The sequence below is a fragment of the Francisella salimarina genome, from assembly GCF_007923265.1.
In the GTDB taxonomy this organism is placed as follows: domain Bacteria; phylum Pseudomonadota; class Gammaproteobacteria; order Francisellales; family Francisellaceae; genus Francisella; species Francisella salimarina.
The window spans coordinates 115,344-346,029 of sequence record NZ_VOJA01000003.1; the positions used below are offsets into that span (position 1 = coordinate 115,344).

Here is a 230,686-nt window from a genome sequence, read left to right on the forward strand (position 1 = left end):
AATGATCATTCCAATATATGGAATAATAACAGATAGGCCAACACCTACTGCTAATAGTAATGCATAGTTCAAGTTAAAATACGCAAAACCAATATATGTTACAATCGAAACAATAATTAACTCAATAGCTTTGCCCCTAACATAGTCAGCAAGCTTAGGTTTTAAATCATTCCATACAAAATATAGGGCTCCATCTTGCTCCGGTAAGAATGATTTGAACCAGTTAATCATTTTTTCTTTGTCTTTTAGGAAGTAAAAAACCATAAGTGGTACTAAGAAAAGATATATTAATATAGAGAAAATAACAGGTAGTGTTGTAGCTGTATTCTCTAATATAAATGAGCCAATGCTGGAGCTGATTTTCTTCCAATCAATGCTGTCAAACCAACTTACAATAGAGTTAATTCTTTCATCTGTAAGAATTGTAGGGTATTTGAGAGAGAGCTGCTCTAGACTTTCTTTCAAACTTGATAGGGTGTGAGACGCTTGTTTAATAAAGTCAATCAACTGATTAACGATAATCGGTAGCAATACAAATATCAATGACAAAAGTAAAATTAGGAATAGTACATATACAAAATATACTAGAATGATTCTCTTAATTTTTGTAATTTTATGTAGAATATTTACAAGAGTGTCAAGTAAGTAAGCAATAACTAGAGCAGCCAATATTGGTGCTATATAGTCACCCAAGAAAGTTAAAACTAGATAGAAAAATAACATTAAACCAAAAAACACTATTGGTTCATTGTTTTGATATCTGTTACCATACCAGTTTTTTATAGTTCGTAAGAGCATTGTTAATTAAGCTATTATTAAATTGATAATATTGTATCAGTTTTGAAAAAAATTGAATATATAAAGGTATTAATGGAAAGAATTTAAAATATTATTTCTTAATAGTTATAACAGCTGGGATAATTAATGTTATTACAATTCCACTAATAAGCATCATATCAAAACTAAAAACGGACATTGCCATGCTATCTATAGGTATGAATCCAACTATAATTGCAACAACACATCCAATACACCCTAAAAGAGCCATTAGTATAGTACCTAGAGAGCCTTTACATATTTCATACTGACCTTCTTGAAGAGGAGAGCTGAGTTTAAGCTTCACAGCTGTAATAAACATGAGTATATATGCAATAACAGCTAGCTGAGCAGTTAAGTCACTTAGGTACCAATATGCTTCATTTACTGATGGCATAAATATATACGAGAAGCAAAATACTGTGAAAATGAGTGCTTGAGTAATTAGCATAGTATCAGGAGCATCATTTTTGTTAGTTCTACCAAACATCTGAGGTAGGATATTGTCATTACTGACAACCATAAATGCTCTAGATAATCCCATAATCCAAGCTGAGGTTGTAGTAAATGCACCAAATATTAATGTAATAGCAATAATATATGTCATCCAAGGCATATTGATTTGGTTGAAGAAGTAGTGAAATGAAACCATCAATCCTGTAACAATATCAACATCACCAATCTGTAGCTGACTACTAACTAAAATCACTGCAATATTTGACAAAATCAAAGAACCTAATATTACAGAACCTGAAATTAGTAGGGCTCTAGGGAAGTTCTTTTTGGCATTTTTGACATTAGCAGCGTGGATTGCGCTCATTTCTAGACCGAATAAACTAAACATCACTGTGATAAATAAAGCCCAGCTACTTATGTTATTACCTGAAGGGATAAAATCAGTAACACTAGGTAATACTATTTCAGAGCTGTGAGAAAATGACCAAATAATAGCTATTAGTATAATAATAAACATAGGTAGGAGTGTACCTATAATAGCACCAAGAGTACTAACTGTGCTTGAAGTTTTGATACCAAATAAGTTGATAGCTGTAGCACTCCAAAACATCACCAAACTCATAGAGATCATATACCAAGGGTTAGCTACTAGTTCGTTGGCATTTTGACCTATAGTTGGAGCTATTACATAAGCGATAATACCAGCGAAAAAGCCACAAATAGATGGAAACCAAACTAAGTTATAAACCCACTGTATCCATATCACTAGGAAGCCCAATCTTTTACCAAAAGCTTTTTTGACCCAGATATAAATACCACCAGTTTCTTGAGAGGATCCTGTAGACATTTCAGCAGTAAGTAGGGCGCATGGAACTAAAAAGAAAATACCTGCTAGTATATAAAAAGTAATAACTATCCAGCCAGCTTGAGCGGTAATTGATATGTTTCTTAAGCTATCAACAGCAATAATATTTATCATTATTAGTCTGATTAGACCAAACTTTTTACTACTAACAATTTGTTCCATTATTCTACTTTTCTATTTCTCCGATACCACGGTTTAGTATATACTTAAAGGAATTTTATAACAACTAGAGCGTGTGTTAGTTTTATGAAACAAAAAGTTTTTGTTTTAGGCCTGCTAGTTAGCCTACTTAATGTGGCTTATTCTGAAGAAAATTCGTATGTTTGTGATAATAAAATTCTTAAAAATCCAATTATATCAACAGAGTCAAGAACTCAGTTGAATTTTACAAACTGGGCTGATTATATATCTCCTGATATAGTACCTTGCTTTTCTGATTTATCTAATACCAGAGTTAAGTACATATATACATCTGATGATAATATGACTAGGGCAAAGATAATGACAGGCTCTTCAGGTTTTGATTTGATTGAGCAAGGTGCACTTTATCTAAATAGTGAAATAGCATCTAAAGCACTTATTAAACTTGATAAGTCAAAATTACCAAACTTAGATTATCGTAATAAAGTAATTTATAATAAGGTTTCTCAAATTAATGATCCAGGGAATAATTATGCTGTAGTTTATAGCTATGGAACTACTGGGTTAGCTTATAACAAACAAGAAATAGAACAAAGATTAGGTAAGGGTATTGTTCCTAATAGTTGGAAATATGTATTTGATAAAAAGTATCTCAAACAAATAGCACCATGTGGAGTCTCATTGCTTGATGAGCCTGAGCAGATTTTTGGTAATTATTTCTACTATCATGGTATTGATCCTAATACTAATAGTAAAGCTGAATATGAGAAGGCAGCTTTGGATATTATCAAGAACATACGTCCATATATTAAGTATTTTGATAGTAACAAATATCAAAATGATTTTACAGCAGGTAACTTATGTTTAGTGATGGGGTACTCTGGCGATGTAGTTAGATCTGTCGAAAGAGCGAAAACTATTAATCCTGATGTGACTTTAGCTTATGTGATACCTAAAGAAGGTACTAATATTTGGTTTGATATGCTTATGATTCCAAAAGGAGCCAAGGATCTTGATAAAGCTTATGCTCTTATGAATTATATTATAGATCCGTATGTAGCAGCTCAAAACAGTAATTATTTATATCAGCCTAATGCAGTTACGCAAAATGAAAAATATTTAGATGATATATTTAGTGACACTAATATCAGGCCTACTGATGAGATGATCAAAAAGATGTATGTTCTTAACATTCATGATGCAGAAATGCAGAGCTTTATTAGTAGAATGTGGATGAATGTTAAATATGGTATAGAATTTACACCTAAGTACTATAAGCCCACTCAAAATAATTAATATACATACCTACGCTAAACTACTAGCAAGTATAGGGTAGGTAACAAGTATTATCTGAGTTATATTGACTAAATAGTGAGTTGTAATACTTGATAGTAGATTATTTGTAGAATTATATGATAATCCATAGATAAAACTTGCAAAAAAAGCAAGAATTGCAAATTTATAGTTTGCAAAAAACAAGTGTGCTGTTGCGAATAAAATAGCTATTATGAGTATAGATAAATATTTATTTAAATAATTGTTAAATATGTTCTTTTGTAATAATCCTCGCCAGAAAACTTCTTCATAAAAACAAGTAAAAAATAAATTTTGAATTATAAATATGATAATCAAATTATTAAATTTAATATCCCATTTAACAAAATTGAAGTTAAATGCTATACCTCCAATTATAAGAATAGCTAATAAACCATAAAAAATACCGAATAATATAGATTTCATAATCTTGTATTTTAACTCTTGTACTAGAGTTGGTATCGCCACAGTAATTATTGATAATCCTACAAATAGAGAGTCAAACTTTAAAGTCATTGAGTATGGTATAGCATCGGACGAGACTAGTATATTTTTATATAAATTCAGATTGTTAAATCCTGGAAGTATATGTAGCATCAACAGATATGCAAATAAAGCTAATATGATTTTAAATAGAATGTGATTATATTTATTCACAACTATAGAAAATGCTAAAAATAATAATAGAATTAAAGCACCAATTAAATTTACAATATTAGTCAATAAACCTATTAATAATGACAATATTAGAAATATTATATATTTATAGTCATCTTTTTTTGAATTCATTAAAATACCTGTAGATACATGATTTTAAATATATTTTAAGATCTTGATTATTATAGTTATGATTTGATCTCTGCTAATATTCGATGATAATTCTTAAACCTAACGGGGTTGATATGACCTTGTTTAACTTGCTCGACTATTTCACAACCTTTAGATCCCTCTTCATGTGAGCAATTTCTGAATTGGCACATCCCTTTATATTTTTTGAAATCTAAGAAACCATCAAAAAGTTCTTCTTTTGTAATATGCCAAAGTCCAAATTCTCTAATGCCAGGAGAGTCAATTATGCTAGTAGTATCATCTATCTCGTACAAAGTAGAGCATGTAGTTGTATGACGCCCTTTTTTGGTGGAATCCGATACAGCAGTTGTTGCAGTGATTTTAGCACCTAATATTGTATTTAATGTTTCAGATTTGCCAACACCTGATTGACCTAAGAATATTGATGTTTTGTCTTTAAGTTCTTCAAGCAATTTGTCAATCCCTATATTGTTTTGTGCAGAGGTATAGAATACTTTATAGCCGATTTCTTGGTAAACATTTGCTAAGTCTTGAATATATTTCTTATCTTTCTCTTTTTGATCATCGATTTTATTGATAACAATTATAGGTTCAATATTACTATTATGTAATGCTGCTAGATATCTATCAATATAATGCTCAACTGGTGCCGGAGAATGTGCAATAATTATTACAGCACTATCAATATTTGCAGCGATATTCTTATTTTTGCGCTGATATTGGTTGGGACGAGCGATTAAATTCTTTCTGTCTAATAATTTAGCAATTACATAAGTGGAATTTGTATATTCAAGTTCTACATTATCGCCAACAGTAAGTTCGCCCTTTAAGTGGCTTCGTAATAGTGCTGAAACTTTCTCGCCACTTGTAAGTTTGACAGAAATATTGCCACCAAAGTTCGTTATGATTTTTCCTTGCAAAGATATATTATGAATTATCTTTTTATTAAAGTTAATTATAAGCATTATTTATGAAAATGCGAATAATGTCTTGTATATATTTGAATAAAAATATTATCTTTGCTAGTATCGAGAGATTAAGAAAGAAAATTCATATTTAATCTTAAAGAAGAATTAAAGGAGAAGTAATGAAGAAAACTAAATTTTTGGCATTGATGGCTTTGGCAACATTTGGTGCGACGAGTTTTTCTTATGCAGATGATGCAGGTGGAGTTAATCTATCACCAGAAGGATACTGGGTGCAATTTGATGAAGATCCAGATGCTGGTCGTGGTATGCCTCAGGGTATAGTACATACATACTTTGCAAAGAATAATGATTATGGAAAGAAAGGAACTCTTCAAATGGAGATAGTAGTTCCTCTAATGTATGTCGATGCATCTGGTAAACCAACTAAGCCAAGAGCAACATGTAATAATTGCTCAAATGGCTCATATAATGGTTTTAATTACAAAGGTAAAAATACTCCGCTTCAAGGAATTGTATTTGCAGGTAATATGCAGCCACAACCGGGTACAGGTGTTGCTGGTCAAAGTAGTGATGTATATAAAGATGGTGGTGTAATAAATCCAAATGATGGTAAAGTTTACGCATCTGAAGCACAAGTTCAAGATGCTGGTAGAACGATGTATGCAAAAGCTGCTTATGTTGTTTGGGGCAAAGAATTGGGTAGTAAAGCTGCTCATTGGCAGAGAATCACAAAAGCCGATTACGAAAAGGTTAAAGCAGATTGTGGTGTAACCGCTGATGGACAATATGTAAATAAAGATGAGAAAGTTACTGCTACTTGTACTAACTATCCTGTTGAGCAATTTGGTGTTAAAAGTCCTGTCTAATTAGTTTGTATAATTACAAATCTTCTTTATACTCTCTTCTAAAATAATTTTTCAAATTTAAATATATAGTGTTACGAAAAATTATATTTATAGTTTTAGTGATTTTTTTCACAAGTTGTTATGCTAATAATAAAAAGCTTTCACCAGAAGGATACTGGGTGCAATTTGATGAAAATCCAGATGCTGGTCGTGGTATGCCTGAAGGGATTATTCATACTTACTTTGCTAAGAATGATGATTACGGTAAAAAAGGAACTCTACAAGCAGAGATTGTTGTTCCTTTAATGTCTATTAACTTTGTAGGTAAACCCGCTCAACCGAAAGCTACTTGTAATAACTGTTCAAATGGTTCTTATAATGGTTTTCACTACAAAGGGCAAAATGCACCTTTACAGGGTTTTGTATTTGCAGCTAATATGAAAGAGCAAAAAGGTACAAGCCAGCTACCTGTTAAAGGTTCTATGTATAGCAGAGGAGGTGTTATAAATCCTAGTGATGGAAATGTATATGTTTCAGAAGTTCAAGTTCAAGATGCTGGCAGAACAATGTATGCAAAAGCTGCTTATGTTGTCTGGGGCAAAGAATTGGGTAGTAAAGCTGCTCATTGGCAGAGAATCACAAAAGCCGATTACGAAAAGGTTAAAGCAGATTGTGGTGTAACCGCTGATGGACAATATGTAAATAAAGATGAGAAAGTTACTGCTACTTGTACTAACTACCCTGTTGAGCAATTTGGTGTTAAAAGTCCTGTCTAATTAGTTTGTATAATTGCAAATTTTCTTTATACTTTATCTTAAAAGTCATAATAAATTTCTAGAATGATTAAAAAAATTACGTTTCTAATTTTTGGTCTTTCCATTGTTATGTCAGGCTATGCTAGATTTGATAAAACAAATGCAAATGGCTACTGGTTACAAAAGGATGAAGCAACTAACACAAATGTGGGAGTGATTCATGCTTATACTAATGACCATGGTAGTTTAAATGCTAAAATGTTTGTGCCGTTAGCAAATGTAGATGGTGGTAAGGTTCATCCACCTATGATTTATTGTAAAAATTGTGGCAAGGGAGATGCTTATGGGCATAAATATGATTACTCTAGTGGGAGTGATACATATCAAGGGCTAGAGTTTGTATGGGATATTAAAAAATCAGGTTCTGCCGATAAACCGCATGGTAAAGGACCAGTTTATACGGAGGGTTCGGTACTAAATCCACATGATGGTAAGTATTATCACGTCAAAGCTCAAACCATAGAAGATGGAGACAAAGTATATGTTAGAGCTTTTTGGGGCTATTTGGGTAAAGATGAGTATTGGCAAAGGATACCTAAGTCACAAGCAAACAAGATAAAATGGGAATGTGGTTTGACCAAAGAAAATATCTACCCATATCAAGATAAGTCTGGAAATATAGTTGATCAGAAACTATGGAAGGAGTGTTCAACAAGAGATTTCGTAAAAGATCCTTTGTAATAGTTATTATTTATGCATTTTCAGCAGAATTATCGTCAAATAAAGGTTTTATCTGAAAGCTTAGCTAATCAAATAGCGGCTGGAGAAGTTATAGAAAGACCCTCGTCTGTAGTCAAAGAACTTATTGAGAACTCTATAGATGCTGGAGCAACCGCTATCACCATAGAAGTTCAAGAGGGTGGTAAGTCATTAATCAGAATTAGAGACAATGGTAAAGGGATTACTCGTGATGATTTGCGACTAGCACTAGTACCTCATGCAACAAGTAAAGTCTATACTCTCGAAGAGTTAGAATCTGTGGCTAGTATGGGTTTTCGTGGTGAGGCTTTAGCGAGTATTGCATCTGTATCTAAGCTAAAGATTATATCTAAACATTATAATCAAGATGATGCTTGGCAAATTAATAATCAAACTAAAGAAATCATACCAGCTGCTCATGTAACAGGAACAACTATTGAGGTTAGTGAACTCTTTTATAATACTCCAGCACGACGCAAATTTTTGAAAAAAGATAATACTGAGTTTTTACATATTTCTGATTTACTTAAGAAATATATGCTTTGCTATTTTGGTATAGCCTTTAGACTTATTCATAATGGTAAAGAGGTCAAAGATCTACTTTTAGCAGAAGATGCGCAACTTAAATACAATCGTGTCTTAGATTTGTATAGTCGTGATTTTATTGAAAATGCTATTTATATAGATAAAGAGGTTGGAGATGCTCATCTATGGGGCTGGGTGGCTAGTCCTAGATTCAATAGAGCTAGAGCAGATATGCAGAGCTTCTATATAAATGGACGTATTATCAAAGACAAGATTGTAACTCATGCGATCAAAAATGCTTATAAAGATGTAATGTATGGTAATAGATATCCAGCATTTTTACTTTATCTTGATATGGATTATAAAGAGGTGGATGTAAATGTTCACCCAGCTAAAAGTGAAGTGCGTTTTAGAAATCAAAAGTTCATCTATGACTTTCTATTTGGTACAGTCAATAAAGCTATAACTACAAGTGCAGATATCGAAATTGAGACTTCCAGCTCTAGTGAAAGCAATATATATCAAGAATCTAAAGGTACTAATAATCCTCTTAATATTGGTAATATGAGTTTGGATATTAGTGTGGAAGATGAGCAAGAGGAATCCGAATCAAATACTAGCTTACTTGAAAAATATTTAAATAATCAAACTACTCAAGAAAATGACATTCATATATCACAAAAGTCAAAAGCTAGTGGTTTAGGACAAGCTATCTGTCAGATTCATGGTATATACATACTCTCTCAAGTAGATGATGGTGTAGTACTTGTGGATATGCATGCTGCTCATGAGAGAATACTCTATGAAGAGATGAAAAAAACTTGGCATGCAGATACTGCTAAGTTTAAGCAAAATCTATTAATGCCTTTAACATGTAGATTATCAAGTAATATAGTCGCAACGATTGATGAGAATCTAGAAGTTTTTGAGAAGCTAGGCTTTGAAATATCAGTAGTAGCAGATGATGCAGTATTAGTACGTTCAACGCCAATATATGTTAAAGATAAAGATGTACAAAATCTAATATCAAATGTAGCTACAGAGCTTACATCCTCTGGCAAGACAAAGAGTGTTGAGTTTTATCTAAACCATATTTTGGCTACAGTATCTTGTCATGCTGCGGTTCGTGCTAATGATAAGCTTAGTATTCAGGAGATGAATCATCTACTAAGACAGATGGAGAATGTTGAAAATTCCGGTCAATGTAATCATGGCAGACCAACTTGGGTAAAGCTTAATTTTGCGGAGTTAGATAAATTCTTTTTGAGGGGACGATAATTCTAAACTTTTGTAGAAATCAGTCGCGACTTGTCTAATCATTATAGTAGAAAATTATAGTTCAAACTTTTTTGTTTTGAAACTACTTGTCGCTGATGTACTTTTTTGTCATTTTTTTATGAATCCAATCCATCCAAATACTTCTCAGCATCTAGCGCAGCCATACAACCAGTACCTGCAGAAGTTACTGCTTGTTTGTAAACATGATCAGCTACATCACCAGCTGCGTATACACCTTGTATATTGGTTTGAGTAGCATCACCAGCTAAACCTGATTTTACCTTGATATAACCATTTTCCATTTCAAGCTGATCTTTGAAGATACCTGTGTTTGGAGTATGACCGATAGCAATAAATACCCCCATAACATCAATTTTAGATTCTTCGTTAGTTTTGACATTTTTAAGGCGTAGAGCATTCACACCCATATCATCACCAAGAACTTCTTCTAGTGTCGTATCCCAGATAATATTTACATTACCATTTTCTGCTTTTTCCATTAGTTTATCGATAAGGATTTTCTCAGATCTAAGAGAATCTCTACGATGAATTAGTGTTACAGATTTTGCAATATTTGATAAGAATAATGCTTCTTCAACAGCAGTGTTACCACCACCAACTACAGCGACATCTTTGTTTTTGTAAAAAAAGCCATCACAAGTAGCACAAGCAGATACACCTTTACCCATGAACTTTTCTTCTGATTCTAAACCTAAGTATCTAGCAGTAGCACCAGTAGCTATAATTAGAGCATCACAAGTATACTCTTCAATCTCTCCAACTAATTTTAAAGGTCTAGTTTGTAGATCTACAGAGTTAATTGTGTCATATGTGATTTGTGTATCGAATCTCTCAGCTTGTTTCTGTAGTTTTTCCATAAGCTCAGGGCCCATGATACCATCAGCTTCACCTGGCCAGTTATCTACATCTGTAGTAGTTGTAAGTTGTCCACCGGGTTGCATACCTGTGATTATTACAGGGTTTAAGTTTGCACGAGCCGCATAGATCGCTGCAGTATATCCAGCAGGACCAGATCCTAGGATTATTAATTTATGATGATTTGCCATTTTTAAAAAGTTCTTCAAAATACGATTATGGCGAAATTATAGCATAGTGCTTGTTCAAGTGAAATTTTGAAATAACCTTCTTAAGAGGTTTATTTTGAAACTACTAATTGCTGATGTGGATTTATTTCTTTGACAATGTTTTTAATCTCAGCGAAATTATCAATATATGCAAAGCTATCTAGAGCTTCTAGATCTACACCATTATGATAACCGTAACTTACCATTATAGTTTTTACATTTGCCTCTCTAGCACACAAAAAATCATTCATAGAGTCGCCAACCATCAAACTCTCTTCGGCTTTAGCATTTAGCTTATCCATAGCAAACAGTAAGGGTTCAGCGTATGGTTTGTAGCTCGTTGTAGTATCTCCACCAATAATTACTTCAAAATAGTCAATTAAATCTAAATGGGTTAGAGATTGTATAGCATCCTCTTCATGTTTGTTTGTTACAACAGCCATTTTTATACCTTGTTGCTTTAAGAAATCTAAAGTTTCAATGACATTGGGATATACTTTACTATTAGCACTATTTAGAGTTTTGTATGTTTGACTGACAATTTTAATACCTGTATCAGCGATAGATTCAATATGATCATTATCATTGAAATCTAATGCTAGAATTTTTCTAACAGTAGTAGGGTAACCTTTACCAATTATATTTGCTAAGACATCTTCAGATACCGGCTCAAGTCCAAAATGTTTACGCATGGCATTTGTTGCAACTGTTAGATCACCAACTGTATTTACAAGAGTGCCATCTAAGTCAAAGAATATATTTTTTATCATACTTCTAGTTAACCAATTTAATTAGGGAGAATTATATCTAAGTTTAAGTAATGTTTCTAACTTTTGAGTTTTGAAAAACTATTTACTATAAATTCGTTCAGCATTCTTATTCTATATGGCTGAAACTGCTTCGAAGGATGTACTATACTTATCATGTTTTCAGGTTTATCATTTTTGTTGAGTGTTACTCTATATTTTGGTAGAACCTGTACCAATGTTCCTGATTCTAAATCTTGCTTAACATCCCAATATGATTTTTCACTTATCCCATTTCCATTAATACACATTTGTCTGCTTATATAACCATTATTAACTATGTAAGATGGTTTTATGTTAACTTCATATTTATTATTCTCTTGATCAATTAGGTACAGTTTTTTGATTGTGTTAGAGTTTATTTTTAGTGTTATGAAATCATAGTTATCTAACATATTTATATCATTGATGTTAGATATATTCATCTTTTGTAGATACTCGGGGCTGGCACATAACATTCTATAGTTATCGACGAGCTTTTTTGCAATAAAGTTACTATCTGGTAGATTGCCATATCTAATTGCTATATCAAAAGGAAATTGATTGTAGGAAATTACATCATCAGTTAGATTTATATCGTATTGGATGTTGGGATTTTTTTCTTTGAACTCATCTAAAATTGGTAGGATTATCTGTTTACCTAAGTCAAAAGGAATCGTTATCTTAATAATGCCTTCCGCAGTATTCTCATTATTTTGAATATCTTCTTGTAAGTTTTCTAATTGTTCTAGCAACTTAATAGCAGTAATGTATAGCTTTTCTCCTGCTTTAGTAGGTTCTATTTTCCTTGTGGTTCTTATTAGAAGTTTAGTTTGGTAATACTCTTCAAGGGCATTGATTTTATTGCTAATACTAGCGGGAGATAAATAAAACTCTCGTCCAGCAGCAGATAAGTTACCGTAGTTAATAGCAGCTACGAATAATTTGAGCTCATATAACATTTTCATCTTTTAGATTTTCTAAAAAGTTATTTGATATTTTTGTATATTATCATTTAAAAAGTTAAAAGTATAATTAGTGGCAAGTAATAAAGATTTAAATTTATAAGGATAAGATTATGAAAAAAGGTTTAATTCCACTAATGTTAGGTGGTCTTGCGATAGGGATGACAGAATTTATCATGATGGGAATACTTCCTCAGGTAGCAGGGTATTTTAATGTGAGTATTCCAGAGGCAGGACACTTGATAAGTATATATGCATTAGGAGTTGTAGTTGGAGCACCATTATTAATATTTTTCTCATCAAGATATAGCCCTAAAAAGTTACTTATAGTGATAAGTATTATGCTGGCATTATTTAATGGTTTATCAATATTTGCGACAAATTATGAGTTCCTAATGGTTTCAAGATTTTTATCGGGTTTACCTCATGGTGCCTTTTTTGGCGTTGGTTCTGTAGCTGCTATGCGTATAGCTGACCCAGGTAAAGAATCACAAGCTATAGCTTTGATGTTTGCTGGATTAACTGTAGCTAATCTTCTGGGTATTCCTTTGACAACATCTTTAGCACTGATGGTAGGATGGCAAATAGCATTTGTGATAGTTGCTTTGATAGGTATTATGACAGTTGTTACAGTGTTGTTGTTTATTCCAAATCTAGAGCTAGAAAAATCTAAGGACTCTACCAGTACATCAGATAAGCATATATTATTAAAATCTAATAGCTGGCTAGCTTTAGGAGTAGTTTCTTTAGGTTTTGCTGGATTGTTTGCATGGTATAGTTATATATCTCCATTAATGATAAATGTAACAGAGCTTTCAAATACAACTATTCCGTATATATTATTCTTAGCTGGTTTAGGAATGTTTTTTGGGAACCTATATGGTGGTAAATTAACTGATAAAGCTGGAGCAATAAATGCTACAGTTGTTACTTTAGTTGGTCTTGTATTAGCGTTATTATTGATGTATCTAACAGCTAATTTTAAAATTTTTGCAATAGTTATAAGTTTTGGATTAGGATTCTTTGCATTTGCTCTAGTTCCGGCTGTTCAAACCTTAGTGATAGAAGTTTTTAAAGGGTCTGAAATGTTAGGCTCTACGCTAAGTATCGCAGGATTTAACATTGCTAATGCAATAGGTGCTTTTGCTGGAGGTCTACCAATCGCTTATGGTTTTTCATACTCAAGTAGTGTAATTGCAGGTATGATAGTTTCTATATTAGGAGTGTTAATGATATTTATGCTTAAATATAGATTATCAATGGCTACTCAAAGTGCTTAGAATATAGTTTAAATTTAATTGTTAAGTTTTGATTTTATTGCAGTCATCTCATCAACTTGACTAACTTTAATTTCTAAAGCAGACGATGGAAAAGCAGTACATTTAGTATCTCGTAAAATTTTTTTAGAAGCAGAGCAGTGGATATTTGTTACTTTTGTAGTTTCGAGTATTTCTTTTAAATTATTTGAGTTAATTCCACCACCAGGCATTATTTGAATTTGGCTGCCAAACTTTTCTTGTAGAGTTCTTATAATTTCTAAACCTTCTATTACATTTGGTTTAGCTCCAGATGTTAAAATTCTATCAAAACCTAGTTCAATAATTTCTTGAGTAGCTGTGTATATATCTGTTGTTAAATCAATTGCTCTATGAAAGGTTAGTTCTTTGCCAGCTTTTTTTGTAAGTTCAATAAATGGTTTCAGAAATTCTTTATCAACTTTATTTTCTTTGGTTAAAGCACCAATTACAATTCCATCTATATTTAGTTCAAGCATTGTTTTTAGATCATCGAGCATAATTTGCTGGTCTATCTTATCGTAATAAAAATCACCAGCACGATGGCGAACCATAGCCTGTAATGAACCTATGAAATTCTCTTTGGCAAATTTGACTAAACTAGGCGAGGGTGTAAGTCCTTCTACTCCAAGAGCGGAGCATAGTTCTAATCTATCAACGCCAGCTTTTTGGGCATTGAGTATTGATTGATAGTTATCTATACAGATTTCTAGGGTTGTCATAAGAATTGTAGGAGGTGTCTTGTTTAGTGTAATTATAGCTTAAAAATTTTAAAAATATTTTATGAAAGTTTATATTGGTTTCGTTGCTTACTGTGTAAGCCATAACGACATACTTTTTGCATGGCAGAAAAAGTATGCAAAACTGCCTAGCACTACGCTATCGTAGCTTAAAATAAATAGAAAATAAAAAACTCGCCAATTTGAAAATTGACTCAAACAGTTTTATTTTCTAAACATTTATTTTTTGAAACTGCTATTCGCTAATGTGCTACTCTCGATTAATCACAGTTTATTGTCTTTAATTTATTTTAAAATTGGTATAATCGTCTGTAGCAAAACTAATTTTATGAGACTTTTATGAGCCAATTATTTATAGTTTACCTCGGTGGCAGCGCACCCAAAGCAAATATAGAGTTACATGATGTACAGTTTGTGATTGGTGATAATATTGAAGCTACTTACGAACAGCTTAGACAAAACTGGTTTGGCACGGTCAAAGGATTGCATTTGGATAGTTATAAAGCTCTCAAAGGCGCAGATGGTTATCAAATATCTATCCAAGATAGACCTCAAAACTTTAATAAAAAGTTATATTTTGTCAATCTTGGTGGCTATGATGAATCTAAGCTAAATGAGCTACATGAGTTTGCTTTATTTGTTGCTGCAGATAAAACAGAAGCAAAAGAAAAAGCAAAGCAAAGTCTACTAAAAAACTCTCTACATCAGCACAAAGATAATCTTATGGAAATTGATGATTGTTTAGAGCTTAGCTCTATAGATGATAAGTATATTCATTTAACTATAAGTGATGATAAGTATGATCTAAAACCAGATTGGTTTGGGTATAGAGTTATAGGTTCTTAAAGTTAATATGGTTTTGAAATAGCTTGAGTAACACTAACATTTTTATGAATTTCTTTGAACGCAGTTGAAAATGCCTCTTTACTATTGACGTATTTATAGGTATTTTCTAAAAAATCTGCTTGATTAATACTAGCAGCATCAAATGATTTGGTTTTCCATTCTTGTCCAATTTGTATTATAGTGCTTTTGAATTTAATAAATTTAAAAATAGCTATCTCACCAGGATTGTTATTATAGGCTTTTATATTTTTATTTGATAAGGATCCACATAGCAAAATTGACATACTTGAAGATTCTGTCTTTGCAGTATTTAGCATTTTAACATTTTTACCACATGACTTTACAAACCCAGATAGAACATAGTTAGCATATTGAGATACACTAAGCTTATTTTCTTTGTCATATAATCCTGATATGGTATATATTTCTTTCCAATCATCAAAACTCTGTCCCGTAGGTATTTGCTCATATAAAAAGCTAATCCCTTTCTGACTTCTATATACATCGCCGACTAGACCCGTGCTAAACCATGTTGGATATGGGTATATCAATGAAGCATCATAAATTTGCATTGTTTGAATAGAGTTTTTAACTTGATCCTTCGATACCCCCATATAATCTCTTTCTGCTGAGAATGAAATACTAAGCGATATTAATATAGTAAAAACTGATAAAAGTAATTTTGTCATTTACTAGAGCATTTTATTTGAATATATCTATTTAAGTAGATGTATTAAGAAAAGTAAATAACTACGATATTAATTCAGCCTGTTTTTTAACAGGTTCATTCATACCATCAGTCCAAATCCAGTAGAAGACAGGTTCACTACCTTTAAAGCTTGCCACATAGTGATTGTCTTGACTATCAATAGCATGAATTGTTAGCTCATCTAAATATCCAGTTTTAAGATGGCGTAAATCTTTAGCTGTCTCAAGCACAGCATCTTTTACAGACATCCCCATTTTTATATATAAAACTACAGATCTTGCAGTACCACAACGAATAGCCATCTCACCAGTATGTGTACATGCACAAGCACCATATCTAGAGTCAGCATACGATCCGGCTCCAATAATCGGGCTATCACCTAACCTACCAGGGTAACGCCAACCCCAACCAGAAGTGCTTGTGGCAGATGAGATAGTGTTATTATAGTCTTTTGATAGATAGACTGTAGTATCAAATATTTTTTCAGGATCAACTGCAAACTTACTCAATTCAATAAGAGGGATATCTGGGAAGTTGGCTTTCTGCTCAGTAGTTAAGTGTTTATCTAAATGTTCTAACCAAACTTTTTTAATTTCTGGTAATAAGTTATCGATTTTAGTAGCATTAATTTCATTAGCAAATCGATTTGCTCCTTCAGCAACTAATATCTCATGATGTAATCTTTGCATAACTTCATAAGCAACCTCGACAGCATTAGCATAACCTTTTAGAGCACCGATAGAGCCTGTACGCAGATCATCACCATCCATTACAGAAGCATCTAGAGTTACATTGCCCAAAATATCAGGCCAAGAGCCTCTACCTACAGTTTTGATAGTAGTATCATTCTCTACAAGTTTAATACCTTCAATTATAGATCTGAGACCATTTTCTTTATTTTTAAGTCGTTTGAAAGCTTCAGGTACGCCACCACGACCTTCATCATTTGCAATTAGAATCATCTTTATATCCTAAGTTTAGTAAGTTTTTTTAATACTGGAGTTAATGCAAATAATATAACAGCCATAATAATTGCTGCAATAAAAAGTTTAAAATATCCTGATGCAAAACTATTTGCAGGAGTGTTTTTATCTACAGCAATATGTGAACTAATTACACCACCAAAGAATCCAGCATAAGCACTAATTGTCCACCATACACCCATCATTGTTGATTTTAGATGCTCAGGAGCAAGGCGAGTGACTAAGGCTAATCCAACAGGTGAAATGCACAGCTCACCAAATACAAGCATTAGATAGCATAGTAATAACCATATTACATTAGCATGACCTGACTGAGCTGCTATTGATCCAGCTATGCTTAAGAATAAGAAACATAACGCAAGAAATACTAAGCTAAATACAAATTTTAACTCATCAGAAGGTTCTTTGTTACGTTGACTTAGTTTCTGCCATAAGACACCAAAAAAAGGGGTAATTATAACTAATAAAGTCAGTTGTGTTGCCATAACAGTAGTAACAGGCATATTAAAACCTAAGATATTAAGCTCAATATTATGCTTGATAAATAGAGGGATGCTAATAGAGGTTTGATTACTCAGTGACCAGTAGAAAAGCATAAATATTGATAGTATTAAAAGAATAGCAATATTAGTCTTTTGATTACTTCCAAGAGATTTCCAAAGAGATATTAGATAAACCAACAGAACAATTCCAGATAATGAAATAATTATCATTGATTGAGTAGGGTGGGCTATTAAATAAGCAAAAACACATGCTGAGAAAATCATAAATAATATAATTGCTTGCCAAACATTTAATCCCAAGAAAAGTTTTCTTTGCATAACTTCATAGTTTGGCTCATCACAGCTTTTAGGGAAATGCTTTTTACCTGATTCAAAAAATATTAACCCGAGAGCCATTCCAAAAGCGGCTAAACTAAAACCATAATGCCAACCAATTTTTTCACCAACAAAACCAACTATAAAAGTTGCTAATACAGAACCAAAGTTTATACCTGTGTAAAAGTAGGCAAAGCCACTATTCCGTAGAGAGTCTCTATCATCATAGAGCCTACCAACCATTGTAGAGACATTTGACTTGAAAAAACCTGTACCGGCAGAAATACAACCTAACCCTAAAAATAATGCAGTATCACTAGATCCAGATAGTGCCATAATTATATGACCAGTCATAATTGAGACACCACCAATTAGCACACAACGCCTGTAGCCAATAATTCTATCTGCTAAAATCCCACCAACAGCAGTAGTGATATATAGATATGTTACATAACTACCAAAAACTAGAGCAGCATTAGCATCTGTGAAATCTAATCGCTGAGTCATGTATAAAATTAAAATAGCTGATAATCCGTAAAAGCTGAAGCGTTCCCACATTTCTGCGAAAAATAAGAATTTGAGTCCTTGAGGATGCCTAAGATGTTCCATTTTTGATTTTATTAAAATATAGGGTAAATTCATTTTAACTAAACACTAAATATAAATCATTAATAAGCTATTGCTAAATGTACTTTTAATAGCTAAAAAGTCTTAGTAGCTATTGATATCTAATGTATATTGAATATAATTTCCGCTCTTATATAAATTAATAACCCAAGGTAAATAAGTATGTCATTCAAAGGTTCATGTCTTTGTAATTCTGTTAAATTTGAAATTGATGGTAGTTTTGAAAATTTCTTTCTGTGTCATTGTGAGCATTGTCGTAAAGATACAGGTTCAGCTCATGCAGCTAATTTGTTTTCATCAAATGCAAAATTAAATTGGCAATCTGGTCAAGAATTAGTCAAAAAATATAAACTACCTGCATCACATCATACAAAAAGTTTTTGTAGTGAATGTGGTTCAGCATTACCTTTTGAGCAATCAGAATTTAATTTAGTAGTAGTGCCTGCTGGTAGTCTAGATGATAAAGTGGATATTAAGCCGACAGCTAATATATTTATGGCTAGTAAAGCTAATTGGGATGAAAATTTAGCATCAGCTCATAGTTTTGATGCTTTTCCAATGCCTTAAAGAATAATATTACTTACTATTTTTCATAAGTTTTTCTATACCAACGAATGTAACATTAAATATTACAGGTCCAAGAAATATTCCTATAAAACCAAAAGCTTGGATTCCTCCTAGTATACCTATCAATGAGGCAGCAAAACTAAGTTGTACTTGTTTATTGATAATTTTGGGTTGCATAATATTGTCTGTGAAAATATTTAGAGCAAAACCAACTACTAGTATGATAATAGCTTTGGTAGCACCATATACTACAAATACACTAGCTCCGATGAGTATATAAACAATGCCAACCATAAATGGGATCATAGATGCTATAGCTACAGTAAATGCAAGTAAAATTGGTGTTGGCATGCCTGTTAGTAAAAATACTATAGCCATAACAGTACCAACAAGTGATGCGGTTAGAAAAATTGCTAAACTTACTCTACGAGTTGTAATAATCGCTGTAGATATGAAACTATCGCTATCATCAAAGTCCTTAAGTACTACTTTTTTTGCAAATTTTTCTAAAGTAGAGCTACTAACTAGGAATTGATATACCAGTAAAAGTGTAATTAAAAAATCTGTTATAAAGCTTATAGATGTTGAGCCTACGTATCTAACTTTAGGTAATATTTGACCTAAATTGGAGATTATGGTGTCACTATCATCATTAATGGCTTTTATTAGTTTATCAAAATGTTCTTGAAGGATACTTCCTATGTAAGGAATTTTGCCTATAGAATCACCAAGCGTAGCAAAAGTTTGTGAAAGTGTTTCTGGATGCTGTAAGTATGAAACAATCTCTGAGATAGCATAATACAGAACAATTAATATAGGAATAAATACACACAGAAGAATTCCCATAACTAATAGGAAACTACTTCTATGTTTACCAATATGTTGCTCTAAGTACTCTTGAAGGGGAGCAAGTATTATTGCCAAAAGTCCTGCAAAAAGAATAGAGTAAACAAAAGGGTATAAAACCCACATTACTAAAGCACCAATAATGCAAATAATAGATAGTTTTTTAATAGTTTGTAGTGACATTTTGTTTATAGTTGTAGTAATAATTAGAATAAAGAATAGCAATATGTTTAAGTTTTATAAACTGCTCTATAACCTTAATTCATAAAATTTATAACTATTTAAGTTGATTCTAAAGTGTAACAAGCTTGATTTATGAACGTTTAGAAGCATTTCAAGAGGTTTTACCATTGCTCAATATTTCCTTGAGCATCTAAAAATTTTCCAGAATCTTTATGATGGAGATTTTCAATAAGATTAGTCATCGCTTGGATGCTATCACTAATTTCCACAGTAGCATTATCTCCACCCATCTTAGTCTTAACCCAACCAGGTCGAAGACTTATAGTAATTATCTCTGGGCACTCAGCAGCAAATGTTTTTGTTAACATATTTAGAGCTGCTTTTGATATGCGGTATGAATAACCAAAACCAGCTTTTGTTTGCTCTATAGAGCCAGCTTGACTAGCCATATTGATAACTATTGGATTAGCAGATTTTAGCAGATTCTCTTTGAAATTATGAATAAGATAAAAAGCTCCTAAACAGTTCGTTTGAAAAGCATTATTTATCCAGTTTGGATTAGTTTCAGAAATACTAAATTTTTGATGGTTCTCAGGGTAAATACCGGCATTGTTTATTAATATATCAATAACAATACTTTTATACTTTTGAAATAATTGCTCTTGGTCTCTAGGACTACTAACATCAAGTTTTTCTATAATAAGTTTTTGATATTTCTTAGAAAGTTCTTTTAGGTCATTTGCTTTAGCTGGATCACGGCAAGTTGCGATTACATTACAGTTTTTTGTTAAATAGTGTTCAACGAAACCTAGCCCAATTCCTCTATTTGCGCCCGTAATTAAAATATTTTTTTGCATTATTTTAGTACTTATATATTTGGTTTTATATTATATGACAATTAGTTTTGGCATCACTAATTAAACTCTTTGCGGTACTTTTAGGTAGTTCAACAGCTCCTACTCCTGCGCCTAAAATAGCTCCTAAAATAACAGCCCCACCTATTTGGAATGGTTGTATAAATGAGTTTTTGCTCAAACCACCACTATCAAACATCATTGGAGACATCATGGCTCCGCCAACCATTCCTCCTAATAAACCTACAGGTACCATTAGAATAGTTCCTACTCCTATACCTATTGCTGAGATAGGTGTCATAAGGATAGTAGATAGTGTGCCACATTCTTTGTTTTGTTTATAACTTTCGCTTTTTAATGTTCCTGGTGCTACAGAATTTATATTTTTATTTTCTGATAAACAATATCCCATGCTGGTAGTTAGGAGTAATGTTGTAAGACTAAAAAATAAGATTACTTTTTTAAACATAATTTCATTAGTAAGTTAATAACTTATATTAAGTTATATTATCACTTTAAATTAGATTTTTGAAAATTATGAAATTGAAATATAAATAAAGAAAAAATATTTAGAAAATAAAAATTACCAACCAGTAACTTCTTTAAGTTTAGAACCTAACTCTGCAGGTGATCTAGTATAAGCAATACCAGCAGCTTCAAACGCAGCGAATTTTTCATCAGCAGTACCTTTACCACCAGAGATGATAGCACCAGCATGACCCATACGCTTACCTGGAGGAGCTGTAACACCAGCAATATATCCAATAACTGGCTTAGTAACATTGTGTTTAATGTATTCAGCAGCTTCTTCTTCAGCTGTACCACCAATTTCACCGATTAAGATGATAGCTTCAGTTTGAGGATCATTCTCTAAAAGTTTAAGAGCTTCGATTTGGTTCATACCTGGGATTGGATCTCCACCTATACCGATACAAGTAGATTGACCAAAGCCTAACTTAGTAGTTTGAGCAACTGCTTCATAAGTTAGAGTACCAGAACGAGAAATGATACCAACTTTACCAGGTTGGTGGATATGACCAGGCATAATACCAATTTTACATTCACCTGGAGTGATAACACCAGGACAGTTAGGGCCAACAACTTGTACATCTTTACCTTTTAAGTATTCTTTAACTACTAGCATATCTAGAGTTGGAACACCTTCAGTAATGATTACAACTAGTTTAACACCAGAATCAATAGCTTCTATTGCAGAATCTTTTACAAATGGAGCTGGTACATAGATTACAGATGCATCAGCACCAGTAGCTTTTACGGCCTCTTCCATAGTATTGAAAACTGGTCTGTCTAGGTGAGTTTGACCGCCTTTACCAGGAGTCACACCGCCCACGATGTTTGTACCATAAGCAATAGCTTGCTCTGAGTGAAAAGTACCGTTTTTACCAGTAAAACCTTGTACTAAAACTTTTGTATTTTTATCAACTAATACGCTCATTATTTAATATCCTTTTAACTGTTTTAATTTATTAACCTAGTGATTTTACAACTTTATCAGCAGCATCAGCTAAACCATCAGCAGGTATTAGTTTTAAACCTGAATCAGATAGGATCTTAGCACCTTTTTCTGCATTGTTACCTTCTAGACGAACAACTACTGGTACAGTTACATTTACTTCTTTAACAGCTTCGATAATTGCCTCAGCGATCATATCACAACGTACGATACCACCGAAGATGTTAATTAAAACAGCTTTTACATTTTCATCATCTAGGATTAGTTTGAAAGCTTCGATTACTCTTTCTTTAGTAGCTCCACCACCAACATCTAGGAAGTTAGCAGGCTTACCACCGTATAATTGGATGATATCCATAGTAGCCATTGCTAGACCAGCACCGTTTACCATACAGCCGATGTTACCTTCAAGAGCTACATAGTTTAGCTCATGCTCAGAAGCTTTAAGTTCTTTAGCATTTTCTTGAGATTTGTCTCTAAGAGCTAATAATTTAGGGTGTCTGTAAAGAGCGTTTGAATCAAGGTTGATTTTACCATCAACACAAACGATTTCGCCGTTTTCTCTAACTGCAAGAGGGTTGATTTCAAATAATGCAAAATCACACTCAACAAATGCTTTGTAAGCACCTAGCATAGTTTTAACGAAATCATTGATTTGTTTACCTTCAAGACCAAGTTTGAAAGCTACTTCACGAGCTTGAAATGGTTGAAGACCAACTAAAGGATCTACTTCTACTTTAAGGATTTTCTCTGGAGTATTGTGAGCTACTTCTTCAATATCTACACCACCTTCAGTTGAAGCCATGAATGTTACTTTACGGCTAGATCTATCAACTACAGCGCCAAGGTATAATTCACGAGTAACAGGGTATACATCTTCAAATACACCTACAGAATTAACTGGCTGACCTTCAGCATCAGTTTGGAAAGTAACAAGATTTGTACCGATTAGGCTCTCTGCTACTTCACGAGCTTCTTGAGATGATTTAACAACTTTTACACCACCAGCTTTACCACGACCACCAGCATGTACCTGAGCTTTAACCACAGCAAATTTACCACCGATTTGGTCAAATGCTTGAGCAGCTTCATTTGGGTTATGAGCTACGATACCTTTTTGAACTTTTAGACCATAGCTTTCTAAAAGATCTTTAGCTTGATATTCATGTAAGTTCATTGATTTTCTTCCTTATTTGATCGTTTGACGAAAATTTTTGTTAAATAACATCTCAAATAATAACTCATTTACGCTATTTTTTCTAATAAAAAACATAATTTAGATTTAAAGATTTAGATATATGAAAACTCTTTAGGTAGTGTATGTTATGGAGTGCTGAATATCATTGATTTTATTAGTGATAAGTATTTCGTTCATGGTGTTGTTACATTTTACTTAAAGTAAATAATAATTTACTAAAACTCTCGAATGCTGAAAGATTAGTCCTAAAAAAGTCGTTAATAAAATGCAATTATAGTAATATTATTTGGTAAATTTAAAAATAAAATAAGGTGATTGGGAATGTTTGATTACATATTTAATAAAATTAAATCGACTATTTTTTCTAAACTCACGCCTGCACAATTGTTAATTACATCAGTATTAGCGTTTGTGTTTGGTTTTATTCCAGGAGTCTCATACTCACCATTACTCTTTGTAGCAGTAATAATATTGGTGATAATTCTTAGAATAAATATTGGTGTGTTTGTATTTATTGCGATTATCGCAAAAGCACTTTCATTTTTGCTTGAGGTTGTTAGCTTCTCATTCGGACAATTTTTGCTAGATGGTTTTACACAACCTATTTTCAAGGCTATGGTTAATACGCCAGTCTTAGCTTATGCTGGATTTGATTATTATCTCGTCGCAGGAGGGTTTGTTCTAGCAATAATCTTAGGTGTTATATTTGGTCTTATTATCGCAAAGATATACAAAAAGATAATTGCAAAAATGTCATCTATTCAGTCAGGTACAGAACTATATAACAAAATCACCAAGAATTTTTTTGTTAAGATAGCTAGTTGGATCTTCTTGGGCAAGAATATTGCAAAAGTTGACTGGGTTGAAATGCAAAATCGTAAGTTTAGACAGCCATTTAGATTAACAGGAATTGTTCTTGTAGCTTTAATTATTGCGGCTTTGATATATTCTCCTAAGCTCTTAGAAACATCAATGGTATCAAATATCATTAAGCAACAGTTGACTAAAGCAAATGGAGCAACAGTAGACTATCAATCTTTAAGCTTAGATTTCACAAATGCAAGTCTTGATATTAAAGGTTTAGGTGTGGCAGATCCAAAAAATCTTGATAAGGATAGATTCTATGCTGAAAATGTGAGTGCAAGTCTAAATATTTCAAATTTACTTACTAGACAATTAACATTAAGAAATGTTTTGGTTACTGGTGTATCTTTAGATAAACAAAGAGCTAAGAAAGCTAGTTTATATATCAATACTAAAGCAACATCTAAAGATGATGCTAGCATGAATTCAGAAGAGTTTAAGAAGAAAGCTATAGAAAGTATAGGTAAGGCAAGTCAAAACTTACAACAAGTAGATCTGCAAAAGTTAGAAGCTAATACAAAGCAAGCTAAAGAAGTTGCTAATGGTATTAAGCAAGCAGCAGAGTTCTTATCAAACTTTAGCTCTAGTAGTGAGGATGATACAACTGGTGCTAAACAGGCAGGATCAGTTACACCGAAGCAACAAGCTAAAGTATATGGTTACGCGAATGTAAAAAATGAAATGCTTCGTGATAAGTATCCTAGTTTTGTAATTCAAAATATTGATATAAAAGGTTATCAAAATGCCGGTACTACATACGATGCTAATATAACTAATATATCAACAAACCCTGTGCTATTAGGTCAGCCAACAGCAATTAATGTTAAATCTGTAAATAATAGTGACGTTGATGTTAGCGTAGTTGTTTCAAATAAGCTAAATGTTGATAATACTATCAAGTTTAATTTGCAAAATGTAGCTGGGAATGCAATTAAAGGTTTGAATATTCAAGGGGTTAATATAGATGCTAATAGCTTAACAATATCTGGTCAAGGAACTTGGCAGTTTAGTGGAGTAAGAAATATAATGTTCAATATTCCTTTGCAGCTAAAATTTGATATTGTGAGTGTTAGCCTTAACCAGTTTACTCAGAAAATACCTAGCTTAACATTAAATGGTGTTATCACTGGTGATTTGAATAAACTCAACTTTAGTGTTGATGCATCTTCTTTGAAGAGTCTATTGAATGTCGATACAGTCAAAAATGTTGCTAGCCAAGTTGCTAAGCAAGCAGGTTTAGATAAGAAAGCACAACAAGTTATTAATAATACTAAAATTAATGGTAAGTCTATCCAAGATTTAAATGCAAATGACATCAAAAAGATCAATAAAAAAGATGTTCAAAATATAGCTTCTCAGTTTGGAATCAAAATTAATTAAATCAAAGGATTTCTCTAAGTATAGTTTATATGTTTAAAGAAATGTTCAATTTACAAATAATTGTTCGCTAGGTTTTTGGATAAATCGTGTGAGACGACAAGTTATTTTTATTTGGTTATAGCTGTAGTATTTTTTATCAAAGACCTTTGACACTTAAAATATTGCTCTTAGGCTTCTCTTTATGGTACAAAATTTTTACTTTAGTGATTTTATTGCATTTTAAATATATAGACTTTCTTAGCTCATCTGCATAATAGATATACTTTCCATGCTCAAAGTATGAGCTTATAAGTGTGTATGGAGTTCCTTCAATACTGGCAGGCAATTTTATTATTTGAGCATTTGTTTTAGAGCTTGAATTAGTAACATCTATGTTTTTTTCTATAACAGGAGAATGATTATTTTCTGATATTATATCGACTGATGATGGGTGATTGTTGATTTGCATATCGATAGCATATGCATCTATATTGAGATAGCCAACACATGTTGAGCCCTTTGGAGCACTATAATAAGATAGCTCAAAATCAGCTAATTTATCAGAATTAGAAACTTCAGATATATCTTTATTCGTCGTTTTTACACTAATGTAACTATCCGACTTAATACCAAAAGAGTAGTTGCCTGGTGGGATAATTATATCTTTATTTGATGTTTGATATGACTTACCTAATACAGATAACCCTCTGTCAATACTTCTGCGAGGAAAGGATATTGTTACATTATAGTAACGTTGAGTGACTTTAGCATTCCAAAAATACGGTAGATTAGTACTACTTATAGTATCTTTAATTTTTACATTTGGGTTTGTTAGAATGAGCTCTATTTTACTTTTGCTTAGATTTATCTGTTTTGGAGAGTTAAAGGATACTTCATAAGAGTTATTGGCTTGTGTTTTAAGGTTTGGGTAACTAGATGAAAAACATACTAGGATTATAAATAAAGTCTTAAGAATGTAATTCATGGTTATTGATTGTTAATCTCTACATTTGTCGAATAATATCATAAAAGCTAGAGTAATTAATACGATGATATGGATTATAAGAGTGAAGGTGTTGCCAAACTTTTACAACCCGGAGATCTTTTGTATGTTGAGGGAAATGCCGAATATCCAGATAATGTGAAATCTGAAAACTATGGAACTAAAGTAAAACCGATAAGAATAATAGGTGTAAATGTAGTTGGTCAAAAACCTGTTATAAAGCCTGAAACAAAAGATGTTGTTACATTTTTTGGAGATAACTATATTTTTGATAACTTTGAAATAGTAGGTAATATGCAAGAAGCATCGGATCCTAAACTTATTACAAGAAGAGTTTTATATCAGGTTGCTGATGGTATTACAATTAGGCATTGTAGCGTCCATGATTACTGCAAATGGTATTATGGGTAGCGATCTTTTCAGTAGAAGCTTAACTATAGAATATTGTGATATATATCACAACGATGCATTTGTAGGAGATCATAATATCTATATTGCTTCTGACAGAGTTAGACACCCAGAAGCAATTACAAAAGTCAGGTTTAATTATATTCATGACTCTTATCAAGGAGCTGGCTTAAAGAGTCGTGCATTAAGAAATGAAGTATATTACAACTGGTTTGAAAATAATTATAGTTCAGAAGCAGACTTTTTTGGAGCAGACTTGGGACCTGGCACACCCCCTATTTATAATGATAAAGGTGAAATTATTGGCTACATCGATGATAACCATACTACACAAGATGAATTAAGAAAGATTGATAAATCTTATGGTGAGAACTATGTTCGAGAGGATACGGATTTTGTTGGCAATGTTGTAGTTAATGAGAATAAGGTAAAGTCTTTGACTATTGGTGGAGATGGTGGTTCTGGTGGTCCAACTAGAAATGGTACAAGTTTTGGGCGTTATCGTTTCGTAAACAATACTTTTATAAATACTGTGCCAGCAGATGGTGCGGGTCGTTCTTATGTGGGTCAGCTAAAGTTTGGTATAGGTAGCTTAGAATTTGATAATAATATTGTTTATAATAAAAATGGCATAAACATAGTCTTTTACTTTAATCCTTATGATTCAAATAATGATATACATCAAATAAACTCTGATTTAAGATGGAGTGCAGATAGACAATTTATTGGTCATAATAACTGGTTTAAAATCGGCACGAAAATACCTGAAGGTATCACTGACAGTATATTAGGAGAGGTTCCTGATTTTGTTAGCTTAGTAGATAAGGATTTTCATCTAAGACCTGAAAGCCATTTAAAAATATCGGGCTCGCAGTATAATTCAAATATTTTTTCAACGGCAGTATATTATACTAATATCGGTGGAGTATTAAAAATGGATGTCGAATTTATTGAGCCTTTAATGTATCCATATTATCAAGCCCCTGATCCTAGACATTATGACGAGTCAACATTTGATCAAGTGAATATAGCTATAGGGGCATATTCTTAGATTTGTTTACTCAAATACTTCTAGAGCTTTCAGGAAAGTATCAACATTGGCATCTTTTTTGGTTGCATTTTCACTTAAATAGCGACGGAAGACTTTGGCATTAGGTAAACCATTGAATAAGTTCAATGTATGCTTTGTTATATTATTAAGTTTCATATTAGGATCATTGTCTAGCTTGATTTTTATGTACTCAGCCATCTTGTAGGCTACCTCAAGTGGGGAAATATCATTAATGTGCTGGTTGTAGAACAGATGGTCAAAATTTTTAAATAACATTGGGTTATGATAGGCTTCGCGTCCAATCATTACGCTATCTACATGTTTTAAGTGTTCTTGGGTGTCTTCTGTGGTTGTGATACCACCGTTGATGCCTAACTCAAGATTTGGGAAATCTTTTTTGATATTATAAACAGTACTATATTTTAGTTCAGGAATAGTTCTATTTTCTTTTGGAGATAAGCCACTAAGCCATCCTTTGCGAGCATGAATACAAAGATAGTCTGCTCCAGCTTGTACTTGTTTATCAACAAAATTATATAGCTCTTCATAACTGTCATTATGATCGTAGCCAATACGACATTTTACAGAGATAGGTATATCTAGATTATCTTTCATAGCCTTGACACAATCTGCTACAAGCTCAGGTTCTGCCATTAGAGATAAGCCAAAATTACCTTTTTTTACTCTTTCACTAGGACAGCCTACATTTATATTTATTTCATTGTAGCCAAGATTTTGTGCAAGTTTACCACATGTTATGAAATCTTCTGGTACACACCCTCCAAGCTGTAATGTAACAGGATTTTCTTCAGGATTATATTTTAATAAGAAATCCTTATTACCATGTATTATAGCGTTCAAAGTAATCATCTCTGTATACAGCATAGTGTACTTTGTTATTAGACGCATCATGTAGCGGTAGTGTTTATCAGTCCAATCCAGCATTGGAGCAATACATATTTTTCTATTGGAAGCTTTCATTTTTATTATTCTGATCAAAAGATTAATTACTGATAATTATAATGGATCATCGTCAAAAGTTAAGCGATGAATGATGCTATCTATTTGTGTACGGTATTTTACTGTATCTTTTGAGTATCTACTATACTGTGGGTTTGATCTATCATATAACCAGTTAGCCAAGTCCCATCCGTAAGTAGTCTGGAAACAGAGTTTACCAAATTCTGTTAGATTAAACTCTGCTTGAGTTTGTAAACATCCTGTCATGAAAACATCAGCATAAGTTTGTAGAATTGGATAGCTCTTATTTGGGAAGTCGGCATCTTTAAAGTCCTTCACGTACATCCAGTAATCACCCTTAGGTAAGCTTTTGACACCTAGTGGTACTATATCTTTACGAGGTATTTTTACACGACAGTATGATGCTTCTCTCAAATCAGTCGCAGAAATATCAGAAGCACTAGCTTTGTAGTATATTGCATTCATAGCATAGCCTTTGTTAGGGACGGCTAGTAAAAATGTAGCGTGAGATTTTTCTCCTCTTGATGCCCATAGTCTTTCAAAGCCACTAACCAGTACTGGCGCAGCATAAGTCGCTTCAGGAACAGTTATTTGTCTAGAATCCTTGTTCATCAAGCTTCCATAACCAATAACGTAGTTGTTTCTTTTTGAGCTCACTTTTGGGCGACAATTTATGCTATTCTCTGGTGTTTGTGATAACTTACTCTGTTCAAGTATTTTAAGTTCACTTTGGTGTATTGATTCTGCTTTTTTAATACCTGATTTTTTCCCAATTAGAAAACTAGAGGCAATTACAGCAACTAACAATATTACTACTAAAAAATTTTTCTTTTTCAAGGTTTTCAAACTTGCCTTATATCTAAAGTATAAGATTATATTAGCATTTCTATATTAAATGAAAACCCCTGAAGGATTATTACAAGGTTACTGATCTAAATTAATATAAATCTTTATTTGTGTTATAATATGATGTGATTGTGGATTTTAAATATAAATATATATTGGAGCTTGTTAATGTCTGAAAATAAAGCTTATGACTCATCGAGTATTAAAGTACTCAAGGGTTTAGATGCAGTTAGAAAAAGACCAGGGATGTATATCGGTGATACAGATGATGGTAGTGGCTTGCATCATATGGTGTTTGAGGTTGTTGATAATGCTATCGATGAGGCTTTAGCGGGCCATTGTGATGATATTAAAGTTATCATCAATAAGGATGGTTCAGTGTCTGTATCTGATAATGGGCGTGGTATACCTACAGATATTCATAAGGAAGAAGGTCGCTCAGCTGCTGAAGTTATTATGACAGTTCTTCATGCTGGTGGTAAATTTGATGATAATTCATACAAAGTATCTGGCGGTCTACATGGTGTGGGTGTGTCAGTTGTAAACGCACTGTCAGAAAAGCTCACTTTGGATATATCTCGTAATGGTTATAGGTATTACCAAGAGTACACGCATGGTGTGCCAGATTATCCGCTAAAACAGTTAGAGCCAACAGATAAATCAGGTTCAATAATTACATTCAAACCAAGTAAAGATACATTCTCTTTTGTTGATTTTGATTATGACATTTTGATGAAAAGAATTCGTGAATTATCTTTCTTAAATTCGGGTGTTAAAATTGAGCTTATCGATAAGATTAATAATAGGTCTGAGGTATTTAAGTATGATGGTGGTATCGCAGCGTTCGTTAGATATTTGAACAATAGTAAAAAGCCTATTCATGAAAATGTTATTGCTGTAAGTGGTATCAAAGATGATATTCAGGTTGAGCTTGCATTACAGTGGAATGACTCTTACAAAGAATCAATTTTTTGTTTTACAAACAATATTCCTCAACGCGATGGTGGTACTCACTTATCAGGTTTAAAGGCGGCTGTTACTCGTACAATGAATACATATATTGAGTCAGAAGGTTTAAATAAGAAGCTAAAAGTGTCTCTAACAGGTGAGGATACTCGAGAAGGTCTAGCTGCAGTATTATCTGTAAAAGTTCCAGATCCAAAATTTTCATCTCAAACAAAAGATAAATTAGTATCATCAGATGTTAAATCAGCTGTTGAGTCACTAGTAAATGAAAAGCTTCAAGAATTCTTATTAGAAAACCCTAAAGAGGCTAAAATCGTTTGTGAAAAAATTCTAGACTCAGCAAAGGCTCGTGAAGCAGCTCGTAAAGCTCGTGATATGACTCGTCGTAAAGGAGCTTTAGATATAGCCGGTCTTCCAGGTAAGCTTGCAGACTGTCAAGAAAAAGATCCTTCATTATCTGAAATATATCTTGTGGAGGGGGATTCTGCAGGAGGTTCAGCTAAACAGGCTCGTGATCGTAAAACGCAAGCGATTCTACCCTTAAAAGGTAAGATTCTGAATGTAGAAAAAGCTCGCTTTGATAAAATGCTTGGCTCTCAAGAAGTTGCTACTCTCATAAAAGCACTAGGGTGTGGTATAGGCGCAGAAGATTATAATCCTGATAAAACTAGGTATCATAAGATTATTTTGATGACGGATGCTGATGTTGATGGATCTCATATTAGAACTCTTCTTTTAACATTCTTTTATAGACAAATGCCGGAGCTTGTTGAAAGAGGGTATTTATATATTGCACAACCGCCTTTATATAAGGTCAAGAAAGGTAAGCAGGAAACATACCTGAAAGATGAAGATGCTTTAGCAGTATATCTAGGTAATATTGGTCTTGAAGGGGCTAATATCTTACTTGAGGATGGTAATGCTATTTCTGGTCAAATTTTAAATAACTATTATGAACTTTATCAAAAATCTGAGAAGGTAATTAAAAAGTACGCAAAGACATATCCTGAAAAACTGCTCAGAGTAATGGCTTATAGCTCTAAGTATGTAGATGAGAATGCAGATATCAAGAAATGGTGGGAGACTATTGCTGAAGCATGTAATCAAAAAGCATTATCTTATGAAAGATTTAAGCTTATAGAAACTAAAGATGTTGATGAAGATGGTCAGGAAACTATCTCTTACGGTGTGAATCACTATATAAATGGTTATGACACGGATTATATTGTTAGAAATAGTTTCTTTACTACTAAAGATTATGAAGATCTTGTTACTTATGGTGATGTATTATCAGATATTTCTTTTAAAGGTGCTTATGTAGAAAGGGGTGCTAAAAAAGAATATGTTGATGACTTTGAGTCAGCAATTGACTGGTTACTTAAAGAAGCAAGACGCGGTAATGATGTACAGCGTTACAAAGGTCTAGGTGAGATGAACCCGGGCCAGCTTTGGGAGACAACTATGGATCCTGATAATAGAGTCTTGCTTCAAGTATCAATCAAAGACGCTGTTGAGGCAGATGCTTTATTTACTACTCTTATGGGTGATGAAGTTGAACCTCGTAGGAATTTTATTGAGTCTAATGCGCTTAACGTTGTTAATTTGGATGTTTAATCTAATTTTTTCTTTATCTCTATTTTTTTTCAAATCTTAACAAAAATTAATTTATCTACAGCAATTTAAAAAATTATAATCTTTCATGAATTTTGAAGAATGACAAACTTAATGGAGTCTATAAATGTCAGATATTAATTTGAAGATTGGTTTAGCTGAAATGTTAAAAGGCGGTGTTATCATGGATGTTGTCAATGCCGAGCAGGCAGAGATAGCTCAACAGGCAGGTGCAGTGGCTGTAATGGCTTTAGAAAGAGTGCCGGCAGATATCCGTAAAGATGGTGGTATCGCAAGAATGTCAGATCCAAAGTTGATTAAAGAAATTATGTCAGTAACTTCTATACCTGTGATGGCAAAAGCTCGTATAGGACATTTTGTTGAGGCGCAGATTCTTGAATCTTTGGGTGTTGATTTTATTGATGAAAGTGAGGTTTTAAGTCCTGCAGATGATCTTAATCATATAGACAAAGATAGTTTTAAAGTTCCTTTTGTATGTGGCTGTACAAATTTAGGTGAAGCTCTAAGAAGGATTGGTGAGGGGGCTGCTTTAATTAGAACAAAAGGTGAAGCAGGGACTGGTAATATTGTTGAAGCTGTTAGGCAGTTAAGACAAGTTAATAAAGATATCAGTTACATTAAAGGTGCTGATCAATCAGAACTTATGGCTATAGCAAAAAACATGCAGGCTCCGTATGATTTGGTTAAGTATGTACATAAAAATGGTAAGTTACCAGTGCCAAACTTTTCTGCAGGAGGTGTGGCAACTCCAGCTGATGCGGCTCTTATGATGCAATTAGGAGCAGAGTCAGTATTTGTAGGCTCTGGGATATTTAAATCAGCAGATCCTTTAAAGAGAGCTAAGGCTATAGTTAGTGCTGTTACATATTTTAATGATCCAAAAATATTAGCTGAAGTTTCAGAAGATCTTGGTGAGCCTATGACGGGTATTAATTGTGATTTTGAGAAGTTTTCACAAAGAGGATGGTAAAAAATGTCTGTGAATGTGGGCGTACTAGCTATTCAAGGTGGGTTCCAAAAGCATGCTGAGATGCTTGAATCTTTGGGGGCAGATGTTAAGTTAGTCAAATTTGCAAATGATTTTGATAAAATTGATAGGCTTATTATTCCCGGAGGAGAAAGTACAGCATTACTAAATCTTTTGAATAAGCATCAAATTTTTGATGAATTACAAGATTTTTGCTCACGAAAACCAGTTTTTGGAACTTGTGCAGGTAGTATAATTCTATCAAAAGGCTCTGAGTACTTAAGCCTTATAGATTTGGAGGTAGAGAGAAATGGCTATGGTCGTCAAGTTGATAGTTTTGTCACCGACTTGGGCTTTATGAGTAATTCTATCAAAGCTGTATTTATTAGAGCACCAAAATTTACTAGAGTAGGCAATAATGTTGAGGTATTGGCTAAATTTGATGATTCACCTGTATTAGTTAGGCAAGATAATATTTTAGTGAGTAGTTTTCATCCTGAGTTGACTGAGGACTCTTCTGTGCATAAGTATTTTCTAAACATATAAATCTATTTTTGACATTTTTTGCAAAAGAATGTATTTCTTTGAGCTATCACTAAACTTTCAATTTTAGTGTTACAGATATGACAGTTTTGATTGGCTCTACCATAAACATTGAGTTGTTGCGTGAAGTAGCCAGGTTTACCTTCTGTATTTTTATAATCCTTGAGTGTTGTACCACCTTCTGCAATTGCTTTATCAAGTATTTTCTTAATTGAAGTTAAAAGCTTTTCAGCCTCTTTTTTTGTGATAGTGTTAGAAGCTCTTGTAGGTAGAATATTACTATCAAATAATGCTTCACTAGCGTATATATTTCCTACACCAACAACTATGCTATTATCCATGATAGTTTGTTTGATCTTTCTAGTAGTTTTTTTTAGTTTAGATATCAAGTATTTGACATTGAAATCATCTGTTAAGGGTTCAACGCCATGAGTTGCTAAAACTTTATGTTGTAGTGGTGTTTCGTTTGTGTTGACTAGCCAGTATCCAAATTTACGTGGGTCATTGTAGACTAGACTTAGGTTATCAGATAATTCTAAGATAATGTGGTCATGTTTGATCTTATCATATTCAGAGGTATTTATAATTTTGACAACACCTGACATACCAAGATGAATAATTAACTGCAAGTTATCTTCCATAAAAATAATTAGGTGTTTGCCTCTTCTTTGGACATCTTTCACTACTTTACTTTTTAGTGATAGAAGTTGAACTTTATCTATGGGGTAGCGAAGCTTATCTGTATTTACCTGTATGCTTTTAATCTTTTTGTTAATAATATTTTTGGTTAAACCTCTTTTGACAGTCTCTACTTCAGGAAGTTCAGGCATAAATTTAATATTACTATAAAAATTAAGATTACTATATGATAACATAATAGGTTATCTATGAGCTTATTATTACAACTAATACTGGTATAAAAATGCGCCTAAAACAGCTTAAATCTTCTATACATAAAAAATTAAATCAATCTTACATATATGACTGCAATAAACAGATAGACTTTAGCAAAATCATAAATGGTTCTATAATTATTGCGAATGATACTTCAATAATCACGATACTAGCTTTAAAGAGTTTTCTGAAAGAAAAAACGATAACGGTTTTGGGCCACTTTGATACTAGAGTTAAATGTTTTGAAAAAGCTATAGCAAATGCTGAAATAAAATATATTGATGATATTAGTTTTTGGGATCATCAAGGTGTACTTATTGTGGACAAGAGTTTTATTTCTCAGGTTGAGCAAAATGATAATAGATTCTTGTTGTTTATATGTGGGCCTGAGATGCCATATTTTTCAGACCGTAAAAATTTAGATAGACAGGTATTTTTTGATATTGCTAAACTTAAAAGTTTGAGAAGTCTAAATGAGGAGATGGATGATCTTTCTGTGAAAGCTTGGGAGGAGTATTTAGCTCTTTTGAAGGCTCCTGCTGAGATTTGGTTTAGGCAAATGTTAAACGCTAAAAGTAACTTGGTATTAACTGATACGACAGGTGTCGCTTTAGATGGCTACAAGTTTGCGACAGGGGCAGCATTGATGTCCAAAAAACTTCAAGAAATTACTAAGCAAGAAGATAATATTGGTGTTTGTTTACCTACAAGCGCAGGCGGTTATTTGGCGATATTAGCATTAATGATGAGTGCAAAGGCAATAGTTAATCTAAATTATACAGCTTCAGAGGAAGCATTAAGACATGCTATTAATAATGCAGGAATTAAAACAATAATTACTTCTAGAGCATTTGTTGAGAAATTAACTCACAAAGGTTTCTTTGTTGAAGAGATTTTTTCGATGTGCAAGATTGTATATTTAGAGGATATCAAAGCAAAAATAACCAAAGCTGAGTCAATAAAGACATTCTTGCAAATCAAAATGCTACCCGCGTCATGGTTAGTTAAAAAATACCTTAAGCCAACTAAACTAGATGACTTAGCCTTTATAATATTTAGTAGTGGTAGTGAAGGGGTGCCTAAAGGTATTGCAATCAAGCATAAAAACCTTCTTGCAAATGTTTATCAAAGCACAAATGTTATCGAGTGCCAAGAGAATGATTCTGTGGCAGGGATTTTGCCTATATTTCATGCTTTTGGTCTTACTATCTCACTAGTTTCTCTGTTTCAAGGGGGGTATATAGCATGCCATCCAGATCCAACAGATGCTAAGGGTGTTGCTAGTTTAATCAAAAAAAATAAAACTACAGTGTTGTGTGCGACACCAACATTTTTAAGAATTTATACCAAAAATAAAGCAGTCAAAAAAGAAGATCTTGCAACACTTAGGCTTATTATTACAGGTGCTGAAAAACTCTCTAAAGAAGTACGCACTATGTTCGAAGACAAGTTTGATAAGGTTATTAATGAAGGATATGGGACTACCGAACTTTCACCAGTAGCTGCTGTTAATAGACCAACTAAGTCGCCAAATAAAATAGGTACTGTAGGTTTGACAGTTCCTGGTGGTCAATTCAAAATTATACATCCTGAGTCTCATGAAGAGCTACCTATTGGTGTAGAGGGCATGATTATATACCGCGGTGTTAATAAGATGGATTACTATCTTAATGATCCTAAAAAAACTAATGAGGTTATGATCGAGAAATATGGATATAAATGGTACATAACAGGAGATAAGGGTAAGATTGATGGCGAAGGTTATTTAACGGTAGTTGATAGGTACTCCAGGTTTGCAAAAGTTGCTGGTGAAATGGTGAGTTTGGGGCTTTTGGAGCAAAAAGTCTATGATACTTTGAGAGAAAAGGGGTATGATTCTCATAAAATTGATTTTGAGGTTTTAGCTGTGGCTACATCAGATACTAAAAGAGGCGAGATTATTAACTTACTATATAATCTAGAAGACTTAGAACCAACTGAGTTGAAAGAAATCGTAAGACACTCTGGTATTGAAAATCTTTATAAGCCAACCAACTATTTCAAGGTTATATCAATACCTAAATTAGGCTCTGGGAAGACAGACTTTTCTAAGGCTAAAAAACTCACTAATGAACTAGTTAAGGCATAAGTTAGATGCATTTCTCAGTTTTACTTCGAGAGTCTGTAGATGGTTTGGATATAAAGCCAAATGGTATTTATATCGATGCAACATTTGGCAGGGGCGGGCATTCAAAAGCTATATTGGATCGACTAACGTCTGGAAAGCTTATTGCTTTTGATAAGGATTTGGATGCTATAGATTATGCAAAAGAAAATTTCCAATTTGAAAATTTCCAGATAGTTCATGCAAGTTTTGCTAGTATTTATGATTATTGTTTTCAGAATAATCTTCTAGGTGAGATCGATGGTGTCATTATGGATTTAGGAGTTTCTTCTCCTCAATTAGATAATGCTAATAGAGGGTTTAGCTTTACGCATGATGGTCCACTAGATATGCGAATGGACACATCAAAAGGCCTTACTGCTAGCCAAGCTTTAGAAGAGTTATCAGTAGATGAGTTGACTTACATTTTTAAGATTTATGGTGAAGAACGTTTTGCAAAAAAAATTGCTCTAAGAGTTAAAGACTATATAGCTGAGAATGGAAGCATAAATAGAACACACCAGTTAGCTGACCTTATTCGAGCAACCATTGGTAAAAGAGAGAAAAAAAATCCTGCTACAAGGTGTTTTCAAGCATTACGTATATATGTTAATAATGAGCTTAAGGATTTAGAGTTCCTTTTAGGGAATATTCTAGATGTTATTAAAAAAGGTGGAAGAATTGCTACTATTTCTTTCCACTCATTAGAGGATCGTATAGTTAAACAAAATTTCACTTCTCTTATTAATCCAAAACAAGAGTTAAATAGGATTTCTAAGTTGCTTCCACAAGATACTAGTGGAGTAAAAATGAAATGGATTACAAAAAAAGCTAAAGCAAATCAAGATGAGCTTAGTCAAAATGTTCGCTCTAGAAGTGCTATTTTAAGGATTGTTGAAAAGATATGATGCTAACAAACCGTCAAATACGGATAAGATTATTTGAGTCGTTAAAAAATAGTTTTTTTAAGAAAACGGTGGCTATTGCATTTGTACTTTTATTTGTGTTATTGCTTACAGCATTTGCTTTAATTGTGACACGTTTTGAGTTTAAACTTCTGTTAAATGAGCGTAAAGATCTAATTGTTGAGCAGACCCAATTAGATGAGCAGTGGAGTCAAATTGTATTGGAGTACAGTTCGTTAGCAACACCTACGGCTGTAGAAAAATTTGCTGAAAAAGAAAAGATGTCTTTACCAACTAGAAAGAGTATAGGTACATTGAGTAATCAAGAGGAGAGCTCTGCAAATGAATAGCTATAGACCAAAATTAAGACACTTAGTGGTCATTCTATTGCTATTGTTAAGTTTTATAGTCCTATTTGCCAAATTGATTTATATGGAAACAATTCAGTATCCTAAACTTAAGCAAGAAGGTGATAATCGTAGTGATAGAAGTATAGATATAAAATCATATAGAGGCATAATTCTTGATAGAAATGGTAATCCTTTGGCTATAAGTACTCCGGTTGATACCATTTGGGTTGACCCTTACTATGTCAGTGCAGATAGCTCTGAATTGAAAGAAGTTATGAGTATTTTAAAACTATCTAAAGAAAAAAGAGAAAAGATAGAAAGACAAGTTAAAGTTAGAGAAGGAAGGAGTGGCTTCGTCTATATTGAGAGAAAAGTTCAGCCATATTTATCACAAAAAGTTAAGGATTTGGATATTACAGGTATTCATGTGATACGTGAATTTAAGAGATATTATCCAATGGCTGAGGTTGCGTCCCATATTGTTGGTTTTACTAATGTTGATGGTAAAGGTCAAGAAGGTCTAGAGCTGGAATTTAATAAGTTTTTGACAGGACAAGATGGATATTTTGAGTATAAGAAAGATTTACATGGTGGTGTTGCAAAAGTTGAAGATAACTTTATAATGCCTAAAAATGGTCATAATCTTCAAATAAGTATTGACTCTAGACTACAGTACATTGCATATAAGTATCTGAAAAAAGGCGTGATCAAGACGAATTCTGAAGCAGGTTCAGTTATTATTGAAAATATTCATACAGGTGAGATATTAGCTATGGCTAATTATCCTTCGTATAATCCTAATAGTATGGCAGATGCTTATCCTGATAGACGTAGAAATCGAGCTATTACAGATGTGTATGAGTTGGGTTCGGTAATGAAAGTCTTTGCGGCGGCTACTGCGCTTATTTATGGTGATAATGTGACACCAGAGCAACCTATTATCAATTCGCACCCAGGCTATTATCGTATTGGTAAAAATACTGTGAGAGATGAAAGGGATTATGGTGAAGAAGATCTAAGATATATTCTTATGAAATCTAGTAACGTTGGTATATCAAAGATGATATTGAGCCTAACTGATCCTACAATACTTGAACCATCACTTAGAAACTTCGGATTTGGTGATAAAACAGGTATACAACTACCTGGTGAGCGTGATGGATTTGTCCCAGCTAAAGATAAATGGGGAGATTTTCAGCTAGCAACTTTATCTTTTGGGTATGGTATGAATGCAACAGATCTTCAGCTAGTTGCTGGAGTCTCAGCAATTGCCAATGATGGTAAGTATATTAAGCCAACAATTCTTAAAAGAAGAGCTGGAGAAGAAATTGACTCTAGGCTGGTAGCATCTAAAAAGGTTTCTGAAGAAATGGTTAGTATGATGCAATCTGTTGTTGAAGGGGTTGGTGGGACAGGAGCAAAAGCGCAAATTCCTTTATACCATGTTGCAGGTAAAACAGGTACGGCTAGGATGCTGTCAGGAGGGACGTATGGTGCGAAATATTTGGCAAGCTTCGTTGGTGTCGTGCCAGCTAGTGATCCACAGTTGGCTATTGTTGTTACAATAAAAGATCCTAAAGGTGATAAGTACGGAGGAGGTTCTGTAGCCGCTCCAGTTTTTGCTGATGTAGCACTTAATAGTTTGCAAATATTGGGTATTAGGCCTGATAAGATTGGTAACTAAATCTTTTGTCTTTTTTGCTTTAATGGTATATAATCTTTAACCGGTAAACTGTTCCTTTGTGCGGTTTGTCGTACACATTAATTAATAGAAACAAATGGAGAAATGTTATGTTAACAACTCAAGATAAGCAAAATATTATTAAAGAAAATCAGCAGTCTGAAGGCGATACTGGTTCACCTGAGGTGCAAGTTGCTCTTTTAACTGCTAGAATTAACGACTTGCAAGGACACTTTGCAACTCACAAAAAAGATAATCACTCAAGAAGAGGTCTTTTAAGGTTAGTAAGTCAACGTCGTAAATTATTAGACTATTTACATGGTAAAGATGTAGAAAGATACCGTGCTCTAATCAAGAAATTAAACTTACGTAGATAATAATTTCATTCTAATCGTTCTTACGTCATTAAATCAAATAATTATATAAGGTTAAACTGTGAAAATATTTAGAGAAGTCTTTGAACTAGGTAACAAAGAAATAGTTCTAGAAACAGGTGGTATGGCTCGTCAAGCAGATGGGTCTGTGACTGTAAGTTGTGGTAATAATGTTGTATTGGTAACTACAGTAGTTAAAAAATCAGTATCAGCAGGTGCTGATTTCTTTCCATTGTCGGTACACTATTTAGAGAAAACATACGCAGCAGGTAAGATACCTGGAGGCTTCTTAAGAAGAGAGGGAAGACCTTCTGAAGAACAGATTCTTATTTCTAGATTAATAGACAGATCTATAAGACCATCATTTCCTGATGGATTTTTTAATGAGATTCAAATTGTAGCTACAGTTTTATCTTATGATGGGACATTTTCACCAGATATGTTGGCACTAATAGGAGCATCTGCTTCTTTAGCAATATCAGGAGCGCCTTATGATGATATTATTGCTGGTGTAAGAGTTGGTTATACTAATGGTAAGTATATTCTTAATCCTAATAAAGCAGATTTAAAAGAGTCTGATCTTGATTTAGTAGTTTCTGGTACTGATGATGCAATACTAATGGTGGAGTCAGAAGCTAATAGTTTGCCAGAATCTGTGATGCTCGGTGGTATCCTATATGCACACAAGCATCTTAGAACTATTATTAGCTCTATTAATAAACTTGCTAAAGTAGCTTCAAAGCCACGTATAGAATATACGATTTATGAGATAAATAAGTTGTTAAAATCTCAGATTAAGTCACATTTCTTTGGTGAAATCAAAAACGCATATACAATAGCATCTAAGCAAGAGAGAAATGTTAAGCTTAATGAAGTAAGAAAAAATGTTTTAGAACATATATTCTCGAGTGACGTTGATGGTAATGAATATACTGAAAAAGAAATTTTAGAAGCTTTCCATGATATTGAAAAGGATCTTGTTAGATCAAATATTTTAGATGGTAAGCCAAGAATTGATGGAAGATGTACGGAAACAATACGACCTATCAATGTGAAAGTTGGTGTATTGCCAGGCGTGCATGGTTCAGCTCTATTTACTAGAGGTGAGACACAGGCTTTAGTGGTTACAACTCTCGGTAGCGATAGAGATGCCCAGCTTGTAGAATCTTTAGATGGTATGGAAAAATCACGATACATGCTTCATTATAACTTTCCTCCATACTCTGTAGGGGAGTGTGGTATGGTGGGTATGGCTCCGAAGCGTCGTGAAGTTGGTCATGCAAACCTAGCTAAACGTGCAACACAAGCGGTTTTTCCTAATGAAACTGCTTATCCATACGTCGTAAGAATAGTATCGGAAATATTGGAGTCAAATGGCTCTAGTTCCATGGCAACTGTTTGTGGCTCATCTTTATCTATGATGGACGCAGGTGTACCAATAGCTGAGCCAGTTGCAGGTATTGCTATGGGTCTTATCAAAGATGGCGCAAAATATGCAGTTTTATCAGACATATTAGGTGATGAAGATCATTTGGGAGATATGGATTTCAAAGTTGCTGGTACTAGATATGGTGTTACAGCACTTCAGATGGATATCAAAATCAAAGGCATCTCTAGAGAGATTCTTGAGCAAGCACTTGAGCAAGCTAGAACAGGTAGGTTGCATATCTTAGGGATTATGAATGAAGTAATAAGAGAGCATAAAGAATCTGTTTCTGATGTTGCTCCACAAATTCATGTCATGAATATAAACCCAGCTAAGATAAAAGATGTTGTTGGTCGAGGTGGATCTGTTGTAAAAGGTATCGTAGAAAAAACTGGAGCTCAAATTGATACTAGTGACTCTGGTGAGGTTAAAATATTTGCTAAAGATAAAAAATCATTAGATTTGGCTAAATCTATAGTTGAAGAAATTGTTGCTGAAGTTGAAGAAGGGCAAATTTACAAGGGTAAGATTGTTAAGCTTTTAGACTCTGGCGCATTTGTTAATCTTCTTGGTAGTCAAGATGGATATTTACCATTCTCAGAAATTGAACAAGCTGGTATGAAAACTAATTCATTAGTCGAGGGTCAGGGCTTAGAAGTCTTGGTTCAAAATATAGACAGAGGTGGTAGAGTTAAACTTTCTCTTGTAGCGAGGTAATTTTATGAGTGAAGTAGTTCAAAGTGTTGATCCAATCAACTTTACAGAATCGGCATCTTTAAAGGTTAAAGAGCTAATTGAAGAAGAGGGAGATAACTCTCTTAGTCTTAGAGTTTATATAACTGGTGGTGGATGTTCAGGATTTCAATATGCTTTCGCATTTGATAATGAGATAAAAGAAGATGATATGGTTGTTACGAAAAATGGTGTTCGCCTTCTTGTTGATTCTATGAGCTTTCAGTATTTAGTTGGGGCTGATGTTGACTATAAAGATGATGTTGAAGGAGCTTATTTTGTGATAAGAAATCCAAATGCGAAAACAACATGTGGTTGTGGTTCATCTTTTTCTGTATAATATTTAATCGTAATCAAACTTATTTAAAGTAGAAATGTTTTATGAAAATTGCTAATTTTGAAGTAGGAAATGGTAAGCCATTTTTCTTGATGTCTGGGCCGTGTGTGATTGAATCAGAACAAATGGCTATGGATACAGCTGGGTACCTAGCTGAGATCACTAATGATTTAGGCATTAATTTTGTATATAAGTCATCTTTTGATAAGGCGAATCGTTCTTCTATTAACAGTTTTAGAGGTCTTGGTGTTGATAAGGGTCTTGAGATTTTATCTAAAGTTAAAAAAACCTATAATGTACCAGTTGTTACAGATGTCCACGAAGATACTCCTTTTGCTGAAGTAGCAGAAGTTGTTGATGTGATGCAGACGCCAGCCTTTTTGTGTCGTCAGACAAATTTTATACTAGATGTATGTAAGCAAGGCAAACCTGTGAATATCAAAAAAGGTCAATTTCTAGCTCCTTGGGACATGCAACATGTTGTTACTAAGGCAAAATCCACAGGTAATGAGCAGATCATGGTTTGTGAAAGAGGTGTAAGCTTTGGCTACAATAATTTGGTTTCAGACATGCGCTCTCTTGAGATAATGAAAGATACAGGTTGCCCCGTAGTGTTTGATGCTACTCATTCAGTGCAATTACCAGGTGGACAAGGTAGCTCATCAGGTGGTCAACGAGAATTTGTACCTGTTCTATCAAAGGCTGCTATGGCAGTCGGTATTGATGGTCTTTTTATGGAGACTCATCCAAAGCCAGAAGAAGCATTAAGTGATGGTCCAAATTCATTCCCGATGTATAAAATAAAAGAGTTTTTAAGCTTATTAAAAGAACTGGATCATTTAGTTAAAAGTCAACCAAAAATAGAATTATAAGGTAAAAAATAATGGCTGGTAAAGGCGATGTTTTTATAATCGGTATTGTTGGTGGATCTGGCTCCGGTAAAACTTTATTTTCAAATGAAATTATAAAAAAATTAAAATCAAAACATCTAAACCAAATAGCTGTAATTTCTGAAGACAGATATTATAAAAATTGGGGAGAGATGGTTGGCTTTGAAGAAGCTAATAAAATTAATTATGATCATCCAGATGCTTTTGATCACAAACTCTTAAGGAAAGATTTAGCTGATTTGGTTGAGGGTAAAGATATCCATATTCCTTACTATGACTATACAACTCACTCAAGAGTCAAAGAAAAGTCAGAAGAGATCGCTGGTGGTGTAAGTGTCATTATACTTGAAGGCATTATGTTATTTAATGATCGTAAGCTACTAAAAATGATGGATTTCAAAGTATATATGGATACACCATCTGATCTGTGTTTCATTAGAAGGCTTATGCGTGACCAAAATGAAAGAGGCCGAAGTGTTGAAAGTGTTATAAGTCAGTATTTAGAAACAGTTAGACCTATGCATATAAAATTTATTGAGCCATCAAAGAGAAAAGCTGATATTATAGTTCCTGATGGAGCTCAAAATAAAACTGTGATTGATATAATATATAACAAAGTAAAACAATTATTGAAGAAAAATGGAGTAAAAAATGGCTAGAGTAACGGTTGAGGATTGCTTAGATAAGGTAGAAACAAGGTTTGATTTAGTAGTTTTAGCTTCGATGAGAGCGAATAATATACTTAAAAAAGGTTATTCAGAGTCTGTAGATAATGAAAAAAGAGAAAAGGCTACTGTGGTAGCATTGAGAGAAATAGCAGAATCTGAAATATCTCCAGAACAAATCTTAAGAAATGAAATAGAAGGCTAATAAAATCTATATAAAAAGCTTGACTTGTTTTTATAAGGCTGTATAATTCTCAGTTATCGGGTGCTTAGCTCAGCTGGGAGAGCATCGCCCTTACAAGGCGAGGGTCGGGGGTTCGAACCCCTCAGCACCCACCACGATTCCAAAAAGCGACATTAGTCGCTTTTTTTATGTCTAATATTTTTTCATATACATTATCTTTAAGATTATTATGTTTTTGTGTGCTAGAATTTATATAGATAATGTAGTTAGGAGTTAGTGTGAAAAAAATATTATTGAGTTCGTTGTTTTTATCTTTGAGTATTTGTTCATTGTCTTATGCAGATGATTCGGGTACTACAGTGTGCCCAGCTGATTTGAAATATCAAACTATTAATATGAGAGACATGACCTTTGAATATTCACAATATGAAGATCATATATGTGCTGTTTTGAGTGTTGATATGAGTAAAAATAGTGACTGGCAAGAAGGCGGTGGTGGATGGTTTGCTGCTGGGTTTGGTGCAGAGACCATGAAGGGTTCTAATATGTTTATATTCGTACCAGAAAAACTGCAACAGGGTGTTAAATATGATGTCTATGCAAATATTGGTGGAGTATATGGTCCAACTAAACCGTTGGATACAAAACCAGAGGCCGGCCAGATTAAATTATTATCATCATCATTAGGAAAGGTTAACTTTGCTATTTATCCTCAGAAAATATCTGGATTATCAAATAGTGGTAAGGTTGATATGATTTTCTCTCACTCGGCAGCAGGTGTATATAAGTTTGCTCCAGGTCATGTCGCTGCATATGATGGAAAAGCTATGGATTTGAAGTAATTCCTTGAGTTGTATTTGTGAGTTTAATTAAATACAATTGTCGTAATATGATTTGATAAAATTTTTTATGGGAAGATCTAGAAGATATAAGAAACCTCAAGAGGGTATCTTTGAAGGTGAAATTATAGCTCTCAGCCATGATGGTAGAGGAATAGCAAAGATTAATGGTAAAACAACTTTTATTCCATTTACACTGCCTGGTGAAGTAGTTAAGTTTGAGTATACATTCACAAAAGCAAAATTCGATGAAGCAAAGGTAGTTGAGTATATTAAAAAATCATCTAATAGAGTTAACCCTCCATGTGAACATTTTGAAATGTGCGGTGGGTGTAGTTTGCAACATATGTCTACAGATGCTCAGATTGAGCACAAGCAGCAAACTTTGCTAAATCAGCTAAAATATATTGGTCAGGGTGTAGAGCCTCAGAATGTTTTAGAACCATTATGTACAGCTAAAACCGAAGGGTATCGTAATAAAGCACGTTTAGGTGTTAGATATGTCAATAAAAAGGGCAAAATTTTAGTAGGCTTTAGAGAACGTAATGGCAGATTTTTGGCTGATATAGATAAATGTATAGTCTTAAATCCTCTTGTGGGAGAGAAATTAACGAAAATTGCCTCTTTTATAGAGACACTTTCTATATATCAGCATATAGCTCAATTAGAGATTGCAATTGATGATGCTAGACCAGCGCTTATCGTGCGTCATCTTGAACCATTCGTGAATGAAGATCTCGAAAAGCTAAAAGCTTTTGGTTTGGAAAATGGCTACTGGATATATCTGCAATCAAAAGGTCCTGATACTATCTATAGGCTATATCCACAAGAAGATGTTGAGCCCAAGAAGTTAAGCTATCAACCAGTTACAGGGATAAATATCGGTTTTGAGCCTAATGATTTTACTCAAGTTAATAATGATATTAATAGAAAGATGATTAAAAGAGCTATTGATCTTTTAGAAATATCAGAAAATGATTCTATTATTGATTTGTTTTGTGGTTTAGGAAACTTTACGTTGCCAATTTCTCAGTATGCAAAAACAGTAATTGGCGTAGAAGGTGAGCAGACAATGGTTAGTAGAGCTAAAGAAACAGCTATTAGTAATAGTATTAATAATGTTAAATTTTATGCAGCTAATCTTTTTGAAAGTTTCGAAGATAAAGAGTGGTTTAATAATTTTGAATATAACAAAATGCTTTTAGATCCACCGAGAGCTGGGGCTCAAGAAGTTTGTAGCAATATTGAAAAATTTGATGTTGAGCGTATTGTTTATGTGTCATGTGATACGGCTACTTTAGCCAGAGATGCTGGAATTTTAGTAAATGACAAAGGCTATAAGCTAGTTAGTGCCGGAGTCATGGATATGTTTCCTCATACTATGCATGTTGAGTCAATAGCTGTTTTTGAGAAGGTATAATTATGTACATAGGTTTAGATATTGGTGGTAGTAATATTTCTGCAGGAATTTTTGATGAACATAAAAATCTACTTAAGACAGCCAAGGTAAAATCAAAAGGCAAAAGTGATTCTGATACGATTTTGGGTCAAATTTTTAAAGTTATTAACAAATTAATTGATGATTCAACAAGAGATAAAATAAAAGCTATAGGTATTGGTATAGCAGGTTTTGTTGATTCGAAAAATGGTATTTTAAACTTTAGTGCAAATATCAACCTCAACGGTATAAATATAGCTAAAAGAGTTAGTCAAAAATTTGATAATGTACCTGTTTTTGTCGAAAATGATGTAAATGTAGGTGTCATCGGCGAGTGGAAATATGGAGTTGGTAAGGGACATGAAAATATCGTTGGTATATTTGCAGGCACAGGGATTGGTGGTGGCCTAGTTATAAATAATCAGTTTCTATATGGTGTTACCGGCGGTGCTGGAGCTGTTGGCCATGTTACTATTAATACTGAAGGCACTTATTGTCAAAGTTGTGGTTCACAGGGTTGCGTAGAGACATATGCAGGTAAGGTAGGTATGGAAAATAGGATTCTAAACCTACATAAAAAGGGTATTAAAAGCTTGCTTATAGACTTGGTTCTAGAAAATAATGGTAAACTGAAAGGATCTCACCTAAAAAAAGCATTAGCTGCCAAAGATCCTGTAGCAGAAGACATAGTTAACTTAGCAATGACGAATTTAGGTATTGCAGTAGCTAATTATATAAATCTTTTGAATCCATCACTTGTATTGTTTGGTGGTGGCGTTATGGAAGCAATTGGGAGTGAGTATTTAGATGCTATCTATTACTCATGCTCAAAATATGCTTTTAAGACAATGTTGGATGCTTGTGAATTAAAAATCGCAACTTTGGGTGATAACTCAGGTGTTTATGGAGCTATGGATATAGCAGTTAATAGATTGGAAGGAAATTGGTAATGTTAATAGGTGTAGATATTGGCGGTTCAAATATGGCTGCTGGACTGTTTGATGAAAGTAAAAAAGTAGTAGCTACGGCAAAAGTTAAATCAAAAGCAAAAGAAGAAACAAGTATTGTCATAGGCCAATTATTTAAAGTTATCGATAAGTTAATCGCAGAAATTCCTTCAGACAAGAAGCTTGATGGTATAGGTATTGGTGTAGCAGGGCTTATAGATAAAAGAACATCTGTTGTTCGTAGAAGTGTTAACATAAATCTTAATGGTGTTAATCTGAAAGAAGTTGTTGAAGATAGGTACAAGATTAAGTCTGAAGTAGATAACGATGTTAATGTTGGTATTTTAGGTGAAGCAAAATATGGAGCAGGTGTTGGTTGTGATGATATAGTTGGGGCTTTTGTTGGTACTGGTATCGGTGGTGGACTAGTTCTAAATGGTAAACTCTATGGTGGTAATAGCGGTTTAGCTGCTGAGTTAGGTCACACAATCATAAAACAAGGTGGAGCATACTGTCCAGGATGTGGATCTCAAGGTTGCTTAGAGGCATATGCTGGTAAAGTAGGTATAGAGAAAAAGATTGAAAACTTAGCAAAAAAGAAGATCAAAAGTACTCTTATTGAATTAGTAACTGAAAATGGTGGAAAGCTTAAGAGTAGTCATATCAAAAAGGCAATCGAAGCAAATGATGAAATTGCAAATGATATTCTTAGCGAAGCAATGGAATATTTGGGTGCTGGTTTGGGTAGTGCTATTAATATGATAAATCCTTCGATGGTAGTATTAGGTGGAGGAGTTATGGAAGCTATTGGTGAGCAATATTTGCCACAAATTAAACGAGCTGCTATGAGAAATTCATTTGCTGACATTTATGCAGAATGTGAATTTAAATTAGCTAAACTTGGTGACCAAGCTGGAATTTATGGAGCTATGGAGTTAGTTGCTAACTAGTCTAATTAGGTTTATTTATTATGACTCGTATAATTAATGAGTTTTTTTCTCAGTTATCTATTTATTTTAGTGGTTTTAGACGTGTTAATCTGTCACAAATTTTTCATGATTGGAATGTTTTTGAGATAGCTTGGCTTGTGGCTTCTGTAAGTATTCTAGCTGTCATAAGTATTTTGACTACAGATGATTATTTAGTGCTTACTGTTATAGCTACAGTCACTGGTATGTTAAATTTATTGTTAGTTGCTAAAGGTAAGATACTTAATTATTTTTTTGCGTTTGTAAATAATCTTACTTATGCTTACATTTGTTATACTCAGGGTATTTATGGACAGTTTTTACTTTTTGCATTTTTCTTTTTTCCAATGCAATTTTATGGTTTATATACTTGGACTAAGCCGCAGAATATAACAGAAAATAGTGATATTATCACAAAAACGCTATCTAACAAATATAGGATTTATCTTATTAGTGGAATTGTGCTAGCTGCATTTTTGTATGGTTTTTTCATTCTAAAAGGATACTTTCATCAACAGATAGGCTTAGTTGCTGACTCTCTAACTGGTGTGGTATCAGTTGTAGCAATTATTTTGATGGTTAAAGCATATATTGAGCAGTGGGTATTATGGATAGTTATTAATACTCTCTCAACAGTTATATGGGCGCAACAGTATTTTTCTGGTTCAGGGGATGGTGTCGCATTTTTGGCGATGTGGTTGATATATCTATTTAATGCAATATATGGCTATATAAACTGGCTAAAGCTTAAAAAAGACATATAGAATTTCTTATAAAAACTTTCCTATAATTAGCTTAACTTACTTAGTCCATTTCTATATAATCTGCTGTATTGATTATATATCTTACGGAGGGTAGGGCAATGACTGTTAGACAAACTCTATTTCTTATTCTTACTCCTATAGTTGCAATGTGTGTACTATCATTTGGCAATGGTTTCTTCACAACTTACTCATCAATAGAGCTAAATAGCCTTGGTCGTTCTAACTTAATGATAGGTATAATATCAGCAGCCTATTTTTTTGGAATGACAGCAGGATCATATTTCTCTCAATTTACGATAGTTAGAGTCGGATATATTCGTGCTTTTGTTTTATTTGCGTCTCTTATGGCAATTAGTACATTGATTGTAGGTGTTAATAAAAGCGTACCTGTTTGGGTGTTTTTTAGATTTGTATGTGGGTATTCTCTTGCAGCATTATTTATCGTTATAGAGAGTTGGTGTATTTTATCTGCAGAGAAAAAAAATCGAGGTTTAGTATTTTCGATATATCTATTTGTATATTATGGGACTCAAGCATTATCACAGTTAATGATAAATGTTCATTTTAGCAGTGGACTATTGGCTTATTGCTTTATATCGTCGCTTTGTAGTATTGCAATTGTTTTGATGGCATTCACAAAAACAGTTGCTCCGGTACCACATTCTGAGGAGGTTTGTTCACCAATAAAAATTATCAAGAAAGTACCTCTTGCTATGGCTGCCAGTGTTATAGGTGGATCCCTTTTAGGTTCTATCTATACTTTGTTACCAATATTTATGGTTAGAGTAAATATTGATCATGATATGGTTTCCGTGTTAATGATGACAACTATTCTTGGAGGAATGTTACTACAAGTTCCTATGGGTAAAATCTCAGATCTTATCGATAGACGAAAAGTAATATTATTAGCAGGTGCCGGTATATTTATAGCATCTTCACTTATAGCTCTATTCCACACATCTTATTTAATATTTGCAATAGTGATATTTGTATTTGGTGGTTGCGCTTTTGTGATATATCCATTGTCAATATCACATGCTAGTGATTTTTTAGAGGAAAATGAGGTGCTAGGAGCAATAGGGGTTTTAACAATTGCTTATGGTATAGGATCCGTTGCTAGTCCTATTATAATATCTAGTGTTATGTCTGTATTTGGGCCATTTGGATTTTTTATCATAACAGCAATACTTAGTGCTATTCTATGTGTGTATTCAATATATAGAATTTTTGTAAGAAAGTCAGCGGTAGATACTTCTTCATTCACCATAGTTACGCCAGAGAGTCTTAACTTTAGTGAGGCTCAGGAGATAGTTTCAGAAAAATAATCTAAGTATATTAAATTGCAAAGCATACATTGCTAGCTTATAATTGATAGGATTTTTTTAAATTCATAATAAGACTTAATTTATCTAAAGGAGATTATAGTTATGTCATCACAAATCAAGCAAGTTTTTGCTAGACAAATATTAGATTCGCGTGGTAATCCTACTGTTGAGGTGGATGTGATTTTAGAAAGTGGTGCTTTTGGTCGTGCTGCTGTTCCTTCAGGAGCTTCTACAGGTATTAGAGAAGCATTGGAATTAAGAGATGGTAATAAATCTCTTTTCTTGGGTAAAAGTGTCTACAAGGCAGTTGAGAATGTTAATACAAAAATTGCTCAAGCTGTTAAAGGTTTGGATGCGTTAGATCAAAGGTTAATAGACAAGACTATGATAGAGCTTGATGGTTCAGAGAATAAGGGTAATCTTGGAGCTAATGCTATTCTAGGTGTTTCATTGGCAACAGCTAGAGCTGCAGCATCTCAGTTGAGAAAACCTTTCTACCGTTACTTAATGGATGTTAAAGAGTATTTGATGCCAGTTCCGATGATGAATGTTATTAATGGCGGGTCACATGCGGATAATAATGTTGATATGCAAGAATTTATGATTGTTCCTGCTGGTTTTGAGACATTCTCTGAAGCGTTAAGATGTGGAACAGAGGTTTTTCATACACTTAAGAAAGTGCTAATAGCAGACGGCTACAGTGTCGCTGGTGTTGGTGATGAGGGTGGTTATGCTCCAGATTTGCCATCTAATGAAGCAGCTATCGAAGCGATTTTAAAAGCTATTAAGGAAGCTGGATATGAGCCAGGCAAACATGTATTTATAGCTTTAGATCCAGCAAGTAGTGAGTATTACAAAGATGGTAAATATGAGCTAGCATCTGAAGGGAAGTCTCTAAACTCTGAAGAAATGGTTGAATACTATGCTAAATGGGTAGAAAAATATCCTATCGTATCTATCGAAGATGGTATGGCTGAAGAAGATTGGGCTGGTTGGAAACTAATGACTGAGAAACTTGGTAATAAAGTACAGTTAGTTGGAGATGATTTATTTGTTACTAACCCAAGTATCCTAGCTAAAGGTATCGACCAAGGTGTCGCTAACTCAATTTTGATTAAGCTAAATCAAATAGGTACTTTAACAGAGACTTTCGAAGCAATGGCAATGGCTGGTCAAGCGGGTTATACATGTGTAGTATCTCATCGCTCAGGTGAGACATCTGATACTATCATTGCGGACTTGGCAGTAGCAACATGTTCAGGACAAATTAAAACAGGTTCTCTATCTAGGTCTGATCGTATAGCTAAATACAATCAACTAATCAGAATTGAAGAAGAGCTAGGTGAAAATGCTATCTATCCAGGTGTTAAGGCATTTGTCTTTAGTTCAGAAGAAGCTGATCATGAAGTTCAAGAAATTGTTGTAGAAGAAAGTGAAACTGAAAAAGTTGTGGTTCAAGTAGAAGAATAATAGTTTCATGAGTATAAAATCTAATTCTTTTTTTTATATTTTTATTTCAATAGTTTTATTATTAATTGCCTTATTACAATATCAACTTTGGTTTAGTAATACAGGCTTATTAAAGTATGAGATTTTAAAAAAATCAATTGCTACACAGACAAAAGAAATCAAGCATAAATCTCAGACCAATGCTCAACTGTATTCAGAAGTAGTTTCGCTGCGTAAAAATAGTGAAGTGCTTGAGAGTTTGGCTCGTGAAAATATGGGGTTGATAAAGCAGGGAGAGATTTTTTATAGTGTCAAATAAGTATGTAATAATTCCAGCTGCTGGTATAGGCTCAAGGATGGAGTTGGATATTCCTAAGCAATATTACAAACTCATTAATGGTAAAACTATACTTGATAATACTTTAGAAAAATTTGTGGAAGATTCTTTCTTTGACAAAGTTATTGTGGCGATTAGTGATAGCGATAATCTTTGGAATACTTCTGAGTATTTTGATCATCCAAAAGTTCAATACTGTGTAGGTGGTGCTACAAGGTTCCATAGTGTTTATAGTGCGCTTAAATTTATCGGTGATCGTAAAAGTGATGATTGGATATTTGTACATGATGCGGCTAGACCTTGTGTGAATATAGAAGATGTCATAGCGCTTTATAATCAAACTCAAGACTCTCATACTCAAGCTGGTATCTTGGCTATTAGAGCATTTGAGACGGTTAAAAAGGTAGCTATAAAGATGATTATAGCTAAGACTATTGATCGACAAGATATTTGGCTTGCACAGACTCCACAACTATCAAGACTTGGTCAGTTAGAAAAAGCATTTGATTTTTGTTATACAAATAATCTCATAGATAAAATAACAGACGAAGCATCGGCTTTGGAGCTATATGGTATAAACCCAATAGTCGTTGAAGGCTCTAGAAAGAATATTAAAATCACAACCCAAGATGATTTAGAGTTTGCTAACTGGCAGATTAGCTAGTTATCTATTTTAGTAGTAAACCTATTACATATCCAAATATTATTACTAATCCCATTATAAATAAAATAGAATCAAGTACTACACGTCTGTAGTTTTTGTATTGTATGTTTTTGTAGATTATTATCACGGGCAATACGTACAATAAGAAAGCTACGGTAGGAGCGACTAATATTCCTATAATGTTAAGTATCTTGAAATTACAGATTGTACATACCCATAAAATCATAAATATTAAACCGACACAAATTCTATTTATGACTGCTTCTGTGATATTGATCTTATAGATATTTCTAAAAAAGTATTTGAATAAATATTTTAATGCTTCTTTAGAGCCAATATAGCAACCGATAAATGAGCTTATAATAGCTGTAAAAACTATCATAGGAGCTAGAATGTTTAGTAATGTCCCTGGATGTTGTTCTTGTATTAGAGTTACTATTGAGAGGTTATTTATATTCGCTCTATCAAGGTCATGTATTGTGGTGCTGAGTAAGCAAGATGTTACGAATAATAGTACAAATATAAAAAGAATCAATGCATTAATCTGAAGGATTTTATATACTTTGTACTTCTCTTGCGAACGCTCTACTTTTACATAATCACGATAGAATATTACTAGACTAGAAATAACCGGTGAATGATTCATTGATAATATCAAAATTGGCAAGACCATTAATACACCTGTGATATAACTAATAGTATCAAAATGACTATCAGTTATAAACTCAAAGTTCCAATATGGAATTATATATAGTGACAGTGTAATTACTAATATTATTAGAAATATTACTATTAGTTGCATAAATTTAAGGATTAAATTGATCCCTAAAGAAACAATAACTAATAGTCCAGCAAGAATACTAAAGCTAAACCATATATTAGTCGAAAGATTGGTGTTAACAATATGATAGTTTAATAAGAAGTTACTTAGTTCATTATTTAAACCAATTGAGTACATCGGCATATTTAAAAATATAGCAAAAAAATATAGGACTACACAAATTAGCCCAAATAGCTTACCAAGATTATGTGTGAAAACATCTGTGATGCCACCATTATCTGTATATAAAACTATATTCGCCATATTCTTATGTGAATAATATGTTAATGGTAGTGCAAAAATAAGGACTGTTACTAAAGCCCATAACCCACTATGCCCAGCTTGAACAGGAAGATATAATAATCCAGCTCCGATAGCAGTACCAAATAGTGTAAAAATCCACTGTATATCAACTTTAGTTGTATCTGTGTGATTCGAATTCTCCATTTAGTTACTCCAATCCAATATCACTTTGCCACATTGACCACTTTTCATTATTTCAAATCCTTTTTGATAATCATCGATATGAAGTCTGTGTGTGATGATTGGTTCCATATCCATACCTGCTTGAAGCATACTAGTCATTAGATACCATGTTTCAAACATCTCTCTGCCATAAATACCTTTAAGAGTAAGACCTTTGAACAAAATGGTTCCCCAGTCAACAGAGATATCTCCAGCTGATATGCCTAAAAGTGACAGCTTGCCACCATGATTCATAACATCAAGCATCATAGATATTGCTGAGTTAATCCCAGACATTTCTAAACCTACATCAAACCCTTCTGTCATGCCAATTTCTGACATGACTTTACGCATTTGTGCTGTCAATTGTTGTTGATTTTGAAACTCTGATACATTTACTGCAACAGTAGCTCCGAAGTCTCTAGCCATCTGAAGACGATATTCATTAATATCCGTGATAACTATTCTACGAGCACCACAGAATCTTGCTATTTTGACTGCCATAAGTCCAATAGGCCCAGCTCCAGTTATAAGCACATCCTCACCAGTTAGGTTAAATGAAAGTGCTGTATGAATAGCATTACCCATAGGATCGAATGTACTAGCTATATCATCACTGATAGAATCAGGAATCTTAAAAACATTGACAGCAGGCATTACTAAGTATTCAGCAAAAGCTCCTTGTACATTTACACCTATGCCTATGGTTTTTCTACAAAGATGGCGCTTACCTGCCCTACAATTACGACATTGTCCACATACAAGATGACCTTCACCAGATACTCTATCGCCAACATCTACACTTGTAACACCATTTCCTTTGGCTACAACTTCACCAGCAAACTCATGTCCAGTAATCATTGGTACAGGTATGGTAGCTTGAGACCATTTATCCCAATTATAAATATGTAAATCAGTGCCACAAATTGCTGTTTTTTTAATTTTAATTAAAACATCATTGTAGCCATATTCTGGTATAGGAGCATCATCAAACATCCAAATACCAGGTTCTTTTTTTAATTTAGCAAGTGCTTTCATAGTTTGATTCCTATTAACTATATAATACCTAATTCTTTGGCAGCTTTTGTAAAGCCATCAACAGCTTTATCGATTTGTTCAAAAGTATGGGCAGCAGACATTTGTGTTCTAATTCTAGCTTTACCCTTAGGTACCACTGGATATGAGAAAGCAATTACATATATACCATAATCTAGTAGCTTATCAGCAAATTCAGCTGCTTTTTTCTCATCATATATCATTACAGGAATAATAGGGTGTTCTCCTGGTATTAAATCAAAGCCTGCAGCAGTCATTTTTGATCTAAATCTCTGTTGATTTGCTTGTAATTGCTCTCTTAATTCATTTGAATTTTTAGTTATTTCTAAAGCTTTAATAGATGTTTTAGCTATTATAGGTGCTAAAGCATTTGAGAAAAGATATGGTCTAGAAAGATTTTTAAGTAAATCTACTACTTCTTTTTTAGCACAAATGTAGCCACCTGAAGCGCCACCTAATCCTTTGCCTAGAGTACCAGTTAGGATATCAACTCTACCCATAACATCACAATGTTCAATTGAACCTTTACCATTTTTACCTACAAACCCTGAAGCGTGAGAATCATCAACCATAACAATGGCATTATATTTATCGGCTAAGTCACAAATAGACTTTAGATCAGCAATAATACCATCCATTGAGAAGACACCATCTGTAGCAATCATTTTAAACCTTGCTCCAGCTTGATCAGCTTCTATAAGTTTTGATTCAAGGTCTTGCATATCATTATTGTTATATCTAAAACGCATCGCTTTGCATAATCTAACACCATCAATAATACTAGCATGATTAAGTGAATCACTTATAATAGCATCTTCTTTTGTAAGAAGTGTCTCAAAAAGCCCTGCATTGGCATCAAAACATGATGGATATAGGATTGTATCTTCAAACTCAAAGAACTCACTTAGTTCTTTTTCTAGTTGCTTATGCACAGAGTTTGTACCACAGATAAACCTAACTGATGCCATACCATAACCACATTCTTCAATATGGTTTTTTGCATAAGAAACTATTTCTGGATTATTTGCAAAGCCAAGATAGTTGTTTGCACAGAAGTTAATTAGTGTTTCACCATTTTCTAGATTAATTACAGGTTCTTGTGGAGTAGCTATTATTCTTTCGCTTTTATATGTGCCTGCTTCTTTTATTTCTAGTATTTTATTATTTACATTAGTATAGAAATTATTATTCATGATTAGTTTCCTCTCAAAAAATTAGAATTTAAAATATATTCGACTTTAGAATATTAGCTAATAAACATAAGTTTTAAAACAATTTAATGTCAAATTATATTGTCAATAAATGTTATTTTCTTTTTGCTAGATCGTAATCTGTAAATTTGCGCAAAGAAAACTATTTGAATTATTAATAATTTATTTGTTTTTTATTTCATTATGTAACTATAAATTAATCTTCGTATTCGAGTTTCAGCTATTATTTTTTATCTGGAGCTATTAGTTTTTGATAATTATTTATTTTTGGCTATATGTTATATTGTGTCTCAATAATAATCTAGCAGGACCTTTAAAGAAAAATTAATATTTATTTATGCAAATCATAATAAATAGGTTTTGAAAAAAAATTTGCTTGATTTGCTTGATTTGATAAGCATAAAATGAATCTGTAAGCAATAAACTTACAGTTATTAATGTTTGTATAAGGAGAAATTCATGAACAAAACAAAATTAGTTTCAATGGTATGCGCTTTGATGGGCGTTGGTTCTTTTGCAGTAGCTGAAGCGGCTCCAGTAAATGATGTTAAAACTTATGATTTTAAAGCACCATTTAAGGACTATAATAATAAAATTGTTTTAAGTATTAATAATGTGGCATCTGGTAAAACAGTTGAATTTACAAGTAACTTTAAACCTAAAGCAGGTTGGGGTAATTGTTTTGGTACAACTGTTGATAATGTTAATTTTGATACTACTCAGAATACCAGTGGTGATTTTGTAACAAAAATGACATTAAAAGATGATACTGCATCATTTAACTTTAGCCAGTCATGTGACATCATGGGTACAGACTCTGGTAATGCAGTTGTGCTGCCAGGGGTAGTAGTTCCCATCGTAAGCAGTCTAAAAGTAGATGGTAAAGATCTAGATATTCAAAGACCGTGTGAAAACAATGTCTGTGAGGATCCAACTCCAGGATATACAAATGCTGCATACTACGCACAGTGGGCTGTCTGGGGTCGTAAATATAATCCGTATGATTTCAAATACGATAAGTTAAACACTATAATTTATGCGTTTATAGGGTTTGATAAAAATACTGGTAATATCAAAACATTAGATGCTTCAGCAGACTCATGGGGTCTGTCTGCAGCAGCTAGAGCAGCTAAAAAGTATCCATACTTAAAGTCATTCTTGTCGTTTGGTGGTTGGACTAATAATGGAATTACAACGGCTCCAATGTTTGAAAAGCTAGCTTCTAGTCAGCAAAGTATGCAAAACTTTGCAGATCAGTCGATTGAATTAATGCGTAAGCTTGGTTTTAATGGTATTGATATCGACTGGGAGTGGTGGTCAGATTATGGTAATGATGTGGCGCCAGCTAAGAAGATGTTGGCTTTCTTCAAAGTTCTTCGTACTGAATTGGACAAGGCAGGTAAAGCAGATGGTAAAAAATACTATCTTGCTATAGCTGTGAACGGTGCTAGAAGTCGTATCGAGGCAATGGAAAATCCGAGTAATCCAAATAGCGTATCAGATTTCTGGAAGCAAACTGGTGAGCTGATGGATGAAATCAATATTATGACTTATGACTATCAAGGTGGTTGGGGTACTGGTTTCCCTGCATACTTCCAAGCGTCAACTGATTTCCCTAGTAATACTCCGTATAGTAATAGAGTGTACTCAGCTGGAAAAGGTCCTACTGATGCTGTTGATAATGTTACTGATGTTGCAGCTGATGGAGTAACTCTAGATCAAGCTATTGGTAAAGAAGGTGGTTGGTCAATCAAAGGATCTGTAGATGCGTATATTGCAGCAGGTGTGCCAGCTAAGAAGTTAATTGTTGGTTTACCGTTATATGCTAGATCAATGACGGTTGATAGTGATGTTGATGGTGGTCTATTCCAGACTATTACAGCACCAGGTATTGGTGACTACGAAGCTGGTGTATTTGACTATAAATGTCTAGTGAATCCAGTAAATGATCCTGTAACAGGATGTGGTACAGCTAAGCCTGTTAGTGGTCTATCTAATCTTAAGTATTATGATATTAGTCATAATGTTGATGTATTTAACAAATATGGTAAAGTTGCTATGCAACCTTGGGCATATAGTCCATCAACTAAATCATTTATAACTTATGATGACGTATGGTCTGTAGGTGAAAAGACTAAATATACTAAGAGTAGAAATCTTGGTGGTACTATGTTCTGGCAAGCAGACAATGATTCTACAGATCCAAATAAATCATTAATAAATGCGGTTGCTAAGGTCTATGCATCAGACACAATTAATGTTTCGGTAACAGATATTACAGAAAACTCAGCGACAGTATCATGGAATAAACCAGAATTAGATGGTTCTATTAGATACAAGATAGTAGTTAATGGTGATGTGGTTGCTGAGAATATTACAGCCCTTAATTATGTACTGACTAATTTAGAAAAAGGAACAAGATATAATGTAGAGGTTATCGCAAATACATCTGCTACATCTAGAGAAGATAGTCTAACTTTTGAGACTGTAGGTGCAGAACCAGCTGATGATCAAAACCAAGATCAGAATGATGATCAAAACAATAACGATGATCAAAATCAAGATCAAGGTGATGATCAAAATACTGATAATGGAGCAGCAAATACTTGGACAGCTGATGGAGTATACAACAAAGGCGACAAAGTAGTTATGAATGGTGTAACATATGAAGCGCAATGGTGGACTCAAGGCGAGAATCCTACTCAAACAGGTCAGTGGGGTGTATGGCGTACAGTTTCTGGTCAGACTGATAACCAAGATAATAACCAAAGTGATGACGCGGACCAGGGTAATGATCAAGGAAACACAGATCAAGGTAATACTGATACAAACCAAGGTAATGATAATGATAACTCATCAGCTTCAGGTACTTGGGATGCTACAAAAGTCTATAATAAAGGCGATAAAGTAACTTATAATGGTGTAAGTTATGAAGCACAGTGGTGGACTCAAGGTAACAAGCCTTCTGATGGTGGCGCTTGGAAGAAACCTATTGTAGCTGGTGGTGCTTGGGAGAGTGGCGTTGCTTACTCTGGAGGTCAAACAGTGACTTATCAAGGATCTACATACAAAGCTAAATGGTGGACTCAAGGAGATACTCCGTCAAACAGCAATGTTTGGGAAAAACAGTAATAATCTTTTGTCTAAAAATTCTAAATAATATTATTTCCTATTTCAATATACCTCCTGAATATTCAGTAAGGAGGTTATTTATTTTAAAGATCGTAATAAACTAATTCAAAACACTTAATTTAATAAACTTTTGTTATAATTAAATAAATTAGTCTATCTCGAGAAAATTATGAAAGTAGTTGAAATCAATCATCCTATGGTTAAACATAAATTAGGTCTTATGCGCGCATCGGTGATTAGCACACAAGAGTTTAGAAGATTAACTCAGGAAATAACTAGCTTATTAACTTATGAAGTCACAGCAGGGTTTGAACTTGAAAAAACAGAAATTTTAGGCTGGCAAGGTGAAAATATTGAAGTTGATCAAATTAAAGGTAAGAAATTGACTGTTGTACCTATACTTCGTGCTGGACTTGGTATGATGGATGGAGTGTTTGAGCATGTACCCGCTGCAAAAGTTAGTATGGTTGGTATGTATCGAGATGAAGAAACTGCTAAACCAGTGGCTTATTTTGCTAAACTTTGTGATAAGCTTGATGAGAGAGTGGCACTAATAGTGGATCCAATGTTGGCGACAGGTGGGTCTATGATTGAGACTGTTACATTATTAAAAAAAGCAGGATCAAAAGATATCAAAATTATTACTCTGGTATCTGCGCCAGAAGGTATAGAAGCATTAGCGAATGCTCATCCAGATGTTGAGTTATACACAGCATCTATAGATAGTCATCTAAATGAGAAAAAATATATAATTCCAGGTCTTGGTGATGCTGGGGATAAGATATTTGGAACTAAATAAGTCAAAAAAATAACTAAAAATCTAACTAAAATAATAATTATGTATTATAGTTTATGGTTACTATTAATTTCTTTTAAAAATATATAATGCAAAAGTATCGCTTATTGATTGAGACAGATGACCAAAAAGGCTTGGTTTATAAAGTTTCAAAAATTATCTATGAAAATAATCTCAATGTTGAGAGAAACTCTGAATTCGTTGATAAACAGCATAATAAATTTTTTATGCGTACTGAGTTTTCTGGAGAAGTAAATATTGAGCAAATGCTGGTTGATTTAGAGAGTACTTTACCTACTGATTCAGAGATTAAACTAGTAGATTCTTCTAAGAAAAATATAGTTATCTTGGCTACAAAAGAAATGCATTGCTTAGGGGATTTGCTCATAAAACATGCGGAAGGAAAACTAGATGCGAATATTACCGCAGTAATATCAAACTACGATAATCTTAAGAATCTGGTAGAGAAGTTTGATATCCCATTTGAGTATGTTTCTCATGAGAGGATTTCTCGAGAAGAACATGAGGAAAGAGTCCAAAACATCATAAGAACTTATGATTATGATGTAATTGTACTTGCAAAGTATATGAGAATATTGTCTCCAAATTTTGTTGAGCAATTTCAAGGTAAGTTACTTAATATTCATCATTCATTTTTACCAGCATTTATCGGGGCTAATCCTTATAAGCAGGCTTATGAAAGAGGGGTGAAAATAATTGGTGCAACTAGTCATTTTGTCACAGATGACTTGGATGAAGGACCAATTATAGCTCAGGATATAATTAGGGTAGATCATAATTACTCATGGCAAGACATGCGAGATGCTGGACATGATGTTGAAAAAAATGTCTTATCAACAGCTTTGAGCCTAGTTCTTAATGATAGAATTTTTATTTACAATAATAAAACAGTAATTCTTTAAGAGACTTTGCCCTACAGGTTGTTAATGTAAAGCAAAGTACTAATCTAAAAAGCTAAAATTTATATCAGGAAATTTAATTATAGAAGATAATTGAGAATTTTAGACTGAATTAGTTATAGGCTACTCCTTTGATGCCATCAACCCAAGTCCAGCCTTGATAGTCATCTGAATTTAGAATCCAAGTCATTACACCGCCGTATTGACTATAGTTACCAAGACCACCGTTAGTAATGTCTTTAGTTATATCAGCAGGTTTGTATAATCCTGAACCTGAGCATTCAGCTGTCGCTAAACAAGTTCCTGTTCTGTACTCAGACTCAGATACTGATGGATCTTTAAAGTTTGGTACTCCTAAGACTATCTTTGTTTCTTCTGGTACATAAAATGCGTCAGCAGGTACGCCAGGCATTTTATCGCGTGTTTGAGGGCTTAGTAGCTCAAATGTTTTGGTCAAGAAGCCAACATCTTGTCCTTTAAGTCCAGAGAAGTTAGCACCACCATACTGGTTGTATGTTTGTATAAAGAAAGCGTCAAAGTGAGCATTATTTACAAAGTTTTGAGTATACATAGGTTCAGCAAACTTAGCACTACCACTTGCCCATTGACCGCTTCCATACCAACCTTGTATTTGAGGAGCTGCCGTTAGATACATGTCTTTACCAGTGATGTTTTTGTACTCGGCTCTAGTTGCTTCGATATAGCGTAAGAAGTTTGCATCTATTTTAGCTGATCCAACAGGGTGCTCAACATCTATATCTAAACCATCAAAGTTGTGTTCTGCAATGAATTTACCCATAGCTTTACCAGCAGATACTGCTTTTTCTCCACTCATATCAGGTCTGAAGAAGTTGACTCCTCCACCAATAGCTATTAAAGCAATACCACCTTTTTGATGAATTGTTTCCATTTGAGTAGGCAGCTGGGCAATTAGGCTATCTTCCCATTTAAGTTGCATGTTATCTACCTCAAAAGGACTGTCAAAGAAAACTGTACCGTCAGTATCTTGACCAATAAAAGCATATACTAGTACATTGTAGCCTCTGTCAAGAGCTGTTGAAATCATTTGATTTGTGGTATCTGGTTGACTATACCATGTAGAGTTGTAGCCTTTAACATAACCTACAACAACTCTATCAGGCCAGCCATCTTTTGACGAGCTATTTTCAGTAATTTTTAGTGAGATTTGTTGAGTATCTTGGTTAGCTGTGAAAGATGTTGGAGTCACAGCAAGTTTAAATCCAGCAATTGCGGCTACTGCAATATTCCAAGTATTTCCGTCTTTTGGTACTTCTACAGTAATTGAAGAGTTACTCTTAATATCAACTTCTTTAGTATCACCATTTTCGTTAGTTAGTGTAAGAGTTGTTGCTTTATCTTTTGGCAGGCCTTCTACTGCTATCGAAATACTCTCGGTAGGAACCTGTTTCTTAGCAAATGTAACATCAACTGCTGTTGTATTAAAATTAGTAACAGTTATAGCGTAAGTCTTGCTAGGAGTATAGTTATAACCATTAGTTGTAAAACTACCTATAGTAAGAGTATAGCCTGTACCACTTTCAGATGAAGGGATATGATCTAAAGTTGTAGAGTCATTGATTTTAAGATTGCCATTACTAACAACGTTTCCATTGGTATCTTTAAGAGTATACGTAGCTGTAGGGTTGCCTGTTACTTCCGCTGAGGCATTTATTTTGATAGATCCTTCTTCGGCAGGCTTAGGAGCTGTGTATTCTATATTGACTGTTTTAGAGGCATTTTTAGCAAGAGTGAATGAGGCTGGTGTAGCAGAACCTGTAGCACCATCAATAGCTGGTACACTTACTGTTAAATCTGAGCTATTTCCAACTACAACTTCTAGATTAGTAGTAGAACCCCATTTAGCATTAGTTGATTCTGCTATTTTTTGACCATCTTTTAGGATCTGAACATCTGCTAATTTGTCTTTTGCGATGAAGTCAGGTTTTGCAGGTAGTACTATTGAGACAGTTGCTTTACCTTGTTCAGTTACAGGTCCTTCATTTTTCCATACCCCCCATTGTCCAGATTGGCCAGGATTTTCTCCGCGTGTCCACCATTTAGCAGTATATAAGTTACCATTATATATAGCTTGAGAAGGTTTGGATTTGTCGCTTGGATTGTATACAGTATTCGCATCCCATTGTTGTACTGAATCACCAGGATTTACTGGGTCTGGTGTAGGAGTCGGTTCCGGAGTTGGCTCTGGTGTAGGCTCCGGAGTCGGAGATGGATCATTACCAATAACATCCCAAGCATCAGAACCATATGTTCCACTAGGCTTATATGCAGCAATTTGACACCAACCAGAAGCTGGCCAGCCTTTACACTTATATGTTTTGCCACCATCAGTTACTTGAGAGCCTGCAACATATGACTTTAGGTTTGCAGTAGACCAAGCATCAGTAGCATTAGCTATTGAAAATGATCCTATACCTATCAAAGCACAAACCATAGTAGGTGTTAGTTTAAGTTTATTTTTCATAATGGAATTCTCCTAATACAAGTATTAATAACCGTAAGCGTATTGCTTACAAATTAATTTTATGCTTACGAAATAAAGCTAATCAAGAAAAAAATATTTTTCCTGATGTTTATTATGATTTGCATAAATAAATATTAATTTTTCTTTAAAGCTGGTTATGTATTATTGATTGCGACACAATATAACATATTGTCATAAATTGTTAATTATCAAAAACTAATAGCTGGCTGTAAAAACTAATAGCTAAAATATATATAACTAATGGAATTGTTATATATTTTTAAATGTTATAATTTTGTTCATAAGTAGATTTTTGATTCTTTAGATGCACAAAAAAATATTTTTATTATCTTTACCACTTATACTATCAAATCTAGTTTTACCAATGGTTGGTATTGTCAATACTGCATTAATTGGTCATCTCAGTGACAGCAATTATCTTGCTGCAATAGGCTTAGGAGTTTCAATAATAAATGTTATTTGTTTCATGTTTTCATTTTTTAGAATGAGTTTGACAGGGTTGATAGCTCAGTCATTAAATAATCTTGAAAAGATGCTAGAAATAGTTATAAAGGCCGTGTTAATAGCATTACTAATATCAATAATTGTTTTTAGTCTTAAAAGTGTGATTTTGATTGCTGTATTAAAAATAGTAAATACTTCATTTGATATAAAAATGTTATTAGAAAACTTTTATAATGTTGCTATTTATATTTTGCTTTTTTCATTACTAAATTATATTTTTATTGGTTTCTTTATCGGTGTTGGAAATCCTAGAGTAGTACTTTATAGTTCTATTATCTATATGAGTGTAGCAATAGGGCTGAGCACACTCTTGGTGGTTATTTTAAATTACAATGTTGTTGGTGTAGCAGTTTCTTTAGTTATAGCCTCTGCTAGTTGTAGTATTTATCTGAGTACAAAAATATTTAGATATTTCTATAAATCAGGTAGTTTTAGTATCAAAAAGTTGGTAGATTTTAAGCTCTTAAATTTTGGTAGTTATATGCCTTTTCTTCAACTTAATATAAATATTTTTGTGCGTTCTTTATGTTTATTATTAGCATTTAATTCTTTTTATATATTTTCTTCGAATTACGGGAAAACTATTTTAGCTGCGAATACTATACTTGTAGAAATAGGTATGTTTTTTGCGATGTTTCTAGATGCTCTTGCTAATACAACTGAGTCGTTAGTTGCTCAAGCGTACGTTGATAAAAATACTAGCCTATTGAGAGAAACTATTTACAAAACATTTGTGCAAAGTATGATACTAACTCTGGTTTTATCTATAGTTTATTTTACTTTTAGTGGTTATATAATATCAATCTTTACCGATATTGTAGATGTTAGGATTCAGATAAATAAATATATCATTTTTTCATTTCTTATGCCGTTATTTGCAAGTTTTAGCTTTTGGATAGATGGTGTGTTTGTAGGACTCCTAAAAACTGTAGCAATGAGAAATGCGATGATTTTATCAGCAGGAGTGTATATTGCTTTTGTTTTTTTATTACAACCCTATGAAAATTATGGCTTATGGATTGCGCTAATATTATTCTATATAGCTAGAACAGTATTTTTGATGCCTCCACTAGGTCAGTATATTAAAAAAGGAGTTTAAATGCCGCATATAATCTTAGAAGTACCTCAACAGTTTGATACGGAATTAGCAAAGAAGGTAATAAATTTAGCGCAGCAATTTTTGGTAGAGAAGTTACCAACTAGATTAGAAACCTTTAAAAGTAGAGTTTATAGGTACAGTTTTAGTAGTGTAGCAGGAGATGATAGCTTAGATGTAATCCATGTGCAGATTAAAGTTCTAAAAGGAAGAAAGCCTGAGCATCTAGAAGAAATCTCACAACAATTGAAAGCTAAAATTTGCCAATTATTAAATTCTGAAGTTAATCTAGACAATTATAGTGTAACTTTAGAGTTGATGGAGCTATCTACTGCTTATGCTAATTAATATTTGATTATCGTTATTATTTCACTAATATATACTAAAATCTTTAAACTTAGATATTAGAAAATTAATGAAAAACTATAATAGATTACTATTTTCATCATTAGGTGCTGCTTTTGAGTTCTATGATTTTGCAATATATTCTGTATTTGCTGTAGCTATTGGTAGTAAGTTTTTTGATAAAAGTAGTTCTGTAAGCAATACTTTACTGGTTTTTTTAGTTTATATCGTTGGATATCTTGTGCGTCCTATTGGTGCTTGGGGATTTGGATATATCGCTGATAAGAAGGGTAGAGCATTTGTCTTGAGGCTTAATATGTTCTTACTATTTTTTGCGACTCTAGCATTAGCTTTTTTACCCACGATAGAAAGTATTGGTGTTTTAGCTACTATTTTGTTTGTTGGATTGCGCTGTATACAATCATTGGCAGTAGGTGCTGAGATACCAGTATCAGTAGTATATATTGTCGAGAACTACCCTCAAAGACAAGGCTTTATGACAAGTATAGTGTTTTGTTGTTTGAGTATTGGGATTATGATGACATCACTTGTACTGTTTATATTAAATCATTTTACTAGCCAAAGCTTTATCGAAAATTACGGTTGGCGGATTGGATTTTTAATAGGTGCTTGTTTTACATTTATATTATTTTTCTTGAGAAAAAATATTGTAGATATTCCTAAAGTTACTGAAATGTTAGATAAACCTCGCTCTGAAAACTCTATGTTTATTGTGAAAGTAATTGTTGGTATAGCCTTAGTTGCTTGTATTGCTATGTTAACTACTCAGCTATATATGTTTTTACCTGCGTATAAACAAATGTATGTAGAGTCAAATTATGATATTTCTAGTTTACTTCTAACTGGTTCTATAATTATGGCGGTTAGTTGTTTGTTAGGTGGTTTTATTAGTGATTATGTATCTAAGTCTAAGATGATGGCGCTATTGATTTTGATAAGTATAGCAGTAACCCCAATCTTCTATAAAAATATGATTGCCGGAACTGATGTTTTTGCATGTTTTATTATTTTGTCAATTATAATGGGATTTTTTGCTTCAACATACAATGTGATTATTACAAATTTTTTTAGATTAGAGTATAGATGTCGTGGTTATGGTATTGCCTATAATTTGGGATATCTGATATTTTCTGCAGGTATACCCGCTTTGACAATATCACTTATAGCTACAACTAATAGCCTTTTAGTACCGGTGTATTTAGTTGTATTTGCTGGAGCTGTATCATTTTTTGGGATTGCTACGGCTAGTTGGTTTATGAAAAAGGCTTAAATATCATCGCCGAAGGATCTGATTTGAATTGATTATATAGTTCTATTATATATCTATCGGTCATAGATGATATGTAATCGCTTATTATTCTAGCTTTACCATGAGAGCTATGAGTGTTATAGAATATAGCACCAATATCATCTGGTAGTAGGCTTTCATCCGGAGTTGAGCTAATCAAAATATCAAAAATCTCTGAAATTATCTCTCGACCACGATACCTTAAGACATTAAGTTTAGGTGATTTTATTATTTTAAATAAAATATATTTTTTAAGTACTTCGACTTGTTTTCTAATTTCATTATTTAAATATACCTTTGAAATAATAGGAACTTCTAGGTTTAGGTCTAGCTCAATATTTTGAATGCAACTATTGACTAGTTTTGAGGTTAGTTTTGTACGTAACAAGCTATTATTAGCAATATTTTTTGATATCTTGTATATCTCCGTGCTATCTACATTGAAATCAATATAATCTGAAAATATATCTTTGAGGATATTTTGGATTTCATCCTTGGTTATCTCTAAATCGTTAGGCATTGCATTATAGATTTTGTCTAGAAGCTTGTTATCAATACTTGCCATAGATAGTGGATCTATAAATCCGCCTTTAAGAGCATCTTCGACATCATAAGTTGAATAAGCAATATCATCTGCTACATCCATAATATAACATTCTATAGTTTTGAAGTTTTCTGTAGTTGTTATGCCATAGGGCTCGAGGAGCTTATGTTTGATATCTTCAACTAGTCTTGATTCTTCATTATAGTAGCCCTTCGTAAGCTTACCTAGATCACTAATTGGTGGAATAAGCTGATCATATTTTATAGTTGCTGCGAGAGTTCTATATGTTAGGTTTAAACCAAAAGTTTGCTTCTGATCAATATCTTTTTTCGCAGTATGTGATATTAGTCGTAGCGTCTGAGCATTACTTTCAAAACCACCAAAATTACGCATTTTTTTATTTAAGGCAACTTCACCATTATGACCAAAAGGAGGGTGACCAATATCATGACAGAGTGCTGCTGTTTCAATTAGATCATAATCTAAATTTAGACCATGTTCTGTGTTGAGTTTAACAGCTATAGATTTAGCTATTTGCGCTACTTCTAGAGAGTGAGTAAGCCTATTTCTAAAAAAGTCATTTTCAAAACTAGGGAAAATTTGTGTTTTTGCTTGAAGTCTTCTAAATGATGAAGAGTGGACAACACGAGCATAATCCCTTCTAAAAGGAGAAAAGTTATCTTTTTTTGATATATCATTATTTTGTCTTAGATAATCATTTTCATGATAAAGATTTAATGCCATATATACTCGAATATAATTTGTGATTATATTTAAATATTAGAGTAAATGATTAGATATGCAATATTTTAGTAGTAAGAAAGATAAAGAGATTAAGAATAATTATTCTTGAACATCAAATCTGCCAAGCATCATGACTTTATGCCAAGCTTTTGCAAAGTCGTTTACAAACTTTTGCTCATTACCATTTTCAGCATAAACTTGAGCCACAGCTTTAAGTTCAGAATTTGAACCAAAGATTAGATCTACAGAAGAAGCAGTCCACTTTTGTGCACCAGTTTTTCTATCTATACCGATATACTCACCATTGTTTGTGTCAGATTTTTCCCATTTTGTAGACATATCAAGTAAGTTTACAAAGAAGTTATTATTTAACTGACCTGGAGTTTTGGTAAATACACCTTCTTGAGAGTCATCGTAGTTTACATTTAGTGCACGCATACCACCAACTAATACCGTCATTTCAGGGATATTTAAATTAAGCATACTTGCTTTTTCAACTAATGCCTGAGGTAGTTTATTAGATGCTAGACTACCGTCACTATAGTTTACAAAGCCATCAGCTTTTGTTTTTAGATAGTTGAAAGAAGCAATGTCAGTTTGAGCTTGGGTAGCATCTGTTCTACCTGGTACAAATGGTATCTCTATACTATAGCCAGCCTTTTTAGCTGCTTGTTCAACACCTACATTACCACCTAGTACTATTAAGTCAGCTAATGATACTTTAGTGCCATCAGTTTTGCTATTGTTAAAGTTAGTTTGAATCTCTTTAAGCTTGGCAAGAACAACTTCAAGTTTAGCAGGTTCATTCATTTGCCAATCTTTTTCAGGAGCTAAAGCAATTCTTGCACCATTTGATCCACCTCTATAGTCGGTTTTACGATAAGTAGAAGCTGAATCCCAAGCAGTTCTTATAAGTTGTTGATTTGTTAATCCAGAGTTTATGATATCTTGCTTAAGTTGAGCGATATCTTGAGCTGATACTTGCTTGTAGTCAGCAACTGGTACAGGATCTTGCCATATAAAGTTTTGTTCAGGAATCCAAGGACCTATATATCTAGATTTTGGACCCATATCTCTATGAGTCAGTTTAAACCACGCCTTAGCAAACTCCTCTTTGAATTCTTCAGGATTCTTATAGAATTCTTCAGCATATTTATTAAATATTGGATCTTCTTTTAGTGCTAAGTCTGTTGTAAACATAATAGGCTTATGTTTTACTCCTGGCTTATGAGCATCAGGAACCATATTTTCTGGCTTAGCATCTGTAGGAGTCCATTGGTGAGCTCCAGCAGGACTATGAGTTTTTTCCCAATTTAGATTATACAAGTTATGTAGGAAGTCATGGTTCCAGAAAGTCGGTGTAGAAGTCCAAGAACCTTCAAGACCACTACCCATGGTGTCATCACCATTACCTGTACCATAACTGTTATGCCAGCCTAGACCTTGCTGTTCAATAGGAGATTTATCTGGAGCAGGACCAATATCTTTTTTGATATCTTTTTCAGGAACTGCACCATGAGTTTTACCAAATGAATGTCCACCAGCAATAAGAGCTACAGTTTCTTTATCTGTCATGCCCATACCGCCAAATGCTTGACGAATATCGCTAGCAGCACCTTTGATATCCGGTTTACCATCTGGCCCCTCTGGGTTTACATATATTAGTCCCATTTGTGTTGCTGCATAAGCTGGAGCAAGTTTGCCATTTTTGACATTGCTAGACATTAGCTCTTCAGGAGATACCCCCCAGTTTGTATCATCACCTTGCCAATCATCTTCTCTACCAAAGGCAAAACCAATCGGCTGCATACCCATAGATTCTAGAGAAACTGTACCAGCTAGAACAATTAGATCTGACCAAGATACAGCATCACCATATTTCTGTTTGATTGGCCATAAAAGCTGTCTTGCTTTATCAAGGTTAACATTATCAGGCCAGCTATTTAGAGGAGAAAATCTTTGCTGACCACGATTAGCACCACCACGACCATCTACTACTCTGTAAGTACCCGCATCATGCCAAGATAGTCTAATAAAAAATGGCCCATAATTACCAAAGTCAGCTGGCCACCAGTCTTGAGATTGGGTTAAAAGATTTTGCATATCTTTCTTAAGCTGTTCTGTATCTAGCTTTTTAAAAGACTGATGATAGTTGTAATTTTTTCCCATTGGACTATCGAGTTTATTCAAATTGCGAAGTGGAGATAAATCTACACTTTGAGGCGTAGCTGTTTCGGTATTTTTGTCATCAGCAATAGCACTACTGGTTGCTAATAGCATACCTGACATTCCTAATGCCGTTACAATTTTTTTTAGCATGGTGATTTCCTTACTATAAAGTTAACTATTAATACAAGATTTTTCTTATATTCTCTAAATTAAACCAAATCCTATGTTTAAAATAAAATTAAGGTCTACAAGTGATTGTATGTAAATGAAAAAGTCTAGTCAAATAGTATATGGTTATAAGCTCTATAACAAATTCTTATAGATAGAAAATAAATAGTAATTTAGATGTTTTTGGAAAATTATATTTATTTGATACATGCATGCGTATAAGATCCTACCCATTTTCTAGTATATCCTGATTTACATGAACAGACCAAGTGCGCATGATTATTATGTAATCCTTTTGTTGGATCACATCCTTCTAAGTACATATAGGTTGTATCATGAACACCATTAGGATGAGGACATCTTGCACTTACAAATCCACCGTAACGATCTCCAGGATTACCTGTTAGGCTTATATATGCCCAATCGCATCTTCCTGGGGATGATCCTGATACTCCTCCCCAAGAGCCACTAGGACTATTGACTAATTCTACAGCATCAATATATCTTTGATTATTGATAGTTGCTTGATCTAAATCACTTTGAGTACCACATTTTAAATTACCATACTCTTGATATGGTATTCCACCAGCTGCTTTGCATTCAGATAAGTTTATGCTCGATGTAGTATAAAAAGTTGGTAGCTCACGAAGTCGTATATGCGTAGTTGGAAAGGTGCATGATATATTATATTTAATATTTTCTGTTCCATAAGAGTATTCTAATAGTTCACATCTTCCCGTATTTGTTAAAACTCCATTTTTTAGAGCAAAGCAAGTAGAGCAAGTTATAATAAATAAAACAATAGATATACCATAATTTTTCATATTTTATCTTCCTACAAATTTTTATTTAGGCCAAGTATCACAATAACTCAGAATTTCCTGTGCTGTCTGTCCATTATAAGTATTGCCTAGACTACTCCATGCTCCCCATTTTCCAGAATATAAAGGATCTTCAAACTTATTTTCCCATTTAGCTGAATAAAAAGTTCCATTTCTAATTACAATATCATTTGCCATATATGTAATAGAATCATGCCACTTATATATGTCGTCTACTTTCCATACATTGCTATTATATGGATCAAAACCTTTACTAGCCCACCATTTATTAACAAATCGTTTACCATCAAATATGACTTTTATAGAGGTATCTCCATATGTAATATTGCCACTATATGGTACAACCCAATCTGAATTAGGTGGGGTATATATTCTCCAACTACTATCATTAAAAGGAGATCTCGTTGTCCAATATTGAGCTATAAACAATTGATTGTTTTCATAACATATGTCCCCTGTATTATATTGGTTGCCATTAATACATTGTTTATATATCGATGTATCAATGCTTGGATATGCACCATTACAGTTTAGATATTCTTGAGCTAATATATTGTTTGAATATGGAGAGGTAATTTCATCTCTATACGGAAAAATTATATTATATGGCTTAATATCTGTAGCGCTCATTCCGGCAATAACTTGCCCTTGCAATTCTGTAGGCAATTGATCGATTTCATCTTGTGTTAGTGTTGAGCCAAGATTTTCCCAGTGTCGTGTATTATTCGGAGATTTATTTTTGCTATTACTTGTTTTTTGAAAAAACTCTCCATTATATATGACAACTTCTCCTTTAGCATATTTATCAATATTTTTACTAAAACCATATATACCATTAACTTGCCAACCACTGTTACTATTACTTGGATCTTGATTTTCACCATCTTGAGTATTTTCAAACAAAATACTATCATATACGACTAGATCTCCCACGCTATAGTAGGCACCTTGTGTATATGGAGCCACCCAATCAGGATCAGGATAATAAACTCTCCAATTAGCAGCATTTTCAAATGGTAGTCCTTGAGCATTATTTGTATGAGCTATAAATAGTATTCCATCCTCATGGCATATATTTCCTTTATTATATATTTCTCTAGCAATACACATTGGGAAATTTAAAGGATTTGGATATCTAGCATCTTCATAATTTATGTCAGTATCTTCCTCAATAGGTACACACTCTAAAGCAGATATATCAGCAATAAAATCGTCTAAAGAAGATTTTATAATACAACCTTGGGAAGAGTTTATATTATATACTCCAATTGATACTTCCCAAACTCCGTTATTTAACAACCATCCTTGTGATAAATTAAATATGCCAGTGAAATTTGATGGTAAATTAAGGTAATGTTTTGATCCATCAGTATTTGTAAAAGTAAGTTCATTATCATTGTTAATAGATAAATCTCCTATGTACCCAACATCTGCATTAGTAAGAGTATCATTTGAATTAAGCTGTATTTGTGATAGAGCATGATAATCTACAGCTGGAATATTTAGTGAAATTGAAGATCGGTCTATAACATTATCTTGGCTTATATATTTGTTACTAATTACTCTAATATTTACGTTTTTCTCGTAATTATTTATAGTTAGTTTTATATAGTAGTCTAACGCTCTTGTCGTATATCCATCACCTGCTAAAATAAAAGGTTTTACTTGTAAGCTGGCTTCATTTAAGTCACTATTTGTAGTTTCATAAAAATATTTACCACTTTCTATATCTCTATATTCTGCAATCTTAGGAAGTATTAGATTTTCTGAATAATCAAAAGAACTATTTGCTATACTGTTGGTAAATGCTTCTTGCATAGAAGACATTTTATGGATTTTTTCTGTTTGATTCTTGCTTAATACTGAGTTTGAATATGAAATATTAAATAGTGTATAGCTTACAAGTAACATAATAGTCGCTATGCTTATAGCTGCTATTAAAGCTACCCCTTGTTGTGATTTCGCTAGTTTAATATTACGTCTCATTTTAAAATGGTCCACCAACTTCGTTAAAAGAGATTATGGCTTCTTGTTCTTTGCCATCTAATAAATAGTTTATTTTTATTCCTTTTACTTCTCTATTCCACAATCTTTTATATTGATCATTTGCATTTTGTTCTGGAGCAACTCTTTGCCACGTGTTATTCAAGTTATAACTTATCTGTAGATCAGAAACACCTTTAAGTAGTATTTGTTCGCTAACTTTATTGCTTCCTGTATAAAATATCTCATATAATGCATATTCTTTTTGACCAGTATCTCGAATGTATATGATTTTGAAACTATAATCTGTATATAATACCGAGCCAGATGGAAAACTATGATCTATCTTTTTAGATAAGTGAATGAGGTTATCATTATCAGTAGCAGTTTCACTAGCACTTAATAGTGTTTCTTCTTGTCCATCTGTTAACATCATAAATGTACCACTTTCAACACTAGAGGTATTATCATCAACTAATCTTAAGATACTTTGATCGCCACTAGATATAGGAGATGTTAGAGTTTGTGGTGAATCAATCGTTTGAAGGACTAAGATGTCTGTTCCAATTTGTACATTAGTAGGATAATCTTTATCACTAATTAATGGAGCTTGTTGTGCATAAATTAGGGGATAATCAAAGGGGTTAATTTCTAGGGTTTGATCTACGGAGACATTTTTTTTTATTAAAAATGAACAAATCATATTACCACTAATATAAGAATTATTTATTAAGTTTTGAAAAATAGCTCTTGCTTCAATATTTCTATTAAATGTATTAAATTTTTCTATAGAGGATTTATAGCCTGTATGCATTTGATAGAGACTTTGTATAATTAATGTTGATACAAATATCATAATTGTAATAGTAAGAAGAACTTCTATTAGTGATATTCCTTTATGTTTTTTTGAATAAATCATTTAAATATTTAAACTCATTTTTAAATTAGGATCATTTTTACTTTGAAATATCCAGGTACTTCCTGATATTTGAATATCAATATTATTTGTAGGAGTAGTATCTAAACTTCCAGTTATAATAAATTCATTAAATCTATTGTTAATAAGATTTGTTAAATTTTTATTTTTATTTATAGAGTTTACGGTATTAAAAGTTTTATATAATGCAAATTCAAAAGCTAGTATACTTGAGCATATAATAGTCATGGCAACAATTAATTCAACAAAGGAAAGTCCTTTTATATCTTTATGTCTTAAAGAATTATTAAGCATTTTACACTATCTCAGTAATTTAAATAAACTATGTATTAATTTAATATTCAATATTATATTTTAAATTTTAAATTTTGCAAATTTATTATTAATATTGTACTTTTATAAGTTGACAAATTTGAAATTTTATTATGTTATAATTTTAATGTTAATACGTATTTTTTATAAAAATAATTAATTTTTAATTAATAAGTGCTGTTCTGAAAAAATTAAATTAGCAGATAAATAATTAAAATATAAAAAGCATATTTAGGAGTTTAATCAAAAAATGAGAATAATATATAGAATTTTTATTATAAACATATTATTGATAATAATTCCTAATATGGTGCTTGCATTTGTAAAGATTAATTTTGTTCCTACTGATAGTGGAATGTATAATCTAATAACAAAAAAGGAATCTTCTTCAGTCATAAACTTACAGTTAACATCTTTACAAAATGATCAATATAGTAATATGGGATCATCTGTTTCAATAGATACGGGCATTACTTTAAACAATATTGTGACTATTCCAATATCAATTAATAATAATCAGTTTATAGATAAAGTGATAGTAATTCCAATGGAGTCTGGTACTTCAGGTGATAAGTTTTCATCTATTGATATATTAGATGCTGATTTACAAAATCTTAATACTTCTATAGTAGCAACTTCAGAAATTAACTCTATTCCTATTATTATAAAAAATAATAAGGGTATCTTTCTTATATATGCATCTCATGAAAATTCTAATAATGATACTTTAAAAATTTATGAAATAAATATAGATAATAATTCACTCTCTGAGATACTATCAGTAGATAGTTATGAGAACATAAGTAAAATAATACCTTTGGATGAAAATACTCTAGTAATTATTGAGAAAAAATTTGATTTTTCTGTAGTTGCATACGTATATAGTATTTCTAAGCAAGAAGCTGTATATAGTCATGCATTAACAACAGATTCGAATGTAAGGGTTGAGTATGACCCTAATATGTATAAAACTAGTATAGTATCTGATTTAGATGATATAAATATAACTAATGCTCCATCACCATTTGGGATTACAAAAATATATTAAATATTACAAGCATCATTATTTAGAGGATCTTCGATGCTAATATTTCCTGTAGAATTAATTAATATTCTCTTATAGGCATCATTTTTTTGACATAATGTTAGAGTTCCATCTAAACTATGGCCTTTTCCTTTTATTTTTATAAATGATGTAGTTGGAAAGCGACTCCATTGATAATAAAAATTTGGGTTAGGTGTCTCAACATGTCCAAGTAAATAGTCATCTTTAGAATTATACTCACTTGTTCCATCGTTACTGATAAAAGAAATGATAAATTTGCCTGTCCATAAATTATTTGTATCGCAAGTTATGCCATTATTTGAGGAGCAAATAACCGCATCTTTATTATTTTGTAGTCCAGATATCCTTGCTTTTTTCATTAGAGTATAAATTTCATTAATCTGATTGTTTTGATAGTATTTATCCATTTTAAAATAACTAATAGTAGCTATAGCAAGTATTATTGTGATTACGAGTACTACTAATAATTCAACTAATGAGTAAGCATTAATATATTTTTTTATCATATTCTTATTTAAATGAGATAAAAGAAATGCTTTAAATCATAGCATACATTAAGTAAATATTTTATTAATTTAATATGTGTTTAAGATAAATTATGATTAATATAATTTATATTGTAATGGGTTCTGCAATTGATAATCTTATATTCTACAGTCCACCAGTGATATCAATAATAGTACCGGTGCAGTAGTTTGCACCATCTGATAATAACCAAATAACTCCACTAGCAATCTCTTCAGGATAACCACCTCTTTTAAGCGGGATTTTGTGTTTGATTTTATCAACTCTAGCAGCATCACCAGATAGTTTATGGATATCTGTATATGTAGAGCCAGGTCTTATACAGTTTACAAGGATTCCTTCATCAGCTAGTTCTTTTGATAAACCTTTTGTAAAAGTATCAATTGCACCTTTGGTACAAGCGTAATCTATATACTCATTAGGCGAGCCTGAGCGAGATGCACCAGATGATATATTAATAATCTTACCACCGCTATAACCATATTTTTGCGACATATTTTTTATAGCATGTTTTGCACATAGAATATTCCCAATAGCATTTACTTGGAATACTTTTTGTAAACGATCAATACTCATATCCTCTAGACGGGAAGTATGAAAAATCGTACTAGCGTTATTTATAAGCGCATACATGGAGCCGTGGTCAGATATAAACTCATCAAACATTTTTTTGATATCTTCTTCATTTGCTATATCAGCACAATATGTTGATATATTGATATTGTAGCTAGATAGCTGAGTTTTTAGCTTATCAATATTCTCATGATTTTTATTATAATGTAAACCAACATTATAACCAGCTTTTGCTGCAGCTAATGCGATGGCAGATCCAATTCCACCATTAGCACCTGTTATTAAAATATTTTTAGTCATTATTAAAGCTCAATAAATTATTTTATCGTAATTCTAGCAGATGCCCTCAAGCAAGTCTCTTTCTACAGTAATAGCAGCTTGTTTTTGTGAGTCCTTGAGGTTATTAATCAATATTGAGAATATATATTGCTTATCATTAGTGTAAAGATATCCAGATAGAGAAACTGAAGTTGTTCCGGTGCCGGTTTTTGCATAAACTTTGCCTTTTAATATGATGCTTGAGCGATTTTTAAGTGTACCGGTTTCTCCATATATTGGTAGTAGACTCCTAAAAAGCTCAAAACTCTTATGCTGAGATATCTGTTGTAATAGATTACTAATAAAATCAGCTGATAATAAATCATTATCTGACATTCCAGCACCATCTTCAATTTGAATTTGACTAGTGTCAATTTTAAGCTTACTTTTTAGTATTTCACCAATAGCATTTTTGCCGGATACGATACTTCCGACTTGATTATACTTATAGCCTATAGTTCTTGTGATTGTCTGAGCATAAAGATTATCGGATACTAAAAGCATATGTTTTAGCAACTTTGTTAGATTAGCTGATTTATGATCTGCTAAAAATATTAGATTTTTTGGAAGTTTATTTGTGACTTTTATTTGTTTGGATGATGAAATTTTAAGCTGTGCAAGTTGAGCTAAGACAGCTTGTTGCATATGTCGTTGAGGATTTTCTATGGCAAAGCTAAAGGTATAGTTGTTTAATGGTAGGCAACCACTAAGAACAAGTTTATGATCCACATAATTAGAGCTAAATTGGCAAGTCTTTAGTTGCTCTGGTTTAGCTACAACTAACTTATTCATAAAATTAATTGTCTCACCATCAGTTTGCTTTATTTTGAAGGAGTTAGAGCTTGGTGTAAGTTGAAGGGTTATTGCATTTTCATTCAAGTTATATATTGAGCTTGGGGCTCCGTAACCAAATATAGAACTAGTATTGCTTTGATTGATGGGTGTATCACGCCCTTTAAAGTAGCGGTTTACAAAGTAGATATTCTTTATGCTGAGGATATGTTTTTTTTGTAAGCTCATTAAAAGTTTATTCAAGTCCCTGGTAGTAAAACTTGGGTCACCTGAAAACTCAATATAGAGATTGTTAATGGTATGATTATTAATATAATCATAATATATAGCAGTTGAGTATTTAAAGTGTTTACCAAGAAATAGTAATCCTGAGATGCCCGTTAATAATTTAGTGTTACTAGCGGGCATGAAGTTTTTGTTAGAGTCTTTTGAAAAAATAACGGCTTTATTCTGAGAGTCAATAATTTTGATCCCAATTAGTGCTGATTCAAGATTATGATATTTTATTGAGTTATTTAGTTTTTCATTTAACTCTTCAGAGTTAAATGAGAATGCTAAGTGAATTGTTAGTATGAAAAATAAGAATGATTTAAATATTTTTGTAGACATTAAAGTCTTTGTATTTAACTTTCAGAAGCTTGATTATAACTAAGATTCCAGCAGATAGCTAATAATGCAGTAGCAATTACACAAGAGCCTAATAAGAATATAAATACAGCATCCCAACCTAGCATAGTTGCGATAATACCAATCACTGCTTGAGCTCCAACTGTACCTAAGAAATAGCCAAACAATCCTGTGAATCCAGCTGCAGTACCACCAGCTTTTTTAGGCACTAAGTCCAAGGCTAATATTCCTATCAAAGCAACAGGTCCGTAGATAAGTACACCCATAGCAGATAATGAAAGTAGTAATACCCAAGCAGTATCACTGTACCAGTATACAAACAAAGCACCCATAAATAAAAGCATACATATCACACCCATAGGAGCTCTACGACTACCAAAATATTTATCTGTTATCCAGCCAATTATTATAGTTCCTGGAATCGCAGGTAACTCAAATAATGCAAATCCCAAAAGTCCCGTTGTTGTTGACATGTGTTTAACATGAACAAGGTAATATGTTGACCAGCTTAAAAGACCATATCTAGCACAATAAACAAAAGCATTTGCAAATGCAATTAGCCAAACCCATTTATTATTTAGGACATATTTAAAGAAGATTTCTTTAGCTGAAAACTCTTGTTCATGATGAGCTTCTGAAGTTGTATAGCCTTTGTATACTTCTATAGCTGGTAAACCCACTGATTGAGGAGTATCTGCACCAAAAATTAGAACTAATATTGATACAAATATACACATTGCACCAGCAACATAAAAAAGACCGTGCCAGTTATCATTGAATATTAGTAGACCAATAGGTACAACCGCAATAGCTAAAAATCCTGCTCCGACATTATGAGCAGTATTCCAGATTCCCATTTTTGTGCCGCGCTCATTAGCACAGAACCAGTGTGTCATAATACGTGCACATGCTGGCCATCCCATACCTTGCACCCAACCATTGATAAGCATAGCAATGAATAACACAAGTACGCCTAATGATAATAAGCTAGGTAATATTAGGTTTATAAGCCCTGTGATAAATAATCCAATAGCCAAAAATATCTTTGCATTACTTCTATCTGAGATATTTCCCATCAAAAATTTACTTATACCATAAGCTATACCTAAACCCGCTCCAATTAGTCCAAGCTCATCTGGAGTTAAGGTTGTAATATATTGTTTTGATACATCGAAACTACTACGACCAAAATAGTATGTGAAATAACCTATATAGGCTACCAAAAACATTCTTAGGCGCCAATGAGGGTATGCTTTTTGAATTTGCTCTTTAGCTAATAAAGGCAGAGCTTTCGCAGGTTTAAGAAAATTCATCGTTAATTAGTAAATATTAAACAATAATAGCTTGCTAGTTTAGTTTAAATTTTGGTATTCGGCAATATAAATTAACTGTTTAATTTTGATGTTTTAAATAATGATTAGAATTTTTTTGGAAAAGGAATATTAGGATAGGCAGGTGGTAAATCTAAACCTTTAGCTGCTTCTACACCTCTTAGTATATCTGGTCTATCAGTGATGATACCATCAACTTTCCAGTCGATTAAGTTGTTAATAACTTTATAATTAAAGTCACTACCTTCATCTTCTGTCCAGCCCCAAGTCACAACTTTGACACCTAGTTTGTGAGCTTCTTCAACATCTTTTTTAGTTAGATCTTTTTCATAAGGTTCCCAGAATGTACCACCTAATTTTTTGACCATCAATGGATAATTGTAATTATAGTCTTTAGGATCAAGTGGAGCTGTCCATTTTTGATAATCCGTAAGTTGTTTTGCTTGTTCAGCATTCATCGGTTCTGTTGTATGATCTGTCAAATATGCAGTTTTGACTTTTGGATTTAATTTCTGTAAATCTACTAGAGCTTGCCATTCAAAAGATTGTACTTCAACATTATCAGTCATATCTGTCTCAACTAAAACCTTATTTAAAGCTTCAGCCATTTCTTGTGCTGACCAGCTTGCATTTGGATCATAAGGGTTGGTTTTTATCTCGATTTGCAGACGAACTCTACTGCCAACATTAGATTTGACATAGTTGATAACTTCTTCTAAGGTTGGCATATGAACATTGTCCATGCCAATATGGTCTGGATACATCTTAGCTGTAGCAGAATTAGGCTTTATATATCCAACTGTGTATTTTTTGACTTGATCTAAAGTGAGATCTTTTATTGGAGTTTTTTCTGTTACCCAATTACCATTTTCATCTTTTGTAAGATCTGGGTTTAGTGTTAAATCGTGTGTTACAACTAAAACTTTGTCTTTAGTCATATTTATATCCATATCAATAACATCGACACCAACACGCATAGCCTCTGTATATGCGGGCAAAGTGTTTTCTGGAGCAATAGGTCTAAGACCTCTATGAGCATAAATATTTATAACATCAGCAGTAGCAATACTAACACTACATAAAGTAAAAGCAGTTGCGGTAATTTTTTTGAACATTTTGACTTACATGATTTGGTTGAAAGCAGAAGTATAATTACTTTTTTATTATCAAATAGCAATATTTTTATATCAGAAAAATGGTTTTTTATGATAGTTGTTTACTTTATAATCACCGTAGTGATTTTTATCTTTGATTAGTGATGTCGATTAGAAAAAAAATTATAATTGTATCGATTATATTTGTTATTTTTGTCTTAGGATTTATTTATTATATTAGTAGATCGAGTATTAAAGTAATTCCTGGTTACGTTGGTACAGATGTTAGATATATATCTTCACAGGAAAGTGGTAGGCTTCTTAGATTAGATGTAACTCAAGGAGAGTATATTAGAGAGGGGCAATTATTATTTCTGATTGATTCATCAAAAAATCAGACTTTATTAGATTCAAATAAATTTTTGTACAGTGCATCTCAGGCAGTCTCAGAAAATATGTCTAAAGGTAAAAGACAACCATATATAGAAAAGACAGCCATCGATATATCTAATGCTAAAGCAAATTTAGCCGTTGCATCTAAAGAGTATCAGCGCCAACAAATGTTATTAAAAGATGATAGTACTTCTCAAAAAGAATTTGAACAGGCGCAAAGTAAATATATCCAAGCAAATAATCAAGTTGAAGCATTAGAGGTAATGCAAATTATTAATAATTTACCTGCTCGAGAGGATTTGCGAAATGCGGTTGACTTTATGTCAAAATTTATCAATAGTAACTCTAAATATTTACAACAAAAAATCAGTTCAGCAGATATTAAATCACTAGAAAATGGTTATGTTTATCAGATTTTTTATCACAAAGGTGAAGAAGTACGGGCGTATAGTCCAGTAATGACTATTATTAATCCTAAAGATGTATATGTTGTATTTTACTTATCAAAGGAAAATTTAGCTAACCTACATATTGGCCAAACTATTAAATTTATTACACCTAATAATAAGAGTTTAGAAGCTAAGGTTAGTTATATCTCACAAAAGGCTGAATATACACCACCATTATTATATGGCATAAATTCTGATTCAGAGATTTCTTTTGAAGTGCATGCTAAGGTTGATTACTCCGCAAATAGCTCTGAGATTCATATCGGAGAGCCTGTAAAGGTAGAGCTGGGATGATAAGTGACAAAGAGGATCAACTAATAATAGATGTCAAAAACCTTACCAAAGTCTATGGTGATAAAACGGTAGTTGATAATATTTCTCTGCAAGTTAAGCAAGGGGATATTTATGGTTTTTTGGGACCTAATGGTTCAGGTAAGACAACCTCTATAAGAATGGTATGTGGCTTGCTGCCAATAACAAAAGGTGAGGGTACTTGTCTTGGTTATGATATAGGTACTCACGCGAGTATTATCAAACAGCAAGTTGGTTACATGACTCAGAAATTTACACTCTATCCCGATCTTACAGTTAGAGAGAATCTTAAGATTTTTGCGAGACTTCATAGTTTAAAAAATATTAAAGAAGCTGTTGAGAAAACAATAGATAATCTGCAAATAGGTAAAGCTAGAGCGAATCAAAAAGCTTATGAATTATCAGGTGGTTGGAAACAACGATTAGCTTTGGGTGTGGCAACAATTCATGATCCTAAATTATTGCTATTAGATGAACCTACAGCCGGAGTAGATCCAAAAGCACGTAGAGAATTTTGGGACTATATATCAACACTATCAAGTAAAGGCATCACAACATTGGTATCAACTCACTATATGGATGAAGCAGAAAGATGCAATAAGTTGTCATACATAGCTTATGGAAAGCTGTTATCTAGTGGTACTCAAAAAGATATTATTAATAGCTGTGGTATCAAAACATACAATATTTCAGGCAAAAATGTTTATAGCCTTGTGTTAGAGCTTCAAGATAATACTGAAATTGAGCAAGTATCAATGTTTGGTGGTAGTGTACATCTTAGTGTTAAAAATAATGTTGATATTACACACATTCAAACAAAGTATAATCAATTTGAATGGCAATCAATAGAAACATCACTTGAGGATGCTTTTATATATTTGATGAGTAGCCAAAAGGATAACTTTGCATGAAGTATTTTGATATTAATAGATACTATGCGATTTTTCTCAAAGAAGTTATTCATATGCTTAGAGATAAAGTCACAATTGGACTAGTGATTGGTATACCACTTATTCAGCTAATACTATTTGGCTTTGCTATAAATATGAATCCAAAGCATTTAAGTACAGCAATAGTTAATGCTGATAAGACACTACAAACAAACTATCTAATCGAGAAAATTAATAATACGGGTTATTTTGATATCAAATATCAAGACATCTCAAGAGATGATGCGACAACACTAATGCGTAAAGGTAAGGTACAGTTTATCATAGATATACCGCCTAACTTCACTAAGCAAGTTTATCGTGGTGAATCTCCGAATATTCTAATAATAGCAGATGGAGCAAATGCAACTTCAAACTCAGGTGCTTTACAAGCTGTTGATAAGGTCAAAGAGATATACAGTCAATACTTTTCTAATAAACAAATATCTCAGCCACAGCCTTTTAATTTTGTAATCCATAATAAATATAATCCAGAGAGTAAAACACAAAATAATATCGTACTAGCATTGGCAGGAGTGATTTTGACTATGACTATGGTTATGGTTACATCTTTGACAATCACACGCGAGAAAGAGTATGGAACTATGGAATCTCTGCTTGCAACACCTGTTACCTCTCTAGAGATTATTTTCGGTAAGATTACTCCATATATTGTGGTTGGCTATATTCAGTTATTGCTTATTATAATCTTTGCCAAAGTAATATTTGGAATAACTATAGTTGGTAGTATTTTACTATTACTTATCGCAACTTTTCCTTTCATTATTGCAAATCTCTTGGTGGGTATTACATTTTCAACTATTGCTGACACACAATTACAAGCAATGCAAATGACATTTTTCTTTTTCTTACCATCGATATTGCTGTCAGGGTTTATGTTTCCATTTGATGGTATGCCAGAGTGGGCACAAGTCATAGGTAATATTTTACCATTAACTCATTATCTAAATATTGTCCGAGAAATTCTTCTCAAAGGAGGAGGATTCTTTGATATCCTCAATAGTATTTACCCACTATTGATTTTTATGATAGTGGTTTCGATAATATGTATTAAAAAATACAAAAATACTATTTAGATTATTTAGATGAACTTTAATTCTACTTAAATACAAATTTCTTTTATGGTATCTTTAAGGCTTAAAAATTAGAATCTAAAAAATTAGGAAATAAGTTTGTTAAATTATAAAGAGAATTTTGTTGGCAGGAACATCAAATCAGACGTATTATCTGGTTTTGTAGTTGCAGTTGCTCTAATCCCTGAAGCTATAGGCTTTTCATTTATTGCTGGAGTATCTCCTACAGTTGGTTTATATACTGCTTTTATATTAGGTTTGATAACAGCTCTTATAGGTGGTAAGCCTGGGATGGTCTCTGGAGCAACTGGAGCGGTAGCAGTTGTGTTAGTAAGCTTAGGTATTCAAGTTAAAGCATCACTATCTCCTGAGATGCTTCATAGCTTAACAGCTTCAGGAGAGTTGAGTAGTTATATCTTACAGTACATATTGTTATGTGCGATTATGGCTGGTGTTATACAAGTTATAATTGGGATACTTCGCTTAGGTAAGTTGATTAGACTAGTACCACAACCGGCGATGTATGGTTTTGTTAATGGTTTAGCGATAGTTATCGCTTTAGCACAAATACCATTATTCCGAGACGAAGGAATTGCAATGTATGTTCTAGTTGGCGTAACTATGTTGATTGTTTACTTCTTACCTAAATTTACTGACAAAGTGCCTTCAGGTCTAGTAGCAATTATTGTTATAACAGCTGTAGTTGTATTCTTCAAATTACAAACAAAAAATGTCGGAGATTTGGCAGATATCTCTGGAGCATTTCCAAGTTTTGCATTGCCTAATATTCATTTGACTATGCAGTCATTTCTTATAGTATTACCTTATGCTGTGATTGTTGCACTTGTTGGCTTGATTGAATCACTGCTAACATTATCAGTGCTTGATGAAATGGATAATAAGCGTGGTAATGGTAATCAAGAATGTATCGCTCAAGGTACTGGTAATATTGTTTGTGGTTTCTTTGGTGGGATGGCTGGTTGTACCATGATAGGTCAGTCGATAATTAACTTTACAAATGGCGGGCGTGGGCGTTTATCATCATTAACAGCAGCATTGCTACTGATATCTTTTGTAGTTGCTCTATCTGGGTATATATCTTATATTCCTGTCGCGGTTTTAGCTGGTATTATGTTTATGGTGTGTATCAATACTTTTGAGTGGGAGAGTGTTAATCGTATCCGTTATATGCCAAATTCAGATAAGGTGGTTTTAGTAGCAGTTACTGTTATTACTGTATTTTCAGATTTGGCGATTGCTGTTATTTCTGGTGTGATTATTTCAGCTTTAGTTTTTGCTTGGAAAAGTTCACAAGTACATAGCCGTACTCATAGAGAAGATGACAATACAAAAGTATATGAGTTTTTTGGACCACTATTTTTTGGTTCAACATCTTCGTTTAAGAGCTTATTTGATGTACATTATGATCCAGATAATATTATATTAGATTTTGCTAACTCTAGAGTTATGGATATTTCCGGAGCTGAGGCAATAGATGATATTACTAAGAAATACTTGGATTTAGGTAAAAAAGTTACGCTTAAACATCTAAGTGAAGATTGTCGTAAAATACTCAAAAGTGCAGGTCCATACTGTGTTTTTGAAGAAATAGATCCAACTTATAAAGTCGCGAGGGATGTCTAATGGAAAAGATTAAAATAAATACTACTAATGCACCACAAGCTATAGGTTCGTACGAGCAAGCTATAAAAGTAGGAAACTTTGTATATACTTCTGGGCAAATACCACTAAAAGCAGATGGCACTATGTCTGGAGAGTGTGTTAAAGAACAAACTACTCAAGTCATGCAGAATCTAAAAGCAGTATTAGAAGCAGCTGGCTCAGGTCTAGATAAAGTAATCAAGGCAACTATCTTTATCAAAGATATGACAGAGTTTAAGCTTATTGATGAAGTTTATGGCTCTTTCTTTAATGGTAATTTCCCAGCTCGTTCATGTGTAGAGGTAGCTAGATTACCAAGAGATGTGAGAGTTGAAATAGAAGCAGTGGCTTTAGCAGAGTAATAATTTTCTAATATACTATCTCTTAGTGTAAGAGATTATAAAGTTTAAAGCCTAAGACAGTAATTATCATCACTACAGAAGGGTAGAATGTTAAAGTGAATCCTAAAGCTCTGGCACCTGCACCTTTTCTATAATTGACAAAGAATAATACTCTTCCTAGAGCAAAAGTGATAGCTGCGAAAATGATAGTTGACATACTTTGAGCTGGCATGGCTGCAGACCAAGCAGTGTATGCTACAAAAGCTATGCATAATTGTTCTAAAGTATTTTGTATTAAAGATTGTAGGATCTTAGCTTGCTGTGATCCTTGTGTTAACCCACTACCATTTATATCAGTATCACTAAAGAAGCGATATTTTGCTAATCTTGCTACGGCAATTACAAGAAATACCCCGGGAATTATTAAACTATTAAAAGCTATAGTAATTTTATTATCTATTTTTTCCAAATTAAAAACATCACATATTGATCCTATAGCAACTATCAAAACAGATAGAACTATTCCAATTAATAATCCCTGTAAAACGCCTTTTTGTGTATTGGTCATCATATCTAATCCTATATTTTTATCTCTTAGAAGTATTATGATTTCTTAAATGATAACTTGCAAACTTTAGTAAAAACAATTTACTTAGGATATCTTTATAAGATATATTGAAATTATGACTTCTTAATTTTGAAATCAATATGAAAATATTTCGTCATTTATATGCACAGGTTTTACTTGGTATATTTATAGGAGTTTTACTTGGAATTATGACTCCTGAATTTGCAGTAGCTTTGAAGCCTTTTGCAGATGTTTTTGTTAAATTAATCAAGCTGATGATAGCTCCAATTATTTTCCTCACTTTGGTATCTGGTATTGCTGCAATGAAAGATTTAAAAGCAGTGGGTAAGATAGGTGGAGTGGCATTATTGTATTTTTTCTCAATGACTATAGTTGCTCTAATCATTGGGATGTTTACAGCAAATTTATTAAAGCCTGGATTAGGTCTTAATATTGACCCATCTACTCTAGATGCGAGTGCTGCAAAAGCTTATATGGGTAATGTTGAGCATGTAGAGAGTATTCAAGGTTTCTTTATGAATATTATCCCTCATACATTTGTAGGAGCTTTTACAGATGGTGATATTTTGCAGGTACTATTTGTATCAATATTATTTGCTGTTGGGCTAGTGATGTATGGAGAATCAGGCAAGCCAATACTAGATGGTATCCAGAGCTTATCCAAAGTATTTTTTAAGATAATTCATGTAATAATGCATTATTCACCGATAGCTGCTTGTGCTGCGATTGGTTATACAATAGGTATGTATGGAGCAGGTACACTTCTTGGTTTATTAGGGTTGTTGCTATGCTTTTATATTACATGTTTGATATTTATCTTAGTATTTTTAGGATTAATACTAAAGCTATATTGTGGCATAAATATATTTAAACTACTTGGATATATCAAGACAGAAATACTTATCGTATTAGGTACTTCATCATCAGAAACTGTCTTGCCGAATTTGATGGAGAAACTTGAGAATTTAGGTTGTGATAAATCGGTTGTAGGTCTGGTGATACCAACTGGATATTCTTTTAATTTAGATGGTACAGCGATATATTTGTCATTAGCTGCGATATTTATAGCACAAGCATTAGGTATAGAGCTTACTTTGAGTCAGCAGGTTTTTATGCTACTAATTATGGTGATTAGCTCAAAAGGAGCAGCTGGTGTTACAGGTAGTGGATTTATTATATTGGCGAGTACTCTTAGTGCATTAGGTGTAGTACCAGTTGCAGGTATTGTGATTATCTTGGGTATAGATAGATTTATGTCAGAAGGGCGTGCTATTACAAATATGATTGGTAATACTATTGGGACAATTATTATATCCAAATGGCAGAAGAAATTAGATATTGATAAATTAAATAGTGAGTTGAGGGGGTAGTAATATAGATTAATATTACAAATGTTTAAATTTAAAGTTCATTAAATATAGTGTATTAAGACTTAGTGTAGATTTATTTTTTTATAAATTATAAAGAGGTTTAAAATATTATGCGTTTTTTTAAAAAAAATCTAAGTGAAAAAATAATATTGCTTATAACTATTTTACCAGCTTTAATTTTTATTGTAGTAATGATAGCTCTGTTTTTTATACCTATAAAATCTAGCAAAATAATTATTTTTGATAAAAATACAATAAGTATACTAAGTACTACTCTATCCATAATAGTTTCTATTTTGTTAATAGTTTTAATGTACATTAAGAGCAAAAAGACCAAAAAGCTAAAAAAATATAATTTAAACAAATATGGTAGTTTACTTGTGCTTGGTATTTCAATAATCTTAGGAGTGTTTAGTATATTAAATCTTGCTTATTTTAGTTTACTAAGTCCTGATGCTTTAAACTGTTTGTCATATTCTTCTATTTTTATATTTTATATTTCGTGCCTTATTACTCTTTCTTTAACTCTTCCATTTGTATCTATAATCACTATTTTTTATAGGCTTTTCTTTATATGAATCTTAGATTTACTAAACAATCACTGGAAAAGAGATTCTTTAATATATATTTATCAAACTAATCAATTTATAATAAAGTTTTTAGCTAATTATTCTGTTGATAAAAAAACTATAAAGAAATTGTAAGAAACTCTTCATATATACTTCAGATAGTACATTAACCAGATAGCTTATAATATCTTAGGGACTATTTATGAATCAAAATTTAACAAATAGAAAAATTATAAAATTAATACACTTAGCTTTCTATTTTATTTTTTTAATATTTGCTTTTCTTATTTATATCACATTAACATATAAGTCAGGACTATTTTCAAAGCAAATACTTCATGGTTATGGGGTATTATCTTTTTTAATTGTAATAATTGCAGCGAGCCTCATTAATAAACACATGACTCTAGCATCGCCTACATATCAAATTGCAATAATAAGTTACTTAGTGATACTTGTCATTGAGTTTATCCTTTTTATATTATTACCAATAAATTTAGGATATACAGGATATATAGTTACATATTTTATTTTCACAGCAACTATAATGGGGCTAATTCTTATGTTTACCAAATATTTAATAACAAGTATTCTTACTGAAAATAGATCATTGAGAGTTATAAATAACAATATAAAGGGATTTAACTTAATTTTCATAATAATGAATAAAGTTGACTTTGCAACAGGATTGTTAACAAAATTAAAAAGTTATTTTTTCAGGAAAAATAATACTTAATATTACAATGATGATTAAGATTAGTTACTATTAATAACCCTCTCTTATCAAATTCTTTTTTATCTAAAAATTTACACATATTTGGATAATTATTATCACATTCTGCTTTAGCTAACTCATGCAATATGCTTGAATTAGTATGTGTCTTATAACATATATAAGATGATTGAATAATTATTATTACTAGCAATATTGGGATTAGTTTTTTCATTTTATATTAATCAGTCCATGCTGTTCCAGTATTGAAAGAATTTTATTCTTTATTAATATAAACTCTAAGTTTTATAAGTATCATAACTACTGATAATAATAATAATGCGAGCAATTGAGATATTGATATTTGATAATATCCATCTACTATTAAATCAAATAAATATTTTGGTATTTCATAGAATTTCAAACCTACAAAATCACTAAATGAATAAATGGAATATATTGAATATACCAAACTTATAATCACAGAAATAAAATATTGTTTAATAGATAAAAATATATTAATAACTAAAACTAAAATAATAAATATTTGCATAATATCGAAGTGTATAAGATCTATTAAGAATATAAGTTTATATATAAATACATACATGAAACTTAACAGAAGAAAACTAAGGCTTACACACTGTAAATAAAATATTTTTTTCATTAAGTACCCTCTATCATTCTGGAATTAATCTTGACCCTACTTTTAAACCTAACCCAACTCCTCTAGCTATGGGATGAGGTATAAAACTAATAACAGTTCCTGTGATTGAAAGGGTATATTTAATCTTCATTTAGCATTATTATTAGAACTAAATTTTAATAACCATAATATAAATATAACAATACTCAATACTAAAGTTATGCATAAAAATAGTAATACAGCAGCAAGTTGGAAATTAGCATTAGAAATAGAATTAAATATTGTAACAGGGATATCTGAAATATTTCCTATTTTAATTAAAGTAAATAATGAATATATACATATAATTATTGATGAATATACTTTTCTTTTAAAAGAAAAGTATAAAGATATAAGAATGAATAAATAAATAAATAAATCTAATAAAGAAAAAGGAATAATTTCTGAGAAATACATTATTTGCGAATATGTTCCTTTAAGTAAAGCAAACAAAAGAAATAGAATAGTAAAAGATTGAGCTAAATATAACTTTTTCATAGTTACACTCCCGCCTTACTCATAGTCCATGCAGTACCCTTCATTCCTAACCCAATACCTTTAGCTATTGGGTGTGGAATAAAGCTGATTACTGTTCCTGTTATTGAAAGTGTATATTTTAGTCCAACCGCCAATTCATGTAAAAAACTCTCTTGTTTGGCTTCAGCCTCATTTCCATCTTTCATGAAGGTTAAAAGAATATCTATAGTTAATGAACTTGATGATATGTATCTTTTATCTATAGCAACATCATCATTATTCTTAGTAAGAGATCCTCTAACTATATATTTTCCTATAGCAATTAACTCAAAACTTATCTCGGATAGAGTATACTCTCCAAATTTCCAAGATAAAGAAATTTTGTTATTCTTAAGATCAAAATTAGTAACCACATCAACAATAGCAGCATTATCTTCTTTCTGATCTTTAGGGGCTTTACCATAGTCATTATGTATCCATTTTTTAATCTCTTCTGATACTGAGTTTTCTATAGATACTTTCTTTTGCTCTAAAGTTACATTTGATATTGGACTTTGTGTATCTGTAACTGTCATATCTCCTGATAATGACATAGTACCATAATATCTATAACCATTTGATACACCTGCTACTGTGGTTTTTGGTGTATTTATCTCTGCTTTAGTACTTGGATAGCCAAATTTAACATCTTTGTCGTCTAATGGCTTTATCTGTGCTTGAGAAGTCTTTTTAAGTTGGTTCTCATCAAAGTCCTTTGGTAACATAGCATAAGCATAGATTAATTTTTCTAAAATACAATTTTGGATAGAACTATTAACTATAAAGTCAGTAGCTGTAAAATTAGCCTGTGCAAAATCACAATCCATAAACTTACAGTTCGCAAGTACTCCAGTAGCAAAATTATCTCCAGCTCCTTCAAGACCCACAAAATCACTATCATGCATCTCAACAGCAGAGAAATCATTTCTTAATATCTGAGAGTTTTGTACTTCATTAGCCATCCACTCACTATCACTAAAGTTACATTGTTGGATATTTTCATTATAAAGAGTAGATTTATAGATGCTATTACCACTAGCAAAGCCAACCTTTAACCAAGCATTATTACTAAAATCACTATTCTGTATCTGACTAGCAAAGAATGTTGCTTTAAGAAGTGAACTATCAACTAATGTAACAGAATCAATTAAAATTCCACTAAACTGGCTTTTATTAAATTCACTCTTTGAAATCTTTGTATTGGATATATTACCTTTGTACCACATTTCAGAATTAAAGATACATTCAAGAATATTACAGTCGTAGAAATCACTTGTATGGAGTTGTGTACCAAGAAAGCTACACTTACTAAAAGTACAGTTCTTGAACTCTACCTCTTTTATATCTGTCCCACCAAATTCTACATTTGTAAAAGTACAGTTATCAAACTTTGCCTGTCCTATTTCAGCATTAGTAAAAGAGTTATTTTCAAATTGACAATTCTTAAACTTACCACCATGTATTTTTGTCTTAGTAAATTTAGCGTTTGCAAAATTAGCACCTGTATATTTATTAGATACTATTGCACAGTCTTGAGCATTTAAATTAGTAAAGTCAGTATCTTGATGATCTATAGTATCTATAGTTTTTTCTTGCCAATCTTTATTTAGTTTCTGAACCTTATCTAGTAACAGATCATACGCTGGCTTTGTCCATAATTTATCGTATACAAAGTTATTTATACTACATAACTCGACAGGATATTCTAATAGCTCATCGACCATATCAGTACCTAATGGTACATTATATAAAGGAGGCTCTGCACCATACTCACCCTTATGATCTATTTCTTGTATAGATGGTATACTTGCACAATAATCATCCAATGGGCGTTTCTTTTCACCTGACATGAAAATACCTGTTTGAAATAAAGTAAGAATATAGAATAAAATTTATCTAACTATGCTTAAAATTGCAAAGGTTTAGTGTTTTTTATTAGATTTATAAAATTTCTTACGATCTCAGTTTTGTTCAAAAGGGTAAGTATTATAAATATGATTAGTAATGTTTATAATATCCAAATGGCAGAAGAAATTAGATATTGGTAAATTAAATAGAGAGTTGAGAGGGTAAATGAATTTATTAAACTTAAAATATCCTATAATACAAGCTCCAATGGCTGGAAATATTTTACCAGTAGATATTATTGCTAAAGTATCTAATGAGGGTATGTTAGGAATGATTCCAGCAGGTTATTTAAGTTTGAATGATTTAGAAAGAATGATAGTAGACGTTCAATCTAAATTGCTTGATAAAACTAATCTAGTTGGAGTTAATCTATTTATAGAAAATCATAAAAATCAAGTGCTAATAAAGAATGCTAGAGTTACCGACTTAGAGTTTGAAATGATTAAAGTTGAGGACAGATATAAAGAATTTTTAGTTCCGCAAAGTATTTCTCATTCTGACTATATTGACTTGATTTTGAGGCATAATATAAAAGTAGTAAGCATGACTTTTGGTTTGTTGGATAGTTACTTAATTCAGGAGTTAAAAAATAAAAATGTTACTGTTATTGCAAATATAACAAGTATGGAAGAGGCTATTGAAGCAGATAGCAGGGGAGTTGATGTACTTGTTGTTCAAGGTTGTGAGGCAGGAGGGCATCAAGCCACTTTTTTATCTGAAAAGGCTAATGATATTTCAACATTAAACTTATTACTTCAGATTAGAGATGCTTTTCCTAAGAAATATATTATTGCTGCTGGTGGAATTAGTCTTAATAATATGAGCGATTTTTTAAATCATGGAGCTAATTATGTTCAGATAGGTAGTGCTTTCATGATGACAAAAGAAAGTAATCTATCTGAAGTATGTAAAAAGTTTATACAAGATAATTTTGATACAACTATTACTAAAAATATCACAGGTAAATACGCACGAGGTGTCAAGAATATGTTAATAAGTGATAGCAGTATACTAAAGTATAACTTTCCGCTGCAACATTACCATACTTCTAATTTACGGAAATTAGCAAAGGCAAAAGATATTTATGATTTACAATCCTTGTGGATTGGATCGAATCAAGATAATACAGAGATATTAGGTATAGATGACTTAATAGAAAAGCTAAAATCAAAATATTTAAAGTTTAAAACCTAACAACTCTATCAAAACTTTCCAAAAGCTTAGCATTATGAGTAATAAATATAACAGTTTTATTTTGCATAAGCTTAACTAAGTTTTCAAAAACTAGCCTTTCAGTCTCTTTATCAAGTCCTTCAGTAGGCTCATCTAGGATAAGTATAGGCTTATCTTGTAAGAATGCACGCGCTAAAGCTAGGCGTTTTTGTTGACCGCCTGATAATTGCCTACCAAGCTCACCAGTCCAAGTATCAAGACCTTTTGGTAGTGATTCAACGTGTTTTTTTAATTCAACTTTTTCTAAAGCCTCTAATAACTCTTCTTCAGTAGCATTATCCTTAGCAATCTTTAGATTCTCTCTAATAGTTGTGTTAAAGATATGTGGAGATTGATTAATCACAGTCATTAGGTTTCTAAGTTGGTCTTCGTTAAATTCTTTGATATTTCTATCGCCGATAGTGACTTCGCCACTACTAACATCCCAGAATCTAGCAAGTAGGTTGATAATGGTAGATTTGCCTTTTCCTGTTGGTGCGAATAGAGCAACTTTTTCATTTTGTTTGATTTTTAAACAAAAATCTTTAAGTACTGATTGCTCTGCATTATATCCAAAATCAACATTATTGAAGCTGATACTATAGTTATCTAAACTAATGTCAGAGTTTGTTGGATACTCAACATCTGCTTTAGCATCTGTAATATTTAATATCCTTTTTGAAGCAGAAATTGTCTTACCTAAATACTGATATGCTAGTGGTAATGGCATAATTGACTCAAACATCGCCATTATCGCCAAGAATATCAAAGCAATAAATGCACCACTTATATAGCCATCTTGAGTTAGTTTGACTGCAAAGACTGTTACCATAACTACAGTTAAGCCTAATGCCAAAGTCATTAAAGCACTACCAAAACCACTTATAAAACTGATTTTTTCTTCTTGCTTTAGTAGTTCAGAATTTTGCTTTTTAATATTTTCAAGATGCTTACCTTCTAGGTCAAAGATTTTAAGCTCTGCTAGAGAATTAACATGTTCTGTGATATTTGTTTTTAATTCAGCACTAGTGTGATTAAGATCTTGAGTTTTTTTCATGGCTAATAGACTACTAACTAATGGTATTACAAACCCTATTAGCAACAGTGCTATAAATGTAAGTAGTGCAAGACTTAAGCTAAAGAAGCTAAATAATATAGCTATAGTTATACTTGCTAAGACAAATACAACGGTTGGGGAAATTATACGAATATATAGATTATCTAATGCACCAATATCATTGACTAGACGTGTAAGTAAGTCGCCACTTTTATATTTGAACAAATGAGAAGGCGCAAGTGGTTCAAGCTTTTGATAGAACCATACACGAATATCTGTAATTATTCTAAAAGTTGCTTCATGTGTTAGTATTCTTTCACCATATCTACTTAGTATTCTACCAAGTGAGAAAGAGCGTACACCAGCAGAAGGGTAAAAATAGTTAAATGAAGTTGCAATAGCATAGGTAGTAGTAGCCAAGTAACCAGTATATGAGATAAACCAGCCAGATAGTGACATTAGTCCTATACCCATAAGTATTGCTGACCATGCAAGTAGGGTACCCAAGAGCATCCATTGAGTTTGATTTTTAAACAGCTTTATAAATGGTATTAAATTTCTCATGCTGTTACCTCATTTCTATAGAAGTTATAGAATTCACTATTTTGATCACCAACTAGCTCTTCAAATGTTCCTGTTTCAACTATTTTTCCATCTGCTAAAACTACAATTTTGTCAACACACTCTAGGAAGCTTAATTTGTGAGTTAGCATAATCACAGTTTTATCATTCCAGTTTGATTTAAGTGAGTTGATAATTTTTTCTTCACTATTTTTATCTAAGCTCGCTGTAGGTTCATCGAGAATTAGAATATCATGAGGTTTTAGATATGCGCGAGCTAAAGCTAATCTTTGTGCTTGACCTCCAGATATTCCTATATTCTGCTCACCAACCTCCGTATCTAAACCATTTGCAAGAGAGCTTACAAAGTCATTTAAATCAGTGTTTTGTAAAGCTTGATTTATTTGCTTATCTGTAGCACTAGCATTTGCCAGTAGTAGATTATCTTTGATAGAACCTTTGAATAATGATGAGTTTTGTCCTAGCCACGAGATATTTCTAAGCCAAGATTTTTCTTCAAGATTTTTTAGCTCAATATTGTTATTAACTAAGATATTGCCTTGATATTTTATAAAACCAAGTAGTGTATTTATTAGTGTAGTTTTACCTGCACCACTAGCTCCAACTATAGCTATTTTTTGTTTGTGATTAATCTCTAAAGAAACATTATCAAGAGCTATTTTATCATCATACTTAACTATCAAATCTTTAATGTTTATAGAGTTTACTTTATCGCTAAATATTTCATTTCTTTCTTGATGAGACGGTTGCATCTCAAATATTTTAGAAATTTCTAGAGCTGCACCAACTGCTTCCGCTTTGGCATGATAATGAGTGCTAAGCTCTCTAAGGGGCATAAAAAATTCAGGGGCTAAAAGTAGAATAAATAATCCACCCTGTAAAGTTATATTTTCTAGCGACCACCAAATATCATTACCTGCGCCGGCATTGATAAAGCCCATACCAAGATATATCGCAACTAGAGCGATAGAAGCAGCAGCAAAAAGCTCAAGTACAGCCGAAGATAAAAAGGCAATTTTAAGAACTTTCATTGTACGGATTCTATAGTTATCAGATGCTTCGTAAATAGTCTCGCTGTGAGATTTACTTTTATTAAAAAGTTTTAGAGTTGTAAGTCCTTTTAGAGTATCTAAGAAAGTCATACTCATTCTTGCAAGTGTTTTAAAATGTTTTTGGCTCTCAGATTCTGCACCTAAACCTACTAAGATCATAAATAATGGTATAAGAGGAGCACATATTAGTAGTAGAATCCCACAGACTATACTTTGTGGAAATATGAATACTAGAATAGCCAGTGGTAATAGTCCAGATAATGTTATTTGAGGTAAAAATTTAGTCAAGAAACCTGTTAACCCTTCAACTTGCTCCATAGCACTAGTTATTATGTTGGCATTAGAAGTTTTATTAAGCTCAATAGGACCAAGGTTATTGACATGAGCTAGGATATCTTCACGAATTTGCTTTTTGACCATTGTTGCGGCTTTGTAGCTTACTATTTCTCGGATCCAGCTTAGAGCAGCTCTAACTAGTATAATCACAATAATCAAAACAAAATAAGTACTTAGTTGACCTAAGGTTGAATTTTGTAGATATGTTTCATAAGAAATATGAGCAAGTAAATACAGCTGACCTATTAGTAGTAGGCCACTAAGAAAAGCGATTAATACAGTTAATTTAATCCATTTTTTAGCAGGAGATGCGATATCTTTAAGCCAATTCCTTGCTAGTTTTTTATCTTCTTTAGATGCATCTGATAGCATTAGAGATTCATTAGTTTTTATTTTGTTTTAAATTATAACACAATAGAATTACAAACTTGTTTATCATGTCAAACTAGTGCTGAAATATAGTAAAAAAAAGAGTTTTGTGGTAATTTTTATAATAGTTAATTCATTACCCTGAGGTTTATGGGATGAAAAAAAGATATATACACTTATTTATATTGGGCCTAGTAATAGTACCATTATTTTGTGGGGCTGTTCCTGAAGCTACCTCTATGGATACTCCAGCTCAAAATATAAGTGATGATGGTAGTACAAATCAACAGCAATCAGAAACTGTCAAAACTTTGTCGGATGTCGAGTCTGAAAATAATCAAGCAACTATTAATAACTCCAGTAAGACTCAAACTATGAAAGAGGAAATTAGTAATATTGATGATGCAGCTAATGGTTTGACCAGCTAGCTAAATTTAATAAATTTGATATATAGCTATTAGGAGATTATTTTATGAAAAAAATTAAGATAGTAATTGCCATGGCAACCTTGGGGTTATCTACTTTGTCATTAGGATATGCCGATGACTTTGACTATTCACAAGGAGATTCTTATCAGGTGGGCAAGGAGCTTGGTCAATCAGTTACTCAAGCAAAACAGGATATTATTGAGAAGACTAACAATGCTTCACAATCTATGAATCAAACATATAATGATGTTAAGAATAAATTTTCAGAAACAGCTAATCAGATAGTAGATCAGGCAAATAAAAGTCAAGAAGTTATAAAAGCAAAGGCAAGTGATGCATCAGATACTTTGAATGATATGACTAATAGCGCCCAAACAAAAGTTCAAAACTTTAAAAAAGGATTTGATGAAGGTACAAGTGATGATCAAGCCAGTAGCGGCGCTACGATGGTTTTTTAAATAGTTAGAGTAGAATTTTTATGAAAATGTTTAAGAAAATTTTTGGGAAAATTAATGTTCCATTAATTATTTTCCTAGTATTAGTGGGTGGATTGTTATTTGTTGCAAATATGAAGAATCAACCTGTAAAAGAAGCTAAAGAAAAAGTAAATAATGCTGTGGATAATGTCTCTAAGTCACTTAATAGTGCAGCAAAAAGCAATAGTAGCCCAATAGAATCATAGCTGTAGATTTATCTAAAAGTAAAAATAGTAGGGTTGATTTTTATTTTTGTAACTACTTTATATAGTAGATGAATATTCCAATATATCATTGATATGCTTGAGGCAATTGCTAATCCATATACACCCCAGTATATTGTAAAAATACTTCCTAATACGATATTTAGAATTAGTGCAATATAAAATGCAAAGCAAGTACTTCTTTCAAACCCTGCCATGTTAAGAATAGTTGCTACACAGCCAGAAAGGACATTAATAATTTGCCCAATCATTAGAATACAGAAAATAAAGTATGATGTTGTATATTGCTCTCCATACATCAAAGTTATTGGATAACCACAAATAATAAGCCCTAGAATAGCGAGAATAGAAAGAATAAATATTATTCTAGTATATGATGATATCTTTTGTTGAAATATCTCTCTAGAATTATTTTTGTAGTCATCTGCTATCTGTGATAAAACATTTGAGTTGACAGCATTTAATACAAAGCTTACTAAAGCACTGAGCTGTAGCGCAACACCGAATAGTGCTACATCACTAGGACCTGATAATCCTTTTAAAATGATAATATCAATCTGTGATAGAAGTAATAATCCCCATTGCATTAAGGCAAAAGATAAATTGCTACCAACAGGTTTGGCACTTTCAAAACTATATTTAGATGTTTGGATAAGCCATATAGATGTAACATATATGGTCATAAAAATCATCATTGTGCCAATAAGCATTGCAGTATCATTAATGTATAAAACTATAAAAGCTATAGTTAAAAATAGCATAATAAGTCTTAATCCAAGTTGCATTAAATTGGCAAAAACAACCACTCTTCTTGCGACAAAGAATGATTGGAATATATTTGCCATAAAAAATGGTACGGCAAATAAGAGTGCAAAATTTTCTATAGAATTATCATGGTGTTCAGAGTGGTTATAAAAAGTTATTAGAGCAATCAATATGATTACTATTGCAAAGCCTCGTTTAAAGTACCAGTTGTGGACTCGATACGTTTCTTTATGGCGCTCAAAGTTGCTTTTTAGGTCAGATTTACCCCAAGTTCTAGCTAATATGCCTCCGGCTCCCATAGTTGCTATTACTGCTATGATAGTAGCAACTGTAACTCCAAAGATATAAAAGCCATAGTCTTTTATATTCAGGTGGCGAGCCAATAGTATAGCCGTAATAAATGCACATGCCTGACCCAAAGCTTGAACTACCATCGTTTGCAAAGATTTAGATAGTATATGATTAGAACGTATTTTATTTATCAAGATTAGCTAAGTAGTTTATTTTTCAATTAATTTAACAAGATTTTAACAGTAAAGAGCAGATAATATAAGGATAATTTTGACTAGATTACTTTGTTTGTGTATTGAATGTCTCTAGTGCAAGAGCAAGAGAACCTTTGACGCCTGTATTATCGCCAAAAGAAGCAGGTACTATAAAGCTATCCATATCTTTTAATGCAGGATAATCAAAGTAGTTATTTAAGTATTGTTTCACATTTTTACGAATCATATCAAACAAGATTGTTTTATGCATTACACCACCTCCAAGAATAATCTTTTCTGGAGAAAATGCACATATATAGTTTACCAATGCTTTTGCTAGATATTCTGCTTCAAATACCCATGCAATATGATCATCGTTAAGAGCTCCTGCATGAGCAACTTGCCATCGTTTATTTATAGCTGTACCAGAAGCTAGGCCTTCTATACATGTGCCATGAAAAGGGCAACAGCCCTCGAATTTATCTTTAGGATTTTGTGGGATGAAAAGATGACCAATCTCAGGATGCATAGCTCCTTGGACTAATCTATTATTACATATAACACCGCCACCAACACCAGTACCAACTGTTAGATATAAAAGATTTTCTAAATCTTGAGCACAACCCCAAAGTTGTTCGCAAACTGCCGCAGCATTTACATCAGTATTAAAACCAATCGGTCCTTTATATACTGACTTTATAGCTCCAACGATATCAAAGTTTTGCCATGCTATCTTAGGGGTGTTTGTAATGTATCCATAAGTTTTAGATTTGATGTTGATATCAATAGGTCCAAAACATGCCAAACCTAGAGCTTTGATCTCATAGTTGTTTTGATAACCTACTATTATCCTAAGAACTTCAGACATTGTTTCTTCAGGAGTAGTAGTATCTGTACGATGACGTTCAATTACATTTCCATCAAAATCACCAATAGTTGTAAAAAACTTGGTTCCTCCAGCTTCTATACCTAGTAAATGCATATCAATTGATTTAAATAGTGTATTTAATATTCTAAATAGTATCACTGATAAGCTTACTTTAGAATTATTTGATTGAATGTTTATTAAGTTTTTGAGAAGTTTATTTTTGATTTTTTAATTTATCAGTAAATATTTTCAGGTCTTTTTTTTCAAAGTCATATTTTAATTCATTATTAGCTTGAGCTAGACAGTTTGATAGATATCCTTTTATAAAATTAATGCTATTATCATTCTCCAGTTGTTTAGAAATATGAAGAAGACTTTTTTGGATGCGTTTTGCTACCTGAAGATTATTGCTTCCATAAGTTCTTATATATTCAAATCCACTTTTTATAAAACGATCTATCTCAATACCCTCAACATAAATATTTTTATAAATAATTTTGGTAGTAGAGTCTGTATGATCAATTAGATACTTCAAACAACGATTAAGCGAATCAATAACACTAATAGCAGTTCCAGGATCATTTGTTCCAGGACTTAAAGCTTTAGCTGCGATTTCACTGAGAGTTTCTACTCCAAATATTGGATCTTCAATAAAGTTTTTTTCATTAGAGATAATAAAATTATCAGTAATTTTGCTAAGTATCTCTTTAGATAAATATTTGGGAGATTTGATATAAGCTATAATTTCAGAGCTAGCTAAGTGTTCTCCTTTGTATTTTACAATGTATAGTTTTGCATTTAGTTTTTCACAATGGTTGTTTAGAAGTTCTAGATGAATTTCATTAAGAAATCCATAATGGTCAGAGTAAATTGGTAGTGCCTCTTCTGGTATTCTTTCTTTATCCAGCTTATTACAGTACATGTACGGATTTTTTGTATATTGTTTAACTGTAGAAAAAGCTTGTTTCTCTGTTTTTTGCAAGATAGTTTTTATTTGTCCAAGTTTTGCAATATTGTCAATCCATACAATAAACGTAAGAATAATCCATATAAATACGAGTATGGTAATAATAAATATTAAAAAGATTCCTGTTTGATTAAAAATTCCAGATTTAAGACCAATAGTAGCAACAACCCCATATATAAAAGCGCCGATAAAGGTTGATGTGGCTTTATGAGAGGTGCTGTCTCTTAGAAGTATAGATAGTACTCTAGGTGTTCCGGATTGACTAGCTGATGTATAAGCTGTAACTATAGCACCTACAGCAAAAACCATTGCTGCAATCATACTATTTGTAATTATAGAGAGTAGGGTAGTAACAGTATCTTTATTAATAGTTGTAGAATAGAAATTTATACCTATTTTCTGAAATAGATAACAAAAATATATTGCTAAAGTTGCAACAACACAATAAGCTGCAGGTTTAAACCACAATTTACTTCTAAGTATATATATCTGATGTTTTACAAAGTTTATAAATTTTGACATTATTTAATCTTCCATAATATTTCCCTGATGAAATTTCATTTTCCAGTCATTATCTACTTTAATCCAAATAGAACATCTATGGTGTTTTTGAGGGCTATCTAAATTTATAGTTTTATATGTTACCAATACTATATGCTCATTAAGCTTATCAATCTCAAAGCTATCATTAACTATTTTCATGTTAATTTTAGCTGGTGAGAATGTGGATTCTAAAATGTCTTTTTTTGTATAGAAATATCCAGATTTTCCAAACTCTTTAAAGTCATCCATTAAAACTCTAGATATATATTTATAATCAAAGCGAGTTTCATAGGATAGTAAAGATTGTTCTAGATTAAGAAGAAGTTGACAAAGAGAAGTCATAGGATTATTTAATAACAGAAATTCCACCCATATAGTTAATAAGTGCTTCAGGAATCATGATAGATCCATTTTCTTGTTGGTAATTTTCAATAATAGCTAGTAATGTTCTACCAACTGCTAAACCAGAACCATTTAAAGTATGTACTAATTCAGGTTTTTTCATACTTGGATTTTTGTGTCTAGCTTTCATACGACGTGCTTGGAAGTCTCCGCACCAACTACATGATGATATTTCTCTATAGGTATTTTGAGAAGGTATCCATACTTCTAGATCATAAGTCTTTTTCGCACTAAAGCCCATATCTCCTGTACAAAGTTTGACTACTCTGTATGGTAGGTTTAGTTTTTGTAGTACTTTTTCTGCATGAGATGTTAATAGCTCCAAAGATTCTTCACCTTTATCAGCTGTAGTGATATGGACCATCTCAACTTTCTCAAATTGATGTTGACGAATTAAACCTTTAGTATCACGCCCATAAGAACCAGCCTCACTTCTAAAACATGGTGTGTGTGCTGTGTAGTATCTAGGTAGAGATTCTGTATCTAAGATTTCATCTCTTACTAGATTTGTGATAGGTACTTCTGCCGTTGGTATTAGGCTATATTCAAAGTCACCTTCTAATTTAAACAAATCTTCAGAGAACTTAGGCAACTGGCCTGTTCCATATAAACTATCATTATTTACCATATATGGCACATATAATTCTTCATAGCCATGCTTTTCTGTATGCATATCTAACATAAATTGTGTCAATGCACGATGAAGCTTTGCAATTTTACTTTTTAGAACTACAAAGCGACTACCTGTGATTTTTGCTGCAGCTTTGAAGTCAATCATATTGAGTATTTCACCTATATCTGCATGATCTTTAGCTTGAGCTTCAGGATGAAATTCACGAGGAGTCCCCCATTTTTTTATCTCGACATTTTCACTCTCATCCTTACCAACTGGTACATCATCAGCTGGAAGATTTGGCATTGAAAGAAGAGTGTTGTTTATACAATCTTGAAGGTCTTTTAGCTCTTTTTCGATTACTTTTAGTTCATCGTTAATATCATTAACTTTGGCAAAAATATCACTAGCATCTTCACCTTTAGACTTTCTTTTACCTATTTCTTTAGAGATAGTATTACGTTGAGATTGAAGCTCTTGAGTTCTCTCTTGAAGGTCTTTTCTTTTTACTTCTTGAGCTTTGAATTCTGCTATATTAAACTGATAACCTCTGGTTGCGAGTTTCTCAGCTACTTCTTCTAAATTATCTTTAATATATTTAGCATCAAGCATTTTGTCTGAAATCCTTATTTTTCAAAATTAAAAATAGTTTTGCCTGTCATTTCTTGAGGCTGAGTAATATCCATCACATTAAGTATAGTTGGAGCAATATCAGATAACTTACCATGCTCTAAAGCTACTTGAGCTTTTTTATGCCCAACATATACAAATGGTACCAGATTGGTAGTATGAGCAGTATGAGGTTTTTGTGTTTTAGGATTGACCATCATATCAGCATTACCATGATCTGCAGTAATGAACATGTTACCGTCATGTTCTAGTATTGCGTCTTTTAACCTCGCTAAACATTTATCAAGATATTCAATTGCTTGCATTGCTGCCTCATAGTTACCAGTATGACCAACCATGTCTGAGTTTGCATAGTTACAAACTATACAATCATATTTACCATTATTGATAGCGTCAACTAATTTGTCAGTAACTTCCGGAGCAGACATCTCTGGTTGTAGATCATAAGTGGCAACTTTTGGAGAAGGAATTAAGATCCTATCTTCACCTTCGAATTGATCTTCCTTACCACCATTAAAAAAGAATGTTACGTGAGGATATTTTTCAGTTTCAGCTATTCTTAGTTGAGTCTTATGATTCTTCATTAGCACTTCGCCAAGAGTATTTATTGGCTGATCCGGTGGGAATGCTACATTGCATTTAAGTTTTGAATCGTACTCTGTAAGAGTTGTGAAGTTTATGTTTAAATATCTGTCTTTCGGGAAATGATCAAAGTTTTCATCTGTGAAAGCATGAGATATTTCTCTAGCTCTATCAGCTCTGAAATTCATAAAAATAACACTATCATTATCTTCAACTTTTATCAGTTTTCCATCTTTTTGGATACAAGTTGGAATGACAAATTCATCAGATTGATCTCTAGCATAAGACTCCTCTAGAGCTTCAAGCGCAGAATTACAAACAAACTCGGCATCTGCATTGACTATTGCTTTGTAAGCTTTTTCAACTCTATCCCAACGATTGTCTCTGTCCATTGCATAATATCTACCACTGACGCTGGCGATATACCCGATTTCTAAGTCTTGTAGTAACTTGTCTGTTTTTTTGATAGAGTCTTCAGCGGAGCGCGGAGGAGTATCTCTACCGTCTAAGAAGGCATGTAAGTATACTTTTTTCACACCTTTTTGCTTGGCAATTTTTATCATTTCAAAAATATGTTCTTCGTGAGAATGAACTCCGCCAGGAGAGAGTAGACCCATTAAGTGGAGGTTTGAATCTTTTTGGATAACATTGTCAATAGCATCACAGATGGCTTTATTGTCACCAAAAGTTTTTTCTTCGATTGCTTTGTCAATTTTTGTAAGCTCTTGATAGACCACTCTACCACAGCCAATATTTACATGTCCAACTTCAGAGTTTCCCATTTGGCCTCTAGGTAACCCAACTTCTAAGCTAGATGCGCTAATTAATGTTTTAGGGAAATCTTGCCAGATGCTATCCCAGGTAGGTGTATTTGCATTTCTGATGGCATTGAAGTAATCACTTTCGCTGTAGCCCCAACCATCCAAGATCACTAAAAGAGTAGTTTTTTTCATATTTATCCTCAAAAACTTTTAACTTTTGAAATTATTTTTAAATACGATTGTCATTATAACTTTATATTTGGAGTTTGTCTGCTTTGATACAAAAAAATGAAATGTTTTTATCTTTTATGTATTTTCCTAATATTATTTATGTGAAGTTAATTTTCTTATATAATTCTAGGTGGGTATTATCTACTTTTTATTAACCAGGATAATTTTTTATATATGAAAACAAGTAAACTGCCAGTCTTAAATAATACAAATGCTTTAAATGCTTTGATTAGTGCTTTTGCTGAAGAGTTGATGAGTAAAGGGTTTGAAGGTGATATACATTCTGATTATGCTTCAAGAATATCATCATCAATGGATAACAGTGTATATCATGTTGTTCCTGAGCTTATTGTTTTTCCATATGGTAAGAATGATGTTAATAGAGTTTTTGCATTAGCGAGTAAGAAGGAGTATCAAGAAATTAAATTTGCTCCTCGTGGAGGGGGTACTGGTACTTCAGGGCACTCATTATGTGCTGGGGTCATTATAGATACTAGTCGATACATGAATAATATTCTAGAAGTAGATTTTGATAATGGATATGTTAAAGTTGAGCCAGGTGTTGTGCTTGACCAGCTGAATGATACATTAGCTGATTCAGAATATTTCTTTGCACCAAATTTATCACCTAGTAATAGAGCAACTTTAGGAGGTATGGTAAACACTGATGCGTGTGGTAAAGGTTCTAGAATTTATGGACGGACAAGTGCGCATGTCTTAGAGTTGGAGTGTACTTTAATAAATGGGCAGAAGTTATCTACTAAAAAAATTAAATTAAGTGATCTTAATGAAGATAAATTAAATGACATTGAGAAAAATATATACTCAATAGTTGTTGAACATATTATAGATAAGTACGAATTAATTGAGGAGAAATTTCCCAAGTTAAGTCGTTATTTAACAGGCTACAATCTTGCCAAAACCTATAACAAAGATGACAATACTGTCAATCTAAGCTATTTAATATCTGGTTCGGAAGGAACATTAGCTTTTGTTACGGAACTCAAACTTAAACTAACTAAAAAACCTAAATTTAAAGCACTGTTTGCGATTTCATACAATAGTTTTGATGATGCGTTGAGAGCTGCTAGAGATTTATTGTCATCTAAGCCATCTGCTATAGAGACCATAGACAATAATATAATTGAAATTGCAAAGGGCGATGAGATTTATCACAAGATAAAATATATGCTTGAAAAGAATAACTCTATTAATGTGGCAGCAGTAAATTTAGTTGAATTTATTGCTGATAGTCAACATGAGTTAGATAATATGACCTCGCGTCTAGAAAGGCAATTACTAGAAAAACAATCAGTGTTTCATTTCACAGAAAGCCAAACTGATATGGATAGTCTTTGGGAGTTGAGAAAAAAAGGTGTAGGCTTACTTGGTGCAATGAAAGGAGATCGTAAACCAATACCTTTCATTGAAGATACAACAGTAGCTCCTGAGAAATTAGCAGACTATATCAAAGAGTTAACAGTGTTGCTAGACTCTTATGGTGTAAGATATGGGATGTTTGGTCATGTTGATGTAGGGTGTTTGCATGTAAGACCAGCACTAGATATGTCCTCAGCTGAAGATTCTCAGAAGGTTAAACAAATTACTCAAAGGGTTAGTGAACTTGTTAGAAAGTATGGTGGGGTTTTATGTGGTGAGCATGGTCACGGCTATCGAAGTGAATATATAAAAGAGTACTTTGGTCAAGAGCTTTATGACTCATTAGGACATATCAAAAAAGTATTTGACCCGCATAATCAACTTAATCCGGGTAAAATTACTGTTCCAACAGGTAGTAAGGATAAGCTTGTAAAAGTAGATGGGCCATTCAGGGGTTATTCAGATGAGCAAGTGCCTAAAGATATGCGCGAACAATTTTCTGGAGCATATAACTGTAATGGTAATTCGCAGTGTTTAAACTATAATTTAGACACTGTAATATGTCCATCAGCCAAAGCTAGTAGAAACTGGTTATATTCACCAAAAGGAAGGTCAGCGGTATTACGTGAGTGGCTTAATCAGCTTTCAGCAGCAGGATACTCAACAAAGGATAAAGTCTATAATACGGGTTTCGATAAAATAGAAGATTATCCTGATGATTTCTCTCATCAAGTTTATGACTCTTTGGATAAATGCTTAGGGTGTAAAGCTTGTGTGTCAGGTTGTCCTATAAAAGTTGATATCCCTACAATGAAATCGAAATTCTTATACCATTATCATTCTAAGTATAAGAGACCTGGTCTAGATTATTTCGTTAAATATAGTGAGTCACTGTTGAGAATCAACTTATACATGCCAAAAATATATAATGATATTTTTAATACTCAGTTTGTTAGAGCTGGATTGACTAATTTAGTTGGTTTTGCAGATACTCCAATCATCAGTTCGTTAAATTTAAGGTCAGAGCTCAAAAAAAGAGGCGCTCCAGAGTTTAATCTTGAAGAAATGAGAAGTTTGTCTACTGAACAGAAGAAAAGAGCTGTTTGTATCGTCCAAGATATATTTACATCACTGTATGATACTCATATAGTTCTGTCATTGTATGATTTCTTGACAGCACTAGGCTTTAGAGTATATTTTGCTCCGTTTAGAGTTAATGGTAAGCCTTCTCATGTGAAGGGTTTTCTGAAGTATTTTAAAAAGCATGCTCTAAAAGCTACTAAACTATACAATCAAATAGCTGAAACTAAAGTCGAAATGATTGGGGTTGATCCTGCTATGACGCTGGTTTATAGAGATGAGTATAAACAAGCTTGTCGAGATAAAATAAGATTTAAAGTCAAACTGGTACAAGAATGGTTGATAACAAAACTTGATACCTTACCTACTATGCAAAAAATGTTAGATAAAGAGTTTAATCTTTTTAATCATTGTACAGAAAAGTCTTTATCTGTCGTGTCAGTAGAGCAGTGGCAAAAAATATTTAAGCATTTCGGTGTTGAGACAAAAGCAGTTAAAGTTGGATGTTGTGGCATGTCTGGTAGTTTTGGACATGAGACTAAACATATTGATGCCTCTAAACATATTTATAATTTGAGCTGGAAAGCTAAAATTAAAGAAAGTGGTATAAGATCTGTGATTGCCACAGGATTCTCCTGTAGGTGCCAAGTGAAACGTATGGAAGGACATACAATAAAACATCCTGTTGAGATATTGGAATTAAATAGAAAAAAACAGCATAAAGTGTTGACACATAAAATCTAGTCAGTATAATAAACATCAAATCTTTAGGGTTGTTAGCTCAGTCGGTAGAGCAGTTGGCTTTTAACCAATTGGTCACAGGTTCGAATCCTGTACAACCCACCATTTATTTTACCTCTTACTTCAATTTTTTTTGTAGTTATGGGTTGTTAGCTCAGTCGGTAGAGCAGTTGGCTTTTAACCAATTGGTCACAGGTTCGAATCCTGTACAACCCACCATTTACCTAAAGTATTTCATATAAAAAACTTAATAGGTAAATAATTATTTATTAATATTATTATTTTGGAAGTTCCAATATAATATTAATACTTTAAAAGTTAGAAAATTACTATGTCTAGTGTAAATTTAAAACACCCAAGAGCTTTACCTATTTGCTTTCTTACTGAAATGTGGGAAAGATTTGGTTATGCAATAATTGCAACAACAATGATTTTTATTTTGATCCAAAGGTTTGACTTAAATGATAGTAAAGCAAATATTATAGTTGGCTCATTTAGTGCAATGCTTTATATAACATCAGTATTAGCGGGGCAAGTCGCTGATAAGCTTATAGGGTATTATCGTAGTGTGCTTTTGGGAGGCGTCTTCTTAATAGCAGGCTATACATATCTTGTGTTTGCAAGTGACTTATTTACCTTTTGCATCGCCTTAGGGGCTGTCTGTAGTGGCACAGGTTTATTGAAAACGAATGTTGGTAGCTATTTAGGTCATAGTTATAAGCCTGAAGATACTCACCGTCAGAGCGGATTCACAATATTTTATGTCGGGATAAATATAGGAGGATTGCTTGGTTTCTCAACCGCAGGTTATATATATAATTCTATGGGAGATATAGCAATATTTGTTTTAGCTGCGATAATGATTCTGATAGGAACTTTAACTTTTTATATAGGATTCAAAAAATTAAGTTTGGAATTGTACAGAGAAAGTGTCAGCGTTTTTCAATGGATTCTTGCTATAGCTATATCGATTGGTGGAGGGTTAGCAAGTGTAATTGTTATATATAACCCTAGTATTTCTAATTTGTTCTTAATTTTAATTATCATATTTAGTTTATTTGTTATATTTAAGGGTGCTAAAGATCCAAAAGATTTGAAGAAGGCAGTATCCTACCTAATATTTTTGATAGTTGCTGTAGCATTCTGGGCGTTATATAACCAAATATTTATGTCGTTAAATCTGTTTATAGATAGAGTTGTTGATCATAGAATTTTTGGAGTTAATATTCCAACTCAGTCATTTCTGATATTTAATACTTCGACAGTATTAGGAGGAGGTGTTTTATTAGGACTTTTATGGAAAAAATACAATTTATTAGACACCTATAAGTATTTAATAGGGATGTTTATATTAATCTTTATGTATGTGACTGTCGCAGTAGGAATTCATCTATCTGGAGTAGATACACAAAGTCTAGTAAGTGGTTATTGGGTTGCTTTATGCTATATCTGTCTTGGTTTTGCAGAGCTCTTTGTATCAGCAATAGGATTGTCTTTAGCAACTAGACTGGCTCCACGTGGACAGATAGGTGCTTATATGGGATTGTGGCTAGTAAATATTGGTATTGGTGGATTTGTAGCAGGTATTATTGCAAATTTTGCAGCCATATCTGATAACAATATAAATAATATTATTGAACTTAAACATGTATATTTACATGGTTTTAATATCTATATCAGTATTGCTGTGATTGCATTTGTTATAACCATGGTAGCAACCTTTTTTATCAAAAAACTACTTGGTGATGATGCTTAAACTATAAGGAAAACATATATGGAAGTAATTCTTTAATATTTGTTTGTTTTATATCCGTTTTTTTGATGTTAGATAATATAATTGGACACTCAAGATCTAGAAGCTCAGACATAACTTGTCGGCAAGCTCCACATGGGGAAACTCCTTCCGGAGTGTCAGCAACTACTGCGAGTTTTTTGATATCTTCTTTACGATAGCCTTGTGCATAAGCATAAAATAATACGGTTCTTTCAGCACAGTTGCATAGGCCATAAGAAGCATTTTCTACATTAGCACCTTTTAAAATAGAGCCATCTTTCATTAATAGTGCAGCACCAACATTAAACTTAGAATATGGAGTATAAGCATTCTCAGCTGCTTGTATAGCTGCATCAATTAGTTTGTTGTTAATATCATTGCTCATTAGTGTTTATTTTTCCTTAGTTTTCAAAATTATTCTCAATTGAGTGTTTTATGATTGATATTATGTTTTGCATACCTTCATCATATCTGCTTTTATTGACTGATTCTGAAGTTGTTCTCTTTGCTAGAACTGTACATATACAGCTGGCTTGCAAGCCAAAAGTGGCACATACTGTAAGCAAAGCAGAAGACTCCATTTCTAGATTAAGAACGTTTAATTTTCTCCATTCATCTAGAGATTCTCTAAAATGTTTTCTTACATAACCGCTATAGCTATCTCTTCTTTCTTGGCCTGGGTAAAAGGTGTCAGAAGATCCTGTAATTCCACAGTGAATATTTATATCTAATGATTTTGCTGAGTTGTATAAAGAACTATTTAACTTAAAGTCAGCAACCGCAGGATACTCTATTGGTGCATAATGATATGAAGTTCCATCTAGACGAACAGAAGCAGTGGTTAATATTAAATCACCAAAATCAATATTTTCTTGAATAGCACCACATGTTCCCACACGTATCAGTTTTTTGATTCCTATCATAGCTAGTTCTTCGATACATATTGCTGTTGAAGGACCACCCATACCTGTTGATATGATGACAGTATTTCTGCCAGCTACTTTAGCCAAATACGATGTATATTCTCTATTAGTAGCAAGAAACTTAGCATTTTTATCTAGCATTTTTGCTAAAGGCCCTGACCTTTTAGGATCTCCAGGAAGAACTGCGATTTCTGCACTATTTATCATCTCTTCACTTAATCCTATGTGATAAAGCACTTCGTCTCTTGCTACGCGTTTATTAGCTATATTTATATTACTCATAACTTTAAATATTCAGATTTACTCATATAAACATTCTACTCTTAATAATTTTAAATAGAATATGTTAAGCAATTTTTTTATAATACTGCAAAAAGTAAATTTATAAATTATTATGAAGCAACAGTACGCGAATTTTGCAACCATTGAGAATTTTTTGTTATGTGAAACGCCTGATCAATGGATACAGAAAGCATTAGTAAATATAGAGCTTATGCTTGTCGACCATGCTCACTGTGAGATGAAAGCAGCATCTTCAGCTATGACATATATTTATAGACACCCTGACAAATATGAACTGGTAACTAGAATGTCTAAGATCGCTAGAGAAGAATTGGTTCACTTTGAACAAGTGATGCGTATTATGAAAAAGCGACATATTCAATACAAAGCCATATCAGCATCTAGATATGCTAGTCAATTAATCAAGGCCGCTAGGACAGATAAAGAAGGACGCTTTATTGATGCTTTGATAATTGGGGCATATATAGAAGCTCGTTCTTGCGAAAGGTTTGCAAAAGTTGCTCCATACTTGGACTCTGAATTACAGAAGTTCTACAATGGGCTATTAGAGTCAGAAAAAAGACATTTTACGATATATCTGTATTTTGCAGAAAAATATTCTTCTACAGATATTGGCGAAGATATCAAAAGAATAGGTGAAATAGAAAAGGATCTTATATTATCTTCAGATTCGGAGTTTAGATTTCATAGCGGTATCTAGGTATAGATTATTAACTTTACTAGATTATCGGTAATTTCCATTTATATATTATTGACATAATTCTTATTGTCAGACCAAAACCTATAATTATTGCAGCACTTATATATAGGTTTACATTTAGGTATATGAAAATAATGTTCATTCCTCCTACAACAGCTGCTACTGAAGCGTATAGTTCTGCTGTAAAAGCAACTGGGATATCATTACAGATCATATCACGCATAATACCTCCAGCAACACCGTTAAGTATAGCTATAACAACACCAACTATAAAAACACTAAAGAACTGCATATTAAATACTTCAGTACAAATCTGGTGTGCAATGCTACTACCTATGTAAGCAAAAGCAATAAGACCAATTGAATCTAATATCAAAAATATTTTATAAAACTTATTAATGTATTTTTGTGTAAAGATAGCAATAATTGAGAAAAATAAACATATAACAATGTAATAAGGATGGAGGATAATCGTTACGGGAAGATTACCTAAGATTAGGTCTCTAACTACACCGCCACCTAAAGCAGTTGTTAAAGCGATTGCTACAACTCCAAAAGCATCCATATTTCTTCGAGACGAAGATATAACACCTGTCATACTTTCAGCAATTATTCCTATAAGAAACATCACTGTAAAAATATAAGGTCCTGATATTCCAACGTGATACATGATTCATTTCCTGAAGCTAGAGTTGGCATATATTTTAGAGATTATTTTTAGAATTTAAATGGTTTTTTGTTATTAGGTTGTATAACTTCTTTTTATTTCTTCTATGGACAGGTTTGAGCTAAGAGCATAAATATAAGTTACAAGAGAAAATATAAAAATTAGTAATAAAGTTAAGATTAAGGAAAAGTATTCTGGGTAGGTGTTATAGCAAAAAGATATAATAGTTATGCATATAATATGTAGAAAGAACCATAAACTCTTTAGAAAATGAAGCTTATGACTTTTTACTCGGGTTTTTTCTATTATGATAAATATAGTGCTACAAATAATCGCAAAGATAACAATATTAACAATGGTATTCCAGCCACTAAAGAAGATAATAATACTAGAGAAATAGAATGATAAGAAGCAAGTGACATCTGCAGCTTTTAGTTTGTATGCTCTATTTACATCTGGTATTGATTTTCTAAAGTTCATAGTGGCTAGTGGGCCAATTAGGTATGTAATAGCCATAAGTGCTGCGATAAATGTAGATACTTCTGCCCAGTTGTCAAATATAAAGAAAATAAATAAAGAAATGATAAAGCTAATTAACATATAGGTTTTCATGCCTTTTCTATTTTTTGTGGCATCTTGCAGTAAGATATTTTCTGTTATTAGGACATTCAATGACTCGACAGAAACTCGTAGATACATAACACCACATATAAATGGAAATGTTAGAGCTGAAAAATATAAGATAGTATTTAGGAGTCTTGAACCTATATTTGAAGCAACTACACCAAATGCTCCAAGCTCATTTGTTCCAACGTAGACATTATCAAAATTCTTAGCAGAGTAGAAGTAAGCAATTTGCACTAGAAGGAAAATTATTAAAGATATTAAAATCACTAGAATTATTGATAATGGAATGGTGCTTTTGGGGTTATGGGCTTCGCCAGCTATTTCTATAATCGTTTTAAAACCAATAAATGAGAATGCAATACCACCCATTGTGATAGCTGTGAAAATCTCTGACCATTTCCAAGTTAGTATATGTGGTGAGCTATCGCCGACATAGTGTGTAGCTTGCTCTGGAGTACTAAGGCAAAAAATCACTATAAATAAAGCCACAAATATTGGGATGATAATTTTTAGTATAGTGAAATAGCTATTTATACGAGATATCAAGCTTATTGATAAGAAGTTTAGTAAACAGGAAAGTGCCACAATAGTTATACCTGCTATCATGTGATGAATTTGATTTTTTAGCAGTGTTGGGAAATATACCGCTAAATATTGAATAATAGCATGGCTTTCTATGGGAACAAACATCATATAAGAAAGCCAAGTAAATACTGCAAATATAAACCCAGTCATAGGACCGTATATAATAGTTGGAACTTTTGATGAAGCACCATTTGTTGAGAAAAGTGTACTAAACTCCATAAAGGATAGAGCAATTACAAAAGTGATTATTGCTGCAATAATCCAAGAAACTATAGATGCATAACCTGCTATTTTTGTACTATATTCGGCAGTAAATAGCCAGCTTGAACCTATTAAAGAAGTAATCCCTATACCGATTAAACTAATCAAACTAATACTTTTTTGCATATAAATATAAAACCTCAAATTTGTTATGCAGTTATCAAAATATCTAACATAATAAGTATTTATTTAAAGATTATGGTTTATTCGTAAGTTTAAAGATAATTAATTTTTTAAATACGGGCTATTAGAAAAATCAATTTGCTTTATGCCTACTCCTAAGTGATTATGAAATAAAACTGATTTATTATTTGCTTTCTTTTAAGTATCTAATGCAGATAAGTTTCAGTAACAAAACATTTTATTTAAACATTATAAGAAAAATTAAAACTAAGAGGAAAGTATGATGAAATATCAAGCAAATAATTTTATAAATGGTCAACAAGTTAAGCCAACAGGAACTACAGTTATTGATATAGATAATCCTCAAACTGGTGAAGTAATTGCCAAGATGACTTGTTCATCTGTTGAAGATTTAAACAATGCTGTGAATATAGCTAAAGAGGCTCAAGAAGCTTGGGGAAACACTACGTTTAAGACAAGAGCTCAGGTATTTTTTAAATACAGACAGCTTTTGGAAGAAAATTTTGAAGCACTAGCAAAGCTTTGTGCTGAAGAGAATGGTAAAACACTTGCAGAAGGTGCTGCAGAAATAGCAAAAGCTATGGAGCTTTGTGAGCTTGCAGTATCTATCCCTCAAACGCTAGGTGATAGAAGACAAATTATTAGTACAGGTATTGAGTGTAAAGAGCAAAGAACTCCTTTAGGTGTTGTTGCAAGTATTGTACCATTAAACTTTCCGGTTATGGTTCCTCATTGGACTATTCCAATGGCTCTAGTTTTAGGTAATGCAATGATTGTTAAACCTTCTGAAAGAGTACCATTATCTTGTATAAGAACTGCTGAACTATTAAAGCAAGCTGGTTTACCTGATGGTGTATTTAATATTGTTCAAGGCGATAGAGATATTGTAGAGGGTATTTGTGATCACGCAGATATTAAAGCAGTATCATTTGTTGGATCTAGTCCTGTAGCGAAGATCGTATATGAGAGATCGGCTAAGTCAGGCAAAAGATGTATTGCTTTGGGAGGTGCTAAAAACAATTTATTGTTATTACCAGATGCTGATCCTGATATGGCATCAAGCGATATTGTGGCATCTTTCACGGGATGTGCAGGTCAAAGATGTATGGCAGCATCATTACTAATAGCAGTTGGTGATGTTGATCATATTATTGAAAAAGTTGTGGAGAAAGCTAAGGATGTACAAGTTGGTGTAAATCTTGGTGCAATCATAACAAAAGAATCTAAAGATAGAATAGAAAACTACATTACTAAAGCAAAAGATGCTGGATGTAAGATTTTACTAGATGGTAGAAATGCTGTAGTTGAAGGTAAAGAGGGTGGTTACTATGTGAACCCGACTATTATCGATGGTGCAGAGTTTGGTCAGCCATGGTCTTGTGATGAGATTTTTGGTCCAGTTGTAACTATTATTAGAGTTAAAAATATTGAAGAGGCTATCAAGATTCAAAACTCATCTATATATGGAAATGGTGCATCTGTCTATACTCAAGATGGTGAAGCTGCGACTTATGTTATTGATAGGTTAACAGCTGGTATGTGTGGTGTGAATATTGGTGTACCAGTTCCGAGAGAACCATTTGGATTTGGTGGCTGGAAAGACTCTAAATTTGGTGTTTCTGATATTACAGGATCTCAACCAGTAGATTTCTGGACTCAGACTAAGAAAATTACAACAAAATGGAATGCTAAGCATAAGAAAGATTGGATGAGCTAATATTTACTTAGGCTGATGTATTTAAACAAAAACTATATTGTATTTTTTTAGGAGAGAGATATGAGTATTAGAGAACAAATCAAACAAAATAATATTGACTATAACGTTTTTACTTGGGTGAAACAAGGTGGTTTAAATCCTGCATGTATCGAAAGAGGAGAAGGTTCTTTCATATATGATTATGATGGTAAGAAAATTTTAGATTTTACTGCGGGTTTGATCAGTGTAAATCTAGGGCATGGTAATCAGTCTGTAATTAATGCTGTAACAGAGCAAATGAAAGCAATTGCTTTTCCTGCACCTGTTCACGCTACTAAAGTTAAAGGTGAGTTAGCAAAGAAATTAGCAGAGCTTTTACCAGGTGACTTGAATAAAGCTTATTTTACATTGTGTGGAGCAAGTGCAAATGAAGCTGCAATCAAGGCCGCTAGAGCATATTCAGGTAAACAGAAAATACTAACAAGGTATAGATCTTTCCATGGTGGTAGTTATGCTACTATGACGCTAGGTGGTGATCCTAGAAAACTTCCTCACGATGCTGATGGTATTCCTGGTGTTGTTCATTTTGAAATACCATCTACTTATGATGGTATCTATAATGAAAACCCTAAGAAACAAACAGAAGAAGCTTTAAAGCATTTAGAAAGAGTAATTAACTACGAGGCTGCTGAAAATATTGCTGCAATTATGCTTGAGGGAGTAAGTGGTACATCTGGTTGCTACCTATATCCAGAAGGCTACATGGAAGGTGTAAGAGAGTTATGTAATAAGTACGGTATTTTACTAATCGTTGATGAAGTAATGAGTGGTTTCTGCCGTACTGGCAAATGGTTTGGTTTTATGAACTATGATATCGTGCCAGATATCGTAACCATGGCAAAAGGTATTACATCATCATATTTACCATTAGGCTGTTGTATGCTTTCTGAAAAGATTATGGCTAAATTTCAAGAAACAGCTTTTGTACTAGGTGCTACATATAGTGGTCATCCAGTATCTTGTGCAGCAGGTCTTGCGACTATCAATGAATATGAAAGACTAAATATACTTGATAATGTAAATAAAATGTCTGCATACTTTGGTGAAAAAGTAGAGGAGCTAAAAGCTAAGCATAAATGTATTGGTGATTATAGGTCAAAAGGTCTATTAGGTTGTTTTGAGCTTGTCAAAAATAGAGAAACAAAAGAGCCATTAGTTCCTTATAATGCTAAAGATGTTAGTATTACAACTAAGATTGCAGGTAAATTCAAAGAGCTAGGTTTACACTCTTTTGTAAGATGGAATCATATATTTGTTGGGCCGCCACTAACAATTAGTAAGGAAGAACTGGATATAGCTGTGACTGTTCTTGATGAAGTATTTACTTTAGCTGATACTTTCTGTGACTAGACTAGTATTCTTGTTTCTGCAACCAGTCACAAAATAGTTTAACAATTTTCGTGTGGTGCTTATTTTTCTTCAATATAATTCTATGATTTCTTGTCATTACAATATTTTTTACATTAATAACCTTTAGTGAGTTATTGTCTATCTCACTAAGGCTTACATTAGGTACAGTTGCAAGAAAATCGCTGTTTGCGACATATACTTTGACAGCTTCAATATTCGGTAGATAGAAATCATCATCAATGAAAGAGTTTGTACTTTCTTTTATCATGTCACCATTTTTTGTAAAAACTATATCTCCTAGAACAATGTTCTCTTTAACATCGTAGTCACCAGCCCATTTCCTCATGATATTTGAGTTTTTATCTATCTTGGTTATAAGAATATCTCGCGTTGTAAAAGTGTCATGATAATATGCCCATTTATATCCAAAAACATCATCAATGTTAACAGAGTCATACTTTGCAAGTGGGTGGTTTTTATTGCAGATTATTTTTAGTTCAGACTTTTTTATAATGATTTCTTCTGATTTCATTTCATGTAAAAGAACACGTCCCTCGACAAAGCCTATTTCACATATTTCATTTTCAATATTAGCGAAAGTTTTATCAAGGTTATCACTGATAATATTAATCTTTATGTTTGGGTATTCTGTCTGGAATTTATAAAGTAGTTTTGGCAGCACATAAGTTGCTATCACAGAGTTTGCAGCTACAGAAATGTCACCTTGTAGGTTTTCATTGGATTTATTAAATAATTCAAACTCATTTGATTTTTCTATGATTTCAATAGCTTTCTTAAATAGGGCTTTACCGTCACTATTTAGGCTTAGACCATTTTTATTACGGTCAAAAAGTTTTATTTCAAGGATTTTTTCTAACTGACCTAAACTAATACTAGCTGCAGATTGTGATATAAAGCATGACTTGGCACCTTCGCTGATAGATTCAGCTTTTGCGACTTCAATAAAAACTTTCAGATGTTTGAGAGTTATACGCATAATGGAGGATAAGTACTACTAAAAATATATTCACAAATTGTAGCATAATTAAGCTATTTAAAAGTCTAAATATATAAAGACTTATTTTTTACATAGAAGTTTGGCGGATAGAGTACTTGTGGTTTTTTCTTTTAATATATCAAAGCCATCAAGTTTATATGTAGCTGTTTTTTCAGTTTCTACATAAATCAATGTTTCATTAGGAATATTTTGGTTTTTTAATATTGACTCTAGAGCTTTTGGAGTAATGTTTTTATTGAATGGAGGGTCTAAAAATATAATTAGCCTAGAATTGCAAGGATCAAAATTTGCAAGGGCCTTTATGCTATCAGTTTTATATATTTCACAATTCTTTATTTCCAAGGTATTAATATTTTCTTTGATTTGCTGCAAAGCTTTAAAATTAAGTTCATAGAATATGGCTTTTGAAGCACCTCTTGATATGCTTTCTATACCTAGGCTGCCACTACCAGCAAAAGCATCAATGCAAATGCTATCATGTATATATGGAGCTAACCAATTAAAGATAGTTTCTTTAAGTTGATCAGCGGTTGGGCGTAAGCCATTTACATTAGGGAACTTAAGCCTTCGATTCTTATATTTTCCAGATATTATACGAATAGTATTTGTCTTCACTTATTCGATATCTCCAACCATTACTGTGATTATGCTATTTTCTTGTATCACTTGGTAAGCATTATGAATTTCTTTAGCAGTAACATTATTAATATGCTCAACATAAGTATCAAAGAAATCTAAAGGTAGATTTTTATTTGCGATTGAAGATAGCATATTTAATTTAGAGCTATTTTTTACACTACTGAGTAAATGCGTGCCTTCAATATGCTTTTTAGAGTTTGTTAGGGTTTGTTCATCTATAGTTGAATTGATGAAATTACTATAGACAGTGTTTATAGTGTCTATAGCAAGGTTTGGATTACTTGTTTGAGCCGATATTAAAAAACTACCGTAATCGGGATTAATATTTGCTGTGCTTGATATGTTGTAAACCAATCCAAGCTCTTCACGAACTTTATTGAAAAGCAAAGAGTTTAAACCACCGCCACCAAGTATCTCATTTCCTAGTTTTAGAGGGAAGTATAATGGATCGTTAATTTCGAGTAATAATTGATGACCAACTAGTATTGCAGTTTGTTTACTTGGAAATTTGTTTTTAACTATTTCGATATTATTTTTTTGTTGAGCAAATTTTTGCGTATTTTTTTTACCTTTTGGTAGGAGGCTAATTATTTTTTGAGAAATACTTTCAGCCTGAGATTTATCTATAGCGCCAACTACACATATATTAGCATTATTCGCACAAATATTTTCACCAAAGAAATCCTGAATGTCTTTTTGAGATATTTTTTTGATAGTTTCTTTGTAGCCAATTGTTGGCTTACTGTAAGGGTTATTTGCAAAAATATGCTTTGAAAATTCAAGTGATGCTAGGTAATTGGGCTGCTGATATAAATAGTCAATATGAGTAAGAGTCTGAATTTTTTCTCTTTCTAATATATCAGGATCAAAGTCTGGAATAGTAAAAACTTCTTCTAATATATTAATAGTATTGTTAATAATATTATTATCATTTAACAAGCGAATTTTTATGTTAAAAAATTCTTTAGTAGTTTCTGAATGTATAGATATTCCATTATCAGTTATTTTATTTATAAGTTCTTGCTCATTAGATTTCTTAGTCTTTGTAGCAAACATTCCTACTGCCAAATCAGCTAAACCATTCAATTCTCCATCAAATGCAGAGCCAGCTCTAAAGTTAAGCTGTATATCAATCATTGGTAAACTTGGAGATTCTTGGAAATATACTGTTGTATTATTTATATCAAATTTATGGATCATGATTTTTAATCCTTTAATAAGTGAAGAGATGTAAGGTTTGATTTGTCAAAATATCTGTCTAGTACACGGTTAACATCACTAGTTGAAACATCATAAAGTTTTTCAAGATATTTATAGTAGTCAACATCTAGATTTATACTGGCAAGAGAACCTATTAAATTTGCTTGAGTTTCAAGAGAATCCATAGCAAACACTTTATCAGCTTTTATAGTTACTTTTGCTCTATCAAGCTGCTCTTGGGTTATACCATTGTTTTTTAGCTTTATAATTGAATTCTCTATTTCATTTTGAATTTTATCTAAGCTTTGGTTGTGGTTTGCTATAGCTGTAATCATAAAAAGATCCTCCCCCTTTATGAAGGGAGAGTATTCACTATCAATATGACAACATAGATTTTTATCTCTAACAAGCTCTTGTTGTAATACTGATGCATCAGCACTGCCAATAATATTATTTAGGATCATTAAGGCAAAAGGATCATTATCATGATAATCAGTTGTTAGCGAGGGTGTTATGTATCCTAATATCGCAGCATCTGTATCATTTGGTGATTTTTGTACTTTTGAGTGTCTATAGCCAATATTTATTAAGCTTGGCTCTTTTTCTATATTAATTAATTTAGATTTAGGAATACCACCGAAGTAATCCTTTATCATAGGTATAGCTGATGATTCATCAATATCACCTACAAGAACAATACTAGCGTTATTTGGGGCGTAATTTTGTTGATACCACTTTTTTAGATCATTAAGAGTGTAATTTTCAATATCTTCACGCCAACCAATTATTGGAGTGTGTCGTGAATTATTTTGATATGCAAGTCTCATAAATTGTTCAAAGGCGTAGCTAAATGCTTTGTCATCTACACGTAGATTTCTTTCTTCGAGTACAACTTTTCTTTCAGGGATAAATTCATTTTCATCAAAGAGTAGGTTAGACATTCTCGATGACTCAATAGATAGGCTTAGTTCTAGATTTTTTTTATGCCAAAATTGGTAGTAAGCAGTATAATCAAAACCTGTGAATGCATTTTGTACACCCCCATTATTCTCTACTATACTATTAAGCTCATCTTTGGAGTATTTGTTAGTACCTTTAAACATCATATGTTCAAGCATGTGAGATATGCCAGTTAGTTTAGTGGGTTCGTATGTAGAACCTACTTTATACCAAATCTGTGCAAGAGTGACGGGAGCTCTCAAATCTTTTTTAATGTATATACTTAAATCATTGTTTAAGGAATATTTGTTAATGCTCATATATTATTTTATGTTTCTTTAGATTTTATAAATAGATAAATTAGTAATATTAATGCAACAACCGTAGGTCCTGCAGCACCAATTATTGTTGGTAAGTGCAGAATCAGCGCAATTGGGCCAAATATTTGGTTAATAATAAAAAATGCGAATCCAAAAAATGCTCCTAAAAGTAGCTTGAGTATTAGGGTTGATGATCTTGTGGATCCTATACTTAAAGGCACAGAAAGTAGTATTAGTACCATTAAAGCTATAGGCTGAAAAATTTCTTGCCAAAATTTTAGTGATATAGAGTCCTTTGCCTGACTATTGGAAAGCATATATTTAGTTAACTGAGTAAAGTTTAGATAATCATTATCGTTGATAGTAATAACTTTAGCTACAGATATTGGTATTGGATTAGACCAGATAGCTTTATAAACATTTTCTTTGACACTTATATGTTTGGCATTGCTGTTGGGGAATGTTACAACACTTACATCAAACACATTTGCTGTCGCATCATTTACGTATTCAGCTTTTTTTGCATATCTAACCTGTTGCACTTGGTTATCACTGGTTATAAACTTTCTTATTCCGAATGCTTTTCCTCCATTAGGATCTATATTTGAGATATTCATAAACCCGTCAGAAGTTTTGAGCCACAAGTCGTGAGTGTTATATGCAACGGTGTTTGAGTCAGCAAGCTTTTGTAATACTGGAGCTATATAGCCACCAAAAACCATTGTGATGATAGAGCCAATTATACCGACTAATACTACCCCTTTTGCAATTTGAGCAGTAGAGCGACCAAAAGATCTTAATACTATTATTTCGGAGTTGTTTGCAAGTAAGCTAAGCCCCATTAGTGCTCCCACCATAGCACAAGCAGGAAGTAATGTGTATAAGATTCCTGGTAACTGATATATAGTTACTATAATAAGCTCTATGTTACTTGCGCCTGTATCATTATTACTTACCTGTGCTAGATATGTGAAAATAAAAAATAAAATACAAAAGATCAAACTTACAACAAGAAAACTGCTAAATACTGTTTTAAAAATGTAACGATCAATACGGTTTAAAAACATTTACTTTTCCTTTTTAGATGATCCATTATCTTTTCTTATTGTTCTAATAGCATAAATTATAAAAAAGATATGTGGAAGCCAGCAGCCTATCCAGATTGGTAATTTACCACCAACCATAAGAGTGTTAACAAACATATTACTACATAAGTATACGGCCAGAACAACAACAGAGGGCAGCAGTTTAGCATATTTATTTTGTCTTGGTCTTAATCGACAAAGAGCAAGAGCCAACAATGATGCTACAATTACAGAAATAGAGTTGTTGATACGACCAAAAAGTTCCCCACGTGAAACTGTTCCGTTGTCACTATCAGAAAAATTTTCTATTAATGTGTGCATGTATAGCCTATCAACTTTATCGTGATTGTAATCACGGTCAGAAGTGTCAAAAATAGTGTATATAGCATTCTTAGCAGTGTCATAAGAGTGTTCGTATGTTTTAGGTTCTTTTGTATAAATATGAGCATCGTGGAAGTCTACGTATGCGGCACCTTTATCTGTTATAACCTTTGCTATAGGGGCAGTTACAACTTTGTATTCATCACTATTATCTGTACCCATATATAAGAAAACGTCTTTAAGTGTGTTCCCTGATTTACTTTTTATATATATGACTTTTCCATCAGTAGTTTTAATTATCTTGTCATCTGTTATTGATGATAGTAGTGCTTTTGCAGTCAGTGATGCTTGATAGATGTCCTGCGTCTGTTTAGATAACGGATTAATATACATTACTGTCAAAAATGTTATAAAGGTTAAAGCATATACAGGCTTCATAGTGTTTTTGACAATTTGCATCCATGTGACACCGCCGGCAAGCGTTACAAACATTTCATTGTTTGCAAAGTACTTACCAAAACAAATCACAATAGCTAAAAATATTGCGATAGGAGCGACAAGACTTACATTTCCAGGTATTGTTAATATTACAAATTTTATTATAGAGTCAATTCCAAGACCCTGTGAATAGGCCTGCTGAAAAAGTCGAATAAGTAAATTGGCAGACACAATAGATATTATAAAAAGAGTAATAGATGTGAATGTATTAACTATGTCTTTGTTGTAATATTTTTCTAGAATCAAAGTATGCCACTATATTTATATAATAATTATGCTAGTAGCAATTCTATATTTTTTATAAGCAAAAGTCAGTAAATAAGAATAACTAGCTTTTAAATTTAATGCGATAAATGTCGTTTTTTGATATTATGTTTGAAAATATGTTACAAAAAATACAGGATCTCTAATGAAAATTGTTGTAAATAATCAGTCGACTTTGTCCGCTGAAGTGTTGATTGTTGCTCAAGAAAACCTTAAGAAACTTGTTGAAGAAACAAAATGTCCAAATTCAAAGTCTTTACTAGATAAAAAAGTTTTTAAAGCTGAGTCTGGTGAGGTTCTTCCTTTACTACATGGTGATAAAGTTGTAGTTCTGCTAGGTCTTGGGCTTAGACAAGATTTTATAGCTTCAGAATACGATAAAATTATTGCAAAGGTAGCCGAACAGCTTAAAAAATTAAACATAAAAGAGGTTTCTGTAAATATAGATTATATCTTTGCAAATTATAATGAGAAGCAGTTTACTTTAGACACCATTAGAGCATTGATTTCTGAAACCTATGTTTTTGATCAATTAAAATCTAAAAAAGAGAATTTTTCATTAGAACAAATCGAATTAGTATATTCAGGAAATCAAGATTTGGAAGAGTCTGCTAAGGTTGGTTCAGCAATTGCGTGTGGTCAAAATTATGCCAAGGATTTGCAGAATCTTCCAGCAAATATTTGTAATACAGATTATATGCTAAATGAAGCTAGAGATTTAACATCTAAATATGAAACATTTAATCTTAACTATTTAGATCAGGATGCTATGGCAGAGCTTGGAATGGGCTGCGCATTAGCTGTGGGTCGTGGCTCAGATATGTCCAATTATACTGTATGTATGGAGTATAATGGTGGTGATGAAGATCAGGCTCCGATAGTACTTGTTGGTAAAGGTTTAGTGTTTGATAATGGAGGTATCTGTATTAAGCCCGCTGCTGGAATGGACTCTATGAAAATGGATATGGGTGGAGCTGCGGCTGTTATGGGTACAATGAAAGCTCTAGCAATGCTGAACCTTCCTATTAACGTTGTTGGTGTTATGGGGCTTGCAGAAAATGCTGTAGATGCTAGATCATATAGACCAGGTGATGTACTTAAAAGTATGAAAGGTATAACGGTAGAAGTAAGTAATACAGATGCAGAAGGTCGTCTAGTTCTTTGTGATACTTTAACTTATATTGGTAAATATAATCCAAAAGCAGTTATTAATATGGCAACCCTGACAGGTGCTATGATTATCTCCTTAGGAGATGCATTTTCTGGAATGTTTGCTAATAGCGATAAACTTGCCAGCAGTCTTCAGCAAGCAGCCGATGTCTCTAATGATTTGGTATGGAGACTGCCTTTGCATAAGCCATACTTTAAAAAGTTAGAAAGTAAAGTTGCTGATATGGATAATTGTGGTCGCGATAGATCAGCAGGCTCTATAGTTGCAGGATTGTTCTTATCAAAGTTTACAGAAGATTATGAGTGGGCTCATCTTGATATCGCTGGATCAGCAATGGGAGATTTTGCAAATTGCAAAGCATCTGGTAGACCAGTACCATTACTTATACATTATCTATTGTCGCAATCTAAATAACATATATTTCTCTCTAGTATATTTTTTCTAGTATGGTAGAATACTTCTGTAATTAAATATCACCTCTTTTTAGATTTTAATTACGGAGATTAAAAATGCTAAGAATTACTCAACAAGCGATCACTTTTGATGATGTATTGCTTTCACCTAGATATTCGAACGTACTTCCACATCAGGTAGATTTGAAAACAAATATTACTAGGAATATTCAATTAAATATCCCTTTAGTATCTGCAGCTATGGATACTGTTACTGAGTCACGCCTTGCTATAGCTATAGCTCAAGAAGGTGGGATTGGAATTATACACAAAAATATGTCTATACAGGCTCAAGCTCAAGAAGTTAAAAAAGTTAAGAGATTTGAGAATGGGATGGTGATTGATCCAATTACCATAAAACAAGAGAGCTCAATCAAAGATGTCATGCAGCTTGCAAAAGAACATAATTTCTCTGGTTTTCCAGTCGTTGATGATACTAATAAGATTATAGGTATTGTAACTAAGCGTGACTTTAGATTTGCAAAAGATTTAGATGAGCCAGTGAGTTCTATAATGACACCTAAAGATCAGTTAGTAACAGTAGCTGAGGATGCTTCTCAAGGTGCAATCAAGAAAAAACTTCATGAGCACAAGATAGAAAAGTTACTTGTAGTAAATGAGCAAGGCGAACTAGTTGGTTTGATAACTACAAAAGATATTGAAAGATCACAAAACAAGCCTAATGCTTGTAAGGACTCGCTTGGTCGTTTAAGAGTTGGTGCTGCAGTTGGCACAGCGGCTGACACTAAGGAACGTGTCACGGCATTAGCAGCAGAGGGCGTTGATATAATTGTTGTTGATACAGCTCATGGCCACTCTCAAGGTGTACTTGATATGGTTAATTGGGTCAAAGAGAATTATCCAAAAATTGAGGTTGTAGGTGGGAATATTGCTACAGCAGAAGCTGCGAAGGATCTTGTTAAAGCTGGTGCTGATGCTGTTAAAGTGGGTATAGGCCCAGGTTCAATATGTACAACAAGGATTGTTGCTGGTGTTGGTGTGCCACAGATTACTGCGATATCAAATGTTGCTGAAGCTTTAGAAGGCACAGGAGTTCCTGTTATTGCGGATGGTGGTATCAAGTTCTCTGGAGATATAGCAAAGGCCATAGTAGCTGGAGCTTCAGTGGTTATGATTGGTGGTCTTTTTGGTGGTACTGAAGAGTCTCCTGGTGAGGTGGAACTTTTCCAAGGACGTTCTTATAAGTCATATCGAGGTATGGGATCTCTAGGTGCTATGGAACAAGGCTCTTCTGATAGATACTTCCAGGGTAATACTGATGCTAAAAAATTTGTTCCAGAAGGTGTCGAAGGTAGAGTACCTTACAAGGGGCATCTTGCTGCAGTTATACATCAGTTAATAGGTGGATTAAGATCTAGTATGGGGTATACTGGTTCAAAGGATATTCAGACTATGCGTACAGAGCCAACTTTTGTTCAAATTACAGGTGCTGGGTTCAAAGAATCTCATGTACATAACGTTACAATTACGAAAGAACCACCTAATTATCAATCTTAAAGCTCTTTATTTTCGTTCTATTAAGCTATAATTTACTATTATTTTTTAGTAGATATAAAGTGATGTCTGAAGCTATACTGTTTCTAAATGGTAGTATCAATTTGTCTTTTTGTGAAAAGTACATTAGAAATATTTTGAATAATTACGATATATTTTGTGCAGATGGTGCTTACAAAAAGATTAGTGAATCTGCTTGTTTAAGTCCAAAAGTTAAAAAAGTTATAGGTGACTTTGATTCATTCGCTGTTCTAGATGATGAGCTATTTCTTATTGATAAGGATCAGTACTCTACAGATTTTGAAAAATCTTTAGAATATATTATCTCTCTGGGTGTTACAAAGGTTTATGTCTTTGGAGCATCAGAGGGAGAAATGGATCATTTTTTATGCAATATTAGTATTGCTAAAAACTATATGCGAAGATTAGATATTGAGTTTATAGATACTTACTCTAGATATTTTTTTATACCTAAGAAGTATAGTATAGGCGGTGTGCTTGGTAAGATGTTTTCAGTTATGCCTTTTGGATATGCAGAAAATATATACTATAATGGTCTCAGGTATCCCTTATCTGGTGAGACCTTGAGTATAGATACTGGTACAGGTGCAAGAAACTATGCTATTGAAGATAGGGTGGAAATATCTTACTCAGATGGAGATGTTTTATTATTTATATCGCATGCAAAATATAAGGATAGATTAAATGACATTTTGTAATAATTCTAGAAAGGGACTAAAACAACAGAATGTAAACTTGAAACAAGAGTTCGCAGTAGATGATCATAGAGTTGAAAAATTATCTTTGAAGCTTGAAGGTATTTACTTTGATTATTCAAAAAATCTTGTTAATGATGCTATATTAAAATCTCTTTTAGAAGCAGCTGATCAGTCTAGCCTTAAAAATAAGATTTTGCAGATGTTCACAGGAGAAAAAATCAACTCTACAGAGAATAGATCTGTTTTGCATACTGCGTTACGTGATTTATCTAATTCTCCACTAGTCATAGATGGACAGGATATTCGCAAAGAAGTCAATGAAGAGAAGCAACGTGTAAAAGCTCTTGTTGAAAAAGTAACATCAGGAGAGTGGAAGGGCTTTTCGGGTAAAAAAATTACGGATATTGTAAATATCGGTATTGGAGGTTCAGATTTAGGGCCAAAAATGGTTGTTAGAGCGCTGCAACCATATCACTGTACAGGTCTAAAAGTTCATTTTGTTTCAAATGTTGATGCGGATTCATTATTACAAGCTTTACATGTTGTTGATCCTGAGACTACTTTGTTTATTGTGGCATCTAAATCATTTTCGACAGAGGAGACTCTTTTAAATTCCATATCTGCTAGAGAGTGGTTGCTGGATCATTATGAAGATGAAAAAGCTGTAGCTAATCACTTTGTAGCTATATCTAGTAAATTAGATAAAGTAGAAGAATTTGGTATAGATCTTGAACACTGCTACAAGATGTGGGATTGGGTTGGTGGACGCTATTCATTATGGTCATCAATTGGTATGTCGATAGCTTTTGCAATTGGCTATGATAATTTTGAGAAGCTGTTGGCTGGTGCATACTCTGTAGATAAGCACTTTAGAGAAACAAGCTTTGATAAAAATATTCCTGTAATTATGGGATTGTTAGCCAGTTACTATTCATGTGCTTATGCTAGTCAGTCACAAGCATTACTTCCTTATGATGAAAGGCTCTGTTATTTTGTGGACTATCTTCAACAAGCTGATATGGAGAGTAATGGTAAATCTGTGAATCTTGCTGGAGAAACGGTTAATTATCAGACTGGCGTGGTGTTATGGGGTGGTGTCGGCACAAATGGGCAACATGCTTTTCATCAACTTTTACACCAAGGTAATGTTTTTATTCCTGTTGATTTTATAGCTGTGGCTACAAGCCATCATAGATATGATAATCATCAACAGGCTTTACTAGCTAATTGTTTTGCTCAGTCACAAGCACTAATGTTTGGACAATCTTACGATATGGTTTATAATGAGCTCTTAAATTCTGGTCTAAGTGAACAGCAGGCAAAAAAGATAGCTCCTCACAAAGTAATTCCAGGGAATAGGCCAAGTACTACTATTATACTTGATGAGCTTAGCCCATATACTCTTGGGGCTCTTGTTGCTCTATACGAGCACAAGATATTTGTTCAAGGAGCACTGTGGGATGTGAATAGTTACGATCAGTGGGGTGTTGAACTTGGTAAAAAACTTGGTAAAAATATTTTAAAGGCAATGAGCGATGATTCTTCTGATGAGTATCAGAATCTTGATGAGTCAACTAAATGGCTTATAGCAAAGGTAAAAAATAAATAATGTTTGTTAGTAAGAAAAAAGGCTTTTCTTTAGTTGAGACAATGGTTGTTATTGTCATTATGACTATATTGATGATGGCAGCAATTAGTTCTTTTACCTTTTTTTTTAAAACATTTGCTGAGACTAGATTGACTAATTTACAAAAGTTTATTGAGTATAGTGTTATTAGGGCCCGCTCTGATGGCAGGACTGTTATAATTTGTGCAGCTACTCCAGATAGTTTTGATGAATCAGGTAAATTGGATAGAAATAGTTTGTCTTGCTCTAATTCAAGATTGTGGGGTGACGATCCTCTTGTTGCTTTTGAAAGTACTGATGGTACAGAAATATATGATGGTAATACTGATGAGATAATAGCAAATCTTCCTCAGGGAAATAATGGTCGTATTTATCTTAATTTAGCGGGAAATCCTAGCTTTATTAGGATTGCGCCTAACGGTTTTATGGCTACAGGTAACGGTAATATTACATATTGTGATAGAAATAATAATTATCAAGCAGCATTAGTTATTAACTTGGTCGGTAGAGTAGTTTATACTGATAGTCCTACGAGAGATGGTGGTGGGGCATTTACTTGTGAATAGTTTGATTTGTGTTATTAAAAGGAGAGAATAAATAATGACAAATGATAGAGTACCTATGACTCCAGTAGGAGAAGAGGCATTAAGAGCAGAGCTAAATAGACTAAAAAAAACTGAAAGACCTGCGATTATTGAAGCTATAGCAGAAGCTCGTGATCATGGAGATCTTAAAGAGAATGCTGAATATCATGCTGCTAGAGAGAGACAAGGTATTATAGAAGGTAGAATTAAAGATATAGAATCAAAACTATCTAATGCTCAAGTTATTGATGTAACAAAGCTTCAAGCCAATGGTATGGTTATATTTGGAGCTACAGTTACAATTATGAATATTGATACGGAAGAAGAAACTACATATCAGATAGTTGGTGAGGATGAAGCAGATATAGATAATCATAAAATATCTGTTATTGCACCTTTGGCACGCGCTTTAATTAAAAAAGAAGAAGGCGATGAAGTTACCTTGGATACGCCTAAAGGTAAAGTCACTTACGAAATCTTAGAAGTAGAATACAAATAATCTAAAATTCAACGGATATTTCTCTAAAATTCTTTATGAAAAAAATTATCATTAAGGGTGCAAAAACCCATAACTTAAGAAATATTGATGTTGAGATACCTAGAGACAAGCTTACTGTTATTACAGGTTTGAGTGGTTCTGGTAAATCATCATTAGCATTTGATACGCTATATGCAGAAGGCCAAAGACGCTATGTTGAATCATTGTCTTCTTATGCTAGGCAGTTTTTATCAATGATGGATAAGCCGGATGTTGAGCATATAGAGGGTCTTTCGCCGGCTATCTCAATTGATCAGAAAACGACATCTCACAACCCAAGATCTACAGTTGGGACCGTTACAGAAATATATGACTATCTGAGAGTCTTCTTTGCTAGGGCTGGAACTGCTAAATGTCCAGTACATAATATCGAGCTTAAAGCACAGACAGTTAGCCAGATGGTTGATAAAATTTTAGAGTTTGATGAGAAAGCTCGGTTAATGATACTTGCTCCGATCATTTCTCAGAAGAAAGGTACTCACCATACTTTGTTAGATAAAATATTAGCACAGGGTTATATCCGCGTTCGTATAAATGGTGATTTTTTTAATCTAGATGAGGATTATCCAGAGTTAGATCGCTATAAGAAACATAATATAGATGTTGTAGTTGATAGATTTAAGCCTAGGAAAGACAATGAGCAAAGAATTGCAGAGTCTATAGAGACCGCTTTAGATCTTGGTAATGGTATCGTCAAATTAGCAGATATGACTAACGAAAATGCTGAAGATATATTATTCTCATCAAAGCATGCTTGTCCGTTGTGTGATTATGCTCTCAAAGAGCTATCTCCAAGAATCTTTTCATTTAATAGTCCATTAGGGGCTTGTAGTAGTTGTGATGGTCTGGGGGTCAAAGAATTCTTTGATGAGAAAAAAGTAATAATAGACCCTGCAATTTCGCTTAAGCATGGAGCAATTGTTAAGTGGAATAAAACAAATCAATACTACTATTCACAATTAGAATCTTTGGCTGAGCATTATAAATTTTCATTAGATGCACCTTTTGAGAAATTATCTAAGAAAGTTCAAGAAATAATCTTGTACGGTTCTGGTGATGAAACCATTAAGATGACTGTTGATTCAATTAGAGGTGGTAGACAAACTAGAGTTAAATCATTTGAGGGAGTCATACCTCATTTTGAGCGTAGATACTATGAGTCTGACTCAGATATGGTCAAAAAAGATCTCTATGAGCTTATGAGTAACCTTAAGTGTAAGTCTTGTAATGGTGCTAGAATTAATGAATATGCTAGAAACATATTTATAGCAGATAAAAATATAGCAGATGTGTGTGCTTTATCTATAGATGATTTATTGAAGTGGCTTGATGAATTAGAGTTTGTCGGGCAACAAAAAGTTATTGCAGAGAATTTACTTAAAGAGATCAAGCTAAGAGTTGAATTTTTAGCAAATGTTGGTTTGGAGTATTTAAGTCTTTCAAGACAGGCTGATACTCTTTCGGGTGGTGAAGCACAGCGTATTCGTTTAGCTAGTCAGATTGGCGCTGGATTGGTTGGCGTTATGTATATCTTGGATGAACCTTCTATTGGTCTTCATCAGAGAGATAATCAACGCCTTTTAGATGCATTGCATAATCTTAAAGATTTAGGTAATACGGTTATCGTTGTTGAACATGATGAAGATGCAATTAGGCAAGCTGATTATGTTATTGATATGGGGCCAAAGGCTGGTGTTCATGGTGGTGAAGTAGTTGCATCAGGAAATTACCAGACTATTATCAAAAATAAAAAATCTTTGACTGCTGATTATTTAAGTGGTCGCAAGAAAATAGAAGTGCCAGATAAAAGGCTGAAAGCTTATAAGAATCGTTTTATTGAAATAAACGGAGCAACTGGCAATAATTTACAAGGTGATAACTTAAAAGTTCCTGTTGGTGTTTTGACTTGTGTAACCGGTGTATCAGGGTCTGGTAAATCAACTTTGATTAATAGAACATTATATCCTCTAGCATCAAGATTATTAAATAGAAGTACACTTGTACCTATGGAATATAAATCACACAAAGGATTTAATCATTTTGATAAGGTTATTGATATTGATCAGTCGCCAATAGGACGTACTCCTCGTTCAAATCCAGCTACATATACAGGTGTCTTTACACCGATAAGAGAGCTGTTTGCAGCTACAGCGGAGTCTAGGTCTAGAGGGTATAGTCCAGGAAGATTTAGCTTCAATGTTCGCGGAGGTAGATGTGAGGCTTGTCAAGGTGATGGTGTTATAAAAGTTGAGATGCATTTCTTAGCTGATGTATATGTGGCTTGTGATGTTTGTGAAGGAAAGCGTTATAATCGTGAAACTCTAGCTGTACAGTACAAGGGGAAAAACATATACGAAGTATTAGAGATGACTGTGGAGGATGCTCTAGGGTTTTATGATGCTGTTCCGAGTATCAGGACTAAATTAGAAGCTTTAATGAGTGTCGGATTGTCTTATATTAAGTTAGGCCAAAGCGCGACTACCTTATCTGGTGGAGAGGCTCAAAGAGTTAAACTAGCTAAAGAGCTTTCAAAACGCTCAACAGGCAAAACTTTATATATTTTAGATGAACCTACTACAGGACTACACTTTTATGATATTCATCAGCTTTTAAAAGTAATTATGGATCTGCGTGATAGAGGTAATACGGTAGTAATTATTGAGCATAATCTTGATGTTATTAAGATGGCTGATTGGATAGTGGATTTGGGTCCTGAAGGTGGAAGTAAAGGCGGACAGATAATTTTTGAGGGAATACCAGAAGACATTGTCAAATGTAAAAAATCTTATACAGGTAAATACTTAAAAAAATTATTGTATTAATAATATGTTAATTTGGCAAAATGACTAGCTAATAATTGAATTTTTTACTATAGTATTAGTTGGATTTTAGTATTAAAACTTCATAGGGAAGAAAAAGGTAAAATAAATATATGGCACAAAATAATGATAATAAAAATAATATGCTCAAAAATATTATTTTTTGGATTTTAATCATTGGTGGGATGCTACTGCTTTTCAATGGTATCAATGATACGAATAGTTCATCTAAAAGTATTAATTATTCATCGTTCGTTAGTAAGTTAAAAGATAATAAAATTAGTTTAGTAGATGTCGATGGTAGAACTATTACTGGTAAAACAGAAGATGGTGAAAGCTTTGTAACTTATGCTCCACTACTTGATGGAGGCTTGGTTAATAAGCTAGAAGATAGCAAAGCTGTTATTAAAGCAAAAGCACCTGAGAAGCCAAATATATTTTTGGCATTCTTGTTAAATTGGTTACCTATGTTACTAATCTTTGGTTTCTTTATCTATATGATGATGAAAGCAGGCGGTGGTAGTAAGGGAGGGCCTTTCTCTGTAGGTAAGAGTAAAGCTAAGCTTTTAGGTGAAGATGAAATCAAAGTAACTTTGGAAGATGTAGCAGGTGTCGATGAGGCTAAAGAAGAAGTAGCTGAGATCGTTGATTTCTTACGCGAGCCAAAAAAATATGAAAAAATTGGTGGTAAAATTCCAAAAGGTGTCTTAATGGTAGGACCTCCAGGAACGGGTAAGACACTTCTAGCAAGAGCTATAGCTGGTGAGGCTAAAGTACCATTTTTCTCAATTTCAGGTTCTGACTTTGTAGAGATGTTTGTTGGTGTCGGTGCATCTCGTGTACGCGACATGTTTGACCAAGCTAAGAAAAAAGCGCCTTGTCTGGTATTTATTGATGAGATAGATGCTGTAGGACGTCATCGTGGCTCGGGTATGGGTGGCGGTAATGATGAGCGTGAACAGACTCTAAACCAAATGCTTGTTGAAATGGATGGTTTTGCTGATAATGAAGGTGTTATAGTAATTGCTGCAACTAATAGGCCAGATGTTTTAGATAAGGCATTATTAAGACCTGGTAGATTTGATAGACAAGTAAATGTAGGTTTACCTACGGTTAAAGGCCGTGAAGCTATACTTAAGGTTCATATGAAAAAAGTAGCTTTAGGCGATGATGTTAGGGCTGACTGGATAGCTCGTGGGACTCCAGGTTTTTCTGGTGCTGAGCTTGCTAACCTTGTAAATGAAGCAGCTCTATTTGCTGCAAGAGAGTCTAAAGATAAAATTAGTATGGCAGACTTCGAAAAGGCTAAAGATAAAATCTTGATGGGCTCAGAAAGAAGAAGTATGGCTATGACTGAGAAAGAGAAGAAGCTTACTGCATATCATGAAGCTGGTCACGCTATTATTGGTAAACTGATGCCTGAACATGATCCTGTTTATAAGGTAAGTATTATACCTAGGGGTAGAGCTCTTGGTGTAACTATGTATATGCCAGAGGGTGATACTGTTAGCCAAAGTAGGCTTATTTTACATGGACGTTTATGTAGTATCTTTGGTGGCAGAATCGCAGAAGAGCTTATATTTGGGTATGATCATGTTACTACAGGAGCATCTAATGATATTCAAGTTGCTACAGATATCGCTCGTAACTATGTAGCTCGTTGGGGTTTATCAGATGCTATGGGAACTATACTTTATGATGTTGAAGATGATGGTCCATTTGGAGGAAGTGGTGGTAAATCTGTCAAAATGTCAGATTCTACTATTCGTGAAGTAGATACAGAAGTACGTAAGTTGATTGATAAGAGCTATAACAAGGCTAAGAAATTATTAGAAGATAATGTTGATATCCTTCACGCTATGGCAGATGCTCTTATGAAATATGAAACTATAGATGCATTACAAGTTGACGACTTAATGGCACGACGTGATGTACGTGAGCCAGGTGAGTATGGAGATAGCTACAAGCCAAGTGTCGAGGTTGGTAAGGTTATAGCTCCTGCAGCTCCGGATGAGGATGTTCCAGATACATCTGATGAATCTAATCCTAAAGAGGATCTCTAAATATATATTAAATTAAAATCATTCTTAATTCTAAAAATATTCAAGTAAAAATCTAATATGTATTAATAGTAATTTCAAAGTTAATGTGTTAACTAAAGTTAATAATATTAAAAGCTATAAAACTAAGATTTTTGTATAATTTATGCTAATATATTCTGAGTGAAATTAAGATAAAGGGAACAGATATGTCATTACCTACTCCTCATATAGAAACATTAAGAAAAGAAGAATTTGCAAAAACAGTTATTATGCCTGGTGATCCATTAAGAGCAAAATATATTGCAGATAACTATTTAGAAAATGTTACAAGAGTTAATGCTGTTAGAAATATGTTTGGTTATACTGGTACTTACAAAGGTAAAAAAGTAAGTGTCATGGGTTCTGGAATGGGTATGCCTAGTATGGGTATCTATGCTTATGAGCTTTTTAAGTATTATGATGTTGATAATATCATTAGGGTTGGCTCAGCGGGTTCTTATAAAGAAGAATTCAAAGTCTATGATGTAGTACTTGTTGAAGAAAGTTACTGTGAATCTGATTTTGTTGAAATTGTAACTGGTGATAAGGATCGTGATGTTAAGTCTTCGGAAGAGCTTAATAAGGATCTTGAAGAGTCAGCTAAAAGACAAAAGATAGGGCTTAAAAAAGCAAAAGCACACTGTACAGACGTTTTTTATAGAAAAAATTCTGATGATTATAAAAAAATCATCAAAAAGTATGGCTGTGATTTAGTTGAGATGGAGACTGCTGCTTTATTTGCAACAGCAAATGAGTTGGGTAAAAATGCATCTGCGGTTGTAACTATATCTGACAGCTTTATAACAGGTGAATCTACTACTGCTCAACAGAGAGAGCAATCTTTCACTAACATGATGGAAGTTGCTTTAGGTACCATTACTGAAAAATAGCAGTATATCTAATTTTCTGATTCACCAATCTCCTGTTTTATCTTTTCTAATGCTTTTTTAGCTACTTTGTTTATTAGCTTTTTATTGTTTATTTTTGCATAAAAGTTGGTGGGTTGTTCTATAATAAGTTCTATTTTCTCAACTCTTGAAAACATAGTTGTTTGGTTTAATTTTGTAATAAACTGGCTATGCAGTTCTTTTATTTTTGATTTTAGTATTTCCTTATCACTTTTAACTATAATTTTAACTGGTGAATAAAAAACTAAACTAGTATCTTTTAAATAAGGTATATTTAGCTTCTTTAGTTCTTTATTAGCTACTTCTACAGTAGTCTTTAGATTGGATGCTCTAGCGATAAGTGTTTTATTGGCGTAGGTTGAGTCAGTGATTTTTTTTCTAGTCTTATGTGATTCTATATTAGCTATTTTTTCTGGGATAACTTTTATGCTCATAATTTAATATATATTTGTTGCATTACTTAGTTGAGAATAGAATATTTCAATTGCATTGTCTATGGCTGAGTCTCTTCCTTTATCGGAACAAGATTTAATGGTATATGGTTTAGAAGCTAGTTGACCGGTTAAGTTATCAGTTATTTGTAATTCAATTTCCGTGTTTATGCAGTATTGGCTTTTCACTAACTGGTTATCATAGTCTTTCAATTTTAGAGATATACTAATATTTGCAGAGTTCCTATTATCTGTAGTTAGATAATTGTTTACTTGTATATATTTTTCTAAAGAGCTATAAAAAAAGCCACTATTCTGTTTATCAATGTATATTTGTATGGTTCGCTTAATATTTAATAGTTCGTTGTTTATATCATTTAGAGCTTCCATATAGCTACTAATATTAATTGTTGGAGATAAAATTACTAATGCCCTTAAACTTGATTTTATTACTTTGATGTTTTTATCTATTTGATGAGCTATGTTAAGCCTATAGATAGAGTTTTTATTATATGTAGTTGCTAATGATTGATTTGCTTGGTTGATATTGCTAATAATTAATTTACTTAAATCTTCTATGGTTTGAGATTTGTCTATTTGAATTTCTATATAGAATGCTTGATTTGTTTGAGACTGATTTATTATTTTATAGTTTGGAATTGTAATATCTGCTGTAGAGGTTGTAACTTCTTTGATAAGTTTTTGAGATATTTTATTATTGTCAGCAATACTGCTGAAACTAGTTGTTGAAGATACAGTCACCTGTAGTCTTTGAATCATATCTGCTAAAGCGTTATGCGTGGCTTGATCTAAGGTTTTACCTGAGCCGAAACCATATAGAGTTTCATCAGTATTGGATTGACTAGTTAGAAACCACTCTGGAACTGGTTCAATATTTATATCTCTAACCATAGGTTGTTTATTAATACTTTTATGTGTCTGAGGTGTGTTTTTGGTAATATCATATTTTTCTTGAGTATTTCTGGAATAACTACACGCGGATAAACTAAATATTATTAGCACTAGTAGTTTTAGCTTAAAATATCTCATTATTACACTATATGATTCAATTCGTACAATTAATGTATCTATCTTAATTTAAATTTCTTATAAACTCTATATAATGTACATTTAGGTTATTATTTTTATTTAAAACTATAAGAGAATTGGTTAATTAATAATGTTAAATTTAGTTCAGAAAATTATAGGCAGTCGCAACGATAGGTTTATTAAGAAAGTTTCTAAAACGGTTCAGAAAATTACTAGTTTAGAGCCTAAGTTTGAGAAACTTAGTGATCAAGAGTTAAAAGCAAAAACTCAAGAGTATAAAGAAAGGGTCGCAAAAGGAGAGACTTTAGAGAGTCTTCTTCCAGAAGCATTTGCTACAGTTAGAGAAGCAGGTAAGCGAACCAAAAATATGCGTCATTATGATGTACAGTTAATCGGAGGAATAGTTCTTCATCAAGGTAAGGTTGCCGAGATGAGAACTGGTGAGGGTAAAACACTGGTTGCTACACTACCAGCATATCTGAATGCCTTGACTGGTAATGGGGTTCATGTGATTACAGTCAACGATTACCTTGCAAAGCGTGATGCTGAGTTGATGAGTGATATTTATGAATTTTTAGGTTTATCAGTAGGTGTAATCGTAGCTGACTTAAATCCAGAACAACGTAAAGAAGCTTATGCATGTGATATTACATATGGGACAAACAACGAGTTTGGTTTTGACTATCTTAGAGACAATATGGCTTATGATAAAGAGCAGCAAGTCCAAAGAAGTCGCAACTATGTAATTATAGATGAGGTTGATTCAATTTTAATTGATGAAGCTAGAACTCCACTTATTATATCTGGGGCATCTGATGATAGTTCTGAGATGTATAATATTTTTAATAGACTAGTGCCTTACTTAGAGAAGCAGGAAAAAGAAGAGTTAGAAGAAGATCAAGAACAGAAAGATTTTTATGTTGATGAGAAGTCTAAAAATGCTTATTTAACAGAAAAAGGCTATGCAAAAATTGAAAGTATGCTTAAAAAAGAGGGCATCCTTGAAGAAGATGATAACTTGTATAGTCCTCATAATATTACAAAAATGCATTATTTAAATGCTTGTTTGAGAGCTAATTCATTATACCAACTGAATGTTGACTATATTGTACGTGATCAAGAGATTGTCATTATTGATGAAAGTACCGGTAGAGCAATGCCAGGTCGTAGATGGTCAGATGGCCTACACCAAGCAATAGAAGCTAAAGAAGGCGTTAAAATCAATGCTGAAAACCAAACAATGGCATCCATTACATTCCAGAATTTCTTCAAGCTATATAATAAAATAGCTGGTATGACTGGTACAGCAGATACCGAAGCTTTTGAGCTTCACTCCATTTATGGATTAGAAGTGATAATTATTCCTACTAATAAACCATTAATTAGGAAAGATCATCATGATGAAATCTATGGCAGTGTAAGAGAGAAGTTTGATGCTATAGTTACTGACATCAAAGAAAGGATATCCAAAGGTCAGCCAGTATTAGTTGGTACTGCTTCTATTGAAGCATCTGAGGTTTTATCAACCTTGTTGAAGAAAAAGAAAATTAGACACAATGTATTAAATGCGAAGCAACATGAGAGAGAAGCTAGCATAATTGCTATGGCAGGTTATCCAGGTAATGTAACTATTGCAACAAACATGGCCGGTCGTGGTACTGATATTATCTTAGGTGGTAATTTGGAAGTTGAAATTGCACAGCTTGAGGACCCTTCCGCAGAGGATGTTGAGAAAATTAGAGCAGAATGGATTAAGCGTAACGAGGTTGTCAAAAATGCTGGTGGATTATGTATTATTGGTTCAGAAAGACATGATTCACGCAGGATTGATAATCAGTTAAGAGGTCGTGCTGCTCGACAGGGTGATCCAGGTGAGAGTAAATTCTATCTATCAATGGATGATAATCTTTTGAGGATTTTTGCTTCTCAAAGTATGGCAGAAAGAGTTAAGAAAGGTCTTAAGGGTGGTGAATCATTAGCTTTTGGTTTTATGTCAAAAGTTATATCAAAAGCTCAAGGTAAAGTCGAAAGTTATCATTTCGATATCCGTAAAAACTTACTAGAGTATGATAATGTTGTAAACACTCAGCGTAAAGTTATTTATGAGCAGAGACAAGCTTTTTTAGATTCTGATGATGTTAGTGAAATTCTTGCTGATATTCGTATAGACGTGGCGGAACAGTTATTTCATGATTATGTGCCTGCTGGCTCTATGCATGAATTGTGGGATCTTGAGGGTCTAGAAAAAGCACTTAAGTCTGACTTTCTGATAGAGCTTGACTTACAAAAGTCTTATCAGGAAGATGATAGTTTAGGAGAAGAAGATCTTAAGAAGCTTGTAAGAGAGGCTATAGAGTTTGAGTTTGCTGAGAAAACTAAAGATTTAGAGGTTGGAGCAGTTAGGCAGTTTGAGAAGTTCTCATTATTGCAGTCATTAGATAGTCATTGGCGTGAGCATTTAAGCTCAATAGATCATCTACGCAATAGTATAAATTTACGTGGTTATGCTCAAAAAGATCCAAAAAATGAGTATAAGAAAGAAGCTTTCGAGTTGTTTTCAACTATGCTAGATAACTTTAAGTATGAGGTTATATCTTCACTTGCTAAGATAAGAATTGCTACAGAAGAAGAAACTCAAAGAGCTCAAGAAGAATGGAAAGAGTCTATGAGTGAAATCAAAGCTGAGCATGAAAGTGTTATTGATAATAACCAATCAGAAGATGATAAAGAGCAAGAAGAAGCACCAAAAGTTCAGCAGGTTAAGAGAGAGGGTCCAAAAATAAAAAGAAATGATCCATGTCCTTGCGGCTCAGGTAAGAAATATAAACAGTGTCATGGTAAAGTTGAATAATTCTATATAAACTTAAATGGCTTACAAAAATCGTTGCTTTGGTAATAAACCTAATCAAGAGCTTTATGCAAGCTATCATGATAATGAATGGGGCATACCAAAGTATAATGATAAGGAACTTTTTGAGCTTTTGATATTAGAAGGAGCTCAAGCAGGTCTTAACTGGGAAACTATTCTAAAAAAGCGTCAAGGTTATCGTGATGCTTTTTATAATTTTGATCCTATTAAAGCTGCAAGTATGTCAGATTCTGAACTTGAAGCTCTTCGAGACAATTCAAATATTATCCGTAATAAATTGAAAATCTATTCTGTTAGAAAAAATGCTCAAGTATTTCTTCAAATTCAAAAAGAGTTTGGTAGCTTTAGTGATTATATATGGGCGTTTGTGAATAATAAACCTATTAAAAACCACTGGAAATCTCATCAAGAAGTTCCAACCTCAACGTCTATCAGTGAGAAAATCTCAAAAGATCTCAAAAAAAGAGGGATGAGTTTTGTTGGACCAACTATTATTTATGCTTATATGCAAGCAACTGGCTTAGTTAATGATCATCTAGTTGATTGTTGGTGTTATACTAGAGAGATATAAGAATATATTTATAAAGTTAAAAGTTTATAACTACCTTCCTAAAGCAGGAAGCATTTCATACATAGTCGTAATATAATCAGGCTTGTGATTTTTGGGTTTTTTGTTATAATATGGTGTCTAGTTTTATAACTAGGTACTATGGAATAATAACAAAAAGTCAGAAGTCTATTGATTGTAGGCAGTTCTGAGGATTTAAAATCTAATAAATGGAGTAATAAATGTACGCGATAATTAAAAATGGCGGTAAGCAATACAAGGTTAAAGAAGGCGAAGTTGTTAAACTTGAGAAATTCGATCTTGGTATTGGCGAAAAAGTTGAGTTTGATACAGTTTTGATGGGTCAAACAGCAGAAGGCGAAGTTAAAATAGGCGCTCCTATTGTAGAAGGTGCTAAAGTTGTAGGCGAAGTTGTAGAGCAAGGTCGTAACAAAAAAGTTAAGATCATGAAGTTCCGTCGTCGTAAGCACAGCATGAAGCAACAAGGTCACCGTCAGTATTTTACAGCGGTAAAAGTTTCATCTATTAGTTTATAATTTTATTAAGAATATTTAAGGAGTATACAAATGGCTCATAAGAAAGCTGGTGGTAGTACTAGAAACGGAAGAGATTCAAACCCTAAGTATTTAGGTGTTAAAAGATATGGTGGTGAGTTTGTTAAGGCAGGTACAATTATTCTGCGTCAAAGAGGTACTAAGACTCATCCTGGTGTAAATGTTGGTTGTGGTAAAGATCACACTTTATTTGCTCTTAAAGATGGTACTGTTAAGTTCCATGTTGGCGGTGCTTTAAATCGTAAGTTCGTTTCAATCGACGAATAGTCTATCTATATCTATCTATCTTTTGAGAATATCATAATTTCATATTGATTATTTGCTGAAAAAGATATCATAATTAATTATTTTCTAGATATAATCTTTACTTTAAAACTTAAAGTTAGTTATATGAGTTTCTATATACCTTTGTTCTTATTTTGCATATCATCGACTATTACACCTGGACCAAATAATCTTATGCTTTTGATATCATCAATCAGATTTGGCGTGAGAAAGACTCTATCTCATTATCTAGGAGTCTGTCTTGGCTTTCCTTTTATGGTTTTAATTATAGGGCTCGGATTAGAGTCAATTTTTGTAAGCCATCCAAGATTACATACAGTGATAAAAGTTGTAGGCGGTATTTATATGTTATGGCTGGCTTTTAAGATAATTCTATCATCTAATTTTGATGATGAAAAAAGTAGTAAACCACTAAGCTTTGTTCAAGCAGCTCTATTTCAATGGATAAATCCTAAAGCTTGGATTATGGCAATTGGAGTTGTATCTACTTATACGGTAGTTAGTGTTAATATGAGCTTGTTAGTTCAGGTAGTTATTATTACTATTATTTATATGGTAGTTTCATTCTTATGTACAGGGTTTTGGCTATTTGGTGGTAATTCAGTAAAAAGAATTCTAAATAATGAAAATCATTTACGAATTTTTAACCTGATTCTAGGAATATTGCTTATACTTTCAATAGTACTTATGATTTTTGAGTAAGCTTTTAGCCTTGTCTTTTTTGGAATTTAGCAGAAATAAACATACCAAGTAATACGCCTATTATGATAATTGCTATCATAATTGTCGCTAGAGCATTTATTTCAGGGGTAGGTCCATTCTTGACAGTTGAGTAAATGTACATTGGTAGGGTAGGGTTGTCACTACCAGCCACAAACTCTGTGACAACTAAATCATCAATAGATAATGTAAATGTAAGTAATGCTGATGTAATTAGTGCAGGTATAAGTTGGGGTAAAGTTATTTTAAAGAAGGTCTCTATAGGGCCTGCACCTAGATCTAGAGCAGCTTCTTCTAATGATATATCTACACTAGCTATACGTGATTGCATTACTATTGCAACATAAGCTGTACACATTGTTACATGTGCTATAACCACAGTAGTAGTTCCTCTCTCATGAGGCCAGCCAATAAGATGCTGTAATGTTGAGAACATTAATAATAAAGCCACCCCAAGAATGATATCAGGTAAAACAAGTGGAGTTGCTACAAGACCATATAAAAAACTTCTCGATCTAAAAAATTTAAATCTAGTCATAGCGTAGGCTACTATAGTTCCAAGTATTGTTGCAATAATTGATGTTATTGTTGCTATCTTTAGGCTAGTAAAAGTCGCATTTATAATATCTTCATCATTTATGACTTCATGATACCAGTCAAAAGTAAAGCCACCCCATAAGTTTATAATCTGAGAGTCACTAAATGAGAAAACTACTAGGATTACTAGAGGTATGTATAAAAATACCAAGCCAAATACAAGCATTATGCTACTAAATGAAAATTTTTTCATTGCTTATACCTCCTAAATAAAAGTTCTCTTAGCTTGTATACGTTGCATCCATAGAATAGGCAATACTAGAACGACTATTAGTACTACAGATATTGCAGCAGACATACCCCAGTTATTAGATGTGAAGAACTCTTCCCAAATAACATTTCCTATCATTAATGAATTCATCCCACCCATAATCTGTGGTACTACCACTTCACCAATAGCCGGAATAAATATTAACAAGCTACCAGCAATCAAGCCAGGCATGGATAATGGCAGAGTTATTTTAAAGAATGAATTAACTGGCTTGGATCCCAAGTCTTCTGCAGCATCGTATATGCTCGGGTCAATTTTTATTAAAGTACTATAAAGTGGTAGTATTAAAAAAGGTAAATAACAATAAACCATCCCTAAATACATTGAGAAGTCATTGTATAATAAGGCCATGCTTGGCAAACCTAAATCCATTAAGAACTGGTTGAGAGTATGATTTCCTAATAGTGTTACCCAAGCATAAGTTCTAAGTAAGAATGATGTCCAGTAAGGAATAATAATTAATACCAAAAAGAAAATTTGTGTATTTTTTTTAGCTCTAGATAATGCTAAAGCCATTGGGTAACCAATAAAAATACACAAAGCAGTAGTTATAAATGCGACTTTAAAAGATTTTAAAAGAGATATGAATATTAGATTATAGTGAATCAACTCAATATAGTTACTTAGATATAAGGTAAAGTTTAGAGTTGAATCTTTGAATGTCATCAATGCAGTAACAGGGGGGGTACCGTCCGCTGGCAATGTAAAGCTAATACCTACAACAAATAAAAAAGGTATAAGTAAAAATACCATAAACCACACAAAAGGAACTAGGTATACTAATGTGTGTCTAAAGCTTTTCTCTAAGTTTTGCATTATGAGTATAACACCATGATATTTTGTGATTCCCAAGTAAGATATACTTCATCATCCCAAGATGGATGGTCTGCATTTCTTTCAATATTAAAATCTGTAGATTTCATTATATTACCATTAGTGGTTCTAACATGGTAAGTAGATAATCCCCCCATATAAGCAATATCTTCAACAATACCCTTGATACAGTTTATAGGTTTGTTGGGGTCATAGTCTTCTGGCTTTTCTTTGCTAATAACTATTTTTTCAGGGCGAAGACCGACCCAAATTTCTTGATCTTCAATTGCCTCGATGTTTCTTCTTAATACAAAATCTGTACCCGCCTGCTCAGAAGTTATAACACTTCTAGTTCTTCCGACTTCTTCTACACGACCCTCAAAAATTGTACTTTTACCGATAAAGCTTGCAACAAATCGACTTTTTGGAAATTCATAAATTTCAGAAGGAGTACTTACTTGTTCTAACCAACCATCGGTCATAATACCTATTCTAGTAGACATGGTCATAGCTTCTTCTTGATCATGAGTTACCATTATAAAGGTACTACCTGTTTGTTCTTGAATATCCACAAGCTCAAACTGCATTTGATCGCGCAAGTTTTTATCTAGAGCTGATAATGGTTCATCTAGGAGAATTAATTTAGGTCTTTTTGCTAAACATCTTGCTAGAGCTACACGCTGACGCTGCCCACCAGATAATTGATGTGGTTTTCTTTTAGCAAGATGATCCATTTTTATGATTTTTAGAGCAGCATCAGTAGCTTTTTCTATTTCTTCTTTTTTTAGAGATTTCTCTTGTTTTAAACCGAACATAATATTTTGTTTAACATTCATATGCGGAAAGAGTGCATAAGATTGAAACATCATATTCACAGGTCTTTTATACGGCGGAGTATTTGACATATCTACACCGTCGATAATTATTTTTCCATCAGAAGGTCTTTCAAAACCTGCTAGCATTCTAAGAAGAGTACTTTTACCACTTCCTGAACCACCTAATAAAGAAAAAAACTCTTTTGGGTAAACGTCAAGATTAACAGAATCAACAGCTAAATGACCATCATCAAACTGTTTCGAAAGGTTCTTTATAGAAACCAAAGGTTTTTTTGAAGACTTTTGCATCTTTAGCTCTATATACAAATTAGTTAAGATGCTTAATAATAAGCAATTTTTATATAGAAAAAAAGCAAATATTAAGATTAATGAGTATTATTTAAATTATTGAATCTTTAGCATTTTATTAAACTAGCTAGTGATAATAAGTATAATCTAAGAAGTAGCATTATGATTGGTAGTGAAGTATGAGTAAGTTGTCTTCGATTTTCAACAGCGTTGAAAAAGAGTTTTCTGAGCATATATTGAGGCCAGAATTATCAAATCTTCCTGACTGGTTTAGTGGTCAAATTATCAGAGTAGGTCCTGCTAAATTTGAATATGGAAATATTAAGCTAAATCATTGGTTCGATGGTTTGGCTATGTTGTATAGCTTTAGATGTAATGATAGGGAAATTTATTTTTCAAATAGATATTTAAGATCTGAGCAATATCTAGCTGCTACTAAAGGACGTATAAAGTTCGATGAGTTTGGTACAATTGTGCCTTATAAATTTGCCAGAATAATATCATTAATCAAAACTATATTAGGAGTTAAGGTAGAAAAACCAAGTTGTAATGTAAATATCCTAAAAGTGAAAGATAGTTTATTGGCAACTAGTGAAGTAACTACTATGATTGAGTTTGATAAAGATGATCTGCAAACATTAAACGAATTTAGATTTGGTGATAAAATCAAAGGGCAGTTTAGCTGTGCGCATCCTCAATTCGATCCTATAACAAAAGAGCAGTTTAACTTTGTCGTCGATATATCAAAAAAATGTAAATATACTATTTATAAAATTGCGAAAAACTCTTCATAAAGAACAAAAATATATGAGTTCTATGATAATCAATTTATATATAACCATACGCTATTTCTTACAGAGAACTATGTTGTTTTATATTTAGGTCCATTAAGAGCAAATCCACTTGATTTTTTGACTAAACCTGTTTCAGAAGTTATATCTTATGATGATACTGCAAAATGCAAGTTATTGGTTATTGATAGACGAACATATGATGTTCGGATTGTAGATGCTGAGAGTATTGTCTTCCTTCATAGTGTTAATGCTTTTGAACAAAATAATAAAATATATCTAGACTTTATTGAGTATACCGATAATCTTGAACCATATAAGAAGTTCTATTTTAAAAATATTGAGAATGATGATTGTAGACTAAAAACACAGCTAACACGAATGGTTGTTGATATTGGTCGTAACACTATAGAGAAAAGTGTTATTGCAGCTCTCAATGTTGAATTCCCAAGGATTAATGAGAAATTTTTGGTAGAAAATTATTGCTATGTTTATCTAGCTAAACGCACAACTCAAGCAGAATTTTTTAATAGCATAATAAAAATAGACTTATCAAATAATGATGTGGTTGAATATTGTTTTGGAAATGATTTTGTCTCAGAACCTATATTTATAGCTAATCCACAAGCTCAAACTGAAGATGATGGTCTTATATTTGTAAATGTTATCGATACAGATAAGAAACTTAGTTATATTGTCTATTTAAATGCAACTGATTTAAGTTTAGTATATAAAGCATATTTACCAATCCTAATTCCTCCAGCTCTGCATGGGGTATACTTAAAGTAGTATTTTATGAAAAATGTAATTTTTGATTTTGATTCAACATTGATTAAAAAAGAATCATTAGAGTTAATCTTAGAGCCATTATTAGAGCAATCTCCTTCAAAGCTAAAAGAAATTGAGCGTATTACCGATTTAGGTATGCAAGGAGACATTTGTTTTAGAGAGTCTCTTGAAAGAAGATTAGCTATTGCAAGTCCAACAAAGCAAAGTATCAAAGATTTTGCAGATAAGTATTGTCCTGATTTATTGACAAGTGGTATCAAGAAAATAATCGAAACACTTAGAAATAAAGGTTATCAAATATGGATTTTTAGTGGAGGATTAACTGAGAGTATCGAGCCATTTGCAGATTATTTGCATATTCCACGAGATAATATATTTGCAGTAGATATTATTTGGAATGACGATGGAAGCTTTAAGACTCTTGATAACTCTAATGGAGCATGTGATTCAAAGTTAAGCGCTTTTGATAAAGTCAAAGATTTGATAAATGGTGAAATTATAGCTGTTGGTGATGGTTATACAGATTATCAGCTATATGAAAGCGGTTATGTTAATAAGTTCATAGCATATTTTGAACATGTTGAAAGAGAAAAAGTGTCACAATTATCTAAATATATAGCTAGAAATGTAGATGACTTAGAGCTATTGCTTTTCTAACTTTTTGGCAGATATTACAGAGTGAATAAATGCTATAAACAATACTAGTATTCCTATAGAACCACTAAACCATTCTGGAATATGAACGAATATCTTTAGTAATAGTACAACTGCTAAAAAACCAATAGCGTAGTGAGCACCATGCTCTAAATATATATATTTTGCCAGAGTTTTCTTTTGTACAAATAATATGGTCAGCGATCTTACAAACATTGCACCAATACCAAGACCAATCATAATTATGATAATATTTGCTGTAATAGCGAATGCACCAATTACACCATCAAAACTAAATGATGCATCTATTATTTCAAGGTAAATAAATCCCATTATGCCATTGCGAGCAACTGTCGAACTATCTATATGCGATGTATCAAATATGGAGTTAAGCATACCAATGCTTTCATGTACAACTATACCCAAAAAGTAAGCAATTGCTAAACTGCCTTGATAATCAGGTTCTGCATCATAGATGATTATTAAGCCAATAAAGATTGCAAATAGAATATATCCACCATTATAATCACGTATTTTTCTTGTAATCCTATTGTTCTCAACTATAGGTATCCAATGATGACCTTCATTTTCACTGAGAAAAAAGTTCAGAAAAACCATAAGTAAGAAACTACCACCAAAACTACAGATATAAGGCATGGAATGCTCTAATATATTTTGATACTGTTGAGGATTGTTTAGGGCAAGTGTAATTACGTTAGTAAAATTAATACCACTTGTGACACTTACCAATAAAATTGGGAATAATAAACGCATACCAAAAACTGCAATCGGTAAACCTAAGTAAATAAAGATTTTTTGCCATTTTTGTGACATTTGCCCAAGAATTTTCGCATTGATGATGGCATTGTCAAAACTTAGTGAAATTTCAAGTATGGCTAAAATTATTACAGAGTATATTGTTTTTAGTGGAGCATTTGGATAAATAAATATAGCAATACCGATACCAATAAGAGTTACAAAGAAAGAACCATAGAAGTATTTTAAAATTTTCAAAGCGATCAAAAAGTATGTTTTTAACGAGTAGATTTTAACATATAATGATATTTTACAAGATATTTTCAAGGTAGTTATATGTCGTTAGCATTGTATACGATTATTTTTTTAGGATTATGTTTCTTTTTATGGCGTAATTTTATGAAAAATAAGGAATATGCTGTAGATGTTGCTCAACGCTCAACAGCAAAATATGACTTGGAGTTGCTAGATGAAACTGTTTGTTTACGTAAAATAGATGTTAAGCTTGAGAATAGGCGTTTAGTTTTTTATAGAGTATACTCATTTGATTATAATAGCTCATCATCTGATGAGAGGTTTCGAGGGTATATTGTTATAAGAAATGGAAGACTTGATGATATTGTGATATCTGAGTTTGAGAAAGCTGATATTGTCAAAGAAAATATTGTATCTAGGCAATTTGAAGACACTCAATCAGGATCAGCAGTAAATAATGTTATAAATTTTGATGAAGAAGGGAAGTTATGATTATTCATTTACACCAGTTACCGAAATTAAAAGGAAGGAGTTATAGTTGTAGTCCTTTTTGTCTAAAGCTTGAGCTATATTTAAAAGCTACTGATTTGAGTTATCAAAATCATTTTAGTTTAGAGTTTAATAAATCACCAACAGGTAAAATGCCATATATAGAGACTATGGGTAAGAAATTTGCTGATAGCAATCTCATTATCGAAATGTTAGATAAGCAAAATCATAATAACTTGGATGAGCATCTAAACCCTGAACAAAAAGCCATATCTACAGCATTTATAAGATTATGTGAGGATAGCTTGTACTGGGTCGGAGTGTATAGTCGTTGGGCTGATAAAGATAATTATACATGGAAAAAAGAGTTCCTAGAGTCCACTAAGCTACCAAAGGCTATGGCGAGTATAGTTTACCCTGTTGCTAAGAGAAATGTTCTGCGTCAACTAAAGGCTGCTGGTGTAACAAATTTAACTAATAATGAAATTTATTTAAAAGCTGAGCGTGATTTACAAGCTATAGCAGACTATTTAGGTGAAAAAGAGTATTTCTTCAATTCTAAGCTATCATTACTAGATTTAGTGGTGTTTAGTTTTATTGTCAATATCGCAGATGGAAGTTGTGGGCGTAGGTTACAAAGTTTTTTGGCTAGCCTAAAGCTTGATAATTTCATAAAAAATATGCAAGAATCATTTGAGATCAGTTGTTGATCTAGGTAACTATCTTGATCTATAAAGTAATATCTTTATGGGTGATCTTAATTATAAAACTGTAAGAGCTATTTGAAAGAGTTTCAGTAGCTTGTAGATAATTTGACTTGAACACAAGGAGGGTGTGTAGTGCAATATATAGAGGAAAAACAACGAACGAAATACTTCATTTCATTATTTTTATTACAATTATTTGAAAGGTTTAGTTTTTTTGGTTTTTTTTATATTTTAATATTTTTCTGTATAAATAAGTTAAATCTTACAGAATCTTACGCATCAACCTTTGCTGGTTCATTTACTGCTCTTTGTTATGTTCTGAGCTCTTTGGGAGGTTTTATATCTGATAAGGCCCTAGGTGTGAGAAGGACTTTAATTGCAGGTGGTATTTGTCTATTATCAGGATATTCATTGTTAGCGACTAGTGATATGCTAATGAATTTTTCGATCTATATAGGGTTGGCGATGATTATTGTTGGAGCATGTTTATTTGTGCCAATGACATTGAACAGTGTATCTAGATTATATGCGGGAGATCCAGCAAAGTTAGACTCTATATACGCTTACTTTAATATGGCTAATAATATTGGAGCATTATCAGGTGCTATTCTAATACCTTATTTAAGTAGTGCAGATTCATATGGTTTAGAAAATAGGCATTATGGAATTGCTTTAGGGGTGTGCGCTTGTGGAGTATTACTAGCTCTTGGCAATATATTCATGAATAAGAAATTATTTTCAACAATAGCTGCACCAGTTGGTAAAAAAACACTTAGTTTTCAGCAGTTGGTTTTAGCTATAGTAGGAATAGTCTTTTTTATATCAGTAGTTACTGGCTTATTGTATTTTAGTGATTTAATTATTATTGTACTTATTCTAGCGGTAGTAGTTATTGTTGGTTATTTCATAAATGTTACTTTCCAGCAAGATAAAGAGTATCGCTTAAAAATGCTACTTTTATTAGTATTTATATTTTATGCAACAATATTTTTTATGACTTATGCTCAAAAGACAACATCATTCTTCCTATTTAATGTTCATCATGTGGATTTGAATGTTTTAGGTATTAAGCTAAATTCGCAAACTGTACCAGGACTATTAAATACTTCAGGGATTTTAATTTTTTCTCCACTTCTTGCTATGTATTTCAATAAAATGGGTGATAGATTAAGATCAACAAGTAAATTTGCTTTGTGCTTGTTATGTGCTGGGATATGTTATGGTTTCTTATATTTGGTGTGTGTTTTTAATGATTCTTCTACAAAAGTTTCCTTTTGGTGGGAAGTCATAGCTGTAGGTGTGTTTTTTTCCTGGGCTGAGATTATGGCAACGGCTGTTGGCTTATCTTTGATAACGCAACTTGTCCCGACTAAGGTCAGAGGCTTTTGTATGGGGATGTGGTTTTTAACTTGGGCAGTTGGTATTAAGCTAGGAGCATACGTGGCTTCACTTTATGCTAGTAAAGACTTGGAGCACTCAAAGAGCTCTTTGCTAATTGGGCAAACTAAGATTAATAGTTATTTGGGTTATGAGAATTTATTTATGTGGATTACTATTGTTACCGTAGTTGCTGCTTTTTCACTTTTAGTCCTAAAAAATAAGATTAATAATGTTATTTATAAATAGTGTGGGAAATTTATGAATATTTTAAAAATTAGTAAACAAACTTTAAGGAATAATATTAAAATTATTCGAGAGTATATAGGCAATGCTAAGATGTGTTTTCCTGTCAAGGCAAATGCTTATGGGCATGGTATAGAAGAGATAGTAGAGAATACACATGATTTAGTAGATTTTTTTGCTGTTGCTAACTCTCTAGAGGCTTTTAGAGTAACAGCTGTTGCTAAAAATCCAGTGCTAGTATTTGGAGTAATATACTATGAATATATTGAAAAAATGATCTCAGAAAATATTAGAGTTAGCATTCAAGACTATGAAGATATTGAAAAGTTAGAGCAAATAGCCAAAGAGCTTGATAAAAAAGTATATGCCCATATTAATATAAACACAGGTATGAATCGTATGGGGGTGTGTTATAGTGATGCTTGTAGAACTATAAAAAGAGCACATGACTCTCAGTGGATTTTACTTGAAGGAGTTTATAGCCATTTAGCATGTGCTGATAATCGAGATCATCCAACAAATACTAAGCAAAAAAAGAGATTTTCAGAAATTGTTGAATATACTAAAGAGTTATCTCGTAAGATAATTTGTCATTTATCAAATTCTTATGGTTTTCTAGGAGATAAGGAAATTTGTTATGATATGATTCGCCCAGGTATTGTAACTTACGGTTTTCTTCCAGAGTTTTATGTTGATAGACCTATAAGAGAAATAAAGCCTATAGCAAGGCTATTATCAAAGGTAGTTAAGATAATTGATTTGGAAGAAGGTGATGGTGTAGGTTATTCTATGATATATAGGGGGTTTCATGGAGAGAAAGTTGCTGTAATACCTATTGGCTATGGCGATGGTTTTCCTAGGGAGCTTGGTGATAGAGGGTTTGTGAGTATCAACAATGTACTATACCCTATGGCTGGAAGAATGAGTATGGATGGATTAACGGTTTCACTAGGCTATAATGAACATGATGTTAAAGTAGGAGATGTAGTGGAACTAATATCTGATATTCCACGCAATAGAAACAGTGCTTTTCTGATGGCTAAGCAAGTCAATACAATCGAGTATGATATTATGAGTACCTTAAACGAGAGAGTTATAAGAGAGGTTATATAGCTCCTGAAGTATTTACATGTAAGATCATTCGCAGTAAACTCTTAATTACTATTTAGTAATTTGTTAATTAAAGGATAACATGGAAAAGAAGAGTCTTTCTACCCTTAGCTTGGTAGCTATGGGTGTTGGTGCTATTATGGGGTCAGGGTGGATGTTTGCCGCGCAGTATACATCGCAGGAAGCTGGTCCTGGATCTATTCTTTCTTGGATAATAGGTGCAATTTTAATGATTTTTATAGCCTTAGTGTTTGCTGAGGTTTGTACAATTGTACCAGTTGAGGGGTCTACTTCACGCATTCCTCACATTACTCATGGGACTATGACAAGCTATATGTTCGCATGGATTACATGGATATCATACTTGGTCTTAGCACCAATTGAGGTTCAAGCAGTTATTCAGTATTTGGCAGTATTTTATCCATCACTCATTGATGCTAGCAGAGATGGTGCTTTGTCGATGGCTGGAGTACCGTTAGCAATAATTTTCCTTTTAGGATTCTGTGTTATTAATTTTTATTCACTTAAATGGTTAGCAAAAATTAATAATATTGTTACTTTATTTAAGGTTGCTGTACCAATATTTATATCGATTGTATTTGTTATATTTTGTTTTACTTTACCAGCTTTAAAAGATATGAAAGCAGAAGAATTATCATTTATGCCGTTTGGGTTTAATGGTGTTTTGGCTGCAGTTTCAGTTGGTGGTATTGCTTATGCTTTTACTGGTTTTAAAACTATAGTAGAACTCGCAGGAAGTACAAAAAACCCTAAGAAATCAATTCCAGTTGCAACGATTGGGGCAGTTTTGATTTGTTTGATTATTTTTCTATTCTTACAGGCTGCGTATTTATTGGTAATGTCAAAGTTTGTACAGAATAATGATTGGCAAGGTGTTGTTATGCCAGGAGCTAGTTCATCTAGTTTTGGTCCATTTGCTGTAATGGCTCAAAGTTTTGGAGTTACATGGGTTATGTACCCACTCTACTTTGGAGCTATAGTATTCCCTCTTATGGCTGGTCTAATTTACTTTAGTATTGCACTAAAATCTTTGGGAGCTATGGTGCATAACGGTTACTTGCCAAGTGTTTTAGGGAAGTTAAGCCCAATTATGCAAAAACCAATCTATGCTATTGGACTTAATTTCTTGATCGCTTTAGTTATGTTTGCTCCATTCCCTGGGTGGAAAGAAATGGCTACTTTCTTAACGTCATTGATAGCTCTTACATACATTACTGGTCCAACATCAACCATGGCACTTAGACATCATCTACCTGACATGCATAGACCATTTAGGCTTAAAGGTGCTTATTTGCTATCAACTTTAGGTATGTTTGCAGCTACTTTGGTATTTCTATGGAGTGGATGGGCAATAGTTTCAAAAGCTGGTATAGCTCTAATTATTGCTTTGATTATGCTTGGAGTTTATAGAACTTTTAGAAAAGATAGGTCAGAAGAAATACATTGGAATTTTAGAGAGTCAATATGGTTTTGGATCTATATTGTACTAGTTACAATAGTTTCTTATTTTAGCTCATTTGGTGGAACAGGGGATTTAGATTTATACTGGAGTTCAGCAATAGTTCTTGTGATTAGTTTTATCGTTATTACAATAGCGAAGAATCTATGTCTGTCTGCTGAAGATATGCAAGAAGGAATCAAAAAAGCTATTAGTGACGACAATTATATCTAAATAAACAATTTTATCTTATTATCTCATAATGTATTATATTGTTTAGAAAAGTTTATTAATAATACACTATGATTAAAGTATCTTTTCAGGGTGAGCATGGGGCTTATTCTGAGCAAGCAATAACTAATTTCTTAAATCAACAAAATATTAAAGATTTTCAGACAGTTCCATGCTTCTCGTTTTCTGAAGCAATTGAACATACTATAGCTGGTAAATCAAACTTTGTTATGATTCCCGTTGAAAACTCATTGGCTGGATCAGTCGTGCCAGCTTATGATGAATTAATTAAGAGTAATTTAAAAGTAAAAGCTGAAGTAGTTTTAAAAATCAAACACTGTTTAATGGGATTGGAGGGAGTGCAGCTTTCTGATGTTAAGAGTGTTATATCTCATCCTCAAGCATTATCTCAGTGTTCTAAAAGCCTTAATAAACTAAAACTTGTTCCTGAGGCTTTTGTTGATACCGCTGGAGCCGCAAAGTATATTTTTGAGAAGAATGTTAAAGATAATTTAGCAATAGCTGGAGAGCTTGCAGCAAAGACTTATGGGTTAAAAATTTTTCAAAACGAGTTTGAGGATGAACATTTTAACTATACACGTTTTCTATTAATGGGATATGACGATATTCAGGTTGATATAGATAATAGTAAATATAAAACAACTTTACTTTTTTCTGTTGAAGATAAATCTAATGCACTCGTAAATACCTTAAATGTTTTTGGTAAACATAATATTAATCTTACAAAAATAGAATCTAGACCATCAAGAAATAGGGCTTGGAATTATTTGTTTTTTATAGATTTTGAAGGCTCTGAAGATGATGAAAATGTTCAAAAGGCTCTGTTGGAAGTGCTTAAAAAGAGTACTTTTTTGAAAGTTTTGGGCTCATATAAAAGCTATCATTATAATTAAAGGACATGATTATGAGAAGGTATCTTAGTTTTATACTAATATTTTTTAGTATTGTATTTGTTTATGCTCAAGATGATATAACGGTTTTATCTTTAAATGACTTTCATGGTCAGGTTGAGCCCAATAAAGACATGGTTGGAGCAGCAAAAATAGCTAGTTTTATAGATAATTATAAAAAGACACATCCAAATCTGGTAGTGGTTGCAGCTGGCGATAACTATCAAGGTACTGGTATATCAAATATTTCTCATGGTGATGTGGTTAATGATTTTTTTGATTACATTGGTGTTAAGTACTCTGCTGTGGGGAATCATGATTTTGATTATGGTCAGAAGTGGTTCAAGCATTGGTATGATAAGAATGGTATTAGATTTTTAGCTGCAAATATTAGTTATAAAGATGATTCGTTATTTGACTATTTTTATAGGAAATATACTGAGCAAAATTCATTAGATTATATTAAGCCTTTTGGCTATGAAACCTTACCAAGTGGTAAAACAATATATTTTATAGGATTAGCGACCTTAGAAACTCCTGATACTACAGCAGAAAAAAATGTCTCGAATTTGAAGTTTATGAATCCTGTTACAAGCGCTAATAAATGGGTTAAGTACATAAATAACTATAATAAGCACAAACTGCCAAAACCAGATACAATAGTCTTATTAACTCATATTCCTACTGATCAACAAAACTCTGAAATTTTTTTTGCAAAGAGGGCTGATTTGGGCGATGAGTCAGAAATATATGCGGTGGTAAATGGTGTTGACGATATCTCAGCTGTTTTGACGGGACATAGTCATAAGTTTGTTAATGGTTTGAAAAATGGTGTTGTAGTTGAGCAAGGAGAGAGCCAAGGTAAAGATATAAGTGTTTTACACTATGATTGTCACACATCCGATGTATGTAAAGTAACACCTGAAGTTATTAATTTAGCTCAGGCTACAAAAAATCTTAAACCTAACAAGGAAGTTAGTAATATAATAGCTAAATACAATAATTCTGTTAAATCTGAGCTTGATAAGATCATAACAAAGGCTCCTGCTGATATGTCAGACGAAGCGCAAGATGGTTACTACAATATTCCTTTAACTTATACATTAGCAGATATTATTAAAAATCAAACCGGTTCGGATTTAGCTCTTGTTAATTCACATGGTATTAGAAGATCTCTACCACAAGGTAATATTACCTATGGTATGATATATGAGGCGATGCCTTTTGATAATATGGTAGTCACTATGGATATAAAAGGGAGTGATTTATTTAAAATGATTGAGCATAGTTTGCAGCCACTTGGAGATAAACAGGTAGGTGTTTTTGCTGGATTAAATATTACATTAGATAAATCAAATCAAATAAAAAGGATTTTAATCGACAATCAGCCTTTAGACGAAAATAATACTTATAAACTTGCAACTATTGATTTTTTAACTACTGGAGGAGATGGTTTCATCTTTGATAATGTTAAAAACTATAAAGACACTAATATTACTATCAGAGATATGGTAACTGAATATTGGTCGAATAATAATGCTGATATTAAACAGGGCTGGCAGAATATAACAGTACAATAACTTATGTCATATGAAGTTGATATAATATATAAAAATGTTAAAAATCTAAAAATTTCCCTGAGTGTCGACGGTGTAATTACAGTTACCTCGCCCAGAGGAGTTTCAAAAAAAGAAATTCTAGAGCTTTTACAAACAAAAAAAAGATGGATAGATAGGCATACTAAACGTCTACTGATCAATCAAAGATATGACTACAATAATTATAATTTGGATGATGGAGATTGTATTTATTTTTTAGGGCGACAATATCCTATTCAAATAACTTGTTCAAAACATAACTTGGTTAATTATTGTGATGATTATATCGAGTTCTTACTAAATTCTAGTGTTATCAATAATAAAGAGTTTAAGCAAAAACTATTGGAAGAATTCTATAAGGATCAAGCAGACATTATTCTCAATAATCTTGTGGCTAAATATCTGAAAATCACTAATCAAGAAATAAATAGAGTAACAATAAAGAAGACAAAAACTAGATGGGGCTCATGTAACTACGTTAAAAAAAATATAAATCTAAATTTTAATCTGATTTTAAGAGATATAGAGGCTATAGAGTATGTGGTGCTTCATGAAATAGCTCATCTGACTCATCCTAATCACTCCAAAGAGTTTTATGACTATATTTCATGCTATATGCCAGATTGGAAAGCTAGAGAAAAGAGATTAAAATAAGATATAATTTAATTATCTTGTATTATTTCAGTTTTAACTTTTGGAGGAGTTTTATGGAAAGTACGTTTGAGCTTTTTTCTATCGGGGTAGGACCATCTTCATCTCATACTATAGGACCAATGAGAGCTGGCAGCAATTTTATTAGTTTGTATGAGGACAAGTTAACTGAAACTACAAGAATTAAGATTGATTTATATGGGTCACTTGCTCTTACTGGCAAAGGTCATAAAACAGATTATGCAGTTATCTTAGGTGTAATGGGGTTCTTGCCAGAATCGGTAGATATAGAATTAGCAAAACAGCTTTATGACGACTGTTTAAAGCAAAAAAAACTTAATTTAGGTCAAAAATTTGAAATTAACTTTGATTATGATCAGGATTTAATATTTCATTATGATGAATTTCTTCCAGAGCACTCTAATGGAATGCGTTTTTCGTTATTTGATGATGATAAGCTTCTTTGTCAAAAAGAATATTTCTCTATAGGTGGTGGTTTTATCGTTGATAAAAAACAAATAAAAAAAGATGAAGTCCCTACAGAGGTGGAGTGTAATAAGCCTTATAAATTCGCTAGCATGGCAGAACTAAAAAATATTTGTCAAAAAGAAGGTATGTCTATTGCTGAGATAATGTTTGAAAATGAGAAAACAGCTTATGGAGAACAATATTCTTTGAACAAGTTAGCTGAAATTTGGCAGGTTATGGAAACATCAATAGAAAAAGGCTTAACTTGTCCGGAAGCAATATTACCAGGTGGTCTTAAGGTTAGGAAAAGAGCTCCAAGTATGATAAAAAAACTTAAAGAGCAGAATGTTGTTAATACTGACTTTAACTATCTAAACGCCTTTGCAATTGCTGTGAATGAGCAAAATGCATGTGGTGAAAGGGTAGTTACAGCACCAACGAATGGAGCTGCTGGTGTGATTCCTGCTGTATTGAAGTATTATCTACAGACTCATGAAATTATTAATCAAGATGAATTATCAAAAGTTGTTAATAAATATTTACTTGTATGTGCCGCTATAGGTATTTTATATAAATCAGGAGCTTCTATATCTGCTGCAGAAGTTGGTTGTCAAGGTGAAGTCGGAGTTGCCTGTTCGATGGCAGCTGCTGGCTATTGTGCACTGCTTGGTGGAGATATTGACTCTATAGAGTCAGCAGCAGAGATTGGTATGGAACATAATTTAGGATTGACTTGTGATCCTATTGGAGGATTAGTTCAGATCCCATGTATTGAGCGTAATGCAATGGGGGCTGTACAGGCTATAAATGCTGCAAAATTAGCTCATTTAGATACAGGCGAGAAGAGATTCGTTGGATTAGACTATGTTATTAAAGTTATGTATGAAACAGGTCTGGATATGTGTAGTAAGTATAAAGAAACCTCTCTAGGAGGTTTAGCGACCAATGTCCCTGTATGCTAATTCATTTCAATTATTCTACATAAATCATAAAATTCTACTACTGACAAAATTATACTAATTTAGTATAATTTGTTTGATTTATATATTTAATAGGCAGTATACAATGTATGATGTGAAAAAAATTAGAAAAGATTTTCCATTTCTTGAACAAGTAATTAATGACAAGCCTGTTGTTTTTTTTGATACAGGGGCTTCGGCTCAGAAACCACAAGCAGTCATCAATGCTGTAGCTGATGCATATAAGTTTAATTATGCTAATGTACATCGTGGAGTTTATCAGCTAAGCCAAGAAGCTAGCGACAGATATGAAAATGTACGTGTAAAGGTTCAGCAGTTTATAAATGCTAAGTCATCAAATGAAATTGTATTAACCAAAGGCACCACAGAGTCAATTAATCTGCTAGCAAATTCTATTGGCAAGTCAATTGTTTCTGAGGGAGATGAAATTATTGTTACTGAAATGGAACATCATGCTAATTTTGTGCCATGGCAAGTGCTCTGTGAAGAAAAACAATTAGTTTTCAAAGTGGCTAAAGTCAATGATAATGGTGAACTTGATATTCAAAACCTTTTATCTTTGATTACAGATAAAACTAGGGTTGTGGCTATAACCTTGTGCTCAAATGTCTTAGGGACTATTAATCCTGTCAAAAAGATAATAGAAGACATTAAAAAGATTAACACAAATATATTAGTAGTTGTTGATGGTGCTCAAGCTGTTATACATTCAAAAGTGGATGTCCAAGATTTAAATTGTGATTTTTTTGTGTTTTCAAGTCATAAACTATATGGACCAACTGGTGTTGGTGTTCTATATGGTAAATATGAGTTACTACAAAAATTACCTCCATATAACTATGGTGGGGATATGGTCAATGACGTAACAATTAATAAGACAACATTTGCGTTACCTCCGTACAAATTTGAGGCGGGGACACCTGATATAGTTGGTTCTATAGGGTTTGGTGAGGCTATAGACTACGTTAATTCTATTGGTATGGAAAATATAGCAAACTACGAGCAACAGTTATTAGAATATGCAACAACAGAGCTACAAAAAATCGAAGGTCTAAAAATAATTGGTCAGGCTCAAAATAAAGCAGGAGTCATAACATTTGTTGTTGATGGCTGTAATGCTGGTGATATTGGAGAGCTATTGGCTATAAAAGGTATGTGTGTTAGAACAGGCAAGCATTGTGCGCATCCTTTATTAAATAGAATGGGTGTTTCATCAACTGTGCGCATATCATTTGGTATGTATAATACTGTTGAAGAAATAGACTTATTTATTAAAGCATTGAAAAAAGTAATATCTCAATTAAAATAGTCACAATAAACTGAAAAGGTTAGATAATATGGTCGAAGTTTTTGATCCTAATAATAATATTCTAGAGGTCACAGAAGCTGCTGCTAAGCATTTTGAAAAGCATTTGGCTAAAGACTCTGAAAACATAGGTATATATATAGGTACGAAGTTAATGGGTTGTTCTGGATTAGCTTATGATATAGATTTTGTTACTAAACAGCCAAATGATACAACGATAGTAGATAAGCATGGTCTAAAGTTTTTTGTATCTAATAAGTCCATGGGTTTTTTAAATGGCTTGCAAATTGATTATGTTAAACATGACTTTGGACTATATAAATTAGAATATACTAATCCAAATGAATCAGCTCGTTGTGGTTGTGGTGAAAGCTTTACAATTTAGGAATATATAAAAAATGAAGACAACAGATGTAACTATAGTAAGAAGGCAAGTAAAAGCAGTAGCTGTTCCATTTGGTAATGAGATTGAGCTTATGCCTGGTCAGGAAGTTTTGGTAACTCAAGATAAAGGTGGAAGTTTTACATTAAACGTAAATGGTAATTTGCTCCACTTAGATGGAAAGGATGCTGATGCAATAGGTAAGCAGGTAGTTAAATATCCAGTTGAAAATTATGAAATCAATCCTGGAGATCCTATAAATATGGATGCGGTTTGGGATCAGATGAGAACAGTTTATGACCCTGAAATTCCAGTTAATATAGTTGATTTAGGCTTGATTTATAATGTAGTTACTAGAAAGTTAGAGAATGGTAATTTTCATGTGATTATAGATATGACTCTTACAGCTCCAGGTTGTGGTATGGGCCCTGTACTAATGACTGATGTTGAGAAGCGTGTAGCAATGTTGCCAAACGTTGATAAGGTTGATGTTGTGATGGTCTTTGATCCACCGTGGAATTCGGAACTTATGACAGAAGAGGCTAAACTAGAGTTAGGATTATTTTAATTAAGTCATGACAAAAATAGCAATTTATCCTGGTACTTTTGATCCTATCACAAATGGTCATGTTGATTTGGTTGATAGAGCATTAAATATTTTTGATGAAATAGTGGTAGCAGCATCTACCGCATATGGTAAGAAAACTCTCTTTGATTTAGATACAAGAGAGCAAATGATTAGAGAAGTTTTCAAAGATAATAGTAGAGTTAAGGTTGTTAGCTTTGAGGGGCTTCTGGTAGATACTGCCGCAAAGTATAATGCCTGTGCTATTGTGAGGGGATTAAGAGCAGTATCTGATTTTGATTATGAGTTCCAGATGTCTAGTATGAACAATAAGCTTAATAGCGATATTCAGACTATATTTTTAACTCCCAGTGAAAAATTTTCTTGTATATCATCCACTTTAGTTAGGGCAGTTGCTATTCATAACTATCAAAGAGTAGGTGAGTTTGTACCAGAGTGTGTATTTAATAAAATAAAGCTAAAATATTCTAAGGACTAGTATGGCACTATTGATTACAGATGATTGTATAAATTGTGATATATGTGAACCAGAATGTCCTAATGAGGCAATATCACAAGGTGAGGAGTATTATGAAATTAATCCTGACAAGTGTACAGAGTGTGTGGGTCACTTTGAAGAGTCTCAGTGTACCAAGGTATGTCCAATAAGATGTATCATAACAGACCCTAATAATATCGAAAGCCAAGAAGAGTTATTAATAAAATATAGAATATTAACTTCATAAAAATTAAAAAAAACTTGGAAACTTTATTCTAATTTTGTATAATGCTTCAGTCTTATTTATTTACTACTAGTTTAAAAAAGAGTTTTAAAAGGAGCTTTTGATGAAATTAAAGAACATTGTTATCGCTACGACAGTACTATTAGGTACGGCTACGTTTTCATTTGCTGCAGGTTCTGACAATATGGATACGTCAGTAGATGCAAATTCAACAGCTACTCAAAGTAGTGCTGGAAATAGTTTCCTTACTCCTTTTGCTAATACATATAGCTCTTTAACTAACAAAGACAATACTTGGGGTCCACAAGATAGAACAGGTCAGTGGTACTTTGGTGTAGATGCTAATGGTCTTGCTGGAACACCTAATTCTCCTTCTGGAGCTGGCGCAAATATGATAATTGGTTATAACATCAATAAATATTTTGCAGTTCAATATAACCAATTAGTTGGTAGAGTATTTGCAGGTTTAGGTGAGGGTGTTATTAATTTCAGTAATAGTACTATGATCACTCCATATGCTGCTGGTGGTGCTGGTTGGGCTAATTTGGCTGGTCAAGCTACTGGTGCATGGGACGTTGGTGGAGGTCTTAAATTTGAGCTTTCTAGAGATGTTCAAGTAAGTGCTGATTATAGATATATTCAGACAATGGCTCCAAGTGGTATGTCAGGTGCTCAAGGTAGAGCGGGTACTAACATGATTGGTGGTGGTATTACATGGTTCTTTGGTGGCAAAGATGATAATAATAATGATACTGGCAACATCCAAGACAATGGTGCTACTACAGCTGCAGAAACTACAGCTATGCCGACAATTGATGAATCTAAGTATGTTTTACCTCAAGGTATTAAGCAGTGTGAAGGTAACTTCAACTTAACTAAAGAAGGTGTTGCTTGCTATACTGTGAACGGCGATGATGTAACAGTTTATTTAGATACTAAATTTGCTTATGATAGTTCAAAATTAAACAGTAAGGGCAAAGATGCTATAGCATCTTTTGTTAACTTTGTTAAGAACAGTGATATTAAAACAGTAACAGTTAAAGGTTATGCTTCTCAAGGAACAACAGGAAGTGAATTTGAAATATATAACCAAAAACTTTCTGAGAAGAGAGCAGAAGCTGTAGCTGAGTACATGAAGCAACTAGGTTTAGATAATGATAAAATCATTACTAAAGGATTTGGCTATGAGAATACTTTAGATGGTATTCATAAGTCAGATGCTCGTAATCAACGTGTTCAAGCGAGTGTATCAGCTCCTTTAAAAGAAGAAGCTTAATTTCTTAACTTATTAATATTAATCTCTCGAATTTTCTTTTATCATTTTTTAATTTAATTTAATTTAATTTATTTTATTTTATTTTATTTTATTTTATTTTAGATATTTAAATACTGATTTTCATATCATCATGTTGTAGAATCAGGAAATGTGAATATTAAGGTTCTCAATTAGCTATTTTATTAACTATCTCTTACTGTACATCTAACTTATATTAGTAAGGGTCTAGATAACTATGGTACTTATCATATGTTTCTCTATGATGGTTATAATAAATGTCTGTTTTAAAGTAGGAAATATCCTACTAAGTGTTTTGGTAAATTTTATCATACCATGAAGATTATCTTAGCGATAGCCTTTAAGAAATACGCTTGGGAATTGCTACGAGCAAGAGAATAATACTATTTTTGTAAAATAATATAGTAATAAATTTAGATAAAATATTTTGGATAAAATGAACAAATAAGGTTGCTAGCCTATAGCATCTCCCATTTGGAACATTGGCATATACATACTTACTACAAGGAAACCGACAACACCACCTAGCACAATCATAATTAGAGGTTCTAACATTGAGCTCAAACTTCCTACAAGTGTATCAACTTCTTCTTGATATACTCTATTAAGGTTTCCAAGCATCGTTTCTAAAGCACCTGACTCTTCACCAACAGCTATCATCTGTTCTACTAAGAATGGGAAGCTTCCCGTTTCAACAATAGCTTCTTTAAATGATGCTCCTTCACTGATACTTTTTTTAATGTCTATAGCGGCTTGGTCATACTTAGCATTACCTGTTGCTAATGAAACCATATCTAATGCTCTTGTTAAGCTCATACCTGATTGAACAGTAATCTCTAATGTACTAGCAAATCGTGCTAGAGCAGATTTGAAAATAACCTCACCAATTATTGGTATTTTAAGCATAAAATGGTCTTGTGCAACTTGTATCTTTGGGAATTTGAATTTCAGAGATTTAAATATCGATAGTGACATAAATATTACAAGAATAATTTTCCACCATGAATCTTGCATGAAGTTAGATGCATCAACAGTGACTTGAGTAATCGCAGGCAGGGGTTTTCCAGAGTTTATAAACATTGCTGAGAATGCTGGAACCGCAAAAGTTAAAAGTATCCCTGTTACACCGGCTGCTATAACACATACAACAATTGGATATGAAAGAGCTTTTTTAACTTTCTTTTTAATACTTTGTAATGCTTCACGTTGGTCAGCTATTTTATTAAGCATAAGATCTAGGTTACCAGATTCTTCTCCAGCAGTTATGAGACCTATATAAAGCTTATCAAAAACTTTTGGAAAATTACTCAAGGCTTTTGAAAATGATTCACCACCTTCGATAGATTGCTTAATTTGGATGGCTAATATCTTTAGACGAGGGTGTTTACGAATACCCATTATGAAGACTTCAAAAGATTTAATAATTGGGATACCTGCTTTTGTCATTGTAGCTAGCTGACGAGTCATTTCCGTTATATCCTGATATGATATTTTTTTCGGAAGTAAATCTTTAGGCTGTTTTTTGACTTTAACATCAGTGTAGCCTTTTTGTCTTATTTGAATCTCAGCTTTTTCTTTAGTATCAGCATCTATGATTCCTTTTATGGTTTTACCATTTTTGAGCTTGGCCTTATAGCCCCAAGATGTAATCGTTATTTTGTTTTTATTCTTATTTCCAAATAGCATATTTTATCCTTTAACTTACTCTGTAAGCCTCTTCCATAGATGTTAACCCTTGTGAAACTCTTACTAGTGCTGACTGTCTAACTGTGGCAACTCCTTCTTTTTGAGCCTGTATTGCTAGCTCCATAGTGTTTTTGTCTTCTAATATCATTTTTGCAATTTCTCTAGAAACTGGCATAACCTCATATAAACCAAGTCTTCCTTTGTATCCTTTAAAGCATCTTGGACATCCTTTAGGGTTTGGTTTGTATATCTTTGCACTCTTTACTTTTTCAAGTTTTGTACCGAATGTTTTCATAAGTATCTCATCATTTAGGCCACTGTCCTCAACAAGTAATGAAAACTCGGTATCAGTATCTTCTAATTTGCATTTTGGGCATAATTTTCTTGTTAAACGCTGAGCAATAATCAACGTTACAGAAGTAGCAATATTATATCTAGGTAAGCCCATATCTACCAATCTATTTAATGTTTCTGGAGCACTATTTGTATGTAGTGTTGACATAACCAAGTGACCTGTTTGCGATGCCTTAATTGCAATGGATCCTGTTTCAATATCCCTAATCTCACCGACCATGATTATATCTGGATCTTGACGTAAGAAAGATTTAAGAGCCGCAGCAAATGTTAAACCCTGTTTATTATTAACGTTAACTTGGTTGATACCTTTTACAAAAAGCTCGACAGGATCTTCTGCTGTAGAAATATTTTTTTCAGGTTTATTCAGAATGTTTATACCTGTGTACAAAGTAACTGTTTTACCTGAACCAGTTGGACCTGTTACTAGTACCATGCCTTGTGGTTGTTTGATATATTTAAGATATGTTTCTTTTTGAGTTTCTGAGAAACCTAATTGTTCAATTGGTATTTGTGTTGAACTAGAATCAAGAATACGAAGTACAACTTTTTCACCAAAACTTATTGGACATGTACTAACACGAAAATCAATAGCTTTTTCTCTTGAAAGAGAAATTTTAAATTTACCATCTTGAGGGATTCTTTTTTCTGCGATATCAAGGCTAGACATAATCTTAAGTCTTGATATAACTTTAGGTCCAAGATTTTTTTTGGTATTAAAAGTCTCTATTAGTAGGCCATCTATTCTGTATCTAATACGAAAGTTTTTTTCATATGGTTCAAAGTGTATATCTGAAGCACCTTTTTGTATTGCATCCACAATAGTATTGTTGATAAATCTAATGATAGGAGCTTCTTCATCTTCACCACTTCCTATTATGGCATCTCCTTCACGCTCACCTTCTTCAACAAAGTCAATATCAAGCTCACCACCAGCATTCATCTGCTCTTCAAGTTTTGATTCGCTTTCTACGTGTCCTTCATCTTTGAGATATTGATCGTACTCTTCAATCTTTTCTCGTATTAGATTAATTTCTCCTACAATAGGAGTAAAAGAATAATCATATTTACTGCGTAGTTTTTTTAGTATTTCTTGACTATCTATTGGATTAGCTATTGCTACATAAATGCTCTTTTTTCTTTTAAATAGTGGTAAACATTTATTCTCATTACAAAACTCAGCATCAAAGTAATCTTGCGGTAGAAAATTTACATTTATAGCAGTTAAGTCAATATACTGTAAACGTAACAGAGTTGCAGATTCAATCATAAATGATTTACTATCAACTAATTCATGATCAATTAGGTAGTCTAAGAGGTCTTGTTTGGCTAGTGATTTATCTAAACTTATCTCTTCAAGTTGCTCTCTTGTTATAAGCTTACGATGTAGTAGTAAAGAAGCTAGCTTCTTGTTAATATACGGACTATCAATCATTTATACTAAAATAAATCACAAAAATTAACAAAAATTATATCATGATTGAGATAATTATTAAAAAACAAAATATTCAATATAAATTAATAAAAAGGATTTATTTTAATAATATTTTTTAATGTATAATTCAAATCCGAGTTTAATAAATTTTTTGATATATGCATGTAGATAGATATATTTCTCATAGAGGCGCAAATAATGATGCTGTAGAAAATACAATAGAAGCCTTTCAAATTGCCAAGAATGCTGGGTTTAATTGGTTTGAAACAGATGTGCAAATGAGTTCTGATGGGGTGTTATTCTTGTTTCATGATGATACTCCAAAAAGGTTTTTTGATATTGATAAAAATGTTACTAATATGTCAATATTTAGCTTAAAGTCTTTAGAACTTGTTCATCCTAAGTTAAAGTCAACAGCTAAAATATTAACACTGAAAGAGTATATCGAGTGGGCAGAGCATAATAATGCTTTTTTGAATCTTGAAATTAAAGTAAGTAATGAAAATATAAGCTACCAAAAGACTTTAGTCGCTAAGGTTATTGAGCTTCTTGAGCATTATCCAACTATGAAATCAAAAATTTTATTGTCGAGCTTCTCAAAAGTGGTAATGAGAGAGTTAAGAAGACATAAAGATTTTACTCAAGGTAAACTTTTTTACACCGTTAACTGGGTTAGGGATTTTGAATATATTGATAGTGATTTTTATAAAGACTTTGTTAAAAATAAATATATAGCAGTCATAATAAATTATAGCTGCTTAACCGATTCAAGAGTTAAATATTTGAAACGTAAATTTGGTAAAGTTTTTGTTTATTCTGTTTATACAGATGATGAAGTTAAACACTTGCTTGAATGGCAGGTTGATGCGATATTCATTGATAAGAAAGAACAGTTAAATCTTAGTCTTTAGATAATCTTTTAAAAGATGTTCTACATCTATTATAATACTTTCACTATGAGGACAACCTTCAGGATAAAAGTACTTTAACTCGATAAAGCCTTCTGCAATTCTATATTTAAAAGTAACAAACGGATATTTTTCCTTAATCACTTCTAAGTTTTCTGCAAGCAGGCTTTCACCAATATTGAAAATATTCCATTTTTTACGAACTATTTTTCTTTTTTTACTTGTTTTGTTGTTTAGATTTAATGCCTCAAGCATAGGAATGCACTCTCTAGGAGGTCCAGGAAAAACATATATATATCGACCTGACTCAAACTCTAGTTTAAATCCGTTTGCAGTACCATTTTGATTTATTAAGATTTCTGAGCCCTGAGGAAACATAGCTTGTTTTTCAGTACCCAAAGTAATTCTACCATATTTTTCAATCATCCTTTTTTCTAGTTTGTGCCATGAGTTATTGTCTAAAGATAGACTTTTGTCAAAATATTTGGCAATTGACTCTGTGGTTAAGTCATCTTCAGTGGGACCCAAACCGCCTATAGTTATAATGTTTTTATGATTTTGCTTTAGAAACTCTATACTTGAAACTATATCTTCATAATCATCTTTACACGATATATGAAACCCTATTTCAAAATTATTACTTACTAGGTATTTAGCAAAATTACAGGAGTTAGTATTAACTATATCTCCATCTACTACCTCATCGCCAATAGCTATAAAGCCGAAATCATATTTCATTATCTTCCTTACAAATTTTTGTAGAATTATTAAAATCCGCTATTCTTGGACATGATTTTTATGTATCATGATTTGTGAAGTATATATTAAGTGTATACAAGATTGAATATCTAAGGAGTCTTTAATGAAAATACTATCTACTAATGTTTATGTCGGACCTAACATCTATGCGAACTTTCCTGTTATTAAACATGAAATTGATTTGGGAGTGCTTGAAGAATGGCCATCTGCAAAGATTGGTCAGGATTTTGTAGATCGACTTGTGGATAGTTTACCAGGATTAGAAGAGCATGGTTGTTCATATAGAGAAAAGGGTGGTTTTATCCGTAGAATGAGAGAGGATGAAGGCACTTGGATGGGTCATATTTGGGAGCATGCAATACTAGAGCTTCAAGATATAGCTGGTAGTAATGTAACATATGGCCGTACTAGATCGACAGGTGAGCTTGGTTGTTATAATTTGGTCTATGAATATAAGCAAAAAGATGTTGGTCTAAGAGCTATGGAGTTGGCTAGAGATTTATTGATATCTTTATTGCCAGAGGATCTTAAAAAGCAAGTGGCTCATAAGAATGAAGATTTTGATTTTGAATATGAAAAAGTTAGGTTTATAAAATTTGCACAAAGCAAAGAATTTGGACCAAGTACAGCATCATTAATTGAAGCTGCTAAAAAAAGAGATATTCCGTATCTTAGATTAAATGACCATTCATTAGTTCAATTTGGTTATGGTAAATACCAACAAAGAATTCGAGCAACAATTACAGGTAAAACTACTAGTATTGCTGTTGACTTATCTTGTGATAAAAATCAGACGAATACTATTCTACAAGGTTTGGGGCTTCCTATGCCTAAGCAAAGGATGGTAACTACTGAAGAGGGAGCTTTAAGAGCTGCAAAAATCCTAGGCTTTCCATTAGTTGTTAAGCCTCTGGATGGTAATCATGGTCGTGGTATATCTATTAACTTAAAAACTATGCAAGAAATTAAAGATGCCTTCGTTGAAGCAAATAAAGTATCTAGATATGTTTTAGTGGAGCAGTTTGCTACTGGTTTCGATCATAGAATGTTGGTAGTTGATGGTAAGCTTGTAGCTGTTGCTAAAAGGGTTCCTGGTCATGTGATAGGAGATGGTAAGCATAATATTAAAGAGCTAGTTGATATTGTAAATGAAGATCCACGTAGAGGTGTTGGACATGAGAAAGTTCTAACAAAATTAGAGTTGGACTATCAAGCTAAGACTTTATTGGGAGCTGCTGGGTATGATGAAAATACTATTCTTAAGGATGGAGAAGTTTTCTATTTAAGATCTACAGCCAACCTTTCAACTGGTGGTACAGCTATTGATGTCACTGATATTGTACACCCTGACAACAAAGATATGGCGGAAAGAGCTATAAAAGCTATAGGTCTTGATGTTGGTGGTGTTGATTTCTTGATAGATGATATATCACAATCTTATCACGATATTGGTGGTGCTATTTGTGAATGTAATGCTGCTCCAGGGTTTAGAATGCATGTGGCTCCTAGTGAGGGTAAATCTAGAGATGTTGCAGGTGCAGTAATAGATATGCTGATTCCTAAAGAACACGGTAATGCTAGAATTCCAATTGCTGCTATTACTGGTACAAACGGTAAAACTACAACATCACGTATGGTTGCTCATATGTGGAAAAATGCTGGGAAAATAGTAGGACTTACAACCACAGATGGTGTTTATATCAACGGAAAACTAACTGTAGCAGGTGATACTACAGGTCCAGCTTCAGCTCAAATGGTTTTGAAAGATCCTTCTGTAGAAATGGCAATCCTTGAAACTGCTAGAGGCGGGTTACTAAGAAGTGGTATGGGCTATGATTACTGTAATGTTGGAGCGTGTTTAAATATATCCTCTGATCACCTAGGTCTTAAAGGAGTTAATACGTTAGAAGATTTGGCTAAAGTTAAGAGTATAGTTCCTCAAGCAGCAAAGGATGTCGCAGTTTTAAATGCTGATGATCCTAATGTACTTAAAATGTCAGCTAAAGTAACAGCAAAATATATACTATATGTAACTATGAATCCAGAGCATGCTTTAGTTAAACAACATATACGTGCTGGCGGTAAAGCTTGTATTATTGAAAAGGGTGTTAATGGAGATATGATTACAATTTTTGATAATCATGTTCATATACCAGTTTTATGGACTCATTTGATTCCAGCTACAATGGAAGGTAAAGCTATCCATAATGTTCAAAACTCTATGTTTGCAATAGCTATATCTTACAGTATGGGTATGAGTTTAGATGATATTAGAGATGGATTGAGAACATTTGTAACATCATTCTACCAAGCGCCAGGGCGTATGAACTGGTTTGAGGAGCATCCATTTAAAGTACTGATGGATTATGGACATAATCCAGCAGCAATAAAGCTTGTGAGCCAGATGGTTGATAATATGGAGTTTGCCGGTAAGAAAATATGTGTTTTAGCATCACCAGGTGATAGAAGAGATGAAGATATCTACGAAATAGCTAAAACTGCTGCACCATATTACGATCACTTTATTTGTAAGCGTGATGATACTCTAAGAGGTCGAGCTCCTGATGAAGTTCCAAGAATGCTTAAAGAAGGTTTAATAGAGGCTGGTGTGACTGCCGATAGGATAGAAACTATCGAGAGTGAGCAAGAAGCTGTGGATCATGCTCTGGCAATGGCTCAGGATGGTGATCTGGTAGTTATTTTTGCAGATAAATTAAAAAGAACATGGAAGCAGATTATTTACTTTAACAAAGAAGATGCTGACGACAATAAAGAGCAAAAAGAAGAAAAGAAAGAAATGTTTTCTGCTTCTATTATTGCTCAGGATCCTAGTCTATCAGAAGAAATTTCTGAAGTTATAAAAGCAGGTGTTATAGCTGATGAGAGTGGTGTTAGAGTTATTTTTGATGAAGAAGATAACGACTAATTGTTTATTACTATTTTAAGGGAGCCTTTATATGATTCCTGAAGGTTATTCACGTAGACTTGTTGGACCTAACTTGTTTTTTAAAGAGACTGGAACGGTTCTGGATGTGCCACTTATAGAGCACCGCGATAAATTGACAGAACTTTTTTATCAAGAGGCTAATAGGATTCTTCCTGTATTAGGTTGGCAAGATATAAAACTTACTCATAAGTTTTTTAATAATGGTGTTCGTTATGCAATGATTGCCCCTGTCGATATTACAATGCCAGCGTGTGATGTTATTGACTTTATTTGGCTTTCTGTGAGAGAAGGTTTTGAAACAGGCAGTTTCAAATCACTTCAAGAAGCACAAGATGAGCTAATGCCTTTTATAAATGAAGACAAAAACTTAACTTATAGAAAGCTTTATGAATTAGCTAAATCCAAAGGTTTTAATGCTTTTAGAGATAAGAATAAAGCTTATGTTGGTTCTGGTACTGGTTGTTATGAGTTTGATTTAGACAACGATAAAATTGAAGATGTTGACTGGTCAAAAGTTTATGATATACCGGCTGTTATTGTAACAGGTACAAATGGTAAGACTACAACGGTCAGACTTACTGATTATATTTGTCGTACAGCAGGTAAGCTTACAGGGTATACATCTACTGATTGGGTCAAGGTAAATGATGAGTTGATAGATGAGGGCGATTACTCGGGTCCAACAGGACATCAATTTGTTCTTACAAATAAGAAAGTCGAAGTAGCTCTGCTAGAGTCTGCTCGAGGAGGACTTTTAAAAAGAGGTTTAATAGAAACTTATGTTGATGCAGCAGCTGTTACGAATGTCTCTGCTGATCATTTAGGTGAAGATGGAATAGAGACTGTTGCAGAGTTAGCAGAAGCAAAATCGATTGTGTTTCGTACGATGGGCAAAGGCTCTCATGCTATTATCAACTTAGATAATTCGTATATGAAAGAGCGCTTTGATAAGTTAACTTGTGCAAAAATTATCGTGACGCAAAATCCAGAGCAACACGATATGGACTATTATTTATCAAAGTCTGATTATGCTTGTATTGTTGAAAATGGTAGCTTTACTTGGATAAGTAGTGACTCTAAACAGGAAATACTGCCAGTTGTTGATGCTCCATTGACAGTTAAAGGTTTTGCTAAGCATAATATCGAAAATGCTATGATCGCTATAGCTTTATCTTTTAAGCTTGGAATTAGTTTTGATAATATCGAAAAAGCTCTTAGAAGCTATAAGAATGATCCTAAAGTTAATAGAGGCCGTGCTAATATCTTTGAGTTTGATAATAAGGTTGTGGTTCTTGATTATGCTCATAATGAAGCTGGTATGGATGCGTTATTGAGTATGATGAAAGCTTATGATAAAGGTGGCAAGAAATACTTGATGATTGGTACTACTGGGGATAGGAAGTATCTGATACCTGGCATAAATGACATTATAATTAAGCATGGTATTGATTTTGTGGTCATTAAAGAAACAGAGAAGTATCTTAGAGGAGCTGAGCCTCTTGAACTACCGACATTAATCCGAGGTGATTTACAGAGCAAAGGGTTTGATATCTCAAAGACTTATATTTCACATGGTGAGCTAACAGGTGTGAAGTATATCTTAGACAAGCTTGAAGATGATGATATTGGCATTTTCTGTTGTCAGGCTGAGCTAGAGGAGGTCGCAAACTATCTTGAGAACCTAGCTCAGAAGTAGTCAGTTATCTATTTAGTAGGCATACAACGTGTGTGGCAATGCCTTCTTTCCTACCTATAAATCCTAACCGTTCTGTGGTTGTTGCCTTAATATTTATTTGATTAGTTTGAACTTCAAGCACATTTGCTAAACAAGCTTTCATTTTTTCGATATGAGGAAGCATCTTAGGTGCTTGTGCAATTATGGTACAATCAATATTACTGATTTCGTACTCCTTATCATCAAGCATTCTTTTTATTTCAGATAAGAAAAATTTACTATCAGTATTTTTATACTCCATATCGGTATCAGGGAAGTGTTTACCTATATCTCCAAGACCTAGTGCACCTAAAATAGCATCACAAAGAGCATGGATTAATACATCACCATCAGAGTGAGCTTCTAATCCCATTTCATATGGAATCTCAATTCCACCAATAATGATATTTTTTTTTGAAGATGTGAATTTGTGCACATCAAAACCGTGACCAATTCTAAATGACATTACTTTTATCCTTAATCCTGTGACACTGGGTAGTTGTTCGCTAGCCAACCTTCTTTAATTCCTCCACTCATTGAGTAAACATTTTTATATCCCATTTTTTGCAAATTAAAACCTGCTAATAGTGACCTGTAGCCAGATCCACAGTATAGATAAATTTTTTGGTCCCTATTAGGTATAAGATTTTCAATCTTAACCTCTATTTGTCCTTTGCTTAGGTGTGTTGCTCCTGGAATATGGAACTGAGCAAACTCAGAATCTTCTCTAACATCAATAACGACTCCATCAAGATTGTTGTTTTCATACATCTTGTAAAGACTATCTGCTGAAATCTCAGGTACTTGATGTTTTGCTTGATTAATTAAGTTTATATACTGGGTTGGCATAAAATCTTTTGGTTTATTAGTAGGGTAGCCATTTGTATTCCATGCTCTCCAACCACCATCAACAGAAATTACATTTTTATATCCCATTTTTTGTAGTAAATCAGTAACTAAAGCGGATCTAAAGCCACCGCCACAATAAAAGTACATTTTTTGATTTTTATTGGGTACTAGCTGCTCAATACGACATTCAATTAGTCCTTTACTAATATGAATAGCATTAGGAATGTATCCATTTGCAAATTCAGACTCTTCACGTGTATCAATAAGTAAACCATCAAGAGTTTCTGTTTCATTCATTTTGTTGATATCGTCAACTGTACATTCTTGTATTCTACTTTTTGCATCGTTTACTAAATCTAAAAAACCTGATGTGTGTTGCATATCTATACCTTATAGTTTTGTAATTAAATAACTATTTATATTTTATATTTTTATTTGCTTAAAGAGAATATTTAAAGAATATAATCAATGACTTGGAATATGATGATGATAATTGCAATAGTTAGAGCAAAGTTGTTAAGCTTGCTATTTTTCATTGATTTGTAAATTATTTCAAAATTACGGTTACAAAGTATTCTAACCATATTTAGTGGACATGAAACAAGCATAATTAGAGAAAATAGACCTACAACAGAAAGAGCGATTAAGAAAAGCTTTTTAAAATAATAGTTCAGAAATATCGGTAACATGAAAAGCAGAAAGCTTAGAAGAATGTTTTTGCTTAGTGTTGATAGGTTGTTCATTTTAAATCTATCAAGTATTAGATCTTTTAATGCTAATGATAGAGTTATAAAAGCAGTTGTCACAGAAATTGTAATAAAGGTATAAATCAAAGTTATAACTTCAGAAGACTGAATATTAGCTTTAAGAATATAAATAAGCTGAGTGACACTATCTTCGGAGCTAAGAGATTTTAAGACTTCAGCAAAACTATTTTTATCACCATAAATAGCTATATTGCCAAATATTGATACTATCCAGCATACATATATTACTAGTATTATTAGAGATGCAACTATAATAATTCTTCTAATATCTTTTGGGTGTGGTCCTACATAGTTGACAACGCTAGGAACAATTATGTGAGCTGAGAATGTTGTGGCAAGTATAGGTAAAGTAACTATAACCTCTTTTAGAGTGCCAAAACTATAGCTATCTAGCTTAGAGATGCTTATAGACTTGAAGAGTAAAAGTATTGTAAATAATATGATAATAAGCTTTACGGTAAGAAAAATCCTATTAAGCCATTCAGCAGGCCCTGTGCCTTTTAATATAAATCCACCAAAAAGTATAACAAAGCCAATCTCTATAATAATATAGTTTATATCTAGTAGGCTTTCAAAAGATGAGCCTATTGCAGAGATATATGCTGCAAGCATTCCGTAAAGTATTCCAAAAGCACATATATAAACCAGAATGACTCCTGGTTTCTTAAAGAGTTTATGAGCAAGCCCTAGATAACTAATACCACTTTCAAAATGCAGGCAGGCTTCTGCAACAGCTAATGTTGAATATGTCATTAAAAGCCACATCAAAAACATTATGATGCAACCAATAACGACACCAAAGCTTGAAAGAATCATAGGAATAGCAAGAATACCTCCGCCTAAAGAGGTACCTATAATCAAGAAGATACTACCAATTTGCTTATTTATACTTGTCAATTTTTAGAATAGTAAGTTTTATCTTTGAATACATTAAAACATATAAAATTATGATTATAAATTAATAAATGAAAGAAATAATTACCAAGCTGGTATAGCAGCACCATTCGGATAAAGTTTTTCAGCTAATTGTTTAACTTCATCTGTATTAAATGCTTGTACATACTCTTTAAGTTTAGGATTATCTTTTTGCGACTCTTTAACAGCAATAACATTTGCAAAAGGAGAATCTTTAGGTTCTACAAAAAGAGCATCTTTTAGGCTTAGACCTGCCTTAGGTATATAGTCATTATTTACAATACCAATATCTACATCGCCTAAATTATTAGGGATTTGATCTGCTTGTAAAGCTATGATTTTTAGATTTTTGGGATTACTAGCTATACTGTCTGTAGTAGCCTTCCAAGTTATACCATCTTTAAGTTTGATTAATCCAGCATCTTGTAGAATCATTAATGCTCTACCTTGATTAGTAGGGTCATTAGGGATTGCTACTGTAGCACCATTTGGAATATCTTGGATATTTTTATACTTTTTAGAAAACATTCCCATTGGGTATAAGAAAGTCTTACCAATATATGTAAGCTTATAACCAAACTGTTTGATTTGATTTTCTAGGAATGGAATGTGTTGGAAAACATTTGCTTGCAACTCCCCATCATTAAGTGCTCTATTAGGAATGTTGTAATCACCAAATGTTACTAGATTTACATCAAGATTATATTTTTCTTTAGCCATTTTTTTACTTAGCTGCATGATTTTATCTTGAGGAGGACTGGTAATATATCCGACAGTTATTTCATTTGTATTGGTAGTAGCTGCAGCATTCACATATAGCTGTGTAGCACTTGCAGCCAATAGAATGGCAGTAATAATCCAAAGTGAAGTCAATTTCTTGGCTGTAACTAGATAGTTGCCGAATGATTGGGTGATTTGGACAAGTATAACTAACATAATTACACCACCAAGTAGTAAAGTGTAATTACCGTAATTATAACCTTTGAAATAGGTCAAATCACCTAGGCCACCACCACCAACGATACCAGCCATAGCTGAGAAACCGATTAGTGAAATACATGTTAAAGTAGCAGCATCAATTAACAAATTTTTTGATTCAGGAAGTAATACTTTAAAAATAATCTGCCTTTTAGTTGCTCCCATTGATTTGGCTGCTTCAATAAGCCCGTTATCAACTTCACGCAAAGCTGATTCAGTTAGTCGAGCATAAAATGGCAGAGCAGCAATAGCCAGAGGTACTATTGAAGCGGTAGTCCCTATTGTTGTGCCAACTATAAGTCTTGTCAGAGGATATAGAAGTATTAGCAATATGATATATGGGATACTTCTAGTTATATTTATAATAATACTGAATGTTTTGTTAAATCCTTTAACAGCAACATTTTTACTATCTTGTGTTATATACAGTAATATGCCTAATAATATACCACCTATAACAGCCACTAAAGTAGCTATGAAAACCATAAAAATAGTTTCCCATGTTGATTGAGCTATTAGGCTAAGCTCATGTAAACTAAATATTGTCTGCTGTTGCATAACCTAGCACCTTTAAATTAACATCTTGGTTTGAAAGAAATCTTAATGCATTTTCCCAGTCTTGACGCTCACCTGTAATATGACAAATGGCAATTCCAACTATTTGTTCTTGGATTGTTTCTATATTTGCTTGAATGATACTCGCTGTAGCATTAAATTGACGAGAAATCTCAGCAATGATAGGCATCTTACCTTTATCTCCATAGAATGTTAGTTGTACTACGGGGTATGTATCATCATAGCTATAAGGATTGTCATAAAGTCTTTTAGCTATGAAGTCTGGAACTTTTGTGTGTATGCTTGTCTCAACAAAAGATTTTGTTACAGGGGCTTGAGGATCTAGGAATATATCTAATGTTTTGCCCATTTCTGCAATACGACCTTTGTCAATAATTGCTACACGATCACAGATTTTTCTGACGACATCCATTTCATGTGTGATTAGAACTATTGTTAAGCCAAGTTCTTTGTTTAACCTTTTAAGAAGTGCTAAAATTTGTTTTGTAGATGTTGGATCTAGTGCAGATGTTGCTTCATCTGATAATAAAACTAAAGGATCTAAAGCTAAAGCTCGAGCAATTGCAACTTTTTGTTTTTGACCTCCACTAAGCTCTTGAGGATATGCATTCGCTTTATTTGGAAGCTCTACCAGCTCTAAAAGCTCAAAAACTCTTTTTTTGATTTCAGCTTTTGGTATTCCTTGAATCTCAAGTGGAAGGGCGATATTCTCAAAAACATTGCGAGATGATAGCAAGTTGAAATGCTGAAATATCATCGAAACTTTTTTGCGAAATTCTCTAAGCTGTTTTGGATTCTTCTTTGTAATATTTTCATCCGCAATGAATATTGAACCATCAGTAGGTTGTTCTAGAAGATTTAAGCACCTTAAAAGAGAGCTCTTACCGGCACCACTATGACCTATTATACCAAATATCTCACCTTGTTTAATATCAAGATTTATATTATCAAGTACAAGGTTACTAGTATTATTTGATCTGTACTCTTTTTTTAAATTTTTAATTTGAATCATTTTTTGCCTTTGCTTTATCGCCGATTTTACTTTCTTGACCACTGATTAATCTTTGAATATTTCCTCTGTGTTTAACAAGTATTATTATCGCTATTATCAAAAATGGTGTTGCCACCTGTAAATCAGATGTAAATATTACTGAAAAACTTGCTATAACAGTAGCTACTAATGCTGATAAAGATGAATAACGAGTAATCACAGCAACACATAACCACGTAATGACAAATATTAAACCCAAAATCCAGCTAAATCCAAATAGTGTACCTATTAAAGTTGCAACACCTTTGCCGCCTTTGAAGCCAAAGAAAAGAGGGAATATATGACCAAGGATTGCATATAGTGCAGTACAAGCAGTTATAAACTCATTCCCAGTTAATACTTTAGCTAAAACTACGGGCACTAGACCTTTTAGTATATCAAATGCAAGAGTTATTACTGCTGGTACTTTACCACCTATTCTTAGAACATTTGTAGTTCCTGGGTTACCAGAACCAACACTTCTCGGAGATGGTAATCTAAATATATAACAGACAATAATTGCACTATTAATTGATCCCAAAAGATAAGCAAACACTAGTATGCTAAAATTTAAAAAGTTCATTGTTTTCCTTGATGATTTTAAAACTATTTGAGTTATTATAAGAGATAATACTATCTAGGCAATATCTTCGCTAGCTATTTTTATAAGTTTGTTATAGGATTAGTAGCTTAAAAAAACTTATTCATTAATATCTGTTTCAAAAGGTTAAATTTTATGACTGTAATGAAGTTCGACTTGATTAAAAAAGAAGGTAAAGCTAGAAGAGGGAAAATAAGTTTCCCAAGAGGAGATATTCAGACTCCTGCATTTATGCCAGTAGGGACTTATGGAGCTGTTAAATCTCTATCTCCGGTTGAGTTAAAAGAAATGGGTGCTGATATTATCTTAGGTAATACGTTTCATCTATGGTTACGTCCAGGTACTGAAATTATCAAAAAACATGGTACTTTACATGATTTTAACGGTTGGGACAAACCTATACTTACAGACTCTGGGGGATTTCAAGTCTTTAGTTTGGGTAAAATGCGTAAACTTACAGAAGAGGGCGTTACATTTAAATCACCAATTAACGGTTCAAAAGTTTTTTTATCTCCTGAGATATCAATGCAAGTCCAAAGAGATCTTGGCTCTGATATTGTAATGTGTTTTGATGAGTGCACACCATATCCAGCTACTGAAAAAGAGGCAAAAGATTCTATGGAACTATCTATGCGTTGGGCAAAAAGATCAAAAGATGCTCATGGAGATAATCCATCTGCATTATTTGGAATTATTCAGGGTGGAATGTATGAGCATTTACGTGATGAGTCTCTAAAAGCTTTAAAAGAAATAGATTTCGATGGTTTTGCAATAGGTGGATTATCTGTGGGTGAGCCTAAAGAAGATATGATTAGAATACTTGATCATACTGCTCATCAAATGCCAGAAGATAAGCCGAGATACTTGATGGGTGTTGGTACACCAAAGGATTTAGTAGAGGCTGTTTATCGTGGTGTTGATATGTTTGACTGTGTAATGCCGTCACGAAACGCTCGCAATGGTCATATGTTTACATCAGAGGGTGTTGTTAGAATTAGAAATGCCAAACACAAGGATGATGTGTCTCCATTAGATCCAAACTGTGATTGTTATACTTGTCAAAATTTTAGTCGTAGTTATTTGCATCATCTAGATAAAACGCAAGAGATATTAGGTTCAAGATTAAATACAATCCACAATCTAACTTATTACCAAAACCTAATGAAAAATATTCGTCAAGCCTTAGAAGAGGGCAGATTTGAAGAGTTTAGAAAAGAATTTTTAGAGAGCTATAAAGGCTAAGCATCAAATAGGATGTCCTAAGTATGAGATTGAAAGTATAATCAAAAGTATGAAGATAATAATTTTTTGATAATACTAAAACTATCTGTCTCTGAATCTTTTGCTAAAAGATAATATGATTTTCCTGTCATGTAGTCTTGTTGAGGTGGTACATAAAGAAATCCATTTTTGATGTGTTCTTGAATTAGAAGTCTATCTGTAACAAAGAAACCAATACCTGAAAAGCAAGCTTGAATTGCTTGAAGAGAATTTTTGAAGATTATATTTTTGTTAGGCTTTTTTGAGATGTTGTTGTGTTGTGCCCAGAGTTGATAATCATCAATGCGAATTTTATCATCAACATAGATTAGCTTTTGTTCTAATATTATTTCTGAGAGGCTACTACCAGAGTGCTTATTATTACAAACTAGTATTAACTCACCATCTGCTAGTTTGAATTTGTTTTTATTGCTAAAATCACTGTCAATACCATACTCTATGCTGATATCTATATCATCATAATCAAAATTTACTCTTCTGCCTAGACTAATGAGCTGTATTTCTGTATTTACTAGTGAATTTATTAAATCATCGAGTTTTGGTATTAGCCAATTTGCACAAAGTGTAGTCATACAGTTTATAGATAATTTTTTAGTGCGTTGTTTTTTTAGTACCTCTGTTGCATTGTGAATTTCTGATACTAGAGGGTCTATCATTGTGTAGTACTCTCTGGCTAAGTCAGTAATGACTAGATTTCGTTTATCCGTGATAAATAGTTTTTTGTTAAGGTAGTTTTCTAATTTTTTTATAGATTGGCTCACAGCAGAGTGAGTCATAAATAGCTGTTCTGCAGCTTTAGTATAACTTTGTGTTTTCATTACTGCTATAAAAACTGGTAATGAATTTAAAGGAGGTAAGTCATTTTTTTTAATCATATTGTGTAAGAAAAACTTACTTATAATGTAAGAATAAAGCGTTTTACAGATTGGTGCAAGAGTTATATTATTCTTATATCTTAAATTTATGGAGTAAAGAAAAATGAACCGAATAAATAACTTTATAAGCTTATGGTTTATGACAGTTTCTGCAGCTCTTATAGCTTTTGGCTCATTTGCACGCAAGTATCTGATACAAATAGATGGGATCTACTTAACCATGTTAGTTTCATTTGTTGGTGGAGGCATACTTATGTGGTGGGTTGTAAGTATTTCTTCCTTTTCAAGGGTTGCTCCTTTCGCTTGGCGTTCAATATTTATTAGGGTAGTGTTTAGTCTATTTGCACAGTTATTTTTCTTTATAAGTTTAAGTAATGGCTCATTATTGATTACCATTTTACTATTTAATACTAGTCCTTTATTCATCCCGGTTATTAGGTTTTTGTTTTATAAGCAGAGTGTTAGTTACTTTAATTTTGCTTGTATTATTATTAGCTTTTTGGGAATTTACCTTATACTGGGTGTTGGAGAAGGTAATGTTAATACATATAATCTTTGCGCTCTTTTTGCGGGAGTTTTAAATGCAGCATCTCAAGTTGTTTTATACAATGCAAGCAAAAAAGAAGATGTGTTTATTATAAATCTTTGGATATATACATTTATAGGAATATTTTTATTATTATTGCTACCGTTTAACATGTCTGCTATATCTAGCTTAAATGAGGTGTCAATGAAACCTGTAGTCATTTGGGTATCCGTAGCTATAATTATATTTGGTATTAGTTCACAGATTTTTAGAGTAAAAGCCTTTAAGTACACTAAAGATCCTTCACTAATAGCCCCAGCTATGTATTTTTCAGTAATAGTTGCAGCACTATTAGATGTTGTGTTTTATGATAGCTCTATAAGTTGTATGGAGATGATAGGAATTTTGATGGTGTGTGTTTCAAGCATATTGTCTTTAATAAGAAAATAATAAGAGGAAAATAAATGAAAAATAAAATCGTGATTGTTGCAGACTTTATAAATGAGATAGTCGATGAGAAAGGCGTTTTTGGAGCTCATAACGCTAAGAGAGTTAAAGATGATAAAACTATGGAAAAGGCAAATCAATTAATTGCATGGGCAAGAGAGAATAATATCATGGTTGCTCATGTAAAGGTTGGTTTTAGTAAAGATTATAAGGAGTGTTCAAAAGTTTCTCCTATGTTTAAACAAGCTCCGGAGTATGGTGTTTTGAAGTTAGATACCTGGGCAACAGATTTTCACCCAGATATGGATGTCCAAGAGCATGATGTTATAATAACAAAGCATCGTGTGAGTGCACTTTATGGAACTAATTTAGAAGTTGTTTTAAGAGCAAATAGTATTCAAGATATTATTATTTGTGGAGTATCGACTAGTTATGTGATAGAGTCTACAGTTAGAGAATTACATGATCGCGATTATAGTGTTACAGTAGTGGCAGATGCTTGTAATGCTAGCAGCCAAGAATCGCATGAAGCGAGTTTGTCAAATCTGAATAAAATTGCTAAAATTATATGTGTAGATAATTTGTTAAAGGGAGAGTGTTTTGGTAATTAAACTTACTCCCTTTTTTGCTGTACCATGATATAATACACTGTATTGCATATAGAGAGTAAATAATATGAATAAAATAACCTCCGTTCTTATTGGGATATTAGTCTCGATTTCGTTATTCAGCTTTTCTTATTCATTCAATGATACTGAGAATTTGCTGTATCTTCAGGCTTACTATAATCACCAAAATGTTGAGAAAGTTAATACTTTTCATCAAGGTTCTAGAATGTCTAGATATTCAACAAATTTGAAAGTTGATGATTACAGATAGTTGCTTTATCAATTTATCAGGGACTCTGTTTTGAATAAAGTTCACTCTAAACCTTAATATGTGTTAGTTTCTACAGCGCTACTGGGTTACACTTCAATAATCAATCTTTCAAAAAAAACAATTGAAAATTCTTTTTAAGTTTATCTAGGTGTTTTTTATTTTTTATATTCTTCTTCTGGTTGGTAACTTGCATTGGTTCATTCGGTAAGGTTTAAACTAGAAGCACTAAGATTCTTAGGTTCTTTATAAAATATACGCTTTAATTTGGCATAGAGGTTTTTATTTTGGCATTTATTTAGTCATAAGATGAGTGGTTTGGTGATTAATATCGTTTCTTATTTTTGTATCGTGATATAATACACTGTATCGAAACTTAGAGTTGAATGATATGATTAAATTAATATTTGTTTTTGTTAGAGTAGCAATTTTGATTTTTTTATTTTGCTTTTGTTACTCATTTAATGACACTAGGGATCTGCTATACCTTCAGACTTACTTTGATACGCAAAATGTTGAGAAAGTAAATGTTTATCATCGGGGTTCTAGAATGTCTGAGTACTCAACAAATCGAAAAGTTGATTATTATAGATAGTAGTCGCCACCGATGTTTTTAATAGTTATCCGAAATAAAAGCTATTCAGCTACATAAATATCTTTCTGTTGCTCTCATTTGACTATATAGTATCAGGTAGTAACTATTATTTTATTTGGTATAGGGTTTGTTATGGCATCTATAGATATATCTCTGGATACTAAGAAGAGTTTGTTTGATAAAGATATTGACCGTAAAAAGGCTATACTTCTTACGTTTGTGGCATTTTTGTTTACTGGTTTTCAGTGTGCTATTTATGGCATGTTGACAGTACCGATTTCACAGCATTTTAATATTGATTCTAATACTATTATATTTTTTGATGGTTTCGGTTTATGGGGGCAGATTTTAGCAATGGCGACTGGAGGCATCCTTATCAAAAAAATTAAAGGCAAAAATACTTTAATAGTTGCTGCGTTATTTATGATTATAGGGTCAATTTTATCGATATTTGCTCCAGATATTTATGTTTATACAGCAATGACTTTTATATGCAATATGGCTGTTGGTTATGTGTTAGTGTCATGCAACTATATTGTGATGGGAACTGTAGAGAAACAAGGTGAATCTGAAGGTAAACTTAGTCTTTTAAATGTATTTTTTAGTCTTGGCTTTTTATCTAGTGCTTTTATAGTTGGGAATATTCTTTTTTATACTAGTTGGCAGGCAGTATTTGTGGTTGTTATGGTTTTATTTATCATATTTATATTATTTTTATTGTCTCTTCAAATTAATGAGAAAATTGAACAGGGCGTAATCACTAAAGCAGAAAATGCATCACAGCCTAGATTTATATTTTTGTCTAAGCCTATTGTTTTGATGGCTATAGCACTATTTTGTATAGTTTATACAGAGCAGATAATGAACTACTATAATCAACCGCATTTACATTTTGATTTGGGCTTTAATATGAAAGATGTAGGTCTGCTAGTGGCTGTTTATACAGGGTCTCAGCTTTTGGGTAGGATCTTTTTTGGTAAATTCTTATTACCTAGAGTAAGGATTGAGCGTTATCTTGTGGTGTCAGGGTTGGTTTTTGCTTTTGCAATATTTATTTTCATATATACAAAATCATTTGTGCTAGTACTAATTTTAATGGCTATACTAGGGCTTAGTGATTCATGTATATATCCATCTGTTTTAGGTTATGCAATGGATAAACTTCCACATGTATCAAGTGGAGCAACATCATTTTTAGTAACTGTTGGTGCAATTGGTATTCCGTTAGGTACATCCCTATCTGGTATGCTTGGTAACTTATTAGGGCGTGAGCCTGCAATGTTAGTAGGGCCAGTTATGCTTTTGGTACTGGTTACATTGGTAGTGATTGTACACAATTTAAAAGTCGTGAAATAGTGAGGGTGTTATGTCTAATACTGATCAGATAAAAAAATTTATTCAAAGTTCAAAGTATGTATACAAAAATATAGAGATACCAGAGGGTGGTAGTATTAACTATATGAATGAGGATTTGAAGCCTATCCTTGAAAATAAACTTACATCTGTCCAAGCAAAAATCATACTGAATAAATATCATAAAGCTTTTGATATGGGTTTAACTAAGACAGGTTTTCCTAAAGCAGCGGAAAGAGATACAAACGATGATGCTACAAACTATGATGCTGTATGGGTGCGTGATGCAATTTGGGTCTATTATTACTTTAGTGAATTTAGAGAAAATGATGCTAAAACTCTAATTAACAAGCTTTTTGAATATTATGATTCGCCGGTACAACAAGAACGCTTTAGAGATATTATAGCAAATCCAAAGTTGGCAGCAGATAAAATGGCTGTTCCTCATATCCGTTTTGATAGCTCTAGTAATTGCTATGATGATGTGATGATAAATGGTAAACCACAAGTATGGAACCATAAGCAGATGGATGCTCATGGACTTTTTTTGTTAGCTTTAAATGATGCTTATCAAAAACAGATATTCAATGTAGACGATTCATCATTAGTAGTATTTTTAGAGCGATTTTTTGGTTTCTTAGCATCAATAAAATATTATGAATATGCTGATGCAGGTGCTTGGGAAGAAATTGATAGAGTAAATACAAGTAGTATTTCTTTGGTGGCAAATGCTGCTAAGCAATGGAAAAGTACTTTAGATAATAAAAACCTTAAGTTATCAGTAGATTTACAACAGTTAAGTAATTTAGGTATAAATAAAGTTAAAACTCAAATAGCTAGAGGTGGTGAATCACCACTTTATCATGCGGATGATATTTGTTATCGTGAAAGTGATGCTGCGATGTTGCATGTTTTTACACCATACTTTAGTGATGATTTAGAATTTGCTGAATATCAAAAAACTTTAGCTCTAGTAGAAGATCTTGTGCGTGATTATGGAGTGATACGTTACAAAGGCGATAGTTATCAATCTGGTAATTTTTGGTTCGAAGACGATAGTACAGCAAAAGAAAGCTTAACAGATGATGCTTCAAGTGTAGAAGAATTTGCAAAAAGAGCTAAAGGTAGATTTGAAGATTCTGAAGCGCAATGGTTCTTTGACAGTATGTTAGCTTTGGCAATGATGAATTTGTATGATAAGTATTCACAAGAATTTAACAAAGATAAGTATTTTAATAAAGTTGCTTGGCATCTAAAAAGAGCTCTAGCTCAAATGACAGCTAGTGATTTTATAACAGCAGATGGTCAGCCAGTTAATGCAGAGCTATTACCTGAAAGTATAAATATAGTTATTTTTGATGAGCAAAGATATTATTTACCATCTCCGATTACTCCACTTAATTGGGCGAAAGCTTCATTAGCAACAGCGCTTAAAAAGTTTAGTAATTATAATATTGAATAAAAGCCACAATTAGAATGTCCAACTTTCTAATAAAACACTTATTCTAATCTTATTATTAGTCTTTAATTGATTAAGTACTACTACTAATGTAAAATTCCTACGTTTAAAAATTAAAAATTTTCGGGAGAAAAAATGAGAAAGTTACTATTATCATTATCTGCAATCGTATTATTTACATCAACTTCATTTGCAGAAGGTGCTGAACAAGCAGCTGGTAGCCCATTAAGCTCAATCTTAATGCTTGTGGTGTTTTTTGCAATATTCTGGTTCTTATTAATTAGACCACAGCAGAAAAAAAATAAAGAACTACGTAAAATGTTATCAGAGCTTTCAAAGGGTGATGAAGTTGTCACAAATGGTGGTATGATAGGGAAAATTGCTAAGATTGATGAGTCTTTTGTAGAATTGGAAATTGCTGAAAATGTTGTTGTTAAAATTCAGAGAAACGCAGTAGCTAATATTTTACCTAAAGGTGCTACAAAAGCTTAATAAGCTAAATTTCTATAAAGTCTTTTAATTTTTTTCTTTTTATGTAAAGGAATTTTCAATGAGTAATAACAGAAGCCTACCTATAAATCAATTTCCTTTATGGAAGAATCTTTTGATAGTTGTTGTATTAGCATTGGCACTTTTTTATGCTTTACCGAATGTGTTTGGTAAAAGTCCAGCTTTACAGATTTCTCAGAAAGATGGTGATGTAAGTACACAGCTTGTCAAAAATATTGAAGATACTCTAAGTACTGACAAAATTGTTTACCAAAGAGTTAACCTCTCAGATGATAAGAGTAATGTTGCTATTATCTTCAAAGATGTCGAAGAGCAGCTAAAAGCTAAAAAGGCTCTCAAAGAAAGTCTGGGAGATGAGTATATTATAGCTATGAATATGCTTTCAAACTCTCCAGGTTGGTTATCTGCGCTAGGTGCTAACCCTATGAACTTAGGATTAGATTTACGTGGTGGTATGTATCTGATGTTAGAAGCTGATACAAATACTGCGATTAATGCTCAGTTAGATAATTCTTTAAGTACAATTCTTAGTGCGGCGAAAGATAATAATATTAATATTGTCAGCTCTAAAAAAGCCGAAGAGAAGTCAATAGTAAAAGCTCCGCAAGATTACATAGATAACGGTTTTGTTTCTGTTACTCTAGAAAACTCAGTAGGTGTTGATCAGCTAAAACAATATTTGAATACTGAATTTAGAAAGACCCAAGACCCTAATATAGTTTATAGTGTAAAAGATAATACGGTATTTATATCTTATAACAGTGCAAAAATTTTACAGCTTAGACAGGATGCTATATCACAAGTTGTGACGGTTATGCGTAATCGTATTAATGCTTTAGGTGTTGCAGAAGCATCTGTAGCTCAGGCTGGTGATAATCGTGTGGTGATTGAAATACCAGGTATGCAAGATGCAACTCAAGCTAAGCAAATTCTAGGTGGTACATCCACAGCTAGCTTTTATTTGGTTAGTCCTGTTACGGATAGGTTAGCTGCAGAAGAGCAGGGTTATAAGGTTTATTCTTTAGATAATGGCAGAGGTTATCAAAGCTATTATAGTTTAAGAGGCGCACCTGTAGCTGGTGGTGCTGATATTATAGGCGCAAGTCCTTCTATCGATCATCAGACAGGCACTCCTATTGTTATGGTTGAGTTAGATAGAAGTGCTGCAAGCCACTTTAGGCAAATAACAGGCAAGAATATTGGTAACCCAATGGGTGTGATGCTTGTTAATACAACTTATGAAAAAGTCAAAGATAAAGATGGTAAAGAGAAAAATGTAGTAAACAAAACTGAAAAGCTAATCAACGTTGCTACAATTCAGTCAGCACTAGGATCTCAGTTCCAAATTACAGGATTAAATCAAAAAGAAGCAAATAATCTTGCGTTGATGATTAAATCAGGTGCGCTACAAGTGCCAGTGCATATCGTACAGGAAACACAAATTGGTCCAAGTCTTGGTAAAGATAATATCGAAAAAGGTATGCTATCTATTGTGGTAGCTCTGATTGCAGTTATAGTCTTTATCTTAGTTTACTATAGAGTCTTTGGTGTTATAGCTAATATAGCTCTTGTAATGAATTTGGTGTTAATTGTTGCTGTGATGTCAATCATACCGGGTGCTACACTTACATTACCTGGTATAGCAGGTATTGTACTGAACTTGGGTATGTCGATAGATGGTAACGTGCTTATATTTGAGAGAATCAGAGAAGAAATTAGAGCAGGTATGCCACGTCAAAGCGCGATTCATATTGGCTATGAGAAAGCATTTACAACTATTGTAGATTCAAATATTACAACTTTGATTGTTGCTGTTATTTTATTCTTCATAGGTAGTGGAGCAGTCAAAGGTTTTGCTATTACTCTAATGATAGGTATTGTAACATCTATGTTTACATCTGTAACTGTCTCTAGAGCAATGACAAATTTTGTGTATGGTAAGAGAAAGAAATTAGAAAAAATTTCTATAGGTATATAATTTTAGGTTGGATTTATAATGGAATTTTTCAAACAAAAAACAAATATAGACTTCTTAGGAATAAAAAAATATACGACAGCTTTCTCTGTTTTAATGATTGTTGTTTCATTATTTTTTATATTTACAAAAGGTCTTAATCTAGGGCTAGATTTTACAGGTGGCTATCAGGTACAGATTCAAGCGACTAGTTTACAAAACTCAGCAATAATCTCTGAAAAATTGGCTAAAGTTGGTTTTGAACATACTACAGTTACAACTTTTGGCGAAAATAATAACTATCTTATTAAATTTACACCAGATGAAGTTAATTCAAAAACTAATAGTCTAGATAGTGCCCAGCAGTATCTTAAACAACAGGTTGAGAGCTCTCTTGATACTAAAGTTTTGAGTGTGAATTATATAGGTCCACAAGTAGGTAAAGAGCTTGCTAGTAATGGTGTATTAGCAATTATAATAGCTTTAGTATGTATTTTGATCTATATAAGCGCTAGATTTGAGATGAAATTTGGTATTAGTGCATGTGTTGCCTTACTCCATGACCCTATAGTAATTTTAGGTATATTTGCAGCATTTCAACTTGAGTTTGATTTGACTGTATTAGCAGCTATATTAGCAGTGATAGGTTACTCACTAAATGATACAGTTGTAATCTACGATAGAGTGCGTGAGAACTTTAGAAAAATGCGTAACGCTAATGTAGTTGAAGTAGTTAATAAAAGTATTAATGATACATTATCTAGAACAATTTTAACATCAGGGTTAACGATGCTAGTTGTAGTTGTGCTTTATCTATTCGGTGGTAGCTCTGTGCATAACTTCTCATTGGCTTTAATTTTGGGTATTGTAGTTGGAACATACTCATCTATATATGTTGCAGGTGTTGTGGCTGTAGCACTGGGCTTAAATAGAGAATCTCTGCTTCCTAAGCAAGTATCAAAAGAAGATATGCCAATACTTTAATATTTATTAATGTTAGTTATATAGCTAAATGGTGTATAATTCTAAGGGATAAATTTAAAAAGGATTAATAAATGAGAAAAATAATATTGGCTTCATTAGCTATATCTTTAGGGTTCACTTCAGGCTTTGCAATGTCAAAGAGTGAGCCTGCACAAACTCCTAAAGTTAGTGAAGTTTCACAGCAGTCAAGTAAACTTGTAGATATCTATACAAAAGATGATACTTCTTCTGACGTAACTGGACAAATTGACCTAAAAAACCAAGATAAATATAATATTTTCTACTGTAAGCAAAATAGCTGGTGCGAAGTTGTTAATAAAGAAAATGGTGATACTGGTTGGGTTAGTTTAGAACAATTAAAGCAAGCTAAACAAAAAGCAGCTAAAATCATGCACAAGAAAAATGCAGTGAAAAGATTGGAAGAGTATATGGTAATTCAAGATCAAAAAATTGCTCAGTTGTATGCAATGATGACGCAGCAACAACAAGAGCTTGTCAGAATTATAGAGCAGCAGCAAATGCAAATTAATCAGCTGAAGCAAGCTTACTACCGTAGATAGTAACTTATAGTCTGCTATAGGAGCAATATGACGAAAAAAAAATTATTACCAGCTACAAAAGGCAAATCATTACCAGTTGTATCTGATAATAACCTCAGCTCTTATCTAAATTTTGTTAATAAATTACCAATACTGTCACTTGAGGAAGAGCAAGAGCTCGCCAAACGCTATAAATATCAAAAAGACTTAGATGCTGCTCAGCAGCTTGTCTTGTCACACTTGCGTTTTGTTACTAAAATCGCGCGTAATTTTTCAGGTTATGGCCTTTCGATAGCAGACCTTATCCAAGAGGGTAACATTGGTCTAATGAAAGCTGTGAGTAAGTTTGATCCTGATCAAGGTGTCAGATTAGTATCATTTGCAGTGCATTGGATTAAAGCAGAAATGCATGACTATGTTCTTAAAAACTGGAAGATTGTTAAAGTCGCTACTACAAAAGCTCAGCGTAAACTATTTTTTAATCTTAGAAGTAGTAAAGATAAGATTGGCTGGTTAAGTTCAGAAGATATTAAGCAGTTAGCAGAAGAATTAGGTGTCAAAGAAGAAACAGTTATAGAAATGGAAAAGAGAATGTGTCAAGGTGATGCAAGTCTTGATTTACCATATACTGATGACGAAGGCGGGCAATCTAATCAACAGAGTCTATACTTAGAGGATAAATCATCAAATGTAGAACATCAAATAGTGCAACAAGATTATTATGATAACTTTAAGATGATTGTTAAAGATGTATTAAGCGGTTTTGATACGCGTACTAAAGATATTATTATGTCGCGTTATCTACTTGATACAAAAGCGACTCTTCAAGATCTAGCAGCTAAGTATAATATTTCGGCAGAAAGAGTGCGTCAGATTGAGGAAGAGGCACTTACTAAGCTTAAAAAAGCTATCAAAAACAGGTCCTAATTTTTAACTTTATTGATGGTTAATTATTCAAAAAAATAGTGTTACTTATGTTAATATTACCAACAATATAGTTTTATTTACTTATTAGATGAAAGATTTTATACCCAAGGTAAAATCAAAAATAAAATCCTCAGTTTATTTAGATGGTTCAAAGAGTATATCGAATAGATCTTTGATAATTGCAGCTATGGCACAAGGTCAAACAGCGTTTGTAAATCTACCTAATAGTGCTGATGTACTGGCATGTGTTGGAGCGTTAAAAGAGCTAGGCTGTCAACTAGAACATAATCAAGAATCTAAAACTTTGGTGATCCAAGGATGTAGTGGAAAATTTGCCAACTCAAATGCAAAAATATTTTGTAATGAGTCAGGTACTTTGACAAGATTTATAATCCCTATGTTAGCAGTGCAAGCTACTGGCCAATACTATGTATATGCAAAGCAAAGAATGATGGATAGACCTTTAGCTGATCAATTAATACCTCTTGAAAAGCTAGGTATATCAGCACTCTATCATCAAAAAGAGCATGCTATGCCTCTTACTATCAAAGCGAAGTCTTTAGATGGAGATAATATCGAAGTAGATGGTGCTAAGAGTTCTCAGTTTGCATCAGGTCTGCTTATGGCAGCTCCATATATGACAAAGGGCCTGCAACTAGACTCTATCACAGATCATAAGCAACCATATTTAGAGATGACTGCTAAAGTAATGGCGGAGTTTGGTATAAATGTAAATATTGATGGAAGTGTTTATAGTGTAAATAACTCTAACTATGTTTCCCCGGATAAATATGTTGTTGAGCCTGATGTTTCGACTGCATCATATTTTTGGGCATTTGCTGCTATTACAGGTTCAGCTATTAAGGTCATGAATGTAACGCAAAAATCTAAACAAGGCGATATTAAATTTTTAGAAGTACTAGAGAGAATAGGTTGCCAAGTTAATTACTTTGATGATGGTATAGAAGTTGTAGGTACAGATAGTTTGAGTGGTATAGAAGTAAATATGCGTAACTTTTCTGATACCTTTATGACACTTGCTGCTATTGCGTGCTTTGCAAATTCTGATACTCATATTTCAGGACTTAGTCATACAAGAGGACAGGAGTCAGATCGTGTTGATGCTATGGCAGAAGGACTTACAAAACTTGGTATCTATGTCGAGACAACTCAAGATAGTATCTTAATATCACCAACAAGAAGCAAATTTAAGCAAGCTGAGGTTGATAGTCATAATGATCATCGTATCGCTATGTCGTTAGCATTGTTAGGATTGAAATATGATGGTGTTGTGATAAATAATGCAGAGGCGGTTAGTAAAACATGTCCTGACTATTTTGATAGAATGAGAAACTTAGTAGGTTCGTGATGACAAATAAAGAGCGTATTATTACCAGATATTTAAGTCAAAGATGGTATAAGAAGGCTCTTATTATCACGCCTAAAGAGCAGAGCTATTTTTATAAGATAAATGTTCTGAAGCTCGTGGCTTGTTCGGGCTATCTAAAAAATGAGCCTTCGCTAGGGTGTGTATTTGATGTAGAAGCTTGGCCCTTTGAGCATAAGTTTTTTGATCTTATCATATTAGATGAGAGTTTTATAAATTGTCCTGCTTTAATGAAAGCAATATTCAATCAGCTTCATTTCTGTTTAGCTGATGATGGCGAAGTTATTGTAGCTTGTTCAGGCAATATTAGTCTATATAGTTTATTATCAAGATTTATCTCAAATGGTTTTATTAGCAAGAGAGTGAGATTAATAAACTATACTGGTAACTTTATAGTAAATATGTTTAAAAGAATTTTTAGTAAATATTTTGTAGTGGTTTTTAAGAAGGATAATTATTTCTCCGTTGATCCACTTAGTGTTGGAGAGCTAATAAAAGAGCCTACAAAGTCTGAAGTAGCTAAAATATACAGTGGTGGTTGTGCTAAGGAAGTATATGGGAATTTTCACAAAGAAAAATAATGTAACTGCTTATACAGATGGAGCATGTAAAGGTAATCCAGGTATAGGCGGTTGGGGAGCTATATTGAGTTATAATGGTGTTGATAAAGAGATTTATGGTGCCGAAAAAGATACAACGAATAATAGAATGGAGCTAATGGCAGCAATCAAAACTCTACAAGCACTAAAAAGAAAATGCGATATAACAATCTATACAGACTCTAAGTATCTTCAAAATGGTATTAACCAATGGTTAGCAAATTGGAAGGCTAATGGTTGGAAGACAGCAGCGAAAAAAGAAGTCAAAAATAAAGATCTCTGGCAAGAGCTAGATAGTTTGACAACTAAACACAATGTAACTTGGAGCTGGGTAAAGGGTCATAGTGGTAATCAAGGTAATGAAAAAGCTGATGAGTTGGCAAATAAAGCAATCGCTGAATTGATAGGAAAATAAGTATGGATAATTATTCTAATAAAAAAATTCTAGTTTTATATACTGGTGGTACTATCGGGATGATTAGTACTGAACAGGGCTATGATGTTGAACCAGGCTATCTGACAAAAACAATTGCTGGAATTAGAGATTTTTATCATTATGACATGCCAGAGTTCGAGATCAAAGAGTATAGTGATCTTATCGATTCATCAAACATCGATCCTAAAAGATGGATTTCACTGGCACAAGATATATTGAGTAATTATGCTAATTATGACGGTTTTGTGATTTTGCATGGTACAGATACACTTGCTTATACGGCATCGGTATTATCTTTTATCTTGGGTGAAATTGATAAGCCAGTTATTGTTACAGGCTCGCAAATACCAATCTCCAAAATCAGGTCAGATGCTATATCAAATATCCTTAATAGTTTGATTTTTGCATGTAATGATAATATCGAAGAAGTTTGTGTCTATTTTAATCAAAAGCTAATGCGTGGTAATAGAACTACGAAAATATCAGCGACAGATTTTGATGCTTTTGGATCTCCGAATTATCCTACTCTAGCAAAAGTTGGCATAGATATCGTAGTCAAGCAGAAAAGATTGTGGCAAAGACAAAAGTCACTTAATATACCAAGTTTAGATACGTTTACAATCCCTAAGATTGCGATATTACAGATTTATCCTGGTATGAATAGTGATATGCTATCAGCTATTGTTGAGCAACCATTACAGGGATTAATTCTCAAGACTTATGGTTCTGGTAATATGATGAATGATCCAGAAATTTATACGACTCTCAAAAAGGCTAGTGATAAGGGAATTGTGATAGTGAACTGTACGCAGTGCTTGTATGGTAGTGTCAAAATGGCTACATACAAAGTCGCAAGAGGACTGATTGATGTTGGTGTGATCTCAGGTCGTGATATGACTGATGAAGCAGCATTTGCTAAGCTTTTTTATTTATTAGGTCAATCAAATATTTCTCTAAAAGAGATCAAGAGAGCTTTTGAAACTTCTTTGCATGGCGAAGTAACATTGTCATAGCAATTATAAAAATTTGTTTATTTTATAGTACTAATATAGTATATTGATACATGAAAAAAAATTCACTTATAAACAAGGGGACTAAACGATGAGTAATATTTCTGAATTAATAAAAGGTAACAGAGCTTGGGCTGAACAAATCAAAAAAACAAACCCTGAGTTCTTTGAAACACTATCAAAAGGTCAATCACCAGAGTATCTTTGGATAGGTTGTTCAGATAGTCGTGTACCTGCTAACCAAGTTTGTGGCTTGATACCAGGTGAGGTTTTTGTACATCGTAATGTTGCAAATGTTGTTTCGCTTACCGATTTAAATTGTTTATCAGTATTACAGTTTGCTATCGAAGTTTTAAAGGTCAAGAAAATCATAGTATGTGGTCACTATGCTTGTGGTGGTGTTGAAACTGTTGTTAAAGATAAGAGCTATGGCTTGATTGATAATTGGTTGACATCTATCCATGAAGTCAAAGAGCAAAATAAAAAGTTTATTGAAGAGTCGTTAGCTTGTTACAAGAATAATGAAGACGAGTACATGAAGAAAAAAGTAGATATGATGTGTGAGCTAAATGCACTCCACCAAGCTCTTAACCTATGTAAAACTACGGTTGTGAAAGATGCTTGGGCAAAAGGACTTAACTTCACTATTCATGCTTCTATATATGGTATTGGCGATGGTAAGCTGTATGAAATCGGTGGCGGTGTAGGCTCAAGAGCTGAGATGGATGCTATGTATGCCGAGGCTATCGAATCTATCAAATCTAGATATTGTCAAACTCAATCTTGTTCATTGTAATTCTTCTTTCTTATAGAAAAATCTTATCATTAATCATATTATATAAAATATATGTGATTAAAAATCTCCTAAATGTCATATTCAGAAGCAGATACCAAAGCCAAACTAATTACCCCCAAGCTTAGAGAAAGTGGTTGGGATGAGAGATATATTACTAGAGAGAAATATTATTTTACAGATGGGCGTAAACAAGCTGGTGGAGCCAGAGGCGAGAAAAAATATGTGGATTATCTACTTCGTTATCAAGATATAAATCTAGCTATAGTTGAAGCAAAGAAAGAAGGTGTAAACTATAAGCAAGGCTTACAGCAGGCTATTGAATATGGTAAGGCATTAGATGTTGAGTATGTTTACTCTACAAATGGGCATAATATCCTTGAGTATCATATCCCAACTGGGCAAAGCCAAGATATAGATGAGTTCCCAACTCCTAGAGAACTATTTGAGCGTAAATATCCAAATATTAATAAAGTTAGACAAAATGTAGTTACTCAAGAGTTTTTCTCGGATGGGACAAAGACACCACGCTATTATCAAAAGATAGCGGTACAAAAAACTATAGATGCTCTTAGTAGTGGGCAAGATAGAATATTACTGACTCTAGCGACTGGTACTGGTAAGACATATATAGCATTTCAGATAGCATATAGAGTGCTTGAGTCAAGATGGCGAAAAAACGATATAGGTAATAAAAAACCACGAATTTTATATCTAGCTGATAGAAATATCTTGATAGAGCAGGCTATGAATGAGTTTAATCCTATAGAGAATGATTGTAAAAGGTTACAAGGCGTATCAATTAAGAAAAACGGTGGTAAAGTGCCATTAAGTGGTAATGTCTTTTTTGCTATATATCAAGCAGTTGCAGAGAATAAAAATCGCCAATATTTAGCTACAGATAGTGAAGATGACAGCCTAACAGCATACTATAAACAATATCCAGCAGATTTCTTTGATTTGATAATTATAGATGAGTGTCATCGTGGTAGTGCCAATGATGATAGCTCGTGGCGTGATATTATTGAGTATTTCTCTAGTGCGGTACATCTAGGGCTGACAGCTACACCTAAAAGGGATGTCAATGGTGATACTTATAGCTACTTTGGAGATCCTATTTATGAGTACTCGCTCAAAGATGGTATCAATGATGGTTTTTTGACTCCGTACAAGGTCAAACGCATTACAACAAATATTGATGAATATCGACCAAACACGCATGATAGTGTAGATGGAGATTTGCCAAATAAAGTCTATGGTATCAGTGATTGGGAGAAAACTATCACAAGTCAACAACGCCATGAGCTAATTGCAAAGACTGTGTTAGACAATATTAACAAGATGGATAAGACTATCGTCTTTTGTAAAAATCAGCCTCATGCTCTCGAGCTAAAGTTAGCTATAGATAACTTTAAAAAAGTCAAAAATCCTGACTACTGCGTGCGTGTGACTTCTGATGAAGGGCAAATTGGTCGTGATTACCTTGAGCAGTTCCAAGATAATGACAAAGATATCCCTGTGATTTTGACATCATCAAAAATGCTAACTACTGGTGTAGATGCTAAAAATGTCCGTAATATCGTCCTAACAGCTCCGATAGAGTCAATGATTGAGTTTAAGCAGATAATTGGGCGAGGTACACGAACTTTTGAGGGTAAAGACTTCTTTACAATCCTAGATTTTGTCAAAGCTAGTGATAAGTTCTATGATAAAGATTGGGATGGTGCTGCTGATGTGGTTACAGATGTCAAAGCTGATGGCAAACCTAAAGAAGATACAAAAGAAATCAAAGAAATAGATCCTGTAGAGAATCTTAAAGATAATGAAGAACCTACCAAGCACGAGCCAATCAATATCACAATCAAAGGGCGTAAGCTTAAAGTACTAGATATAGAGACTAGTTATGTTGGTGTCGATGGGCGACCGATTGCAACGCAAGAATATCTTGAGCAATTAATCGGTGTACTAGGTAAATACTGCCAGCATAATGAGCAAGCTCTCAAAGATGCTTGGGCAAACCCTAAATATAGGCAAACACTACTAGCTAAACTCGAAGAGATGCTAAGCTTTGGGCAGAATATTGACAATATCAAAGCGATATTTAAAGCTAAAGATAGTGATATCTATGATGTGCTAAATCATCTAGTTTTTAGTAAAGATATTATCACTCGTCAGCAAAGGGCAGTTGCTGCAGAATCATCAGAGTTTATACAGCAGTTACAAAATGCTAAGGCGAGGGAGTTTCTACTCTTTGTCTTAGATAAGTATAAAAAAGATGGTGTAGTTGAACTAGAGCAAAAAAGACTACCGTCATTAGTTGAGTTAAGTGGTCTTGGGACAGTTTCGGAGCTTGCCAATGATTTTGGTGGTATGGCACAGTTAAAAGAAAGCTATTTGCAGTTGCAAAGGGAGATTTATAGATAAATTGATAGAATTTATGGTAGGGGTCGAATCCATTTCGACCCTAATTTAAAAAAATTTGGAATATGATTATAAAAGGGCAGATATAGAATCTGCCCGTACGACAAATTATAAATTTGTAAAAAAAATATTGTAGGGGTTGGTTTTATACCAACCCAATATAAAAATGAACAAAACAAGAAAAACAAAATGAGCGAATTATATAAATTGCCAGCAGGGTGGGAGTGGAAGAAGTTAGATGATGTTTGTAGCTTTGTTAGAGGACCATTTGGAGGGAGTCTAAAAAAGAATGAATTTACAAGTGATGGTTATGCAGTATATGAGCAAAGTCATGCTATTTATAATTCTTTCAGTGATATTAGATATTATATTGATGCTAGAAAGTTTCAACAGATGCAAAGATTCAAAATTTTACCCAATAGTATAATAATGAGTTGTTCAGGAACTATAGGTAAACTTTCAATAGTTCCAAACAATATTAAGAATGGAATTATAAATCAAGCATTATTGATGCTTACTGTTAATAATTCTCTTTTAAATATCTACTTGAAATTGATGATGGAAAGTTCATTTTTTCAAAACTTATTAAGTCAAAACACTACTGGTGCAGCTATAAAAAATATTGCATCAGTTAAGGTTTTGAAAAACCTAAACATCCCCCTCCCACCACTAGCAGAACAAAAGCGAATAGTTGCCAAGCTAGATAGTCTTTTTGAGAAGATTGATAAGGCGATAGAGCTACACCAGCAAAATATTACAAATGCTAATACTCTAATGGCTAGCACTCTTGATAAGACTTTTAAAAAGTTGGAGGGGGAGTATGGAAATAAAACTTTATCTGATAGTGTAGAAAATCCTAAGAAAGATATTGTAGATGGACCATTTGGTTCTAATCTTAAGGCAACTGAATATATCCAAAAAGGAGTGCCTATTATTAGAATACAAAATATTCAGAGATTAGAATTCATAAATAAAGATATTAAATTTGTTTCAGAGGAAAAAGCAGAGTTTTTAAAAAGACACTCATTTATAGCTTCTGATATAGTTATAACAAAACTAGGAGAGCCTTTAGGTAAAAGCTGTATTGTACCTGATAATTTAGAGCGAGGTATAATTGTTGCTGATATTATTAGAGTAAGAGTAGATAGTTCTAAGTCTAAAAATAAATACATTATGTATGCTATAAATTCTGCTATTGCTATAAATCAGTTCTCAGAAAACTCGATGGGATCTACAAGGCAAAGAGTTAAACTATCTATTGTTAGAGACTTAAAAATCCCATTACCACCCCTAGCAATCCAACAACAAACCGTAGAGTATTTGGATAGTATTGCCACAAAGGTTGATAAGATTAAGCAATTAAATGAGCAGAAATTAGAGAATTTAAAAGCATTAAAAGCCAGTATTTTAGATAAGGCATTTCGTGGGGAGTTGTAGAACAAAAATTTGTCATACTACGGCACCGACCGTAGTATCCATAGACAAAATGATGATATAGGTATAAAAAATGGATTCTATGGTCAAGCCATAGAATGACGATAATGTATTGTAGGGGTTGACCTGTGTGTCAACCCATTATGAAATATAATCCATAATGTAAATAAAATAGGGCTAACACATGGGTTAGCCCCTACGACAAATTATGGGTTTGTGAAAATGTATGGTAAGGGTCGTGCCTTGTGCCTACCCGTTTTATGATAGATTAAAATAATGGATATAAGGGCAACCACAAGGGATTGCCCCTACAATAAAAAATAAAAATATTGGAATATATGACAAACCAAAATAACCAAACACAATATTTTAAAAATCGTAAAAATTTACGGTTAAAATATTATGATTATTCATCGAATGGTGCATATTTTGTCACAATATGTGTCAATAATCGTGAATGTTTGTTTGGTGATATTATTGACGGTCAGATGTGTTTAAATGATGCAGGATTAATGATTGATGAAATTTATCGTGATTTAGAAAATAAATTTACAAATATTCAATGTGGTAAATATGTGGTTATGCCAAACCATTTTCATTGTGTAATTCATATTTGTAATGATATTAAATCAAATGTAGGGGTCAACCTATGTGTTGACCCTAATAATAAACATAACCCAATAATGGGCGAACACGCAATTCAAAAAAAGGCAGATATAGAATCTGCCTCTACAAACAATCATGTAGGGGCAAACCCTTGTGGTTGCCCTAATGAAGGGTCGACACAAGACACGACCCCTACGACATTATCGGATATCATTGGTGCATTTAAATCATTGACAACCAACGCATACATCAACGGTGTTAAAACCAAAAATTGGCAACCATTTGATAAACGCTTGTGGCAACGAAATTATTATGAACATATAATTAGAAATGAAAAATCATATAATGAAATTATAAAATATATCCAACTAAATCCTTTGAAATGGGAATTAGATGAATTAAACCCAAAATTTGAGAACAAAAATGCAATCAAAGATAAATAGAATAACAGACATACTAAGACGAGATGACGGAATCAGCGGAGCGATGCACTATACTGAGCAAGTCAGCTGGATTCTTTTTTTGAAATTTTTGAATGATTATGAAAATGAAAAATCTCTAGAGGCAGAACTAATAGGTGAAGAGTACATATTTGTCTTAGATGAAAAATATCGCTGGAATACTTGGGCAGCTCCCAAAGGTGCAGATGGCAAGCTTGATGTTATCAATGCTGATAGCGGTGATGATTTACTAGAGTTTGTTAATAAAGAGCTTTTTCCATATCTGAAATTTTTTAAATCCATAGATGAAAATGTCAAAACTCTAAAATATAAAATAGGTGCAGTATTTGAGTATATAGATAACCGTGTAGCTAGTGGTCATACTTTGCGTGATGTTATCAATGAAATTGATGAGCTAAATTTTAATAAAAAAGAAGACCTATACCAGCTATCGCAAATCTATGAAAACCTGCTTAAAGAAATGGGTTCTGATGGTGGTAATAGTGGTGAGTTCTACACTCCAAGACCACTAGTTAAGGCTATCGTAGATGTAGTTAATCCTCAAGCTGGGCAAACTGTCTATGATCCAGCGGCTGGGACTTGTGGCTTTTTGATAGATGCTTATGAGCATATGTATAGCAAAGAGCTATCAACTACACAACTTGCATTTCTTAATGAAGAGACTTTCTTTGGTAAAGAAAAAACACCTTTATCGTATGTAATGGGTGTGATGAATATGATCCTACATGGCATTACATCGCCAAATATTAACAAGGCAAATACTCTTGTCAAAGATATTCGTAGTCTTGAGGAGAAAGATCGTTATGATATTATCCTCGCTAATCCACCATTTGGCGGCAAAGAAAAAGCAACTATTCAAACTAATTTCCCCATCAAATCAAACGCTACTGAGCTGCTATTTTTACAACATATTTACAAAAGCTTAAAGCTAGGTGGTAGATGTGGTGTAGTTGTGCCAGAAGGTGTGCTTTTCCAGACAAATAACGCGTTTAAAAATGTCAAAAAAGAGCTATTAGAAAACTATAATGTCCATACTATAGTTTCATTACCTGCTGGGGTATTTTTACCGTATAGTGGCGTTAAGACAAATGTGATTTTCTTTGATAGAGAGGGTAGCACTACAGATATTTTCTATTATGAAATAACTCCACCGTACAAACTAACTAAAAATAAACCGATTCAGTTTGAGCATTTTGCAGAGTTTTTAGAAATTTGGCAATCTCGCAAGCTTACAGAAAATAGCTGGATAGTAAATGTTGCAGATATAAAAGATTATGATATATCAGCTAAAAACCCTAATAAAATTGAAACAATCGAACATAAATCACCATTAGAATTAGTAAATGAAATCAAGCAAAATACTGCTGAGATAGATAAGCTAATAAACGAGATTGAGAGTATTCTATAAAGATATTATTTTTCTATATAATATTTTATACAAAATATAAGCTATTAAAGCTGTTGTAATATTAATAAAGAACACAGCTTCGACATATTGACTATAAATCTGACCATTAAATAGAGTAAGAGCATCTAATAATGTATAAATAGTAAAAAATATCAAACAAGCTGCTTTGAATTCTCTAGTTTTAAATAGTGCCAAAATTGAGAATAAAAAGATGGCTAACTCAAAGATTCCAATCTGGAAAACTGCCGGAGTAAAAATCCATCCTTGAAATTTACTGATACTATCCCCATCTACTAAATATGTAAAACTGTTGATACAAGCATATAGGCTTATATTGAAAATAATGAAGTAGTTAGCGTAGATATTTGCGTGATGTTTACCGTATATAATGCTAGAGTGTAAGAAAGCTATTATAAAAGGTGATATTAATAAACAAATACTTATAATTACAGTTACCATAAGTCGCTTAAGATTTGTAGAAATAGCTAGATTTTACAGCAAATGTTTTGGCTTGTCATATATTTAATAATAAACATATAGACAATCTAATAGATGATAGTTAAAATTTGCTACTAGAAAATTGTTAAATAAATAAAAGGAAAACTTAATAATGCAAGTTACTGTAGAGAAGAAAGAAGGTATCCATTGTTCACTATTGATAGAAGTACCAGCGAATGAGATTGATAGCGTAGTTACTAAAGAGATTAACAAAACTGCAAAAACTATCAAGATGGATGGTTTCAGACCTGGCAAAGTACCTGCTGGTATGGTTGAGAAAAAGTATGGCGAGCAAATCCGTATGGAAGTGATCTCTGATATCATTCCTCAGAAGTATACTAAGGCTATACAAGATGAGAAGTTGGCAGTAGCTGGTATCGAGGTAGACCTTAAAGAAAACAAAAAAGGCGAGCCTCTTAAGTTTGTAGCTAACCTTGAGCTATTCCCAGAATTTGAAGTTTCAGGTTTTGAGAAAATCGAAATTCAAAAGCCAGTTGTTGAGCTAACTGACAAAGAAGTTAAGCAAATGATCGAAAACCTTAGAAAGCAAATGGCTACATTCTCAGAAGTAGAGAGAGCTGTGCAAAAAGATGACAAAGTTGTTATCGATTTCGTAGGTAAGAAAGATGGTGAAGTTTTCGAAGGTGGTTCTGCAAATGATCAAGAATTAGTAATTGGTTCTGGTCAAATGATCCCAGGTTTTGAAGATGGTATCATCGGTATGAGTAAAGATGAGCAAAAAACTATCACAGTTACTTTCCCAGAAGAGTACCAAAACAAAGACTTAGCTGGTCAAGAAGCTACTTTTGATATCACTGTTAAGAAGATTCAAGAAGCTCAGTTACCAGAAGTTGACGAAGAGTTCGTTAAGAAGTTTGGTGTGAAAGGTGGGGTAGATACTTTTGAAGACGAAATCAAAGAAAATATGCAACGTGAACTTAAGTTCATCCTACAAAGAAAGATCAAAGATCAAGTATTCAAAGGATTAAGAGAAATCGCTGAATTTGAAACTCCAAAAGCTTTAATTAAAAGAGAAATAGAAGCTGCTAAGCAAAATTTAGTTCAACAAATGGGTGGTGGTCAAAACTTTGATGTTAACCAATTGCCTGATAACTTATTTGAAGCTAACGCTAAGCAAAAAGTTGATACTAGTTTAGTTCTTGATAGTGTAATGAAATCTCAAGAGTTCAAGGCAGAAGATGCTGAAGTTGAGAGCTTATTAGATGAATTAGTTCAAGCTTATGAAGAGCCAGAAAAAACTAAAGAGCAAATCAAAAAGAACGAAAAAGAAATCTCTAACTTAAAAGCTTTAGTTATAGAAAACAAGCTGACTGATTGGGTACTATCTCAAGCTCAAGTAACTGAAAAGCAAGAAGATTTCTTTGAAGTTATTAAAGAAAACATGCAAGCTCAGCAAGGTGGTTTCTAAGCTAGCTTATTAAGAGAGGATATAAATGATAACTAATAACTTAGTTCCTACCGTCGTTGAGAAAACAGCTGGTGGTGAGAGAGCTTTTGATATTTATTCAAGGTTACTAAAAGAGCGTATAGTTTTTTTAAATGGTGAGGTAAATGATCAATCAGCAAACCTTGTAATCGCTCAGTTGTTGTTTTTGGAGTCAGAAGATCCTGACAAAGATATATATTTTTATATCAATTCCCCAGGTGGTATGGTTACAGCTGGTATGGGTGTCTATGATACTATGCAGTTTATCAAGCCGGACGTTAATACTATATGTATTGGTCTGGCTGCTAGTATGGGATCGCTATTGTTAGCTGGTGGAGCTAAAGGTAAAAGATATAGTTTGCCTAGCTCACAGATTATGATTCATCAACCACTAGGTGGCTTTAAAGGACAAGCTTCAGATATTGAAATTCATGCAAAAAATATTCTACGTATCAAAGATAGGTTAAATAAAGTTTTAGCGTATCATACAAGTCAAGATTTAGAGACTATTGTTAGAGATACTGATAGAGATAATTTCATGATGGCAGAAGAAGCTAAAGAGTATGGTCTAATCGATCATGTAATAGAGTCTCGTGAAGCAATTATTAAATAATTAAAGGAATTCTAATTCAATAATATGGCTAAAATTCTATACTGTTCTTTTTGTGGTAAGTCACAACAAGAAGTTAAACATATCATCGCAGGTCGTGATGGTAATATCTGTAATGAATGTATTGCTAAATGTGCAGATAAAATTCATAGCACAGAAGGAGCTTCTCTAGAGGATGTATCGTTTGAGAAGTTACCAAAGCCAATCGAAATCAAAAAATATCTTGATGATTATATTATTGGTCAAGACAATGCTAAAAAAGTATTATCTGTGGCTGTATACAATCACTACAAAAGAATCACTTCCGAAACTGCGAAAGATGATGATATTGAGCTTAAAAAAAGTAATGTTCTATTACTAGGACCTACTGGCTCTGGTAAAACATTATTTGCCCAAACATTAGCAAAGCTTTTAAATGTTCCTTTTGCCATAGCAGATGCAACAACTCTTACAGAGGCTGGCTATGTTGGAGATGATGTAGAGAATATCATTGTTCGATTGCTACAAAATGCTGATTTTGATGTTGCTAAAGCTCAAAAAGGTATTATCTATATCGATGAAATAGATAAGATTGCACGTAAGTCAGAAAGTGCTTCTATAACACGTGATGTATCTGGAGAAGGTGTTCAGCAAGCACTTTTGAAGCTTATAGAGGGTACTGTATCATCTGTACCTCCTAAAGGTGGTCGAAAGCATCCTAATCAAGAGATGATACAAGTTGATACTTCAGATATATTATTTATATGTGGGGGAGCGTTTGCTGGTATTGAAAAAGTTGTTAAGCATAGAATGGATAAAGTTAGTATTGGTTTCAATGCGGATGTGGTACAACAAAAAAATAGCTTAGATACTGAAAAATTGATGCAGAAAGTCGAAAGTGAAGATTTGACTAGATTTGGACTTATTCCTGAACTTATTGGACGTTTGCCAATTGTTACTGTACTAAATGAGTTAAAAGAAGAGGATTTGGTCAAAATTCTTACGGAACCAAAAAGTGCTTTAATTAAACAGTATGTTAAGCTGTTTGAATTTGATGATGTAATGATTGAGTTTAGTGATGAAGCTCTTGTTGAAATAGCTAAAAAAGCAATAGCTAAAAAAACAGGTGCGAGAGGATTGAGAACTATTCTTGAAAATATACTTCTTGATGTGATGTTTCATGTCCCTTCATCTGAAGATGTTGAGAAAGTTATTATCAACGATAAAGTAATATTAGAGCAAGAAGAGCCAACTCTTGTAATGAAATCACAGCAGCAAAAACAATTAAAAGAGATAATCTAAAAAATTTACAGGAGAATGTAAGTTTATGTCAGAAGTCCTAAATGTCGTTCCTGTTATTCCCTTAAGAGATGTGGTTATATACCCATCAATGACTTTACCTTTAAATGTGGGTCGTAAAAAGTCAATTGAAGCAGTCAAGCAGGCATCTAACAGTTATAATAACTATATCTTATTAGCAACTCAAAAGAACGGTTCAAGTTCTGGTGATGTTGTTGATAATATATACGATATTGGTACGTTAGCTAAAATTGTTCAAATTATGAAGCTTCCTGATGGTAGCTTAAAGATCATAGTAGAAGGTGTAGCTAAAAGATTAGTTGCTAAATATGATAGTGTTGATGGCTGTATATTTGCTAACTTAGATAGTCTTCATATTGATGATAGTTATGATCCTAATCAAGTTGATAAAGAACTAAAAGCAATCTTATTGTCGATTAGTGATTCTCTCAAAAAGTTTGTTGATATTAGTGGAAAAGTGTCTAAAGAATCTTTAGCTACGCTTATAAATACAGAAGAGCCTCATAAGTTTATATATGAGATTTCAACTATTCTAAATACAGAGATTACTAAAAAGCAAAAAATTTTAGAAGCTACAGATATCAAAAATAAAGCGTTATTACTTTTATCTTGCCTATATGAAGAGTTAGAAATTCTTGAGCTAGAGGCTAAAATTAAAGATAGAGTCAAATCTCAAGTAGATAAGAATCAACGTGAGTACTATTTGAATGAGCAAGTCAAGGCTATTTATAAAGAGCTTGGTGAGGCTGATGAAGAGTCAGAAGTAACCGCTCTTAAGAAGAGAATTGAAACTACTAAAATGTCCAAAGAGGCAAAAGAAAAATGCTTAAAAGAACTTAAAAAGCTTAAAGCGATGCCTCCTTCATCTTCTGAATCTGCTGTATCAAGGAATTATATTGAGACTATACTTTCATTACCTTGGGGTAAGAAAGCAAAAGTTAAAAAAGATATTAATCTTGCTGAAAAAGTTTTAGAGAAAGATCATTACGGTATTAAGAAAGTTAAAGAAAGAATACTAGAGCATTTAGCTGTTCAAATTAAACGAGACAGTAATACAAAAGCTCCTATTCTATGTCTAGTAGGTCCTCCTGGTGTTGGTAAGACATCAATTGGCCAATCCATTGCTAGAGCAACAGGGCGTGAATATGTTCGTATGGCTCTTGGTGGTGTAAGAGATGAGTCTGAGATTAGAGGACACCGTCGTACATATATAGGATCTATGCCTGGGCAAATTATCCAAAAGATAATTAAGTCTAAGACGGAAAACCCACTTTTCTTACTTGATGAAATAGATAAAATTTCTTCTGATTTTAGGGGAGACCCATCTGCAGCTCTTTTAGAGGTGCTTGATCCAGAGCAAAATAGTACATTTAACGATCATTATCTTGAGATAGATTATGATCTATCTAAGGTGATGTTTGTTGCTACAGCAAATTCACTTGATATAGATCCTGCATTACGTGATAGGCTAGAAATTATACACTTATCAGGGTATACAGAGATTGAGAAGCAAGCAATTGCTAAGCAATATCTAGTACCAAAATCATTGGAAAACAATGGGCTAACTAAGAGTGAAATTAATTTTACTCCTAAGGCTATTTTGGATGTGGTGAGATATTATACGAGAGAAGCAGGAGTAAGAAATTTACAACAAAAGATAGACGGTGTATGTCGTAAGGCTGTTAAAAATCTTCTTAAAGATCCTGAGCATGGTAAGGTATCTATCACACAAAAAAATCTTGAAGACTATCTTGGCGTTCATCAGTTTGATTATGGTATCAAAAATGCCAAACCTAAAGTAGGTCAAGTCACAGGTTTAGCATGGACTTCTGTAGGTGGTGAGCTACTAACTATAGAAGCTCTAGCGATGCCTGGTAAAGGTAAGGTTAAGTACACGGGTAGCCTTGGCGATGTGATGAAAGAGTCAATTGATGCTGCTTTTAGTGTTGTGCGTTCGATTTCAAAAGGCTATGAGTTAGCAGATGACTTTTATGAGAAAAAAGATGTACATATACACGTTCCTGAAGGAGCTACTCCAAAGGATGGTCCAAGTGCTGGTATCGCTATGACTACAGCTCTGGTTTCTGTATATACAAATAAACCAGTTAGAAATGATATTGCTATGACTGGTGAAGTAACTTTGCGTGGAGATGTTTTAGCAATTGGAGGGTTAAAAGAGAAACTTTTAGCTGCGCTAAGAGGTGGAATTAAAGAGGTTTTGATTCCTAAACAGAATGTTAAAAACTTAGCAGATGTTGATAAAGAAATACTTGAAAAACTTGAAATAACGCCTGTAAATAGTATAAAAGAGGTGTTAGAGAGAGTTTTTTGATGATAAAGTATTGAAACACTACATTTTTAGTGTTATAAAATTAAATGACACTTGTCGATTATGTATAAATAAAGGAGTTTAAGACATGAATAAGAGTGAATTAGTAAGTGCTATAGCTAAAGAAGCAGATGTTACTAAAGAAGTTGCTAGTAATACTCTGGATGCAACTATTGCTGCTGTAACTAAAGCTTTAAAGAATGGTGATAGCGTTACTCTAGTAGGCTTTGGAACTTTTCAAGTAAAAGAAAGAAGTGCTAGAGAAGGTAGAAATCCTAAAACAGGTGAAACAATCAAGATAGCAGCTTCTAAAGTTCCAAGCTTCAAAGCAGGTAAAGGTCTTAAAGACGCTGTAAAATAAAGAAAAATTACAAAAATAGTGATTTTTTGAAAAGCATACTTAACAGTATGCTTTTTTTTTATCTATAATATCTATAGTTTAATAAAGCAGTAATTATTTAAGGTTGATAAAATGTTACAGTCTTTCAATGATAGGCTCAAAGGTCCATTTACATGGATTATAATTATTTCTATAAGTTTTATATTTGTCATATCTGGTATGACATTTTTTTTCACGAATATTGGCTCAAGTAGATCTTATGTGGCTAAAGTAGGTGATAATGAGATAGGTCTGCAACAGTTTCAGCAGTATGCTCAAAATGCTACAACTGAGGCACAAAAGAGAGCAGTTTTAGATCAGATGATAAATCAATACTTAGTACTTGCAGATGCGCAGCGCCATAATATTGCTGTATCTAAGTTAGCATTACAATCTGCGATATTTACAAATCCCATGTTTTTTGACAAAGAGGGTAAATTCTCAGCCGATAAGTTGAAGCAAGCTGTAGAGTATATTGGAGGTATGAGTAAATTAGAGCAAATCTTAACTCAAAATATTCAGGCAACAATGATTCCAAAGGCTATAGCGGATACAACAATAACAACTGATTATGAGAAGAAGCTTTTAGATAATATTTATCTAGTTAATAAAAAAATAGAGTATTTGAAGATATCTCCATCAGATTTCAAATCCCAAATTAAGCCTACTCAACAAGATTTGGAAGCTTACTATAATGCTCATAAAAATGAGTATATAAATCCAGCTAAAAAGAAAATTAACTATTTTATAATCACAAAAGATAGCTTTATATCTAAGAGTGATATTAGTGAAAGCGATATAAAATCATATTATGATACTCATAAGGAATTTTTTAAAGGCTATAACAAAGATGCTAAAACTACTATTGCGAAAATAATTCAAAATAGAAGAGCCTTGGAGAAATTTAATACTTACTCGCAGAATATTGATAGTATTAGTTTCACTGAGCTTGAAAAGAATTTAGGTAACCCTAAGGTGGCGAATATTGTGAATAATGATGAATCTACAATATCTACGGTAGCTAATAGTCAATTCTTTGTAAGTACAGAGAAGTACTCAAGTATTCCGGTTGCTGATAATGAGCTTTTAGTATATGAGGTAAATAACTCTCAGCCATCAGCCCGACAAAAACTAGCAGACGTTAAGAGTGAAGTGTCTAAAGCCGTAATTGCAGAGAAATCTCAAAGATTATCTTTAGAAAAGTCTCAAAAGCTACTTGATGACTTGGTTAGTGATAAAAAAGTAAGTGTTAGCTTCAAGCAAGCAACTATTGATAGCAACTCGAAGTCATTTAGTAAAGAGTTTAATGATTATGTGATGTTTAATACTAATAATCAGTATCATAGTTATCAAGCGGATAATGGTGATATATACATATATAAAGTTATTAAAGTTGAACCTTTAGGTAATAAAGATACTAAATTACCTAGGCAAGTATTAAATACAGTCAAAGAAGAAGAGTTAAACTTCTATTTACAAGTAGTTAAGCAAGAAGTTCCTGTTAAAGTTAATTACAAAAATATCTAAATGAATAAGCTAATCTATGGTCTTGCTGGACCAACAGCATCTGGTAAAACCTCTTTATCAATATCTATTGCAAATAAAATTAATGCTGAAATAATTAGTGTTGATTCATCACTTGTCTATAAATGTATGGATATTGGTACAGCTAAGCCAACTTTGGATGAGCAAGGTGGTATTAAACATCATTTAATAGATATAATTGAGCCAACAGAAAGTTTTTCAGTTGCTGACTTTATAACGAATGTTAATAAGATTAAAAAAGAGATTTGGAGTAGAGGGAAAGAGGTCTTACTCGTAGGTGGAACGATGCTTTATTTCAAAGGTTTGATAGAAGGTTTATCATCTTTGCCTGAGTCACAGCCTGAAGTGAGGCAGACTCTTGAGTTAGAAAGAAAAGCAAAAGGTTTACAATATTTACATCAACAGTTAAATAAAATGGATCAAGAAGCTGCTCAGAAAATTAATCCTAATGATCAGCAAAGAGTATTTCGTGCTTTAGAAGTAATTATGATAACTGGTAAAAAATATTCTGAGCTTGTTAAAACATCTAAAGTCGGTGGATTAGAAGAGAAATTAAAGTTATGTGCCCTGGTACCTAATGATAGATCAATTCTACATGATAATATTGAATTAAGATTTAAACAGATGCTTAATCAAGGGTTTCTAGATGAAGTTCAAAGTTTACGCAAAAATCCTAAGCTTACTAAAGAAACTACTGCTATTCGAAGTGTTGGATATCGTCAGGCATGGGAATATTTAGATGGAGACATTAGCTATGAGGAGTTCGTTAAAAAGGGAATCGTAGCCACTCGCCAACTTGCTAAGCGTCAACTTACATGGATTCGTAATTGGCAGGATGAGATTAAATTAATTGAGATGGAAAGTCAAAATAAAGAACAACAAGTCTGGGAATATTTTGGTCATAAATAAGATTTGCTGATAACTTTAAATATTGTTAGAATATATCGCGAAGTTTAATTGTTAAACTTGATAAAATAATAACTATAACAAAATAATTAAAAGGAAGTGAAACAATGTCAAGAATATCATCTTTACAAGACCCGTTCTTAAACGCTCTAAGAAAAGAAAAAGTTAGCGTATCTGTATATCTAGTAAATGGAATCAAACTACAAGGTCAAGTAGAAGCTTTTGATCAGTTCTGTATCGTACTTAGAAATACTGTTAATCAAATGGTTTATAAGCATGCTATTTCTACTATAGTACCGGCTAAGAGTGTAAGAATGGTTTATAGCTCTTTTAACCCATATCATCAAAATTCAAATGATGAACAAGATGAGAATGTAGATGATATTCATTCTGATGATCTTGAAGCTCAAGAAAATCAAGGCAATGTTGCTGAGTAATCAAACTTTATATTCTTTTTTCTTTAATTCCATTCTGGAGTAACATAAATTAATGGAATTTTTCGAGTCTTATGAAGCAGGTAGTAAATGCTTACTTGTAAATATAAATTTTAAATATCGCCGCGAACTAAATGCTGATTTAGCTGAACTGGAAGGTTTGGTTTTAGCAGCTGATAAGGTTGTGTTGGAGAGTTTAGATTTCAATCATCCTGAACCTGATATCAAGTATTTTTGTGGTATGGGTAAAATGGAAATGATCAAAAATAAACGTGATGAGTTAGAAGCTGATCTTGTTGTCTTTAATCATCCATTAAGCCCATCCCAAGAGAGAAATATTGAGAAGTTTCTTGAGTGTAAGATTATGGATAGAACGAGGCTTATTCTTGAAATATTCTCACTTCGAGCAAAAACTCATGAGGGTAAGCTTCAAGTTGAGTTAGCTCAACTAAATTATCAGTCAACACGCTTAGTAAAAGGTTGGACTCACTTAGAGAGACAAAAAGGTGGTATTGGTGTACGTGGTGGGCCAGGAGAAACCCAGCTTGAGATTGATAGACGTCTAATTAGACAAAGAATTAAACAAATTACTCAAAAGTTGGAAAAAGTAAAACATCATCGTGATTTAAGTAGATCCTCACGAAAGAAAAATAATATTCCGACAATATCATTTGTTGGTTATACCAATGCTGGTAAATCAACACTTTTTAACAAAATAACAAATGCAGATGTTTTAGCTAAAGACCAACTATTTGCTACACTTGATCCTACTTTACGTAAAGTAATTGTGCCAAAACTAGGTGAAGTTATCTTCTCTGATACAGTAGGATTCATTAAGAACTTACCTCATGATTTAGTAGAAGCATTCCATGCAACTTTAGAAGAAGCTATAGAGTCAGACCTTCTAGTTCATGTGATAGATTATGCAGATGAGGATTATAAAAGTTATATCGAGCAAGTAGAAAAAGTTCTAAAGGAAATAGGTATTGCAGATAAAGAGATGATCTGTGTTTATAATAAAATCGATAAAATTGAGAATGCTTATGCTGGATTTGTTCCAATGGATGATTCAGATTCAAGTGTGGTTGGCAGAGTGTATCTGTCTGCTCAGACTGGAGATGGTATTGAAGAGTTTTATCATGCGTTGGCTACATTTTTTAATAAATCATGGATTAATGAAATTTTAGAATTACCTCCTAAATATTCAAAAGTTAGAGCTATGATGTATGAGCTTGGAGCTGTTGATGGTGAAGATGTTTCTGAAGAAGGTAACTATTTGCTTAAAATAAAAATTTCAGAAGATGATTTTGAAAGGTTTAAAAGAGAGTTTGATTTAGATTTAGAAGAGTTCTTCGTTAAATAAGTTTTGATCTTATTTGTACTCAGGAACCTCAATTGGATCTTTAAATATTCCAGCACCTATGAATTTAGAGATAACTGGAGTAGATGATATTTTAACTGTAATAGTCGATAAGTATTTTTTAACTATTTCATCAGATGCTGCTACAGATAGGTTGGTAAGCCCAACTTTTTGCTTTCTAGCTATAATATCTTTTAATCTATGTTGCCATTGATCAAAAGCAATATTATAGTCACCATTTGCTTTATGAAGTTCACCAGCTAATACATAAGCCTCAACGATTGCAAATATACTTCCAAGCCCCATTAATATAGATGGGCAAGCAGCAGAGTCTCCAACAAGAGCAACTCTTCCTTTATGCCAAGTATCCATGCGTATTTGACTGACTTTATCAAAATAGATTTCCTCCACATCATTTAACTTGTTAAGTATATCGGGAGTCTCCCAGCCAAAGTCATGAAAAGATTTTTGTAGTAGTTCTTTTTTTTGCTCTAAAGTTGCTGGGAATTGTTTCACAAGTTCAGCATCTAATGTAAACATAATCAAAGTTTCATCTTGGTCTAGACATACTCTTGCTACTTGTTGCTTCTCACCTACGCTTAGAGCATAAGTATATTTCTCATAATGATCGTATTTTTTGAGAGAAAGAGCTGCTACATATTTATCCAATTCATATTCTTGATATTCTGACTTGTCAAAAGCGATGTTACGTATATGAGAGTGTAAGCCATCAGTTCCTATAACCAAATCAAAGTCCTCTTTAGTTCCATCGCTAAGATGAGTAGTTATAGTTTTATCTTTTTCTTCTATTTTCTCGATAGATGTACCAAACCTAATATCTATACCTTCGCAAGCTTTATAAATAGTTTCTGCAATATCTCCGCGTTTGACACTTAGAAAGTCATCATAGTTATCAGTGATAAGAGATGAGATATTAACTTTTGAAGATCTTCTACCACTTTGATCAAAACAGTGAATATTCTTAATTTGATAAGATTTCTCTTTAAGTTGCTCAAATAGTCCCATCTTTCTCACTACTTCACAGGCAGGACCCCAGAAATCAACTAGGTAACCACCAGTTCTAAATTCCGAAGCTTTTTCAAAAAGAGTAGGTTGGAATCCATACTCTCTCAACCACCATGCTAAAGTTGTACCTGCTATGCCAGTACCATTTATTGCAATTCTTTTCATTTTCATATTCCTAAGAAATGTATCTCTATTATAGATTTTAGAGTTATATTGATAGTTATTCAATACAGCTTTACTGTGCATTTGATATTTATTTGTAGATAGTGCAAAAAATATAGGAAAATTTATATATAATAGGTAGGATAAAAATTATTCAATACTATTTTGGATTAGGAATTATAGGAATAACTATTTATGATAAAAAAGCTTAAAGAAAAATGGTTCTGGAGCAAAAACTCGGAGCAAGGGCCACCAGACTTAGAGGAAATAATCAAAAAATTCTTTGGCAAAAAGTCAAAGAAGAACGATGATGAGAATGAGAGTATTTATTCAAAAAATGCTAACAAGAATAAACCTATTTTTGATAAACCTCCTGTAGCTAAGATTGCATCTATAGTTGTGGCAGTATTGATAGTTGCATGGATAGGTTTTGGTTTTTATGTAGTACAACCAGCTGAGCAAGCTGCTGTTCTTAGATTAGGCAAATTCTCAAAAATGGTAGAACCTGGTCTACACTGGCATCCTATTGGTATTGATAAGGTGTACAAAGAGAATGTTCAAGAGCTTAAAACTACGTCGTTAAAGCGTGATATGCTTACATCTGAAGAGAATATTGTTCATATTTCTTTTACAGTTCAATATCGTATTGCAGATTTAGAGAAATATTTATTTGCTAATGTAAACACAACACGACTATTGCAACAAGCTTTAGAAAGTGCTGTTAGACAGGTTGTTGGTGAAAATAAACTAGAGCAGATATTAACTACCAATAGGGCTGTGATTACGCAACAAGTCCGTAAAGAGATGGAAGCACTACTAAAGTCTTATAATACAGGTATATATATTAGTGAAGTGATTATGCAACCAGCTCAAGCACCTGATGCTGTTAAAAGTGCATTTGATGATGTAATCAAGGCTCGTGAAGATCGTGAAAGGGAGCAAAATGAAGCTGAAGCTTATGCTAACAGAGTAGTGCCAGTTGCACAAGGTAAAGCTCAAAGAATTGTTGATCAGGCTAACGCTTATAAACAAAAAATTGTTTTAGAAGCTCAAGGTGAAGTTGCCCAGTTTGAACAATTATTACCAATATACAAAAAATCTCCTGATATAGTTATGAATCAAATGTATTTTAATACTATTTCAAATGTACTTCAGCATAATAAGATATTCTTAATAGATGGTGATGGTGCAAAAAATATTTTCTATGGTTTAGATAATGCTCAAAAGCAAGCATTATTACCAAATACTCAAGGAGGTAACTAAGATGAGTAAGTTTCTAAAAATATTCTTAGTACTTATAGTGGTTGCTTCTGTGGTGGTTTTGAGTACTAAATTTATTGTTAAAGAAGGATCAGAGGCAGTTATTTTAAGACTAGGAGAGCTAGTTAAAGATAAAGATGGTAAAGCAATTGAGTATGAGCCTGGCTTGCATGTTAAGATTCCATTTATTGATACAGTCAAAACTTATGATATGCGTAATAGAGTATTAGAAGCAGACTCAGCTCGTGTTGTTACAAAAGAGCAGAAAGATGTTCTAATTAATGCTTATGTTGTGTGGAAAGTTAGTAATAGTAATATCTCAAAATTCTATACGAGTACAAGTGGAAGTGTAGAAAGAGCAGAAACTTTATTGAAACAGTTTTTAGAGTCTTCTTTGAGAGCAGAAGTTGGTAACAATGATATTCAAAGCCTAATCAATAATAATCGTGATAAGTTAATGATTGCTCTGACAAATAGTGTCCAAAAGCAAGCTAAGCAAATCGGTGTTGATGTTATAGATGTAAGAGTTAAGCAAATTGATTTACCAGATACTGTTACGGACTCTATTTACCAAAGAATGAGATCTTCACGTCAGAAAGTTGCAGCTTCTATTAGAGCTGAAGGTAAACAGTTGGCTGAAAAGATTAATGCAGCAGCAGATGCTAAAGTTACTGTAACAATGGCGGAGGCTGAGAGAGAATCTAAGATCATAAGAGCTGAAGCTGATGCTAAAGCAGCTAAGATATTTACAGAGGCTTACTCTAAGTCCGTACCACTTTATGAATTCTTAAAGAGTATGAACTCTTATAAAGAAAGCTTTAATGGTAAAAATGAAGTTGTATTTATGCTAAAACCAGATAGTAAGTTTTTCCAAGGTTTTAAGTTAGAACCAGATAGTAAGCTTGCAGAAGATATGAAGGAAGCAAAATAAAAATGACTAAAGTAAAAGTGCTTTTTGTATGTAAAGGTAACATTTGTAGATCACCAACTGCTCATGGTATTTTTAGAGATATTGTCAAACAAAATGCCTTAGAGAATCATATTCATGTTGCATCTTGTGGCACTAGTTCACGTATGTGGGGACATGAAGGCCATGGAGCTGATTTACGCTCTATAGAAACGGCTAAGAAATATGATTGTAATCTTTCAGATCAGATTTCTCAGCAATTAGAGGAAACTGATTTTGCAGAATATGATTATATAGTTGCGATGGATCAAGAAAATATTGATACAATGAGAGAAATGTTTCCAAATGCTGATTTTTCAAAGGTATCAAGGATGTTGCAGTATGCTCCAACAATTGAGTTGACTGATGTGCCAGATCCATATTATCAAAGTAATTTTGAAAAGGTATTCCTTATGATAGATACTGCCTGTCACGGACTTTTTGAAAAAATAAAGTTAGAGTATAAATTATGAATTACACTAAAGCAAAATACATAATGGGTGCTGCAAAAGTTTCTCAACTTCCAGAAGATAATGGTATAGAGGTAGCTTTTGCTGGGCGCTCGAACGCAGGTAAGTCTAGTGCTCTTAATACTCTTACAGACCAAAAAGGTCTTGCTAGAGTAAGTAAGACCCCTGGTAGAACTCAGTTAATTAACTTATTTGATTTGGGAGATAATAAGCGTTTAGTTGATTTACCTGGTTATGGTTATGCAAAGGTTTCTGAAGCTATAAAGAGACAGTGGCAAAGTGAAATGGAGAGCTATTTGACTTCACGTAAATGTCTTGGTGGTATCGTACTTTTGGTAGATTCTCGTCATGATTTAAAAGAGTTTGACTCTTTGATGATTGAGATGGCAATATCTTTTGACTTGAACTTACATATTCTTTTGACAAAGGCAGATAAGCTAAATAATAAAGAAAGAGCCCAAGCAAATAGAATGATAGAGAGTTTTTTAAAAACTTTTATCCGTACAGATAAAATTTCATACCAGTTATTTTCTTCATTAAGTAAAATGGGTTTAGATAAGCTAAAAGAAAGACTCGATACTTGGTATCAATAATACTAGAAATACTTTTGTTATATAGATTATCAATTGTTACTTAATTAAAATAGCCTGTATAGAATATTCAATTCTAAGTTAAAATACTTTAGTATAAAGTAGATCTAAAATCTTTTATAAAATATGAGGTAATTCTAAAGAATGTATAAAATATTAAACTTTTACACCAAAGAAGAAGTTTCTACAGATAGTTTTGTCTTTGCAGGGGAAAATGAGCCCTGGGAAATCCAGATGAATATTGATGAAATTAGTAAGAAAATCAATAAAGATTATTTTACTCAAGCATCACCGTGTCTATCCAAATATATACCATTTATGCCGATAAAGGATCCATCAAGTTTTGTATCTTTAAGAGAGTCGGCAACTCCACTGCTTAAGAGTAAAATTATTGGTAAAGAGCTGGGAATTAATCTGTATTTTAAAGTCGAAGGTAAAAACCCTACAGGATCATTCAAAGATAGAGGATCAGCAGTTGATATTACAGTTGCAAAAGAGCTTGGAGCTAAGGGTATTGTGCTAGCATCTACTGGTAATATGGCGGCTTCATGTGCTTGTTATGCAGCAGCTGCGAAGATGCCGTGTTTTATTATTGTGCCAGAAGGAGTTGCAGCTTCTAAGTTAGCTCAAGTAATGTCTTATGGTGGGAAAATAGTTCAAGTTAAAGGTAGCTATAATGAAGCAGCAAAATTAGCTTATGATATCGCAAAATCTAAAGATTTTTTCCTTGCTGGGGATTACGCGTTTAGGGTAGAGGGTCAGAAGACAGCAGCATTTGAGCTTATAGATCAGTTACTGTTCCAAGTTCCAGATGAAGTTATAGTTCCTATAGGTTGCGGTACTAATATGACAGCATACTATAAAGGATTTAGTGAATATAAAGAGTTAGGATTTATTAAATCTGTTCCTAAGCTTACAGGTGTTCAATCAACAGAGGCTGATACATTAGCTAGAGCATATCAGAAAAATCAAAATAGGATTGAGCCACTAAAAACAGCAAATACAATTGCGACTGCAATAGCTGTGCCATATCCTATCGATGGTGATAAAGCTATAGATGCAATATATAGCACGGGTGGAGAATCTACTGCTGTAACAGATATGAAGATGTTGGAAGCACAATACTTGCTGTCAACTAAAGAAGGGTTATTTGTAGAATTAGCATCAGCGTCAACTATTGCTCACTTACTCAAAAAATATGAGGAAGGTAAGCTTCAAAAGGGAAGTACGGTAGTATGCGTGTTATCTGGAGAAGGTTTGAAAGACCCTGCGGTAGTGCTAAAATCTGCTATTCAACCACCAATTATATATCCGACAGAGATAGATTTTGACAGGCTTTATAATAGCCATTTCTTTGATAATAAAACGATGTTATTCATAGAGCAAAATGAAGTAATATTTGATCAAGTTCCAACTCTTGAGGAAGTTAAAAAAACTCTAGGCGAATTGTTTGGTGCAAATTATGATAAGAATTTCTTGGCTAAGGTTAGAGAACTGATTGAGAGATTCTTAGTAAAGGGTAAGTCAATTAATGTCTCTGATATACAAGATATTATACAAGATGCTACTGAGATGGCAGATGCTATCAGTAAAGATATCTTAGATGTACAGTCATTTAAGGTAAATGTGGAGCTTGATCAAAAATCTGTGGCTGAAGTTACTGTTAAGGTTGCAGACCAGTTATATTTTGCATCAAGTTCTGGTGTTGGACCTGTAGATGCTGTTTTAAATGCTTTATGTAAAGCCTGTCCTAGTGATATTAGCTATAAGCTGACTGACTATAAGGTTAAAATACGTGGTCAGGGTGCTGATGCTGTTGTTTATGTAGAAATGAGCTTGGAAAAAGAAGGTATTAAAAGTATTGGTAAAGCTGTTTCTCCAGATATAATCCAAGCTTCAGTAGAGGCTTTTATTGATGCTTATAATATTGCATATGCATAGAAAATATTTGAGGTGAAATTAATGAAAAAAGAGTTGAATAAATATAGTAAAAGATTGACAGAAGATAAATCGCAAGGTGCTTCTCAGGCTATGTTATACGGCACGGGGATGAGTGATAACGATATGCATAAGCCTCAAATTGGTATTGCTAGTGTATGGTATGAAGGTAATACTTGTAATATGCATTTAAACCAACTTGCTCAATTTGTCAAAAATAGTGTTGAAAAAGAGAACCTCAAAAGCATGAGGTTTAATACTATAGGTGTTAGTGACGGTATTTCTATGGGCACAGATGGTATGAGTTATTCTCTGCAGTCTAGAGACCTTATTGCAGATTCAATTGAAACTGTAATGTCTGCGCACTGGTATGATGGGCTAATATCTATACCTGGCTGTGATAAGAATATGCCAGGATGTATGATGGCTTTAGGTAGACTTAATAGACCAGGATTCGTGATCTACGGAGGTACTATCCAAGCTGGGGTTATGCGTGGTAAGCCAATTGATATTGTTACAGCATTTCAGAGTTATGGTGCTTGTATATCTGGACAAATCACAGAACAAGAGCGTCAAGAAACTATCAAAAAAGCATGCCCAGGAGCTGGAGCATGCGGTGGTATGTATACTGCAAATACTATGGCGTGTGCTATAGAAGCTTTAGGAATGAGTTTACCATTTAGCTCATCAACTCCAGCAACTTCTGTTGAGAAAGTACAAGAGTGCGATAAAGCTGGTGAAACTATCAGAAATCTTTTAGAGCTAGATATTAAGCCGAGAGATATTATGACCCGTAGAGCTTTTGAAAATGCAATGGTTCTTATTACAGTTATGGGTGGTTCAACAAATGCGGTACTTCATTTATTGGCTATGGCAAGTTCAGTTGACGTTGACTTGAATATTGATGACTTCCAAGAGATAGCCAATAAAACTCCAGTTTTGGCTGATTTTAAACCAAGTGGTAAATATGTAATGGCTGACTTACATGCGATAGGTGGTACACCAGCTGTAATGAAAATGTTACTAAAAGCAGGTATGTTGCATGGTGATTGTTTAACGGTAACTGGTAAGACTTTAGCGGAGAATCTTGAGAGTGTAGCAGATCTGCCTGAGGATAATGCAATTATTCACAAGTTAGACAATCCTATTAAAAAAACTGGTCATTTACAAATCTTAAAAGGTAATGTTGCTCCGGAAGGATCTGTGGCTAAAATAACGGGTAAAGAAGGAGAAATCTTCACCGGTGTAGCAAATGTTTTTGATTCAGAAGAAGAGATGGTTGTTGCAGTTGAAGAGGGAAGCATTAAAAAAGGCGATGTAATAGTTATACGTTATGAAGGTCCTAAAGGTGGTCCTGGTATGCCTGAGATGCTTAAACCAACATCACTCATAATGGGTGCTGGGCTAGGTCAAGATGTTGCTTTAATAACAGATGGACGTTTTTCAGGTGGTTCGCATGGCTTTATTGTAGGACATATAGCCCCAGAAGCCTATGAAGGTGGTATGTTAGCATTATTAGAAAATGGCGATAAAATTACTATTGATGCAATTAATAACGTTATAAATGTTGACTTATCAGATCAAGAGATTGCTCAAAGAAAATCAAAGTGGCAAGCGCCTAAGCAAAAGGCAAATAGAGGAACGCTTAAGAAATATATAAAAACAGTTTCATCAGCTTCAACAGGATGCGTTACAGATTTAGATTAAAAATTTGTAAAAAAAACTACTAAATATACTTTTTCTATTTAAAAATTTCAAGTCCATGTCTATAATGATTTAACATTTAGTGATTTAATAACATTGCTGAGTGTAGTTAAGTGTTGAATAATATTGAAAAAAGGAGAGTGCTAAAGTATGAAAATAACAGGCTCTCAAGCCATCGTGAAATCATTGGAAGCTCAAGGGGTTGATTGTGTATTTGGGTATCCTGGCGGTGCTATTATGCCTACGTACGATGCTTTGCATGAGTCAAGGGACAAAGTTCACCATGTTTTGGTTAGACATGAGCAAGGTGCGGTACATGCAGCAGTAGGTTATGCTAGAGCTACTGAAAAAGTTGGTGTTGCAATAGCAACTTCAGGACCTGGAGCAACAAATCTTATTACAGGAATTGCTGATGCGCAGATCGACTCGGTTCCTATTGTTTGTATCACAGGTCAGGTTTTTAGTCCATTGTTAGGTACTGATGCTTTTCAGGAAGCAGATATTATAGGAATGTCTGTCGCGGCTACTAAATGGAATTATCAAATAACAGACCCTAATGAGATACCAGAAGTATTCAAAAAAGCTTTTGAGATAGCTTCTAACGGTAGACCAGGGGCTGTACTTATTGATATTACAAAAGATGCTCAAGTTGGCATGATGGAATATAAAGAGGCTATTGGAAATAAGTTAGGGAAGTGGTTGCATAAGCCAACTATAAATATGGATGATATTTTAAAAGCTTCTGAATATATTAATAGTGCTAAGAAGCCTATTTTGATCACTGGACATGGTGTAATGCTATCTGGAGCTGAGGAAGCTGTTCTAAAAGTTGCTGAGAAAGGAAATATACCAGTTGTAAGTACACTGTTGGGCTTATCAGCTTTTCCTTATAATCATCAACTTTACAAGGGTATGTTAGGGATGCATGGTAATTATGCAGCGAATGTTCTTTGTAACGAAGCAGATGTGGTAATAGCAGTCGGTATGAGATTTGATGATAGAGTAACTGGTGATTTGAATCATTATTTGCCAAATGCAAAGATTATTCATATAGAAATTGATCCCTCTGAAATTAACAAAAATGTTAAGGCAGATATTGGTATTAATGCTGATGCAAAAGAAGCGCTAAATTGTTTGTTACCATATATTGCTAATAACTCTCACAGTGAGTGGCATCAGGAGTTTGCATCTGAGCATGATAAAGAAGTCAAAGCTATCATCAATGATGAAACTATGCCTGTTGAAGGCGAAATTAAAATGGCTGAGGTGATTAGTTTACTTTCAAAAGAAACTAATGGACGAGCTATTGTAGTATCTGATGTTGGGCAGCATCAAATGATTGCTGCTAGATATTACCAATTTTTAGAAACTAATTCTCATATTAGTTCTGGTGGCTTAGGTACAATGGGATTTGCATTACCGGCTGCTATTGGTGCTAAGATGGGTGTTAAGGATAATAGAACAGTCGTCGCTGTAATTGGTGATGGAGGCTTTCAAATGAATATCCAAGAGCTTGCAGTACTTAACCAAGAAGGTATTAATGTTAAGGTTCTAATATTGAATAACTCTTTCTTAGGTATGGTTCGTCAATGGCAGGAGTTATTTTTTGAGAGTAGATATTCTTATACAAAAATATCATCACCAGATTTTGTGAAAGTAGCAGAAGCATATGGAATACAGGCTGAAAGAGTAAAAGAAAGAAGAGAACTAAAAGACGCATTAATTAGATTTCTTAACTCTGATAGCTCATATTTGCTTGAGGTAATGGTAGAAAATCAGGAAAATGTTTTTCCTATGGTTCCAGCTGGAGAATCGATTAGTAACACAAAGCTTGGTGTAGAGGAGTAGAGCTATGAGTGAAAATATATATTTTATAACAATGAATACTGAAAATACTCTTTGTGTGTTACAAAGAATCTCTTCTGTGTTATCACGTAATCGCGTTAATATAGAGCAACTAACAGTATTTGAAACAGCAAACAAGGGTATTTCTCATTTCAATCTTGTAGTACATGGTACACAAGAAAAAATAGAGAAAATCGTAAAAAAGCTAGCAAATGTGATCGAAGTAATAGATATTAATATTACAAACTGTTTACCAATGCAAGGAGCTGTAGTAAGTGAAGTTCCTCAAAGTGTGAGAACAGTTAGTCAAAGAAAGGCAGCTTAATATTAAAATTTATGAGAAAATAACAAATCACATAGATGAAGTTTTGCAGTGTCGAAAAAAACAAATATAACTCAGTAAGAATCTAATTTTGAAAAGGCATTAGAAATTTTAAAGAATAAGACTATAGCAATTGATTGTGGGTCTAGTTCAGCCTCTTAATTTAAGAGATAATGATTCCAATGTAATAATTGGATAAAGAGAGAATTCTAAGTCATGGGATAAAGTAATCGAAAATATTGGGTTGTTGGCGAATTTCTATTCAACATTGCTAAAGCTACGCCTAGAGGTATATTCTCTGATTTATATAATGAAGTGAAAAATGGTAATGAAGCACAAAGGACTATTCATAAAAATAGTCATGCTGACTATTATCGCAAAGGCATGAAGAGCTAAATTAAATAGCAGTTTGCTAAGCTAGTAAAACAGTTAGATCTCTTTGTCCTAATAAGTAATTAAATCATAAAACTGTTTCTAATATTTATCTTATAGAAATTTTACTGATTATAGGGTTTACCAATAGTTATTAATAAATATATTATTTAATTAATGTGAGATATTTTTTAAGAATTTCTCTATAAACTCTATTCTTTGTTCGGCAGTTTTAGTGCTTTTTGTGATAAGTAGATCTTGTTCTTTTGTGATTCTAAAATCAGCGGGTTGAGCTTGAATTAGCTTTATTAGTTTTTGAGTCTCAAATTTAGTAGTGTTAGCAAAATTAATCTTACCAGATGTGGCAAACATTTTTATTTGTCCAATACCTAAATTTATAGCATCAATTTTTATGTGAGCAATTTTTAAAAGATATAACACTTCAACAGGTAGCCTACCAAAACGATCAATAAGTTCAATTTTTATATTTACTAATTCTTTATGATCGGCTTTTGAAATTCGCTTATAAATATTTAATCTAGTATTTACATCACTAATATAGTAATCAGGAATTAGCGTTGGGATATTAAGTTCAACTTCACAAACAGTTGAGTTAATGACATCTTCAATATTTAGCTCCTTCCCAGCTTTAAGATTAGCAATCGTTTTATCTAAGAGATCCATATATAGGTTTAGACCTATACCATCAATATTACCACTTTGTTCTTGTCCAAGAATCTCTCCAGCCCCACGAATTTCTAGGTCATGATTTGCGAGTGTGAAGCCACCTCCAAGTGAATCAGTGCCACCAATAGCCTCTAACCTTTTTATAGCATCTTTCGTAATACTACCTTCACTAGGAACTAACATATATGCGTAAGCTTGATGGTGTGAACGTCCAACTCTGCCTCTTAGTTGATGTAATTGAGCTAAACCTAGATTATTAGCATCTTCGATAATTAAAGTATTAGCATTTGGAATATCAATACCTGTTTCAATAATTGTGGTACAAAGTAATATATGATATTTATTATGCTTAAAGTCAAACATAACTTTTTGAATTTCTTTTTCACTCATCTGACCATGTGCTATAGCTATTCTTAAACGTGGGAATAGTTCTTCAAGAATTTCTTTTTTCTTTTGGATAGTATCGACTTTATTATAAAGATAGAAAATTTGTCCACCACGAATGGTTTCACGACTTACAGCTTCACGAATTATATTATTATCATATTCCTTAACAAATGTTTTTACAGATAAACGTTTAGCAGGAGGTGATGCAATAATTGACAAGTCACGAAGTGCTGAAAATGCCATACTTAAACTACGAGGAATAGGTGTGGCTGACATAGTTAATATATCTATTTCAGCCTTTAGAGCTTTTAGTTTCTCCTTTTGTGCAACACCGAAACGATGTTCTTCATCAATAATTAATAAGCCTAAGTTATTAAAGTCAATCTTTGAGGATATAAGTTTGTGTGTACCAATCACTATATCAACGGTACCTTTTTTGAGATTATCAAAAAGCTCTTGCTGAGCTTTTGCTGTTTTTGAACGAGTAATAACCTCGATATTTACAGCAGTATTAGCAAACCTATCTTTAAAACTATTGTAGTGTTGTTGAGCTAAAATAGTTGTAGGTACTAGAATAGCTACTTGTTTTTGATTTTGAGTTGCTAGAAATGCTGCCCGCATCGCAATTTCTGTTTTTCCAAAACCAACATCACCACAAATTAGTCTGTCCATTGGCTTAGCAGATATCATATCTTTAAAGACATCATTTATCGCTAAGAGTTGATCAGGCGTTTCTTCATATGGAAAATCTGCACAGAATCGTAAATATTCTTCTTCATCTAAAGAATTGCTGAATCCTTGTCGCATTTCTCTTTTTGCATATATTTCTAAGAGATTTGCAGCAACATCGATAATCTTTTTTATAGTCTTTTCTTTTTGCTTTTTCCATTTATCTGAACCAAGTTTATTTAATGCTATTTTTTCAGTAACAGAAGAGTTATAAATAGAAATTAGATTTAATGAAGTGATTGGCACATAAATTTTTGCATCATTTGCATATCTTAGAAGTATAAACTCATCTTTTTTACCATTTAATTCAATACTTTCTAAGCCTTCGTATCTGCCAATACCATGATCAATATGGACTACATGCATTCCGGGTTTTAGATCTGTCAGATCTTTAAGGTCAACAGTAGGGTGATGATCATGTTCTGATATTTTTGAAGAGTTTTGAATATGCTCGGGAAATAGGTCAGATTCAGTAATCAGTATAACTTTCTTGTCGATTATTACACCTTCTTGAAAAGGTGAGATAATTAAGCAAAATTTATCTTTGGTTTTAAGAGCATCGTCAAAACTTTTTGCAATTCTTATATTTAACTGTAACTTATTCAAATGTTCTAAAAGTATCTCACCACGTCCATTCGAATCAGTTGAAAATATAACTTTATCAAAATTAGAGCTATCTATTAATTTTTGTAAATCCCTAAAAGGATTAGCTAATTTATAGTTTGCTGAGATTTTTTCTAGATGATCTATATTTAGAGTTTTAGACTTGGATTTTGGTTGTTGGAACCATTTGATATGTTGATGTTTTTCATACAGATCTTTGACTTCTTTTTGTGAATAAAAAAGTTCTTGATATGGTAAAACAGGTCTATCAATATCATGCTTTAACTCGTTATATCTATATTTAACCTCTTCTGAGAATGCTTCAATTGAGTTGCTAATATTGTCAATAAGGTGGATATTTGCAGACTTTGGTAAGTAGTCAAATAGACTAACAAGTTCAGGATAAAATAATGGTAAATAGAATTCTATACCACTAAAGTATTCATTATTTTTTATATACGTTGCAATAGTTGAATTTTGCGATTGTTCGCCACATTGTATTTTGAGTTTTTCTAATGCAAAAGAAGTATTTTGTGAATTATAAATCAGCTCATGTGAAGGCATGATGTTTATAGATTTTATTTCTTTGCCGGAGCGTTGAGTTTCTGTATCTAACTCTTTGATTGTATCAGCTTCATCATCAAAAAGATCAATTCTAAAAGCTACTTTTGATCCAACTGGGAAAATATCAATAATACTACCACGGATACTAAACTCACCTTTTTCAAAAACATTGTTTACTAAGGTATATCCAGCTTCGGTTAGTAATACTTTTTGTTTGGTTATATCTAGAGTATCACCAATCTTGAGTATGAAACTATGTTCTTTGATAAACTTGGCAGGTGGAAGTTTTCTTAATGTATTTGAAATACTTGTTATTACTAGAGTATTTTTAGGATTCTGTGTAAGTTTATGCAATATTTCTTGTCTTCTTGAGATAATGTCTATTGCTGCAGAGAATCTATCATAAGGTAGTATTTCTAAGTTAGGAAAATAGAATACTTCTATTTTTGAGTCTTTATTTAGATACTTTAATTCATCATAAACTCTATGCGCTTGTTGAGAGTCTTCAGCAACTATTAGATTAAATTCTCTATTTTGTTTAAGATATTCATTAAACAGAATGCTAAAAGAAGAACCATAAGCATTAGACACAATAGTATCTTTTGCAGATATTTGATTATTGAGCATTAAAATTTAGTAGATTAGAAATTATTAGAATAAATAATAATATAAATTAGTCTCTATCGCCAGCTACAGCACCAAAGATTTGTAGTAGAGTTACGAAGATATTAAATAAAGAAACATATATATTAACTGTTGCTAGGATATAGTTAGTTTCTTCACCTCTTACGATAGCATTTGTTTGCCATAAGATAAATCCACCAGAGATAAATGCAAACACTAGCGAAATTACAAATCCTAAAGCAGGTATTTGTAAGAAGATGTTAAGTACTAAAGCAACTATTGCAACAATAGCACCTATAGCACAGAATGATCCTACTCTATTAAAGTTTCTAGCAGGGCTCATAGCAACTGCAGATAGACCTAAGAAGATTAGGCCTGTAGTACCAAAAGCCATCATTATAAGTTCAGCGCCATTTGAAAATTGCTGAATGTATAAGTTTAGAATTGGACCTAATGAGTACCCTAGTAAACCAGTTAATGCGAATGTTAAAACTATTCCCATAGGAGAGTTTTTAGTAGCATTGATACCAAACAATAAACCAATATAAACTACAAGCATTAGTATAGGATTTAACACTGCAGTGCCTGAGCTCATAGCAACAAAAGCCATCAAAGCACTAAATAACAATGTCATTGACAGTAACCAATATGTATTTCTAAGAACTCTATTAGCTCTTAGTACAGACTCTTGTGATAGGGAGTCTATTATACGAGTATTATTTTCAAAGTTATTCATTTTTTCTCCTTTTTTAAATGTTTTATATATGAATAAAATTCAATCAGATCTGATTATAGCATATTTGTATACTCTTAAATATGGGGCGAGAAGCTAAATTTACAAGAAAATTATTTATAGGCTAATAGAAATATCATATAAGAAGGATACGAATATTAAAGAAGAAAATATTAGGTACAGCAGACTAGTTGTGATAACTTCGTTTTTCCCACCAGCAAGTATTTTACCTAATGAAAAATATATAGGTACAATAAAAATATTTAAAACCAAAGCTAGTATTGTTGCCACAATTAGAGCTAGGTTACAAAAGAGAGTATTGTTTGTGAAAATGGCTATCATTAAAATAAAAACTCTTAAGGTTTCTATGTAGAGCATTGTCTTTATGATGTGAGACTTCGTAATTGATTCTATACGTAAAGTTATTAGTTTGAATCGCCATCCAAAATATATGATTATGCATATAAAGTATCCTGCTAATAAAAATGAGAATGTACTTAAAGGAGAGTTAAGATATTTTGGATCTACTACATTTTCATATCTAAGAAAACTAAGATAAAAGATTTTATTCGCTGCTAGAAGTCCTAGACTAAAATATATGTATTTTAGGAGGTTTGTACCACTTTCTTTATTATTTGAGATGGTAAGGATATGAAGATATATCAAAGAAATTGGTAATATGACCAAATTTATACTACTAAATACATTTAGGTTTTGTAATAAGTAAAATAAAACAAAAGAGAATATAAAGAATATTAATAATACTCCATAAAAGCTAATATCAATTCGTTCAGTTTGGTTTGTTAGAGATGTGTTAAGTTTGTAGCTGTTCTTTAAGAAAAAAACTAGTAAAAATATAGCTATGAATAAATAAAATATTTTAAAATTATATAAGTTTTTAAATATTGTAATATAGGTGATAATACCTATTGCTATACCAAGTAAAGCGCTAGAGTACACGCCTATAAACCCATACATTCTACGTAAATCTGTTTTTAGATAAAAAGCACTTAAGTTAAAAAGAAGATTAACTATTACTATAGCTATTCCAATCCATAAGACAGAACAGCTAAATAATGTTATGTTATCAATGAATGAGAGAATCATAGCTATAATTATAAGCTGTAGTCCATGAACTATTGATTTAGTTGAACCAAAAAGATAGTTGCTGATACAGCCAAAAATTCCAGCAAAAAAAATGACAAAGAGATAGTCATTCCTATTATAGAATAAATCAATATCACCATAACTATTTAGAATAGTCATGAAAGGTCCAATACATAAGCACAGGCAAAATGTCATAAAGGCAATGATATGTAGACCCTTAGGTTGCTTAAAATGAATATTTACTTGAGATATTTTTTTAATATTTCTCATTATTTAAGTACTAACTCTTGTAATTTAGTTAAATAATTCTGTTCATCTGGTAGAGTATTGTATTTTTGTGACAGCCACATTTCCTCTGCTAGATAGTCTATCATAAGATGGTGTACTTTATGCTCATCATTGTTGTTTTTACTAAGTAGCTGATGATATGTGGTATTTATCCCGATAGGGCGATTAGTTTGTACTTGTTCAATAATTGCTAAGTGAAGGCTAATATGCAAAAAAGGATTTATTTGTCCCATTTCAGGCGAATAATCTTTGTCAATGTTTTCAATAGTAATTTGTTTATGATACTCAGGGTGTAACTCTATTATTCTAGATATTTGTTCTTCAATGGCTGTGAGTGGTTTTTTATCTAAAAACTTAGCCCAACTATCTATAAAAAGCTTACGAAGTTCATATCTGTCTTGAGAGAGAATCATAAATATTTTTCCTTATCCTTAAATTCACAGTACTCAAAAATTATACAATTACGACATTTTGGTTTTTGAGCTGTGCATATATATCTACCATGTAGTATTATCCAATGGTGTGCATCTTGAAGATACTGTTTTGGAATTACATGTAAAAGTTTTTTTTCAACTTCATTGACATTTTTACCTTTGGCTAACGGTATACGATTTGTAAGTCTAAAAATATGAGTATCAACCGCCATAGTTGGTTGATTAAATGCTGTGTTAAGAACTACATTTGCAGTTTTTCTACCGACACCCGCTAGAGATATTAGATCATCGAAGTTATCAGGAACTTGGCTATCAAATTTTTCGATTAAATCTTTACATGTTGCGATCACATTTTTTGCTTTAGTTTTATATAACCCAATAGATTTAATATATTGGGCTAACTTTTGTTCTCCAAGAGCATATATTGCTTCAGGAGTATTAGCTATTTTATATAAAACTTGTGTTGCCTTATTCACACTGACATCTGTTGCTTGAGCTGATAAAATAACCGCAATTAATAGTTCAAAATTAGAACTGTATTCAAGTTCAGTTGTTGGGTTGGGATCATTTTTTTTCCAAGTTTCAAAAATTTGTATTCTTTTTTGTCTATTCATTTAAATCACAAATATAAATATATAAAGCCATATAAGCAATATTGTTGGAACTAATGTTATAAGCATTTTATTGCGAGCTTTATTAGTTAATTCTAGCTTAATCTTATTGAAGTCATTTTCTATGTTAAGAGTTTCTTCGTTATTAACTTTAGCAATCTCAACATACGTGCCAAAAATATAAGCTATTGGAGCTACTATTAGATCTATATCTGAAGTTCCTTTTTCTATATTAAAAATTGTTTTTTTACAAAGTTTGAAATTAGCTTGAATATTTAAGTCTTCATCTGAGCTATATTTTATATCTAAAGACTTGCCATTTTTTATTT

Annotated in this window: 205 protein-coding genes, 3 tRNA genes and 1 pseudogene (2 of these 209 only partly in view); 130 read left to right on the forward strand and 79 right to left on the reverse strand. The window is 32.9% G+C overall.

Translation table 11 applies throughout. The features are described from left to right. Window positions 1-798 carry the 5' portion of an AI-2E family transporter gene (locus tag FQ699_RS02920; protein ID WP_146421058.1) on the reverse strand. 309 nt of this gene lie to the left of the window's left edge, so only the first 798 of its 1,107 coding nucleotides appear in the window; the start codon lies at window positions 796-798; its stop codon lies beyond the left edge, outside the window. A gap of 91 nt (window positions 799-889) precedes the next feature. Then, window positions 890-2,299: a glutamate transporter GadC gene (gadC, locus tag FQ699_RS02925; protein ID WP_146421059.1), complete on the reverse strand. Its 1,410-nt coding sequence runs from the start codon at window positions 2,297-2,299 to the stop codon at window positions 890-892. Between the two features lie 84 nt (window positions 2,300-2,383). Here gadC and FQ699_RS02930 point away from each other — a divergent pair, with 84 nt between their 5' ends. Beyond that, window positions 2,384-3,574, forward strand: a complete 1,191-nt coding sequence (locus FQ699_RS02930; RefSeq protein ID WP_146421060.1) for a polyamine ABC transporter substrate-binding protein — start codon at window positions 2,384-2,386, stop codon at window positions 3,572-3,574. 9 nt (window positions 3,575-3,583) lie between these two features. On the opposite strand, the gene FQ699_RS02935 is transcribed toward FQ699_RS02930, so the two are convergent. Continuing rightward, window positions 3,584-4,381 (reverse strand): CPBP family intramembrane glutamic endopeptidase, encoded by a 798-nt coding sequence (locus FQ699_RS02935; RefSeq protein WP_146421061.1) that lies wholly within the window; start codon window positions 4,379-4,381, stop codon window positions 3,584-3,586. Between the two features lie 56 nt (window positions 4,382-4,437). Continuing rightward, window positions 4,438-5,322, reverse strand: coding sequence for a ribosome small subunit-dependent GTPase A (gene rsgA, locus FQ699_RS02940; protein WP_146421472.1), 885 nt, complete (start codon window positions 5,320-5,322; stop codon window positions 4,438-4,440). Between the two features lie 167 nt (window positions 5,323-5,489). Between rsgA and FQ699_RS02945 the strand changes: the two genes are divergently transcribed. The 4 genes from FQ699_RS02945 (at window position 5,490) to mutL (ending at window position 9,493) form a co-directional block, all read left to right on the forward strand. Next, window positions 5,490-6,197: a DUF2147 domain-containing protein gene (locus tag FQ699_RS02945; RefSeq protein WP_146421062.1), complete on the forward strand. Its 708-nt coding sequence runs from the start codon at window positions 5,490-5,492 to the stop codon at window positions 6,195-6,197. A gap of 98 nt (window positions 6,198-6,295) precedes the next feature. Then, complete coding sequence (locus FQ699_RS02950) at window positions 6,296-6,952, forward strand: DUF2147 domain-containing protein (protein WP_306669288.1); 657 nt, start codon at window positions 6,296-6,298, stop codon at window positions 6,950-6,952. A gap of 108 nt (window positions 6,953-7,060) precedes the next feature. Further along, window positions 7,061-7,672 carry a DUF2147 domain-containing protein gene (locus tag FQ699_RS02955; protein ID WP_306669289.1) on the forward strand — a complete coding sequence of 204 codons (612 nt, stop codon included), beginning with the start codon at window positions 7,061-7,063 and terminating at the stop codon, window positions 7,670-7,672. A 12-nt stretch (window positions 7,673-7,684) separates the two neighbouring features. Next, complete coding sequence (gene mutL / locus FQ699_RS02960; RefSeq protein ID WP_146421064.1) at window positions 7,685-9,493, forward strand: DNA mismatch repair endonuclease MutL; 1,809 nt, start codon at window positions 7,685-7,687, stop codon at window positions 9,491-9,493. Between the two features lie 116 nt (window positions 9,494-9,609). On the opposite strand, the gene trxB is transcribed toward mutL, so the two are convergent. The 3 genes from trxB to FQ699_RS02975 all read right to left on the reverse strand — a co-directional run bounded on the left by trxB (window position 9,610) and on the right by FQ699_RS02975 (window position 12,331). Further along, entirely contained in the window at window positions 9,610-10,560 is a 951-nt protein-coding gene (gene trxB / locus FQ699_RS02965) for a thioredoxin-disulfide reductase (protein WP_146421065.1), read from the reverse strand. An 89-nt stretch (window positions 10,561-10,649) separates the two neighbouring features. Beyond that, window positions 10,650-11,348 (reverse strand): HAD-IA family hydrolase, encoded by a 699-nt coding sequence (locus FQ699_RS02970; protein ID WP_146421066.1) that lies wholly within the window; start codon window positions 11,346-11,348, stop codon window positions 10,650-10,652. A gap of 56 nt (window positions 11,349-11,404) precedes the next feature. Further along, on the reverse strand, window positions 11,405-12,331 hold the full coding sequence (locus tag FQ699_RS02975; protein ID WP_146421067.1) for a LysR family transcriptional regulator: 927 nt from the start codon (window positions 12,329-12,331) through the stop codon (window positions 11,405-11,407). Between the two features lie 110 nt (window positions 12,332-12,441). On the opposite strand from FQ699_RS02975, the gene FQ699_RS02980 reads away from it, so the two are divergent. After that, window positions 12,442-13,608, forward strand: coding sequence for an MFS transporter (locus tag FQ699_RS02980; RefSeq protein WP_146421068.1), 1,167 nt, complete (start codon window positions 12,442-12,444; stop codon window positions 13,606-13,608). 14 nt (window positions 13,609-13,622) lie between these two features. Here the strand turns inward: FQ699_RS02980 and FQ699_RS02985 are convergent, their stop codons facing one another. Further along, window positions 13,623-14,345: a copper homeostasis protein CutC gene (locus tag FQ699_RS02985; protein ID WP_146421069.1), complete on the reverse strand. Its 723-nt coding sequence runs from the start codon at window positions 14,343-14,345 to the stop codon at window positions 13,623-13,625. Between the two features lie 357 nt (window positions 14,346-14,702). Here FQ699_RS02985 and FQ699_RS02990 point away from each other — a divergent pair, with 357 nt between their 5' ends. Further along, entirely contained in the window at window positions 14,703-15,209 is a 507-nt protein-coding gene (locus tag FQ699_RS02990; protein WP_146421070.1) for a DUF1543 domain-containing protein, read from the forward strand. 2 nt (window positions 15,210-15,211) lie between these two features. Here the strand turns inward: FQ699_RS02990 and FQ699_RS02995 are convergent, their stop codons facing one another. The 3 genes from FQ699_RS02995 to FQ699_RS03005 form a co-directional block, all read right to left on the reverse strand. Next, the gene (locus tag FQ699_RS02995; RefSeq protein ID WP_146421071.1) at window positions 15,212-15,898 is read right to left on the reverse strand and encodes a hypothetical protein; all 687 of its coding nucleotides are present in this window, start codon (window positions 15,896-15,898) and stop codon (window positions 15,212-15,214) included. A 61-nt stretch (window positions 15,899-15,959) separates the two neighbouring features. Beyond that, the gene (locus FQ699_RS03000; protein ID WP_146421072.1) at window positions 15,960-16,880 is read right to left on the reverse strand and encodes a glycosylasparaginase; all 921 of its coding nucleotides are present in this window, start codon (window positions 16,878-16,880) and stop codon (window positions 15,960-15,962) included. 2 nt (window positions 16,881-16,882) lie between these two features. Further along, window positions 16,883-18,328: a peptide MFS transporter gene (locus FQ699_RS03005; RefSeq protein WP_146421073.1), complete on the reverse strand. Its 1,446-nt coding sequence runs from the start codon at window positions 18,326-18,328 to the stop codon at window positions 16,883-16,885. 180 nt (window positions 18,329-18,508) lie between these two features. Here FQ699_RS03005 and FQ699_RS03010 point away from each other — a divergent pair, with 180 nt between their 5' ends. Continuing rightward, window positions 18,509-18,913, forward strand: a complete 405-nt coding sequence (locus FQ699_RS03010) for a GFA family protein (RefSeq protein ID WP_146421074.1) — start codon at window positions 18,509-18,511, stop codon at window positions 18,911-18,913. Between the two features lie 9 nt (window positions 18,914-18,922). Here FQ699_RS03010 and FQ699_RS03015 read toward each other — a convergent pair whose 3' ends face one another. The 5 genes from FQ699_RS03015 to sucC all read right to left on the reverse strand — a co-directional run bounded on the left by FQ699_RS03015 (window position 18,923) and on the right by sucC (window position 23,447). Beyond that, entirely contained in the window at window positions 18,923-19,942 is a 1,020-nt protein-coding gene (locus tag FQ699_RS03015; protein ID WP_012279760.1) for an AI-2E family transporter, read from the reverse strand. Window positions 19,943-20,103: 161 nt separating this feature from the next. Next, a complete protein-coding gene (locus FQ699_RS03020; RefSeq protein WP_146421075.1) occupies window positions 20,104-20,799 on the reverse strand; it encodes an SDR family oxidoreductase in 696 nt (231 codons plus the stop codon). Window positions 20,800-20,824: 25 nt separating this feature from the next. Next, a complete protein-coding gene (locus FQ699_RS09775) occupies window positions 20,825-21,265 on the reverse strand; it encodes a hypothetical protein (protein WP_035735286.1) in 441 nt (146 codons plus the stop codon). A gap of 114 nt (window positions 21,266-21,379) precedes the next feature. Continuing rightward, on the reverse strand, window positions 21,380-22,252 hold the full coding sequence (gene sucD / locus FQ699_RS03030) for a succinate--CoA ligase subunit alpha (RefSeq protein WP_013923500.1): 873 nt from the start codon (window positions 22,250-22,252) through the stop codon (window positions 21,380-21,382). Between the two features lie 31 nt (window positions 22,253-22,283). After that, on the reverse strand, window positions 22,284-23,447 hold the full coding sequence (gene sucC / locus FQ699_RS03035; protein ID WP_146421076.1) for an ADP-forming succinate--CoA ligase subunit beta: 1,164 nt from the start codon (window positions 23,445-23,447) through the stop codon (window positions 22,284-22,286). Between the two features lie 342 nt (window positions 23,448-23,789). Between sucC and FQ699_RS03040 the strand changes: the two genes are divergently transcribed. Continuing rightward, the gene (locus FQ699_RS03040; protein WP_146421077.1) at window positions 23,790-25,712 is read left to right on the forward strand and encodes a TIGR03546 family protein; all 1,923 of its coding nucleotides are present in this window, start codon (window positions 23,790-23,792) and stop codon (window positions 25,710-25,712) included. A gap of 136 nt (window positions 25,713-25,848) precedes the next feature. Here FQ699_RS03040 and FQ699_RS03045 read toward each other — a convergent pair whose 3' ends face one another. Next, entirely contained in the window at window positions 25,849-26,676 is an 828-nt protein-coding gene (locus tag FQ699_RS03045) for a hypothetical protein (RefSeq protein ID WP_146421078.1), read from the reverse strand. A 69-nt stretch (window positions 26,677-26,745) separates the two neighbouring features. On the opposite strand from FQ699_RS03045, the gene FQ699_RS03050 reads away from it, so the two are divergent. Then, window positions 26,746-27,105, forward strand: a complete 360-nt coding sequence (locus FQ699_RS03050; RefSeq protein WP_146421079.1) for a hypothetical protein — start codon at window positions 26,746-26,748, stop codon at window positions 27,103-27,105. Next, a complete protein-coding gene (locus FQ699_RS03055; protein WP_146421080.1) occupies window positions 27,077-28,153 on the forward strand; it encodes a hypothetical protein in 1,077 nt (358 codons plus the stop codon). The genes FQ699_RS03050 and FQ699_RS03055 overlap by 29 nt, the downstream gene beginning before the upstream one ends. A gap of 6 nt (window positions 28,154-28,159) precedes the next feature. On the opposite strand, the gene dusA is transcribed toward FQ699_RS03055, so the two are convergent. Further along, window positions 28,160-29,134: a tRNA dihydrouridine(20/20a) synthase DusA gene (gene dusA, locus FQ699_RS03060; protein WP_146421081.1), complete on the reverse strand. Its 975-nt coding sequence runs from the start codon at window positions 29,132-29,134 to the stop codon at window positions 28,160-28,162. Window positions 29,135-29,170: 36 nt separating this feature from the next. Next, the gene (chaC, locus tag FQ699_RS03065) at window positions 29,171-29,971 is read right to left on the reverse strand and encodes a gamma-glutamylcyclotransferase ChaC (protein ID WP_146421082.1); all 801 of its coding nucleotides are present in this window, start codon (window positions 29,969-29,971) and stop codon (window positions 29,171-29,173) included. A gap of 177 nt (window positions 29,972-30,148) precedes the next feature. Between chaC and gyrB the strand changes: the two genes are divergently transcribed. The 3 genes from gyrB to pdxT all read left to right on the forward strand — a co-directional run bounded on the left by gyrB (window position 30,149) and on the right by pdxT (window position 34,091). Continuing rightward, window positions 30,149-32,560, forward strand: a complete 2,412-nt coding sequence (gene gyrB, locus FQ699_RS03070) for a DNA topoisomerase (ATP-hydrolyzing) subunit B (protein WP_146421083.1) — start codon at window positions 30,149-30,151, stop codon at window positions 32,558-32,560. 124 nt (window positions 32,561-32,684) lie between these two features. Then, window positions 32,685-33,548: a pyridoxal 5'-phosphate synthase lyase subunit PdxS gene (gene pdxS / locus FQ699_RS03075; protein WP_013923492.1), complete on the forward strand. Its 864-nt coding sequence runs from the start codon at window positions 32,685-32,687 to the stop codon at window positions 33,546-33,548. 3 nt (window positions 33,549-33,551) lie between these two features. Beyond that, entirely contained in the window at window positions 33,552-34,091 is a 540-nt protein-coding gene (gene pdxT, locus FQ699_RS03080; RefSeq protein WP_146421084.1) for a pyridoxal 5'-phosphate synthase glutaminase subunit PdxT, read from the forward strand. A 2-nt stretch (window positions 34,092-34,093) separates the two neighbouring features. Here pdxT and mutM read toward each other — a convergent pair whose 3' ends face one another. Beyond that, on the reverse strand, window positions 34,094-34,918 hold the full coding sequence (mutM, locus tag FQ699_RS03085) for a bifunctional DNA-formamidopyrimidine glycosylase/DNA-(apurinic or apyrimidinic site) lyase (protein WP_179951656.1): 825 nt from the start codon (window positions 34,916-34,918) through the stop codon (window positions 34,094-34,096). 92 nt (window positions 34,919-35,010) lie between these two features. On the opposite strand from mutM, the gene migR reads away from it, so the two are divergent. The 20 genes from migR to ispD all read left to right on the forward strand — a co-directional run bounded on the left by migR (window position 35,011) and on the right by ispD (window position 53,400). Further along, a complete protein-coding gene (gene migR / locus FQ699_RS03090; protein ID WP_146421086.1) occupies window positions 35,011-37,110 on the forward strand; it encodes an iglABCD operon regulator MigR in 2,100 nt (699 codons plus the stop codon). A gap of 5 nt (window positions 37,111-37,115) precedes the next feature. Then, a complete protein-coding gene (rsmH, locus tag FQ699_RS03095; protein WP_146421087.1) occupies window positions 37,116-38,033 on the forward strand; it encodes a 16S rRNA (cytosine(1402)-N(4))-methyltransferase RsmH in 918 nt (305 codons plus the stop codon). Continuing rightward, window positions 38,030-38,380 carry a cell division protein FtsL gene (gene ftsL / locus FQ699_RS03100; RefSeq protein ID WP_041263817.1) on the forward strand — a complete coding sequence of 117 codons (351 nt, stop codon included), beginning with the start codon at window positions 38,030-38,032 and terminating at the stop codon, window positions 38,378-38,380. The genes rsmH and ftsL overlap by 4 nt, the downstream gene beginning before the upstream one ends. Then, window positions 38,373-40,064: a peptidoglycan D,D-transpeptidase FtsI family protein gene (locus tag FQ699_RS03105; protein ID WP_146421088.1), complete on the forward strand. Its 1,692-nt coding sequence runs from the start codon at window positions 38,373-38,375 to the stop codon at window positions 40,062-40,064. The genes ftsL and FQ699_RS03105 overlap by 8 nt, the downstream gene beginning before the upstream one ends. Before the next feature lie 107 nt (window positions 40,065-40,171). Continuing rightward, window positions 40,172-40,438 (forward strand): 30S ribosomal protein S15, encoded by a 267-nt coding sequence (rpsO, locus tag FQ699_RS03110; RefSeq protein WP_004288130.1) that lies wholly within the window; start codon window positions 40,172-40,174, stop codon window positions 40,436-40,438. Between the two features lie 58 nt (window positions 40,439-40,496). Next, window positions 40,497-42,578, forward strand: coding sequence for a polyribonucleotide nucleotidyltransferase (gene pnp, locus FQ699_RS03115; RefSeq protein ID WP_146421089.1), 2,082 nt, complete (start codon window positions 40,497-40,499; stop codon window positions 42,576-42,578). A 4-nt stretch (window positions 42,579-42,582) separates the two neighbouring features. Then, on the forward strand, window positions 42,583-42,933 hold the full coding sequence (gene erpA, locus FQ699_RS03120; protein ID WP_013923484.1) for an iron-sulfur cluster insertion protein ErpA: 351 nt from the start codon (window positions 42,583-42,585) through the stop codon (window positions 42,931-42,933). Between the two features lie 41 nt (window positions 42,934-42,974). Then, window positions 42,975-43,802, forward strand: a complete 828-nt coding sequence (kdsA, locus tag FQ699_RS03125) for a 3-deoxy-8-phosphooctulonate synthase (protein WP_013923483.1) — start codon at window positions 42,975-42,977, stop codon at window positions 43,800-43,802. Window positions 43,803-43,813: 11 nt separating this feature from the next. Next, on the forward strand, window positions 43,814-44,479 hold the full coding sequence (gene udk / locus FQ699_RS03130) for a uridine kinase (RefSeq protein ID WP_013923482.1): 666 nt from the start codon (window positions 43,814-43,816) through the stop codon (window positions 44,477-44,479). Then, window positions 44,472-44,690: a DNA-directed RNA polymerase subunit omega gene (rpoZ, locus tag FQ699_RS03135; RefSeq protein WP_013923481.1), complete on the forward strand. Its 219-nt coding sequence runs from the start codon at window positions 44,472-44,474 to the stop codon at window positions 44,688-44,690. The genes udk and rpoZ overlap by 8 nt, the downstream gene beginning before the upstream one ends. 58 nt (window positions 44,691-44,748) lie before the next feature. After that, window positions 44,749-44,824: transfer RNA gene (locus tag FQ699_RS03140), tRNA-Val, on the forward strand. A gap of 123 nt (window positions 44,825-44,947) precedes the next feature. After that, the gene (locus tag FQ699_RS03145; RefSeq protein ID WP_146421090.1) at window positions 44,948-45,511 is read left to right on the forward strand and encodes a hypothetical protein; all 564 of its coding nucleotides are present in this window, start codon (window positions 44,948-44,950) and stop codon (window positions 45,509-45,511) included. Window positions 45,512-45,578: 67 nt separating this feature from the next. Continuing rightward, on the forward strand, window positions 45,579-46,928 hold the full coding sequence (rlmD, locus tag FQ699_RS03150) for a 23S rRNA (uracil(1939)-C(5))-methyltransferase RlmD (protein WP_146421091.1): 1,350 nt from the start codon (window positions 45,579-45,581) through the stop codon (window positions 46,926-46,928). A gap of 2 nt (window positions 46,929-46,930) precedes the next feature. Next, entirely contained in the window at window positions 46,931-47,896 is a 966-nt protein-coding gene (locus FQ699_RS03155; protein WP_013923478.1) for an ROK family protein, read from the forward strand. Next, window positions 47,896-48,843, forward strand: coding sequence for an ROK family protein (locus FQ699_RS03160; RefSeq protein WP_146421092.1), 948 nt, complete (start codon window positions 47,896-47,898; stop codon window positions 48,841-48,843). The genes FQ699_RS03155 and FQ699_RS03160 overlap by 1 nt, the downstream gene beginning before the upstream one ends. A gap of 20 nt (window positions 48,844-48,863) precedes the next feature. Beyond that, window positions 48,864-49,625 carry a nicotinamide riboside transporter PnuC gene (gene pnuC / locus FQ699_RS03165; RefSeq protein WP_146421093.1) on the forward strand — a complete coding sequence of 254 codons (762 nt, stop codon included), beginning with the start codon at window positions 48,864-48,866 and terminating at the stop codon, window positions 49,623-49,625. Window positions 49,626-49,723: 98 nt separating this feature from the next. After that, a complete protein-coding gene (locus FQ699_RS03170) occupies window positions 49,724-50,950 on the forward strand; it encodes an MFS transporter (protein ID WP_013923475.1) in 1,227 nt (408 codons plus the stop codon). Window positions 50,951-51,052: 102 nt separating this feature from the next. Continuing rightward, entirely contained in the window at window positions 51,053-52,420 is a 1,368-nt protein-coding gene (gene eno, locus FQ699_RS03175; RefSeq protein WP_146421094.1) for a phosphopyruvate hydratase, read from the forward strand. Window positions 52,421-52,427: 7 nt separating this feature from the next. Further along, window positions 52,428-52,718 (forward strand): FtsB family cell division protein, encoded by a 291-nt coding sequence (locus FQ699_RS03180; RefSeq protein WP_013923473.1) that lies wholly within the window; start codon window positions 52,428-52,430, stop codon window positions 52,716-52,718. Next, window positions 52,708-53,400, forward strand: coding sequence for a 2-C-methyl-D-erythritol 4-phosphate cytidylyltransferase (gene ispD / locus FQ699_RS03185; protein ID WP_146421095.1), 693 nt, complete (start codon window positions 52,708-52,710; stop codon window positions 53,398-53,400). Before FQ699_RS03180 ends, ispD begins: the two co-directional genes overlap by 11 nt. 4 nt (window positions 53,401-53,404) lie before the next feature. On the opposite strand, the gene FQ699_RS03190 is transcribed toward ispD, so the two are convergent. From FQ699_RS03190 to FQ699_RS03200, 3 genes are read right to left on the reverse strand one after another with little or no spacing between them, the layout of a single operon-like run. Beyond that, on the reverse strand, window positions 53,405-54,667 hold the full coding sequence (locus FQ699_RS03190; RefSeq protein ID WP_146421096.1) for an amino acid permease: 1,263 nt from the start codon (window positions 54,665-54,667) through the stop codon (window positions 53,405-53,407). Continuing rightward, window positions 54,668-55,723, reverse strand: coding sequence for an L-threonine 3-dehydrogenase (gene tdh / locus FQ699_RS03195; RefSeq protein ID WP_146421097.1), 1,056 nt, complete (start codon window positions 55,721-55,723; stop codon window positions 54,668-54,670). A gap of 17 nt (window positions 55,724-55,740) precedes the next feature. Next, complete coding sequence (locus FQ699_RS03200) at window positions 55,741-56,934, reverse strand: glycine C-acetyltransferase (RefSeq protein WP_146421098.1); 1,194 nt, start codon at window positions 56,932-56,934, stop codon at window positions 55,741-55,743. A gap of 477 nt (window positions 56,935-57,411) precedes the next feature. Here FQ699_RS03200 and FQ699_RS03205 point away from each other — a divergent pair, with 477 nt between their 5' ends. The 3 genes from FQ699_RS03205 to purU all read left to right on the forward strand — a co-directional run bounded on the left by FQ699_RS03205 (window position 57,412) and on the right by purU (window position 61,803). After that, window positions 57,412-60,084, forward strand: coding sequence for a glycosyl hydrolase family 18 protein (locus tag FQ699_RS03205; protein ID WP_146421099.1), 2,673 nt, complete (start codon window positions 57,412-57,414; stop codon window positions 60,082-60,084). A gap of 169 nt (window positions 60,085-60,253) precedes the next feature. Beyond that, a complete protein-coding gene (upp, locus tag FQ699_RS03210) occupies window positions 60,254-60,883 on the forward strand; it encodes a uracil phosphoribosyltransferase (protein ID WP_146421100.1) in 630 nt (209 codons plus the stop codon). 86 nt (window positions 60,884-60,969) lie between these two features. Beyond that, window positions 60,970-61,803 carry a formyltetrahydrofolate deformylase gene (purU, locus tag FQ699_RS03215; protein WP_146421101.1) on the forward strand — a complete coding sequence of 278 codons (834 nt, stop codon included), beginning with the start codon at window positions 60,970-60,972 and terminating at the stop codon, window positions 61,801-61,803. Between the two features lie 109 nt (window positions 61,804-61,912). On the opposite strand, the gene FQ699_RS09880 is transcribed toward purU, so the two are convergent. Then, window positions 61,913-64,303: a glycosyl hydrolase family 18 protein gene (locus tag FQ699_RS09880; protein ID WP_146421102.1), complete on the reverse strand. Its 2,391-nt coding sequence runs from the start codon at window positions 64,301-64,303 to the stop codon at window positions 61,913-61,915. A 325-nt stretch (window positions 64,304-64,628) separates the two neighbouring features. On the opposite strand from FQ699_RS09880, the gene FQ699_RS03225 reads away from it, so the two are divergent. The 3 genes from FQ699_RS03225 to FQ699_RS03235 all read left to right on the forward strand — a co-directional run bounded on the left by FQ699_RS03225 (window position 64,629) and on the right by FQ699_RS03235 (window position 67,560). Further along, window positions 64,629-65,927 carry an MATE family efflux transporter gene (locus FQ699_RS03225; protein WP_146421103.1) on the forward strand — a complete coding sequence of 433 codons (1,299 nt, stop codon included), beginning with the start codon at window positions 64,629-64,631 and terminating at the stop codon, window positions 65,925-65,927. Further along, window positions 65,928-66,272, forward strand: coding sequence for a tautomerase family protein (locus FQ699_RS03230; RefSeq protein WP_146421104.1), 345 nt, complete (start codon window positions 65,928-65,930; stop codon window positions 66,270-66,272). 67 nt (window positions 66,273-66,339) lie between these two features. Then, window positions 66,340-67,560, forward strand: coding sequence for an MFS transporter (locus tag FQ699_RS03235; RefSeq protein ID WP_146421105.1), 1,221 nt, complete (start codon window positions 66,340-66,342; stop codon window positions 67,558-67,560). On the opposite strand, the gene dgt is transcribed toward FQ699_RS03235, so the two are convergent. The 6 genes from dgt to FQ699_RS03265 form a co-directional block, all read right to left on the reverse strand. Further along, complete coding sequence (gene dgt / locus FQ699_RS03240; protein WP_146421106.1) at window positions 67,544-68,866, reverse strand: dGTP triphosphohydrolase; 1,323 nt, start codon at window positions 68,864-68,866, stop codon at window positions 67,544-67,546. The genes FQ699_RS03235 and dgt overlap by 17 nt on opposite strands. A gap of 99 nt (window positions 68,867-68,965) precedes the next feature. Further along, a complete protein-coding gene (gene katG / locus FQ699_RS03245) occupies window positions 68,966-71,185 on the reverse strand; it encodes a catalase/peroxidase HPI (protein ID WP_146421107.1) in 2,220 nt (739 codons plus the stop codon). Between the two features lie 215 nt (window positions 71,186-71,400). Then, window positions 71,401-72,027 carry a hypothetical protein gene (locus FQ699_RS03250; RefSeq protein ID WP_146421108.1) on the reverse strand — a complete coding sequence of 209 codons (627 nt, stop codon included), beginning with the start codon at window positions 72,025-72,027 and terminating at the stop codon, window positions 71,401-71,403. Window positions 72,028-72,048: 21 nt separating this feature from the next. Beyond that, window positions 72,049-74,031, reverse strand: coding sequence for a hypothetical protein (locus FQ699_RS03255; RefSeq protein WP_146421109.1), 1,983 nt, complete (start codon window positions 74,029-74,031; stop codon window positions 72,049-72,051). 1 nt (window position 74,032) lies between these two features. Next, window positions 74,033-74,947, reverse strand: coding sequence for a pilus assembly FimT family protein (locus tag FQ699_RS03260; RefSeq protein ID WP_146421110.1), 915 nt, complete (start codon window positions 74,945-74,947; stop codon window positions 74,033-74,035). Beyond that, window positions 74,948-75,259, reverse strand: coding sequence for a hypothetical protein (locus FQ699_RS03265; RefSeq protein ID WP_146421111.1), 312 nt, complete (start codon window positions 75,257-75,259; stop codon window positions 74,948-74,950). Window positions 75,260-75,527: 268 nt separating this feature from the next. Here FQ699_RS03265 and FQ699_RS03270 point away from each other — a divergent pair, with 268 nt between their 5' ends. Continuing rightward, window positions 75,528-76,325 (forward strand): hypothetical protein, encoded by a 798-nt coding sequence (locus FQ699_RS03270; protein ID WP_146421112.1) that lies wholly within the window; start codon window positions 75,528-75,530, stop codon window positions 76,323-76,325. Here the strand turns inward: FQ699_RS03270 and FQ699_RS03275 are convergent. From FQ699_RS03275 to FQ699_RS03295, 5 genes are all read right to left on the reverse strand, one after another. Continuing rightward, window positions 76,322-76,849: a GspH/FimT family protein gene (locus tag FQ699_RS03275; RefSeq protein ID WP_146421113.1), complete on the reverse strand. Its 528-nt coding sequence runs from the start codon at window positions 76,847-76,849 to the stop codon at window positions 76,322-76,324. The two genes, FQ699_RS03270 and FQ699_RS03275, sit on opposite strands and share 4 nt — an antisense overlap. Before the next feature lie 145 nt (window positions 76,850-76,994). Next, on the reverse strand, window positions 76,995-77,741 hold the full coding sequence (locus tag FQ699_RS03280; RefSeq protein ID WP_146421114.1) for an SDR family oxidoreductase: 747 nt from the start codon (window positions 77,739-77,741) through the stop codon (window positions 76,995-76,997). Window positions 77,742-77,774: 33 nt separating this feature from the next. After that, window positions 77,775-79,160, reverse strand: coding sequence for a D-alanyl-D-alanine carboxypeptidase/D-alanyl-D-alanine endopeptidase (gene dacB / locus FQ699_RS03285; RefSeq protein WP_146421115.1), 1,386 nt, complete (start codon window positions 79,158-79,160; stop codon window positions 77,775-77,777). Between the two features lie 14 nt (window positions 79,161-79,174). Continuing rightward, window positions 79,175-80,491, reverse strand: coding sequence for an MFS transporter (locus tag FQ699_RS03290; protein ID WP_146421116.1), 1,317 nt, complete (start codon window positions 80,489-80,491; stop codon window positions 79,175-79,177). Between the two features lie 104 nt (window positions 80,492-80,595). Then, complete coding sequence (locus FQ699_RS03295) at window positions 80,596-81,624, reverse strand: glycerophosphodiester phosphodiesterase (protein ID WP_146421117.1); 1,029 nt, start codon at window positions 81,622-81,624, stop codon at window positions 80,596-80,598. Window positions 81,625-81,767: 143 nt separating this feature from the next. Between FQ699_RS03295 and FQ699_RS03300 the strand changes: the two genes are divergently transcribed. The 5 genes from FQ699_RS03300 (at window position 81,768) to FQ699_RS03320 (ending at window position 86,804) form a co-directional block, all read left to right on the forward strand. Then, window positions 81,768-82,739: an HlyD family secretion protein gene (locus tag FQ699_RS03300; protein ID WP_146421118.1), complete on the forward strand. Its 972-nt coding sequence runs from the start codon at window positions 81,768-81,770 to the stop codon at window positions 82,737-82,739. Further along, complete coding sequence (locus tag FQ699_RS03305; RefSeq protein ID WP_146421119.1) at window positions 82,736-83,668, forward strand: ABC transporter ATP-binding protein; 933 nt, start codon at window positions 82,736-82,738, stop codon at window positions 83,666-83,668. The genes FQ699_RS03300 and FQ699_RS03305 overlap by 4 nt, the downstream gene beginning before the upstream one ends. Then, entirely contained in the window at window positions 83,665-84,783 is a 1,119-nt protein-coding gene (locus FQ699_RS03310) for an ABC transporter permease (protein WP_146421120.1), read from the forward strand. The genes FQ699_RS03305 and FQ699_RS03310 overlap by 4 nt, the downstream gene beginning before the upstream one ends. Window positions 84,784-84,879: 96 nt before the next feature. Then, entirely contained in the window at window positions 84,880-86,424 is a 1,545-nt protein-coding gene (locus FQ699_RS03315) for a SulP family inorganic anion transporter (RefSeq protein WP_146421121.1), read from the forward strand. Continuing rightward, complete coding sequence (locus FQ699_RS03320) at window positions 86,424-86,804, forward strand: RidA family protein (protein ID WP_146421122.1); 381 nt, start codon at window positions 86,424-86,426, stop codon at window positions 86,802-86,804. Before FQ699_RS03315 ends, FQ699_RS03320 begins: the two co-directional genes overlap by 1 nt. 22 nt (window positions 86,805-86,826) lie before the next feature. Here FQ699_RS03320 and FQ699_RS03325 read toward each other — a convergent pair whose 3' ends face one another. Continuing rightward, window positions 86,827-87,354, reverse strand: coding sequence for an MAPEG family protein (locus FQ699_RS03325; RefSeq protein WP_224728091.1), 528 nt, complete (start codon window positions 87,352-87,354; stop codon window positions 86,827-86,829). 137 nt (window positions 87,355-87,491) lie between these two features. Here FQ699_RS03325 and dctA point away from each other — a divergent pair, with 137 nt between their 5' ends. Both dctA and FQ699_RS03335 read left to right on the forward strand, forming a co-directional pair. Further along, window positions 87,492-88,742: a C4-dicarboxylate transporter DctA gene (dctA, locus tag FQ699_RS03330; protein ID WP_146421123.1), complete on the forward strand. Its 1,251-nt coding sequence runs from the start codon at window positions 87,492-87,494 to the stop codon at window positions 88,740-88,742. A 2,147-nt stretch (window positions 88,743-90,889) separates the two neighbouring features. Continuing rightward, complete coding sequence (locus FQ699_RS03335) at window positions 90,890-91,078, forward strand: hypothetical protein (RefSeq protein WP_146421124.1); 189 nt, start codon at window positions 90,890-90,892, stop codon at window positions 91,076-91,078. 130 nt (window positions 91,079-91,208) lie between these two features. On the opposite strand, the gene FQ699_RS03340 is transcribed toward FQ699_RS03335, so the two are convergent. Continuing rightward, a complete protein-coding gene (locus FQ699_RS03340) occupies window positions 91,209-93,074 on the reverse strand; it encodes a pentapeptide repeat-containing protein (RefSeq protein WP_146421125.1) in 1,866 nt (621 codons plus the stop codon). A 223-nt stretch (window positions 93,075-93,297) separates the two neighbouring features. On the opposite strand from FQ699_RS03340, the gene FQ699_RS03345 reads away from it, so the two are divergent. Next, window positions 93,298-94,326, forward strand: coding sequence for an NAD(P)H-dependent flavin oxidoreductase (locus FQ699_RS03345; RefSeq protein ID WP_146421126.1), 1,029 nt, complete (start codon window positions 93,298-93,300; stop codon window positions 94,324-94,326). Here the strand turns inward: FQ699_RS03345 and cydC are convergent. Further along, a complete protein-coding gene (gene cydC / locus FQ699_RS03350) occupies window positions 94,316-95,965 on the reverse strand; it encodes a heme ABC transporter ATP-binding protein/permease CydC (protein ID WP_146421127.1) in 1,650 nt (549 codons plus the stop codon). The genes FQ699_RS03345 and cydC overlap by 11 nt on opposite strands. Then, window positions 95,962-97,743: a heme ABC transporter permease/ATP-binding protein CydD gene (gene cydD, locus FQ699_RS03355; protein WP_146421128.1), complete on the reverse strand. Its 1,782-nt coding sequence runs from the start codon at window positions 97,741-97,743 to the stop codon at window positions 95,962-95,964. The genes cydC and cydD overlap by 4 nt, the downstream gene beginning before the upstream one ends. A 152-nt stretch (window positions 97,744-97,895) precedes the next feature. Here cydD and FQ699_RS03360 point away from each other — a divergent pair, with 152 nt between their 5' ends. Genes FQ699_RS03360 through FQ699_RS03370 form a run of 3 tightly spaced genes read left to right on the forward strand, consistent with a single transcriptional unit; the run spans window position 97,896 to window position 98,850 of the window. Beyond that, window positions 97,896-98,168 carry a hypothetical protein gene (locus FQ699_RS03360; protein ID WP_146421129.1) on the forward strand — a complete coding sequence of 91 codons (273 nt, stop codon included), beginning with the start codon at window positions 97,896-97,898 and terminating at the stop codon, window positions 98,166-98,168. Between the two features lie 44 nt (window positions 98,169-98,212). Beyond that, complete coding sequence (locus FQ699_RS03365; RefSeq protein WP_146421130.1) at window positions 98,213-98,626, forward strand: hypothetical protein; 414 nt, start codon at window positions 98,213-98,215, stop codon at window positions 98,624-98,626. A 20-nt stretch (window positions 98,627-98,646) separates the two neighbouring features. Then, window positions 98,647-98,850, forward strand: coding sequence for a hypothetical protein (locus FQ699_RS03370; RefSeq protein WP_013923437.1), 204 nt, complete (start codon window positions 98,647-98,649; stop codon window positions 98,848-98,850). Window positions 98,851-98,858: 8 nt separating this feature from the next. On the opposite strand, the gene FQ699_RS03375 is transcribed toward FQ699_RS03370, so the two are convergent. The 6 genes from FQ699_RS03375 to gpmI all read right to left on the reverse strand — a co-directional run bounded on the left by FQ699_RS03375 (window position 98,859) and on the right by gpmI (window position 105,676). After that, window positions 98,859-100,118 (reverse strand): lipopolysaccharide biosynthesis protein, encoded by a 1,260-nt coding sequence (locus FQ699_RS03375; RefSeq protein ID WP_146421131.1) that lies wholly within the window; start codon window positions 100,116-100,118, stop codon window positions 98,859-98,861. A gap of 85 nt (window positions 100,119-100,203) precedes the next feature. Then, window positions 100,204-101,100, reverse strand: a complete 897-nt coding sequence (locus FQ699_RS03380) for an ROK family protein (RefSeq protein ID WP_146421132.1) — start codon at window positions 101,098-101,100, stop codon at window positions 100,204-100,206. 100 nt (window positions 101,101-101,200) lie between these two features. Continuing rightward, window positions 101,201-102,475 (reverse strand): DUF2254 domain-containing protein, encoded by a 1,275-nt coding sequence (locus tag FQ699_RS03385; RefSeq protein WP_146421133.1) that lies wholly within the window; start codon window positions 102,473-102,475, stop codon window positions 101,201-101,203. 3 nt (window positions 102,476-102,478) lie between these two features. After that, complete coding sequence (locus FQ699_RS03390; RefSeq protein WP_150443091.1) at window positions 102,479-102,838, reverse strand: DUF4440 domain-containing protein; 360 nt, start codon at window positions 102,836-102,838, stop codon at window positions 102,479-102,481. A gap of 4 nt (window positions 102,839-102,842) precedes the next feature. After that, on the reverse strand, window positions 102,843-104,123 hold the full coding sequence (gene serS, locus FQ699_RS03395) for a serine--tRNA ligase (protein ID WP_146421135.1): 1,281 nt from the start codon (window positions 104,121-104,123) through the stop codon (window positions 102,843-102,845). Between the two features lie 14 nt (window positions 104,124-104,137). Beyond that, window positions 104,138-105,676 (reverse strand): 2,3-bisphosphoglycerate-independent phosphoglycerate mutase, encoded by a 1,539-nt coding sequence (gpmI, locus tag FQ699_RS03400; RefSeq protein ID WP_146421136.1) that lies wholly within the window; start codon window positions 105,674-105,676, stop codon window positions 104,138-104,140. Between the two features lie 213 nt (window positions 105,677-105,889). Between gpmI and FQ699_RS03405 the strand changes: the two genes are divergently transcribed. The 4 genes from FQ699_RS03405 (at window position 105,890) to FQ699_RS03420 (ending at window position 110,672) form a co-directional block, all read left to right on the forward strand. After that, window positions 105,890-108,919 (forward strand): FAD-binding and (Fe-S)-binding domain-containing protein, encoded by a 3,030-nt coding sequence (locus tag FQ699_RS03405; protein ID WP_146421137.1) that lies wholly within the window; start codon window positions 105,890-105,892, stop codon window positions 108,917-108,919. A 26-nt stretch (window positions 108,920-108,945) separates the two neighbouring features. Beyond that, a tRNA-Lys gene (locus tag FQ699_RS03410) sits at window positions 108,946-109,021 on the forward strand. A 38-nt stretch (window positions 109,022-109,059) separates the two neighbouring features. Beyond that, window positions 109,060-109,135, forward strand: a tRNA-Lys gene (locus FQ699_RS03415). A 112-nt stretch (window positions 109,136-109,247) separates the two neighbouring features. Continuing rightward, on the forward strand, window positions 109,248-110,672 hold the full coding sequence (locus tag FQ699_RS03420) for a peptide MFS transporter (RefSeq protein WP_146421138.1): 1,425 nt from the start codon (window positions 109,248-109,250) through the stop codon (window positions 110,670-110,672). Window position 110,673: 1 nt separating this feature from the next. Here the strand turns inward: FQ699_RS03420 and cdd are convergent, their stop codons facing one another. Then, window positions 110,674-111,075: a cytidine deaminase gene (gene cdd / locus FQ699_RS03425; protein ID WP_013923428.1), complete on the reverse strand. Its 402-nt coding sequence runs from the start codon at window positions 111,073-111,075 to the stop codon at window positions 110,674-110,676. A 16-nt stretch (window positions 111,076-111,091) separates the two neighbouring features. Continuing rightward, complete coding sequence (gene udp, locus FQ699_RS03430) at window positions 111,092-111,895, reverse strand: uridine phosphorylase (RefSeq protein ID WP_146421139.1); 804 nt, start codon at window positions 111,893-111,895, stop codon at window positions 111,092-111,094. A 109-nt stretch (window positions 111,896-112,004) separates the two neighbouring features. On the opposite strand from udp, the gene FQ699_RS03435 reads away from it, so the two are divergent. Further along, window positions 112,005-112,616 carry a MiaE family protein gene (locus FQ699_RS03435; protein WP_179951670.1) on the forward strand — a complete coding sequence of 204 codons (612 nt, stop codon included), beginning with the start codon at window positions 112,005-112,007 and terminating at the stop codon, window positions 112,614-112,616. A 19-nt stretch (window positions 112,617-112,635) separates the two neighbouring features. On the opposite strand, the gene FQ699_RS03440 is transcribed toward FQ699_RS03435, so the two are convergent. Beyond that, complete coding sequence (locus tag FQ699_RS03440) at window positions 112,636-113,286, reverse strand: trimeric intracellular cation channel family protein (RefSeq protein WP_013923425.1); 651 nt, start codon at window positions 113,284-113,286, stop codon at window positions 112,636-112,638. A gap of 72 nt (window positions 113,287-113,358) precedes the next feature. Beyond that, window positions 113,359-114,882 carry an APC family permease gene (locus FQ699_RS03445; protein WP_146421141.1) on the reverse strand — a complete coding sequence of 508 codons (1,524 nt, stop codon included), beginning with the start codon at window positions 114,880-114,882 and terminating at the stop codon, window positions 113,359-113,361. A gap of 277 nt (window positions 114,883-115,159) precedes the next feature. Between FQ699_RS03445 and FQ699_RS03450 the strand changes: the two genes are divergently transcribed. Together FQ699_RS03450 and FQ699_RS03455 are read left to right on the forward strand one after the other, a co-directional pair. After that, complete coding sequence (locus FQ699_RS03450; protein ID WP_257217884.1) at window positions 115,160-116,617, forward strand: CoA-acylating methylmalonate-semialdehyde dehydrogenase; 1,458 nt, start codon at window positions 115,160-115,162, stop codon at window positions 116,615-116,617. A gap of 60 nt (window positions 116,618-116,677) precedes the next feature. Then, window positions 116,678-118,006 (forward strand): aminotransferase class III-fold pyridoxal phosphate-dependent enzyme, encoded by a 1,329-nt coding sequence (locus tag FQ699_RS03455; protein WP_146421142.1) that lies wholly within the window; start codon window positions 116,678-116,680, stop codon window positions 118,004-118,006. A gap of 1 nt (window position 118,007) precedes the next feature. Here FQ699_RS03455 and FQ699_RS03460 read toward each other — a convergent pair whose 3' ends face one another. The 6 genes from FQ699_RS03460 to lptF all read right to left on the reverse strand — a co-directional run bounded on the left by FQ699_RS03460 (window position 118,008) and on the right by lptF (window position 124,272). Then, the gene (locus FQ699_RS03460) at window positions 118,008-119,003 is read right to left on the reverse strand and encodes a LysR family transcriptional regulator (protein WP_013923420.1); all 996 of its coding nucleotides are present in this window, start codon (window positions 119,001-119,003) and stop codon (window positions 118,008-118,010) included. A gap of 81 nt (window positions 119,004-119,084) precedes the next feature. Next, entirely contained in the window at window positions 119,085-119,639 is a 555-nt protein-coding gene (gene rsmD / locus FQ699_RS03465) for a 16S rRNA (guanine(966)-N(2))-methyltransferase RsmD (protein ID WP_146421143.1), read from the reverse strand. Further along, window positions 119,640-120,863 (reverse strand): M16 family metallopeptidase, encoded by a 1,224-nt coding sequence (locus tag FQ699_RS03470; protein WP_146421144.1) that lies wholly within the window; start codon window positions 120,861-120,863, stop codon window positions 119,640-119,642. A gap of 5 nt (window positions 120,864-120,868) precedes the next feature. Continuing rightward, window positions 120,869-122,122 (reverse strand): M16 family metallopeptidase, encoded by a 1,254-nt coding sequence (locus FQ699_RS03475; protein ID WP_146421145.1) that lies wholly within the window; start codon window positions 122,120-122,122, stop codon window positions 120,869-120,871. A gap of 8 nt (window positions 122,123-122,130) precedes the next feature. After that, the gene (gene lptG / locus FQ699_RS03480; RefSeq protein WP_146421146.1) at window positions 122,131-123,189 is read right to left on the reverse strand and encodes an LPS export ABC transporter permease LptG; all 1,059 of its coding nucleotides are present in this window, start codon (window positions 123,187-123,189) and stop codon (window positions 122,131-122,133) included. Continuing rightward, window positions 123,190-124,272: an LPS export ABC transporter permease LptF gene (gene lptF, locus FQ699_RS03485; protein ID WP_041263800.1), complete on the reverse strand. Its 1,083-nt coding sequence runs from the start codon at window positions 124,270-124,272 to the stop codon at window positions 123,190-123,192. A gap of 163 nt (window positions 124,273-124,435) precedes the next feature. On the opposite strand from lptF, the gene FQ699_RS03490 reads away from it, so the two are divergent. The 9 genes from FQ699_RS03490 to deoD all read left to right on the forward strand — a co-directional run bounded on the left by FQ699_RS03490 (window position 124,436) and on the right by deoD (window position 136,686). Then, a complete protein-coding gene (locus FQ699_RS03490) occupies window positions 124,436-125,875 on the forward strand; it encodes a leucyl aminopeptidase (protein ID WP_146421147.1) in 1,440 nt (479 codons plus the stop codon). A 95-nt stretch (window positions 125,876-125,970) separates the two neighbouring features. Beyond that, complete coding sequence (gene guaB / locus FQ699_RS03495) at window positions 125,971-127,431, forward strand: IMP dehydrogenase (protein ID WP_146421148.1); 1,461 nt, start codon at window positions 125,971-125,973, stop codon at window positions 127,429-127,431. Window positions 127,432-127,493: 62 nt separating this feature from the next. Further along, a complete protein-coding gene (locus tag FQ699_RS03500; protein ID WP_146421149.1) occupies window positions 127,494-128,147 on the forward strand; it encodes a thiamine diphosphokinase in 654 nt (217 codons plus the stop codon). After that, window positions 128,134-129,756 (forward strand): glucose-6-phosphate isomerase, encoded by a 1,623-nt coding sequence (pgi, locus tag FQ699_RS03505; RefSeq protein ID WP_146421150.1) that lies wholly within the window; start codon window positions 128,134-128,136, stop codon window positions 129,754-129,756. The genes FQ699_RS03500 and pgi overlap by 14 nt, the downstream gene beginning before the upstream one ends. After that, window positions 129,756-130,340: a type II secretion system protein gene (locus tag FQ699_RS03510; RefSeq protein WP_146421151.1), complete on the forward strand. Its 585-nt coding sequence runs from the start codon at window positions 129,756-129,758 to the stop codon at window positions 130,338-130,340. The genes pgi and FQ699_RS03510 overlap by 1 nt, the downstream gene beginning before the upstream one ends. 34 nt (window positions 130,341-130,374) lie before the next feature. Then, the gene (gene greA, locus FQ699_RS03515; RefSeq protein ID WP_013923407.1) at window positions 130,375-130,857 is read left to right on the forward strand and encodes a transcription elongation factor GreA; all 483 of its coding nucleotides are present in this window, start codon (window positions 130,375-130,377) and stop codon (window positions 130,855-130,857) included. A gap of 35 nt (window positions 130,858-130,892) precedes the next feature. After that, on the forward strand, window positions 130,893-133,718 hold the full coding sequence (uvrA, locus tag FQ699_RS03520) for an excinuclease ABC subunit UvrA (RefSeq protein ID WP_146421152.1): 2,826 nt from the start codon (window positions 130,893-130,895) through the stop codon (window positions 133,716-133,718). 110 nt (window positions 133,719-133,828) lie between these two features. Next, window positions 133,829-135,778: an ATP-dependent zinc metalloprotease FtsH gene (gene ftsH / locus FQ699_RS03525; RefSeq protein ID WP_179951657.1), complete on the forward strand. Its 1,950-nt coding sequence runs from the start codon at window positions 133,829-133,831 to the stop codon at window positions 135,776-135,778. A gap of 185 nt (window positions 135,779-135,963) precedes the next feature. Beyond that, window positions 135,964-136,686 (forward strand): purine-nucleoside phosphorylase, encoded by a 723-nt coding sequence (gene deoD, locus FQ699_RS03530; protein ID WP_146421153.1) that lies wholly within the window; start codon window positions 135,964-135,966, stop codon window positions 136,684-136,686. Between the two features lie 8 nt (window positions 136,687-136,694). Here the strand turns inward: deoD and FQ699_RS03535 are convergent, their stop codons facing one another. Both FQ699_RS03535 and FQ699_RS03540 read right to left on the reverse strand, forming a co-directional pair. Next, complete coding sequence (locus tag FQ699_RS03535; protein ID WP_146421154.1) at window positions 136,695-137,138, reverse strand: hypothetical protein; 444 nt, start codon at window positions 137,136-137,138, stop codon at window positions 136,695-136,697. 3 nt (window positions 137,139-137,141) lie between these two features. Next, entirely contained in the window at window positions 137,142-138,185 is a 1,044-nt protein-coding gene (locus FQ699_RS03540; protein ID WP_146421155.1) for an LPP20 family lipoprotein, read from the reverse strand. Window positions 138,186-138,315: 130 nt separating this feature from the next. On the opposite strand from FQ699_RS03540, the gene secA reads away from it, so the two are divergent. The 5 genes from secA (at window position 138,316) to FQ699_RS03570 (ending at window position 143,163) form a co-directional block, all read left to right on the forward strand. After that, a complete protein-coding gene (secA, locus tag FQ699_RS03545; protein ID WP_146421156.1) occupies window positions 138,316-141,036 on the forward strand; it encodes a preprotein translocase subunit SecA in 2,721 nt (906 codons plus the stop codon). 16 nt (window positions 141,037-141,052) lie between these two features. Continuing rightward, window positions 141,053-141,625 carry a DNA-3-methyladenine glycosylase I gene (locus FQ699_RS03550; RefSeq protein ID WP_146421157.1) on the forward strand — a complete coding sequence of 191 codons (573 nt, stop codon included), beginning with the start codon at window positions 141,053-141,055 and terminating at the stop codon, window positions 141,623-141,625. A gap of 218 nt (window positions 141,626-141,843) precedes the next feature. Then, window positions 141,844-142,158, forward strand: a complete 315-nt coding sequence (gene rplU / locus FQ699_RS03560) for a 50S ribosomal protein L21 (RefSeq protein WP_004288036.1) — start codon at window positions 141,844-141,846, stop codon at window positions 142,156-142,158. 30 nt (window positions 142,159-142,188) lie between these two features. Further along, on the forward strand, window positions 142,189-142,443 hold the full coding sequence (gene rpmA, locus FQ699_RS03565) for a 50S ribosomal protein L27 (protein ID WP_004288034.1): 255 nt from the start codon (window positions 142,189-142,191) through the stop codon (window positions 142,441-142,443). A 123-nt stretch (window positions 142,444-142,566) separates the two neighbouring features. Continuing rightward, entirely contained in the window at window positions 142,567-143,163 is a 597-nt protein-coding gene (locus FQ699_RS03570; protein ID WP_146421159.1) for a LysE family translocator, read from the forward strand. A 4-nt stretch (window positions 143,164-143,167) separates the two neighbouring features. Here the strand turns inward: FQ699_RS03570 and FQ699_RS03575 are convergent, their stop codons facing one another. Genes FQ699_RS03575 through FQ699_RS03585 form a run of 3 tightly spaced genes read right to left on the reverse strand, consistent with a single transcriptional unit; the run spans window position 143,168 to window position 145,986 of the window. Continuing rightward, window positions 143,168-143,971, reverse strand: coding sequence for an ABC transporter permease (locus FQ699_RS03575; protein ID WP_012279685.1), 804 nt, complete (start codon window positions 143,969-143,971; stop codon window positions 143,168-143,170). A gap of 12 nt (window positions 143,972-143,983) precedes the next feature. Next, entirely contained in the window at window positions 143,984-144,865 is an 882-nt protein-coding gene (locus FQ699_RS03580; protein ID WP_146421160.1) for an ABC transporter permease, read from the reverse strand. Continuing rightward, window positions 144,865-145,986: an ABC transporter ATP-binding protein gene (locus FQ699_RS03585; RefSeq protein ID WP_146421161.1), complete on the reverse strand. Its 1,122-nt coding sequence runs from the start codon at window positions 145,984-145,986 to the stop codon at window positions 144,865-144,867. Before FQ699_RS03585 ends, FQ699_RS03580 begins: the two co-directional genes overlap by 1 nt. Window positions 145,987-146,165: 179 nt before the next feature. Between FQ699_RS03585 and FQ699_RS03590 the strand changes: the two are divergent. Continuing rightward, a pseudogene (locus FQ699_RS03590) lies at window positions 146,166-147,566 on the forward strand (carotenoid oxygenase family protein). 6 nt (window positions 147,567-147,572) lie between these two features. After that, window positions 147,573-148,223, forward strand: coding sequence for an HAD-IB family phosphatase (locus tag FQ699_RS03595; RefSeq protein ID WP_146421162.1), 651 nt, complete (start codon window positions 147,573-147,575; stop codon window positions 148,221-148,223). Here the strand turns inward: FQ699_RS03595 and FQ699_RS03600 are convergent. Continuing rightward, window positions 148,209-149,234: a DUF475 domain-containing protein gene (locus FQ699_RS03600; protein ID WP_146421163.1), complete on the reverse strand. Its 1,026-nt coding sequence runs from the start codon at window positions 149,232-149,234 to the stop codon at window positions 148,209-148,211. The genes FQ699_RS03595 and FQ699_RS03600 overlap by 15 nt on opposite strands. Window positions 149,235-149,312: 78 nt before the next feature. On the opposite strand from FQ699_RS03600, the gene FQ699_RS03605 reads away from it, so the two are divergent. The 15 genes from FQ699_RS03605 (at window position 149,313) to FQ699_RS03675 (ending at window position 163,730) form a co-directional block, all read left to right on the forward strand. Continuing rightward, complete coding sequence (locus FQ699_RS03605; RefSeq protein ID WP_146421164.1) at window positions 149,313-149,723, forward strand: DUF3301 domain-containing protein; 411 nt, start codon at window positions 149,313-149,315, stop codon at window positions 149,721-149,723. Beyond that, a complete protein-coding gene (locus FQ699_RS03610; protein WP_146421477.1) occupies window positions 149,723-150,430 on the forward strand; it encodes a glutathione S-transferase family protein in 708 nt (235 codons plus the stop codon). The genes FQ699_RS03605 and FQ699_RS03610 overlap by 1 nt, the downstream gene beginning before the upstream one ends. Window positions 150,431-150,559: 129 nt before the next feature. Then, window positions 150,560-152,053 carry a peptide MFS transporter gene (locus FQ699_RS03615; RefSeq protein WP_146421165.1) on the forward strand — a complete coding sequence of 498 codons (1,494 nt, stop codon included), beginning with the start codon at window positions 150,560-150,562 and terminating at the stop codon, window positions 152,051-152,053. A gap of 12 nt (window positions 152,054-152,065) precedes the next feature. Next, window positions 152,066-153,163 (forward strand): alanine racemase, encoded by a 1,098-nt coding sequence (gene alr, locus FQ699_RS03620; protein ID WP_146421166.1) that lies wholly within the window; start codon window positions 152,066-152,068, stop codon window positions 153,161-153,163. Between the two features lie 79 nt (window positions 153,164-153,242). Further along, complete coding sequence (locus FQ699_RS03625) at window positions 153,243-154,853, forward strand: APC family permease (protein WP_146421167.1); 1,611 nt, start codon at window positions 153,243-153,245, stop codon at window positions 154,851-154,853. Between the two features lie 68 nt (window positions 154,854-154,921). After that, the gene (pheA, locus tag FQ699_RS03630) at window positions 154,922-155,764 is read left to right on the forward strand and encodes a prephenate dehydratase (RefSeq protein WP_013923383.1); all 843 of its coding nucleotides are present in this window, start codon (window positions 154,922-154,924) and stop codon (window positions 155,762-155,764) included. Between the two features lie 11 nt (window positions 155,765-155,775). Then, entirely contained in the window at window positions 155,776-157,341 is a 1,566-nt protein-coding gene (locus tag FQ699_RS03635) for a bifunctional metallophosphatase/5'-nucleotidase (RefSeq protein WP_179951658.1), read from the forward strand. Between the two features lie 3 nt (window positions 157,342-157,344). Further along, the gene (locus FQ699_RS03640; protein ID WP_146421169.1) at window positions 157,345-158,013 is read left to right on the forward strand and encodes a M48 family metallopeptidase; all 669 of its coding nucleotides are present in this window, start codon (window positions 157,345-157,347) and stop codon (window positions 158,011-158,013) included. 53 nt (window positions 158,014-158,066) lie between these two features. After that, window positions 158,067-159,440 carry an L-serine ammonia-lyase gene (locus tag FQ699_RS03645; RefSeq protein ID WP_146421170.1) on the forward strand — a complete coding sequence of 458 codons (1,374 nt, stop codon included), beginning with the start codon at window positions 158,067-158,069 and terminating at the stop codon, window positions 159,438-159,440. A 103-nt stretch (window positions 159,441-159,543) separates the two neighbouring features. Beyond that, the gene (locus tag FQ699_RS03650) at window positions 159,544-160,767 is read left to right on the forward strand and encodes an aminotransferase class V-fold PLP-dependent enzyme (RefSeq protein WP_146421171.1); all 1,224 of its coding nucleotides are present in this window, start codon (window positions 159,544-159,546) and stop codon (window positions 160,765-160,767) included. A gap of 28 nt (window positions 160,768-160,795) precedes the next feature. Continuing rightward, window positions 160,796-161,149: a HesB/IscA family protein gene (locus FQ699_RS03655; protein WP_146421172.1), complete on the forward strand. Its 354-nt coding sequence runs from the start codon at window positions 160,796-160,798 to the stop codon at window positions 161,147-161,149. A gap of 13 nt (window positions 161,150-161,162) precedes the next feature. Further along, the gene (gene sufT / locus FQ699_RS03660) at window positions 161,163-161,714 is read left to right on the forward strand and encodes a putative Fe-S cluster assembly protein SufT (RefSeq protein WP_146421173.1); all 552 of its coding nucleotides are present in this window, start codon (window positions 161,163-161,165) and stop codon (window positions 161,712-161,714) included. A gap of 7 nt (window positions 161,715-161,721) precedes the next feature. Continuing rightward, window positions 161,722-162,210, forward strand: a complete 489-nt coding sequence (gene coaD / locus FQ699_RS03665; protein ID WP_013923376.1) for a pantetheine-phosphate adenylyltransferase — start codon at window positions 161,722-161,724, stop codon at window positions 162,208-162,210. A 1-nt stretch (window position 162,211) separates the two neighbouring features. Further along, window positions 162,212-162,457, forward strand: coding sequence for a YfhL family 4Fe-4S dicluster ferredoxin (locus FQ699_RS03670; RefSeq protein WP_013923375.1), 246 nt, complete (start codon window positions 162,212-162,214; stop codon window positions 162,455-162,457). A 100-nt stretch (window positions 162,458-162,557) separates the two neighbouring features. Further along, window positions 162,558-163,730, forward strand: a complete 1,173-nt coding sequence (locus FQ699_RS03675) for an OmpA family protein (RefSeq protein WP_146421174.1) — start codon at window positions 162,558-162,560, stop codon at window positions 163,728-163,730. Between the two features lie 471 nt (window positions 163,731-164,201). Here the strand turns inward: FQ699_RS03675 and FQ699_RS03680 are convergent, their stop codons facing one another. Together FQ699_RS03680 and pilB are read right to left on the reverse strand one after the other, a co-directional pair. Next, window positions 164,202-165,434 carry a type II secretion system F family protein gene (locus tag FQ699_RS03680; protein WP_146421175.1) on the reverse strand — a complete coding sequence of 411 codons (1,233 nt, stop codon included), beginning with the start codon at window positions 165,432-165,434 and terminating at the stop codon, window positions 164,202-164,204. A gap of 10 nt (window positions 165,435-165,444) precedes the next feature. Beyond that, window positions 165,445-167,223: a type IV-A pilus assembly ATPase PilB gene (gene pilB, locus FQ699_RS03685; protein WP_146421176.1), complete on the reverse strand. Its 1,779-nt coding sequence runs from the start codon at window positions 167,221-167,223 to the stop codon at window positions 165,445-165,447. Between the two features lie 158 nt (window positions 167,224-167,381). On the opposite strand from pilB, the gene FQ699_RS03690 reads away from it, so the two are divergent. Further along, a complete protein-coding gene (locus FQ699_RS03690) occupies window positions 167,382-168,134 on the forward strand; it encodes a glycerophosphodiester phosphodiesterase family protein (protein ID WP_146421177.1) in 753 nt (250 codons plus the stop codon). Here FQ699_RS03690 and FQ699_RS03695 read toward each other — a convergent pair. Then, entirely contained in the window at window positions 168,117-168,869 is a 753-nt protein-coding gene (locus tag FQ699_RS03695) for a competence/damage-inducible protein A (protein ID WP_146421178.1), read from the reverse strand. The genes FQ699_RS03690 and FQ699_RS03695 overlap by 18 nt on opposite strands. A gap of 124 nt (window positions 168,870-168,993) precedes the next feature. Here FQ699_RS03695 and cphA point away from each other — a divergent pair, with 124 nt between their 5' ends. After that, entirely contained in the window at window positions 168,994-171,816 is a 2,823-nt protein-coding gene (gene cphA, locus FQ699_RS03700; protein WP_146421179.1) for a cyanophycin synthetase, read from the forward strand. 31 nt (window positions 171,817-171,847) lie between these two features. Next, on the forward strand, window positions 171,848-173,533 hold the full coding sequence (locus FQ699_RS03705; RefSeq protein ID WP_146421180.1) for a Mur ligase family protein: 1,686 nt from the start codon (window positions 171,848-171,850) through the stop codon (window positions 173,531-173,533). 4 nt (window positions 173,534-173,537) lie between these two features. On the opposite strand, the gene ispF is transcribed toward FQ699_RS03705, so the two are convergent. The 6 genes from ispF to plsY form a co-directional block, all read right to left on the reverse strand. Further along, a complete protein-coding gene (ispF, locus tag FQ699_RS03710) occupies window positions 173,538-174,017 on the reverse strand; it encodes a 2-C-methyl-D-erythritol 2,4-cyclodiphosphate synthase (RefSeq protein WP_146421181.1) in 480 nt (159 codons plus the stop codon). A gap of 11 nt (window positions 174,018-174,028) precedes the next feature. Then, the gene (locus FQ699_RS03715) at window positions 174,029-174,781 is read right to left on the reverse strand and encodes a rhodanese-like domain-containing protein (protein WP_146421182.1); all 753 of its coding nucleotides are present in this window, start codon (window positions 174,779-174,781) and stop codon (window positions 174,029-174,031) included. Between the two features lie 71 nt (window positions 174,782-174,852). After that, complete coding sequence (locus FQ699_RS03720) at window positions 174,853-176,064, reverse strand: amino acid permease (RefSeq protein ID WP_146421183.1); 1,212 nt, start codon at window positions 176,062-176,064, stop codon at window positions 174,853-174,855. An 81-nt stretch (window positions 176,065-176,145) separates the two neighbouring features. Further along, window positions 176,146-177,618 (reverse strand): MetQ/NlpA family ABC transporter substrate-binding protein, encoded by a 1,473-nt coding sequence (locus FQ699_RS03725; protein ID WP_013923364.1) that lies wholly within the window; start codon window positions 177,616-177,618, stop codon window positions 176,146-176,148. Next, window positions 177,596-178,648 (reverse strand): methionine ABC transporter ATP-binding protein, encoded by a 1,053-nt coding sequence (locus FQ699_RS03730; protein ID WP_146421184.1) that lies wholly within the window; start codon window positions 178,646-178,648, stop codon window positions 177,596-177,598. The genes FQ699_RS03725 and FQ699_RS03730 overlap by 23 nt, the downstream gene beginning before the upstream one ends. Further along, a complete protein-coding gene (plsY, locus tag FQ699_RS03735) occupies window positions 178,635-179,249 on the reverse strand; it encodes a glycerol-3-phosphate 1-O-acyltransferase PlsY (RefSeq protein ID WP_013923362.1) in 615 nt (204 codons plus the stop codon). The genes FQ699_RS03730 and plsY overlap by 14 nt, the downstream gene beginning before the upstream one ends. A 153-nt stretch (window positions 179,250-179,402) precedes the next feature. Between plsY and tgt the strand changes: the two genes are divergently transcribed. After that, window positions 179,403-180,509: a tRNA guanosine(34) transglycosylase Tgt gene (gene tgt / locus FQ699_RS03740; RefSeq protein WP_146421185.1), complete on the forward strand. Its 1,107-nt coding sequence runs from the start codon at window positions 179,403-179,405 to the stop codon at window positions 180,507-180,509. Window positions 180,510-180,550: 41 nt separating this feature from the next. On the opposite strand, the gene FQ699_RS03745 is transcribed toward tgt, so the two are convergent. After that, window positions 180,551-181,423: a LysR family transcriptional regulator gene (locus tag FQ699_RS03745; protein WP_146421186.1), complete on the reverse strand. Its 873-nt coding sequence runs from the start codon at window positions 181,421-181,423 to the stop codon at window positions 180,551-180,553. A 103-nt stretch (window positions 181,424-181,526) separates the two neighbouring features. On the opposite strand from FQ699_RS03745, the gene FQ699_RS03750 reads away from it, so the two are divergent. The 19 genes from FQ699_RS03750 to FQ699_RS03845 all read left to right on the forward strand — a co-directional run bounded on the left by FQ699_RS03750 (window position 181,527) and on the right by FQ699_RS03845 (window position 202,148). Continuing rightward, a complete protein-coding gene (locus FQ699_RS03750) occupies window positions 181,527-182,399 on the forward strand; it encodes a DMT family transporter (protein WP_146421187.1) in 873 nt (290 codons plus the stop codon). Window positions 182,400-182,413: 14 nt separating this feature from the next. Then, window positions 182,414-183,007, forward strand: a complete 594-nt coding sequence (locus FQ699_RS03755; protein ID WP_146421188.1) for a cysteine hydrolase family protein — start codon at window positions 182,414-182,416, stop codon at window positions 183,005-183,007. A 64-nt stretch (window positions 183,008-183,071) separates the two neighbouring features. After that, on the forward strand, window positions 183,072-183,275 hold the full coding sequence (locus FQ699_RS03760) for a hypothetical protein (protein ID WP_083817032.1): 204 nt from the start codon (window positions 183,072-183,074) through the stop codon (window positions 183,273-183,275). Window positions 183,276-183,999: 724 nt separating this feature from the next. Continuing rightward, window positions 184,000-185,223, forward strand: coding sequence for an MFS transporter (locus FQ699_RS03770; RefSeq protein ID WP_146421189.1), 1,224 nt, complete (start codon window positions 184,000-184,002; stop codon window positions 185,221-185,223). Between the two features lie 10 nt (window positions 185,224-185,233). Beyond that, window positions 185,234-186,682 (forward strand): hypothetical protein, encoded by a 1,449-nt coding sequence (locus FQ699_RS03775; RefSeq protein ID WP_146421190.1) that lies wholly within the window; start codon window positions 185,234-185,236, stop codon window positions 186,680-186,682. 132 nt (window positions 186,683-186,814) lie between these two features. Further along, a complete protein-coding gene (gene yajC / locus FQ699_RS03780) occupies window positions 186,815-187,171 on the forward strand; it encodes a preprotein translocase subunit YajC (protein ID WP_013923355.1) in 357 nt (118 codons plus the stop codon). 58 nt (window positions 187,172-187,229) lie between these two features. Continuing rightward, entirely contained in the window at window positions 187,230-189,167 is a 1,938-nt protein-coding gene (gene secD / locus FQ699_RS03785; protein ID WP_013923354.1) for a protein translocase subunit SecD, read from the forward strand. 18 nt (window positions 189,168-189,185) lie between these two features. Continuing rightward, window positions 189,186-190,127, forward strand: coding sequence for a protein translocase subunit SecF (secF, locus tag FQ699_RS03790; protein ID WP_013923353.1), 942 nt, complete (start codon window positions 189,186-189,188; stop codon window positions 190,125-190,127). A gap of 71 nt (window positions 190,128-190,198) precedes the next feature. Next, the gene (locus FQ699_RS03795) at window positions 190,199-190,687 is read left to right on the forward strand and encodes a hypothetical protein (RefSeq protein ID WP_146421191.1); all 489 of its coding nucleotides are present in this window, start codon (window positions 190,199-190,201) and stop codon (window positions 190,685-190,687) included. Window positions 190,688-190,714: 27 nt separating this feature from the next. Then, window positions 190,715-191,593: an RNA polymerase sigma factor RpoH gene (gene rpoH / locus FQ699_RS03800; protein WP_146421192.1), complete on the forward strand. Its 879-nt coding sequence runs from the start codon at window positions 190,715-190,717 to the stop codon at window positions 191,591-191,593. A gap of 88 nt (window positions 191,594-191,681) precedes the next feature. Then, window positions 191,682-192,962: a 3-phosphoshikimate 1-carboxyvinyltransferase gene (gene aroA / locus FQ699_RS03805; RefSeq protein ID WP_146421193.1), complete on the forward strand. Its 1,281-nt coding sequence runs from the start codon at window positions 191,682-191,684 to the stop codon at window positions 192,960-192,962. Beyond that, window positions 192,962-193,561, forward strand: coding sequence for a class I SAM-dependent methyltransferase (locus FQ699_RS03810; protein ID WP_013923349.1), 600 nt, complete (start codon window positions 192,962-192,964; stop codon window positions 193,559-193,561). The genes aroA and FQ699_RS03810 overlap by 1 nt, the downstream gene beginning before the upstream one ends. After that, window positions 193,536-193,994 (forward strand): ribonuclease HI, encoded by a 459-nt coding sequence (gene rnhA / locus FQ699_RS03815; RefSeq protein ID WP_179951659.1) that lies wholly within the window; start codon window positions 193,536-193,538, stop codon window positions 193,992-193,994. Before FQ699_RS03810 ends, rnhA begins: the two co-directional genes overlap by 26 nt. Before the next feature lie 2 nt (window positions 193,995-193,996). Beyond that, window positions 193,997-195,028: an asparaginase gene (gene ansA, locus FQ699_RS03820; RefSeq protein ID WP_146421195.1), complete on the forward strand. Its 1,032-nt coding sequence runs from the start codon at window positions 193,997-193,999 to the stop codon at window positions 195,026-195,028. Window positions 195,029-195,116: 88 nt separating this feature from the next. After that, complete coding sequence (locus tag FQ699_RS03825) at window positions 195,117-195,821, forward strand: carbonic anhydrase (protein WP_013923346.1); 705 nt, start codon at window positions 195,117-195,119, stop codon at window positions 195,819-195,821. A gap of 72 nt (window positions 195,822-195,893) precedes the next feature. After that, window positions 195,894-198,242, forward strand: a complete 2,349-nt coding sequence (gene hsdR / locus FQ699_RS03830) for an EcoAI/FtnUII family type I restriction enzme subunit R (RefSeq protein ID WP_146421196.1) — start codon at window positions 195,894-195,896, stop codon at window positions 198,240-198,242. Between the two features lie 144 nt (window positions 198,243-198,386). After that, window positions 198,387-199,676 (forward strand): restriction endonuclease subunit S, encoded by a 1,290-nt coding sequence (locus tag FQ699_RS09940; RefSeq protein WP_369852842.1) that lies wholly within the window; start codon window positions 198,387-198,389, stop codon window positions 199,674-199,676. A gap of 335 nt (window positions 199,677-200,011) precedes the next feature. Further along, entirely contained in the window at window positions 200,012-200,722 is a 711-nt protein-coding gene (locus FQ699_RS03840) for a transposase (RefSeq protein WP_146421198.1), read from the forward strand. Beyond that, window positions 200,703-202,148 (forward strand): type I restriction-modification system subunit M, encoded by a 1,446-nt coding sequence (locus FQ699_RS03845; protein ID WP_146421199.1) that lies wholly within the window; start codon window positions 200,703-200,705, stop codon window positions 202,146-202,148. Before FQ699_RS03840 ends, FQ699_RS03845 begins: the two co-directional genes overlap by 20 nt. On the opposite strand, the gene FQ699_RS03850 is transcribed toward FQ699_RS03845, so the two are convergent. Beyond that, window positions 202,143-202,607, reverse strand: coding sequence for a DUF6790 family protein (locus FQ699_RS03850; RefSeq protein WP_146421200.1), 465 nt, complete (start codon window positions 202,605-202,607; stop codon window positions 202,143-202,145). The genes FQ699_RS03845 and FQ699_RS03850 overlap by 6 nt on opposite strands. A 151-nt stretch (window positions 202,608-202,758) precedes the next feature. Here FQ699_RS03850 and tig point away from each other — a divergent pair, with 151 nt between their 5' ends. The 9 genes from tig to hflX all read left to right on the forward strand — a co-directional run bounded on the left by tig (window position 202,759) and on the right by hflX (window position 212,958). Continuing rightward, window positions 202,759-204,075: a trigger factor gene (gene tig / locus FQ699_RS03855; RefSeq protein ID WP_146421201.1), complete on the forward strand. Its 1,317-nt coding sequence runs from the start codon at window positions 202,759-202,761 to the stop codon at window positions 204,073-204,075. Window positions 204,076-204,100: 25 nt separating this feature from the next. Then, the gene (gene clpP, locus FQ699_RS03860) at window positions 204,101-204,706 is read left to right on the forward strand and encodes an ATP-dependent Clp endopeptidase proteolytic subunit ClpP (protein WP_146421202.1); all 606 of its coding nucleotides are present in this window, start codon (window positions 204,101-204,103) and stop codon (window positions 204,704-204,706) included. A gap of 24 nt (window positions 204,707-204,730) precedes the next feature. After that, window positions 204,731-205,984: an ATP-dependent Clp protease ATP-binding subunit ClpX gene (gene clpX / locus FQ699_RS03865; RefSeq protein ID WP_146421203.1), complete on the forward strand. Its 1,254-nt coding sequence runs from the start codon at window positions 204,731-204,733 to the stop codon at window positions 205,982-205,984. Window positions 205,985-206,009: 25 nt separating this feature from the next. Then, window positions 206,010-208,334 carry an endopeptidase La gene (lon, locus tag FQ699_RS03870; RefSeq protein ID WP_146421204.1) on the forward strand — a complete coding sequence of 775 codons (2,325 nt, stop codon included), beginning with the start codon at window positions 206,010-206,012 and terminating at the stop codon, window positions 208,332-208,334. An 85-nt stretch (window positions 208,335-208,419) separates the two neighbouring features. Next, window positions 208,420-208,692 (forward strand): non-specific DNA-binding protein Hbs, encoded by a 273-nt coding sequence (gene hbs / locus FQ699_RS03875; RefSeq protein ID WP_004287553.1) that lies wholly within the window; start codon window positions 208,420-208,422, stop codon window positions 208,690-208,692. Window positions 208,693-208,803: 111 nt separating this feature from the next. After that, window positions 208,804-210,237, forward strand: coding sequence for a SurA N-terminal domain-containing protein (locus FQ699_RS03880; protein WP_146421205.1), 1,434 nt, complete (start codon window positions 208,804-208,806; stop codon window positions 210,235-210,237). Then, complete coding sequence (miaA, locus tag FQ699_RS03885; protein ID WP_146421206.1) at window positions 210,238-211,164, forward strand: tRNA (adenosine(37)-N6)-dimethylallyltransferase MiaA; 927 nt, start codon at window positions 210,238-210,240, stop codon at window positions 211,162-211,164. 104 nt (window positions 211,165-211,268) lie between these two features. Next, window positions 211,269-211,598: an RNA chaperone Hfq gene (hfq, locus tag FQ699_RS03890; RefSeq protein WP_013923338.1), complete on the forward strand. Its 330-nt coding sequence runs from the start codon at window positions 211,269-211,271 to the stop codon at window positions 211,596-211,598. Between the two features lie 52 nt (window positions 211,599-211,650). Further along, window positions 211,651-212,958, forward strand: coding sequence for a GTPase HflX (gene hflX / locus FQ699_RS03895; protein WP_146421207.1), 1,308 nt, complete (start codon window positions 211,651-211,653; stop codon window positions 212,956-212,958). Between the two features lie 9 nt (window positions 212,959-212,967). Here hflX and FQ699_RS03900 read toward each other — a convergent pair whose 3' ends face one another. After that, on the reverse strand, window positions 212,968-214,146 hold the full coding sequence (locus FQ699_RS03900; protein ID WP_179951660.1) for an FAD-binding domain: 1,179 nt from the start codon (window positions 214,144-214,146) through the stop codon (window positions 212,968-212,970). 192 nt (window positions 214,147-214,338) lie between these two features. Here FQ699_RS03900 and hflK point away from each other — a divergent pair, with 192 nt between their 5' ends. The 8 genes from hflK to FQ699_RS03940 all read left to right on the forward strand — a co-directional run bounded on the left by hflK (window position 214,339) and on the right by FQ699_RS03940 (window position 223,221). Then, window positions 214,339-215,406 (forward strand): FtsH protease activity modulator HflK, encoded by a 1,068-nt coding sequence (hflK, locus tag FQ699_RS03905; RefSeq protein WP_146421209.1) that lies wholly within the window; start codon window positions 214,339-214,341, stop codon window positions 215,404-215,406. 1 nt (window position 215,407) lies between these two features. Continuing rightward, window positions 215,408-216,334 carry a protease modulator HflC gene (gene hflC, locus FQ699_RS03910; protein WP_146421210.1) on the forward strand — a complete coding sequence of 309 codons (927 nt, stop codon included), beginning with the start codon at window positions 215,408-215,410 and terminating at the stop codon, window positions 216,332-216,334. A 2-nt stretch (window positions 216,335-216,336) separates the two neighbouring features. Further along, window positions 216,337-216,822, forward strand: a complete 486-nt coding sequence (locus FQ699_RS03915) for a low molecular weight protein-tyrosine-phosphatase (RefSeq protein ID WP_146421211.1) — start codon at window positions 216,337-216,339, stop codon at window positions 216,820-216,822. Then, window positions 216,819-217,412 (forward strand): ribosome biogenesis GTP-binding protein YihA/YsxC, encoded by a 594-nt coding sequence (gene yihA / locus FQ699_RS03920; protein WP_146421212.1) that lies wholly within the window; start codon window positions 216,819-216,821, stop codon window positions 217,410-217,412. The genes FQ699_RS03915 and yihA overlap by 4 nt, the downstream gene beginning before the upstream one ends. 141 nt (window positions 217,413-217,553) lie before the next feature. Continuing rightward, window positions 217,554-219,350, forward strand: a complete 1,797-nt coding sequence (thrC, locus tag FQ699_RS09895) for a threonine synthase (protein WP_013923331.1) — start codon at window positions 217,554-217,556, stop codon at window positions 219,348-219,350. A gap of 21 nt (window positions 219,351-219,371) precedes the next feature. Next, a complete protein-coding gene (ilvD, locus tag FQ699_RS03930; RefSeq protein WP_146421213.1) occupies window positions 219,372-221,054 on the forward strand; it encodes a dihydroxy-acid dehydratase in 1,683 nt (560 codons plus the stop codon). Window positions 221,055-221,201: 147 nt separating this feature from the next. After that, a complete protein-coding gene (ilvB, locus tag FQ699_RS03935; protein WP_146421214.1) occupies window positions 221,202-222,899 on the forward strand; it encodes a biosynthetic-type acetolactate synthase large subunit in 1,698 nt (565 codons plus the stop codon). Between the two features lie 4 nt (window positions 222,900-222,903). Next, window positions 222,904-223,221: an acetolactate synthase small subunit gene (locus tag FQ699_RS03940; RefSeq protein ID WP_013923328.1), complete on the forward strand. Its 318-nt coding sequence runs from the start codon at window positions 222,904-222,906 to the stop codon at window positions 223,219-223,221. Between the two features lie 543 nt (window positions 223,222-223,764). Here the strand turns inward: FQ699_RS03940 and mfd are convergent. The 6 genes from mfd to FQ699_RS03970 all read right to left on the reverse strand — a co-directional run. Continuing rightward, complete coding sequence (mfd, locus tag FQ699_RS03945) at window positions 223,765-227,187, reverse strand: transcription-repair coupling factor (RefSeq protein ID WP_146421215.1); 3,423 nt, start codon at window positions 227,185-227,187, stop codon at window positions 223,765-223,767. A gap of 46 nt (window positions 227,188-227,233) precedes the next feature. Then, complete coding sequence (locus tag FQ699_RS03950) at window positions 227,234-227,920, reverse strand: Bax inhibitor-1/YccA family protein (RefSeq protein ID WP_146421216.1); 687 nt, start codon at window positions 227,918-227,920, stop codon at window positions 227,234-227,236. Between the two features lie 114 nt (window positions 227,921-228,034). Further along, a complete protein-coding gene (locus FQ699_RS03955; RefSeq protein WP_146421217.1) occupies window positions 228,035-229,294 on the reverse strand; it encodes a hypothetical protein in 1,260 nt (419 codons plus the stop codon). Beyond that, a complete protein-coding gene (locus FQ699_RS03960) occupies window positions 229,294-229,725 on the reverse strand; it encodes a DUF1841 family protein (protein ID WP_146421218.1) in 432 nt (143 codons plus the stop codon). The genes FQ699_RS03955 and FQ699_RS03960 overlap by 1 nt, the downstream gene beginning before the upstream one ends. After that, window positions 229,722-230,360 carry an endonuclease III gene (gene nth, locus FQ699_RS03965; protein WP_146421219.1) on the reverse strand — a complete coding sequence of 213 codons (639 nt, stop codon included), beginning with the start codon at window positions 230,358-230,360 and terminating at the stop codon, window positions 229,722-229,724. The genes FQ699_RS03960 and nth overlap by 4 nt, the downstream gene beginning before the upstream one ends. Next, a protein-coding gene (locus FQ699_RS03970) for a hypothetical protein (protein WP_146421220.1) crosses the window boundary here: on the reverse strand, window positions 230,361-230,686 show its 3' portion. The gene runs 88 nt beyond the window's last position; the window shows 326 of its 414 coding nt (coding positions 89-414); the start codon falls outside the window, past its right edge — the gene reads right to left on this strand; the stop codon is at window positions 230,361-230,363.

What these genes read in the sequence shown, in the direction of transcription:
- gadC (WP_146421059.1), bottom strand. Translation starts at nt 2,299, where the DNA reads ATGGAACAAATTGTTAGTAGTAAAAAGTTTGGTCTAATCAGACTAATA.
- FQ699_RS02930 (WP_146421060.1), top strand. Translation starts at nt 2,384, where the DNA reads ATGAAACAAAAAGTTTTTGTTTTAGGCCTGCTAGTTAGCCTACTTAAT.
- FQ699_RS02935 (WP_146421061.1), bottom strand. Translation starts at nt 4,381, where the DNA reads ATGAATTCAAAAAAAGATGACTATAAATATATAATATTTCTAATATTG.
- FQ699_RS02945 (WP_146421062.1), top strand. Translation starts at nt 5,490, where the DNA reads ATGAAGAAAACTAAATTTTTGGCATTGATGGCTTTGGCAACATTTGGT.
- FQ699_RS02955 (WP_306669289.1), top strand. Translation starts at nt 7,061, where the DNA reads ATGTCAGGCTATGCTAGATTTGATAAAACAAATGCAAATGGCTACTGG.
- mutL (WP_146421064.1), top strand. Translation starts at nt 7,685, where the DNA reads ATGCATTTTCAGCAGAATTATCGTCAAATAAAGGTTTTATCTGAAAGC.
- trxB (WP_146421065.1), bottom strand. Translation starts at nt 10,560, where the DNA reads ATGGCAAATCATCATAAATTAATAATCCTAGGATCTGGTCCTGCTGGA.
- FQ699_RS02970 (WP_146421066.1), bottom strand. Translation starts at nt 11,348, where the DNA reads ATGATAAAAAATATATTCTTTGACTTAGATGGCACTCTTGTAAATACA.
- FQ699_RS02975 (WP_146421067.1), bottom strand. Translation starts at nt 12,331, where the DNA reads ATGAAAATGTTATATGAGCTCAAATTATTCGTAGCTGCTATTAACTAC.
- FQ699_RS02980 (WP_146421068.1), top strand. Translation starts at nt 12,442, where the DNA reads ATGAAAAAAGGTTTAATTCCACTAATGTTAGGTGGTCTTGCGATAGGG.
- FQ699_RS02985 (WP_146421069.1), bottom strand. Translation starts at nt 14,345, where the DNA reads ATGACAACCCTAGAAATCTGTATAGATAACTATCAATCAATACTCAAT.
- FQ699_RS02990 (WP_146421070.1), top strand. Translation starts at nt 14,703, where the DNA reads ATGAGCCAATTATTTATAGTTTACCTCGGTGGCAGCGCACCCAAAGCA.
- FQ699_RS02995 (WP_146421071.1), bottom strand. Translation starts at nt 15,898, where the DNA reads ATGACAAAATTACTTTTATCAGTTTTTACTATATTAATATCGCTTAGT.
- FQ699_RS03000 (WP_146421072.1), bottom strand. Translation starts at nt 16,880, where the DNA reads ATGATTCTAATTGCAAATGATGAAGGTCGTGGTGGCGTACCTGAAGCT.
- FQ699_RS03005 (WP_146421073.1), bottom strand. Translation starts at nt 18,328, where the DNA reads ATGGAACATCTTAGGCATCCTCAAGGACTCAAATTCTTATTTTTCGCA.
- FQ699_RS03010 (WP_146421074.1), top strand. Translation starts at nt 18,509, where the DNA reads ATGTCATTCAAAGGTTCATGTCTTTGTAATTCTGTTAAATTTGAAATT.
- FQ699_RS03015 (WP_012279760.1), bottom strand. Translation starts at nt 19,942, where the DNA reads ATGTCACTACAAACTATTAAAAAACTATCTATTATTTGCATTATTGGT.
- FQ699_RS03020 (WP_146421075.1), bottom strand. Translation starts at nt 20,799, where the DNA reads ATGCAAAAAAATATTTTAATTACGGGCGCAAATAGAGGAATTGGGCTA.
- FQ699_RS09775 (WP_035735286.1), bottom strand. Translation starts at nt 21,265, where the DNA reads ATGTTTAAAAAAGTAATCTTATTTTTTAGTCTTACAACATTACTCCTA.
- sucD (WP_013923500.1), bottom strand. Translation starts at nt 22,252, where the DNA reads ATGAGCGTATTAGTTGATAAAAATACAAAAGTTTTAGTACAAGGTTTT.
- sucC (WP_146421076.1), bottom strand. Translation starts at nt 23,447, where the DNA reads ATGAACTTACATGAATATCAAGCTAAAGATCTTTTAGAAAGCTATGGT.
- FQ699_RS03040 (WP_146421077.1), top strand. Translation starts at nt 23,790, where the DNA reads ATGTTTGATTACATATTTAATAAAATTAAATCGACTATTTTTTCTAAA.
- FQ699_RS03045 (WP_146421078.1), bottom strand. Translation starts at nt 26,676, where the DNA reads ATGAATTACATTCTTAAGACTTTATTTATAATCCTAGTATGTTTTTCA.
- FQ699_RS03050 (WP_146421079.1), top strand. Translation starts at nt 26,746, where the DNA reads ATGGATTATAAGAGTGAAGGTGTTGCCAAACTTTTACAACCCGGAGAT.
- FQ699_RS03055 (WP_146421080.1), top strand. Translation starts at nt 27,077, where the DNA reads ATGATTACTGCAAATGGTATTATGGGTAGCGATCTTTTCAGTAGAAGC.
- dusA (WP_146421081.1), bottom strand. Translation starts at nt 29,134, where the DNA reads ATGAAAGCTTCCAATAGAAAAATATGTATTGCTCCAATGCTGGATTGG.
- gyrB (WP_146421083.1), top strand. Translation starts at nt 30,149, where the DNA reads ATGTCTGAAAATAAAGCTTATGACTCATCGAGTATTAAAGTACTCAAG.
- pdxS (WP_013923492.1), top strand. Translation starts at nt 32,685, where the DNA reads ATGTCAGATATTAATTTGAAGATTGGTTTAGCTGAAATGTTAAAAGGC.
- pdxT (WP_146421084.1), top strand. Translation starts at nt 33,552, where the DNA reads ATGTCTGTGAATGTGGGCGTACTAGCTATTCAAGGTGGGTTCCAAAAG.
- mutM (WP_179951656.1), bottom strand. Translation starts at nt 34,918, where the DNA reads ATGCCTGAACTTCCTGAAGTAGAGACTGTCAAAAGAGGTTTAACCAAA.
- migR (WP_146421086.1), top strand. Translation starts at nt 35,011, where the DNA reads ATGCGCCTAAAACAGCTTAAATCTTCTATACATAAAAAATTAAATCAA.
- rsmH (WP_146421087.1), top strand. Translation starts at nt 37,116, where the DNA reads ATGCATTTCTCAGTTTTACTTCGAGAGTCTGTAGATGGTTTGGATATA.
- ftsL (WP_041263817.1), top strand. Translation starts at nt 38,030, where the DNA reads ATGATGCTAACAAACCGTCAAATACGGATAAGATTATTTGAGTCGTTA.
- FQ699_RS03105 (WP_146421088.1), top strand. Translation starts at nt 38,373, where the DNA reads ATGAATAGCTATAGACCAAAATTAAGACACTTAGTGGTCATTCTATTG.
- rpsO (WP_004288130.1), top strand. Translation starts at nt 40,172, where the DNA reads ATGTTAACAACTCAAGATAAGCAAAATATTATTAAAGAAAATCAGCAG.
- erpA (WP_013923484.1), top strand. Translation starts at nt 42,583, where the DNA reads ATGAGTGAAGTAGTTCAAAGTGTTGATCCAATCAACTTTACAGAATCG.
- kdsA (WP_013923483.1), top strand. Translation starts at nt 42,975, where the DNA reads ATGAAAATTGCTAATTTTGAAGTAGGAAATGGTAAGCCATTTTTCTTG.
- udk (WP_013923482.1), top strand. Translation starts at nt 43,814, where the DNA reads ATGGCTGGTAAAGGCGATGTTTTTATAATCGGTATTGTTGGTGGATCT.
- rpoZ (WP_013923481.1), top strand. Translation starts at nt 44,472, where the DNA reads ATGGCTAGAGTAACGGTTGAGGATTGCTTAGATAAGGTAGAAACAAGG.
- rlmD (WP_146421091.1), top strand. Translation starts at nt 45,579, where the DNA reads ATGGGAAGATCTAGAAGATATAAGAAACCTCAAGAGGGTATCTTTGAA.
- FQ699_RS03155 (WP_013923478.1), top strand. Translation starts at nt 46,931, where the DNA reads ATGTACATAGGTTTAGATATTGGTGGTAGTAATATTTCTGCAGGAATT.
- FQ699_RS03160 (WP_146421092.1), top strand. Translation starts at nt 47,896, where the DNA reads ATGTTAATAGGTGTAGATATTGGCGGTTCAAATATGGCTGCTGGACTG.
- pnuC (WP_146421093.1), top strand. Translation starts at nt 48,864, where the DNA reads ATGACTCGTATAATTAATGAGTTTTTTTCTCAGTTATCTATTTATTTT.
- FQ699_RS03170 (WP_013923475.1), top strand. Translation starts at nt 49,724, where the DNA reads ATGACTGTTAGACAAACTCTATTTCTTATTCTTACTCCTATAGTTGCA.
- eno (WP_146421094.1), top strand. Translation starts at nt 51,053, where the DNA reads ATGTCATCACAAATCAAGCAAGTTTTTGCTAGACAAATATTAGATTCG.
- FQ699_RS03180 (WP_013923473.1), top strand. Translation starts at nt 52,428, where the DNA reads ATGAGTATAAAATCTAATTCTTTTTTTTATATTTTTATTTCAATAGTT.
- FQ699_RS03190 (WP_146421096.1), bottom strand. Translation starts at nt 54,667, where the DNA reads ATGGAGAATTCGAATCACACAGATACAACTAAAGTTGATATACAGTGG.
- tdh (WP_146421097.1), bottom strand. Translation starts at nt 55,723, where the DNA reads ATGAAAGCACTTGCTAAATTAAAAAAAGAACCTGGTATTTGGATGTTT.
- FQ699_RS03200 (WP_146421098.1), bottom strand. Translation starts at nt 56,934, where the DNA reads ATGAATAATAATTTCTATACTAATGTAAATAATAAAATACTAGAAATA.
- FQ699_RS03205 (WP_146421099.1), top strand. Translation starts at nt 57,412, where the DNA reads ATGAACAAAACAAAATTAGTTTCAATGGTATGCGCTTTGATGGGCGTT.
- upp (WP_146421100.1), top strand. Translation starts at nt 60,254, where the DNA reads ATGAAAGTAGTTGAAATCAATCATCCTATGGTTAAACATAAATTAGGT.
- purU (WP_146421101.1), top strand. Translation starts at nt 60,970, where the DNA reads ATGCAAAAGTATCGCTTATTGATTGAGACAGATGACCAAAAAGGCTTG.
- FQ699_RS09880 (WP_146421102.1), bottom strand. Translation starts at nt 64,303, where the DNA reads ATGAAAAATAAACTTAAACTAACACCTACTATGGTTTGTGCTTTGATA.
- FQ699_RS03225 (WP_146421103.1), top strand. Translation starts at nt 64,629, where the DNA reads ATGCACAAAAAAATATTTTTATTATCTTTACCACTTATACTATCAAAT.
- FQ699_RS03230 (WP_146421104.1), top strand. Translation starts at nt 65,928, where the DNA reads ATGCCGCATATAATCTTAGAAGTACCTCAACAGTTTGATACGGAATTA.
- FQ699_RS03235 (WP_146421105.1), top strand. Translation starts at nt 66,340, where the DNA reads ATGAAAAACTATAATAGATTACTATTTTCATCATTAGGTGCTGCTTTT.
- dgt (WP_146421106.1), bottom strand. Translation starts at nt 68,866, where the DNA reads ATGGCATTAAATCTTTATCATGAAAATGATTATCTAAGACAAAATAAT.
- katG (WP_146421107.1), bottom strand. Translation starts at nt 71,185, where the DNA reads ATGCTAAAAAAAATTGTAACGGCATTAGGAATGTCAGGTATGCTATTA.
- FQ699_RS03250 (WP_146421108.1), bottom strand. Translation starts at nt 72,027, where the DNA reads ATGAAAAATTATGGTATATCTATTGTTTTATTTATTATAACTTGCTCT.
- FQ699_RS03255 (WP_146421109.1), bottom strand. Translation starts at nt 74,031, where the DNA reads ATGAGACGTAATATTAAACTAGCGAAATCACAACAAGGGGTAGCTTTA.
- FQ699_RS03260 (WP_146421110.1), bottom strand. Translation starts at nt 74,947, where the DNA reads ATGATTTATTCAAAAAAACATAAAGGAATATCACTAATAGAAGTTCTT.
- FQ699_RS03265 (WP_146421111.1), bottom strand. Translation starts at nt 75,259, where the DNA reads ATGCTTAATAATTCTTTAAGACATAAAGATATAAAAGGACTTTCCTTT.
- FQ699_RS03270 (WP_146421112.1), top strand. Translation starts at nt 75,528, where the DNA reads ATGAGAATAATATATAGAATTTTTATTATAAACATATTATTGATAATA.
- FQ699_RS03275 (WP_146421113.1), bottom strand. Translation starts at nt 76,849, where the DNA reads ATGATAAAAAAATATATTAATGCTTACTCATTAGTTGAATTATTAGTA.
- FQ699_RS03280 (WP_146421114.1), bottom strand. Translation starts at nt 77,741, where the DNA reads ATGACTAAAAATATTTTAATAACAGGTGCTAATGGTGGAATTGGATCT.
- dacB (WP_146421115.1), bottom strand. Translation starts at nt 79,160, where the DNA reads ATGTCTACAAAAATATTTAAATCATTCTTATTTTTCATACTAACAATT.
- FQ699_RS03290 (WP_146421116.1), bottom strand. Translation starts at nt 80,491, where the DNA reads ATGAATTTTCTTAAACCTGCGAAAGCTCTGCCTTTATTAGCTAAAGAG.
- FQ699_RS03295 (WP_146421117.1), bottom strand. Translation starts at nt 81,624, where the DNA reads ATGTTCAAAAAAATTACCGCAACTGCTTTTACTTTATGTAGTGTTAGT.
- FQ699_RS03300 (WP_146421118.1), top strand. Translation starts at nt 81,768, where the DNA reads ATGTCGATTAGAAAAAAAATTATAATTGTATCGATTATATTTGTTATT.
- FQ699_RS03305 (WP_146421119.1), top strand. Translation starts at nt 82,736, where the DNA reads ATGATAAGTGACAAAGAGGATCAACTAATAATAGATGTCAAAAACCTT.
- FQ699_RS03310 (WP_146421120.1), top strand. Translation starts at nt 83,665, where the DNA reads ATGAAGTATTTTGATATTAATAGATACTATGCGATTTTTCTCAAAGAA.
- FQ699_RS03320 (WP_146421122.1), top strand. Translation starts at nt 86,424, where the DNA reads ATGGAAAAGATTAAAATAAATACTACTAATGCACCACAAGCTATAGGT.
- FQ699_RS03325 (WP_224728091.1), bottom strand. Translation starts at nt 87,354, where the DNA reads ATGATGACCAATACACAAAAAGGCGTTTTACAGGGATTATTAATTGGA.
- dctA (WP_146421123.1), top strand. Translation starts at nt 87,492, where the DNA reads ATGAAAATATTTCGTCATTTATATGCACAGGTTTTACTTGGTATATTT.
- FQ699_RS03335 (WP_146421124.1), top strand. Translation starts at nt 90,890, where the DNA reads ATGCATAAAAATAGTAATACAGCAGCAAGTTGGAAATTAGCATTAGAA.
- FQ699_RS03340 (WP_146421125.1), bottom strand. Translation starts at nt 93,074, where the DNA reads ATGTCAGGTGAAAAGAAACGCCCATTGGATGATTATTGTGCAAGTATA.
- FQ699_RS03345 (WP_146421126.1), top strand. Translation starts at nt 93,298, where the DNA reads ATGAATTTATTAAACTTAAAATATCCTATAATACAAGCTCCAATGGCT.
- cydC (WP_146421127.1), bottom strand. Translation starts at nt 95,965, where the DNA reads ATGAGAAATTTAATACCATTTATAAAGCTGTTTAAAAATCAAACTCAA.
- cydD (WP_146421128.1), bottom strand. Translation starts at nt 97,743, where the DNA reads ATGCTATCAGATGCATCTAAAGAAGATAAAAAACTAGCAAGGAATTGG.
- FQ699_RS03360 (WP_146421129.1), top strand. Translation starts at nt 97,896, where the DNA reads ATGAAAAAAAGATATATACACTTATTTATATTGGGCCTAGTAATAGTA.
- FQ699_RS03365 (WP_146421130.1), top strand. Translation starts at nt 98,213, where the DNA reads ATGAAAAAAATTAAGATAGTAATTGCCATGGCAACCTTGGGGTTATCT.
- FQ699_RS03370 (WP_013923437.1), top strand. Translation starts at nt 98,647, where the DNA reads ATGAAAATGTTTAAGAAAATTTTTGGGAAAATTAATGTTCCATTAATT.
- FQ699_RS03380 (WP_146421132.1), bottom strand. Translation starts at nt 101,100, where the DNA reads ATGCATTTACTAGGTATAGAAGCTGGAGGAACCAAGTTTTTTACAACT.
- FQ699_RS03385 (WP_146421133.1), bottom strand. Translation starts at nt 102,475, where the DNA reads ATGTCAAAATTTATAAACTTTGTAAAACATCAGATATATATACTTAGA.
- FQ699_RS03390 (WP_150443091.1), bottom strand. Translation starts at nt 102,838, where the DNA reads ATGACTTCTCTTTGTCAACTTCTTCTTAATCTAGAACAATCTTTACTA.
- serS (WP_146421135.1), bottom strand. Translation starts at nt 104,123, where the DNA reads ATGCTTGATGCTAAATATATTAAAGATAATTTAGAAGAAGTAGCTGAG.
- gpmI (WP_146421136.1), bottom strand. Translation starts at nt 105,676, where the DNA reads ATGAAAAAAACTACTCTTTTAGTGATCTTGGATGGTTGGGGCTACAGC.
- FQ699_RS03405 (WP_146421137.1), top strand. Translation starts at nt 105,890, where the DNA reads ATGAAAACAAGTAAACTGCCAGTCTTAAATAATACAAATGCTTTAAAT.
- FQ699_RS03420 (WP_146421138.1), top strand. Translation starts at nt 109,248, where the DNA reads ATGTCTAGTGTAAATTTAAAACACCCAAGAGCTTTACCTATTTGCTTT.
- cdd (WP_013923428.1), bottom strand. Translation starts at nt 111,075, where the DNA reads ATGAGCAATGATATTAACAACAAACTAATTGATGCAGCTATACAAGCA.
- udp (WP_146421139.1), bottom strand. Translation starts at nt 111,895, where the DNA reads ATGAGTAATATAAATATAGCTAATAAACGCGTAGCAAGAGACGAAGTG.
- FQ699_RS03440 (WP_013923425.1), bottom strand. Translation starts at nt 113,286, where the DNA reads ATGTATCACGTTGGAATATCAGGACCTTATATTTTTACAGTGATGTTT.
- FQ699_RS03445 (WP_146421141.1), bottom strand. Translation starts at nt 114,882, where the DNA reads ATGCAAAAAAGTATTAGTTTGATTAGTTTAATCGGTATAGGGATTACT.
- FQ699_RS03450 (WP_257217884.1), top strand. Translation starts at nt 115,160, where the DNA reads ATGATGAAATATCAAGCAAATAATTTTATAAATGGTCAACAAGTTAAG.
- FQ699_RS03455 (WP_146421142.1), top strand. Translation starts at nt 116,678, where the DNA reads ATGAGTATTAGAGAACAAATCAAACAAAATAATATTGACTATAACGTT.
- FQ699_RS03460 (WP_013923420.1), bottom strand. Translation starts at nt 119,003, where the DNA reads ATGCGTATAACTCTCAAACATCTGAAAGTTTTTATTGAAGTCGCAAAA.
- FQ699_RS03470 (WP_146421144.1), bottom strand. Translation starts at nt 120,863, where the DNA reads ATGATCCATAAATTTGATATAAATAATACAACAGTATATTTCCAAGAA.
- FQ699_RS03475 (WP_146421145.1), bottom strand. Translation starts at nt 122,122, where the DNA reads ATGAGCATTAACAAATATTCCTTAAACAATGATTTAAGTATATACATT.
- lptG (WP_146421146.1), bottom strand. Translation starts at nt 123,189, where the DNA reads ATGTTTTTAAACCGTATTGATCGTTACATTTTTAAAACAGTATTTAGC.
- FQ699_RS03490 (WP_146421147.1), top strand. Translation starts at nt 124,436, where the DNA reads ATGAAAATTGTTGTAAATAATCAGTCGACTTTGTCCGCTGAAGTGTTG.
- guaB (WP_146421148.1), top strand. Translation starts at nt 125,971, where the DNA reads ATGCTAAGAATTACTCAACAAGCGATCACTTTTGATGATGTATTGCTT.
- FQ699_RS03500 (WP_146421149.1), top strand. Translation starts at nt 127,494, where the DNA reads ATGTCTGAAGCTATACTGTTTCTAAATGGTAGTATCAATTTGTCTTTT.
- pgi (WP_146421150.1), top strand. Translation starts at nt 128,134, where the DNA reads ATGACATTTTGTAATAATTCTAGAAAGGGACTAAAACAACAGAATGTA.
- FQ699_RS03510 (WP_146421151.1), top strand. Translation starts at nt 129,756, where the DNA reads ATGTTTGTTAGTAAGAAAAAAGGCTTTTCTTTAGTTGAGACAATGGTT.
- greA (WP_013923407.1), top strand. Translation starts at nt 130,375, where the DNA reads ATGACAAATGATAGAGTACCTATGACTCCAGTAGGAGAAGAGGCATTA.
- uvrA (WP_146421152.1), top strand. Translation starts at nt 130,893, where the DNA reads ATGAAAAAAATTATCATTAAGGGTGCAAAAACCCATAACTTAAGAAAT.
- ftsH (WP_179951657.1), top strand. Translation starts at nt 133,829, where the DNA reads ATGGCACAAAATAATGATAATAAAAATAATATGCTCAAAAATATTATT.
- deoD (WP_146421153.1), top strand. Translation starts at nt 135,964, where the DNA reads ATGTCATTACCTACTCCTCATATAGAAACATTAAGAAAAGAAGAATTT.
- FQ699_RS03535 (WP_146421154.1), bottom strand. Translation starts at nt 137,138, where the DNA reads ATGAGCATAAAAGTTATCCCAGAAAAAATAGCTAATATAGAATCACAT.
- FQ699_RS03540 (WP_146421155.1), bottom strand. Translation starts at nt 138,185, where the DNA reads ATGAGATATTTTAAGCTAAAACTACTAGTGCTAATAATATTTAGTTTA.
- secA (WP_146421156.1), top strand. Translation starts at nt 138,316, where the DNA reads ATGTTAAATTTAGTTCAGAAAATTATAGGCAGTCGCAACGATAGGTTT.
- FQ699_RS03550 (WP_146421157.1), top strand. Translation starts at nt 141,053, where the DNA reads ATGGCTTACAAAAATCGTTGCTTTGGTAATAAACCTAATCAAGAGCTT.
- rplU (WP_004288036.1), top strand. Translation starts at nt 141,844, where the DNA reads ATGTACGCGATAATTAAAAATGGCGGTAAGCAATACAAGGTTAAAGAA.
- rpmA (WP_004288034.1), top strand. Translation starts at nt 142,189, where the DNA reads ATGGCTCATAAGAAAGCTGGTGGTAGTACTAGAAACGGAAGAGATTCA.
- FQ699_RS03570 (WP_146421159.1), top strand. Translation starts at nt 142,567, where the DNA reads ATGAGTTTCTATATACCTTTGTTCTTATTTTGCATATCATCGACTATT.
- FQ699_RS03575 (WP_012279685.1), bottom strand. Translation starts at nt 143,971, where the DNA reads ATGAAAAAATTTTCATTTAGTAGCATAATGCTTGTATTTGGCTTGGTA.
- FQ699_RS03580 (WP_146421160.1), bottom strand. Translation starts at nt 144,865, where the DNA reads ATGCAAAACTTAGAGAAAAGCTTTAGACACACATTAGTATACCTAGTT.
- FQ699_RS03585 (WP_146421161.1), bottom strand. Translation starts at nt 145,986, where the DNA reads ATGCAAAAGTCTTCAAAAAAACCTTTGGTTTCTATAAAGAACCTTTCG.
- FQ699_RS03595 (WP_146421162.1), top strand. Translation starts at nt 147,573, where the DNA reads ATGAAAAATGTAATTTTTGATTTTGATTCAACATTGATTAAAAAAGAA.
- FQ699_RS03605 (WP_146421164.1), top strand. Translation starts at nt 149,313, where the DNA reads ATGTCGTTAGCATTGTATACGATTATTTTTTTAGGATTATGTTTCTTT.
- alr (WP_146421166.1), top strand. Translation starts at nt 152,066, where the DNA reads ATGAATATTTTAAAAATTAGTAAACAAACTTTAAGGAATAATATTAAA.
- FQ699_RS03625 (WP_146421167.1), top strand. Translation starts at nt 153,243, where the DNA reads ATGGAAAAGAAGAGTCTTTCTACCCTTAGCTTGGTAGCTATGGGTGTT.
- pheA (WP_013923383.1), top strand. Translation starts at nt 154,922, where the DNA reads ATGATTAAAGTATCTTTTCAGGGTGAGCATGGGGCTTATTCTGAGCAA.
- FQ699_RS03635 (WP_179951658.1), top strand. Translation starts at nt 155,776, where the DNA reads ATGAGAAGGTATCTTAGTTTTATACTAATATTTTTTAGTATTGTATTT.
- FQ699_RS03640 (WP_146421169.1), top strand. Translation starts at nt 157,345, where the DNA reads ATGTCATATGAAGTTGATATAATATATAAAAATGTTAAAAATCTAAAA.
- FQ699_RS03645 (WP_146421170.1), top strand. Translation starts at nt 158,067, where the DNA reads ATGGAAAGTACGTTTGAGCTTTTTTCTATCGGGGTAGGACCATCTTCA.
- FQ699_RS03650 (WP_146421171.1), top strand. Translation starts at nt 159,544, where the DNA reads ATGTATGATGTGAAAAAAATTAGAAAAGATTTTCCATTTCTTGAACAA.
- FQ699_RS03655 (WP_146421172.1), top strand. Translation starts at nt 160,796, where the DNA reads ATGGTCGAAGTTTTTGATCCTAATAATAATATTCTAGAGGTCACAGAA.
- sufT (WP_146421173.1), top strand. Translation starts at nt 161,163, where the DNA reads ATGAAGACAACAGATGTAACTATAGTAAGAAGGCAAGTAAAAGCAGTA.
- coaD (WP_013923376.1), top strand. Translation starts at nt 161,722, where the DNA reads ATGACAAAAATAGCAATTTATCCTGGTACTTTTGATCCTATCACAAAT.
- FQ699_RS03670 (WP_013923375.1), top strand. Translation starts at nt 162,212, where the DNA reads ATGGCACTATTGATTACAGATGATTGTATAAATTGTGATATATGTGAA.
- FQ699_RS03675 (WP_146421174.1), top strand. Translation starts at nt 162,558, where the DNA reads ATGAAATTAAAGAACATTGTTATCGCTACGACAGTACTATTAGGTACG.
- FQ699_RS03680 (WP_146421175.1), bottom strand. Translation starts at nt 165,434, where the DNA reads ATGCTATTTGGAAATAAGAATAAAAACAAAATAACGATTACATCTTGG.
- pilB (WP_146421176.1), bottom strand. Translation starts at nt 167,223, where the DNA reads ATGATTGATAGTCCGTATATTAACAAGAAGCTAGCTTCTTTACTACTA.
- FQ699_RS03690 (WP_146421177.1), top strand. Translation starts at nt 167,382, where the DNA reads ATGCATGTAGATAGATATATTTCTCATAGAGGCGCAAATAATGATGCT.
- FQ699_RS03695 (WP_146421178.1), bottom strand. Translation starts at nt 168,869, where the DNA reads ATGAAATATGATTTCGGCTTTATAGCTATTGGCGATGAGGTAGTAGAT.
- cphA (WP_146421179.1), top strand. Translation starts at nt 168,994, where the DNA reads ATGAAAATACTATCTACTAATGTTTATGTCGGACCTAACATCTATGCG.
- FQ699_RS03705 (WP_146421180.1), top strand. Translation starts at nt 171,848, where the DNA reads ATGATTCCTGAAGGTTATTCACGTAGACTTGTTGGACCTAACTTGTTT.
- ispF (WP_146421181.1), bottom strand. Translation starts at nt 174,017, where the DNA reads ATGTCATTTAGAATTGGTCACGGTTTTGATGTGCACAAATTCACATCT.
- FQ699_RS03715 (WP_146421182.1), bottom strand. Translation starts at nt 174,781, where the DNA reads ATGCAACACACATCAGGTTTTTTAGATTTAGTAAACGATGCAAAAAGT.
- FQ699_RS03725 (WP_013923364.1), bottom strand. Translation starts at nt 177,618, where the DNA reads ATGCAACAGCAGACAATATTTAGTTTACATGAGCTTAGCCTAATAGCT.
- FQ699_RS03730 (WP_146421184.1), bottom strand. Translation starts at nt 178,648, where the DNA reads ATGATTCAAATTAAAAATTTAAAAAAAGAGTACAGATCAAATAATACT.
- plsY (WP_013923362.1), bottom strand. Translation starts at nt 179,249, where the DNA reads ATGAACTTTTTAAATTTTAGCATACTAGTGTTTGCTTATCTTTTGGGA.
- tgt (WP_146421185.1), top strand. Translation starts at nt 179,403, where the DNA reads ATGACTGTAATGAAGTTCGACTTGATTAAAAAAGAAGGTAAAGCTAGA.
- FQ699_RS03745 (WP_146421186.1), bottom strand. Translation starts at nt 181,423, where the DNA reads ATGATTAAAAAAAATGACTTACCTCCTTTAAATTCATTACCAGTTTTT.
- FQ699_RS03750 (WP_146421187.1), top strand. Translation starts at nt 181,527, where the DNA reads ATGAACCGAATAAATAACTTTATAAGCTTATGGTTTATGACAGTTTCT.
- FQ699_RS03755 (WP_146421188.1), top strand. Translation starts at nt 182,414, where the DNA reads ATGAAAAATAAAATCGTGATTGTTGCAGACTTTATAAATGAGATAGTC.
- FQ699_RS03760 (WP_083817032.1), top strand. Translation starts at nt 183,072, where the DNA reads ATGAATAAAATAACCTCCGTTCTTATTGGGATATTAGTCTCGATTTCG.
- FQ699_RS03770 (WP_146421189.1), top strand. Translation starts at nt 184,000, where the DNA reads ATGGCATCTATAGATATATCTCTGGATACTAAGAAGAGTTTGTTTGAT.
- FQ699_RS03775 (WP_146421190.1), top strand. Translation starts at nt 185,234, where the DNA reads ATGTCTAATACTGATCAGATAAAAAAATTTATTCAAAGTTCAAAGTAT.
- yajC (WP_013923355.1), top strand. Translation starts at nt 186,815, where the DNA reads ATGAGAAAGTTACTATTATCATTATCTGCAATCGTATTATTTACATCA.
- secD (WP_013923354.1), top strand. Translation starts at nt 187,230, where the DNA reads ATGAGTAATAACAGAAGCCTACCTATAAATCAATTTCCTTTATGGAAG.
- secF (WP_013923353.1), top strand. Translation starts at nt 189,186, where the DNA reads ATGGAATTTTTCAAACAAAAAACAAATATAGACTTCTTAGGAATAAAA.
- FQ699_RS03795 (WP_146421191.1), top strand. Translation starts at nt 190,199, where the DNA reads ATGAGAAAAATAATATTGGCTTCATTAGCTATATCTTTAGGGTTCACT.
- rpoH (WP_146421192.1), top strand. Translation starts at nt 190,715, where the DNA reads ATGACGAAAAAAAAATTATTACCAGCTACAAAAGGCAAATCATTACCA.
- aroA (WP_146421193.1), top strand. Translation starts at nt 191,682, where the DNA reads ATGAAAGATTTTATACCCAAGGTAAAATCAAAAATAAAATCCTCAGTT.
- FQ699_RS03810 (WP_013923349.1), top strand. Translation starts at nt 192,962, where the DNA reads ATGACAAATAAAGAGCGTATTATTACCAGATATTTAAGTCAAAGATGG.
- rnhA (WP_179951659.1), top strand. Translation starts at nt 193,536, where the DNA reads ATGGGAATTTTCACAAAGAAAAATAATGTAACTGCTTATACAGATGGA.
- ansA (WP_146421195.1), top strand. Translation starts at nt 193,997, where the DNA reads ATGGATAATTATTCTAATAAAAAAATTCTAGTTTTATATACTGGTGGT.
- FQ699_RS03825 (WP_013923346.1), top strand. Translation starts at nt 195,117, where the DNA reads ATGAGTAATATTTCTGAATTAATAAAAGGTAACAGAGCTTGGGCTGAA.
- hsdR (WP_146421196.1), top strand. Translation starts at nt 195,894, where the DNA reads ATGTCATATTCAGAAGCAGATACCAAAGCCAAACTAATTACCCCCAAG.
- FQ699_RS03840 (WP_146421198.1), top strand. Translation starts at nt 200,012, where the DNA reads ATGACAAACCAAAATAACCAAACACAATATTTTAAAAATCGTAAAAAT.
- FQ699_RS03845 (WP_146421199.1), top strand. Translation starts at nt 200,703, where the DNA reads ATGCAATCAAAGATAAATAGAATAACAGACATACTAAGACGAGATGAC.
- FQ699_RS03850 (WP_146421200.1), bottom strand. Translation starts at nt 202,607, where the DNA reads ATGGTAACTGTAATTATAAGTATTTGTTTATTAATATCACCTTTTATA.
- tig (WP_146421201.1), top strand. Translation starts at nt 202,759, where the DNA reads ATGCAAGTTACTGTAGAGAAGAAAGAAGGTATCCATTGTTCACTATTG.
- clpP (WP_146421202.1), top strand. Translation starts at nt 204,101, where the DNA reads ATGATAACTAATAACTTAGTTCCTACCGTCGTTGAGAAAACAGCTGGT.
- clpX (WP_146421203.1), top strand. Translation starts at nt 204,731, where the DNA reads ATGGCTAAAATTCTATACTGTTCTTTTTGTGGTAAGTCACAACAAGAA.
- lon (WP_146421204.1), top strand. Translation starts at nt 206,010, where the DNA reads ATGTCAGAAGTCCTAAATGTCGTTCCTGTTATTCCCTTAAGAGATGTG.
- hbs (WP_004287553.1), top strand. Translation starts at nt 208,420, where the DNA reads ATGAATAAGAGTGAATTAGTAAGTGCTATAGCTAAAGAAGCAGATGTT.
- FQ699_RS03880 (WP_146421205.1), top strand. Translation starts at nt 208,804, where the DNA reads ATGTTACAGTCTTTCAATGATAGGCTCAAAGGTCCATTTACATGGATT.
- miaA (WP_146421206.1), top strand. Translation starts at nt 210,238, where the DNA reads ATGAATAAGCTAATCTATGGTCTTGCTGGACCAACAGCATCTGGTAAA.
- hfq (WP_013923338.1), top strand. Translation starts at nt 211,269, where the DNA reads ATGTCAAGAATATCATCTTTACAAGACCCGTTCTTAAACGCTCTAAGA.
- hflX (WP_146421207.1), top strand. Translation starts at nt 211,651, where the DNA reads ATGGAATTTTTCGAGTCTTATGAAGCAGGTAGTAAATGCTTACTTGTA.
- FQ699_RS03900 (WP_179951660.1), bottom strand. Translation starts at nt 214,146, where the DNA reads ATGAAAAGAATTGCAATAAATGGTACTGGCATAGCAGGTACAACTTTA.
- hflK (WP_146421209.1), top strand. Translation starts at nt 214,339, where the DNA reads ATGATAAAAAAGCTTAAAGAAAAATGGTTCTGGAGCAAAAACTCGGAG.
- hflC (WP_146421210.1), top strand. Translation starts at nt 215,408, where the DNA reads ATGAGTAAGTTTCTAAAAATATTCTTAGTACTTATAGTGGTTGCTTCT.
- FQ699_RS03915 (WP_146421211.1), top strand. Translation starts at nt 216,337, where the DNA reads ATGACTAAAGTAAAAGTGCTTTTTGTATGTAAAGGTAACATTTGTAGA.
- yihA (WP_146421212.1), top strand. Translation starts at nt 216,819, where the DNA reads ATGAATTACACTAAAGCAAAATACATAATGGGTGCTGCAAAAGTTTCT.
- thrC (WP_013923331.1), top strand. Translation starts at nt 217,554, where the DNA reads ATGTATAAAATATTAAACTTTTACACCAAAGAAGAAGTTTCTACAGAT.
- ilvD (WP_146421213.1), top strand. Translation starts at nt 219,372, where the DNA reads ATGAAAAAAGAGTTGAATAAATATAGTAAAAGATTGACAGAAGATAAA.
- ilvB (WP_146421214.1), top strand. Translation starts at nt 221,202, where the DNA reads ATGAAAATAACAGGCTCTCAAGCCATCGTGAAATCATTGGAAGCTCAA.
- FQ699_RS03940 (WP_013923328.1), top strand. Translation starts at nt 222,904, where the DNA reads ATGAGTGAAAATATATATTTTATAACAATGAATACTGAAAATACTCTT.
- mfd (WP_146421215.1), bottom strand. Translation starts at nt 227,187, where the DNA reads ATGCTCAATAATCAAATATCTGCAAAAGATACTATTGTGTCTAATGCT.
- FQ699_RS03950 (WP_146421216.1), bottom strand. Translation starts at nt 227,920, where the DNA reads ATGAATAACTTTGAAAATAATACTCGTATAATAGACTCCCTATCACAA.
- FQ699_RS03955 (WP_146421217.1), bottom strand. Translation starts at nt 229,294, where the DNA reads ATGAGAAATATTAAAAAAATATCTCAAGTAAATATTCATTTTAAGCAA.
- FQ699_RS03960 (WP_146421218.1), bottom strand. Translation starts at nt 229,725, where the DNA reads ATGATTCTCTCTCAAGACAGATATGAACTTCGTAAGCTTTTTATAGAT.
- nth (WP_146421219.1), bottom strand. Translation starts at nt 230,360, where the DNA reads ATGAATAGACAAAAAAGAATACAAATTTTTGAAACTTGGAAAAAAAAT.